The 230,686-nt window shown below is 67.8% G+C and carries 202 protein-coding genes, 3 tRNA genes, 5 pseudogenes and 1 CRISPR repeat array (2 of these 211 cut by a window edge); of the genes and pseudogenes, 113 read left to right on the top strand and 97 right to left on the bottom strand.

The annotated features are described in order from the left end of the window. The 9 genes from ABS361_12245 to ABS361_12285 form a co-directional block, all read right to left on the bottom strand. A protein-coding gene (locus tag ABS361_12245) for a head-tail connector protein (GenBank protein XBY42885.1) crosses the window boundary here: on the bottom strand, window positions 1-119 show its 5' portion. The gene continues 460 nt to the left of window position 1, outside the view; only the first 119 of its 579 coding nucleotides appear in the window; it begins with the start codon at window positions 117-119; its stop codon lies off the left edge, out of view. A 125-nt stretch (window positions 120-244) separates the two neighbouring features. Next, entirely contained in the window at window positions 245-1,507 is a 1,263-nt protein-coding gene (locus ABS361_12250) for a phage major capsid protein (GenBank protein XBY42886.1), read from the bottom strand. A gap of 127 nt (window positions 1,508-1,634) precedes the next feature. Next, on the bottom strand, window positions 1,635-2,195 hold the full coding sequence (locus tag ABS361_12255; GenBank protein XBY46887.1) for an HK97 family phage prohead protease: 561 nt from the start codon (window positions 2,193-2,195) through the stop codon (window positions 1,635-1,637). Between the two features lie 26 nt (window positions 2,196-2,221). Continuing rightward, on the bottom strand, window positions 2,222-2,407 hold the full coding sequence (locus ABS361_12260) for a hypothetical protein (GenBank protein XBY42887.1): 186 nt from the start codon (window positions 2,405-2,407) through the stop codon (window positions 2,222-2,224). Window positions 2,408-2,475: 68 nt separating this feature from the next. Beyond that, window positions 2,476-2,682 carry a hypothetical protein gene (locus tag ABS361_12265; protein ID XBY42888.1) on the bottom strand — a complete coding sequence of 69 codons (207 nt, stop codon included), beginning with the start codon at window positions 2,680-2,682 and terminating at the stop codon, window positions 2,476-2,478. An 11-nt stretch (window positions 2,683-2,693) separates the two neighbouring features. Further along, entirely contained in the window at window positions 2,694-3,923 is a 1,230-nt protein-coding gene (locus tag ABS361_12270; protein XBY42889.1) for a phage portal protein, read from the bottom strand. Between the two features lie 473 nt (window positions 3,924-4,396). Next, window positions 4,397-5,728 (bottom strand): terminase family protein, encoded by a 1,332-nt coding sequence (locus tag ABS361_12275; GenBank protein XBY42890.1) that lies wholly within the window; start codon window positions 5,726-5,728, stop codon window positions 4,397-4,399. After that, window positions 5,673-6,335 (bottom strand): hypothetical protein, encoded by a 663-nt coding sequence (locus tag ABS361_12280; GenBank protein XBY42891.1) that lies wholly within the window; start codon window positions 6,333-6,335, stop codon window positions 5,673-5,675. Before ABS361_12280 ends, ABS361_12275 begins: the two co-directional genes overlap by 56 nt. 1,022 nt (window positions 6,336-7,357) lie before the next feature. Continuing rightward, complete coding sequence (locus ABS361_12285) at window positions 7,358-7,825, bottom strand: YcgN family cysteine cluster protein (GenBank protein ID XBY42892.1); 468 nt, start codon at window positions 7,823-7,825, stop codon at window positions 7,358-7,360. Between the two features lie 350 nt (window positions 7,826-8,175). Here ABS361_12285 and ABS361_12290 point away from each other — a divergent pair, with 350 nt between their 5' ends. From ABS361_12290 to ABS361_12300, 3 genes are all read left to right on the top strand, one after another. Then, window positions 8,176-10,395, top strand: coding sequence for a penicillin-binding protein 1A (locus ABS361_12290; protein ID XBY46888.1), 2,220 nt, complete (start codon window positions 8,176-8,178; stop codon window positions 10,393-10,395). 258 nt (window positions 10,396-10,653) lie between these two features. Continuing rightward, window positions 10,654-11,232 carry a DUF1214 domain-containing protein gene (locus tag ABS361_12295; protein ID XBY42893.1) on the top strand — a complete coding sequence of 193 codons (579 nt, stop codon included), beginning with the start codon at window positions 10,654-10,656 and terminating at the stop codon, window positions 11,230-11,232. Beyond that, window positions 11,229-11,783 carry a hypothetical protein gene (locus ABS361_12300; GenBank protein XBY42894.1) on the top strand — a complete coding sequence of 185 codons (555 nt, stop codon included), beginning with the start codon at window positions 11,229-11,231 and terminating at the stop codon, window positions 11,781-11,783. The genes ABS361_12295 and ABS361_12300 overlap by 4 nt, the downstream gene beginning before the upstream one ends. A gap of 43 nt (window positions 11,784-11,826) precedes the next feature. Here ABS361_12300 and ABS361_12305 read toward each other — a convergent pair whose 3' ends face one another. Both ABS361_12305 and ABS361_12310 read right to left on the bottom strand, forming a co-directional pair. Next, the gene (locus ABS361_12305; protein ID XBY42895.1) at window positions 11,827-12,621 is read right to left on the bottom strand and encodes a hypothetical protein; all 795 of its coding nucleotides are present in this window, start codon (window positions 12,619-12,621) and stop codon (window positions 11,827-11,829) included. Between the two features lie 182 nt (window positions 12,622-12,803). Continuing rightward, window positions 12,804-12,995 carry a hypothetical protein gene (locus ABS361_12310; GenBank protein ID XBY42896.1) on the bottom strand — a complete coding sequence of 64 codons (192 nt, stop codon included), beginning with the start codon at window positions 12,993-12,995 and terminating at the stop codon, window positions 12,804-12,806. A gap of 236 nt (window positions 12,996-13,231) precedes the next feature. Here ABS361_12310 and ABS361_12315 point away from each other — a divergent pair, with 236 nt between their 5' ends. After that, the gene (locus ABS361_12315) at window positions 13,232-14,392 is read left to right on the top strand and encodes a hypothetical protein (protein XBY42897.1); all 1,161 of its coding nucleotides are present in this window, start codon (window positions 13,232-13,234) and stop codon (window positions 14,390-14,392) included. Window positions 14,393-14,436: 44 nt separating this feature from the next. Here the strand turns inward: ABS361_12315 and ABS361_12320 are convergent, their stop codons facing one another. From ABS361_12320 to ABS361_12335, 4 genes are all read right to left on the bottom strand, one after another. Then, the gene (locus ABS361_12320) at window positions 14,437-14,796 is read right to left on the bottom strand and encodes a DUF1491 family protein (GenBank protein XBY42898.1); all 360 of its coding nucleotides are present in this window, start codon (window positions 14,794-14,796) and stop codon (window positions 14,437-14,439) included. Window positions 14,797-14,873: 77 nt separating this feature from the next. Beyond that, complete coding sequence (locus ABS361_12325) at window positions 14,874-15,056, bottom strand: peptidoglycan-binding domain-containing protein (GenBank protein XBY42899.1); 183 nt, start codon at window positions 15,054-15,056, stop codon at window positions 14,874-14,876. Then, entirely contained in the window at window positions 15,032-15,946 is a 915-nt protein-coding gene (locus ABS361_12330) for a peptidoglycan-binding domain-containing protein (GenBank protein XBY42900.1), read from the bottom strand. Before ABS361_12330 ends, ABS361_12325 begins: the two co-directional genes overlap by 25 nt. Further along, on the bottom strand, window positions 15,943-17,130 hold the full coding sequence (locus ABS361_12335; GenBank protein ID XBY42901.1) for an ATP-binding protein: 1,188 nt from the start codon (window positions 17,128-17,130) through the stop codon (window positions 15,943-15,945). The genes ABS361_12330 and ABS361_12335 overlap by 4 nt, the downstream gene beginning before the upstream one ends. A 921-nt stretch (window positions 17,131-18,051) precedes the next feature. Here ABS361_12335 and ABS361_12340 point away from each other — a divergent pair. Together ABS361_12340 and ABS361_12345 are read left to right on the top strand one after the other, a co-directional pair. Further along, window positions 18,052-18,420, top strand: a complete 369-nt coding sequence (locus ABS361_12340) for a DUF5330 domain-containing protein (protein XBY42902.1) — start codon at window positions 18,052-18,054, stop codon at window positions 18,418-18,420. 99 nt (window positions 18,421-18,519) lie between these two features. After that, window positions 18,520-18,942, top strand: coding sequence for a SufE family protein (locus ABS361_12345; protein XBY42903.1), 423 nt, complete (start codon window positions 18,520-18,522; stop codon window positions 18,940-18,942). Between the two features lie 219 nt (window positions 18,943-19,161). On the opposite strand, the pseudogene ABS361_12350 reads toward ABS361_12345, so the two are convergent. From ABS361_12350 to ABS361_12360, 3 genes and pseudogenes are all read right to left on the bottom strand, one after another. After that, window positions 19,162-19,356, bottom strand: a pseudogene (locus tag ABS361_12350) (DUF6456 domain-containing protein). Continuing rightward, window positions 19,299-19,961 carry a DUF6456 domain-containing protein gene (locus tag ABS361_12355; protein ID XBY42904.1) on the bottom strand — a complete coding sequence of 221 codons (663 nt, stop codon included), beginning with the start codon at window positions 19,959-19,961 and terminating at the stop codon, window positions 19,299-19,301. The pseudogene ABS361_12350 and the gene ABS361_12355 overlap by 58 nt, the downstream one beginning before the upstream one ends. Further along, the gene (locus ABS361_12360) at window positions 19,958-20,608 is read right to left on the bottom strand and encodes a helix-turn-helix domain-containing protein (GenBank protein ID XBY42905.1); all 651 of its coding nucleotides are present in this window, start codon (window positions 20,606-20,608) and stop codon (window positions 19,958-19,960) included. Before ABS361_12360 ends, ABS361_12355 begins: the two co-directional genes overlap by 4 nt. Window positions 20,609-20,718: 110 nt before the next feature. Here ABS361_12360 and ABS361_12365 point away from each other — a divergent pair, with 110 nt between their 5' ends. Beyond that, complete coding sequence (locus tag ABS361_12365) at window positions 20,719-21,222, top strand: DUF6477 family protein (protein XBY42906.1); 504 nt, start codon at window positions 20,719-20,721, stop codon at window positions 21,220-21,222. Window positions 21,223-21,290: 68 nt separating this feature from the next. On the opposite strand, the gene ABS361_12370 is transcribed toward ABS361_12365, so the two are convergent. Then, on the bottom strand, window positions 21,291-22,229 hold the full coding sequence (locus ABS361_12370; protein XBY46889.1) for a LysR family transcriptional regulator: 939 nt from the start codon (window positions 22,227-22,229) through the stop codon (window positions 21,291-21,293). A gap of 103 nt (window positions 22,230-22,332) precedes the next feature. Between ABS361_12370 and ABS361_12375 the strand changes: the two are divergent. The 5 genes and pseudogenes from ABS361_12375 to ABS361_12395 all read left to right on the top strand — a co-directional run bounded on the left by ABS361_12375 (window position 22,333) and on the right by ABS361_12395 (window position 31,065). Beyond that, window positions 22,333-23,902, top strand: a pseudogene (locus tag ABS361_12375) (proton-conducting transporter membrane subunit). Between the two features lie 21 nt (window positions 23,903-23,923). Beyond that, window positions 23,924-26,368, top strand: coding sequence for a DUF2309 domain-containing protein (locus tag ABS361_12380; GenBank protein ID XBY42907.1), 2,445 nt, complete (start codon window positions 23,924-23,926; stop codon window positions 26,366-26,368). A gap of 121 nt (window positions 26,369-26,489) precedes the next feature. Further along, window positions 26,490-27,263 (top strand): fumarylacetoacetate hydrolase family protein, encoded by a 774-nt coding sequence (locus tag ABS361_12385; GenBank protein ID XBY42908.1) that lies wholly within the window; start codon window positions 26,490-26,492, stop codon window positions 27,261-27,263. Window positions 27,264-27,374: 111 nt separating this feature from the next. Then, window positions 27,375-28,370: a GlxA family transcriptional regulator gene (locus tag ABS361_12390; protein XBY42909.1), complete on the top strand. Its 996-nt coding sequence runs from the start codon at window positions 27,375-27,377 to the stop codon at window positions 28,368-28,370. 178 nt (window positions 28,371-28,548) lie between these two features. Continuing rightward, window positions 28,549-31,065: a cation-translocating P-type ATPase gene (locus ABS361_12395; protein XBY42910.1), complete on the top strand. Its 2,517-nt coding sequence runs from the start codon at window positions 28,549-28,551 to the stop codon at window positions 31,063-31,065. A gap of 3 nt (window positions 31,066-31,068) precedes the next feature. Here the strand turns inward: ABS361_12395 and ABS361_12400 are convergent, their stop codons facing one another. Further along, window positions 31,069-32,001 (bottom strand): LysR substrate-binding domain-containing protein, encoded by a 933-nt coding sequence (locus ABS361_12400; GenBank protein ID XBY42911.1) that lies wholly within the window; start codon window positions 31,999-32,001, stop codon window positions 31,069-31,071. 95 nt (window positions 32,002-32,096) lie between these two features. Between ABS361_12400 and ABS361_12405 the strand changes: the two genes are divergently transcribed. The 6 genes from ABS361_12405 (at window position 32,097) to ABS361_12430 (ending at window position 38,784) form a co-directional block, all read left to right on the top strand. Continuing rightward, window positions 32,097-34,535, top strand: coding sequence for an FAD-dependent oxidoreductase (locus ABS361_12405; protein ID XBY42912.1), 2,439 nt, complete (start codon window positions 32,097-32,099; stop codon window positions 34,533-34,535). 240 nt (window positions 34,536-34,775) lie between these two features. Beyond that, window positions 34,776-35,273, top strand: coding sequence for a type III secretion system chaperone (locus ABS361_12410; GenBank protein XBY42913.1), 498 nt, complete (start codon window positions 34,776-34,778; stop codon window positions 35,271-35,273). 24 nt (window positions 35,274-35,297) lie between these two features. Continuing rightward, window positions 35,298-35,735 carry a type III secretion system chaperone gene (locus ABS361_12415; protein XBY42914.1) on the top strand — a complete coding sequence of 146 codons (438 nt, stop codon included), beginning with the start codon at window positions 35,298-35,300 and terminating at the stop codon, window positions 35,733-35,735. Window positions 35,736-35,793: 58 nt separating this feature from the next. Beyond that, window positions 35,794-37,695, top strand: coding sequence for a hypothetical protein (locus ABS361_12420; GenBank protein ID XBY42915.1), 1,902 nt, complete (start codon window positions 35,794-35,796; stop codon window positions 37,693-37,695). 255 nt (window positions 37,696-37,950) lie between these two features. Beyond that, entirely contained in the window at window positions 37,951-38,424 is a 474-nt protein-coding gene (locus ABS361_12425; protein ID XBY42916.1) for a type III secretion system chaperone, read from the top strand. 42 nt (window positions 38,425-38,466) lie between these two features. Then, on the top strand, window positions 38,467-38,784 hold the full coding sequence (locus tag ABS361_12430; protein ID XBY42917.1) for a hypothetical protein: 318 nt from the start codon (window positions 38,467-38,469) through the stop codon (window positions 38,782-38,784). A 129-nt stretch (window positions 38,785-38,913) separates the two neighbouring features. Here ABS361_12430 and sctU read toward each other — a convergent pair whose 3' ends face one another. The 15 genes from sctU to ABS361_12505 form a co-directional block, all read right to left on the bottom strand. Continuing rightward, window positions 38,914-40,038 carry a type III secretion system export apparatus subunit SctU gene (gene sctU / locus ABS361_12435; protein ID XBY42918.1) on the bottom strand — a complete coding sequence of 375 codons (1,125 nt, stop codon included), beginning with the start codon at window positions 40,036-40,038 and terminating at the stop codon, window positions 38,914-38,916. Next, window positions 40,035-40,865, bottom strand: a complete 831-nt coding sequence (gene sctT / locus ABS361_12440) for a type III secretion system export apparatus subunit SctT (GenBank protein ID XBY42919.1) — start codon at window positions 40,863-40,865, stop codon at window positions 40,035-40,037. Before sctT ends, sctU begins: the two co-directional genes overlap by 4 nt. A 49-nt stretch (window positions 40,866-40,914) precedes the next feature. Then, entirely contained in the window at window positions 40,915-41,154 is a 240-nt protein-coding gene (sctS, locus tag ABS361_12445) for a type III secretion system export apparatus subunit SctS (protein ID XBY42920.1), read from the bottom strand. Window positions 41,155-41,258: 104 nt separating this feature from the next. Beyond that, a complete protein-coding gene (gene sctR / locus ABS361_12450; GenBank protein XBY42921.1) occupies window positions 41,259-41,906 on the bottom strand; it encodes a type III secretion system export apparatus subunit SctR in 648 nt (215 codons plus the stop codon). Continuing rightward, entirely contained in the window at window positions 41,903-42,955 is a 1,053-nt protein-coding gene (locus ABS361_12455) for a FliM/FliN family flagellar motor switch protein (protein XBY42922.1), read from the bottom strand. Before ABS361_12455 ends, sctR begins: the two co-directional genes overlap by 4 nt. Beyond that, window positions 42,952-43,659 (bottom strand): hypothetical protein, encoded by a 708-nt coding sequence (locus ABS361_12460; protein XBY42923.1) that lies wholly within the window; start codon window positions 43,657-43,659, stop codon window positions 42,952-42,954. Before ABS361_12460 ends, ABS361_12455 begins: the two co-directional genes overlap by 4 nt. Then, the gene (locus ABS361_12465) at window positions 43,656-44,135 is read right to left on the bottom strand and encodes a YscO family type III secretion system apparatus protein (protein ID XBY42924.1); all 480 of its coding nucleotides are present in this window, start codon (window positions 44,133-44,135) and stop codon (window positions 43,656-43,658) included. The genes ABS361_12460 and ABS361_12465 overlap by 4 nt, the downstream gene beginning before the upstream one ends. Further along, the gene (sctN, locus tag ABS361_12470; GenBank protein ID XBY42925.1) at window positions 44,132-45,277 is read right to left on the bottom strand and encodes a type III secretion system ATPase SctN; all 1,146 of its coding nucleotides are present in this window, start codon (window positions 45,275-45,277) and stop codon (window positions 44,132-44,134) included. Before sctN ends, ABS361_12465 begins: the two co-directional genes overlap by 4 nt. After that, window positions 45,277-45,510, bottom strand: coding sequence for a hypothetical protein (locus tag ABS361_12475; GenBank protein XBY42926.1), 234 nt, complete (start codon window positions 45,508-45,510; stop codon window positions 45,277-45,279). Before ABS361_12475 ends, sctN begins: the two co-directional genes overlap by 1 nt. Beyond that, window positions 45,497-46,168, bottom strand: coding sequence for a FliH/SctL family protein (locus ABS361_12480; protein ID XBY42927.1), 672 nt, complete (start codon window positions 46,166-46,168; stop codon window positions 45,497-45,499). The genes ABS361_12475 and ABS361_12480 overlap by 14 nt, the downstream gene beginning before the upstream one ends. Beyond that, a complete protein-coding gene (locus ABS361_12485) occupies window positions 46,147-46,878 on the bottom strand; it encodes a hypothetical protein (GenBank protein XBY42928.1) in 732 nt (243 codons plus the stop codon). The genes ABS361_12480 and ABS361_12485 overlap by 22 nt, the downstream gene beginning before the upstream one ends. Next, complete coding sequence (gene sctJ / locus ABS361_12490; protein XBY42929.1) at window positions 46,878-47,735, bottom strand: type III secretion system inner membrane ring lipoprotein SctJ; 858 nt, start codon at window positions 47,733-47,735, stop codon at window positions 46,878-46,880. The genes ABS361_12485 and sctJ overlap by 1 nt, the downstream gene beginning before the upstream one ends. A 5-nt stretch (window positions 47,736-47,740) precedes the next feature. Next, a complete protein-coding gene (locus tag ABS361_12495; GenBank protein ID XBY42930.1) occupies window positions 47,741-48,316 on the bottom strand; it encodes a hypothetical protein in 576 nt (191 codons plus the stop codon). Window positions 48,317-48,515: 199 nt separating this feature from the next. Then, a complete protein-coding gene (locus ABS361_12500; protein XBY42931.1) occupies window positions 48,516-48,944 on the bottom strand; it encodes a hypothetical protein in 429 nt (142 codons plus the stop codon). A 127-nt stretch (window positions 48,945-49,071) separates the two neighbouring features. After that, window positions 49,072-49,605, bottom strand: coding sequence for a hypothetical protein (locus tag ABS361_12505; protein XBY42932.1), 534 nt, complete (start codon window positions 49,603-49,605; stop codon window positions 49,072-49,074). Between the two features lie 285 nt (window positions 49,606-49,890). Between ABS361_12505 and ABS361_12510 the strand changes: the two genes are divergently transcribed. From ABS361_12510 to ABS361_12595, 18 genes are all read left to right on the top strand, one after another. Beyond that, entirely contained in the window at window positions 49,891-50,271 is a 381-nt protein-coding gene (locus tag ABS361_12510) for a hypothetical protein (protein XBY42933.1), read from the top strand. Between the two features lie 230 nt (window positions 50,272-50,501). Continuing rightward, window positions 50,502-53,123, top strand: coding sequence for a hypothetical protein (locus ABS361_12515; protein XBY42934.1), 2,622 nt, complete (start codon window positions 50,502-50,504; stop codon window positions 53,121-53,123). A gap of 73 nt (window positions 53,124-53,196) precedes the next feature. Further along, window positions 53,197-53,577, top strand: coding sequence for a hypothetical protein (locus ABS361_12520; protein ID XBY42935.1), 381 nt, complete (start codon window positions 53,197-53,199; stop codon window positions 53,575-53,577). Window positions 53,578-53,633: 56 nt separating this feature from the next. Continuing rightward, the gene (locus tag ABS361_12525; GenBank protein ID XBY42936.1) at window positions 53,634-54,071 is read left to right on the top strand and encodes a hypothetical protein; all 438 of its coding nucleotides are present in this window, start codon (window positions 53,634-53,636) and stop codon (window positions 54,069-54,071) included. Window positions 54,072-54,118: 47 nt separating this feature from the next. Then, window positions 54,119-54,679 carry a hypothetical protein gene (locus ABS361_12530; GenBank protein XBY42937.1) on the top strand — a complete coding sequence of 187 codons (561 nt, stop codon included), beginning with the start codon at window positions 54,119-54,121 and terminating at the stop codon, window positions 54,677-54,679. Window positions 54,680-54,809: 130 nt separating this feature from the next. Then, window positions 54,810-56,000, top strand: a complete 1,191-nt coding sequence (gene sctE, locus ABS361_12535) for a type III secretion system translocon subunit SctE (GenBank protein ID XBY42938.1) — start codon at window positions 54,810-54,812, stop codon at window positions 55,998-56,000. A 49-nt stretch (window positions 56,001-56,049) separates the two neighbouring features. After that, window positions 56,050-56,925 (top strand): hypothetical protein, encoded by an 876-nt coding sequence (locus tag ABS361_12540; GenBank protein XBY42939.1) that lies wholly within the window; start codon window positions 56,050-56,052, stop codon window positions 56,923-56,925. Window positions 56,926-57,025: 100 nt separating this feature from the next. After that, window positions 57,026-57,487: a type III secretion system chaperone gene (locus tag ABS361_12545; GenBank protein XBY42940.1), complete on the top strand. Its 462-nt coding sequence runs from the start codon at window positions 57,026-57,028 to the stop codon at window positions 57,485-57,487. 61 nt (window positions 57,488-57,548) lie between these two features. Continuing rightward, complete coding sequence (locus tag ABS361_12550) at window positions 57,549-58,034, top strand: hypothetical protein (GenBank protein ID XBY42941.1); 486 nt, start codon at window positions 57,549-57,551, stop codon at window positions 58,032-58,034. Between the two features lie 52 nt (window positions 58,035-58,086). Next, the gene (locus tag ABS361_12555) at window positions 58,087-58,680 is read left to right on the top strand and encodes a hypothetical protein (protein ID XBY42942.1); all 594 of its coding nucleotides are present in this window, start codon (window positions 58,087-58,089) and stop codon (window positions 58,678-58,680) included. Next, window positions 58,677-59,813, top strand: coding sequence for a hypothetical protein (locus ABS361_12560; protein XBY42943.1), 1,137 nt, complete (start codon window positions 58,677-58,679; stop codon window positions 59,811-59,813). Before ABS361_12555 ends, ABS361_12560 begins: the two co-directional genes overlap by 4 nt. Before the next feature lie 174 nt (window positions 59,814-59,987). Then, the gene (locus tag ABS361_12565) at window positions 59,988-61,667 is read left to right on the top strand and encodes a hypothetical protein (protein XBY42944.1); all 1,680 of its coding nucleotides are present in this window, start codon (window positions 59,988-59,990) and stop codon (window positions 61,665-61,667) included. A 55-nt stretch (window positions 61,668-61,722) separates the two neighbouring features. Then, complete coding sequence (gene sctV / locus ABS361_12570) at window positions 61,723-63,852, top strand: type III secretion system export apparatus subunit SctV (GenBank protein ID XBY42945.1); 2,130 nt, start codon at window positions 61,723-61,725, stop codon at window positions 63,850-63,852. Window positions 63,853-63,861: 9 nt separating this feature from the next. Next, on the top strand, window positions 63,862-64,956 hold the full coding sequence (locus tag ABS361_12575; protein ID XBY42946.1) for a hypothetical protein: 1,095 nt from the start codon (window positions 63,862-63,864) through the stop codon (window positions 64,954-64,956). Then, the gene (locus ABS361_12580; GenBank protein ID XBY42947.1) at window positions 64,953-65,432 is read left to right on the top strand and encodes a hypothetical protein; all 480 of its coding nucleotides are present in this window, start codon (window positions 64,953-64,955) and stop codon (window positions 65,430-65,432) included. Before ABS361_12575 ends, ABS361_12580 begins: the two co-directional genes overlap by 4 nt. A 118-nt stretch (window positions 65,433-65,550) precedes the next feature. Next, window positions 65,551-66,324: a hypothetical protein gene (locus tag ABS361_12585; protein ID XBY42948.1), complete on the top strand. Its 774-nt coding sequence runs from the start codon at window positions 65,551-65,553 to the stop codon at window positions 66,322-66,324. 62 nt (window positions 66,325-66,386) lie between these two features. Further along, complete coding sequence (locus ABS361_12590; GenBank protein XBY42949.1) at window positions 66,387-66,680, top strand: hypothetical protein; 294 nt, start codon at window positions 66,387-66,389, stop codon at window positions 66,678-66,680. A gap of 170 nt (window positions 66,681-66,850) precedes the next feature. Further along, window positions 66,851-67,237: a hypothetical protein gene (locus tag ABS361_12595; GenBank protein XBY42950.1), complete on the top strand. Its 387-nt coding sequence runs from the start codon at window positions 66,851-66,853 to the stop codon at window positions 67,235-67,237. A 207-nt stretch (window positions 67,238-67,444) separates the two neighbouring features. Here the strand turns inward: ABS361_12595 and ABS361_12600 are convergent, their stop codons facing one another. From ABS361_12600 to ABS361_12625, 6 genes are all read right to left on the bottom strand, one after another. Further along, a complete protein-coding gene (locus ABS361_12600; GenBank protein ID XBY42951.1) occupies window positions 67,445-69,751 on the bottom strand; it encodes a secretin N-terminal domain-containing protein in 2,307 nt (768 codons plus the stop codon). Between the two features lie 896 nt (window positions 69,752-70,647). After that, a complete protein-coding gene (locus tag ABS361_12605; protein ID XBY42952.1) occupies window positions 70,648-71,034 on the bottom strand; it encodes a hypothetical protein in 387 nt (128 codons plus the stop codon). A gap of 78 nt (window positions 71,035-71,112) precedes the next feature. Next, window positions 71,113-72,480, bottom strand: coding sequence for an HrpJ domain-containing protein (locus tag ABS361_12610; protein ID XBY42953.1), 1,368 nt, complete (start codon window positions 72,478-72,480; stop codon window positions 71,113-71,115). Between the two features lie 155 nt (window positions 72,481-72,635). Then, entirely contained in the window at window positions 72,636-72,962 is a 327-nt protein-coding gene (locus ABS361_12615) for an EscF/YscF/HrpA family type III secretion system needle major subunit (GenBank protein ID XBY42954.1), read from the bottom strand. Between the two features lie 4 nt (window positions 72,963-72,966). After that, window positions 72,967-73,224 carry a hypothetical protein gene (locus ABS361_12620; GenBank protein XBY42955.1) on the bottom strand — a complete coding sequence of 86 codons (258 nt, stop codon included), beginning with the start codon at window positions 73,222-73,224 and terminating at the stop codon, window positions 72,967-72,969. A 137-nt stretch (window positions 73,225-73,361) separates the two neighbouring features. Beyond that, complete coding sequence (locus ABS361_12625) at window positions 73,362-74,051, bottom strand: Crp/Fnr family transcriptional regulator (protein XBY42956.1); 690 nt, start codon at window positions 74,049-74,051, stop codon at window positions 73,362-73,364. A gap of 591 nt (window positions 74,052-74,642) precedes the next feature. On the opposite strand from ABS361_12625, the gene ABS361_12630 reads away from it, so the two are divergent. Continuing rightward, window positions 74,643-77,300: an FHA domain-containing protein gene (locus ABS361_12630; protein XBY42957.1), complete on the top strand. Its 2,658-nt coding sequence runs from the start codon at window positions 74,643-74,645 to the stop codon at window positions 77,298-77,300. A 131-nt stretch (window positions 77,301-77,431) separates the two neighbouring features. Here ABS361_12630 and ABS361_12635 read toward each other — a convergent pair whose 3' ends face one another. Next, a complete protein-coding gene (locus tag ABS361_12635) occupies window positions 77,432-77,695 on the bottom strand; it encodes a hypothetical protein (GenBank protein XBY42958.1) in 264 nt (87 codons plus the stop codon). Window positions 77,696-78,230: 535 nt separating this feature from the next. On the opposite strand from ABS361_12635, the gene ABS361_12640 reads away from it, so the two are divergent. Beyond that, window positions 78,231-78,620, top strand: coding sequence for an ester cyclase (locus tag ABS361_12640; protein ID XBY46890.1), 390 nt, complete (start codon window positions 78,231-78,233; stop codon window positions 78,618-78,620). Between the two features lie 2 nt (window positions 78,621-78,622). Next, window positions 78,623-78,910 carry a hypothetical protein gene (locus ABS361_12645; protein ID XBY42959.1) on the top strand — a complete coding sequence of 96 codons (288 nt, stop codon included), beginning with the start codon at window positions 78,623-78,625 and terminating at the stop codon, window positions 78,908-78,910. Between the two features lie 76 nt (window positions 78,911-78,986). Here the strand turns inward: ABS361_12645 and ABS361_12650 are convergent, their stop codons facing one another. Next, window positions 78,987-80,294 (bottom strand): FAD-binding oxidoreductase, encoded by a 1,308-nt coding sequence (locus ABS361_12650; protein XBY46891.1) that lies wholly within the window; start codon window positions 80,292-80,294, stop codon window positions 78,987-78,989. Between the two features lie 484 nt (window positions 80,295-80,778). Here ABS361_12650 and ABS361_12655 point away from each other — a divergent pair, with 484 nt between their 5' ends. The 6 genes from ABS361_12655 to ABS361_12680 all read left to right on the top strand — a co-directional run bounded on the left by ABS361_12655 (window position 80,779) and on the right by ABS361_12680 (window position 85,706). Further along, window positions 80,779-81,606 (top strand): transporter substrate-binding domain-containing protein, encoded by an 828-nt coding sequence (locus ABS361_12655; protein XBY42960.1) that lies wholly within the window; start codon window positions 80,779-80,781, stop codon window positions 81,604-81,606. A gap of 61 nt (window positions 81,607-81,667) precedes the next feature. After that, on the top strand, window positions 81,668-82,309 hold the full coding sequence (locus tag ABS361_12660; GenBank protein ID XBY42961.1) for an amino acid ABC transporter permease: 642 nt from the start codon (window positions 81,668-81,670) through the stop codon (window positions 82,307-82,309). A 10-nt stretch (window positions 82,310-82,319) separates the two neighbouring features. Then, a complete protein-coding gene (locus tag ABS361_12665) occupies window positions 82,320-82,988 on the top strand; it encodes an amino acid ABC transporter permease (GenBank protein ID XBY42962.1) in 669 nt (222 codons plus the stop codon). Next, window positions 82,985-83,776, top strand: a complete 792-nt coding sequence (locus ABS361_12670; protein XBY42963.1) for an amino acid ABC transporter ATP-binding protein — start codon at window positions 82,985-82,987, stop codon at window positions 83,774-83,776. Before ABS361_12665 ends, ABS361_12670 begins: the two co-directional genes overlap by 4 nt. Next, window positions 83,773-84,537, top strand: coding sequence for a histidine utilization repressor (gene hutC / locus ABS361_12675; protein ID XBY42964.1), 765 nt, complete (start codon window positions 83,773-83,775; stop codon window positions 84,535-84,537). Before ABS361_12670 ends, hutC begins: the two co-directional genes overlap by 4 nt. 23 nt (window positions 84,538-84,560) lie before the next feature. Next, window positions 84,561-85,706, top strand: coding sequence for an SRPBCC family protein (locus tag ABS361_12680; GenBank protein XBY42965.1), 1,146 nt, complete (start codon window positions 84,561-84,563; stop codon window positions 85,704-85,706). Between the two features lie 244 nt (window positions 85,707-85,950). On the opposite strand, the gene ABS361_12685 is transcribed toward ABS361_12680, so the two are convergent. From ABS361_12685 to ABS361_12720, 8 genes are all read right to left on the bottom strand, one after another. Continuing rightward, complete coding sequence (locus tag ABS361_12685; protein XBY42966.1) at window positions 85,951-86,415, bottom strand: GSU2403 family nucleotidyltransferase fold protein; 465 nt, start codon at window positions 86,413-86,415, stop codon at window positions 85,951-85,953. Window positions 86,416-86,490: 75 nt separating this feature from the next. Continuing rightward, on the bottom strand, window positions 86,491-91,116 hold the full coding sequence (locus tag ABS361_12690) for a hypothetical protein (GenBank protein XBY42967.1): 4,626 nt from the start codon (window positions 91,114-91,116) through the stop codon (window positions 86,491-86,493). A 59-nt stretch (window positions 91,117-91,175) separates the two neighbouring features. Further along, entirely contained in the window at window positions 91,176-91,649 is a 474-nt protein-coding gene (locus tag ABS361_12695; protein ID XBY42968.1) for a CesT family type III secretion system chaperone, read from the bottom strand. Window positions 91,650-92,714: 1,065 nt separating this feature from the next. Continuing rightward, complete coding sequence (locus tag ABS361_12700; protein XBY46892.1) at window positions 92,715-93,470, bottom strand: GSU2403 family nucleotidyltransferase fold protein; 756 nt, start codon at window positions 93,468-93,470, stop codon at window positions 92,715-92,717. A 47-nt stretch (window positions 93,471-93,517) separates the two neighbouring features. Continuing rightward, entirely contained in the window at window positions 93,518-94,633 is a 1,116-nt protein-coding gene (locus tag ABS361_12705; GenBank protein XBY42969.1) for an ABC transporter ATP-binding protein, read from the bottom strand. After that, complete coding sequence (locus tag ABS361_12710; GenBank protein ID XBY42970.1) at window positions 94,533-95,432, bottom strand: ABC transporter permease; 900 nt, start codon at window positions 95,430-95,432, stop codon at window positions 94,533-94,535. Before ABS361_12710 ends, ABS361_12705 begins: the two co-directional genes overlap by 101 nt. Next, window positions 95,429-96,298 carry an ABC transporter permease gene (locus ABS361_12715; protein ID XBY42971.1) on the bottom strand — a complete coding sequence of 290 codons (870 nt, stop codon included), beginning with the start codon at window positions 96,296-96,298 and terminating at the stop codon, window positions 95,429-95,431. Before ABS361_12715 ends, ABS361_12710 begins: the two co-directional genes overlap by 4 nt. Then, window positions 96,295-97,395: an ABC transporter substrate-binding protein gene (locus ABS361_12720; protein XBY42972.1), complete on the bottom strand. Its 1,101-nt coding sequence runs from the start codon at window positions 97,393-97,395 to the stop codon at window positions 96,295-96,297. The genes ABS361_12715 and ABS361_12720 overlap by 4 nt, the downstream gene beginning before the upstream one ends. Window positions 97,396-97,620: 225 nt before the next feature. Between ABS361_12720 and ABS361_12725 the strand changes: the two genes are divergently transcribed. Further along, on the top strand, window positions 97,621-98,520 hold the full coding sequence (locus ABS361_12725; GenBank protein XBY46893.1) for a LysR family transcriptional regulator: 900 nt from the start codon (window positions 97,621-97,623) through the stop codon (window positions 98,518-98,520). 31 nt (window positions 98,521-98,551) lie between these two features. Here ABS361_12725 and ABS361_12730 read toward each other — a convergent pair whose 3' ends face one another. Together ABS361_12730 and ABS361_12735 are read right to left on the bottom strand one after the other, a co-directional pair. Then, the gene (locus tag ABS361_12730) at window positions 98,552-99,403 is read right to left on the bottom strand and encodes a sugar phosphate isomerase/epimerase (GenBank protein XBY42973.1); all 852 of its coding nucleotides are present in this window, start codon (window positions 99,401-99,403) and stop codon (window positions 98,552-98,554) included. Further along, window positions 99,400-100,419 carry a fatty acid desaturase gene (locus tag ABS361_12735; protein ID XBY42974.1) on the bottom strand — a complete coding sequence of 340 codons (1,020 nt, stop codon included), beginning with the start codon at window positions 100,417-100,419 and terminating at the stop codon, window positions 99,400-99,402. The genes ABS361_12730 and ABS361_12735 overlap by 4 nt, the downstream gene beginning before the upstream one ends. Window positions 100,420-101,169: 750 nt before the next feature. Between ABS361_12735 and cas9 the strand changes: the two genes are divergently transcribed. The 4 genes from cas9 to ABS361_12755 all read left to right on the top strand — a co-directional run bounded on the left by cas9 (window position 101,170) and on the right by ABS361_12755 (window position 109,819). Then, complete coding sequence (gene cas9, locus ABS361_12740; GenBank protein XBY42975.1) at window positions 101,170-104,493, top strand: type II CRISPR RNA-guided endonuclease Cas9; 3,324 nt, start codon at window positions 101,170-101,172, stop codon at window positions 104,491-104,493. Window positions 104,494-104,503: 10 nt separating this feature from the next. Continuing rightward, complete coding sequence (gene cas1, locus ABS361_12745) at window positions 104,504-105,427, top strand: type II CRISPR-associated endonuclease Cas1 (GenBank protein ID XBY42976.1); 924 nt, start codon at window positions 104,504-104,506, stop codon at window positions 105,425-105,427. After that, on the top strand, window positions 105,424-105,762 hold the full coding sequence (gene cas2, locus ABS361_12750; GenBank protein XBY42977.1) for a CRISPR-associated endonuclease Cas2: 339 nt from the start codon (window positions 105,424-105,426) through the stop codon (window positions 105,760-105,762). The genes cas1 and cas2 overlap by 4 nt, the downstream gene beginning before the upstream one ends. 72 nt (window positions 105,763-105,834) lie before the next feature. Beyond that, a CRISPR array of direct repeats spans window positions 105,835-108,640; the repeat unit is 36 nt; unit sequence AGAATAGCCGTTCAGAGATCGTGGTCCAGCGGCAAC. 381 nt (window positions 108,641-109,021) lie between these two features. Beyond that, a complete protein-coding gene (locus tag ABS361_12755; GenBank protein XBY42978.1) occupies window positions 109,022-109,819 on the top strand; it encodes a hypothetical protein in 798 nt (265 codons plus the stop codon). A 322-nt stretch (window positions 109,820-110,141) separates the two neighbouring features. Here ABS361_12755 and ABS361_12760 read toward each other — a convergent pair whose 3' ends face one another. The 8 genes and pseudogenes from ABS361_12760 to ABS361_12795 form a co-directional block, all read right to left on the bottom strand. Next, window positions 110,142-111,767, bottom strand: coding sequence for an adenylate/guanylate cyclase domain-containing protein (locus ABS361_12760; protein XBY42979.1), 1,626 nt, complete (start codon window positions 111,765-111,767; stop codon window positions 110,142-110,144). A gap of 64 nt (window positions 111,768-111,831) precedes the next feature. Beyond that, window positions 111,832-112,662, bottom strand: coding sequence for a Crp/Fnr family transcriptional regulator (locus tag ABS361_12765; GenBank protein XBY42980.1), 831 nt, complete (start codon window positions 112,660-112,662; stop codon window positions 111,832-111,834). Further along, the gene (locus tag ABS361_12770) at window positions 112,610-113,125 is read right to left on the bottom strand and encodes a cyclic nucleotide-binding domain-containing protein (protein ID XBY42981.1); all 516 of its coding nucleotides are present in this window, start codon (window positions 113,123-113,125) and stop codon (window positions 112,610-112,612) included. Before ABS361_12770 ends, ABS361_12765 begins: the two co-directional genes overlap by 53 nt. An 11-nt stretch (window positions 113,126-113,136) precedes the next feature. Continuing rightward, entirely contained in the window at window positions 113,137-116,025 is a 2,889-nt protein-coding gene (locus tag ABS361_12775) for an NHLP bacteriocin export ABC transporter permease/ATPase subunit (protein ID XBY42982.1), read from the bottom strand. Beyond that, window positions 116,022-118,178, bottom strand: a complete 2,157-nt coding sequence (locus ABS361_12780) for an NHLP family bacteriocin export ABC transporter peptidase/permease/ATPase subunit (GenBank protein XBY42983.1) — start codon at window positions 118,176-118,178, stop codon at window positions 116,022-116,024. Before ABS361_12780 ends, ABS361_12775 begins: the two co-directional genes overlap by 4 nt. Then, window positions 118,175-119,536, bottom strand: coding sequence for an NHLP bacteriocin system secretion protein (locus tag ABS361_12785; protein ID XBY42984.1), 1,362 nt, complete (start codon window positions 119,534-119,536; stop codon window positions 118,175-118,177). Before ABS361_12785 ends, ABS361_12780 begins: the two co-directional genes overlap by 4 nt. A gap of 102 nt (window positions 119,537-119,638) precedes the next feature. Beyond that, complete coding sequence (locus tag ABS361_12790) at window positions 119,639-130,741, bottom strand: hypothetical protein (protein XBY42985.1); 11,103 nt, start codon at window positions 130,739-130,741, stop codon at window positions 119,639-119,641. Between the two features lie 1,179 nt (window positions 130,742-131,920). Further along, window positions 131,921-132,175, bottom strand: a pseudogene (locus ABS361_12795) (transposase). A gap of 130 nt (window positions 132,176-132,305) precedes the next feature. On the opposite strand from ABS361_12795, the gene istA reads away from it, so the two are divergent. The 3 genes from istA to ABS361_12810 all read left to right on the top strand — a co-directional run bounded on the left by istA (window position 132,306) and on the right by ABS361_12810 (window position 135,455). Beyond that, window positions 132,306-133,805 (top strand): IS21 family transposase, encoded by a 1,500-nt coding sequence (istA, locus tag ABS361_12800; GenBank protein ID XBY42986.1) that lies wholly within the window; start codon window positions 132,306-132,308, stop codon window positions 133,803-133,805. Further along, window positions 133,805-134,533, top strand: a complete 729-nt coding sequence (gene istB / locus ABS361_12805; protein XBY42987.1) for an IS21-like element helper ATPase IstB — start codon at window positions 133,805-133,807, stop codon at window positions 134,531-134,533. Before istA ends, istB begins: the two co-directional genes overlap by 1 nt. Window positions 134,534-134,831: 298 nt before the next feature. Beyond that, on the top strand, window positions 134,832-135,455 hold the full coding sequence (locus ABS361_12810; GenBank protein XBY42988.1) for a hypothetical protein: 624 nt from the start codon (window positions 134,832-134,834) through the stop codon (window positions 135,453-135,455). A gap of 139 nt (window positions 135,456-135,594) precedes the next feature. On the opposite strand, the gene ABS361_12815 is transcribed toward ABS361_12810, so the two are convergent. From ABS361_12815 to ABS361_12840, 6 genes are all read right to left on the bottom strand, one after another. Continuing rightward, on the bottom strand, window positions 135,595-137,484 hold the full coding sequence (locus ABS361_12815; protein ID XBY42989.1) for a hypothetical protein: 1,890 nt from the start codon (window positions 137,482-137,484) through the stop codon (window positions 135,595-135,597). Between the two features lie 200 nt (window positions 137,485-137,684). Continuing rightward, window positions 137,685-137,758: transfer RNA gene (locus tag ABS361_12820), tRNA-Gln, on the bottom strand. Window positions 137,759-138,186: 428 nt separating this feature from the next. Then, window positions 138,187-139,002, bottom strand: coding sequence for a phosphonoacetaldehyde hydrolase (gene phnX, locus ABS361_12825; GenBank protein ID XBY42990.1), 816 nt, complete (start codon window positions 139,000-139,002; stop codon window positions 138,187-138,189). Then, a complete protein-coding gene (locus ABS361_12830; protein XBY42991.1) occupies window positions 138,999-140,123 on the bottom strand; it encodes a TIGR03364 family FAD-dependent oxidoreductase in 1,125 nt (374 codons plus the stop codon). Before ABS361_12830 ends, phnX begins: the two co-directional genes overlap by 4 nt. Before the next feature lie 163 nt (window positions 140,124-140,286). After that, complete coding sequence (locus ABS361_12835) at window positions 140,287-141,045, bottom strand: SDR family NAD(P)-dependent oxidoreductase (protein XBY42992.1); 759 nt, start codon at window positions 141,043-141,045, stop codon at window positions 140,287-140,289. Window positions 141,046-141,684: 639 nt separating this feature from the next. Next, the gene (locus tag ABS361_12840) at window positions 141,685-142,107 is read right to left on the bottom strand and encodes a MucR family transcriptional regulator (GenBank protein ID XBY42993.1); all 423 of its coding nucleotides are present in this window, start codon (window positions 142,105-142,107) and stop codon (window positions 141,685-141,687) included. 513 nt (window positions 142,108-142,620) lie between these two features. Here ABS361_12840 and ABS361_12845 point away from each other — a divergent pair. Continuing rightward, window positions 142,621-144,723 carry a S9 family peptidase gene (locus ABS361_12845; protein XBY42994.1) on the top strand — a complete coding sequence of 701 codons (2,103 nt, stop codon included), beginning with the start codon at window positions 142,621-142,623 and terminating at the stop codon, window positions 144,721-144,723. A gap of 64 nt (window positions 144,724-144,787) precedes the next feature. On the opposite strand, the gene ABS361_12850 is transcribed toward ABS361_12845, so the two are convergent. Both ABS361_12850 and ABS361_12855 read right to left on the bottom strand, forming a co-directional pair. Continuing rightward, window positions 144,788-144,880 carry an SDR family oxidoreductase gene (locus ABS361_12850; GenBank protein XBY46894.1) on the bottom strand — a complete coding sequence of 31 codons (93 nt, stop codon included), beginning with the start codon at window positions 144,878-144,880 and terminating at the stop codon, window positions 144,788-144,790. Window positions 144,881-145,020: 140 nt separating this feature from the next. After that, a pseudogene (locus tag ABS361_12855) lies at window positions 145,021-145,545 on the bottom strand (SDR family NAD(P)-dependent oxidoreductase). Between the two features lie 86 nt (window positions 145,546-145,631). On the opposite strand from ABS361_12855, the gene ABS361_12860 reads away from it, so the two are divergent. Continuing rightward, window positions 145,632-145,985, top strand: coding sequence for a helix-turn-helix domain-containing protein (locus ABS361_12860; GenBank protein XBY42995.1), 354 nt, complete (start codon window positions 145,632-145,634; stop codon window positions 145,983-145,985). Window positions 145,986-146,033: 48 nt separating this feature from the next. On the opposite strand, the gene ABS361_12865 is transcribed toward ABS361_12860, so the two are convergent. Both ABS361_12865 and ABS361_12870 read right to left on the bottom strand, forming a co-directional pair. Then, a complete protein-coding gene (locus tag ABS361_12865) occupies window positions 146,034-146,630 on the bottom strand; it encodes a response regulator (GenBank protein XBY42996.1) in 597 nt (198 codons plus the stop codon). Between the two features lie 241 nt (window positions 146,631-146,871). Continuing rightward, window positions 146,872-147,471 (bottom strand): superoxide dismutase, encoded by a 600-nt coding sequence (locus ABS361_12870; protein XBY42997.1) that lies wholly within the window; start codon window positions 147,469-147,471, stop codon window positions 146,872-146,874. A 389-nt stretch (window positions 147,472-147,860) separates the two neighbouring features. On the opposite strand from ABS361_12870, the gene ABS361_12875 reads away from it, so the two are divergent. From ABS361_12875 to ABS361_12885, 3 genes are all read left to right on the top strand, one after another. Continuing rightward, window positions 147,861-148,664 carry a hypothetical protein gene (locus tag ABS361_12875; GenBank protein XBY42998.1) on the top strand — a complete coding sequence of 268 codons (804 nt, stop codon included), beginning with the start codon at window positions 147,861-147,863 and terminating at the stop codon, window positions 148,662-148,664. A gap of 90 nt (window positions 148,665-148,754) precedes the next feature. Next, entirely contained in the window at window positions 148,755-149,417 is a 663-nt protein-coding gene (locus tag ABS361_12880) for a haloacid dehalogenase type II (protein XBY42999.1), read from the top strand. Window positions 149,418-149,586: 169 nt separating this feature from the next. Further along, window positions 149,587-150,615 carry a CorA family divalent cation transporter gene (locus ABS361_12885; GenBank protein XBY43000.1) on the top strand — a complete coding sequence of 343 codons (1,029 nt, stop codon included), beginning with the start codon at window positions 149,587-149,589 and terminating at the stop codon, window positions 150,613-150,615. 72 nt (window positions 150,616-150,687) lie between these two features. Here ABS361_12885 and ABS361_12890 read toward each other — a convergent pair whose 3' ends face one another. Both ABS361_12890 and ABS361_12895 read right to left on the bottom strand, forming a co-directional pair. Next, the gene (locus ABS361_12890; protein XBY43001.1) at window positions 150,688-152,079 is read right to left on the bottom strand and encodes a M20/M25/M40 family metallo-hydrolase; all 1,392 of its coding nucleotides are present in this window, start codon (window positions 152,077-152,079) and stop codon (window positions 150,688-150,690) included. Window positions 152,080-152,237: 158 nt separating this feature from the next. Further along, complete coding sequence (locus tag ABS361_12895) at window positions 152,238-152,666, bottom strand: hypothetical protein (GenBank protein XBY43002.1); 429 nt, start codon at window positions 152,664-152,666, stop codon at window positions 152,238-152,240. A 139-nt stretch (window positions 152,667-152,805) separates the two neighbouring features. On the opposite strand from ABS361_12895, the gene ABS361_12900 reads away from it, so the two are divergent. Further along, entirely contained in the window at window positions 152,806-153,177 is a 372-nt protein-coding gene (locus ABS361_12900; protein ID XBY43003.1) for a (2Fe-2S) ferredoxin domain-containing protein, read from the top strand. 24 nt (window positions 153,178-153,201) lie between these two features. Here ABS361_12900 and ABS361_12905 read toward each other — a convergent pair whose 3' ends face one another. Continuing rightward, on the bottom strand, window positions 153,202-154,749 hold the full coding sequence (locus ABS361_12905; protein ID XBY43004.1) for a helicase HerA-like C-terminal domain-containing protein: 1,548 nt from the start codon (window positions 154,747-154,749) through the stop codon (window positions 153,202-153,204). Window positions 154,750-154,958: 209 nt separating this feature from the next. Between ABS361_12905 and ABS361_12910 the strand changes: the two genes are divergently transcribed. Together ABS361_12910 and ABS361_12915 are read left to right on the top strand one after the other, a co-directional pair. Continuing rightward, entirely contained in the window at window positions 154,959-155,411 is a 453-nt protein-coding gene (locus tag ABS361_12910) for a DUF2267 domain-containing protein (protein XBY43005.1), read from the top strand. Between the two features lie 137 nt (window positions 155,412-155,548). After that, window positions 155,549-155,962 (top strand): DUF4332 domain-containing protein, encoded by a 414-nt coding sequence (locus ABS361_12915; GenBank protein ID XBY43006.1) that lies wholly within the window; start codon window positions 155,549-155,551, stop codon window positions 155,960-155,962. Window positions 155,963-156,063: 101 nt separating this feature from the next. Here ABS361_12915 and ABS361_12920 read toward each other — a convergent pair whose 3' ends face one another. Continuing rightward, complete coding sequence (locus ABS361_12920) at window positions 156,064-156,807, bottom strand: LuxR C-terminal-related transcriptional regulator (GenBank protein XBY43007.1); 744 nt, start codon at window positions 156,805-156,807, stop codon at window positions 156,064-156,066. A gap of 387 nt (window positions 156,808-157,194) precedes the next feature. Between ABS361_12920 and ABS361_12925 the strand changes: the two genes are divergently transcribed. The 4 genes from ABS361_12925 to ABS361_12940 all read left to right on the top strand — a co-directional run bounded on the left by ABS361_12925 (window position 157,195) and on the right by ABS361_12940 (window position 162,129). Next, a complete protein-coding gene (locus tag ABS361_12925) occupies window positions 157,195-159,039 on the top strand; it encodes a methylmalonyl-CoA mutase subunit beta (GenBank protein ID XBY43008.1) in 1,845 nt (614 codons plus the stop codon). 164 nt (window positions 159,040-159,203) lie between these two features. Then, window positions 159,204-161,381: a methylmalonyl-CoA mutase gene (gene scpA, locus ABS361_12930; GenBank protein ID XBY43009.1), complete on the top strand. Its 2,178-nt coding sequence runs from the start codon at window positions 159,204-159,206 to the stop codon at window positions 161,379-161,381. Window positions 161,382-161,476: 95 nt separating this feature from the next. After that, window positions 161,477-161,743 (top strand): type II toxin-antitoxin system VapB family antitoxin, encoded by a 267-nt coding sequence (locus ABS361_12935; protein ID XBY43010.1) that lies wholly within the window; start codon window positions 161,477-161,479, stop codon window positions 161,741-161,743. Beyond that, a complete protein-coding gene (locus ABS361_12940) occupies window positions 161,740-162,129 on the top strand; it encodes a type II toxin-antitoxin system VapC family toxin (GenBank protein XBY43011.1) in 390 nt (129 codons plus the stop codon). Before ABS361_12935 ends, ABS361_12940 begins: the two co-directional genes overlap by 4 nt. A 75-nt stretch (window positions 162,130-162,204) precedes the next feature. On the opposite strand, the gene ABS361_12945 is transcribed toward ABS361_12940, so the two are convergent. Next, entirely contained in the window at window positions 162,205-164,136 is a 1,932-nt protein-coding gene (locus ABS361_12945) for a potassium transporter Kup (GenBank protein ID XBY43012.1), read from the bottom strand. Between the two features lie 373 nt (window positions 164,137-164,509). Here ABS361_12945 and ABS361_12950 point away from each other — a divergent pair, with 373 nt between their 5' ends. The 3 genes from ABS361_12950 (at window position 164,510) to ABS361_12960 (ending at window position 166,874) form a co-directional block, all read left to right on the top strand. After that, window positions 164,510-165,115, top strand: coding sequence for a DUF1131 family protein (locus ABS361_12950; GenBank protein ID XBY43013.1), 606 nt, complete (start codon window positions 164,510-164,512; stop codon window positions 165,113-165,115). Between the two features lie 87 nt (window positions 165,116-165,202). After that, window positions 165,203-166,216, top strand: coding sequence for a methylmalonyl Co-A mutase-associated GTPase MeaB (gene meaB / locus ABS361_12955; GenBank protein ID XBY43014.1), 1,014 nt, complete (start codon window positions 165,203-165,205; stop codon window positions 166,214-166,216). Then, window positions 166,155-166,874, top strand: coding sequence for a hypothetical protein (locus tag ABS361_12960; protein ID XBY43015.1), 720 nt, complete (start codon window positions 166,155-166,157; stop codon window positions 166,872-166,874). Before meaB ends, ABS361_12960 begins: the two co-directional genes overlap by 62 nt. A gap of 350 nt (window positions 166,875-167,224) precedes the next feature. Here ABS361_12960 and ABS361_12965 read toward each other — a convergent pair whose 3' ends face one another. Beyond that, on the bottom strand, window positions 167,225-167,785 hold the full coding sequence (locus tag ABS361_12965; protein XBY43016.1) for an ADP-ribosyltransferase domain-containing protein: 561 nt from the start codon (window positions 167,783-167,785) through the stop codon (window positions 167,225-167,227). A 140-nt stretch (window positions 167,786-167,925) separates the two neighbouring features. Here ABS361_12965 and ABS361_12970 point away from each other — a divergent pair, with 140 nt between their 5' ends. After that, window positions 167,926-169,257, top strand: coding sequence for a TIGR03808 family TAT-translocated repetitive protein (locus ABS361_12970; GenBank protein ID XBY43017.1), 1,332 nt, complete (start codon window positions 167,926-167,928; stop codon window positions 169,255-169,257). Window positions 169,258-169,296: 39 nt separating this feature from the next. On the opposite strand, the gene ABS361_12975 is transcribed toward ABS361_12970, so the two are convergent. Further along, a complete protein-coding gene (locus tag ABS361_12975; protein ID XBY43018.1) occupies window positions 169,297-170,319 on the bottom strand; it encodes an asparaginase in 1,023 nt (340 codons plus the stop codon). 147 nt (window positions 170,320-170,466) lie between these two features. Between ABS361_12975 and ABS361_12980 the strand changes: the two genes are divergently transcribed. The 6 genes from ABS361_12980 (at window position 170,467) to ABS361_13005 (ending at window position 178,489) form a co-directional block, all read left to right on the top strand. After that, the gene (locus ABS361_12980; GenBank protein ID XBY43019.1) at window positions 170,467-170,748 is read left to right on the top strand and encodes a hypothetical protein; all 282 of its coding nucleotides are present in this window, start codon (window positions 170,467-170,469) and stop codon (window positions 170,746-170,748) included. Between the two features lie 399 nt (window positions 170,749-171,147). Continuing rightward, window positions 171,148-174,597: a pyruvate carboxylase gene (pyc, locus tag ABS361_12985; protein XBY43020.1), complete on the top strand. Its 3,450-nt coding sequence runs from the start codon at window positions 171,148-171,150 to the stop codon at window positions 174,595-174,597. 120 nt (window positions 174,598-174,717) lie between these two features. Beyond that, complete coding sequence (gene ampC / locus ABS361_12990) at window positions 174,718-175,872, top strand: class C beta-lactamase (protein ID XBY43021.1); 1,155 nt, start codon at window positions 174,718-174,720, stop codon at window positions 175,870-175,872. 160 nt (window positions 175,873-176,032) lie between these two features. After that, window positions 176,033-176,941, top strand: a complete 909-nt coding sequence (locus ABS361_12995) for a lipid kinase (protein XBY43022.1) — start codon at window positions 176,033-176,035, stop codon at window positions 176,939-176,941. Window positions 176,942-177,007: 66 nt separating this feature from the next. Then, window positions 177,008-177,892 carry a helix-turn-helix transcriptional regulator gene (locus ABS361_13000; GenBank protein ID XBY43023.1) on the top strand — a complete coding sequence of 295 codons (885 nt, stop codon included), beginning with the start codon at window positions 177,008-177,010 and terminating at the stop codon, window positions 177,890-177,892. 36 nt (window positions 177,893-177,928) lie between these two features. Next, window positions 177,929-178,489: a YbhB/YbcL family Raf kinase inhibitor-like protein gene (locus ABS361_13005; protein ID XBY43024.1), complete on the top strand. Its 561-nt coding sequence runs from the start codon at window positions 177,929-177,931 to the stop codon at window positions 178,487-178,489. A 3-nt stretch (window positions 178,490-178,492) separates the two neighbouring features. On the opposite strand, the gene ABS361_13010 is transcribed toward ABS361_13005, so the two are convergent. Further along, window positions 178,493-179,038 (bottom strand): MgtC/SapB family protein, encoded by a 546-nt coding sequence (locus tag ABS361_13010; GenBank protein ID XBY43025.1) that lies wholly within the window; start codon window positions 179,036-179,038, stop codon window positions 178,493-178,495. Window positions 179,039-179,217: 179 nt separating this feature from the next. Between ABS361_13010 and ABS361_13015 the strand changes: the two genes are divergently transcribed. The 3 genes from ABS361_13015 (at window position 179,218) to ABS361_13025 (ending at window position 182,043) form a co-directional block, all read left to right on the top strand. Next, window positions 179,218-180,222, top strand: a complete 1,005-nt coding sequence (locus tag ABS361_13015) for an ABC transporter substrate-binding protein (GenBank protein XBY43026.1) — start codon at window positions 179,218-179,220, stop codon at window positions 180,220-180,222. A gap of 101 nt (window positions 180,223-180,323) precedes the next feature. Beyond that, the gene (locus ABS361_13020; GenBank protein ID XBY43027.1) at window positions 180,324-181,151 is read left to right on the top strand and encodes an ABC transporter ATP-binding protein; all 828 of its coding nucleotides are present in this window, start codon (window positions 180,324-180,326) and stop codon (window positions 181,149-181,151) included. A gap of 13 nt (window positions 181,152-181,164) precedes the next feature. Further along, window positions 181,165-182,043, top strand: a complete 879-nt coding sequence (locus ABS361_13025; GenBank protein XBY43028.1) for an ABC transporter permease — start codon at window positions 181,165-181,167, stop codon at window positions 182,041-182,043. A gap of 57 nt (window positions 182,044-182,100) precedes the next feature. On the opposite strand, the gene ABS361_13030 is transcribed toward ABS361_13025, so the two are convergent. The 3 genes from ABS361_13030 to ABS361_13040 all read right to left on the bottom strand — a co-directional run bounded on the left by ABS361_13030 (window position 182,101) and on the right by ABS361_13040 (window position 184,408). Then, window positions 182,101-183,558, bottom strand: coding sequence for a sensor histidine kinase N-terminal domain-containing protein (locus tag ABS361_13030; GenBank protein XBY43029.1), 1,458 nt, complete (start codon window positions 183,556-183,558; stop codon window positions 182,101-182,103). Then, window positions 183,551-184,222 (bottom strand): response regulator, encoded by a 672-nt coding sequence (locus ABS361_13035; protein XBY43030.1) that lies wholly within the window; start codon window positions 184,220-184,222, stop codon window positions 183,551-183,553. Before ABS361_13035 ends, ABS361_13030 begins: the two co-directional genes overlap by 8 nt. Before the next feature lie 111 nt (window positions 184,223-184,333). Continuing rightward, window positions 184,334-184,408: transfer RNA gene (locus ABS361_13040), tRNA-Gln, on the bottom strand. A gap of 355 nt (window positions 184,409-184,763) precedes the next feature. On the opposite strand from ABS361_13040, the gene ABS361_13045 reads away from it, so the two are divergent. Next, window positions 184,764-184,840 (top strand) — tRNA-Pro (locus ABS361_13045). Window positions 184,841-185,096: 256 nt separating this feature from the next. On the opposite strand, the gene ABS361_13050 is transcribed toward ABS361_13045, so the two are convergent. Continuing rightward, a complete protein-coding gene (locus ABS361_13050) occupies window positions 185,097-185,840 on the bottom strand; it encodes a glucose 1-dehydrogenase (GenBank protein ID XBY43031.1) in 744 nt (247 codons plus the stop codon). A gap of 91 nt (window positions 185,841-185,931) precedes the next feature. Between ABS361_13050 and ABS361_13055 the strand changes: the two genes are divergently transcribed. The 5 genes from ABS361_13055 (at window position 185,932) to ABS361_13075 (ending at window position 190,967) form a co-directional block, all read left to right on the top strand. Beyond that, window positions 185,932-186,498: a helix-turn-helix domain-containing protein gene (locus ABS361_13055; GenBank protein ID XBY43032.1), complete on the top strand. Its 567-nt coding sequence runs from the start codon at window positions 185,932-185,934 to the stop codon at window positions 186,496-186,498. A gap of 145 nt (window positions 186,499-186,643) precedes the next feature. Continuing rightward, the gene (locus tag ABS361_13060; GenBank protein ID XBY43033.1) at window positions 186,644-188,029 is read left to right on the top strand and encodes an aminotransferase; all 1,386 of its coding nucleotides are present in this window, start codon (window positions 186,644-186,646) and stop codon (window positions 188,027-188,029) included. Window positions 188,030-188,205: 176 nt separating this feature from the next. After that, a complete protein-coding gene (locus ABS361_13065) occupies window positions 188,206-189,096 on the top strand; it encodes a metallophosphoesterase (protein XBY43034.1) in 891 nt (296 codons plus the stop codon). A 416-nt stretch (window positions 189,097-189,512) separates the two neighbouring features. Beyond that, the gene (locus tag ABS361_13070) at window positions 189,513-189,680 is read left to right on the top strand and encodes a hypothetical protein (protein ID XBY43035.1); all 168 of its coding nucleotides are present in this window, start codon (window positions 189,513-189,515) and stop codon (window positions 189,678-189,680) included. A 321-nt stretch (window positions 189,681-190,001) separates the two neighbouring features. Then, on the top strand, window positions 190,002-190,967 hold the full coding sequence (locus ABS361_13075) for a magnesium transporter CorA family protein (protein XBY43036.1): 966 nt from the start codon (window positions 190,002-190,004) through the stop codon (window positions 190,965-190,967). A 37-nt stretch (window positions 190,968-191,004) separates the two neighbouring features. On the opposite strand, the gene pdxH is transcribed toward ABS361_13075, so the two are convergent. Next, window positions 191,005-191,646 carry a pyridoxamine 5'-phosphate oxidase gene (gene pdxH / locus ABS361_13080; protein XBY43037.1) on the bottom strand — a complete coding sequence of 214 codons (642 nt, stop codon included), beginning with the start codon at window positions 191,644-191,646 and terminating at the stop codon, window positions 191,005-191,007. A gap of 126 nt (window positions 191,647-191,772) precedes the next feature. Between pdxH and ABS361_13085 the strand changes: the two genes are divergently transcribed. The 4 genes from ABS361_13085 (at window position 191,773) to ABS361_13100 (ending at window position 194,551) form a co-directional block, all read left to right on the top strand. After that, a complete protein-coding gene (locus ABS361_13085) occupies window positions 191,773-192,216 on the top strand; it encodes an RT0821/Lpp0805 family surface protein (GenBank protein ID XBY43038.1) in 444 nt (147 codons plus the stop codon). A 283-nt stretch (window positions 192,217-192,499) separates the two neighbouring features. Beyond that, complete coding sequence (locus ABS361_13090; protein ID XBY43039.1) at window positions 192,500-193,435, top strand: DnaJ C-terminal domain-containing protein; 936 nt, start codon at window positions 192,500-192,502, stop codon at window positions 193,433-193,435. A gap of 253 nt (window positions 193,436-193,688) precedes the next feature. Continuing rightward, window positions 193,689-193,838 (top strand): hypothetical protein, encoded by a 150-nt coding sequence (locus ABS361_13095; GenBank protein ID XBY43040.1) that lies wholly within the window; start codon window positions 193,689-193,691, stop codon window positions 193,836-193,838. Window positions 193,839-193,990: 152 nt separating this feature from the next. Further along, complete coding sequence (locus ABS361_13100) at window positions 193,991-194,551, top strand: hypothetical protein (protein ID XBY43041.1); 561 nt, start codon at window positions 193,991-193,993, stop codon at window positions 194,549-194,551. Between the two features lie 46 nt (window positions 194,552-194,597). On the opposite strand, the gene ABS361_13105 is transcribed toward ABS361_13100, so the two are convergent. Together ABS361_13105 and ABS361_13110 are read right to left on the bottom strand one after the other, a co-directional pair. Then, complete coding sequence (locus ABS361_13105) at window positions 194,598-195,383, bottom strand: crotonase/enoyl-CoA hydratase family protein (protein XBY43042.1); 786 nt, start codon at window positions 195,381-195,383, stop codon at window positions 194,598-194,600. Window positions 195,384-195,410: 27 nt separating this feature from the next. Further along, window positions 195,411-197,176: pseudogene (locus tag ABS361_13110) on the bottom strand (acyl-CoA dehydrogenase). 206 nt (window positions 197,177-197,382) lie between these two features. Between ABS361_13110 and ABS361_13115 the strand changes: the two are divergent. After that, the gene (locus tag ABS361_13115; GenBank protein XBY43043.1) at window positions 197,383-198,402 is read left to right on the top strand and encodes an L-threonylcarbamoyladenylate synthase; all 1,020 of its coding nucleotides are present in this window, start codon (window positions 197,383-197,385) and stop codon (window positions 198,400-198,402) included. Between the two features lie 322 nt (window positions 198,403-198,724). Further along, window positions 198,725-199,654 carry a histone deacetylase family protein gene (locus tag ABS361_13120; GenBank protein ID XBY43044.1) on the top strand — a complete coding sequence of 310 codons (930 nt, stop codon included), beginning with the start codon at window positions 198,725-198,727 and terminating at the stop codon, window positions 199,652-199,654. Here ABS361_13120 and ABS361_13125 read toward each other — a convergent pair. Beyond that, window positions 199,632-200,603 (bottom strand): NAD-dependent epimerase/dehydratase family protein, encoded by a 972-nt coding sequence (locus ABS361_13125; GenBank protein ID XBY43045.1) that lies wholly within the window; start codon window positions 200,601-200,603, stop codon window positions 199,632-199,634. The genes ABS361_13120 and ABS361_13125 overlap by 23 nt on opposite strands. Before the next feature lie 83 nt (window positions 200,604-200,686). Here ABS361_13125 and ABS361_13130 point away from each other — a divergent pair, with 83 nt between their 5' ends. The 6 genes from ABS361_13130 (at window position 200,687) to ABS361_13155 (ending at window position 205,857) form a co-directional block, all read left to right on the top strand. Continuing rightward, window positions 200,687-201,652: a LysR family transcriptional regulator gene (locus ABS361_13130; protein XBY43046.1), complete on the top strand. Its 966-nt coding sequence runs from the start codon at window positions 200,687-200,689 to the stop codon at window positions 201,650-201,652. Window positions 201,653-201,721: 69 nt separating this feature from the next. Continuing rightward, the gene (locus ABS361_13135; protein XBY43047.1) at window positions 201,722-201,979 is read left to right on the top strand and encodes an exodeoxyribonuclease VII small subunit; all 258 of its coding nucleotides are present in this window, start codon (window positions 201,722-201,724) and stop codon (window positions 201,977-201,979) included. A gap of 173 nt (window positions 201,980-202,152) precedes the next feature. Then, complete coding sequence (dxs, locus tag ABS361_13140) at window positions 202,153-204,081, top strand: 1-deoxy-D-xylulose-5-phosphate synthase (GenBank protein XBY43048.1); 1,929 nt, start codon at window positions 202,153-202,155, stop codon at window positions 204,079-204,081. 156 nt (window positions 204,082-204,237) lie between these two features. Then, window positions 204,238-204,855, top strand: coding sequence for an SCO family protein (locus tag ABS361_13145; protein XBY43049.1), 618 nt, complete (start codon window positions 204,238-204,240; stop codon window positions 204,853-204,855). 58 nt (window positions 204,856-204,913) lie between these two features. After that, window positions 204,914-205,060, top strand: coding sequence for a hypothetical protein (locus ABS361_13150; GenBank protein XBY43050.1), 147 nt, complete (start codon window positions 204,914-204,916; stop codon window positions 205,058-205,060). Between the two features lie 53 nt (window positions 205,061-205,113). Next, window positions 205,114-205,857, top strand: a complete 744-nt coding sequence (locus ABS361_13155; GenBank protein XBY43051.1) for a TlyA family RNA methyltransferase — start codon at window positions 205,114-205,116, stop codon at window positions 205,855-205,857. A 26-nt stretch (window positions 205,858-205,883) separates the two neighbouring features. Here the strand turns inward: ABS361_13155 and ABS361_13160 are convergent, their stop codons facing one another. Continuing rightward, window positions 205,884-206,435, bottom strand: coding sequence for a superoxide dismutase family protein (locus ABS361_13160; protein XBY43052.1), 552 nt, complete (start codon window positions 206,433-206,435; stop codon window positions 205,884-205,886). Between the two features lie 179 nt (window positions 206,436-206,614). Here ABS361_13160 and ABS361_13165 point away from each other — a divergent pair, with 179 nt between their 5' ends. The 5 genes from ABS361_13165 to ABS361_13185 all read left to right on the top strand — a co-directional run bounded on the left by ABS361_13165 (window position 206,615) and on the right by ABS361_13185 (window position 209,863). Continuing rightward, entirely contained in the window at window positions 206,615-207,277 is a 663-nt protein-coding gene (locus ABS361_13165; protein ID XBY43053.1) for a TRAM domain-containing protein, read from the top strand. A 107-nt stretch (window positions 207,278-207,384) separates the two neighbouring features. Continuing rightward, window positions 207,385-207,846, top strand: a complete 462-nt coding sequence (locus tag ABS361_13170; GenBank protein XBY46895.1) for an RsmD family RNA methyltransferase — start codon at window positions 207,385-207,387, stop codon at window positions 207,844-207,846. A gap of 160 nt (window positions 207,847-208,006) precedes the next feature. Further along, window positions 208,007-208,648 carry a LysE family translocator gene (locus ABS361_13175; GenBank protein XBY43054.1) on the top strand — a complete coding sequence of 214 codons (642 nt, stop codon included), beginning with the start codon at window positions 208,007-208,009 and terminating at the stop codon, window positions 208,646-208,648. Between the two features lie 209 nt (window positions 208,649-208,857). Further along, window positions 208,858-209,325 (top strand): Lrp/AsnC family transcriptional regulator, encoded by a 468-nt coding sequence (locus tag ABS361_13180; GenBank protein XBY43055.1) that lies wholly within the window; start codon window positions 208,858-208,860, stop codon window positions 209,323-209,325. Window positions 209,326-209,440: 115 nt separating this feature from the next. Continuing rightward, a complete protein-coding gene (locus ABS361_13185) occupies window positions 209,441-209,863 on the top strand; it encodes a hypothetical protein (GenBank protein XBY43056.1) in 423 nt (140 codons plus the stop codon). Window positions 209,864-209,895: 32 nt separating this feature from the next. Here the strand turns inward: ABS361_13185 and ribB are convergent, their stop codons facing one another. From ribB to fabI, 6 genes are all read right to left on the bottom strand, one after another. Beyond that, complete coding sequence (ribB, locus tag ABS361_13190) at window positions 209,896-211,227, bottom strand: 3,4-dihydroxy-2-butanone-4-phosphate synthase (GenBank protein ID XBY43057.1); 1,332 nt, start codon at window positions 211,225-211,227, stop codon at window positions 209,896-209,898. A gap of 214 nt (window positions 211,228-211,441) precedes the next feature. Continuing rightward, entirely contained in the window at window positions 211,442-211,888 is a 447-nt protein-coding gene (locus tag ABS361_13195; GenBank protein ID XBY43058.1) for a hypothetical protein, read from the bottom strand. 112 nt (window positions 211,889-212,000) lie between these two features. Then, complete coding sequence (gene aroC, locus ABS361_13200; GenBank protein XBY43059.1) at window positions 212,001-213,092, bottom strand: chorismate synthase; 1,092 nt, start codon at window positions 213,090-213,092, stop codon at window positions 212,001-212,003. Between the two features lie 136 nt (window positions 213,093-213,228). After that, on the bottom strand, window positions 213,229-214,053 hold the full coding sequence (locus ABS361_13205) for a dienelactone hydrolase family protein (GenBank protein ID XBY43060.1): 825 nt from the start codon (window positions 214,051-214,053) through the stop codon (window positions 213,229-213,231). Window positions 214,054-214,204: 151 nt separating this feature from the next. Continuing rightward, window positions 214,205-214,801 carry a histidine phosphatase family protein gene (locus tag ABS361_13210; GenBank protein XBY43061.1) on the bottom strand — a complete coding sequence of 199 codons (597 nt, stop codon included), beginning with the start codon at window positions 214,799-214,801 and terminating at the stop codon, window positions 214,205-214,207. A 146-nt stretch (window positions 214,802-214,947) separates the two neighbouring features. After that, window positions 214,948-215,766, bottom strand: a complete 819-nt coding sequence (fabI, locus tag ABS361_13215; protein ID XBY43062.1) for an enoyl-ACP reductase FabI — start codon at window positions 215,764-215,766, stop codon at window positions 214,948-214,950. 400 nt (window positions 215,767-216,166) lie between these two features. Between fabI and ABS361_13220 the strand changes: the two genes are divergently transcribed. Further along, window positions 216,167-216,397 carry a hypothetical protein gene (locus tag ABS361_13220; GenBank protein ID XBY43063.1) on the top strand — a complete coding sequence of 77 codons (231 nt, stop codon included), beginning with the start codon at window positions 216,167-216,169 and terminating at the stop codon, window positions 216,395-216,397. Window positions 216,398-216,437: 40 nt separating this feature from the next. Here ABS361_13220 and ABS361_13225 read toward each other — a convergent pair whose 3' ends face one another. Continuing rightward, window positions 216,438-217,211 (bottom strand): SOS response-associated peptidase, encoded by a 774-nt coding sequence (locus tag ABS361_13225; GenBank protein XBY43064.1) that lies wholly within the window; start codon window positions 217,209-217,211, stop codon window positions 216,438-216,440. Between the two features lie 220 nt (window positions 217,212-217,431). Here ABS361_13225 and ABS361_13230 point away from each other — a divergent pair, with 220 nt between their 5' ends. From ABS361_13230 to ABS361_13245, 4 genes are all read left to right on the top strand, one after another. Next, window positions 217,432-217,962 carry a hypothetical protein gene (locus ABS361_13230; GenBank protein XBY43065.1) on the top strand — a complete coding sequence of 177 codons (531 nt, stop codon included), beginning with the start codon at window positions 217,432-217,434 and terminating at the stop codon, window positions 217,960-217,962. 48 nt (window positions 217,963-218,010) lie between these two features. Further along, window positions 218,011-218,415 (top strand): NUDIX hydrolase, encoded by a 405-nt coding sequence (locus tag ABS361_13235; GenBank protein XBY43066.1) that lies wholly within the window; start codon window positions 218,011-218,013, stop codon window positions 218,413-218,415. Window positions 218,416-218,580: 165 nt separating this feature from the next. After that, window positions 218,581-219,048, top strand: coding sequence for a TIGR02301 family protein (locus tag ABS361_13240; GenBank protein ID XBY43067.1), 468 nt, complete (start codon window positions 218,581-218,583; stop codon window positions 219,046-219,048). Between the two features lie 174 nt (window positions 219,049-219,222). Next, the gene (locus tag ABS361_13245) at window positions 219,223-219,483 is read left to right on the top strand and encodes a hypothetical protein (protein XBY43068.1); all 261 of its coding nucleotides are present in this window, start codon (window positions 219,223-219,225) and stop codon (window positions 219,481-219,483) included. 49 nt (window positions 219,484-219,532) lie between these two features. On the opposite strand, the gene ABS361_13250 is transcribed toward ABS361_13245, so the two are convergent. Further along, window positions 219,533-220,165 (bottom strand): LysE family transporter, encoded by a 633-nt coding sequence (locus ABS361_13250; GenBank protein XBY43069.1) that lies wholly within the window; start codon window positions 220,163-220,165, stop codon window positions 219,533-219,535. Window positions 220,166-220,406: 241 nt separating this feature from the next. Here ABS361_13250 and ABS361_13255 point away from each other — a divergent pair, with 241 nt between their 5' ends. The 7 genes from ABS361_13255 to ABS361_13285 all read left to right on the top strand — a co-directional run bounded on the left by ABS361_13255 (window position 220,407) and on the right by ABS361_13285 (window position 229,524). Continuing rightward, window positions 220,407-221,060: a hypothetical protein gene (locus ABS361_13255; GenBank protein ID XBY43070.1), complete on the top strand. Its 654-nt coding sequence runs from the start codon at window positions 220,407-220,409 to the stop codon at window positions 221,058-221,060. A gap of 142 nt (window positions 221,061-221,202) precedes the next feature. Further along, window positions 221,203-222,105 (top strand): folate-binding protein, encoded by a 903-nt coding sequence (locus ABS361_13260; protein ID XBY43071.1) that lies wholly within the window; start codon window positions 221,203-221,205, stop codon window positions 222,103-222,105. A 142-nt stretch (window positions 222,106-222,247) separates the two neighbouring features. After that, the gene (locus ABS361_13265; protein XBY43072.1) at window positions 222,248-222,868 is read left to right on the top strand and encodes an HD family hydrolase; all 621 of its coding nucleotides are present in this window, start codon (window positions 222,248-222,250) and stop codon (window positions 222,866-222,868) included. 91 nt (window positions 222,869-222,959) lie between these two features. Beyond that, a complete protein-coding gene (locus ABS361_13270; GenBank protein XBY43073.1) occupies window positions 222,960-223,493 on the top strand; it encodes a tyrosine phosphatase family protein in 534 nt (177 codons plus the stop codon). Continuing rightward, on the top strand, window positions 223,490-224,638 hold the full coding sequence (locus tag ABS361_13275; GenBank protein ID XBY43074.1) for an NAD regulator: 1,149 nt from the start codon (window positions 223,490-223,492) through the stop codon (window positions 224,636-224,638). The genes ABS361_13270 and ABS361_13275 overlap by 4 nt, the downstream gene beginning before the upstream one ends. Before the next feature lie 381 nt (window positions 224,639-225,019). Further along, on the top strand, window positions 225,020-226,381 hold the full coding sequence (locus ABS361_13280) for an Nramp family divalent metal transporter (GenBank protein XBY43075.1): 1,362 nt from the start codon (window positions 225,020-225,022) through the stop codon (window positions 226,379-226,381). A gap of 248 nt (window positions 226,382-226,629) precedes the next feature. After that, window positions 226,630-229,524, top strand: coding sequence for a DUF2339 domain-containing protein (locus tag ABS361_13285; GenBank protein ID XBY43076.1), 2,895 nt, complete (start codon window positions 226,630-226,632; stop codon window positions 229,522-229,524). Window positions 229,525-229,648: 124 nt separating this feature from the next. On the opposite strand, the gene ABS361_13290 is transcribed toward ABS361_13285, so the two are convergent. Then, window positions 229,649-230,686, bottom strand: partial view of a tetratricopeptide repeat protein gene (locus ABS361_13290; GenBank protein XBY43077.1) — the 3' portion only. The gene runs 777 nt beyond the window's last position; 1,038 of the gene's 1,815 nt are visible here — the last part of the coding sequence; the start codon falls outside the window, past its right edge; it ends in the stop codon at window positions 229,649-229,651.

Genomic DNA, 230,686 nt, shown 5'->3' on the forward strand with positions numbered 1-230,686 from the left:
GTCGTGATCAGCGCGGCGAGCAGGGTGTCGTCGTCGCTCGTGGTGAGGCGCAGATGCGCCTTCACCTCGGCGAGCGTCAGCGGCTCGATCGCCGGTGGGGTGACGAGGATCGCGGTCATGGGGTCCACCGCTCGATTGAAAGGAGGGAAAGGGCCGACCAGTGGCGGTCCGCCCCGCGCCCGTGGGGCGAGGCGGACGGGAGGCGGACCGCCGGTCGGCGGGTCCGATCGCGGGAGGGGATCGATCAGGACGTGCCGAACTTCATGAGCTTGATGGCGTCGAAGTCCTGGACGCCGCCGCCGACGCGCTTGGTCGTGTAGAACAGCGTGTAGGGCTTGGCGCTGTAGGGATCGCGCAGCATGCGCATGCCGATCCGGTCCACGACGAGATAGCCGCGCCGGAAGTCGCCGAAGGCGATCGCGTAGCTGTCGGCGGCGATCGCCGGCATGTCCTCGGCCTCGACCACGGGGAAGTTCATCAGCGTGGCCGGCGCGCCGGGGGTCGCAGGCGGCGACCAGAGATAGGCGCCGGTCGTGTCCTTGAACTTGCGGATCTCGGACTGCGTCTTGCGGCTCATGACCCAGGACGCGTTCTGCCGGTAGCCGGCCTTCAGCGTGTAGACGAAGTCGATGAGCTTGTCGGACGGGTTCGACGACGGGAAGGCGCCGGCCGCGCCGGTCGCGACATAGCCGAGGTTGCCCCAGCTCCAGGACGCGGCCGCGACCTGGTCATAGGCGAGAAAGCCCTTCGGCTTGTTGACCCCGTCGCCGGTGACGAAGGCGGCGCCTTCCTGCTCGGCGAAGGCGGTGTCGATCTCCTCGGCGAGCCAGGTGCCGATGTCGATGGCGGCATCATCGAGCAGCGCGCCGCTGGCCGACGGCATGGCGTAGAGCTCCATAGTCGGGAACGACATCAGCGACAGGGGCGGGCTCGCCGTCTCGGTACGCGCGCCGGTCTCCGCGACCCAGCCGACAGCCGGGCCGGTCGCCGAGAACGGCTTGTTGTAGGTCATGGCCGAGATCTGGCGATTGCCGGCGATGGCACGGATCGGCGAGATCTGCGTCATGCGCCGCATCACCTCGCGCTCGAGCTCCGGCGGCACCAGGTAGCCGCCGTCCGGATTGGAGCCGACCGACAGCGCCTTCTCCTCGAGCCGGCGCAGGTCCTGCTCGGCGCCGGAGCGCACATAGGCCTCAAAGGCCTGCTTGTGCTCGGCGCCGCGCGGCGACAGGTTCGGGCGCTCGACACCGAGCCCCGGCCGCGCCTCGCGCAGCGCGATGCCATCGTACTTGCGGGTCAGATCGTCGAGCACGCGGTCGATGCGGGCGAGCTTGTCGGTGGTCAGCGGATCCTCGGCGCCGCGCTTCTCGATCTCGGCGAGCCGGCGGTCGTTGGTCTCCTTGTAGGACTCGAACGCGCCCATGAACGAGCCGGTCGAAGCGGCCGCGTCGGAGACGGACTTCTGCTCCGGCGCGGGTGCCGGGACGGGAACGGATGCGATGGTCATGAGATCACCTCGGTTCGGGGTGTGGTTCGGTGTGGTCGACACGCGACCGCTCCGGCGATGGCTCGCCGGCACGGCCGGGATCGCGCGGCGATGCGAAATCGCCGGGATTGGGATCGCCGCGACGGCGTCAGAAGCTGCGCCGCCGCTCGGCCGCGGCGGCCTGTGCCAGATCCCGGGCGATGGCGCGCATGCGGGCGACATGCGCCTCGGCTTCCAGCGCGAGGGCGGAGACGCCGCGGGTTGAGAGCGGGCCGACACGCGCCTCGGGCTGCATCGGGAAGGTCACCAGCGAGATCTCCCAGAGATCGACCTCGTGCAGCCGCCGGATGCCGCTGCGCGGATCGCGGCGGCCGCGCACGGTCTTGAAGCCGATCGACAGGCCGTCGAGCACGCCGGCGTCGAGGAGCGCCAGCACCTCGCGCCCCTTCGACAAGCCGATCAGGATCTGGCCACGCACCGCCAGGCCGCGACCGTCCTCGCGGATCTCCAGCCAGCGGCCGATCGGCTCGGCCGGATCGTGCTGCCAGAGCATTTTCACGCCGCTCGCGCCGCGACGGGCGAGCGAGGCGGTGAAGGCGCCGCGCTCGACGATGTCGCGGCCGAGATCCTCGACACCGAACAGGCTGGCATAGCCTTCGAAGCGCCCCTCGGCATCGACGCGGATCGGGCCGGTCCCGGCGCGTTTCATCTCGGGCGGGCAGACGAGAAACGGCCTCATCGCGCGCCCTCCCGGCCCAGATCGTCGCGTGCCGGCTCGGGTCCGAGCACGCGCCGCGACAGGCAGGCGACGAAGCGGCGGAACACCGCGAGATGATCCGGCGCCGCGCGGCCCGCTTCGGTCCGCACACACGGGTCGACGTTCACGCCGGAGGACCGGCGCGGCAGGGATTTCGGGGTCATGGCGAAACTCCGTTCGGACCGGCGTACCCGTGATCGGGGCCGGTGTTCGGTACGGGATCGAAACGGGCTCAGGCGTCGTCGTCGAAGAGACGCGTCAGCCGCGCGACTTCCTGGACGAAGTCGTTGAACCGCTTGTTGGATGCGGCGAGTTCCTTGAGGCTCCAGACCAACAGGGCGCTGGCGCCGGAAGCCCAGAGGAACAGCGCGCGATGGGCGAGATCGCCCTTCTCGCCGAACACGCGCGCGACATCGCCGATGTGCCCGAGGTCGTTCATCGGATCGGCTCCTAAGGGACCGCGTCGGTCGGAATGCGCCCGGCCGACGCCCCGCGCGGGCTGTAGCCGACCGCGAGGCGCTTCTCGTCCTCGTCGAGGAAGGTCGCTTCGCCGAGCCGCTTCCAGAGGGCGGAGCGCTCGTCGGCGAGCGCCTCGATGGCGTCGACATCCCAGCCGAGCCGGAGCCGGGCGCCGAAGGCCGGGCCGAGCCAGCCGGTCAGCGCCTCGGTGGTGCGGGCGACCAGCGGCAGCACGGTCAGGCGCCAGAAGGCGCGGTTGGCCTCGGCATAGTTCGAGTAGGTGTTGTCGCCGGGGATGCCGAGCAGCATCGGCGGCACACCGAAGGCGAGCGCGATCTCGCGCGCCGCCTCGCGCTTGGCCTCGATGAAGTCCATGTCCTTCGGGCTGTAACCCATGGCCTTCCAGTCGAGACCGCCTTCGAGAAGCAGCGGCCGGCCGGCGTTGCTCGCGCCCTGGAAGCCGTCTTCCAGCTCCTTCTTCAGCCGCGAGAACTGCTCGTCGGAAAGATTGCCGCCGTCCTTGGCCTGGTAGACCAGCGCGCCGGAGGGCCGCGCGGAGTTGTCGAGCAGCGCCTTGGCCCAGGCCGAGGCCTGATTGTGCACATCGAGGCTCACCTGCGCGGCCTCGATCGGCGCGAAGCCATACTGGTCGTCGAGCGGATGAAACTGCTTCAGGTGCAGGATCGGCGACGGCGCCTCGCCGTCGACCGCGAAGCGCACGCTGCGGCCGTTGACCGAATACTCGTAGGCCTCGGGCCAGCCGTCCGGGCCCGGCACGAGCTTCATACGATCGGGCCGGAGGCGGTAGAGCTCGCGCGGCACCCCGTCGATGTCGACGCGCTCGACATAGGCGTTGCCGGAGACCAGGAGATGGCCGAGCACGCCCTCGATGAGATCCCGGCCGCATTCGTGCGGGTTCGGCCGGGCGATGAGATCGAGCAGCGGATGGACGGTCAGCTCGCGATCGTCCTCGTAGAGCAGCAGGGGCACCGAGGCCGCCGCCTCGCAGACCATGCGCACGGCGCGGAACACGATCGGATTGCGGGCATAGCCCTCGCGGGCGAGGCCGGCATAGTCGCGCGGGCTCCAGAGCGGCCGGCCCTGTCCCTGCAGCGCAATCAGCGGCCCGACGCGGGAGGATTTTTGCTCCGCCTGGACCGCCACGGCCGGGCGCGCCGGTCCGCCAGCGACCCGGCGCAAGGTGTCGAGGATCGATGCCATGAGAGGGCCTCGCCTGATTTGAACTTGTTTTCAGTTCATCGATGCCGGGAAGGCACTTCGATGCGTTTTGAACCGGATTCTGGTGCACTCGGCTACATTCCTCGTGCGCGCCGGTCCGTCGGTGTGCAAGCGAGGCACTGGTTCGCTGGAAGGTCCGATGCGGAGTGCGGCATACCGGTCAAAGAGGACGCCGGCGTACGGAGTCGCTTTGGCTGTGTCGCCCCAAGACGATGAATGTGCCAACCAACCGAGGCGCGCCCTGCCCCGGCGCTCGGGAACAGGATGTCAGGGGTGAACCCTACGTTCCGCTCCCCTGGCGAGAACAGCCTCGGCTCGACGCGGAGAGGACGGCCGCGGCGGAGCGAAGGTGCGATCCGACTAAATCGGAAGTGCGAAAAGGCACTCCGGCACTCCGGCACTCCGGCACTCGATGGTCGCACAGTTTGATCAGGCGATCGATCATAATGCATGCATCACACATGCCTGACCTTCGGACGACCTCTGCTCTCGAGCATCAGCACCGTCAATGCCCAGACCAGCGCGTCCAGCCGATCGGGCGACCGGCCACCGGCCAGACCCTCGGGGCCGAAGTCACAGAGTTCGTCCTCGAGCGCCGGGAACGTGCCGGCGTGACGCACCCTGCCCTGCGCATAGAGCGCGGCGACCGGCTCGGCGCGCAGCCATTTGCCGCGCGTGGCCCGAACGGGGCGCACGGGCACCGAGGCATCGACCTCACGCACCACGGCGGCGACCATGTCGCCGCCCTGATTGACCTCCGCGACCAGCGCGTCGGCCTCCAGTGCGTGATAGAGACCGATCGCGCGCGCCGCCCAGTCGGTCGGGCGGCCGGAGCGAAAGCTCTGATCGGCCAGTACATAGGCCATACCATTCTCGTCCCGACCCGCCGCGACGATGCCGCAGGCATCGGCCTTGGCACCGGAGGATGCCGGCGGGTCGACCGCGACCACGATCCGCTTCAGGACCGGCGCGCGTTCGATGCGCAGCCGTTCGATCTCCTCGCGCCGCCAGAGTGCGTCCTCGCGATCCTCGATCAGCTCGCCGTCCAGTTCCTGGCGGCCGAGCCGCGTGCCCTGATAGCGGCCGACGATCGCATCGAGAAAGCGCGGCGCCAGATTGAAGGCGTTGGCCCCGGTCGAGGCGCGCGTCACGGCGGTGCCGGGATCGGCGATCAACCGTTTCAGGAGCGGCACCGGCCGCGGCGTCGTGGTCGCGACCTGGCGCGGGCGATCGCCGAGCCGCAAGCCGAATTGCAACATGTCCCAGACCGCCTCCGCATGGCGCCACTTGGCCACTTCGTCGGCCCAGGCGGCCTCGAACTGCGGCCCGCGCAGGCTTTCCGGATCTTCCGACGAGAACACCTGCGCGACCGCGCCGTTCGGCCATTCCAGACGGCGCAGCGACGGGCGCCAGCTCGGGCGCTCCGCCTTGCGATGGATGCGCAGCAGGCCGGAGACGCCCTCGATCATGACATCACGGACATCGGCCAGCGTTTCGCCGACCAGCGCGATGCGGCCGGCGGGGGCGGCGGCGAAGGGCGGCCGGCCGAGCGCCAGACCCTTCACCCATTCCGCGCCGGCGCGCGTCTTGCCGGCGCCACGGCCGCCGAGCACGAGCCAAGTGGTCCAATCGCTCTCGGGCGGCAGCTGGTCGGCCCGCGCCCAGACCAGCCAGTCGTCACGCAGACGCGCCCAGTCGGCGTCGCTGAGCAGAGCGGTGATTTCGGCGAGCTCACTCCGTGCGTCGGAGGCCCTCAATGCGGCGCGCAAGATCGAGGCGGAACTCATCGATATCGACCTCCGGCTCGGCTGCGGCAGGTTCAACCGTCGTCTGCAGTCCGATGAGCAGTTCCAGCGTGCGCGCAAGCGCGGCGAGCGTGCGGGCGTCCTTCTCGTCGGGAATCGCGCCGCTGCCGTCGCCGAAGCGGCGCTCGATCTCGACGATCTGCTTCTCGACCGCGAGGAACAGCCGCCGCACCAGCGCGGTGCGGTCGACCGGCGGCAAATCGCCGGGACGCCGGCCGCTACCGCGCCGGCTCGACCAGCCCGCTCGGAAGGCCTTTTGGTAGACCGCCTGCGGCGTCACCCCGAACATCGCCGCGATCGCCGCGGCACTGAGGTCGGTCTCCTCATAGGCACGGCGGATCTCGCTCCAGTCCCGGAGGAGCCGCGCGTTCGGGCGACATCCGGTAGACTGCCCGGCGGGCGGGCGACGTTCGGGCGAGCGCCCTGCGGCCGCGGCGGCCGACGGATCGGACGCCGTGTCGGCCACCCCGTGGGCCATCGATGGATCAGCCGCCTCCGTCCCAGGGCCGGCCGGGATCGGCCGACCCGCCGAAAGGGCGTCGGCGGACGCCGTGGCAGACGGAACGGACTTGCCGTCGGGAGCAGCCAAGACACACCTCCTTCGAAGCACGACACTTCGATCCGACTGCAAAGCGGCAGGCGATCGGAGCGTCGGACACATGGCCATCGGTCGGCGGCGATCGCGGACGGTCGCGGTGGGTGGGGCCGTCGATAGGCCGGCTGGCGTCTTCGCGCGACACGCAAGGGGCATGTCGGCGCTGCGCATCGTCTTGAAGGACCACCATTCCAAACGTGCAGGCGAAATTACGCGCATCCGGCAATCGCCCGCGCCGTGCAGGCCATGTCGGAGCACGCCGGCCCTCGCGGGCCCCCGGGTCAGCGCGCGCGTCCGTCCGATCTCGGGGTTTTCGAAGTCCCCCGCACCGGGACAAAAGCCGGAGGCACCGAAGTGGCCCAGCCAGAGCGGAGACGCGCAGGCGCTCTCCGCGAGGCTCAAGCCACCATCAAGGGAGAAGACCTTCGCGAAGCCCGAGAGCGGCCAGCGATCGGCCCCGCAAGGCCGCCACGAACACACCCATCCGGCCACGCCATTTCGAGTGACCTTCGCAAAATGCAGAAGGCGGAAGCATCGCAGGTGCACCCAGCCGGAACGAAGGCGCGGGCTCTTCGCTCCGATCGAACGTCAAGACGTGGGAGGGCCACCTCGACGTCCCGCCAGTGACCGACGATCGATCCTGCAAGGCCGCAAGGCCGCAAGGCCGCAAGGCCGCAAGGCCGCAAGGCCGCAAGGCCGCAAGGCCGCAAGGCCGCAAGGCCGCAAGGCCGCAAGGCCGCAAGGCCGCAAGGCCGCAAGGCCGCAAGGCCGCAAGGCCGCAAGGCCGCAAGGCCGCAAGGCCGCCAATTCGGGGAGAAGCCATTAGTCCCTGACGGGGCAATCGCCTGTCGCCGCCGACACCTTCGGGATCATGACTAAAACCTAGCCGAACAGCCGGACGCTGTCAACACGTTTTACACGAAATTTCGAAAAATAAGAGTATAAAATGCAATCGACCACGTCATCATCACGATATTTCAAAGCACTATCGCCCATATGCGCAATCGACCATCCGTTCACTCGAAGGTCGGATCTTCTCCCGGCCAGTCGACGATGTGATCCTCCAGTGCGTTTTCGGGGATATCCTCCTCCGATATCACCCGTCGACGGATCGAAACTCCGGCCAGATGCACCGTATCCGGATCGCCGGAGACCAGCGGATGCCACCAGTAGAGCTCGCGCCCCTGTGCGAGCAGCCGATAGGCGCAGGTCGGCGGCAGCCACGTGTAGGTCTGGCCGACGACCTCCTCGACATCGAGCTTCACACAGTCCGGTACATAGTCGTGGCGGTCGGGATAGGACTTGCAGCGGCAGCTGACATGGTCGAGCAGCTTGCAGGCGACGTTGGTCCAGTAGATGTCGCCGGTCTCCTCCTCCTCGAGCTTGTTGAGGCAGCAGCGACCGCAGCCGTCGCAGAGCGCCTCCCACTCCGCATCGGTCATCTCGTCGAGCCGCTTCGTCTTCCAGAATGCTGCCTCGCCCAATGCCGTCTCCCGTCCCTCGCCCGATCGCGCGTCATTCATCGCCGAAAGCGCGTCTTCTCGCACCTCCGGAACCGGCGAGAAAGCCCCGGATCCGGATTTTGATCCGCATGCGTCCGATCACGATCCCGGCCGAATGGCGCGACGCTCTCGACCGAGGCGCGCGGCTTGCTTAAACTCTTCGTTAAGCGAGACAGCCGTGCCGACCCGGCACCGGGCTGTCCCAGAACGGATCGCACCGCTTGAAGAACCCGCCCGAGCCGTCCCCGAACGGCACGCCCGACGAGCCCCGGCACGATGCCGCGGGCGCCGCGCCCGATCCCGCGAAGCCGAAGAAGCTCAAGCTCTTCGGCCTGATCGAGATCGACGCCTGGATCGACAACGCGGTCTGGCGCGCCGGCACGGGCACCCTGTCGGCCTACGAGCGGCTGTCGATCTTCATGCGCCGGTTCCGCCTGTCGGGCTGGAAGAAGCTCGTCGTCGAACTCCTCGACGACGCCGCGACTTTCGGCACGCTCGGCACGATCCTGATGCTGGCGCTGGCCCTGCCGGCGTTCCAGGAGACGCGCAAGGACTGGCGCCGCGACGTCGACTATGCGGTGACCTTCCTCGACCGCAACGGCAACGAGATCGGCCGGCGCGGCATCCTGCTCAATGATTCGGTGCCGCTCGCCGAATTCCCCGATCATCTGATCAAGGCGGTGATGGCGACCGAGGATCGCCGCTTCTTCGATCATTTCGGCATCGACGTGATCGGCACGATGCGCGCCGTCGTCGCCAACATGCGGCGCAAGACGGTCGTTCAGGGCGGTTCGTCACTGACCCAGCAGCTCGCCAAGAACCTGTTCCTGACCAACGAGCGCTCGATCGAGCGCAAGATCAAGGAGGCGTTCCTGGCGCTCTGGCTCGAAGCCAATCTGTCGAAGCGCGAGATCCTGAAGCTCTATCTCGACCGCGCCTACATGGGCGGCGGCACGTTCGGCGTCGCGGCGGCGAGCGAATTCTATTTCGGCAAGTCGGTGCGCGACATCAACCTCGCCGAGGCCGCGATGCTGGCCGGCCTGTTCAAGGCGCCGACCAAATACGCCCCGCATGCCAACCTGCCGGCGGCGCGGGCGCGCGCCAACGACGTGCTGTCGAACCTGGTCGCGGCCGGGTTCATGACCGAGGGCCAGGTGCTCGGCGCGCGGCGGCATCCGGCGAAGCCCATCGACCGCAAGCGCGACTACACGCCGGACTATTATCTCGACTACGCCTTCGGCGAGATCGAGAACCTCGCGCCGAAGGATCATACGCTCGTCGTCAAGACGACGCTCGACACCGGCATCCAGAAGAAGGCCGAGGAATCGGTCGAGGCGGCGCTGCGGCAGTACGGCGAGGAATACGACATCTCGCAGGCGGCTTCGGTGATCATAGAGCCGGACGGCGCGGTGCGCGCGATGGTCGGCGGCCGCGAATATGGCGCGAGCCAGTTCAACCGCGCCACCGACGCGCTGCGCCAGCCCGGCTCGTCGTTCAAACCTTACGTCTATCTGACCGCGCTGCTCGCCGGCCGAACGCCGAACTCGCTCATCACCGACCAGCCGTTCTGCATCGGCAACTGGTGCCCGAAGAACTATGGCGGCGGCTACTACGGCCGCGTGACGCTGTCGGAGGCGATCGCACGATCGCTCAATTCCGTGCCGGTGCAGCTCGCCCAGCAGATCGGCCGCGAGAAGGTCGCGGCCCTCGCCCGTTCGTTCGGCCTGCCGATCCCGGAGAAGCCGGAATGGCCCTTCGTGATCGGCGCGACGGAAGTGCATGTGATCGATCAGGCGGCCGGCTTCGCCGTGTTCGCCAACGGCGGCTACAAGGTCGAGCCCTATGCGATCGACCAGATCACGACCACCTCGGGCAAGCTCATCTACGACCATCGCCGCGATGCGCCGGCGCCGAAGCGGATCGTGCCGGCGGAGAAGATCGCCGAGCTCAACAGCATGCTGAACCATGCCGTCGAGGCCGGCACGGGCCAGCGCGCCAAGCTCGACGGCATTCCCGCCGGCGGCAAGACCGGCACGACGCAGTCCTCGCGCGACGCCTGGTTCTGCGGCTTCACCGGCAATTATGTCGGCGTGGTATGGGTCGGCAACGACGACTATCACCCGATGAACCGCGTCACCGGCGGCATGGTGCCGGCGCCGATCTGGCACGAGGTGATGGCCTATGCCCATCAGAACGTCGACCTGAAGCAGGCGATCGGCTTCCCCGCGCCGCGCGGCAAGGACGGCGGCGCGCTCGTCGCCGCCAACACGCCGAAGGGCAAGGCCGCCGCCGAGGCCGCCAAGGCGGCGGCCGCGGCCGTCGCCCCGCCGGAGGCCGAGCGGCCGCATCAGCTGTCGTCGAAGGCGGTCGGCGTGCTCTCCGACATCGAGACGACCATGCGCAGCGCCCCGCCGCTCAAGGCCCAGCAGACCAGCGCGGTGACGCCGGCCGGAGCCACGGGCTCGATCAGGCCGGTCACTCCCGCGACCTCGGCCTTACGGGTCGTCGCGGGCGAGCGGCCGGCCGGGCGTGGGCTGGTGGAGATGCGCTGAGGTGTCGCTGGTCGGGCCCGCGGCTTCTTGCGCCGGCGCGCTCCAGAGCGACGCACCGACGAAGGCTACCGACCGCCCTGAACGACAGAACGAAATTCGATTCAATCGGAAGCCTTTTCGCTCTAAGTTCGGCGCGGCCGCCGGCCCGACCGCGAATCCGGGCGCGCGGCTACGCGCTGTCTGGTCGGGCGTCTCCAACGTCCGAGCCCGATTCCAGAGCCTTCGTTGCCGAGCCTTGCGGCGCCCGAGACCCGACCCGTGCGACTAGTTCTCTTCCTCCTCTTCGCGATTGCGGTCGCCGTCGGCACCGGCCTTGGATCGGCGTGGGTTCTCGTCGGCGAGGAGCGGCCGTTCGGGGCGGTCAAAGTGGGCGAGTGGGCGGCATGGCCGCTCGCCGGCAGCGCCGCCGACGCCGACCCCTATGCGCGCGCCTGGGCGGCGCGCACCGGCGAGATCCCGCTCGGCGCCGGCGAGGGCATGGCCTTCACGGCGACACGCGATTCGGTCGGCCGGCCACTCGTCGGCACCTGCGACTACGAGCTCTCCGGCGAGACCGCCGCCGCGCGGCTCTGGACCTTGACCGTGCTCGACAAGACCGGCGATCTCGCACCCAATCCCGCCGGCCGCACCGGCTTTCACAGCCGCGAACTGCTGCGTGCCCCCGACGGTCGCTTCGAGATCAAGCTGTCGCCCTTCGCCCGCGCCGGCAACTGGATGCCGACCCCGGCAGCCGGGCCGCTACAGGTCGTGCTCCGACTCTACGACACGCCGCTGGCGCTCTCCAGCGGCACCGGCGGGCTGGTGATGCCCCGGATCGTGCGGGGAACCTGCCGATGATCCGCTTCGTGCTCTATCTCCTCGGCGGCCTGGCGCTCGGCGGCATCATCCATGTCGTCACCGTGCTCGGCGTGCCGCATTTCGCCGAACGCGACGCCTGGGCGCGCGTCGCGGCCTTCGGACCGGACGGCCGGTTCAACGCGATCCCGCGCGTCGCGCCGGGCGTGAAGCCGCTGCCGGGCATCGATCCGGCGATGGCCCACGCGGTCTGCCGGTTCTCGCTCGCCAAGGCGCCGGTGCGCATCAAGGCCGAGCTGCCGGACAATTACTGGTCGATCGCGCTCTATGATCGCGCCGGACTAGTGGTCTACAGCCTCAACGACCGTGCAGCGGAGCAGAAGCCGATCGACGTGCTGATCGCCACCGCCGAGCAGATCGCCCAGCTGCGCGAGAACCCGCCCGAGGACTTCGAGAACATCGTCATCGTCGATTGGCCCGATCGCGACGGCTTCGCCATGCTGAAGGCCTTCGTGCCGACGCCTTCGCTGCGGCCGGAGATCGAGGCCGCGCTCGGCACGGCGAGCTGCCAGGCGGCGCCGATCGCGCCTTGATCCGCGCGTGGCTGGAAGCGGCAGGCTCGGCGATCCGGCGCCGCTACTTCTGCGGCACCTTCTCCTGGATGCCGGCGCCGGTCGAATAGCGCGAGTGCCGCTCCGGCGGTCCGCCGCGATTGGCAAAGGCGGCGCCGGAGGCGAGCTCGGCTTCGGCGATCGCGGCCTGCAGGTCGCCCCAGGCCGAATTGATCTCGTAGAGCCGCTCGGTCGGCGTCTCGATCTGCATGCGATCGATCGCGATCCGATAGGCCTTCACCCGGAAGCGCATGGCGCGCCAGACCCAGTCGACGACGCGCGCGTTCTCGTCGACGCGCGCGTAGGCGTCGTAGAGTTCGGTCGGGCTCAGGTCGCGGCGGGCGTTGAGGGCGGCGATGCGCTGGTCGTCGTCGGCCTTGACCTTGCGCACCTCGGCCCAGAACGGGCCGATCAGGCCCGTGTCGGCGCGAATGTCGGCGAGCAGCCGGTTCCAGCGCGCCTCGCTCGAGCGGAATTTGTCCTTGCGCAGGAAGTTGTAATAGCCGTTCGGATCGAAGCGCTGGTCGATCTCGGGCAGGATGCGCGTGCGCTGGCCCTCGGTCAGGCTGAGCCCGAACCAGTCGCGCGCGTGAGCGACCTGGACCAGCGCCCAGGCGCGATCGCGCAGAGTGACCTCGTTGTCGGTGCGATTGAAGCCGGAAACGAGTTCCTCGCGGCCGTTCTTGGCGACGATGTCGCCGACCGCCGGCAGCAGATTGTCGTGCAGGACCGACGGGGCCGCGCGATCGAAATCGCCGGTCGGGCGGCCGCAGGCGGTGAGCGCGAGCAGGACCAGGAGCGACGGGCCGGCGGCTTTCAACAGAGTTCTCCGATCGGGGCTCTCGAACCCCGTAATGCGGACAGGTGCGGCACGGCGCCATGGGCGCCGCCACCCCGCATGGGTAGCGGATTCGCGGTGCGCCGTCAGCCGCGGCGCACGTCGCGACGGCTCGGACCGCGGGATTGCAGTGGCACGGCGTCAGTAACGGGTCGGGTACGCACTCAGTTGCGGGTCGGGTACGCTCCCGGCCCGGCAGGCTCGAGGGCCGGTCGCCGCGCGGCGAGATCCAGCGTGTCGGGCGTGCGCTCGATGCGAACGCCATCGAAGAGGAGCACGCGACCGCATTCATCCTGGCGCGGGCGCTTGGTGCTCGGATCGCGCCTCTCGGCGCTGAAGGGGACGACGACACCCATCGGTTCACCTCGCGAACCCTCGAAGATCCGTCCGTCCGGGGCCCTCCCCTCGCCTTCTGGCGACGGGAATCGGACCCGAAAATGCGCTTCAGACCGGAGTCGTCTGACAGCATTGTCATGACGCGGCACAGGGGGTTAACGACGCGTTAAAGTTTGTCCCCGATGCTCGGTTCCGTGAGACAGCGTTGCGCCGATGCGCCATCCGGTGCGATCGCCCGCCTTTTTTGCGAGGATCCATGGCCGAGACCGCAGCAGAGCGAGCCGCCGCCCACGCGCAGACGCGCGAGGACGACGCCGCGTCGTCGCTGATGCGCTCGATCAGCGAACTGTTCGTCGCCGCGCGCGAGCATACCGCCCAGGACCTCGCCCTGTTCGAGGATCTGGCGCTCGGACTCTATGGCACCGCCCCGGCCGCCGACCGCGCCTACGCGGCGCGGCTCCTGGCCGGCTGCGCCGATCTGCCGAAGCCGATCGCGCGGCTGATCGTCAACGACGACATCCATATCGCCGGTCCTTTCGTCGCCACGTCCCAGGCGCTCGATGCCGCCGACCTGATGGCGATCCTCGGCCGGTTCGACCGCGATCTGGCGATGGCGGTCGCCGAGCGACCGTCGCTGCCGGCGACAGTCGCGCGCGCGCTCGGCGCGCTCAGCATCACGCCCGCCCCGGCGAGCGAGCCGGCAGCGCCGGAGCCCGTCACGATCGACGTCGCTCCAATGCCGACCCTGCCGGCGATCCGGGCCCGCGACGAGATCGTCGAAGAGGTCGCGCGCGAGCCGGTGGTCGCTTCCGAGGCCTCCGAGCCTGCTCCAGTTCCTGTCCAGAACACTCCGGCGGCGGAAGCCCGGCCGCGCGGGGATCTCGCCAGCTTCCTGGCCCTCGATTCCGATGCCCGCCACCGCTACATGCTCAGCGTCGAGCGTGAGGTCGCCGTCGGCGGCCGCGAGCCGCGCCGGAGCAACGACGGCGCTGCAGTCGGCGACCGGCTGTTCGCCGCGATGGCCGGCAGCGGGCGCAAGGCGCTCGCCGATGCGCTCGTGCTCGAACTGGCGCTCGACCAGCGCACCGCCACCGCCATCATCGACGACCGCGCCGGCGAGCCGCTGACGCTGGCGCTCGCCGCGCTCGAGGTGCCGGAAAAGCAGGCGACCAGCTTGTTCATCCTGGCCTTCGGCCTGTCGGCATCGCTGTGGCAGATCCGCAGCCTGATCTCGCTCCTGATCGGCGTCGACCGCCGCGCCGCCGCGCAGATCATCGCCGGCTGGCGCAACCGGCCGGCGCCCGAGCCGCGCCGCGCCGCCGATACGCCGCCGCGCGACCGGTCGCTCGACGACGCCATCGCGCGCGTATCGCTGCACATGGACGGAGCGCGGGTGTTCGGCACCAAGCGGGCCTGACACCGCCGGATCCGGCAAACCCAGCGGCCTGTTTGTCTCGCTGCCTATTTCGGCTCGAGCGGCGACGGCTCCGGATCGAGGAAATGCCGGCCGTGCCGATCCTCGATCTCGACGACCCACAGGTCCGGATCGAACCGCGCCTCGCGCCCGATCGCCTCGTCGACCTCGAATTCCGGCGCGCCGAGCATGCGCGTCTCGAAGCGCCGCTCCGCGGCCGAACCGCCTTCATCGAACAGGCTCTGCGGCGCCGGGCCGTAGAGATCGGCCGTGCGATCGAGCCGGGCGACCTTGACGAAGACCGCGCCAGCCTCCTCCGCGCCCTTGCGGGCGATCGCGGCCATGGCGCCTTGCGCGAAGGCCTGCCGGACCAGCGCCGCGGCGAAGATGGCCGACTTCAGACGCATCGCGAGGATCCCGTTCCGATTGGAGGTGGCTTGGCCGCAGCCGGCCGAGGCCGCACCGGCGCGGGCCGAGCCCTGCTCTAGCGCGTCACGGCGGTGACGAGAAGGTCGAGGATCAGCCGATCCGAGATCTGGCCGGTCGCCGGCCAGCCGTGCGCGACCTCGTAGCGGCGGATCTGTTCCTTGGTACGCGCGTCCATGCGGCCATCGGCCTTGAGCGGCCCATAGCCCGTGGCGATCAGCGCGCGCTGGATCTTCTGCACGCGATCGTCGCCGTCGGCGGCCAGCGGCTCCGACGGCGGCTTGATGCTGCCGGTGGTCGCCGGCGCAGGAGCCGGAGCCTGCGCTGCCGGCTTGGTCGCCGCCGCCTGGGAATGAGCGACGGCCGGAGGATGAGCAGCCGCTTGTCCGGGCGCGCGGGCCACCGGCTGGGCAGCCTGGGGCACGCCCCCGCGGACTGGGCCGCAATCTGCTGGACCGGCTGACCCGGCGCGCCGTCGGCCTCCGATCCGCTCGCGCCTTGCGTGCCGGGCGCGAGCGCCGATTGCCGGGTTCGTGCCGCGAGCGCCTTCAGCGCCGCGAGCAGGCGTTCGCTCGGTTCGCCGGTCGGCACCAGTCCGACCTGCTTTTCGAAGGCGCGAATCGCATCCTGGGTCGCCGGGCCGGCGATGCCGTCGACGGCGCCCTGATAGAGCCCGCTATCCTTGAGCGCCTGCTGCAGGTTCTGCACCAGCGCGATCTCGGCCGGGTTCGGCTTCGGGCGCGGCAGGGTCTGCGCCTCGCCGCTGGCCGGATCGGCGGACCGGCTGGCGGCCGAGGCGCGCGCGGCCTCGGCGACGCGATCCCGCGTGGCGAAGAACGGCGACGGATGCTTGGAGGCCTGATTGGCGAAGGCGTTGGCGACGATGATGACCAGCATCACGGTCGAGACCAGCGCCCCGCCGCTCGCCGCCGGATTGCGCAGCGCCCAATGGGCGAGCCGGAGCGGCAGGCCGCCGGCTTTCTGTGCGGATTTCGCGCGGGCCCGTTCGGCGCCGCGGTCGTTGCCCCGGTCGCGGCTGTCGTCGATGGCGGCATCGCGCGCGCGGGCGCGGGAGGCCGCCGCCGACGCGCCGCGCCTCGGCGCCTCGTCGGGATAGCGGACCCTGCTCATGCGCGCTTCTGCCGGACTTCGACGCCCTCCACCGGCGGCGTCAGACGCACGACGGTGCCGTCGGCCGCCGCCTTGGCACCGGCGATCGGCAGGCGCACGGTCACGCAGGTGCCCTCGCCGACGCGGCTCTCGATCGACATGCTCCCGCCGTGCAGGGCCGCGAGGCCCTTCACCACCGACAAGCCGAGGCCGGCGCCTTCATGGCGGCGATCGTAGCCCGAATCGGCCTGGACGAAGGGCGTGCCGAGGCGGCGGATATCAGCTTCGCGGATGCCGATCCCGGTATCGCGCACGAAAAACGCGACCATCTCGTCCTCACGACGCGCGCCGAGCATGACGCTGCCGCCGCGATCGGTGAACTTCAGCGCGTTGGACAGGAGGTTGATCAGGATCTGCTTGCAGGCACGGCGATCGGCGACGATCTCCGGCAGGCCGGCGCCGGTCTGGCTCGCAAGCTTCAGACCGCGCTCGATCGCCTGATGGCTCATCATCTGCCGGGTGCTCTCGACCAGAGCCGCCGCATCGAACGGCTCGGGCACGACGTCGAAGGCACCGGATTCGATCTTCGACATGTCGAGGATGTCGTTGACGACCTGCAGCAGATGCGTACCGGATTCGTGGATCAGCCGGACATACTCGCCCTGCCGCTCGTTGGCGAGCGGCCCGAAGGTCTCGGCCGTCAGCATCTCCGAGAACCCGATGATGGCGTTGAGCGGCGTGCGCAGTTCGTGGCTGACGCTCGCGAGGAAGCGGGTCTTGGCCCGCGACGCGAGCTCGGCCTGTTCGCGCGCCTGCAGGATCTCGGCTTCCTGCTGCTTGCGCTCGGTGACGTCGCGGGTCACGCACACGACCTTGGCGCCTTCGCAGATCGGATCGCGCTCGCCGAGCGGGCGGCAGCGCATCTCCAGCCACAGATGCCGGCCATGCGGCGAGGCGGCGCTGTCGACGCGCACGCGGAACTCGACCGCGCTCGCGACGCCGCGCACGACGGCATCGGAGATCGCGGTCAGATAGGCCGGGCGATCGGCGACATGGATGCGGTGGAACAGGCCCTCGCCGAGCGCGGCCGAGACCGGCATGCCGAGCACGCGCTCGACCGCGGCGGTCGCGAACAGTACGTCGCCGTTGGCGGCGTGGCTGGTGACAATGTCGCCGATGTTCTCGGCGACCAGCCGGAAATGCACCCGCGGCTGCGCGTCGCCGCCGTCGAGGCGCGATGGATCGCCTCGATGCGGAGCGCGAGCAGGCCGGTATAGAAGATCGCCACCACGGGGATGAAGTTCGCCAGCGCGTCGGCACGCTCGGGCGACAACTTCGAGGCCGGCATCAAGCCGGCGTGGCTCATCGCCAGCACACCGAGGGCAGCGGCGAGCGCCATGACCAGCGCCATGCCGACGAGCCGGCGCTGGCCGGAGATCGCGGCCTCGAGCGGCAACACCGCGAGGCCCATGAGCAGATAGGACGAGCGGCCGCCGGTGAAGGTCGCGAGCCAGACGATCAGCGCGCAGGTCGACAAGGCCGAAAGAACATGGCCCGTCTCCAGCCGGCCGGTGTGCGAGACATAGAGCGCGATCGGCGCGGGCGCGGCGAGCGCGATCAGCGCCACGGCCTCGACCAGGCCGGTGCCGCCGGCGACGAGCAGATAGAGCGGCATGAGACCGAGCGCGATCAGCCCGCCCGCGAGGCTCACCGCGATGAACGCGCGGTGACGCGGCGCCTCCAACGGGTCGCCGGCGACGGAGGCATGCACCAGGCCGTCGACGTATCGACGCAGGACGGCCAGGACGCCGAGGCTGGACACAACACTCAACTGACGAACTCGCGGCACGACACTCGGACGCCGGTTTCACCGGCCCGAGAACTTTTGCACGGCGGGCTTAAGGAACGGCTAAACGGCACGCGCGGCCGTCGGCGCGACGACTTCGATTCGACCGCGGCGCGCATCCGAAACTCGTAAAAAAATCATCAATCAAGACGTTCGGAATTGAAACGAATTCGCGGGAGCGCTTGAACCCGACTTTCAATCGCCTGCGCTAAGGTGCCCATGGTGTTCGAAGACCTCGGCCGGCACGAGCGATGCCGGCGCGGTCCAGATGGGGCGGACGATGTTCTTTCTCCTGCGCCTGGCCTTCTTTCTCGGGTTGGTGATCCTGCTGGTTCCGGCGGATCAGACCGAGGTCAAGACCGGCGGACGGCTGATCTCCTCGACCGACATGATCGTCGCGGCCAGTCAGGCGCTCGACGATGCCAAGGGCTTCTGCGAGCGTCAGCCGGCGGCCTGCGAGGTCGGCCATGCCTTCGGCGACACCTATTCCGCCAAGGCGCGCACCGCCGCGCGCATGATCTACGATTATCTCGACCCGACCGCCGGCCCGCGCACCACCGGCACCGTTTTCCGCGGCCGCAATGGCCTGCCGTTCCCGCCGCCGGCGAAGCCGCCGGTGCCGCGAGAGACCGACGGCCACGCCACCTGAACGGCGCTTTCCGATCTTTCGGTATCCATAGGCGCGGGTTCCCAATCCGGCCGCCCCGGCCTATATGCGGGTGACGACATCATCCGGGCGGATCCTCCCTTGAGCGCCATCGACGACATCATCGCCGACTTCGAAGTCATCGACGACTGGGAGGAGCGGTATCGCTACGTGATCGAGCTCGGCCGCACGCTCGTACCGTTGCCCGAGGCCGCCCACAACGACGACAACAAGGTGCGCGGCTGCGCCAGCCAGGTCTGGCTGGAGACGCATGTCGATGCCGGTCCGCCGCCGCGGCTGAGTTTTCGCGGCGATTCCGACGCCCATATCGTCAAGGGCCTGGTCGCGATCGTCATCGCGATCTTCTCCGGCCGGACGGCCGAGGAGATCCTCGCACTCGACCCGGAAGCGCTGTTCGCCTCGCTCGGCCTGCGCGAGCACCTGACGCCCCAACGCTCCAACGGCGTCAACTCGATGGTCGAACGCATCCGCCGCGATGCCCGCGCTGCGCTGGCCGCGGCCTGACGCGCCGTTTCCGGCGCGCCAGCCCCCTCCGCACCCGAACTCGCCCGATCCGGCCGGAGCCCGGTCACGCGCCCGGATCGCCGCCGATGCGCGGCCGGAAATCCGGCGTCCCCAGGCGCGCATGCCGGCGCGCGGCCGGCCTTGCGCCGCCTCGCCGAGCCCGTAATGCGCCGCGAGCCGGGTCAGCGCCATGCGGACGATGACCTTGGCGCAGCGCGGCGGCCAGCCGCGTTCCTTCTCGACCGTCTCGAGCCCCTTCAGGTGGCAGCAGACGTCGACCAGCGCGTCGCCGAGATCCGGGCCGACCGCCTCGATCGCACGCGCGACCCGGTCGCGGGCGGCGAGCGCGGCGTCGGTCAGATCGGCGATCCCCCCGCCCCGCCCTTGCCGCCGGCGACCCGGCCATCCGACCAGTTCGAGGTGACCGTCGGCATCATGCGGGCGCGGGTGAAATCGCCGCGCAGGCGCTCGCCGGCCTGGATCTCGGCCGCAGCGAGATGGCCGCGCCGGGCGAGCCAGCCGAGCGGGCTCTCGGCGAGATCGATATGAGCGATCGTGGCCGACATGGCGCGGGCCGGATCCTCGGCACGCCGCTGCCGGGCTGCGACGCGACTGCGCCGGCCGGCGCCGAGGCCCGACGCCCGAGCGCCGAGCGCTTCGGCGTCGCCAGGGACCCGCGACGCATCCACCTCCTCGGCGGCACGATCGACCGCGTCGGGACCGACCGCGACCACATCGCCATGCTGCGCGCGGAAGCCGAGATGCGGCCGTCGGTTGCGGGCGAGGCGCGCCCTTCCGGCGGCGGTCGGCGTCAGGCGCTCGCCGTCGAGGCGGACGAGATCCGCCCGCACCAGGGCGCCGAGCAGAGCCTCGTCGAGACCGGACCGGCGCAGGCCCGCGGCGGTGACGACGACCAGGACCGGCTTGTCGCCGCTGCGATCGATGCGGGCGTCGCCGGCGGCGATCGCGCCGAGCAGCCGATCCGCCGGATCGGCGCGCAGGGTCTTGTCGCCACTCATCGCCGCACCTCCGAATTCCGGCGCCCGGATCGCGGTTCGGGTCGCGTCCCGAACCGTGGGTCCGCGCGGGGTGACGAACGCGAACTCGAACGGGATCCGGGTCGCGCGGCCGGCGGCGCGGCGCCCCAGCCGGGCACGGCGTCCTCGACACCGATGCTGCTCCACAATGTGGTCGCCGTCTCCATCGCGGCGATGATCCGGTCGAGCCCCGGATCGTCGCGGCGATCCTCGATCACCCGGCAGGCATGGGCCACCGTGGTGCGATCGCGGCCGAAGTGACGGCCGACCGCGGTCAGCGTCAGCCCGCCCCAGACATGCGCGAGATACATGGCGATCTGCCGGGCCAGCGCGACGTTGGCGTGACCGCGACTCGAGGCGAACAATTCGCCGGGCGCGAAGCCGAAAGCGGCCGATACGACCACTTCGATGTGGATCAGATGCTCGATCGGATGCCTGCGGCGCGGCCGCCCGAGCGGGCAACGCGACCGGCGGACGCGTCGCGGCGTGGCGTCGGAAGCGACCCCATCATTGACTGCAACAAAACACATGGACATCTCCTGCGCGAATTTTAGGACCATGGTCCTATCAATTCTGAGCTGTCGCCGCGGAGCGGGGATAACTTCTGTGTTTATATAGTGAATCGACAACCCCAAATGGTGAATTCTGGCCGATCTTATCCCCGCTCCGAAAATCCGGGTGACAATGGGATCGATGCGGCGGGACGACCGCGCCCGGTGGGCCACCCCGTCGCGTCCCCATGGCCCCCCCACCCGTGCCGCAACGGAGACTTCGCCATGACTTCGACGTCCACTTCCCCCTTGATCGCAACGGCCGACAGCAGCAGTCCGCCGGGGCCGAGCGCGCCGGGCCATCCGGACTGCCGGACCTGTCGGCGGTGTTCCACGGTTTGCGGGCGCGGCGCGGCCGGGCCCGGCGCATCGTCGCGCGCGGGGTCGCCCATTACGATCGCCACCGCATCCTGCCGCGTCTGGTTCCGGCGACGCCGGACATGCTCGGCGATCGGTCGGCCGAGAACGGCGCGCGCATCGTGGCGACGCTCGAGCGGGCGCTGCGCGCCGAACGCGCCCGCGGCCGTGCGGGTCACTGGACCTACAGTCTCGATCGCCACATCGGCCTGACCCAGGCGCTCGCCGCCGAGAAGGCGGCGCTGCGGTCGCAATCGGGCAGACGGTCGCCCGGAAACAATGACGCCTCACAGCGCATCGGCGGCGCGAAGAGCCGTAAGCCCGGCGCCCGCTGACACGCTCGCCCCCGAAGTGCCAGGACCGGCCGTCATCGAATGCAGTCCGTTTTGCGTCCCGCCCGCCCTCAGCGAGCCCCCGCTCCATGGATCTTCGGGATCAGGTCGTCGAGCAGCCGGTTCGGGAAGCGGCGGTTCTGGACGATGGCGTAGAAGGTCTCCGACACCTCCGGGATGCGGCAGAATTCGACCAGGACGCCGCTTTCGAGTTCGTCGCGAACGACGATCGGCGGCACCAGGGTCGCGCCGTCGCGCTCGCGCGCGAGCAGGCGCAGCATGGCCATGTCGTCGACCTCGGCGAGGATGATCGGCCGGATGCCGTGGCGTTCGAGCACCCGGTCGAAGGCGACGCGGATGGCGCTGTCGAGGCTCGGCAGCAACAGCGGTTCGGTGGCGAGGTCATCGGGAAAGCGGAAAGCCCATCCCTTGTCGAAAGCGCCGTTCTCGGGTGCCCCGGCGCTAGGGCCTGCGGTCCGCCGCGGGCGTCCCACCAGGCTGACCGGCTGCTCGTCGAGCAGATGGTTGCGCAGCGAGGAGCGCGCGTCGCGCTCGGCGGCGCTGTTCGCCAGCACGACATCGATCGCGTGCGCCTCCAACTGTGCGATGAGGTCGCGCATGTTGCCGGAACGGACGATCAGCTCGACGTCGGAGCGGCCGATCAGCGGCCGCAGGAACTCGAGCTGGAAGTTGCGCGACAGCGTCGTCAGCGCGCCGACCCGGAGCACCTGCCGGCTCGCCACCGGCCGGCCGCGCAGGGTGCTCATCAGCTCCTCGCCGGCCTCGAACACCGTATCGGCATAGTCGAGCGCGATCTTGCCGGCCTCCGTCAGCACCAATCTCTTGCCAACCCGCTCGAACAGCGGATGGCCCATCTGGTGCTCGAGCTTCTGAATCTGAACCGAAAGCGCCGATTGCGACAGGTGCATGCGCTCGGCCGCCCGGGTCAGGCTGCCCTCGTGGGCGACGGCCCAGAAATAGCGCAGGTGGTTGTAGTTCAGATCCCGCATCGTTCTATTAAAACGAACGATAACGCGCAGACAATGAATTTTATCTGAGATCGCCGTCCCGCTACTCCTCGCCTCCGAACCGTCTTCGCCCGGAGGTGCCCCCATGACACTCGATCTCGTACGGGATTTCGCGCCGCTCGCAGCGCCCGCCCTGCTCGTCGCCGCCGGCCTCGCCGGCTTCGCGAGCCGGGGGCCGCGTCCACGCCGGATCACCCTGCTCGCGGAGGCCGCCGCGGCCCTCGCCCTGCTGGTCACCGTCGCCGCGACCGCCGAACTGATCGCACACGGCCCCCGCGAAACGCCCGTCCTTGGCCTCGTGGGCTACGGCCTCGCGTTCCGGCTCGACGTCGTCTCGGCGACGATGCTGCTGCTCGTGACCTTCATCGGCTGGGTCGTGCTGCGCTATGCGCGGACCTACCTCGACGGCGAGGCCCGGCAGGGCGCCTTTACCGGGTGGCTCTGCCTGACGCTCGCCGCCGTGCTGCTGCTCGCCGGCGCCGGTAATCTCGTCCAGCTGGTCGCGGCCTGGATCGCGACGAGCCTGTTCCTGCATCGGCTCTTGCTGTTCTACCCGGAGCGGATCGCCGCTCGGCGCTCGGCGCGCAAGAAGTTCATCACCGCACGGCTCGGCGACGGCGCTCTCATCGCGGCGGCCGGGCTCATGGTCGCCGCTTACGGCACAGCCGATGTCGGCGCGATCCTCGACGCCGCGCGCACTGGCGAGGGCGGCGCGGCAGCGGCCTGGGCGGCCGGATGTCTCGCGCTCGCGGCGATACTGAAGTCGGCGCAATTCCCGACCCATGGCTGGCTCGCCGAGGTCATGGAGACGCCGACGCCGGTCTCGGCGCTGCTGCATGCCGGCGTGATCAATGCCGGCGGCTTCCTGCTCGTGCGCTTCGCGGACGTCATGCTGCTCGCGCCCGACGTGCTGGCGGCGCTGGTGGTGATCGGCGGCTTCACGGCGCTGTTCGGCAGTCTCGTGATGCTGACGCAGCCGGCGGTGAAGACCTCGCTCGCCTGGTCGACGGTCGCGCAGATGGGCTTCATGATCCTCGAATGCGGGCTGGCGCTGTTCCCGCTCGCTCTGCTGCACATCGTGGCGCACTCGCTCTACAAGGCGCATTCCTTCCTCGCCTCGGGCGGCGCCGTCGAACGGGTCGCGGCGATCCGGCGGCCCGGACCGGTCGCGATCCCGCGCGCCGCGGCGGTCGGGCGCGCCTTCCTCGCCGCGCTCGTCATCTACGGGCTCGCCGGTCTCGCCTTCGGGATCGGGCACAAGTCGCCGCAGGCGATCGCGCTCGGCGCGATCCTGATCTTCGGCGTCGCCTACATGCTGGCGCAGGGCTTCGCCGATGCCGCGCCGCGCGCTGACGCGGCAGACCGCCCTCTACGCGGTCGCGACCTCGCTCGGCTACTTCGCACTTCAGACCGCCGCAACATGGGCGACGGCCGGGATCCTGCCCGCGCCGCCGGCGCCGAGCGCGCTCGAATGGTGGCTGATCGGGCTGACGGTGACGAGCTTCGGCGCCGTGGCGATCGTGCAGGCCATGTTCCCACTCTGGGCCTATCACCCGGCCGCCGCGGGCCTGCGGGTCCACCTGTCGAACGGCCTCTACATCAACGCGATCGCCGACCGTTGGCTCGGCGGTTGGACCATCCGGCATTCGTCCTGATCGGCTAAGGAGGGCTCCGCCATGTTCATCGATCATCCGTCGTCCCCGCCCGATCGGCCTTCCGCGCCTTTCAGCACCGACTGGCACGCCGCGATCGATCGCGCCGTCCGGGCGATCCCGCCGGCCTGGCCGCTCGCGGCGACCGTCGCGGTCAATCCCTATCTCGGCCAGATCGGCGAGCCCCTGGGGATGGCCGGCGCCCGACTGGCGCGCGTCGCCGGCGCGGCCGTCACCATGCCGCGCGCCTGGTATCAGGCGAAGATCGCCGCCGGCGAAATCACGGACGCAGACCTGATCGCCGCCTGGGCGGCCGCGCCGGCGGCGCTGCGGCCGGCGGACCTCGCGAGCCTGAAGCAGGCGGCGGCGAGCCCCGCGCCGGCGCCGACCCCGTTGCCGACGGTCGCCGATCTCGCGGCCGATGTGTCCGGGCTCGACTGGCCGGGCATCGTCGCCGAGCGGTTCGGCGCCTGGGCGGCCGGGCATTTCGACGAGGGGCAGGCGCTGTGGGCCGCGCCGCGCGGGCGCGGCGCCTATGCGGCTTGGCGGGCGGTCGCGACCCATGACCTGACGCCCGAGATCGCCGGCCTCTCCGGCTTCGCCCGGCACGTGTGGGAAGCGCCCGACACGGCCGCGGCCGCGATCGCGCGCGCCGCGGCGACGCTCGGGCTCGCGGAGCCGGAGGCCGAGACCTCATTCCACCGCCTGCTGATGTCGCTCGGCGGCTGGGCCCAATGCGCGCGCTACCAGCTCTGGCAGGCCGAGCTCGCCGGCGGCACGGACGACACCGTCGTCGACGTGCTGGCGATCCGGCTGATCTGGGAGGAGGCGCTGTTCCTGCGCTATCGCGACCGGATCGCGGCCGCCTGGGCGGACGTTCGGGCCGCACATGCCACGCCGATCGTGCCGACGCCGGATCTCGTCGTCGACACGATCCTGCAGGAAGCGGCGGAACGGGCGGCGCAGCGGGCGCTCGCCCGGGTTCTCGGCGCGGACCTCCGGTCGATCCCGGCCGCGAGACCGGTCGACCGGCCGACGCTGCAGGCCGCCTTCTGCATCGACGTGCGCTCGGAGGTATTCCGGCGCGCGCTCGAAAGCTGCGACCCCGGCATCCGGACCCTCGGCTTCGCCGGCTTCTTCGGCCTCGGCGCCGCGCATCGGCGCTTCGCCTCGGATGTCGAGGAGCGGCGGCTGCCGGTCCTGCTCAATCCGGGCGTCTTCACCTGTTCCGGCGGGCCGGAGACCGTGGCCGCGGACAAGGCCGCGCGGTTCAAGGCGCGGGCGAAGCGGGCCTGGGGGCGGTTCAAGCTCGCTGCCGTGTCGTCCTTCGCCTTCGTCGAGGCGACCGGGCCGATCTATGCCGGCAAGCTCGTCAAGGACGCGCTCGGCCTCGCGGGTACGGCCACGGCGGCCGAGCCGGCGCCGCGGCTCGATCCCGCGCTCGATCTCGCCACCAGGACCCGGATCGCCTCGACCGTGCTCAGGGCCATGTCGCTGACCGGCGGCTTCGCCCGCGTGGTGCTGCTCGCCGGCCATGGCGCGCATGTGACCAACAATCCGCATGCCAGCGCGCTGCATTGCGGCGCGTGCGGCGGCTATTCGGGCGAGGTCAATGCGCGGCTGCTGGCGGGCCTGCTCAACGACACCCAGGTCCGGCACGGCCTCGCCGATGCCGGTATCGTGATCCCGGCCGACACGCTGTTCGTGGCGGCGCTGCACGACACCACGACGGACGCCGTGACGCTCTTTGCCGAGGATCATCCGAGCGCCGCGCATGCGGCCGATCTCGCGCGCGTTCGGCGCTGGCTGGCAGCGGCGGGCGCGCTGGCGCGGACCGAACGCGCGTTGCGGCTGCCGCGCGCGGGCGGTCCGGGCGATATCGCGGTCCGCAGCCGCGACTGGGCCGAGACACGGCCGGAATGGGGGCTGGCGGGTTGCAAGGCCTTCATCGCCGCGCCGCGCTCGCGCACCGCGGGCAAGAGCCTGGAAGGCCGCGCCTTCCTGTACGATTACGACTGGCGGCAGGACAAGGACTTCGGCGTGCTGGAGCTGATCCTGACCGCGCCGGTCGTGGTCGCGAGCTGGATCAGCCTGCAATACTACGGCTCGACCGTGTCGCCGGAGGTGTTCGGCGGCGGCAACAAGCTCCTGCACAACGTGGTTGGCGGCATCGGCGTGGTCGAGGGTAACGGCGGACCGCTGCGCGTCGGCCTGCCCTGGCAGTCGGTGCATGACGGCGAGCGCTATATGCACGAACCGCTGCGGCTGTCGGTGCTGATCGAGGCGCCGCGCGAGGCCATGACCGAGATCCTCGCCCGGCATCCGCAGGTCCGGGCGCTGTTCGACAACCGCTGGCTCCACCTTTTCGCGCTCGACGACGCGGGCCGGATGGCGTGGCGCTATGCCGGCGACCTGCGCTGGGCATCCGAAGGCGAAGCGACGACCGAGCCGTTGCGGCGGGCTGGCTAAGAGACAGCGCCGCGAGAACGGGTGCAGAGGCCCGGTTGCCCGGCAGGGCGATCGAGCCTCTGGCCTTTGCCGGCAACGGGGCCTTACTCTGGCGCGCCCCTGCCGAGAGAAGGAAAGCCCCTTGCCCGATCACTCGTCCGACGCCACCAGAGCCGACCGCCTGGCCAGTCTCCTGCGTGACGCCCGCGCCTCCGGCGAGGCGCTGGCGTCCGTGCCGGACGACCTCATGCCCCGCGATGCGGCCGAGGCGGACGCCTGCCAGTTCGCGGTCGTCGACAGTCTCGGTGCGATCGGCGCCTTCAAGGTGATGCAGGTCGGCGATGCCGCCGGCAGTCTCGGGCCGATCCCCGCGCGCCACGTGCTGACCGCGCCCTGCTCGCTGGCGCTGCCGTCGTCGCGGATCCGGATCGAGCTCGAGCTGGCGTTCCGGATCGGGCGCGATCTCCCCGGCCGTGCCGACGGCCACCCTTACGGCCGCAACGAGGTCGCCGAGGCGATCGCGAGCGCGCTCCCGGTGTTCGAGATCGTCGAGTCGCGCCTGCCCGCCGGTCTGTCGGGACTGATCGGCCGCGCCGATTCGATGAGCAATTGGGGCCTGGCGCTCGGCACCGAGATCTCCGACTGGCGGACGCAGGTCCGTTCCGATCTCACCGTGCGGCTGACCATCGCCGGCCGCACCGTGGTCGACAGCGTCGGCGGGCACCCGTCTGGCGATCCCGCCCATGCGCTGCCCTGGCTCGCCAACGCGCTGGTCGCCGCCGGCCGGCCGCTCGCGGCCGGCCAGATCGTGACCACCGGCGCCTTTGGCGGCGCCCATCCGGTCGAGGCGGGCGACACGGTCGAAGGCGCGATCGGCGATTTCGACCCGATCGCCATGCGCTTCACCGCGGCATGACCGTCGTCGCCGGTCCGGTCCGTCGGCGTCCCCCTCACGGGCTCCGGCTTGACTTGTCCGTGCACCGACGAGATCTCAGAGAAAGGCATCAACGCTGATCGGCTCGCGCTCATGACGTCCGCCCGCCAAGCACCGCAGCGGCTGACCATCGGTTTCGTCCTCGCCAAGGACTTCACCATGTCGGCCTTCGCGCTGTTCATCGACACGATCCGCCTCGCCGCCGACGAAGGCGACCGCAGCGGCAAGGTTCGCTGCGACTGGAACGTGCTGAGCAGCGGCGGCCACCTGATCCGGTCGAGCACCGGCGTGCAGGTGGCGCCGACCGCCCGGCTCGGCGATCCGACCCGCTATTGCTACATCGTGGTGGTCGGCGGCCTGCTGCGCGATCCCGAGCCGCTCGACGCCGAATGCGTCGCCTTCCTGAAGCGGGCCGATGTCGCCAGGGTTCCGATCGTCGGGATCTGCACCGGCGCCTTCATCCTGGCGCGGCACGGCCTGATGGACCGCAGGCAGGCCTGCGTGAGCTGGCTCCACTATCAGCAGTTCAAGGACGAATTCCCGAACATCGACGTGCGCGCCGACCGGATGTTCGTTGTCGACCGCGACCGCATCACCTGCTGCGGCGGATCCGGCGCGGCGGACGTCGCGGCCTATATCGTCGAAGAGCGGCTCGGGCCGAAGATTAAGCAGAAGGCGCTGCAGGTGCTGCAGATCGAGAAGGCGCGGCCGGCCTCCGATCCCCAGCCGCGCACGCCGGTCGAGATCAATGTGCAGAATGCGCGGCTCAAGCGGGCACTGCTCCTCATGGAGCAGAACATCTCCGAGCCCCTGCGGATCGAGGAACTGGCCCGGACCTGCAACGTCTCGGTCCGCAATCTCGAACGGATCTTCACCGCCGAACTGGGCGCGACGCCGGCCGACGCCTACAAGCGCATCCGCCTCGACATGGCGCGCAAGCTGGTTGTCGACACCGATCGCCCGCTGACCGACATCGCGCTCTCGACCGGCTTCTGTCATCCCTCGTCGTTCTCGCACGGCTTCAAGAAGCTCTTCGGCATCTCGCCGAGCCGCGCCCGGGCCGAGGCGCGACCCGCGGCAGCGGAATAGCGCAAAAGCCGGAGGCGGTCCGCCCGACGGAGCGGCCGATGGCGTTCATTCCTGGAATTGCAATCCAGAGAGGCCCGGACTCGCGGTCGGCAGCGAAAACCGGGAAGCTCGCCCCCAGAAGAGCGATCGTCAGGGCGAGGGGCCACGGCGTCTTGCGTCTCGGTCTGGAGCACCGACCATGGATGGGCAGAACGCCGAGACGCCGGGACTGAGCGAGGCTGAAGCCCGGCGGCGCCTCGCCGCCGAGGGGCCGAACGAGCTCGGCGATCCCGAGCGCCACGCGCTCTACCAGATCGCCCTGAGCGCGCTCACCGAGCCGATGTCGGCGCTGCTCGTCGCCGGCAGCATCCTCTACTTCCTGCTCGGCGACACGACCGAGGCGATCGTCCTGTTCCTGTTCACGACGTTCTCGATCGTCATCACCGTCGTGCAGGAGGCGCGGACCGAGCACATCCTCGATCGCCTGCGCGATCTGACGGCGCCGACCGCTCTCGCGTTGCGCGACGGCCAGCGACGCCGCCTGCCGGCGCGGGAGCTGGTGCGCGGCGACGTCGTGTTCCTCGGCGAGGGCGACCGCGTGCCGGCCGATTTGCGGCTCGTCGGCGCGCGTGATCTCGCGATCGACGAGTCGCTGCTGACCGGCGAGTCGGTGCCCGTGGCCAAGACGCTGACCACCGCGGCCGCGGCCACCGACGGCGACCCGACCAGCGCGCGCGCCGGCACGCTGGTGGTGCGCGGCTCCGGCCAAGGCGTCGTCACGGCGACCGGAGCACGCAGCGAAGTCGGGCAGATCGGCCGGAGCCTCGCCCTGCTCGAACCGGAGGCGCCGCGGTTGCGCGCCGAGACCCGGCAGGTCGTGCTGCTGTTCGCGCTTGGCGGCGGGGCGGTGTCCGTGGCCGCGGTGCTGCTGTTCGGGCTCCTGCGCGGCGGCTGGCTCGAAGCGCTGCTCTCGGGCATCGCGCTCGGCATGGCGATGCTGCCGGAGGAATTCCCGCTGGTGCTGACCGTGTTCGTCGCGATGGGGGCGTGGCGGATCTCGCGCGTGCGCGTGCTCGCCCGCCGCGGCGACGCGGTCGAAGCGCTCGGCGCGACCACCGTGCTGTGCACCGACAAGACCGGCACCCTGACCGAGAACCGCATGTCGATCGCGGCGCTGCACCTGCCGGACGGTCGGGCGTTCGGGGTGACGGTGCCGGCTGGTCCGGCCACAGCCGAGCTTCGCAGCGTTCTCGCCGCGGGCGTGCTCGCCTCGGCGCGTCATCCGCACGATCCGATGGAACTCGCCTTCCACGATCTCGCCGATGCCTGGGGGCTCGAACCGGCTTCCGCCTTGGCGCTGGAACACGAATGGGGCCTCGATGCCGGGCTCCTGGCGGTCACGCGCGTCTGGCGGCGGCCGGACGGCAGCCGTCTCGTCGCCGCCAAGGGTGCCCCCGAGGCGATCGCCATGCTCTGCCGCGCCGACGACGCCGCGCGCGCGGCCCTCGGCGACGCGGTCGCGGCGATGGCCGAGGCCGGACTGCGCGTGCTGGCCATCGCGGAGGCCGAGGCGGCGCCGGGCGCCCTGCCCGCGCGGCCGACCGATCTCGCTTTCCGCCTGCTCGGCCTCGTCGGCCTCGCCGATCCGCTCCGGGCGAGCGTGCCCGCCGCCGTCGCCGCCTGCCGCAAGGCCGGGGTCGAGGTGGTCATGATCACCGGCGACCATCCGGCGACCGCGCGCGCGATCGCGACCGGCGCCGGTCTCGGCGACGGCGAGGTCGTGACCGGCGCCGCACTCGAGCAGATGAGCGACGAGGCGCTCGGCGCCCGCCTCGCGGGCATCCGGGTGTTCGCGCGCGTGCGGCCCGAGCAGAAGCTGCGGATCGTCCGCGCCTATGCCGCGCGCGGCGAGGTCGTCGCGATGACCGGCGACGGCGTCAACGACGCACCGTCGCTGAAGGCGGCGCATATCGGCATCGCCATGGGCAAGCGCGGCACCGATGTCGCGCGCGAGGCGGCGGCGCTGGTGCTGCTCGACGACGACTTCGGCGCCATCGTCGCCGCGATCCGGCTCGGCCGCCGGATCTGGGACAATCTCAAGAAGGCGATGGCCTTCGTGGTCGCCGTCCATATCCCGATCGCCGGTCTGGCCCTGCTGCCCTTCCTGTTCGACCTGCCGATCCTGTTCGGACCGATTCACATCGCGCTCCTGGAAATGGTCATCGATCCGGTCTGCTCGATCGTGTTCGAGGCCGAACCGGAAGAGGAGGACGTGATGGCGCGGCCGCCGCGGGATCCGCAGACGCCGCTTCTGTCGACCCGGCTCATCGCCTGGGGCGCGGTGCAGGGCGTGATCGGCCTCGTGCTGGTCGCGGCGGTCGAGTTTTGGGCGATCTGGCGCGGCATGCCGATCGACGAGGTCCGCGCGCTCAGCTTCTTCTCGCTGGTCTGCGTGGTGATCAGCTTCGTCTTCGTCGGTCGCACCTTCGGCACCCACGGCTTCGGCCTGATCCGCCGGCCCAATCCGGCGCTCGCCATCGTCATGCTGGCGATGACGCTGGTGCTCGGACTGTCGCTCGTCTGGCCGGACGCGCGGGCGCTGTTCCGGTTCGGGCCGCTGCATGCCGACGATCTCGCCGTCACGGTCGCCAGCGGCGTCGGCGCGGTGGTCCTGCTGGAAGCGATCAAGGGCATCGCCCGGCGGTGGCTGGCCTGAGGCTCAACCGACAGTGAGAGCGACCGGCGCATCCGCGCCCTGCGCCAGCATCCAGTCCCGAAACAGCACCGCGCCCGGCTTCGGCGGCCGCCCCGCCGCCATGACCAGATGGATCGCCTCGCCGCTGCGATGGATCGTCGGCAGCGGATAGACGAGCTTGCCGGCGCGCACATGGTCGTGGACGAGGTGTTTCCAGCCGAGCGCGACGCCCTGGCCGAGAGCGGCGGCCTCGATCGAGCCGAGCGCGTCGGTGAAGACGAGATCGTGCCGGGCTCGCGGCAGCGACACGCCATGGCTCGTCAGCCAGCCGCGCCAGCTCAGACGATCGCGATGCCGCTCCTCGAAATGCAGGAGCGGGTGACCGAGCAGATCGGCGGGCGCGGCGATCGGCCCGTGTGCCTTCAGGTACGCCGGGCTGCAGACCGGGATGATCTCCTCGGTCACCAAGTGCCATGTCTCGACGCCCGGCCATCGGCCGCGTCCGAGCCGGGCGGAAATGTCGATATCCTCCTCGTTCAGGTCGAGATCGTCGCGACTGCTCTCCGCGATGCGCAGCGAGACGTCGGGGTGGCTGGCCTTGAAATCGCCGAGCCGCGGCAGCAGCCAGAGCTGCACGAAGGAGGCCGAGAACGACACCCGCACCGTATCGTGCGAGTGCTTCGTCCGGAGCGAGGTCATGACCTGGTGTAGATGGTCGAAGGCCTGCTGCACCTCCTTGTAGAGCCGAGCCCCCTCCGCGGTCAGTTCCAGCCGCGTGTGCTCGCGGCGGAACAGCTTCAGCTCGGAGGCTTCCTCGAGCCGCTTGATCGTCTTGCTGACGGCCGGTTGGCTGATGTTCAGCTCCTCGGCCGCTGCCGTGAAGCTGCGCCGCCGCGCGGCGGCTTCGAAGACGAAGAGCGAGTTGGCCGAGGAAACCAGCGAGCGCAGACGGTGCATAACTTCAGGTTATGCAGGCTCGACTTCTTTTGCAAGATCACAGCCCGGATCCCCGCGACTAGACTTCGCCGACGTGACCTGAGGGGGGATCCAGGATGCAAAGTCATGCGCGAGCCGTGGTCATCGGCGGCGGCTGCGTCGGGGCGGCCATTCTCTATGGCCTCGCCAAGCGCGGCTGGAGCGACGTGGTGCTCCTCGAACGCACGCAACTGACGGCCGGGTCGACCTGGCATGCGGCCGGACTGATCCCGTCCTATGCGCGCAGCCGCAACATCGCCCGCATGATCGCCAAGACGATCGAGATCTACGAGGGCCTCGAGGCCGAAACCGGCCAGCCCGTCGGCTGGCACAAGTGCGGCCAGCTGCGCATCGCCAATTCGCGCGACCGGCTCGATGAATACAAGAGCTACATGAGCGTCGCGGAGGCGCAGGGCACGCGCGCGCATCTGCTGACGCCCGCGGAGGCCCGCCAGCTCTGGCCGCTGCTCGACAACCGCGACATGCTCGCCGCCCTCCACCATTCCGACGACGGCCATATCGCGCCCGCCGACGTCACGCAGGCGATGGCCAAGGGCGCGCGCGACCGCGGCGCGAAGGTCGAGCTCAACACCGAGGTCAAGGGCTTCGAGCGGCTGGCGTCGGGCGAATGGAAAGTCATCACCAGCAAGGGCGACATCGTCTGCGAGCACGTCATCTCGGCGACCGGCAACTATGCCCGTCAGACCGGCGCCATGCTCGGCCTCGACATTCCCGCGATCCCGATCGTGCATCAGTACTGGATCACCGATGCGGTGCCGGAGGTGATCGAGCGCAAGCGCCAGGGCCTGCCGGAGATGCCGATCCTGCGCGACGAAGGCTTCGAGGGCTATCTGCGCGAGGAAGGCGACGGCCTGATGTTCGGCCCCTACGAGAAGACCGCCGAACTGAAGCTCTTCGCCGAGAACGGCGTGCCCGCCTGGTTCGGCGCCGACCTGCTGCCCGAGGACTTCGACGCGGTATCGTGGAACTGGGAGCGCGCGCTCGATCTCGTGCCGGCGCTCAGCCGTGTCGGGATCAAGGCCAATGTGCGCGGGCCGTTCCAGATGACCGCCGACGAGCTGCCGCTGGTCGGCGCGGCCTGGGGGCTCGACAATGTCTGGCTCGCCGAAGGCGTTCCGGGCGGCATCCTGTGGGGCGGAGCGATCGGCTACTACCTCTCGGAGCGGATCGTCGAGGGCGCCAACAGCCTCGACATGTCCGAGCTCGATCCACGCCGCTTCGGCGACTACGCCAACAAGGAATGGACCCGCGCCACCGTGCGCGAGGCCTGGGGCACCCATGCCGAGCAGCACTATCCCGGCGAGAGCCTCGAGGCGGCGCGCGGCCAGAAGACCGCGCCCTGCTACGACATCCTGAACCGCAAGGGCGCGGTCTGGGGCGTGCTGAACGGCTGGGAAGTGCCGAACTGGTACGCCCCCGAAGGGATCGAGGCGAAGGACCAGCTGAGCTGGCGCTGGACGGCAAAGGGCCGCTACGTCGGCGAGGAGGTCCATGCGGTGCGCAACGCCGTCGGCCTCGTCGAGATGACCTGCATGACCAAGTTCGAGGTCTCGGGTCCGGGCGCGGCCGACTGGCTGGACGGCATTCTCGCCAACCGCCTGCCGAAGACCGGCCGCGTCGCGCTCGGCCATCACCTGACCCGGACCGGCGGCGTCCAGGCGGAGTATGTCGTCGCCCGGCTCGCGGACGACGCCTTCTACCTGATCTCGACGCCGCGCGCCGAGCGTTGGAACTTCGACGATCTCTCGAAGCTCCTGCCCAAGGACGGCAGCGTCCAGCTGCGCAATGCCACCAACGAACGCGGCTGCTTCACGATCGTCGGCCCAAGGGCGCGCGATCTGCTGCAGGGGCTGACCGAGATCGACCTCTCCAACGCGGCGTTTCCCTGGTTCGGCGTGCGCTCGGGCACGGTCGGGCTTGCGAGCGACGTGCGGCTGCTGCGCGTCAACTACGAGGGCGAGCTCGGCTGGGAGCTCTATCATCCGATCGCCTATCAGCGGCACCTGTTGGAGGCCCTGCTGACGGCGGGCGAGGCGCATGGCTTGCGCCTGATCGGCATGCAGGCGCTCGAATCGTTGCGGCTCGAAAAGTCCTACCGCGCGATGTACCGCGACATGAACCCGGAACTGACCGCCTGGGAGAGCGGCCTCGATCGCTTCATCGCGCTCGACAAGGGCGACTTCATCGGCCGGGACGCGCTCGTGCGGCAGCAGCAGGCGGGCGTCCGCCAGCGTCTCGTCCCGATCGCCATCGAGACGGATGACGCGAGCGTAATCGCGCATGAGGGCGTCTATCGCGAGGGAGCGCTCGTCGGCCGCGTCACGTCCGGCAGCTACTGCTACACGCTCGGCCACGACGTCGCCTTCGCGCTGCTGCTGTCCGCACTCGGTGTGCCGGGGACCGAGCTCGCGGTGCCCATTCTCGGCGAGATGCGCAAGGCGCAGGTCATCGCCGAGGTGCCCTACGATCCGGACTCGGCACGCTGCCGGCTCTGAGGCGCCGACGGCCGAGCGAGAGCCGGCGTCTCGCGCACCCTCCCCGACGCCATCCACTCTGGAGCGGGCGCCCGTTGCCCGCTGCCGCCCCCGCCTTGCATGCCCGGCGGGACGCGCGGGGATTCAAGGCGGATTCTTGTCACTTAAAGCACAAACACAGGCTGCGGCTTCCCATATCGTACTCACGTTAGATCGCCGAGCAATCGGCCCGAAGATTTGGCGGAGTTTTCGATGCACGATGTGGAGGATGCGGTCGCTCGACTTGGCGATGCCATCGGTCTTGGCAAGTTGTCGCTCGATTCGAACGGCAATACCGCGTTTCGTGTCAACGATCATCTTCCTGTCTACCTGATAAAGGTCGGCGATCACGAGATCGAGGCGGTCACGCCTCTGGTCCGGTTCGGGACGGAGGCGTCGGCCTCGCTGCTCTACACGCTGCTGCAGACCAACGTCCCGGGGACCGACGTCGGCAGCGGGCGTCTGGCTATGGATCCGACCAGCGGCGGCATTTTCTACGAGGAGCGGTTCGACGTGCGCGACGTCGAACTCGCCGGTCTGCTCGATCGCCTGACGCGCTACCTGCGCCGTGCGACCGCGTGGGATGCGCCGGAGACGGTCGCCAAGGTGATCGCAGCGGCCGAGGCGATCGACGCCCCGCCGGTCGTCTCGGAAGCCGACGACGACGATTTCGACGCCACCGTGGACGCCGAGCCGGCGCCGACGCTCATCCGAATTTGACCGCACGCGATGCGGGAGGGGACCATGAAGAACTTCACCGAAGTCGTCGCGACCTTGTCGGCGCTGACCGGGATCGCGGACCTGCACCGCACGGACGGCGGGGCGGTCGAAATCCCGATCGACGGGATCGGCCTGCTCGAGATCCGGCCGGTGCCGGACGACGCCATCGATCTGGTCTGCGCGCTGCCGCTGAGCATCGACGTTCGCGAGCGCCATTCCCTGCGGGTCCTGCTGATCGCGAACCATCTCGGCGACGGAACGGGCGCCGCGCGCGTCGGCATCGAGAACCACGAGATCATCCTGAGCCAGCGCCTTGCGATCGGGCAGCTCGACGAAGCCGGCCTGCAACAGGCGATCGACGCCTTTCTGGCGCATGCGACGTTCTGGGCGAGCGGCGAGGTCGACCAGTATCTCGTGACGCCCCCGAAGATCAATTTCGACGAAGGCATCCTGCGCGCCTGAGGCGCCGGGCTTTCAACGACACCATTTGCGACGGAGATCGACCATGGGCAGCATCGGAGTGAACCGCGACAGCATTCGGCTCAGCTTCCTCGACACGACCGAGAACGTGGGCCAGACGAACAACGCGGACAAGACCGGCCATTACGACGACTTCCGCTTCTCGTCCATGGACAGTTCGACGGCGCCCACCAAGTCGAGCTCGATCGGCGAGAAGTTCAAGGCCGGCATCAAGACCATCCACCACGCGATCGCCGACAGCTTCATCGGCAAGGCGCTCGGAAAGGTCGAGTCGAAGATCCTGTCCTTCGTCGCCGACGTGAAGGAGCGCCGGCTGGAGAACAAGACCGAGCTCCTGAAGACGTCGCCCGAAGGCGCGAAGATCGTCAAGTCGGCCGAGTCCAGCACTTTTGATTCGGTCCTGGACGCGGTGAAGCCCCATGGGTCGGCGGGTGTCCGCGTCTTGGCCGAAGGCCTCTTGACCGCGGCCTGCAAGGACCGGGTCGGCGATGGTCCGCTCGACCCGGACAACGAGCAAGACAAGCAGATCATCGACAAGCTGACGGCCAACGTGCTGGCCCCGGCGTTGTCGCAAAATCCGGGTGGCGGCCAGACGATCGATGCCGCGCGGAAGCAGATCTCCGAATTCACCTCGATGATCGTCGGCGCCCACACAAAATCGACGCCGGACTCGCTCAAGTCGTTGCTGACCGTTTTCAACAAGGTTTCGAGCTTGCTCGCGGATGGACCGTCGCTCAAGGAGTTTCTCGCCGAACGTCTCGAGACCGATTTCGTGCGCATGGCCGGAAACGGCGCGGCCGCGGATGAAAGCGCCTTCGAGAAGACCTTCATGCGGGCGAACGCCACAATATCGGTGCTGACCGCACGTGTCGGTGGTGAAGGCCTCTACGCCGGACTGGATGACGTCAAAAAGGACGTGCATGCGGTGTTGGACATGACGAAGAACCTTCAGAAGGCGCATCGGTCCATCGGCGACAATACCGACGCCACGACGCCGCTGACCAAGGAGCAGCAAGCGGAGGCGCGCGTCGACCTCGACATCCAGATTCTGGATGCGGCTATCGGCAAGAACGGCGAGAAGGTCATCGAGCGGCTCGGCGAGGACGGCAAAGCTCAATTGCAGGAGACCGGCAGACAGATCATGCGTCTGGCCAAGGAGCAGGGCTTCTCGAACGAATTCGCCGACATCGTCGTTCGCAAATACTATCAGAACGTCATCTTCCTGAGGGGCATCTCCCCCCAGGTCACTGCGGCGTATGGCAACAATCCGGAATCGTCCGACTTCGACCCGGTCGGGAGCAAGGTCGTTACCAACGCGATCAAGGATCTGACGATCCTGTTCAACGAACTGGACCCGATGACGTCCAACTCGTTGAGCCAGTTTCCGGAGCTCCAGACGGCGCTGACGACGACGGATATTCCCGGGCGGCTGCTCAAGCTCTACGACGATCTCGGCATTCCCAAGACCGAACAATTCGAGCAGGCCGATGCGATCGAAACGGCCGAAAAGCTCGGCGCGATCCTGAGGCAGGGCGGCGACCAGCCGAACAACGTCGGCGACGTCAACCTGCACACCGACGAACTGGACGCCCTCCTGAGGTCGATCGACAATCCCGAGGTCCATCCCGAGGGCGACTATGAGGTCGAGGGGCAGATCGACAACAACGAGCAAGGCGGCAACGCCAATCCCCAGGTCTCGTCGAACGTCCCTGTCGAGCAGAGGGACGTCGGGGATGTCCGGCGCAAGACGGTCGTGGAGCCCACCGTCGAGGGCGACGACATCGAAGAAGACCTGGAACACGAGGAGACCACGGCCAGCGAGAACAACGCCCTGCTCGTCGAGCTGCGCCAGAGGGTCTTGAATGGCGAAAAGCTCGAGCCCACCGAACAGCGACTGCTGCAACAGCTCGAGCGACTGGATATCGGCAACCGGGCGAACTGACACGTCGGGTCGCAGGATGAGACGAGATCCGGCGCGCCGGCATCTCGTCTCGTCGACCGCAGCGTCATTGCAGCCAAGACTTGAAGGTCAAACAAAGAGATCACCATGCCGTGTGATCCGAAATTTCAGAATCACGCACTCGACACGACATGGAGCCTGTCTTTACGTTAACTTGCGACGATTCGGCCGCTCTATTGCGTTAACAAATCATCAAACATAATCTGGTCGCGGCTGACGTAAGGGCGGGCGGCACGTATGAAATTCGATGAACGCTTCAACGAGTTGCTCGACGAAGCCGGGCGTATCGTCGACATACTCGTCATGGACGAGTATCCGGACGAGCACTTCTGGCATCTCGCACTCGATCGAGACACGCTCGTGTTCGCGGAAATCGACGAGAAGCGCGGCGTGCTCATGCTGTCGTGCGATGTCGGGACCGTGAGCCAGCCCGAGCAGGGCCGGATCTACGAGTTGTTCCTGCGTTACAATCACGGCCCGGCCGCGCAATATGGCACGTACCTTTCGCTCGCCTCGGCGGCGGGGCCGGTCTGGCTGTGGTGCGAGTCGTCGGTCGCGACCCTCGACCGGACCTCGCTGGCCGACCTGCTTGCGACGTTTCGTCGGAAGGCCGGAGGCTGGAAGAAGATCGTGGATGGAAGCTGGAGTCCCGACGTGTTGCGGCGACCCGATTTCATGGAATTGGCGAGTGGCTCGGTAATCCGGGCCTGACCGAGAACAACAACAGCGCTCAAGGTCACCGAGACCCATTCCATGAAGATCACAAGCTCTCCCGATCAGCCGCGCCTGCCCTCGTCCGACGCTGTCGGCACCGGCGGCGGTCCGAAGATGTCGGCGCTGATGGTATCGAACTCCGCGGACGTCTCGCCATCGTTCCTGCGCGCCTTCCGTAGCGATCCCTCGATCGGCCGGTTCATGAACGACCGCGCCGGCGGTCGCGATCTCGTGCAAACCTTCGAGATGGACTTCGGCAAGGAGATCGCCGATCTGCTGTTCGGCAAAGCGACGGCGAAGGGACCGGCCGGAGTGGCGCAGGCCCCGCTCGACGGGGATCGTTTCGCCGGAGAGTGAGCCACCCCAGTCGGGCGGCCGGGTGTGCCACGATCGGTGGGGTTTCCGCGCGCAGCGTCTCGTTGGCAGGCGCCCGCCGCTGCTGAGACCGGCGCGGGCCGCTGCCGTGAAGCTGAGGCGCCGCGGTGATCAGTCGTTCGCCGCGCCCTTCATATGGTCGCCCTCGTCCATGTCGATCAGGCCGTGACCGAGCGGCCCCTTGTAGAGCAGGTCCCGGTTCCGGTTGACCCAGGTCAGGATCTCGGCCACCGCCTCGAACAGATCCTGCGGCACGAACTGATCGACCTCGGTGGTGGCGTAGAGTGCACGCGCGAGCGTCACGTTGCGGAACACCGGCACGCCGGCGCGCTCGGCCGAGGTGCGCAGCAGATGCGCATGATTGTTGCGCCCCTTCGCCGTCACCATCGGCAGCGGCGTGGTCTCGGGGTCGTAGCGGATGACCACGGCGAAATGGGTCGGGTTGACCACCACGGCCGACCCCTTGCTCGCCTGATGCGCGCCGTCGCTCATCAGCAGTTCGTGGGCGAGCTGCTTGCGGTGGCCCTTGATGTGGGGGTCGCCTTCGCTCTCCTTGAATTCCCGTTTGACCTCCTCCTTGGTCATCATCAGGCTCTTGGTGTAGCTGTGGCGCTGGTACATGAAGTCCGCGCCGGCGACGACGATGAACACCAGCGCCGTGTAGGACAGGATCTGCCGCAGCACGCCGACCATCACGCCGCCCTGGCAGCTCATGCCGCACTCGAGCGAGCCGACGAAGGCGCCGATCGAATCCCGCACGACGAAGTAGAGCAGGATCGACAGCACGACGATCTTCAGCACCGATTTCAGCGTCTCGATGAGCTGCTTCATCGAGAAGATCTTCTTCATGCCGGACGCCGGACTGATCTTGTCGAGCGACGGCATGATGCCTTCGAGCGCAAAGATGGTGCCGACCTGGAAGTAGTTGGCGGCGATCGCGGTGACGACGGTCACGCCGAGGACCGGCAGCAGCGTCTTGGCGATCTCGATCGAGACCAGGATCACCGCCTTGATGGCGTTCTCGCGGAAGTCGCCGCCGGAAAGCATCGTCACGATGTCGATCATGCGCAGGAACGCCGCCACGATCTCGGGAAACCGGACCCAGACGACGATGATGACCGCGAGCAGCGTCACCGCCGTCACGACCTCCTGGCTCTTGGCCACCTGCCCCTTGGCGCGCGCGTCGCGGATCTTCTTTGGGGACGGCGGTTCGGTCTTCTCGCCCGACTCGCTCACTGCGGCCTCCCCTGTTCGGGTGCCGGCGCCTGCTGCTGTTGCGGCGGCGGGTTGCGGGCCGCGGCCGTCCGCAGGGCCTCGTAGAACCAGTCGACCTTCGGGAAAGCGCCGAACAGCTGCTTCTGGGCGAAGGGGATCGCGGTCTGGAAGTAGAAGACCATCACGAAGATCGCGAGCGCGCTCTTGATCGGCATGGCGATCACGAACACCTGGATCTGCGGCGCGAAGCGACTGACCATGGCGAGCGCGAATTCGGCGACGAACATGATTGCGATGATCGGCGCCGCGAGCAGGATCGCGGTCATCATCGCATAGTCGAACATGCGCAGGATGATCTCGCCGAACTTCTCGTCGAGCACCGGCAGACCACGGGTCGCCGGCCAGAGCACATAGGAATTGTAGATCAGGCCGACGACCTGCAGGAACGCGCCGGTCGCGAAAATGTAGGTCAGATAGACCTGACTGAACATCTGGCCGAGCGGCGAGGCCTCCTCGCCCTGCAGCGGATCGATCGACGACGCGATGGCGGCGCCACGCTGGTTGTCGATCAGGCCGCCGGCGGCCTGCACGGCCCATTGCACCCAGCCGATCAGGTAGCCGATGGCGAAGCCGATCGCGACTTCCTTGACGACGTGGGCAAGGAAGCTCGCCGCCGAGCGATCGAAGGTGCGCGCGAGTTCGATGTTGACCGGAACCACGATGATCGCGAGCGACAGCACCGAGGCGGTGCGCGCCATCTGCGGCACGGCGTTGGTGTTCAGCATCTGCGAGGCGACCAGGCAGGCGTAGATGCGCGGCAGCGTCAGCAGAAATCCAATGATTTCCACATCGTAACTGCGCGATATCTCGACAAGGCTCTCCATCGCCCGGTCCGGCTCAGGTCATGTTGGGGAAGTCGTTGAAGAGCTTCAGCGTGAAGTAGAGGATCTGCGACCCGAGCAGGCCGGCCATGGCCGCGATGGTGATCGCGACCGCGACGAGCTTGATCGCGAACGACAGCGTCTGCTCCTGGATCTGGGTCAGCGCCTGCAACAGGCTGATCACGATGCCGACCACCGAGGCGACCACGATCGGCGGCATCGACAGGAACATGACGAGCATCATCGCTTCGCTCATCTGATGCAGGGCCTCGTTCGGCGACATCGTCGGTTCCCCCAGGGGCGTTGTGCGCGGTCTCGTCGCGATCCGCCCGCCCGCGCCCCTCGGCGCGGGCGGCGATCTCAGTGCGGAATGAAGGTCTTGACCAGACCCAGGATCAGGCGCGACCAGCCGTCGACCATCACGAACAGGAACAGCTTGAACGGCAGCGAGATGGTCAGCGGACTGACCATCATCATGCCCATGGCGAGCAGGATGTTCGAGACGATCAGATCGATGGCGATGAACGGCAGATAGAGCAGAAAGCCGATCTCGAAGGCTTCGCGCAGCTGGCTGACCGTGAAGGCCGGCAGCACGATCACGAGATTGTCGATCGTGACGTCGCGCGACAGGTTCTCCGGCCAGAGCTGGCGCGTCGCCTCGAGAAAGAACATGCGCTCGCGCTCGGCGGCATGCGCCTTCAGAAACTTCACGAGCGGCTCGCTGCCGAGCGTGTAGGCCTGTTTCAGGCCCTCCTTGGTGGCGAAGTCGACCGTGATGCCGCTCATGGCATTGTAGATGTCGACGATCACCGGCGCCATGATGTAGGCGGACAGGATGATCGCGAGCGAATTCAATGCCATGTTCGGCGGCACCTGCTGCACGCCGAGCGCGTTGCGGACGAGCTGGAACACGACCGCGAGCTTGATGTAGCTGGTCGCGACCACGGCCAGGAACGGCATCAGCGCCGCCACCGCGACGATCAGGATCAGATTGAGCGGATCGGTCACGGCGTCTGTCCCGTCGCCCGGTCGAACAGATGGGTCAGCCGCACGGCGAGGCGCTGGTCGATCTCGACGAGATCGCCATAGCCGATCTCGCGACCGCCGACACTCAAGGCCACGCGCACGCCGGCCGCCGCCTGCGGCGGCTCGAGCGGCACGATCGTCCCCGGCGCCCAGCCGGCCAGCGTGCCGAGCGGCACTGTCATCTGTCCGATGGCGAAGTCGACCTCGACCGCGAGGTCTTCCGGTCCGGTCGCCGGGCGTTCCGACATGGCCGTGTCCTTGTGCTGGGGAATGAATGAGCGCCGTGGCTCGATCGAGACGAGGCGATGGCCGCCGTCCGCCGGGACGAAGTGCCAGAGCGACGACGCGCCGGCGAGAACGACACGGCGCGCCTCGTCGTCCGCGAGCACGACGACGTCGCCCGCGCCGAGCCCGGCCAATCCCGGCGCGGCGATGCGGAGCGATCCGATCCGGCGGGTCAGCCGGGTTCCGATCCGATCGGCGATGCCGTTCGCCGCCGGCCGGGCGAGCACGGAACCCCCGATCAGCCGCGGCACGACCTCGCCGATCGCACCGCCGACGATCATGGTGGCCCGGCCGCCGTTCGCGAGGCCGATGAAGCTGAGCTCCAGCCAGCGTCGTTGGCGCTCCGCCGCTTCGCCGCCGCCGATATCGGACAGCGACCCGCTCGCCTCCATCTTCGGTCCGCCGGCGGCGCGATGCCCGATCGCGCCGAGCAGCGAGGCGAACATCGCCCGCTCGATGCGCGCGCGCAGCGGCTCGGGCAGAAGGCCGATGTCATCGACATCGACCGCCGTGCCGAACATGGCCTCGAAGGGGAAGGAAATCGGCACCACGACGACAGAGGCCCCGCCGGCAAGCCCCAGCCGATGGGCGCGCAAGGTCGGCTCAGGCGCCGGGGTCGGCCGGATGACCAGCGATGTCTCGCCGGCGAGCGGCAACGGCTGCCCTGCCCAGGAGACGATCGCGTTCCAGAGTTCGATGTCGCCGATGCCGGACAGGATGGTCCGGGGTCGCCAGAGTTCGGTCATCGCCGCGGCCCTCCGGACGCCCCGTCGGCCTCGGTCGCGGCGGTGACGGCGCCGGCCGTGGCCGTTTCCGCGGTCCGCTCGTAGACCCGGACCACCTTCTTGCCGAACCGGTTGCGCAGGCGATCGGCGAGATCGCCGGCCGCGGTGTCGAGCGCCGCCGCGGCGGTCGCCGGGCGCACCAGCACGAGGTCGATCTCGGCCGCGGTCATCGACAGCACGATGCCGCTCAGCCCGGGCACATCCTCGACCGCGAGGTTGATGCGGACCGGCGCGTTGGCATGCGGGCGCAGCTCGGCCTTGATCGCCATGTCGACATGACGGGCGATCCGCTCGGCGCGTCCGGTCTCGCGCGGGCCGATCACGGCATCGACGGGAACCGGCCGGTTGGGAGCGAGCGGCCAGGGCGTCGTGCCGCCTTCCACGGTGGCGAGCAGCCGGTCGCCGGGCTCGAGCGGGCCGGCGCGGCGGTCGGACCGCTCGTCGTCGGAGCCGCCGCGGCCGCCATGATCGCCGGGGCGGTCGTGCATCAGCGCGGCGAAGCGATCGACCAGTTCCGGCGACGCGAAGGCCCGCTCGCGATCGGTCGGCTGGTCGCCGCGATCACCGACCGACGCCCCTTCGCTCGCATCGCGGCCGAACCGCCCGGACAGCGTGTCGGATCGGTCGCCGTTCCGGCCGGGGCCGTAGCCGCCGATATCCCTCATCCGACCTTCCTCCGTCTCGTCGCGAACAGGTCCTCGACCTCGTTCTCTTCCTTGGCGTCGACCTCGGCCTGCCACTCCGCCACCATCTCGTCGCGAAGCACGACGTACTTGTCCTTGTTGCGCGTCGCCTGACGGTGCGCCTCGACGCAGGCCGCGAGCTCGGTCTTGAGCCGCGCCAGGATGTGGGCGGCGCGTTCGCCGGCGTCGACCAGCCGCCCGTGGGCGTCCTCGAGGGCCTTGACCTCGGCCTTGACCTCGTCGACGTCGCCGAGTTCGACGACCTTGCCGATCACGCGCGTCCAGATCGCCGCCTCGCGCGCCGGCAGCGACGCCTTGCTCTCGGCGATGGCGCGCTGGGCTGCGGCGAGGTCCTCCTCGGCCTGCCGCACCTGCGCCTGCTTGGCGGTCAGGGCGCGGTAGGCCTGATCCTCCTTGAGCTGCTTGACGCGCAGCAGCGTCTTGACCTTGCCGATCATCGGGTCAGCTCCGTCAGCTTGTTCAGCATCGTGTCGAAGCTGTCGAACTCGTTGGTGCGCTGCTGCAGGAAGGCGTTGATCTTCTTGTATTTCTCGATCGCGACGTCGGCGTCGGCATCCGCGCCCTTCTTGTATTCGCCGACCTTGATCAGCAGTTCGACGTCGGCATAGGTCGCGAGCCAGAAGTTGACCTTGCGCGCCATGCCCAAGTGGTCGCGGGCCGCAACGTTGGACATGACGCGGCTCTTCGACGTCAGCACGTCGATGGCCGGGTAATGGCCCTGCGCCGCCAGCTTGCGCGACAGGATGATGTGGCCGTCGAGGATCGAGCGCGTCTCGTCGGCGACCGGTTCATTCATGTCGTCGCCTTCGACGAGCACGGTGTAGAAGGCGGTGATCGAGCCGCGGTCGTTCATGCCGACGCGCTCCATCAGCTTCGGCAGCGTCGCGAACACCGAAGGCGGGAAGCCGCGGCGGGTCGGCGGCTCGCCGGCGGCGAGGCCGATCTCGCGCTGGGCGCGGGCGAAGCGGGTGACCGAGTCCATCAGGAACAGGACGCGCTTGCCCTGGTCGCGGAAATATTCCGCGATCGCCGTCGCCATGTAGGCCGCCTTGGCGCGTTCCATCGAACTGCGGTCGGAGGTCGCCACCACGATGACCGACTTCGCCATGCCCTCGGGCCCGAGGTCGTGCTCGATGAACTCGCGCACCTCGCGGCCGCGTTCGCCGATCAGCGCCATCACGGTGATGTCGACCGCGGCACCTTTGACCAGCATGGACAGAAGCGTCGACTTGCCGCCGCCGGCGGCCGCGAAGATGCCGAGGCGCTGGCCCTCGCCGACTGTCAGCATGCCGTCGAGCGCGCGCACGCCCATCGGCAGCGGCCGGTCGATGACGCGGCGCTTCATCGGATCGGGCGGATCCTTGTAGACCGGGTACCAGGTCTCCGGCTCGAAACTGTCGGTTTTGCCATCGATGAAATTGCCGAGGCCGTCGAGCACGCGGCCGCACAGGCCTGATCCGACCGGCACGGCCTGGACGCGGCCGGTGCGGCGGACCTCGGTCTGCGGCGACACGCCCTGCGTCTCGCCGATCGGCGACAGCAGCGCCTCCTGATCGAGGAAGCCGACGCACTCGCCCATCAGGCGCGTGCCGTTGAGCGCGTCACCAGTTCGACCAGTTCGCCGACCTGGATGTCCGGTACCGCGGCATGGATGATCGTGCCGACGACCTTGCGGACGCGGCCGGTGCGCGACAGCGCCTCGAAACCGCGCAGCTGACGGCCGATCTCGGCGACGTGCTCGGGGAGCTGGCGCCGGATACGTTCGCGACGCGCCTCGGCCAGGGCGGCCAGCGCCGGTTCAATCCCCGCCATGGCCGCGCCCCGCCGTGATTGTGTCCAGCCGGTCGGCGGTGGCGCGCGCATGGGCGCCGCGGATCACCGCCTCGAGTTCGGCGAGCCGGTCGCCCAGATGCGCGTCGACACGACCGACGCTGGTCTCGAGCACGACGTGATCGCCGACGAGGCTCTGATCCTCGACCACCTCGACCAGTTCGACGTCGGGAAATTCGGCCGTGATCGCCGCGATCCGGCCGCCGACATGCGCGAGCCAGGCCGATGGCACGCGCAGTTCGGCACGGCGCTCGCGCCGCATCTGGTGCAGCGCACCGCGCACCAGCGCCTCGATGCGCTCCTCGGCCGCGAGACCGGCGATCAGCTTGCGCACGGCGTCGGCGGCGACCTTCGACAGGTCCGAGGTCACCGCGTCGAGACCGCGGTCGAGCTCGGCGACCTCCTGGAGCAGGAGCCCCATGACCTGGGTGCGCGCCTCGGCGCTACCCTCGGCGAAACCGCGCTCGCGCTCGGATTTATGGACCGCTTCGGCATCGGCCAGGATCTTCGCGGCTCGCGCTTCGGCCGCGCGCACGATCGCATCGGCCTCTTCGACCGCCGCAAACCGGCTCGCCGGCACGACATGCGTGCCGGAGGCGACCGTGAAGCCGAGCCCGTCTAGGCGATAGATCCCGACCATCGGGGCTCCTTGCGGTTGATCAGTCGCAGTGCCTGCGGAAAGGTCGTGGCGTCGAACGAGATCGCGGCCGTCGGCTGAGGCGGCAGGCGCAGCATCAGGAGCGGCGCCGCGGCGGGCGCCGTATGGGCGACGAAACCGGCGAGCACCGACACGCAGAACGCCCGGATCTCCGCACGATCGGTAATCGTCGCGACGAGATCGCGGCCGGTGGCGGCATCGGTCGCGAGCCGCGTCAGGCCGTTGAACATCAGCGGCGCCTCTTCGGTCGCGAAGCGGAAGGCCTCGTCCTCGAGCGCGGCGCGCACGGCCCGCCGGTCGGTGAGCAGCAGGAGCGCGGTGATCCGCCGGGACAGCGCCGCCGCACCGAGCAACCGCGCAACGCGGACCAGCCGATCGATCGGGGTCACCAGCATGGCGGCGACGACGCGGTGTGCCGGTTCGGCGCCGAAGCCGTCCCAGCTCGCGGCACCGGATGCCGGCGCGAACAAGGTTTCGGCGAGCGTCCGGTCGACCGCGACCCGGAACGCCGGGTCGGCGCGCATCGCCGCGACTGCCGTGGCGCCGAATGGGCCGACCGCCAGCCGGCTCGGATCGACGAAGACGGACGGACGGGACAGGAATTGGGCGACATCGAGCAGCGCACGCAGATCCTCGGCGGCACGACCGTCAGCGGCCGGTTGGTCCCGAAGAAGATCCGAGGGCGCCGCCATCATGCCGGCTCAACGGTGGTGACCGCTGCCCCCGACTTGGTCTTGCGGCTCCGCCACAGCAGAACCCCGAGCGCGATCACACCGATGAGCAACAGGCCGACGATCCCCGCGGCGGCATAGATGAGCCGCCACACGGTGCCCTGTTCGCCCTGCTTGACCGAGAGCCCCGGCAGAACCTCGACGGTGGCGTCGGCGGCCGGGCCGGTCTTGCCCGACGTCGGCGCGGCCTTGGCCGGCATCGCCTCGCTCAGCACGACGGTGACCGCGGCATAGTCGAGCCCCTCGATCGAGCTCGAGACCAGACGCCGGATCTGCGGCACGAAGTACTCGATGTCGACCCCGGGCTGGTACTTGATGAAGACGGCCGCCGAGGACGGCTTGACCGGCTGGCCGAGCTGCGGCGCCTCCGGCAACACGATGTGCACGCGGGCGGCAATGACGCCGTCGATGTTGGCGATCGTGTTGGAGAGGTCCTCGCCGAGCGCGTAGATGTAGCGCACGCGCTCCTCGAACGGCGACGACATGATGCCGGACTTCTGGAACACCTTGCCGATCGACTCGCGACTGGCGCGCGGCAGGCCGGCGTCCTTCAGGATCGCCAGCGCCTTCAGCATCTCCGAGGAATCGACCGAGATCGAGAAGCCATCCTTGCCCTTGGCGGTCTTGGTCGCCTGGACGCCGTGGCTGATCAGCTCGGCCAACATCTGGTTGGCCTCGCTCTCGGACAGGTTGGTATGCAACTCGCTGTCGCAGCCCGCCAGGGCGAGAGCACCGAGCAGCACGAAGACGCTCAGGCGATTGCGGCGCGACAGGAGGGCACCGGCGGCACGAACGATCTGACGCAATGCCGTGAACACGCGGCTCAGCCCTTCATCAGCGTTTCGAGGGCGGCCGTCGACTTGCCCGTCAGCTTCGACGCGACTTCGACCAGAAGCGAGAAATTGATCACCTCGACCTGCAGCCCGATCATCCGGTCGGCGTCGGACATCGGCTGGCTGACCAGGGCGCCGAGCCGGGCGTTCTGATTGTCGAACACGCCGCGGACCCGGTTCAGGCCGTCGAGGATACGATCGCCGGGTTCGGACGCGGTCTGCGCCTTCTCGACCGGCGCGAGATCGAGGGCGCGGCGGGCGCGATCGGCTGCGTCGGTCGTCGATGCCGGCGCGGCGGCAGCCGGGTCGCGGCGGCCGGCGGTACCGACTTCGGCATTGGGCTTGGCCGGGTCCGAGACGGTCTTGGCGTCGGTGGCCGGCCGCACGTCGGCGATCCGCTGGACCTGCGGCATGGCCGCATTGGGCATGGCGGCGTTGGACCGCGCCATCGCCGCATCGAACAGGGCGGTCTGCGAAAGCCCCGCCCCGCCCCGCTGCATCGGGCCGGCCTCGGACAGCGCCTGCTTCGCGAGAACGTCGAGACCGGTTCCGCCGATGGCCGCCATGGTCAACCCCCTGATGTTCAAACAACGGTCCGACCGCGCGCGTCGAACGCCGTCGCGCTGACGGATCCCACGGAGCGGATCGCTCCGGTTTGATTACAATTGTTCGGAAGTCATTAGCGGCAGGGGCCCGCGGGCAATGTCACGAAAGTGACTGAGCCGGCGCGGATCCCGCACCGGCAGCCTCGATCGAAAGGTAACGTTAAGCGGCGCGCCGCCGATGGGCTCCCCCCGGGAGCCGCGGGCCGGGGCGGATGGCGGCCTCAGAGCGGGGCGTCGAGCGCCTCGAGCAGCGAACGGGCGAGCGGCTGGTGGTCGGAGGGGCGACCGAATTGGCCACGGAGGCCAGGCACGCGCGCGCCTCGTCCTTGGCACCCCAGCGCGCATAGGCCATGCCGAGATAGGTCGTGACCGCGTCCGACGGCGGCGCCTTGCGCAGGATCTCGACGGCGCCCGCGGCGTCCCCGAGGGCAAGGCGGACCAGCGCGCGACCGATGAACCCGGCCTCGGCCTCGGGCCGCACCGCGGCGACGCCCTCGAACACGAGCCCGGCCTGCCCGTTCAGGCCGGCACCGAGCGCGATGAAGCCGATCTCGGTCAACAGGCGCAGGTCTTCGGCCTCGACGTCCATGCAATGCTCCGTGGGTGGCGGCGTTTCGGGTGGCGGCGGCATCCAAACGGCGCCCAATCAAGGCAATCGCCGAGGTTCCGTCAAGCCCGCGACCGCGGGTTGCTCGGGGGGGGGGGTCGAGCTGCGCTCAGCCGAAGTGGATCTGCAAGAGCAGGCGCTGCGCGGCGCGCAGGCTCTCGGCATATTCGGGGAACTTGCGCGCGATCCGCGCCGACTTCGCCAGCAGAACCTGCGCGCCGTCGTTGTCGCCGAGCTTGTACCGGCACAGCCCGGCGAGACACAGCATCTGCGGATCGTTGGGATCGTCCTCGAGGCAGCGCCGGACGATGATCAGGGCTTCCTCATAGCGCGCCATCTCGGCGGAAGTCTGCGCCAGGCGCCGCAACGCCGCACCGCGCGTCGTCTCGTCCGCCACGAAGGGCACGAGCAGCGAGATCGCCCGATCTGCGTGCCCTACCGCCATTTCGCTGCGGGCCGTCTGCTCGACCGAATTCCAAACCGTATCGGCGAGGCCGGGCAGCCAGTCCTGCGCATGGTCGTAGATCGCCCAATCCGGATCCAGACGAAGGATCGCGCCGGCGACGTCGTCGCCGTGCTTCGCGGAGCTCTCCAGAGCTTCGCGAGCCGCGATGGCAGTCTGCGCAAGCGCGCGAACGTTCATGAGGTCAGCCTCGCAAACCAGATCGATCTCGCCCGGGCGTCGAGGGAACGGCGACATGTTGACTTCATACCCTTGGATTCGTTCCCTCGCTATATTTAGGTTAGCGACTGGACGCCCCTCAATATGTCATGTTCATCACAGAGCGTCGATCGGCACGGAACTAGACAGGGCATGGTCAAACCGTGATTTGGCCGCGTTGTATACACGTCCAAAATATGCGTTTCCCGATCGGTATTTAACATTACGGCGAGTTCTTCCCTCGACGGTCGCGGATGGAGTGTCGGCATGGCGGAGCAACACGGGATCGACCTCGCGCGGTCTATCGCGCGCGAGGTTGCCGCGCGGACGGGACGCGACTGGCTCGACGTCCTCGGCAAGCTTTACGAGCGGCTGTCGGCACTCACGGCCCATCCGCTCATCGCCGGCGACGCCGAGTGCGCGACCATCCTCGCGACGATGGCGACCGCGCGCGACATGCCCGAATTCACCGCCCTGGTCGACACGCTCGGCGCCCGCGTCGCGGTGCTGCTGGTCGAGCGCGGCGTCGATGCGGGCGAAGCCGAGAAGCTGATGTCGGGGTTCGGCACACGCCGGGCGGCCGCGTCCCGCTTCGTGACCGGCTCCGAACCGATCCCGGGCGGTGGTCGCAGCCGTCTGCGGCTCTGACGGACCAGAGCGGGCCTCATCCCCGACCGGCGACGCCGGCGGCGGATTCACCCGCACCCGACGCGCCTGGGGGATCACTACCCTGCGCGGACCACGCATCAGCGTCACATTTGGCACGCCGGACGCGGTTTCTTCCGTGCAGAGTGGCCCGAGATTGTGGACCGCCGGACGGGGTCGGATGCTTTCGCACTCCGGTCCCGAACCGGCTCGGCGCCCGGAGGGACGTGTCGATGTCGTCGGTTTCGTTTCAGAACCTGTTCAGGAACCTGGGCCAGGGCTATACCTCGCTCGATCCGAGCCAGATCGACGCCAACGGCAATCCGGTCAACAACAACCTGACCGGTCTCGGCCTGACCGCCGCAGACCTGACCAAGCTCGGAAAGTCGCCGACCAGCTACCTCGCCGGCGTGAACGGACCCGACCCGACCAATTCGGCCGCCGCCGCGAACGCGATCTACCAGCCGCTCGACGGCCTGTCTGTGGGCGGCACCTACCAGGGCGACGGCCGCGCCTCCGTCATGGCGCAGAAGCTCGCGGGCGCGTCGGCGCCGGTCTACCCGGACGGGTTCATCGACCCGAACACCGGCGCACCCTATCGCGCGGCGCAAGTCGACCCGGCGAAGTTCCAGTCGTGGACGACCGGCTACCAGAAGGAATTTATTTACGACGAGCTTTTCGCGGCCGGCCTGCTGTCGCCCGGTTTCAAGGCGACGGGAATCCCGACAGCAGCCGATCTGGCGCGACTGAAGAGCGGCATCGCGCTGCCCGTTCCGATCGGCGGCAACAGCAGCAACGCCGTCCATGTCGTGATCAGCCCCTCGCTCGACGCGAACGGCAAGCAGATCCCCGAAAACCAGGTCAAGGTCATCGTCGTCGAGAACCTGACGAAGACCAAGTTCGCGACGATGACGCTCGCCGAACAGACGCTCGTCGCCGGTACCGACTATTTCCAGAATGTCCTGTCGACGCAGTTGGCGATGAAGGTCAACGGCGCGATCCTGACCACCGCGGCCACGGCGGTGAAATCAGCGATCCTCGACCCCGCGAACAAGCGCAGCATCACAGCGGTCACACAGGCGATCATCGGCGACGCGGCGGCCCTCGGAGTCTACATCGACTCGGATCCGAACAGCGCCAACTTCGGCAAGTTCAACGGCGTCTCCGGTCAAGAGACCGAAAACAAGAACATGGACGGCCGCCTGCTCAACTATAACGACGTCAAGATCTTTCTCGACGAGATCAATGCGCTGAAGGCTCAGGTCGCCAACATGGCGATCCTGTCCGACGACTCGATCGAGACCAAAGTCGCCGACATCTTCAACCGCTACAAGCAGGTGTCGGCGTTCGGATCGATTCCGAACCAGGTTTCGGCCGCCGACGTCAGCTTCGGATACAAAGAGCCGAACGGCAACATCAACAACACGTCGAAGATCACCAAGAATGTCGTGTCGATGGACGTCGGAACCGCGACCACACCCGTCAACGTGACGCAGACGACCACCACCGTTTATTACCACACCCTGCAGGCGCATGACGCCAAGGACAAGAACCGCATTCCCGCTGACTCGTTCATTACACCGGATGACTGGGACAATTACTGGAAGGGCAACGCCTCGTGGTTCACCACGACCGACGACGGCAAGCGGTTCTACGTCAAGGACGGGAACGGCCAGCAGGTCTGGTTGAAGGCAGGCGTCGTCGTGCAAACCGACGGTGAAGGTCGCATCATCGGCCCGGTCTATACCAGCGGCGGGGTCGCCATCGACGGCAACTACCCCGGCTACCACTACGCCGGTGGTCCGGGCTCCGACGGACAGACCGTCCTGGACGGCAACAACGACCAGCCGCCGGTCTCCAAGACCACCGTGACCAAGGTCCCGCTCGTCGGCCTGCAGACCGGCCGCTATCCTATGGACAACGCGAACTACATCCCGAGCTGGGGCGAGCCCGCCAACAACAACCTCGGCTACGTCTGGGCAGGCGATCCCAGCCATCCGCCGATCATGAAGGTCGACCTGCCGACCATCAAGACCAACAAGACCGGCCTCGACGGCACCAACCAGTCGAGCATCGCCAGCGGCTACAACAAGCTGATCTCGGCCGAACGCACGTCGCTTTCGTTGCAGAACCAGATGGACCAGGTCGCCAAGTCGCAGTCGATCTCGACCGGTACAGCCGGCGTCGACAAGTCGCTCGACCTGCCGTCCCTGATCTTCTTCATGCAGTTCTACACGAACCTGATCAAGGAACAGCAGGTCAACGCCGCGACCGAAATGGTCAACCAGCAGAACCAGTTGCTGAACGCCTATTCGCAGATGCAGAACCTGGTCAACGCGGCCCAGTCGAATTTCGACGCCAAGGAACAGACGGAAGAGCGCGATCTGTTCGGCAACAAGGTCACGGGAAACGACAATACGACGGACACGTATATCGGCGACGTGGTCGACAAGACCACCCAAGCACCGCTCTCACAAGCAACGCTGAATATCCTCAGCATGTTCGACAGCGTCGGGGCGCTCGCCAAGACGGCCGACCCGACGGACGGGAACAAGACGATGCGCAACCCGATCGAGAAGCTGTTCAACATCACGAGACCGGTGAAGCAGCTCATCGATCTCGGAACGAACGGCACGGGCGGAACGACCCACACCTGCGGCTACACCTCGACGGCCTGGAACTCCTTCGGCACCGAGCTGTCGAGCGCGGTGACGCAGATCAACCAGCAGACCCAGATCATGATGAACAACATCAACACGCTGGACAAAGAAAAGAACCAGCACTTCGATCTGGCCAACAATTGTCTGACCAAGTTGAACGAGCTGATGGCTTCGATCGGCCGCAACGTCGCCTGACGAGGGCGGCGATCGGATCGGACGGGGATCATGCCGGCCGGCGATCGGGCGGCGACTGCTGGGGGAACGTCACGTGCGGGTTCGCAATCTCAACGTCGGCCTCGAGGCGATCACGTTGTGGCGCCGGGCCGACGAGACGCATCTTCCCGACGACGGTGCGCTGAAGCCGCAGTTCCTGCCGCTGCAGCAGCACCTCGACGCGATCCTGCACCGGCCCTCGCTCGACGAGCGGCTGCCGGGTCTGCTGCAGCCGGATTTTCTCGATCCGGATCTGCTCGAGCCGCGCGTCCTCACCGACACGCGCGACGCCATGCGCGACCTGTTCGTCGTCGCCGCGCGCCGGCGCTCGGGCCGTCTGCGCCGCATCTTCGAACTGGCGGCCGAACACCTCGACGAGAGCCGGGAACTGGACGACGAGATCCGCCGCTCCCTGTCGGTGCTCCTGCGCGGGTGAACGGCACGTTCGACGGTGATGGGCGCACGGAACGCGAGGCGAGGCAGCGAGGACAGATGGAAACCAGCGATCTCGGCAATCGAAGCCCGATGCGTCCCGCGGGATCGGACGATGGCGGTGAGCGTCTGAGCGACCGGCAGCGCGACTTCCTGCTCCTCAACATCTTCGTGCTGGCGCAGCACGGCTATATCGAAAAGGCTGGCATTCTGGCCGAGGCGCTGCACGCGCTCGGCGACGGCTCGGTGCATGTCCAGGTCGCGCGTGCCGTGCTGCGCTTCCTGGCCGGCGACTGGGCCTCGGCGCTCGCGGTGCTCGAGGAGATCGACCGGATCGCGCCGATCGAGCGTTTCGGCGACTACCAGATGACCGATGCGCAGCGCATGCGCCGCTATCTGAAAGCGCGCTGCCTGAAGGAACTCGGCGACGATGCCGGCGCCAAAGAGGTCGTCGACAGCTATCTGCGCCACGGCGAGGCCGGCGCGGAGACCGATTGAGCGGCCGCGCCCCATGTCGGCGCGACGAGAGACTGAAGGGAGACAGTATGGGACTGCTCGATGGAATGCCGACGTCGCTCGCGGACGTCCAGCGCAGCAGCATGGCGACCGCCGGGCTGCTGGCGCGCCTGTTCGAGCGCCACCCGGATCTGCCGCCGCGGTTCGAGGCCGCCTGCAAGGCGATGGTCGAGGGCCAGACGCCGGCGATGGTGATCGGGCTCGATCGAAAGGAAATCGATGCCCTGCTGGCGCTCGGCGGCAAGTATCTGCAGGTCGGCCAGATCGAGCAGGCCAAGGAGTGGCTGAGCCTGGTCTGCACCCTCGACCCGCTCGAGCAGCGCGCACTCTATCTGCTCGGCGTCGCCTGCCAGACGAGCGGCGAGTACGGACTTGCCGCACAGATGTACATCCGCTTCCTCGCGCTCGACGCGACCAATCCGGAGGGCTATCTGCGGCTCGGCGAGTGTTTCCTCGCCAATGCCGAGCCCGATCAGGCGCGCGGCTGTTTCGAAATGGCCGGCCATCTCTGCGGCAAGGGTCACGGCACCGACAAGGCGCGCGAGCACGCCGAGCGCATGCTCGCCGCCCTCCCTGCACAGTCGAAATGACCTCCGGCTTCCGAAGCGGCGAGTATCGTAAATGACAAGTCGGTTTCGCCGCACCCGTTAAGACTGTTTCTCGAAGGACGAAGTCGCCGGACCGCCGAGAGCGATCCGGCGAAGGTTTGGGGGGCGAGCCGTGTCGTCAGTGCAGAACGTTGCGAACAGGTCCGGGTTCGGACCGGGGACGATCGAGCAGACCCAGGTCAACGATACCGATCCGTCCAAGGGGTCGGTCGGCACGGGCTCCACGGCTTCGGTCGGCGTGGCCGGTCAGGTCGGCCAGATCCCGAACACGACGCTCGCCGCGATCGTCGGCGTCACGCTCATCACCGTCGCCATCGCCGAGAGCCTGCACGAGTTCATCCCCAAGATGAGCGACGAGGACGCGGAGGTCTTCCTTGCGGAGGTCCAGAGCAAGCTCCGCGAGCTCGTCAACAAGACCGACAACAACGAGGTCGAAAACAAGTCCGAGGCTCGGCAACGGCAGGCCGAAGAGCAGAAGAAGAAGCTCGACGACGCCCAGAAGAAGCTGCAGGAGATCATCGACGCGCGCAAGTCGGGCGACATCGGCGCGCTGATCAAGCTCGCCTTCGAAATGATCCTGCTGGCCTTCCAGGTTCTGGCGGTGGTCATGACGGGGGGGGCGCTCGCCCCGGCGTTCTTCGCCAACCCGATGAACCTGCAGGCGATCAACGACGCGACCAAGCAGTTCACCGGCCTCGGCATCGCGGGCAACATCGACAAGCTGATCAACCCCAACGACAAGGCGTCCTGGGCCAAGGCCGACATGGGCTTCGGCATGGCGCTGATGGGCGCCATGGTGATCGCCACCATCGCGATGATGGCGATCGGTGTCGGCGAGGCGGAAATGCCCGCGCTCGCCGGCCAGCTGGCCGAAGCCGGAACGACACTGAGCGAATCGACGGTGGCGGTGTCCGAAGGCGTCACCACGGCGGTTACGGAAGGCGCCGAGATCGCCAAGGCCACGGAGACGCTGAGCCAGTTGGAGAAGCTGATGAACCTGCTCACCGACCCCCAGAAAATCATGAGCTGGGCGCGCGACATTCCGACCGTCATGGACGCCGTCGGAAACCTCGCCGCCGCCCCCGGCCAGTTCATCGCGAGCGAAACCCAGGCGGAAGCCAAGAAAGACCAGGCGCGCGCCAAGGAGATGGCCGCGCTTCTCAAGCGGATCGACGAAATGCTCGACCTCGCCATCAAGCGGCTGGCGAACAACGGCGACCGCTGGGCCAAGATGTTGCAGGGCACCATGGACGCGATGCGGGACCGCGGCGACCACCTGTCGCGCGCGTCTCTGACCGCCTGACCCGCCTCGCACTCTTCATTCACGCTTTTCAGATCGAACGGAGCAGACCATGTCCGGGATCCAGATTCCTCAGCCCTACAACTACAATCCGCTCAACAACTATGGCGCGGCGTCGGGCCCGGGGCAGACCACGGGCACGCCCGACCCGGTCGTCGGCGGCGGCGTCACGAACAACACCCCGAAGCTGGTCGGCACGCCGGAGAGCGGCACGCCGAAGTCCGATCTCTATACGATGCCGAGCGGGCGCAGCTTCTCCGAAAACTTCATCCAGGACGTCAAGAACATTCTCGATAACGTGTTCGGCAAGGACACGGCCGCGACCGAGAAGCAGAAGATCGTCGATCTGATCAAGGAACTGTGGGCGAAGCCGCTCGAGGTCGGCGACAAGCTCGCGGCGCTGATCGTCGAGACGGCCGGCAACAAGAGCCGGCAGCAGTTGCAGGACGCGGTCTCCGAGTCCGATCTCGCAGCGGCGCAGCTCATGCAGCAGGCCGCGACCATGCGCGAAGCGGCGACGATGATGATCATCGGCGCTGCCGTGCAGCTCGGCATGACGGTCGCGTCGTCGGTGATCTCGATCGCTGGGGCGACCACGAAGATCGGCCAGCTCAACGACGCCCCGACGGGCGCCGGCGAGATGAAGGCGATCAATCTGGCTCAGGCCGCCGGCGATAGGACGCAGGCCATCGCCCAGCTCGTCGGCGCGATCGGTACGTTTGTCAACCAGGTCATGCAGGCCCAGGTCAAGAACATCGAGGCCGACGGCGCGCAGTGGGCGGCCGAGGCGCAGCGCACCAACGCGCGCCACGACATCTCGCAGAAACTCGCCGACGACCTGCAGAAGCTCGCGGACCAGATCGCGCAGCTCCTGGCTGAGATCCAGCAGACCACGGTCGCGATGATGCAGACCATGACGCGGGTCTGATCGGGGCGGATCGGACATCCGGACGACGGCGGGGGCTGCCGTCGTCCGCGCGAAGACGGGCGTCCAGTGGGGGCCCGGGCGGGGCCAAGGGTGGGGCGGAATGGCGAACGACTATCGATCGATGGTCACGGCGATGCTGCAGCGGCTGGGCTTGCCGGCGACGACGCTCGACGCCGAGGACGGCCTCGTGCTCGGCTGGGATGATCTCGACATCCGCGTGACGGACGACCCGCTCGGGCGTCATGTCGTGGTCGCCGCGCTCGCAGGCTCGCTCGCCGCGACGCCGGAGCGCCGCCGCGAGCTCCTGCGCGCGGTGCTCGACCTCAACCTCGGCTGCATCATGCGCTACGGCCTCGGCGCCGCGCTCGATCGCGGCAACGGCAGCGATGTCGTCGTCACCGCGACCATCGAATACCACCGGCCGGTCGATCAGCTGATCCGGCTGGTCGAGGATGTCGGCACGGTCGCCCGGCTGCACAAGGACCTCTTCGACGTCCCGAAGCCATCCGCGTCCGCCTATGAGGCCGCGCTGTTCGAAAACGCATTGATCTTCCAGCCCTGAGCGGCCGGCCGCATGGTCACGGCCCCCGCTCCCTCCACGCGTTCATTGGAGACTGACCGGCATGACGACCGGACTCGAAACCGACGACAAGGCGTTCACCTCCACGGTGGAACTGTTCAACGGCGCGCTGATGAAGCATCTCGGCCTGCAGCCGGAGATGCTCAAGGTCGGGCTGCTGGTCGGACGCAATCACATGCAGCGCGGCGACTATGCGGAGGCGTTCTCGACCTACCGGACGCTGGTGCTGTGCAATCCGAGCGACGTCGACCTGCAGGTCGCCTTCGCCAATTGCTGCCTGGTCGTCGGTCATCCCGAACTGGCACTGCAGAGCGCGGCGATCTCGATCGGCGTCGCGCCGGAGGATCCACGCGGCTACCTGCTGTCGGCCCGCGCCAGCGCGGCGCTGAAGGCCATGCCCGAGGCAGTCTCGGAAGCGAAACTCGCGCTCGACTGCGCCGAACGCGTGGGCCACGACGAGGCCGCGGCCGAAGCGCGCCGCCTCATCGCCGCGTTTTCGCAGGTCGGCAATGACGCCATCGACGCCTGACCGGCCCGCGTTCGGGTGAGCGGTGCGTCGCACCGGATCAGGGAGCCGATCCATGGAAGCAGCGCGAGCGACCGACCTGCCCGAGACCTTCGCGGACCTGTTCGCCGGGATCGATCCCGGCGATCGCGCCGAGGTGGAGCAGATCTTCGTCAAACTGACGGACCATCTCGGGATCAATGCCGGGCGGACTTTTGGGCGGCTGGCCGCCGGGCAGCCGCTCTACGAAGCGCTCGGACTGCCACGCGCGGCGCTCGATCTCCTCTATCAGCGCGGCTTCGGCTGGCTGGCGCTCGAGCGGTTCGATCGCGCCGAGCCGCTGTTTCGCGCCCTGTGCCTGCTCTGCCCGGGCAAGTCGGAATACTGGCTCGGCCTAGGCATCGCGGCCGGTGCGAGCGGCAAGGCCGAGGTCGCGCGCGCCACCTTCGATCAGCTCAGGGCCAGCCGGCCGGACTGGGGCGCCCTCGCCTTTCACGAGTTGGCCTTCCATCAGCGCGCCGGTCGGTGGGACGAAGCGGCGGAGGCTTTGCGGCGCTTCGACAAGTCCGACCGGTCGGACCTCGCGCCGGCAGCGCTACGGGAGGTCGAGCGGCTGCGCGCGCTGCTGACGGCACGGCCGTCGAACGGCGAGGCAAAGGAGCGGACGTGATCATCGAGCGTCTCCTGTCGCGCCTCGCAACGCTGCCGGCGGCGGATCTGCTGGCGGCCTCGGAGGCTGCGCCGGTCGCGGACGCGCATGAGCACGATGACGCCGGCGAGACATCGTTCCACGGGCCGTCGCCCGAGCGGAGCGCGACGGCGCTGACCGTCGCGGGGCTGCCGCCACCGCGCGGGGCGATCGACCGTCCGGATCTGCCGCGCCTCGACTGGCGCCCGACACGTACTGTCGATCCGGGCAGCGATCCGGCGTCGCCCGCGCCGCGCACGCGCGATAAGGGGCCGGAGGCGGCCCCGCGCCGGGATGCGGTCGTGACCACGGAAATGCGTCCGGGTGTCGGCCTCGTTCAGACGACGATGGTCGACGGCACCCTCAAGAGCTCCGAAGTCGTGGCCTCGGATCCCGCATCCGACGCCACGAGCAAGGCACGGCCGGCCGAAGCGATCAGGGAGCCGATCCGGCCGAACGATCCGGTCGGTCGGACCGAGGGGACGGCCCCCACACAGGACCGGCCTGCGCTCGATCGACCGGCGGCCAGACCGGCGCCGATCGAGGCGCCGCGCAGCACGACCGAGACCGGGAGCGCCGACCGTGGCGCGGCCGATCCGAATGCGCCAAGGGCGGAGGCCGAGGCGCGGATGGTTCGCGGCGCGTCGACCGTGGCCGACCGTCCCGAGCCGTCCGTGGCGCTGGCGGATCTGGTCGTCCGCCCGGACGCCGACAATGCCACGGGCGGAGCCAAGGGACCGCACTCCGGCATCCTGAACGCCGCCATGATCCCCGGCTGGCCGCCGCCGCGGGCGCCCGGTCCGGCGCCGCTCGCCAACGGCACAGCCCCGCCCCGCCCGTCGAGCGCAGTGGACGATCCGTTGCTCGAGCAGCTCGCGGCCTTGGGCATCGATGCGGACGAAGTCGCGCGCCACCGCGCCCGCGCCGATCGCAAGACCTCGCGGCTGAGAAAGGCGCTCGCCCGCATCGGGCTCGCCGCCGCGCTGCTGGCGGCGATCGTCGAAGCGATCGCCGATGAGCTCGGCGACCTCGCCGAGGATCGGGCCCGGCGCGCCGACGACACGATCCCGCCGCACGGCGGCAGCCCGTCGGCCGGGCGGGTCTACGTCAAATAGCGGCGCAGGCCACGCGTTCCGGGGCCTTGCACCGGGGTCGTGCGCAGCCGCTGCGCCCGTAAAGTATCTTTCGGCACAAGGCGGAGTGCCGATCCCGCCTAGAGTTGCGGCCGCATGCTCGATCTACGCCCCCGCGGCCGGGATCCAGGATCAGTGCGGAAGGAGCCGAGGTCCATGTCCTCCATCACCGGCGTCTCGTCACCGAACACGCTGACCCAGATCGTGACGGTCGGCGGGGTCACGACGACGACCACGCAGACGACGACGGTAGCGCCGACGATCACCGATCTCGGCGTACCCTACGCGCAGTCGACCGCCGGCCTGCCCTCGCCGAGCGCGCCGGGGGACTCCGAGGCCCTGATCGCGCTGATCCTGAGCAAGATCCAGGAAGCCGTCGGACAGTCGCGCAACAATCAGACCCTGACCGAGGCGCAGCGCACTCTCGGATTGCTGAGCAACATCCAGGCGGGCATCGCCAAATACGTGATCGCGTCGCAGCTGATGGACAATGCCAAGCTCGCGATCAAGGATCTGACGGCCGAGAAGCAGACCAACGCAGGCCAGATCACCTCGCTCTATCAGCAGCTCACCGGCGACCCGAACGCCACGAGCGTCAGCAACGTCCCGCCCGATGCGAGCGGATCGCACGGCGTTTACGGCACCTATCTCGCCAAGCTCTCGAACTACAACAGTGCCTCGCAGAGCCTCGCCGACGCCCAGACGGCGCTGGGCACGGCGCAGAACCAGCAGGCCGCGGACCAGAAGGACGCGTCCGACTACAAGACGAACACGCTGAACCCGACCCTGTCGGGCCTCTACAATGCGCTCGTGAAGATCGGCAACGGCACAGCGACGGCAACCGACCAGCAGACCGTCACCAATGCGCTCGGCACCGGCAACACCGGCCAGATCGCGACGACGCTGGCCGCCTACCAGAGCACAGCGACGGCCGGAAAGGCGGCCTACTGGACCACGAACATGGTCCCGCTGCTCAACAGCCTGCAGAACAACGTGATCAACGCGAACCCGATCGGCAACATGTCGACTGCGGTCAATTTGCTGTCGACGTCGGGTAGCGGATCCGCCTCGCAGCAATTGAGCACGTACAAGGGCAAGATCGACACGATCAATTCCAAGACTTCCGACCCGAACAACGGCTATCAGGCCACGATCAACGCGAAGCAGTCGGACGTGAACAGCAAGACGTCGAGCATGCTCGCCACCGCGCGCGATCTCGCACCTTATCTCGACTACAAATCCTCGAACGGATCGATTCTGACTTTCACCGATCCGTCATCGACGAACAAGACCTACACGTTCGACTTCACCGGCCTGCCTCTGCCAACGATGAATTCGACCGGCCAGGTGACGGCGCTGCTCAATCCGCTCAATACGCTGACCGCGCGCAACATCGCCATCGGAGACGTCAGCTCTCCGCGTTCCCTGCTCGGCATGGCCGCCGCCGCGCAGAAGGACAATGCCGCGGTCCTTGCCGATGCGCTCACGGCACTCTCCGCAGCGCTCGGCATCGCCCCCAGGATCGACACCGGCGACGACAAGGATACACGGCTGGAGAACCAGTCCCAGGACAACCGCGACCGCGAGGAACGCGACCGGCTCGCGTCCAATCAGCGGGACGTGCAGAATTCGATTGTCGAGACCAACAGCGGGGCGGCTCTCGCGCAGCGCATTCAGGAGATGCTGGAGAACGCGACTGTCAACACGGCGGCGAGCGTCGCAAAGGGTATCGTCGACGTCCTGTTCACGCTGCAGCAGTTCAGCGCCGAGAGCGGCCGGCCCGATACGACCGAGACGCTCGGCGGCCGCGGCTCGCGGGTGAGGGTCCCGGCATGATCGCCCAAGTCGCCGGCCCGTCCATCGCTCTCGTCCGCCGGAGGTTCGCCGCGGCATGCTGACACGCTTCCTGCAAGTCGTCTCCAAGCGGAACGATCTCCTGCTCGCCTGCCTGCTGGTCTGCATCGTCTTCATGATGATCCTGCCGCTGCCGACGCAGGCGATCGATGCGCTGATCGGCGTCAATCTGGCGCTGGCGGCGCTCTTGCTGATGGCGTCCGTCTATCTGCAGAGCGTGGTCGAGCTGTCGTCGTTCCCGTCGATCCTGCTCCTGACCACGCTGTTCCGGCTCGCGCTGGCGATCTCGACCACACGCCTGATCCTGATCCAGGCGGATGCCGGCCATATCGTCGAAACGTTCGGCCAATTCGTCGTCGCGGGCAATCTCGTCGTCGGTCTCGTGGTGTTCCTGATCCTGACCGTGGTCAACTTCATGGTGATCACCAAGGGCTCGGAACGCGTCGCCGAGGTGTCGGCGCGCTTCTCGCTCGATTCCATGCCCGGCAAGCAGATGTCGATCGACAGCGACATGCGCGCCGGCCAGATCGAGCTCGACGAGGCCAAGCGCCGCCGCAACCTGCTCGAGAAGGAGAGCCAGCTCTACGGCGCCATGGACGGCGCGATGAAGTTCGTGAAGGGCGACGCGATCGCGGGCCTGATCATCATCGCCATCAACATGGTCGGCGGCATCGCGATCGGCACCCTGCAGCGCGGCATGCCGGTCGGCGAGGCGCTGGAGCGCTATTCGCTGCTGACGATCGGCGACGGCCTCGTGTCGCAGATCCCGGCGCTGTTCATCTCGATCACCGCCGGCTTCATCGTCACCCGCGTCTCCTCGGAAGAGAACAAGGATCTCGGCTCCGACATCGTCGGCCAGATCATGAACGAGCCGAAGGCGCTGATGATCACGGCCGTGATCCTCGGCATTTTCGCCGTCGTGCCCGGTTTTCCGACGCTGGTGTTCGTGACGCTCGCCGCGGGCTGCGGCTTCGCCAGCTACCACATGACCAAGGTCCGAGCGCGGTCGAAGCAGACCTCGCGCGCCGGAGAGATGCCCTCCCTCGCTCCGGCGCTCGCCTCGCGCGGACCGGCCCCGTCGCTGCCGAAGGGCGACATCGAGGACAACGAGCCGATCGAGGCCGTCACCTTCGCGCTGACCGTGCCGCTGATCGTCGACATCGCCTCGAGCGTCCGCGACAGCATCCGGCCGGAGCGGCTCGATCGCGAGGTCGCGAAGGTCCGCCGCGCCCTTTATTTCGACCTCGGCGTGCCCTTCCCCGGCATCCACCTCAGGCTCAACGACAATCTGCGCGACGGCGAATACCGGATCCTGGTCAACGAGATCCCGGTCGCGTCGGGTGCCGCCCGTCCGGGCTATTTCATCGTTCGCGAGACCGAAGCCAACCTGAAGATGTTCGAGATCCCGTTCGAGCGGGGCGACGACTTCCTGCCGAACACGCCGAGCCTGTGGGTCCAGACCAAGCATCTGCCGCTCGTCGAGCGCGCCGGGCTGCAGGTGATGACGCTATCGAGCATGCTGACCTACCATCTGGCGCATGTGATGAAGCGGCACGCTTCGGAGTTCATCGGCATCCAGGAAACGATGTATCTGATGAACCAGATGCAGAAGAACTTCGGGGAGCTGGTGCGCGAGGCGACGCGCGCGCTGCCGATCATCACCATCACCGACGTGCTGCAGCGTCTGGTCGGCGAGGAGATCTCGATCCGCGACATGCGCACCGTGCTCGAGGCGCTCGTCGAATGGGGCCAGCGCGAGAAGGACCCGATCGTGCTGGTCGAGCATGTACGCAGCGCGCTCGCCCGCTACATCACGCACCGCTTCTCGGGCGGGCAGAACATCATCCCGGCCTATCTGATCGCCAAGGAGATCGAGGACGCCGTGCGCGGCGCGGTGCGCCAGACCAGCGGCGCGTCCTATCTCGCCCTGTCGCCCGACGTGCATCGCCAGATCGTCGATGCCATGAAGGCCGCGATCGGCCGGGAGATCACCAGCGCGCCCGCCCCCGTCCTGCTCGCGCCGATGGATATTCGCCGGTTCATGCGCAAGATCTGCGAGCGCGACTTCCCCAATCTCGCCGTCCTCTCCTATCAGGAGCTCACCGCGACCGCGAACGTGCAGCCGCTGGAACGCATCCGGCTCAACGCCCAGCTCGCCCGGGCCTGAGGGAGCGCCATGCCGAACCGGCCGTCGTGGCGCCTGACCGCTTACGGCATCGCCTTTGCCGGCGCGCTGTTCTGCGACCTGCTGCTGCATCCGGTGCAGGGGATCTCGATCGTCGCCCTGCTCGGCGCGATCGGCGTCGCGGCGACGCTGATCCGCGTGACGACGGCGCTGCGGCTTCCGACCGGTCTCGCGGTCTGGACCGCCCTGCTGCCGCTCGGCCTCGATCGCGCCATCCTTCCGATCGCGACATCGGTGCGCCCGGCGGCGGAGGTCGTCCACGGCCTGACGCTGTGGCCGATCTGCCTGATGGCGGTGTTCGGCAGCCGCGTGCTGGCGCTGTCGACACGGTCGAACTACCTCGCGCGCTGGGACGATCCGGTCCGCGCGCCGGTCGCCGTCGCCGAACAGTCGCTCGGTGCGGCGCTGGCGTTCGGCTTCGCCCTCACCATCGCGCTCCTGGCGCTGGTCCCGATCGACGGCGCCGGATCCGACCGTCCGCAAGGGATCCTGGTCGCCGCCTTGCGTGGTACGACCGTGATCCATGTGCTGATCGTCTATGCGGCCTGCGTGGTCGCGACGCTCGTCGCCGACGGCTTCGCGCTGCTCGCGGCCGACTGGCGCACACTCGTGCTGGCGCGCCGCGGCATCCGCATGGCGCAGGGCGACCGCGCGCGGATCGACGCGGCCGTCGACCGGTTGCCGAACACCCGGATCGGTCTCCTGTTCAAGACCGAACTCGGCCGCGACGGCGCCGACGACTGGGCCGCGCACCAGCAGTTTCGCGAAGCGTCTCGGCTGTTCATCCGGCGCAGCCTGACGCTGCTGCCGCTGCTCGGCTTTCTCGGTACGGTCGTCGGCCTGTCGGCGGCGGTCGCCGATCTGCCGTTCGGCACCGGCGGCGTCCAGAGCGGCGACCTCGGCGCCAGTCTGCGAGGCCTCGCGGTGAAGTTCGAGACGACCTTCCTCGGGCTGGTCGGCAGCGCGGTGCTCGGCGCCGTGCTGAGCCTGCTCGAGCGGCTCGAGGCCGAGACCGCAGCGGGCGTGCTCCAGATCGTCGGGCGCGTGACCGCCGCGCCGACAGCGCGCGGTCGGGCCGGGCCATGACCGGCAGCGAGGACGACGAGGCGCCGCTGTTCGATCCGATGGCCGACGTGCTGTTCGGCGCCGCGAGCTTGCTCATTCTCGCGCTGATCCTGATCATGCCCGCGGTCGGCCGCCCCGCCGAACCGGCGAGCACCGCACGCCGGTCGGCGGACGCCGCGGCCTTCGACAACCGCATCTATGCCGACGCCGGCGGCGTGACCTATGGCGCGGCGCTGATCCGCGCGCCGCTCGACGGCATCCTCGACGATCCGGGTTTCGCCGCCTGGCTGGCGGAGCACCGCGCCGCCGGCGCGTCGGTCGAGCTGATCGTCGGCGCCGACGGCGGCGAGGCGGCTTTCGTGGCCGAGCCGGTGATCGCGCGCGCGGGGATCACCGAGTTGGCGGTCGCGCGGCTCGACCGGAGCTGCAGCGCCTCGACCCCGGCGCAGGCGCTGACGCGTTGCTTCGGGGCTCGCCTGTCGGGGGCCCGGCGATGAGCGGCCCCGGAGCCTGAGGTGGTCCGCGGCCGCGCGGGTCTCGAACGCCCGTCGATCGCCCGGCCAGAGCCGATCCCGGCCCGCATTCGCCGACGCCGGCGGCCCGCCGCTCGTGCCGATGACCGACTTCGCCGCGAACGTCTTCACGGTGTTCTTCCTGCTGCTGATCGCGGTGCTCGCCGCCGTGGCCGCATCCGGCCAGTCCGGTACCGAAACCTCCGCAACGCTCATGCACCGGCGCCCGCCGGCGTCGTCCGAACGGATCGTCGAAGCCCTGCACAGCCGGCAGCGCCGCGGGCCCGGCGTCGTGATCGAGGTGCGCAGTGCCGGTATCCGGCTGATCCACCCGAGCGGTTCGACCGACGTCGCGAGCGGACCGGCGCCCTACGCCGAGATCCGCACCGCGGTCGCCGGCCTTGGGGCGGCGATTAGACGCGAGAGCACCCCGGAGCCGACGATCGTGCTCGTCTTCGCGCCCGGCCCGATTGCCGCGGTCGAGGCGGGGCTCTCCGGCCACGCCTACCTCGACCTCTCCGTACCGGCCGCGCTCCGCGGCTGCGCGGCGACCGCGCCCCGACACGCCGGAGGCGCGGCCGATTGCGTCGTCAACGAGGACTGGACACCGGGCTTCCTGGCGCTCGAAGGACGCGATCTCGATCGTGCCGCCTTCCGCGCCGAGCTCGCGGCGCTGCTGGCGGCCGGTGCCACCCGGTCCGTCGCGGCGCCCCGGCCCAGCGATCTCGTGGTGCCCGCCGCGTCCGAGACGACGTGGCGCGCGCCGATCCTGACGCTGATCGTGTTGCCGCTCTGCATCGTCGCCGCGATCGAGACCGGCGCGGCATGGCGCGGCCGACGTCGTCGATCTGTGCAAAACGTGACAGGCTCGTCCTGAACAATCGGTGACGATCGCGAAAGTGATTCGCGCTGTTTTCACGCCGAGCCGACGAGGCCGACATGCCCGATCCGATCCAGTCGAGCAGTTCCATACCGCTGCCGCCCTATCAGACCAACGCCAGCACGCGTGATCCCCTGCCCTACGGCAGCACCCAGGACACCGCCGTGCAGAACGCTCGGACCGCCGAGGCCAACTCGAACACGAGCGACGACCAGTTCCAGGACTACCTCAACCAGTCGGCCATCCTGGCCGTGCAGACGCAGCAGCAGAACCGGTCGACGGAGTTCGACCCCGCGCAGGACATCGAGAACTCCAGCGTCTACAAGCAGACAAGGACGTCATCGACCATCTGAGCGCATCACGCGGCCCTGCGCGGGACGGTTAAGAAAAGATCAATGTCTTCGCTCGTTCAATGGTTGGACGCGAGACAGAATGGAGCGACGCCGATTCGGCCGCGCTCCATAGCCGAAAGGACGACGCGGCTTTCATGCCGGCGGCGTCCAGCAAACGAAGAGGCCGAAGCGTGTACAAGAACCACGGCGCCGGAGCGCTCCGGATCCTCCTGGCGGGCCTCTGCCTCGCCGCTTCGACCACGACCGGCTTCGCTGAGCCCGGTGAACGTCGCATCCTGGTCTGCAAGACGCTCTACAACGACCTGACCGCCTTCGACCGCCGGGCCTGGCGCGCGACGCTCAACGCCGACGGCCGCCCCTACCCGACCGCGGCGACGGGTTTTCCGGGGCCGATGCCGGCGATGGTCCGCAACGATCCGATCCGACTCCGTCTCGTCGCCCTGCTGCAGGCGAACCGTTGCGAAGGGCTCGACCACTACGAGTTCTTCCAGGACGAACAGGCGGCCGCGGTGATCCCGCCCTACGAGATCGGTGGCGTGGTCCGCGCCAAGAACTGAGCGCGCACAAGCCGTTCCCCAGCGCCGTTCCTCTGGCACACAAACGAAAGCGCCCCGTCCGGCACGACGGGGCGCTTTCGTTTTACGCGTTCGCTGTTGGGGCGATGGAATGGAGCGACTGCCGGCCGAGGCCGATCGAGCCGCAGCGGTCTTGTGCGCCGCCACAGTCGATCGGTGAGACAGGGCCGGGACCAATAGACCCCGGTGTCAGCGAATCCGCGATTGGCTCCGGATCACGCGAGTGACCGTGTCGATCTCCGTATTGGAGCGCACGACCCGCGGCGTGATCATGATCACGAGTTCGACGCGGGTCGTCTTGTCGGTGCGCTGGCTGAACAGGTCGCCGACGACGGGCAGCTTGCTGAGGCCCGGCACACCATTGTCCGTCTTGTCTATGCGGTCCTGCAGCAGGCCGCCGAGCAGCACCGTGTTGCCGGACATCACCGTGATCTCCGACTTGACCTGCCGGTTCGAGATGACCGGCGTCAGGTTGCCGCTGAGCACGTTGTCCTGCGCCTTGGAGACCTGCTGGTCGACGTTGAGCGACACGACGTTGTTGGCCTGGATCCGCGGCGTCACCTCGAGGACGATACCGGTATCCTTGGTCTCGACTTCCTGCGTGACCGTGGTCTGGCCGCTGGAATTGGAATTGACGGTTCGATTGGCGAAGGGGATCTGGTCGCCAACCACCAGACGCGCGGTCTTGCCATTGACCACGGTCAGATAGGGCGATGAGATCACCTTCACGGTCGTCACACCCTGAAGGGCGTTGAGCACCGCGCCCCAGGTGAGCTGGCCCGTCGTGCCGGAGCCGGCGAGGAAACCGCCGGACGGGGGCGTCGCGATGTTCGGCGTGCTGGTGCCGCTGCCGACGGCGATGCCGTGGGCGCGCAGGTAGGCCTGCACGCCGTATTGCAGATCATCGGTGATGCTGACCTCGGCGATCGTCGCCTCGATCACGACCTGGGCATCGGCGACGTCGATCGTCTTCAGGAAGTCGCGGATCTTCAGGAACGACGAATAGTCCGAATAGATCAGCACCGCGTTGTTGCGCGGATCGGAGGAAAACCGCAGACCGCTCGGGATCGAGCCGGTATTCACGGAGTCCATGCCCTTTGCGGCCAGTCGCGCGGCGGCGGCGAACCGCTCCTTCGCTGTCGCGGCGCTGGTATCACCCTGCCCGCCGTTGTTCTGCCCGCTATTGTTCTGTGAATTGTTGTTGCGATTGCGCGAGGTATTGCGATTGCCGTCCGCGGGCGCGGTCTCGGCGTCGCCCTCGTCCTTGCCGCCTGTCTGATCACGGCGCGGCGTGTCGGCCGGTCCCTGCGCCGCCTCGCCGCCGAACACGACCTTCAGCCGATCGACCGCGTCCTCGGCCTTGGCATTGACGAGCTGGACGACGCGGAGGCTCGATTCCTCGCCCGCGGCCCGATCGAGTTCGTCGATCATGCGCCGCGCGCCCGCCATCAGGCGCGGATCGCGCGTCGCGACCAGGATCGCCTTCTGGCTGGTGAGCGCGGTCAGGCTGATGCCGTCCTGCTTGCTCGGCGAGCCGGAGAACCGTTCACGGTAGAACTGCGACAATTCCTCGGCGATGCGGCCCGGCGACGAGCGCTGGATCGGCACGATCGCGATGCGATCCTCGCCGATCCCGCCATCGGCCAGCGACTGGACGAGCGATGCGACCTGATCCATCTGGGCGGTCGGGGCACTGACCACGACGGAATCACCACCGTTCGCCGGTCCGATCGAGACATCCGGTCCGACGATCTGGCGAACGAAGGCGGCGATCTCCGTCGAATTGCCCTTGGAGATCTTGACCAGGCGGGTCGACTGCTCACCCGAGCGTCCCGCGGTCCGCATCTGCACCATCGACGTGATCGTGTCGGGTTTGCCGATGTGATAGACGCCGTCGAGCAGCACCATCTGGTAGCCGTTGCGCGCCAGGATATCGCGCACGAGATGCAGGACATCGGCCTTCGGGATCGGCTGCTCGGTGTAGAAGCTGACCTTGCCGGCGAGATCTTCGGGCACGGTATAGTTCACGCTCAGGATGCCGCCGAGCGTCTGCTTCAGAAAGACGGCGAGGTCGACCTTGTCGAACTTGAGGCTGGTCGTCTCGTTGGGGTCGAAACGTTCGCCACGCAGGACCCTGAGATCCTTGACGTCGTCGGCGGTCTTCTTCGGGTCGGGCGCGTAATCGACGCGCAGCGTTCCGACATAGCCGACGAAGGGACGCCCCCCCGGCGTCGGGACCGGCTGGTTGATCGAGCCCGTCTGCAGAAAACCATTCTCCGCGGGCCCCTTGCCGCTCCACAGCAGCGGCGAATCCGTGCCTTCGTAGGTGGCGTTGCGCAGGCCGCTCTGGCTGGTCGGACCAGTGCCGCAATTCCGCTGGCTGCGCATTTCCGGCGACATGTTGCCGATGTCGGAGCAGGCGTCGCCCTGCATCGTCGAGCTGCAGGCACCCAGCGCGAGCGCCCCCGCGAGGGCCGTGGCGGCAACCAGCGACATCCGGGCGCTCGACCGCGCCGCCGGACCTCCGCTCGACCGGGCGACTGCCGAGACCGGCAAGGTCGGGCCAACGGCAGGCATTGCATACAAGGCCGAAGGGCCAAGCTCTGCCGAATGTCCGAACGACGAAGTCTTCATACCGATCACCAGATCAAGGCGAGCCCGAAAGCCTCACTTCGGCGGGCACGGCCAACGCCGTTTCACCCCGACCGGCAGCCAGACCAACGCTCCGGTCGAGATGCGAAGCCGCGAATCAGCCGGCACCACCGAATCGCCAACTGAACTGAGTGATAGCAAAAAACCCAGTCATCGAGAACTATTTAACGCGTAGATGCGTGGTCCCTAGCGTATTGAAATCGTAAACAAAAGGTTAACAGCAATTTCCATGTTAAAGATCAACGACAGACGACATCGAGCTGACATACTACGGACTTCGAATATACGATTCTCCATACAAGAATAACCACGGATCGAAATTCGACCCATGGCAAACGCGTCCGATACTCGACACTTACTCACATCACCCGCAACTGGACACAAATCCAGCGGCGGCGCACGGCAGCCGGCCGGCCCCACAACAGAACCCGACGCGGAACAGGAAACCCCGTGAGATCGGCCGTTCCGCAGGACGGCCTGCAACGGGCATAGCGACCCGCCATCTTACGTCGATGACTCTGACAGTCATTGCCAGACAGGTCGCGAATCACCGCTTAGTTATGTTTACCAGCTTTTAACCCGTACAAGAACGGCACGTTTCGATCAGGTCAGTCGGCGCGAGCAGCCTGATTGCAAATGCGCAACAGTCGTGAGCATGCGATGACAGCCTCGTCATAGGGAATCGAGATCTTCGACTCCACATGTGTCTCGCGTCGCTCGTCGCTCGGTGTTCTGCGCTGCTACCGAGAAATCACCCGATCGAAGTGCTCGGTCAACCGCGACAGCGCCCCGTCGAGCGCCGTCGCGGACAGCAACGATGCGGGTATTTCCAGCGCCAACAGCAGCGCGCCATCCTCGCACCGGGCCGCGTGGATGAGACGCCCGTCCGCCGGATCGAGCCCGGCCTCCCCGAGCAGCCGCGCCTCGACATCGGGCGGCGGCGCCTCGGGCATGCGCGACAGGCCGATCACCACGCGGTCCTCGCGCTCGAGGCCGACAACCGAGAGAGTCCCGAGCCGGTCGAACACGAAGTTGACGCTGCCGTCGGGTGCCTCCTGCACGTTCGTGCCGAGCGTTTCCGCGAAACGCTCGATCTCGCTCAACTGCGCCGCCGTCAGCATCCCCATCCGTCCCTCGCCTCGATCATCGGCCCAGGACCGACAGCGACCACCGATATTGCGATCTTCGGCCTGCCTGCCGTCCGACTAGCCCGATCGCGCGGCATGGGCGGCCTCCTCCAGTTCGACGAGCTGCCCGAGCAATCCCATGATCGCAGCCGCCTGGAGGATGCGGGCCTGCGATCCGGGGATGATCATGTCCGGCAGCTGCCCGTGCAGCGCGCGGAGCCCGTTGCCGACCAGAACCTGCACCTCCGGATCGAGGTCGCAGGGGCCGAGCAATTGCCGCACATCCTTCGGGGTCGGCGTCGTCTTGGCGGCGAAATGCAGCATGTCGCCGGTGAGGCGAACCGCATCGAGGCAATGGTGCTCCCGGCGCTCGAGGTAGCGCAGCGCGGTGCCGACCAGCGACTTGCTCTGCTCGAGCACGGTCTGCATCGTCTTGAGCTTGGACAGTTCCTGCAGCAATCCGTTCAGCAGGATCTTGTCGGTCTGGCCGTCGGTGGTCGCGAGGTCGCGACCGGCCGCGGTCAGGAAGGTCTCGATGACCGTCTCGTACTTGTTGGCCAGATCGAAGGTGGCGAGCTTCTCGAACAGGCCGCCGAGGTTGGTCTGTTCCCGCAGAAGGGCGCGGTAGCCGTTGCGCACCGTGGCCGGATCGGTCTCAAGCGTCGCGGCTGCCTCGTGCGCGACTTTGGCTGCGGCGAAGCCGGCCCGGACGTCGCGGGCGACGTCACCCTGCTCGAACTGCTGACGCGCCTCGCCGAGGGCCTGGAGAAAATCCTCGCCCGCACCGATCTGCTCGAAATGGTCGGTCAGCAGTTCAAGCGCCGCGAACTGATGGGTGACATCGCCGTCGAACCGCTGCAGCTGCTGCAGGAAGCGGCCGCTCATCTCGCGCATCCACTCGGGACGCGACAAGGCGTTGCCCGATCCGCCGCGCCCCTCCTGGCCCGGCTTGTCGCCGCCGGCCGGGTCGCCGCCCAGCGCGTCTTCCCGCCCGGTTCGCTCTTCGGCGCCCGTGTCCCGCGTGGCGACTTCTCGTTCGACGATCCGTTCCGCAACGTGCTTGCCGACATGCTCGGTCAGATGCAGCGGCGGACCGTCGATCATCTCGCGCTCGAACTCCTGCGCGAGCGATTGCAGGCGTTCGGCCGACGGCATGTCGGGCAACTTGTCGAGATATTCGGCGATGCGCGACAGTCCGCTCGAATGCGCCGCCTGTCCCTGACGCGCCTGCCTGATCTGAAGCGACCGGGCGTCCAGACGATTGGCGTTGGTGACACGCGATTCTGTCGCGGGCGACGGAGCGTTGAGCTTCGAGTTTTCGTTGGATCCGCGCACACCTTCGCCCCGATAGGTTCCGCGCCGGTTGGCCATGACCTCCGCGCCGACGGGCGAGGTCACGGTCTGCGCAGTCACGGTCGATCGGATCGACTCCAGCGAGGCCGCCATCTTCCGGTTTCCGCTCAAAGATCCATCGAACCCGGCGTCGCTCGGGCCGGGTCACGCGCGGGGCGGACAAGGCCGCCCCGCCGCTCGTCGCTCGGGCCGAGAACTCCGGCACACCGACCACCGCGGGCCGGCAGCGGAGACCTCGGCCGCGCCGATCAGCTCACGTTACGAGCGACCGACTTCAGCGAGTCGGACACGGTCTTGAGCATGTTGGTGCGCAGGTTGGCGATCGCCGACCAGGTGTTCATGGCCATCTGCATCGAGAACATCTTCTCGGTGTCCGAGAGGTTCGCGTTCTGCTCGATCGCCTGGATGTTGCCCTGCACCGACAGCATCTGCTGCTGGAGCAGCGACTGCATGTAGATGAGGTCGAAGCCGGCCGCGGTCGTGTCGTAGTTCGCGCCGGTCGGGTTGGTCGGCGTGCCGTTCGGATTGGTGCCGATGATGCTGCCGGTGCCGGTGCCGACTGTCGGTAATGCCATGGGACTAACTCCTGTCTCGATTGACCTTGGTCCGCGTCGCGAGCGGTGATTTCGATGTCATGGACGTCACGACCGACATCGCCGCATCGACGCCGGCCTCGAACGCCCGGAGGCGGTCGAACTCGTCGAGCGAGCGACCGCCGCGCAATTCACTGGCAACGGACCGCTTGAGCGCCGCCAAGCGACGTTCGACTTCGGCCCGGACCTCCGCCCCGTCCTGGGACTGCAACCGATCAGCGAGATCGGACATCGAAATATCCAAGGTCACCTCCCGGATGCGCTAGTGGTCAAAATCCGACGCTTGCATCCTGCAAGCATCAGATTGATTTGACCACAACGTCAATAAGTTAGTGGTTCGGATTCACGAGACGGATGGGATCATCCGCCTCGATCGAACCACTAGGGCTCGTCGTTGAACGAAACCGCATTCAGCTTCTCGCGGTCGAGGATCAGAATTTCGCGATCCCGGACCGCGACCCATCCCCGCTGCTCCCATTCCTTGAGCGTCCGGTTCACATTGCCCCGTGCCCCTCGCGCCATCAGTCCGAGGTCGGACTGCGTCACGATCGAGCCGATCGCCGGAACCTTTCGCCCCTTCACGACCGCGGTTGTACCGAGCTTGTCGACGAGCCGGAGTATCGATTGTGACAGGCGCGCCGAGAGCGACGACAAACTCAGAATCCGGGTCAGCTCGACGTAGTCGCGGTAGCGATCTGCGACGAGATGCCCCAGCGCCGCCTCGATCTCGGGATAGCGTTTGGCGAGATCGCGAAATGTGCGGATGGGAACGGTCAGCACCACGCTCTCGCCGAGCGACGTCGCCATGTCGCACTGGTTGCCGCGGTCGAAGACCGCCAGTTCGCCGAAACATTCCCCCTTCGGCAATATCCGATAGATGACTGCCGTACCATCTTCCATCAAATACGAAAGACGGATGTGGCCGGACGCGACCACATGGAGACCAATGACCTCGTCATCCTGAAGATAGACATATTCATTATGAGAGTATGTTTTTCGAAATGAATTCTCCATCAGCGCAGTGTGCGCCGCTGGCGTCAAATTTTTGATGTTGAGCGTTAAATTCGTCATTCTCGATTGGCGCTGGACTTGAGGCCGCCCGCTCGGCCCAGTCCGGTGACACGTCGTTGAAAATCTCGGCGCGGCTGGTATCGCAGCTTATGTCTATTTGACTCGGCGCATTTCCCGGTGCCAAACGTGACAGAGGTCGGCTTTCGTAATCGCGAGGTCCTCTCGCAACGTCCTCATGTTGTCGGGCAACGGCCGATACTTTCAATCACTTCGCGCGAGCGCGGAACCCTTCACGACGTGGTGATCGACCTCCGCGCATCGGCGGACCACCACCGCGATCTCTGCGGGATCGTTCGACTTCGTCTCGCGCCGAGGGTGCCTGCGCCCCTGCGCCTTGCCCCCGCGCGCCCGTCGCGCACGTCCATGGCTACAATTTCAGATTATCCCCCAAGGCGAATGCCCGTCTTAGCCATATGGCTGTATCGATCATGACTGCGTGATTTTGCGGGGGCGGGTAGAACCGACGCGGATTTGACGATCGGCAAGCGTTGGCCCCTCGGGGGCTTGGGGCCGCCCGCGCGGATCCCGATCGGTGCGCGGGCCGCGAATTGCCGGACTTGAGGACGTCGGAGACGACGAGCGTTTCGAACCATGGTCACGAGTACATCTTCGGAACGGATCGTCCTGAAGCTTCTCAGCGGGATTCAAACCGGCGCGGAAGTGTTCCTGGACCCCGGCGAGTACACCATCGGGTCGGGCGCCGACGACGATATCCAGATCACCGATGTCAGTCTCAGCGCCGGCCACGGCCGCCTGCGCCTCGGCCCGACCAAGGTCGAGATCCAGGGCCGCGCCGGTCGGTTCGTGACCACCAACGGGCGCGTGATCGAGGCGGATGCCGACAGCTGGACCGAACTCGAGCCGCTCGAAGTCGTCGTCGCCGGCACGACGCAGTTCGCGATCGGCCCGCGATCGGCCAACTGGACCTCGCTCGCCGAAGTGCCCCAGGGCATCCGGTTCCAGCCGCCCAAGGAGCCGGTCGAGACGCCGGCGCCCCGCATGGCCCTGCCTGCCCGCATTCCGCATCTCGGCGCGATCGCGGCCTCGATCGTGGCGCTCATCGTCGCGGGCGGCGTCACCTTCCTTGCACTCGGCAGCCAGCCGATCGCCGCACTGCGGGCGCAGCCGGCGACGGTCGACCAGTTGCGCGCGGCGCTTGCCGCCTTCCCGTTCGGTCCTGCCATCACCCTGCGCGAGGAGCCCGACGGCGGCATCTACGCCAGCGGATATGTGGAGACACCGGTCGAGCGGCGGGCGATCACGGTCGCGGCCGAGAAGCTCGGCCTGCCGGTCAAGCTCAGGGTCTATACGTTGCAGTCGATGCGCTCGGAGATCGCGACGCTGATCCAGTCGTCGCGCCTGCCGATCGACTTCAGCCTCGCGCCGACCGGCACGGTGACGCTGACCGGCCGCGTGCTCGACGACAAGCTGGTCGCCCAGCTGGCGGAGCGGATCGGCGGCGACGTGGCCGGCGTGACGGCGGTCGAGAGCGGCGTCCGCACGGCGAAGACCCTGCTGACCGAGATCGAGAAGCTGGCGAAGAAGGCCTTGATCGGCCCCTATGTGGTGCTCCGCCTCGAGGGCAACCACGTCGAGATCACCGGCCTGCTGCCCGCCGACAAGGTCGATACCTGGGTCGGCTTCCTGCAGGCCTATTCGAAGCAGTTCGCGAGCGAGATCGGGCTTCGTTCCTTCGTCCAGCTGCAGCCGGCCTCCGGCGCGGCGCCGGCGCCCGCGCCGACGCTCGACACGCCGGCGATCTCGCTCGGGCCAACGGCCGGCACTCAGACCGGCGACGTGACGCTCGACATCGATCGGCTCAAGCGCGGGCTCTACGAGGTCTCCGACCTGTTCGTCGGGTCGAGGAAGAAGGCGCAGGGGCCCGGACCGGTCGCCGCAGCCGAGGCGGCCGCGACGCCCCAATCCGCTTCGCCCTCCCAGCCGGCGGCCGGACCGGTATCGCCTCCGACCGTCACGGCGCCCGCTGCCGCAGGAGCGATCCTGCGCGAGATCGAAGCGATCGCCGCCCCCACGCAGGGCGCGGCTTCCTCGGATCGTCTCCCGACGTTCCCGGCACCCGCGGCCGCTTCCTCCTCGTCGGCGACACCGTCGGCGTGGGCGGACGCGCTGCGCCCGGCGGCGCCCGCCGTCAGCGCTCCTGCCGCTCCCCGGGGCGCAGCCGGCGGCTGCCTCCATCGCCGACGCCAATCCCGCAGCCGCGGGCGTCACCCCGACGCCGTCGGCCGGCGCTGCGGGCATGGCCGGTTCCGGCGTGATCGAGCCGACGACGCAGCCAGGACCAGCCGCTGTCGCAGCTGTCGGCACCGAAGCCGCGTCGGATGCGACACCCCCGACGCCGGCAACGACATCGGCCTCGGCCTCGGCAGGATCGAGCCCGGCAACGACGTCCGGCGCCGAGGCCTCGGGGTCGGCGACCTCGGGCTCGGCGGCAGCGGGCGCGACCACGTCCGAGTCAAGAACGACGGTCGCCCCCAGACTGCGACACGGGCCGCGGCTTCGACCGGGGTCTCCGACATTGTCGGCGCGCTCGGCGGCGCGGCCGATCGCCTGATCGCGCGCTGGATGCAGAGCCAGGATCCGAAGGCCGGCAAGGACGACGTGGTCGCCAAGACGCTCGACGCCGTCGCGGTCGCCCGCGCGGGTCTCGACCGCTCGGGCAATGCCCCTGTCGAGGAACAGGAGAGCCGACTGGCCTACCTGCCGCTGCTCGGCAGCGAGATCCGCGCCGACGCGGGGCCGGAGCGCATGTGCTGGCCGGGGTCGCGGTTGTCGGTGAAATCCGTGCCCGTGGCGGCGTTCTGGCTCGACATGCTGAGCCTCAGCGACTCCCTGTCGCTGAAGCAGTTCTCGCTCGAGCAGCAGCGCTTCCTGCTCGAAGCCGCAACCAACCCCCGCCGGACCGCCGCCTGCCTGGAGCAACAGGCCGAAGGCGCCCGAACGCGCCAGGCCGGTTCGTTCTACTTCGCGGAAGCCGCCCGCAATCCGGAGATCATCCGGTTCCTCGTGCGCGACCTGCCGGTCGCGGATCTCGAGATCGTCGGGGTCAATCTGGTCGGCGACCGCTACGTCCAGCTCAAGGACGGGTTCAAGCGTCGCGAAGGCATGCTGACCACGCCGCGGGCGCGGATCGCCATGATCGGCGAACTCGGCATCGTGTTGCGCGAGCAGAACGGCTACTCGGTCGAAGTGTTCGGCTCGAGCGTCAACTGGACGCTGAGCCAGAACTGACGCCACATCGCGCCGAGCGACCGGCAGCAAACCGCAAACAAAAACGTCGCCGACATCAAGGTCGGCGACGTCATCATGTTCGACCGGCAGGTCTGCCGACCGTCACGCGGCTGCACGGACGATCAGCGCTCTCAATCGTCGTCTTCGGTGTAGAGATCGAGCTGGGTCGTCGGCACCTGCAGACTGCCGAGATACTGGTTGCGCACCTCGCCGGACTTGGCGGCGGGCAGGGATCCGAACACGTCGACCCAATCCTTGACCGAACTGCCCGGCGCGGCCGGCGTGTCGGTATTGGTCGAGGCGCTGGTCGCGCTCGCATCGGTCTTGGTCGCACCGGTCGATGTCCGACCGACCGCAGTGGTGAAGGCTGAAAAGATCGAGCCGACGTTCGTCACTGCCCTGGCTCCCGTTCTCCGACCGGAACGCGCACCCCGAGGCTCGCGAGCGGCGCTTCGTCGTCGGTCCTGACTATCACTTCGGTCCGGCGGCGCTGTCTCGAACGAGACAACACCCGGCGAGGCTCTCATCTCGACGCGATGGCTGGGCGGGGGGCCAAGAACCGAGGGGAATCCCCAGGCATAGCTCCGCCCAATCCGGCGACGACGCACCCCCATGGATCGGCCGAGCCCGGCAAAGCGTCTTGCAGCGCCTTGGTCTCGCGCAGGCGGCCCAAGCGATGCGCGACGGCGGCGCGCCGGGACGGCCTTTGCCGAGCGCGGTCTCGTCGGCTTCGGCGAGCAAGTCCGTCGGTTCCTCGGCGAGCACACGGATCAGGGGGCGGCAAAGTCGTTCGGTGCGCGCCGCGAAGGCGACTTTTTTGGTGGCGATCGATCTTCCATGGTGGACTTCGGTCTTGAAAGTCGGCCGCATCGAGCGACTTGCGGCGTCGTGCAACCGGAACCTCCAGCCTCGTCGCGCGTTTCGTCCGCCATGGCGAACCATGCAATCATCTTCTACGACCGTTACATCGCTTGCCTGAATGCCCGAGACTGGAAAAGGCTGGGCGAATTCGTCGCGGCCGGCGCAATTCATAACGGGCGGCCTCTCGGAGTGGATGGCTATCGGGCAATGCTCGAAGAGAACTGCCGCGATATTCCCGATCTGCAATTCAAGCTCGATCTTGTTATGGCTGATGAGGCTCATATCGCATCCAGGATACGCTTCGATTGCACACCCAGGGGCGAATTTCTTGGTCTGCCGGTCAATGGAAGGCGCGTCGTCTTCCATGAGCACGCCTTCTATACGCTGGCCGCCGGCAAGATCGCCGAGGTGTTTTCCGTGATCGATAAGGCGGGAATAGAAGCTCAGATCAGCCTCTAGAGATGGCGGCTCCCTTCACGCCGAGCAGCAGGCGTTCGGCGGAGCTGCACGAGATCGTCTTTTTCCAACGCCCGCTGAAGGAACCCGAGATCGGCAAATGCACGCTGATCCCGACCGAGGAGCGGCTGCCCAAGGCGCATCCGCTGTTGCAGCGCCGCCGCCTGCTCGAGGAGGTCAACGCGCTCGAGATCGTCGTGCCGGGCGCCGCGGCACGCAAGCTCCAGAAGGCGGAGCGCGATCTGCTGGTCGCGCGCGCTTCAACAAGGAGAGCACCAACCGCAAGGACCTGATCGGCGACGAGGAACGGAGAATAGCCGTTCAGAGATCGTGGTCCAGCGGCAACGAGCCGTCACCTTGGCCGGGTTGTCAGCTGAACAGTTTGCCGGGATTGAAGAGATTCGCCGGGTCGAGAAGCTCTTTGATCGCGCGCATGCTCGCGAGTTTCACCGGATCGGCGGTCTGAACGAGCGAATGGATGCGCTTCGAGCCGACACCGTGTTCGGCCGAGAACGATCCGCCACATTGACCGAGCCCGTGATAGAGGGCCGCCTCGACCTTCGCCGCGATCCCTTCGGCGAATGGCCCGGCATGATTGAAGACCAGATGCAGATTGCCATCGGCGAGATGGCCGAAGACGAAGGGTTTCAGCCCAGGATCGATGGCCGCGAGCTCGCGCGTGACGCGATCGACATAGGCTTCGATCTCCGAGAGCGGCACCGAGACGTCGTAGGAGGGCGCAGCCGGATAGGCGCGATAGATGATGTCGGTATCTTCGCGCAGCCGCCACAACATGCGCTCTTGCGCCACGCTGGTCGCGATGATCCCGGTGATGTCGGGAAACGCCTCGGCCAGCTCTTCGAAAATCCGCTCGAGCGCCGCCTGCAACGCCGAGGTGTCGCTGCCGGAGAGGCCGAGCAGGAGGAACACCGGCTGCGCGAGATCGACACCCGCCTCCGACCAGCCGAGCGCCTTCGATGTCAGATGCAGATAGCCCTGCCAGAGCGCCTCGGCGGCGCGCAACTGGCCGACATCGGACCTCAGCGCCAGATCGATCGCGGCCTGCAAGGCGGCGATCGAGGGCAGGCCCAGAAGCGCCGTCGCGGTCGCCTTCGGCAGAGGATCGAGCTTGATCGCGACGCGCGTCACAATGCCGAGCGTGCCCTCCGCCCCGATGAAGAGATGCTTCAGATCATAGCCGGCGGCGTTCTTCACGACGCGCGTGAGATCGCTGTAGATCGAACCGTCGGCCATCACGGCTTCCAGGCCGAGAATGCGATGCCGCATCACGCCATTGCGGAAGGCCATGATGCCGCCGGCGTTGGTCGAGGTCATGCCGCCGATCGTGGCGGTGCCGCGCGCCGCGAGATCGATGCCGGGTTCGAGCCCGCGTTCGGCCGCCGCCACCTGCAATGCCTCCAGGGTCACACCGGCTTCGACGACGGCGACGCGCTCGACGGCGTCGAGCCGTTCGACGCGATTGAGCCGCGCGCTCGAGAGAATGATCTCGCCGGGGCGCGAAATGCCGCCGCCGACGAGGCCCGTGCGGCCGCCATGCGGAACGATCGGAACGCCATGCCGCGCGGCGACGCGGACGACATCGGCGACCTCGGCGGTGGACCGAGGGCTGACGATCACGCCGGCGCCGAGATTTGCAGGGTGCCAGCCCGGATCCATGCCCAAGAATGCATCACCCGACCGGATCACCGCGTCGCCAAGGCCCGCGCGGATCTCGGCGATCGCCGCTTCGACGGCTCCTCCATCGGCGACGGGCGCGCTATGTGTCTCTGATTGCTTGATGATCGTCATATCGGATTTCCGCTGCTGTCCGCGCTTGCGGCCCCTGACTGAAAGCTGTTCCGGCTCGGTGCCCCGCTAAACGGTGTCGCCGACACCGGTCGATCGAGGTTCGGCGAGGCCCGGAGAAGCCGAAATTCTCGGCAGACACCGCGTCGTCTGCTCGGCAATTCCCCTTGACAGTGCGTGGGAGGGGTTTTGTATATGTATAGACAATAGCAAGGGACTAGAGCAATCTAATCTTTGCACGACCTTGCCGTCGTTGGCACGATGCCATCACGCGCAACGGGCCGGTATGAGCACCGGATCATCCGGAACCACAATCGCCGACGTCGAACGCGCGGGGATCGAGATGGAGTTGAGCATGAAGAAGCGTGACATTTGCAAGTTCATCGCCGCAGGGCTGCTCACCGCGTTCCTGGGCGGTGCCGCTCATGCCGAGGATGCTCTGGCGCGCGTGAAGGCCGCCGGCGTGCTCAAAGTCGGCACGGAGACCGAATTCGCGCCCTTCGACTTCATCGACGCCGGCGAGCATGTCGGACTGAACGTCGATCTCTTCGCCGAAATCGGCAAGGAGATGGGCGTCAAGATCGAGTGGGTCGCGCTGCCGTGGGATGGCGTGCTGCCCGGTCTCGAAGCCGGCAAGTTCGACGTGGTCGCCGGACCGGCGACGATCACCAAGGCCCGCATGGAGCGCTATCGCTTCCTGCCGCCGATCGCCGAAGCCTCGGTCGCGCTGCTGAAGCGCAAGGGCGACACGTCGATCAACAAGCCGGAAGACATCGCCGGCAAGGCCGTCGGCGGCGGCAAGGCGACCGCGCAGCTCGCCCAGCTCGAGGCCTACAGCGCAACGCTGCCGACCAAGGTCACCACCAAGGAATACGTCGGCTACAACTCGGCCTATGCCGATCTGGCGGCCGGCCGCATCGTCGCGGTCGCCAATTCGCTGCCGAACATCGCCTTCGTGGCCAAGCAGCGCCCCGACACCTTCGCGCTGGTCCTGCCGCCCTTCGGCGCCAAGAGCTACTTCGGCTTCATCGGCCGCAAGGATGCCGACTATGCCGCGCTCGATGACGCGATCGGCGCGGCCATCCTGAAGATCAAGAAGGATGGCCGGATGGCGAAGATCCAGGAAAAGTGGTTCGCCACGACGTTCGACACGCCGGACGTCGTGCCGACGCCGAACTTCTGATCGTCGACAGCCAGGAACGGGCGATATTCGCCCGTTCCCACCCTCGAGTCGAGACCTGCGCATGTCCCTGAAAATCTGGATGCTGCTCGTCCAGGCGGCCGGCTATACCGTTGCGATCAGCGCGGTCTCGATCGTCATCGGCTTCTTCATCGGCATCTGCGTATCCGCCGCTCTTCTGTCGCCGCGCCGTTGGCTCGCGATCCTCGGGCGCGCCTATGTCAGTTTTTTCCGTGGCGTGCCGCTGATCGTGCAATTGCTGCTGATCTACAATCTCCTGCCCGCCGTCGGCATCAATGTGCCGAGCATCGTCGCCGCGATCGTCGGCATGTCGCTCTGCACCGCCGCCTATCAGGCCGAAAACCTGCGCGGCGGCTTCATGAGCGTGCCGCGCGGCCTGATCGAGGCCGCCGACATGACCGGCATGACGCCGTTTCAGCAGCTCGTCCGCATCCGTGCCCCGATCGCCTTCCGGCTGACGCTGCCGGCCATCGTCAACGAGGCGATCCTGATCCTGAAGGCGTCGTCGCTGATCTCCGTCGTCGGGGTGGTCGAGCTGACGCGCATGGCGCAGGATCTCGACTCGAGCCTCTACCGACCCATCCCGCTCTATGCGGCCGCCGGACTGCTCTATTTCATCATCAACAGGCTGGTGGCTCTCCTCGGCACCTATGCCGAGCGGCGGCTCGCATGGGGGCGCACATGAGGACTGAGGCATGAAGCTCGATTTCGCGCTCATCGCGTCTCAACTGCCCGCCATTTTCGGCGCGCTCGGCGTGACGCTGTCGGTCTGGGCGGTGTCGCTGGTCATCGGCGTCATCCTCGGACTTCTGGTTGCCGTCGCGCGGCGCTATGGTCCTCGTTGGCTGAATTGGCTGCTCGTCGGCTATGTCGAGCTCTTCCGCGGCACGCCCTTCCTCGTGCAGCTGTTCCTGCTCTACTACGGCGGCCCCTATGCGGGCCTGTCGCTCGATGCGGTACCGGCAGGCGTTCTCGCCCTGTCGGTCTATGCGGCCGCCTACTTCAGCGAGGTGTTCCGCACCGGCTTCGAGGCCGTACCGCCTGGACATGTCGAGGCCGGCGAATGCCTCGGCCTGACGCGCCTGCAGATCATCCGCCGGATCCTGCTGCCCGAGATGACGCTTCTCGTCCTTCCGGCCTCGATCAACACCGCGATCGTCATGCTGAAGGAAACGGCCGTGATGTCGATCATCACGGTGCCCGAACTCACCATGACGATCAGCGCGATCGGATCGCAGCTCTACGCCTTCGTCGAATCCCTGTTCCTTTTGGCGCTGTTCTACTGGGCGCTGGTCGAGCTCTGCGGCTGGATCGGCCAATGGTGCGAGCGTCGTTTGTCCCGCTTCAGGTTCTCCAGCCAATGATCAATCCCGCGATCGCCGTCCGCCGTCTCAGCAAGAGCTTCGGCCCGGTCGAAGTGCTGCACGACATCGACCTCGAGATCGCAGCCGGGGCGGCTACCTGCATCATCGGTCCGTCCGGATCGGGCAAGTCGACGCTGCTGCGTTGCATGGCGTTCCTGGACGAGCCGACCCACGGCACGATCGACGTCTTCGGCGAGCCGCTCGGCTTCACCGAAGACGGCGCCGGCAAGCGCACCCGCCTCCCCGCCCAGCGCATCCGCGCGGTCCGGGCCGGCATCGGCATGGTGTTCCAGCAGTTCAATCTCTGGCCGCACATGACCGCGCTCGGCAATGTCAGCGAGGCGCTGAAGACGGTGCGCGGCCTCACGAAGCGCGAGGCCGAGGACCGCGGGATGGCGCAATTGTCGCGCATCGGACTGGCCAACCGTGCCGATCACTATCCCTCGCAGCTGTCCGGCGGCCAGCAACAGCGCGTGGCCATCGCCCGGGCGCTCGCGCTCGAGCCGAAGATCATGCTGTTCGACGAGGCCACCGCCTCGCTCGATCCGGAACTGACCGGCGAAGTGCTGAACGTCATGCGTCAGCTCGCGAGCGACGGCATGACGATGGTCATCGTCACGCATGAGATCGGCTTCGCCGCCTCCATCGGCAAGAAGGTCGTATTCCTCGACAAGGGTCGCGTGCTGATCGACGGTTCGCCGCAGACCGTGTTCGGCAAGCCGCGTCACGCGCGCATGGACCAGTTCCTCGATACCTATCTCGATCGCGGAGCGGCGATGCTGATATGATCACCGGCGAGCCCAACGAGAGCGACGTCCTGGAGCCGGTGTCGAAGACAGCGGTCCTGTCGCTGCATGACCGCATCATCGGTGATATCGAGCGCAATATCCTGTCGGGCAAATGGCCACCCGGAACGCGGATCCCATCCGAGCACGACCTCTGCGGCGACTACGACTGTTCGCGCATGACGGTCAACAAGGCGCTCTCGGAACTTGCTCGTTCCGGCCTGATCGAGCGGCGGCGCAAGGCCGGCAGTTTTGTGATGCGTGCGCCCTCGCGCACCGCGGCGCTCGAGATCTCCGACGTGCGGGCCGAGGTGGAGGAGCTCGGTGCCGCCTACCGGTTCGAGATCCTGACGCGGCGGCGGCGGCGCGCTGGGCGCATGGATGCCGGCCGGCTCGAGGGGATCGGCGACGGACCTCTTCTCGATCTGACCTGCCGCCATTGGGCCGGCGACAGGCCGTTCTGCATCGAGGAGCGGCTGATCAATCTGACGGCAACGCCCGAAGCGGTCGACGAGCCCTTCGCTGACACACCGCCGGGATCCTGGCTTCTGGCGCGCGCGCCGTGGACGAGCGCCGAGCACCGGATCGCGGCGCGACCGGCAGGCGTTCGACCGGCGGCGCTGCTCGACATCGCGCTCGGCGCCTGCTGCCTGACCATCCAACGGCGCACCTGGAGCGGCGAGGCGCCGATCACCTATGTCCAGCTGACCTATCCGGGCGAACTGCACGAACTTGTCGCGCGGTTCTCGCCCTCACACCGATGATGTCGAACCGACCGGAGGCCGAAATGACGATCAATCCATCCGTACGGGAGCTTCTCGCCAACGTCAGCGTCCCCTTCGAGGCGGCGCGGGCCATGCCTCCACGCGTCTACACGAGCGAGGAGTTCCTGAAGAGCGAGCTCGAGACCGTTTTCTCGCGCGACTGGGTCTGCGTCGGCCGCGCGAGCGCGCTCGGCAAGCCGGGCGATTACCTGACCTATGAACTCGCGGGCGAGCCGATCATCGTCCTGCGCGACACGTCCGGCCAGTTGCGGGCGATGTCGAATGTCTGTCGCCATCGCATGTCGACGATGCTCGAAGGCTGCGGGAACAAGCGCTCCATCGTCTGCCCGTATCACGGCTGGACCTACAATCTCGACGGATCCTTGCGCGGTGCTCCGGCGATGGATCGCAACACGGATTTCTGCGCCGCCGACTACAAGCTGCCGCAGATCCGCTGCGTCGAGTGGCTCGGCTGGATCATGGTGACGCTCAACCCGGACGCGCCCGACATCAAGGATGAACTCGCCGAGGTCGAAAGTCTGATCGACGACTTCCAGATGCAGGACTACGTCGAGCTGTTCCGGGAAACCCACGTCTGGGACACCAACTGGAAGATCCTCGCCGAGAATTTCATGGAGAGCTATCACCTGCCGGTCTGCCATTCCGGGACCATCGGCGGGCTGTCGAAGCTCAATGAGATGATCTGCCCGCCGGGACGCAAGGCTTTCAACTATCATACGATTCTGAAGGACGACACGCTCAAGATCGCCATCGCCCACCCCGACAACACGCGGCTCCAGGGCGATCGCCGCCGCACGACCTTCCTGCTCGCGGTCTACCCGAGCCTTCTGATCACGCTGACGCCCGGCTACTTCTGGTACCTGTCGCTTCACCCGCATGGTCCGGGCCAGGTGAACATCCTGTTCGGCGGTGGTCTGTCGCCCGATTTCGCCAACTCTCCGGACGCGCAGGCGCACTTCATGCAGACCAAGACGTTGCTCGACAAGGTGAACGTCGAGGATCGCGGCTGCACGGAGAAGGTTTTCCGGGGCCTGTCATCCCAAGCGGCCGCGCCCGGCCACCTCAGCCATCTCGAACGGCCGAATTTCGATTTCGCACAGTATCTGGCCGACCGGACCGGTGGCTTCGAGCGCCATTTCGAGAGCTAGGTCTCGTTTGTCGGCGCTTCCGCCAGAGCGGCGAACCATCGCCGCGGCAGCCGCCGCCACTGCGGGACTCGCTCCCCGACGCCAATTGGCACGACCGGTGATCGCCGCCTCCACTTGCGGCGGACGTGTCGCCGGACGTTGCTCGAGTGTTTATGGACTTTAAACGCCGAAGCCCGCCAGGTCGTTGACCTGGCGGGCTTTTGGCTTGGTTGCGGGGGCTAGATTTGAGCTGACGACCTTCAGGTTAAGGGCCCGACAGCTCAAACCCCTGCCCGTTAGACGAGACTGGGGACAGATCGGAACCGGTCGGGCTCATGTCACGCATCGCGCGCGAGAAGAACGCATCGACAGCGACGGCGACCTGACGTGCTCCACGCTCCGCCGACTCCGTGCCGAGTGCGGGCAAGTCCTTGAGGCCCTCGCTCTCGTCGAAGGACGGGGTCAGGAATTCGACGAGCGTCTCCTGCTCGGTCTGGAGCCAGACGCGGCCGGGGTCGACCGAAGGGACGGGTTCGAACTTCGGGGCGCCGAATACACCGGCGAGGCGTTCCTCGACCTGATCCTGCAGCACGACGGAGAGGCGTTCGAAGCTCGCGCCATCGACATCCTGCATCTGCGTCGCCTGGTCGGCGGAGAAGCGGATGCCGAGCACGCCGTCGCAATGGCGGAACACCTGCGTGCCGACCACCGTGCCGCCGAGCCTGAACACGCCGACCGACGGATTTGTCGAAGGAGCCGGCTCGGCGGCGAAGCTCGAAGTTGACGTGCACCCCCGACGCCGCGGTCACTTCTTGCGCGGCGGCACCTTCCAGACGACCTGCGATTCCTCGTGGCCGACCTCGGCGATGAAGTCGAGCTTCATGAGCATCGCATTGCCGCGGTTCACCGAGTCCTTCTGGACGTCCTTGCTCCAGACCGTGACCTTCGAAACCTCGTAATTGTCCATGTCGTCGAGGAGCTTGGCTGCTGCACGCCGGATCATGATCGATGCGAGCGGGGCGGCCTCCTCGTGGGCGACCTGCATCATGTCGTTGAACCGCTCCATGATCTCCGGCTTGACCGAATAGGTGAGCTGGAGCGAGTCGTTCACGCCCATGAACTTCTTCAGCGCCTCGTAGTCGCGGCGGAAGTCCGTGTCGGTGGCCAGTCGATCAGCGAGGTCCTTGCTGCCGACGCCGATGGTGGCGATGTCGGCGCCGAGCGTCAGGCTGGTGCGCTGCACGATCTCGGACTTGGTCAGACGCTCCTCGCCGCCCTCGCTGTTGGCGCGGGAGAACTCCTGCTTGGTCTTCTTGGTGCGCACGAGCGAGGTGCTCAATTCCCAGTTCAGCAGGTTTTCGTTGGCCGTGCCCGAGCCGACGTCGTAGAGGCCCTTCTGGTTGCCCTTCGCGTCCGTCTCGTTGAAGGACTGGTCGACTTCCTTCTGGAGGCCGGTGCTGGTCGCGATCGCGTTGCTGAGCGCGCCGAGACCGGTCGGGACCTTGGCGTAGAATTGGGCGCTGGCGCCGAGCGATCCGGACAGTTCGGTTTCGGTCTCGCGGGTGATCTTGTTGAAGCTCTTGGTCGTCTTACCCTTGCCCGAGAGGAAGGCGGTGGCGTCGAGGCCGGCGGTGAAACCGATACCGACCTTGTTCGAGGCGCCCGACTTCTTCCCCTTGACGTCGTTGTCGTGGAACATGTCGCCGTCGGTTCCGAACGGGCTCGTCGTCAACTCGGCCTTGAAATAGCCCTTGCCGACCACACCACCCTTGCGGGCGTGTTCCTTCTGACGTGCGGCGTCGTTCGTGTGCTCGAAGATCTCCGGGCTCGGGCGTTCGCCGTTGACGAGAGCGGTCAGGAGCCTGGCGAAGGCGTCGCGGCCTGCCACCGTATCGGGGAAGGTGAAGGCGCTGCCGCCGAGATAGCCGTAGGTGCCCTCGACGCCGAGGCTGCCGCCGAGCGCGAGATTGTCGGTGAGCTTGTGGTCGGCGACCACATCGACACCGCCCTGGACCTGGAATCCCGAGCGGCCCGTGATCTTCCAGCCGTCACCACCGCGTTCGATTACAAGGTTGGAGATCTTGGACCCGGCGAGCTTGCCGCGGATTCCGAGTGTCGCCGAGGGTTCGACAGGGATCTTGCCCGTGGTTCCCGACACTTTGAAGCCGGCCTTGAGGTCGTACTTGTCGCCGTCCTTCAGCGTCGTCATCTGCGCGAGGATGTCGCGCTGGAAGTCGGCGTCCATCTCCTTCTTGTTGACGAGCCAGCCGACGGCATCCTTCACGCCCTGCTTGGAGAAGGTCTCGCGCAGGAAGGACACGAAGGATTCCGCGAGCTTCTTCGGAATGCTGCGCGTGTCGGGGCCGGAGATCAGCAGGGTGTTCGGGTCGATCGGGCGGCGCTCCTCCGCCCAAGCCTTGAGGTCGTGCCGGGTCAGGGTGCCGCCCAGCGCCATGCTGATCTCGGGGCCGAAGACCTCGGTGTCGAGGCCCCAGCTCTTCAGGGTCTTCTCGATGGCGTCGCGGTGGAGCATCGGCTCGTAGCCGTCGACGATACGGCCGGAGCCGACCGATTCCGTGACGTTGCTGCCCGGCCAATGGGCGAGGATCGCCGAGCGGATCATCTGCTCGGCGGTGCCGAAGGCGGTCGGGTCGGTCGTGCGCCGCTGGGCGGCGAGTTCGCCACGCAGCTCGGTCAGCGCCGGCAGACGTTCGTCGATCTTCTTGCGCTCGGCGTCGGCGCCTTCGCGCACGAAGACGATCTTGTCGGCCACGCCGGAGAGTCCGCGCAGCTTATCGATGTCCGGTTTGTCCTTGAGCAGCGGGAAGAGCTTCGCGTGCCACGGCCGTCGCATGGTCGTGGTGTCGTAGCCGCGCAACTTCTCGAGGAGAGTGTCGATGGCCTTGTCGAGCTTGTCGACCGTGGAGCCCTTGGTGACGCCGATGCGCTCCAGTGCCTTGCGTTCGCCGTCGAGCCTCAGCACCTCCTGGACCACCTTGGCGCTGCGCAGGCCGGCCGGGCGGTCCGGATTGACGTCGATGCCGAGCGTCGAACCCTCCTTGGACGCCTCAGCGAGGTCCTTGCGGGCCTGGGTCTCGCGGTTGTCGATCTTGTCGCGCTCGAGCAGCGTGTCCTCAAGCTGACGGTCGACCTCCCGGAAGACCTGCCCGGCCGTGGTCGTCTCGATCGGAATGTCGCCGCCCGTGCGCAGGCTGTTGTTTATGCTCTTGGCGATCCTGTTGTAGCCCTCGACGACGGCGAGGCTCTCGTGGGTCAGGGACGCATCGACGCGGCCGCCGTTTTGAACGACACCACCGCCGATGCCGTGCACCTCGGTGAAGGTCTCCAGTCGGATTTCGCGGCCGATCGCGGCGGCGGAATCCTCTTTGAACGACGACATGATCGACTGCACCGAGCGATCGGTGAAAATCTTCGAGGCGTCGTCCATCAGCTCTTGGATGCTCTTGTCGAGTTCCTCGGCGGTGCGGCAGCCGGCCTTGCTCAGCTTGTACATGCGCTCCGGCAGCGAGGCGGCGACGTCGGGGGCGTAGCCGAGTTTCTCCATGCGTTCGGGCGTCACACCGGCGAAGGCCATGACCCGCGCGTGATCGTAGGTCTCGATCTGGATGTTGTCATATTCCTTGCGACCGATGACGTTCTTCTCGACCGTCGCGAGCTGATGTTCGAGGAATGCGAGGCCCGCGACCATGAAGGCCGCTTCCGGGTTCTCCTCACCGAGCTTCTTCAGATCCTTGATCGCACGCGATTCGAAAACGACGCTGTCGACCGGCCTCCGGTTGCTCGGAACAGGGTTGGACGGCCCGTTCCGATCGGTTTGCACATGGCCGCCCGTCGGCTGACCCATTTGCAGGAAGACGGCGCCGCGATAGAGGCCGGCCTTGTCGTGACCGAGGATGCGTTCGACGCGCCGGAACTGGTCGTCGTAGCTCTCGTGGAGTTGGACCGCCTTGGCGACGTCCGCCTTGAGGTTGGTCAGCATGTCGTCGATCGACTTCGGCGCGATCTTCTGGAGCTCCGCGATCGTGAGCGGCTTGCCGCTGTTCACGTGCTTGTCGACGTCGCTCAGGAAAACACGAACGGGGTCCTGGCCCTTCGGCAGCTTGTCGAGGAAGGTTCGGACCGCCTGCTCCTCCAGATGCGCCGTCCTCAGCGAGGTCATCAGCGACTTGACGCCCGGATGTTCGGTGCGGAACAGCGCAGGCACGTTCTTGTCGGCGAAGAGCTCGATCAAGCTTCCGACCGTCTGCAGCGCGTTGAGCCGGTCGGACGGCTTCGACGACGAGGCGTCGTGGAACACGGAACCATACTGGGTGAATTCGCGGAACAGGCGCGACAGGCCCGGGTTGGGACGCGTCTTGTCCGCCTCGATCCAGCTCTGGAGCTTGTCCGCCGACCCGACGATCGCGTGCATCTCGGCGCGGAAGTCGAGCGCCGTTTTCAGATCCTTCAGATGGCCGAGGACCTGCTGCTGCTCCGGGGTCAGGTCGCGGCGGTTCGAGGTCTCTCCTTCGAATTCCAGCGACTTGATCGCCTGGTCGAGATCCGCACTCGTCCGGCCGGCGAGGCTCTCGCCCGGACGCAGACAGCCGAAGTCGTCGAACTTCGCCATCATCTCCTTGGCGTCCTTGTCGAGACGCCTGACCTGGTCCTGGGTCGGGATATCGCTCGGCACCCGGCTCGGCAGATGCTCGACACCCTTGGGCACCGGCGCGTCGAAGGGCTTCGCCACATGTTCGAGCACCTGGGGAAACTCAACCGAGACCATGGCCGAGAGCAGCTGTGAACGCAGCGTCATCAGGCCCTTCTTCGTCTCGCCGTCGGTAGCGGGGTCCTTGATCTGGGCCGAGACCTGGTCGAGCAGGGTCTTGACCTCCTTGGCGACCTCGTCGCGCTTGCCTATGAGGTCGCCCTCCCGGCCGCCCGATGTCAGGCCGAGGCCGACGTCGGAGCGGGCCTTCTCCTGGGCGCGGCCGAGTTCGGCGAGGTGCCCGCGCAGCGTCGCGACGTGGGTCTGAGCCTTGTCGAACTTCTGCTTGGGGTTCAGCGGCACGTCCTTCTTCGGCGGGCCGGACGGCTTCTGCCGGGTCGGCGCCAGCACCTGGGCCTTGCGCTTCGGCGTCGGATGCACACGGGCCGTGTCGCCCGTGTTGGTGCCCGCCTTCTTCTCTGCCTCCTTCTTCTTCGCGAGCTTCTGCGCGGCCGCGCGCTGCATGCCGCCGAGATTGGTCCGGCCCGCCGTCTTGCTCTTGGCGATCAGCTTGCCGCGATCGCGGTTCTCGGAGATTTTCGGCCGGTCGGGCCGGGACCGCCCGGCAATCGCGTCGGCGATCTTGTTCTTGAGCCGACCGAAGTCGATGCTCTTCTGGAAGAACGGTGTGGTGAGGCCGGCCTTCGATGAAATAGACGACATGACACAGCCCCGCCTTCCCGACGAACCGATGGTCCGCCCTCTCCGTCCCGATTACGGCGTCAGCCGCGGATGATGAACATGTCGTCGGCGAAGGCCGGCTCGGCCGCTTCGGCGTCATTGGCCGCCGCGGGCTCCCACCCCCCGACGACGGCGGCGACGGTCGCCACGTCGTCGAGCAGGGCGGCGATCCAGTCGCCGAGTGCTTCGCCGTCGAGCCCCGTGGTCTCTCGGACCGCGCAGAGCGTCACCAGCGTCGTCTCCGGATCGACCGCGACCCAGGCGGCCGGCGTAGCCAGCCCGAACAGATTGAGCTCGAGCGCACGGCGCATCTCGATGGCTCCGTCGTGGAGGTCGAGGTGCTTGACCCCGATATGACCGAACAAGCGATCGCCGGTCTCCGGCACTTCGAGGGTCAGCCGGTGGCCGGACTCGAACGACATCGCCACGAGACCGTCGGCGTCGAGCGACAGGTCGATCCCGCGCACTCCACCGAGCTCTCTGAGGCAGGCCTCAACCGTCTCACGGTTCGACATAACGATGTCCCACTCCGTCCGCCGCCGGGTATCTCGGCCGCGATCGCGATGCCGCCGCGGCAACTCTGTTCGAGTCCACGTCCCCTCGGGTGAGCTTCTATGGGGGCTCTATCACCTGTGTGACAGTCGCCCGCAGATCCCATGTCCGACCGCTTCCGCTTCGGCAGACCAGGATTTACGAGGGATCGCCGGGCCGGACCGGATGTTCGGAGCTCAATCGATCAAATTCGCGTCCGGGCGACCGCGCGCGTCGGAAGAGCCGCCGCAGAGCGCCCCCTGGGAGGCCGCACATGGTCGACGCCAAGTGACCTTGCCCCCGGATTACCCCGTTCATAAACAGAATCTGTTCGGGTTTTGGTCCTCTCGGAACCGTGCTGCAAACTCGTTCGGGGTGAGCCCGTCCGGGTTCGTGTGGGGTCGTTCGGTGTGGCTCACGACGACGCCCTCCCGCTTCAGCAGGATGTGCAGCCTTCGCCTCACGGCAATTGCGAGCAATTGCCTGCCGGCCAAGGGATAGCCGAAGCGACGACGGATCGCCGCCAGTTCCCGCAGACGGACCCGAACGCCATCATCGTCGCCGCGCCGCGAGGGCCGGCCAGGTCACCGAGGGGGGCGCAGCGCGCCATCCTCGTTCACGGCCCATTTTCGATGTGCGCTCGGCCACACGTGTGGACCACGTGTGGACCCAATCCCTCAACCCGATCCCGACGCGCATGGACGCGCTCGGAATATCTAAGCATTTCAGAGACTTGGGCGAAGATTGGCTGGGGGACCTGGATTCTGAGCAACACGGACAATGTCCAGCAAGCCATTGACATGAATGATTTTATCAAGTGGCCAGCAGCTTTAGTGGACCCTTTCGGTGGCCAAAGTCAAGGAGCGAGGGCCGGCGGACGTTCAACCGATTTCATCGGCACCGCGGCCCGATCAGACTAGCCGCGTAGCCCGGCCTCGGAACGCCCGTTTCCGTGGCTCCGATCTCATCGAGGCCGAGAACATCGATCGCCCCGGAGGTGCACGCCAAGGAACGGAAACGCTCGACGGGACTGACGCGATCCGATCGCCCTAGGCGGGTAGCGCGTCGAGCGGCATTTTGGTCTCGGGCATGCGGGCGAGGCTGCGCGCGATGGCGGCGCGCCACGAAGGACCGTTGCCGAGCGCCGTCGCATAAGCATCGGCGATCAAATCGGGCTGCTCTTCGGCGAGGAAGCGGATCAGGAAGGCGGATTGTGCCCGATCCTTGCGCGCCTTGGCCGCTTCGGGCCCATGGAGGCGCCGGTCTGCGACGATGAGCTTGTGGATCGCATAGCGCTCCGCCCGCGGAACCTGGATCAGCACGCCGGAGCGGTAGAGCAGCGGGACCTTGATCGGCCGCGCGATCAGATAGTTCAGGAAATGCAGCGACTGCGCGGCGACACCGAGTGCTGGCAACTCCTTGAGCCCCTCGCTCTCGTCGAAGGACGGCGTCAGGAATTCGACGAGTGTCTCCTGCTCGGTCTGACGCCACCGCCAGGCGCGGCCGGGGTCGGCCGAAGGAACGGGTTCGAACTTCAGGGCGCCGAATACATCTGCGAGGCGCTCCTCGACCCGATCCTGCAGGGCGACGGAGAGGCGTTCGAAGCTTGCGACATCGACATCTTGCGTCTGCGCCGCTTGGTCGGCGGAGAAGCAGATGCCGAGCACGCCGTCGTAGTGCCGGAACGCCTGCGTACCGACCACCGTGCCGCCGAGCCGGAACACCCCGACCCGCGCCATGGCCGCCAGGATCTGGCCGTTGGCGAGGTCCGGCGTGAGGCATCCTTCGGCGCGAAGCAGACGCACCAAGCGGGCGTGGTCGGCTCCTCGAGCCGGCTGCGGCTCGGCTTTGTTCAGGTCCTCGGGGCTAGCCTCTGCCGCCCTCGGTGACCGCGACGGTCGCGCCGGCGGCCCAGCCGAGCGCGATCTCCGCCCCTCGGGCGGCACGGCGACGCCGTGGGCGGGATCCGGACCTCAAGCGGCTCGGGCAGGCCGACTTCGACGGCGAGATCGAGGCCGGGGCCGGTCTGGACCGCGTCGAGGAGACGGCCGGTCAGGACGTTGTCGAGGCCGTCGCGGGGGCCGAGTTCGATCCGCTCTGGTCTGAGCGCCAGCGTCACGCACGCCCCCGGCGCGACCGGCTCGGGCGTCGCGTGGCGGATCGTCCGCCCGCCGACCTCGACATTCGCGACGCCGCCCCGGACGGCGCCGACGACGCCCTCAAGAAAGTTGCTGCGGCCGAGGAAGCTCGCGACGAACCGCGTCCGCGGCCGGGCATAGAGTTCGGCCGGCGTGCCGACCTCGACGATCTCGCCGCCGCGCATCACCGCGATCCGGTCGGACAGCGCCATCGCCTCCTCTTGGTCGTGCGTGACGTTGACGAAGGTCGTGCCGAGCCGGCGGTGCAGCCGGCGCAATTCGCCTTGCAACTCGCTCTTGAGCTGCCGGTCGAGCGCGCCCATCGGCTCGTCGAGCAGCAGCAATTTCGGTTCGAACACCAGTGCCCGGGCGAGCGCCACGCGCTGTTGCTGGCCGCCGGAGAGCGCGCGCGGCTTGCGGTCGGCGAAGGCGCCGAGCCGGACGAGATCGAGTGCGGCGGCGACCTTGGCGCGGATGTCGGCGCGTCCGAGACCGCGGACCTCGAGCGGGAACGCGACGTTGGCGGCGACGCTCAGATGCGGAAACAGCGCGTAGCCCTGGAACACGACGCCGAAGTCGCGCCTGTCGGGCGGCAACGCCGAGATCGGCCGGCCGTCGAGATAGATCTCGCCGTCGCTCGGCTCGACGAAGCCGGCGAGCGCCATCAAAACCGTCGTCTTGCCCGAGCCGGACGGCCCGAGCAGCGTCAGGAACTCGCCCGGCGCGACCTCAAGCGTCACGTCGTGCAGCGCACGGTGCGGGCCGTATCGTTTGCTGAGGCCGTAGAGCTTCAGCCGATGGCCCGGAAGGGCCGGAGCCGCCTCGGTCACGACGCCCCCCGGCCCGGGAGGGGCGCGCGACGACGGCGAGGCCGATCGCCAGGGCGACCGCGACCGTGAACACCGAGACGACGGCGACCGCCGGGTCGATGTTGTCGCGGATCTCCGACCAGATCTTGCGCGGCAGCGTGAAGACCGCACGCGAGGATACGAACAACGTCACGGTGACCTCGTCCCAGGAGATGACGAACGCGAACAGGGCCCCTGCCCCGAGCCCGGGCAGCACGTTGGGCAGGAGGATGCGGCGCACCGTCGTGAACGGGCCGGCTCCGAGGCTGCGCGCGGCCGGCTCGATGCGCGGATCGAGCCCCTCGAGCGCGGCCGAGACGGTCAGGAACACGAAGGGCATCGCGACGATGGCGTGCGCGAGGATCACGCCGGCGAGCGTGTCGAACAGGCCGAGCTTCACCCAGGCGCGCGACAGCGCCAGCGCGGTCACGACCGGCGGCACGATCAGCGGCATCAGCACGACCGCCCGGAGCGCGCCGGCGATCGGCCCCGACCGGCGCCAGACGCCGATCGCGCCGCCGGCGCCGAGCGCGGTCGCGAGCGCCGTCGCGCCGAGGGCGACGACGAGGCTGTCGCGCAGCGCGGCGAGCCAGGCCGGATCGGTGAACACGCGCACGTAATGGCCGAACGAGACGCCGGCGGTCGGCATCGAGACGTAGCGGGTCGTCGTCACCGACACCGGCGCGGTGACCACGAGCGGCGCGACGAGGAACAGCGCCAGGACCGCCGCGAGGACCGCGAACGGTCGGCGGAACGGATGGACGACGCCGTCGGCCCTCATCCGAGCGCCCTCCGGAAGCCGACCGTCCGCGCGAGCACGCCCACCGCGATCAGCGTCACGACGAGCAGCACCGTCGCCTGCGCGGCGGCGAAACCCCATCGGAGCGTCTGGAGCACGTTCACGCTGACGTATTCGGACACCATGATGACCCGCCCGCCGCCGAGGATCGCCGGCGTCACGAAGAAGCCGAGCGAGAAGACGAACACGATGATCGTCGCCGCGAAGACGCCGGGCATGGTCATCGGCAGCAGGATGCGCCAGAACGTCCGCGCGTCCGAGGCGCCGAGGCTCTTGGCGGCCGCGATCACCCGCATGTCGATCTGCCGGATCGTCGCGATCAGCGGCAGCGCCGCGTAGGGCACGAGATAATGGACCATGCCGATCAGCACGCCCGCCTCGTTGCGCGCGAGCCTGACCGGCGCGTCCACGAGGCCGGTGCCCATCAGCGCCTGATTGACGAGGCCGTTGTCGCGCAACAGCACCAGCCACGAGAAGGCGCGGATCAGCACCGACACCCAGAACGGCACCAGGATCGCGACGAGCAGCACCGTGCGCCAACCGGTCGAGGACGAGACGGTCGCGTAGGCGACGACGTAGCCGAGGACGACCGACAGCACCGTCGAGATCACGCAGATGCGCGCCGTCGTCGCCAGCACGCGCAGCGGACCTTCGGCCGTGAACAAGCGCTCGTAGTTGCCGAACCCCGGCTGCGGATCGGTGAAGCCGAGCGCCAGCACCGAGGCGAGCGGCAGGACGTAGAGCCCGACGATCACGCAAGCCGCGGGCACGGCGAAGCCGCCGTAGCCCGCGTTCGGATCGGCGGCGAACCATCGCCACCGACCGGACGCCGCCGCGGGAGCGGTCATTTCGCGATGGCGTCGAGCCAGACGCCGACGGCGTCGTCGTACTTCTCGGCGTACCACTTCTCGTCGCGGATCACCGCGGTGTCGAGATGCGAGGTCGGGTTCTTGCGCTTCTGCTCGTCGGTGAGCAGCGCGACCGTCTTCGGGTTGGCCGGGCCGTTGCCGAGCATGTCGAGCAGCTTGACCTGCTTGGCCGGGTCCTGCGTCGAGGCGATGAACTCCATGGCGAGTTTGGTGTCCTTGCCGCCCTTCGGCACCACCCAGGCGCCCGGCGTCAGGATATGGTCGGCCCAGGTCCAGGTCACGTCGCCGCCGGTGTCCTTCTCGAGCACGGTGGCGCGGGTGTGCCAGATCACGCCCATGTCGACCTCCTTGTCGAGGAAGACCTGCTGGCTCGACCCGCCGGAATCCCAGAGCACGAGGTTGTCGCCGAGCGACTTCACGGCCTTGACGACCTTGTCCATATCGATCGGATAGAGCTTGTCCTTCGGCACGCCGCTACCGAGCAGCAGGGGCTCGGGCATGCCCATGAACCACTTCCAGAGCGTGCGCTTGCCGGGGAACTTCTTCACGTCGAGGAAGTCGGCCCAGCTCTTCGGCGGCGTCGGATACTTGCTCTTGCGGTAGGCGAGCACGTAGGAATAGACGTAGTTGCCGACGCCGTGCTCGTAGGCGTTCCAGTCGTAGAGCTGGTCCTTCTTGACGACCGAATAGTCGATCTTCTCGACTAGGTTCTGCGCGCCGAGCTGCAGCGCGTAGAAGCCGTCGCCGTCGGAGACGTCCCAGACGACGTTCTTCTCGTCGACCATCTTCTTGATGTTGCCCGGCAGCGGCCCCGCGCCGTCGATCGTGACGGTCGCGCCGGAGGTCGCGGCGAAGGGGCCCGTCCACGCCGCCTCGAACGCCTTGACCGCGTCGCCGCCGAAGTTGGCGACGGTCAGCGCCTTCGAGGCCGCCTCGGCCGCGCGGCCCGAGCCGACCAGCGCCCCGGCGGCGACGGTCGCGAGCAGGCCGAGGAAGTCGCGACGGTCCATCGCGCCCCGCTTGGTCGCGTCGAGCGCCCGGTCGAGATTGTCGTTCAGAAACGCGTCGGTCGGCATGCTCGTCACCCCCCGCTTCGATGAGCTCCGGGTTCCGCCCCTCCGCCCTCGCCACCCGAGTTGCGCCATCCGTGGAACCCCTGATATGGAGGCTATGCCTCGATCGGGCCTCGCGGAGATCGCGGATTTCCAATGTTCACTTGAGCGGAGACTGAACTGAGCGTCGATCTGCCCTTCGCGCGACGACCGTTCCGCGGCAGCCTCTCGGACTCCGATCTGAGGCTCCTGCGCGTGTTCCGGACCGTGGTCGACCACGGTGGCTTCTCCGCGGCCGAGGTCACGCTCAACAAGTCGAAGTCGGCGATCAGCCTGGACATCTCGAACCTCGAACAGCGGCTCGGCGCCAAGCTCTGCCAGCGTGGCCGCTCCGGCTTCGCCCTGACCGACGAGGGCCAGATCGTCTATCTGGCCGCGCTGCAGCTCTTCAACGACCTCGACAAGTTCAAGGACCGCGTCAGCACCGGCATGCGCCGTCTGACCGGCAAGGTCACGCTGCTCTTGCTCGACAACATCGTCTCGGTCGCCGAGAAGCCGCTCGCCGAGGCCTTCGCCGCCTTCGGGCGGGCGCATCCGCGCGTCGAGATCCGGGTCGAGTCGATCTCGGCCTCCGGGCTCGAACGCGGCATCCTCGAAGGCGACGCCGAGATCGGCATCTCCGTCGTGCCGCGTCCGGTCGCGACGCTCGAGATGATCCCGCTGTTCCGCGAGGAGGTCCGCCTCTATTGCGGCGACCGCCACCCGCTTTTCGGCGTCGCCGATCCGGCCGAGGAGGACGTCGTCCGCCACGCCCTGATCGAGCCGAGCACGACCGACGACCCGGCCTTCGCGGCGCTGCTCGGCCAGTTCCCGATCTCGGCGCAGGCGGGCAGCCTCGATACGCGCATCCTCCTGATCCTGAGCGGCCTGCACCTCGGCTTCCTGCCGCCGCACTACGCGCAGACCTGGGTCGACCGCGGTCAGTTGCGCGAGATCAGGCCCGACGCGTTCTCGAGCGTGAACACGTTCCATCTGCTGATGAAGAAGTCGGCGCGGCCGACCGCCGCGGCCCAGCAGATGACCAAGAGCATCCTGCAGGCGTTCAGATCCTCGCGCGTCAGCGGCATCCCGGGCGACCGCGGCGCCTGACGCCAGCCGGTCGATGCCGCATCGCCGCGCGTCAGTCGACCATCGCGTCCCAGCGCTCGCGCACCATGGCGCGGATCGCCAGCGCCTCAGCGCGGCGATCGGAGAGTTCCGCGCCGTTCGCGTCGGTGATCGCGTATTCCGGCGGCCCGAGCTCGCACAGGAACACCGCCGGCTCATCGGCCGGCGTCCGGCGCCGGAAGCCGCCCAAACCCTCGGTCCACCAGTCGAGGAAGGTCGCGACCCACTTCGCATGCTGCGGGAAGCCGATCGGGATCTGGATCTGGCTGCGCGAGGCGACCCGGCCCTGAAAACTGTCGGAGCGGGCGAGCACGCGCGCCACCAGCGCCTGATACTCGGGCCTGATCGGATGCAGCATCTCGCGGTCGACGACGTAGTGCGACAGGTCGGCCGCCATCCGCATCTCCGGGATGGCGTCGAGAAGCTGCACGGTCGAAAAGAGGTCGTTGGTGATGCAGTCGCGGTGGGTCTCGAACTGGATCGGCACGCCCTCGCGGCGTGAGACCGCGAGCCACTCGCGCACGACCGGTATCATGCCCTCGACCGTCAGCGGCATCACCTGCCCGACCACGACCACGAACGGCGCGCCGATGTCCTTGGCGAGGTGCAGCGCCGGGGTCAGATCCTCGATCGACTTCGGAAAGGCGGTCAGGAGCCCGCGCAGGCCGGTGCGCGCGAACTCCGGCACCGTGGCGCGCGCCTGCTCCAGGCTCAGCGCGCCGAGGTCGATCGCCATGCCGTCGTAGCCGTCGGCTGCGACCTCGTCGAAGCGCTCCGCGACGGGCCGCTCGGGAACCCCGGGGCGACGGAGCTCCGTCGCCCAGAGGCTCTGATAGAACCGGATCTCCCGCATCGTGCCGCTCACGCCTCCATCTTGAGGCCGGTCGGATCGTCAGGCGCGGCCGGCGCCGAGGGCGACAGGTCGGTTTCGTCGGAGATCCAGATCCTGTCGTTCGGATAATCGGCCTCGGTGCGCCCGCCCCAGAATGCCCGGATCAGCGCCGCCTGGAAGCCGAGATAGCTCATCTCCTGTGGCTTGCGGTTCTTCGCGACGAAGATGGTCCGGTGCAGGTCGGGAAGCTTGTGGAACGGCACGCCCGGGAAGGCGTGGTGGGCGGTGTGGTACTGCATGTTCCAGCACATCCAGCGCATGAAGGCGTTGGTGCGGGTCGAGCGCGTGTTGAGCGCGATGTCGTCGACGTGCGGCAGGCCGAGGTGCTCGATCGTGTTTTGAAGCTGGTGCACGACCTTGGTCACCATCATCGGGGCGAGCCAATGCGTGACCGCGAGCCAGCTGCCGGTCGCGACCGAGGCGACGGCGATCAGGGCATAGCCGGCGAGATGGAACCGCGCCTCGCGGATCACGTCCGGCTTGCGCGCGTCAGGGATGTAGCGTTCGGTGACGACGCCGAACGAAAACCGCACGACGCGGCGGATGCGCGAATACCAGTAGGTCGGCCCGAACACCCACAGGAGATATGACGCGAGCGAATACGGCGGACGTTCGAGCTCGCCGTCCTTCTCCCAGAGATTGGTATAGCGATGGTGGGCGAAGTGCTGGATCTGGTCGAAGTCGCGCGGATAGATCAGCACGAAGCCGAACAGCCGGCCGAAGATCTCGTTGAGCTTGCGCGTCTTGAAGACGGTCCAGTGGCTCATCTCGTGCTGGCCGGCGTAGAGGAAGTTGATCAGCACGCCGTGGATCAGGAACACCGGCGCGGCGAGCCAGCTACCCCAGGTCAGGCTCAGCAATATGCCCGTGGCGGCGATCGCGCCGAAATGGCTGGCGAGCTGCGCGAACCCGCGCAGGTCGGACTTCGCCGAGAGATCGCGCAACTCCGTCGGCGTGATCATGTCCTTGCGGCCGAAAACCTCGTCCATCGCTCCCTCCTCGATTGCGAGTGACCGCGATCATGCCCGCGAACCGGCACAGGCGGGTTCCGCGAAATGGAAAGCATGGTTGAGCCGGTTCGAAACCAAGGCGCGGTTTCAGGCCCCGCGCGGCCGGACAGATGAGCCCGAGCGATCGCGATGATCGGGGCGCAGCGGAACGCGGTGTCGTGCCGGCCCAACGGAAGACGTGATCGTACTCGTGCTCGAACGCCATCCGGACCGCGCGGCTACGCACTTCGGCGGCAAACTTGTTCGCCGTCTTGCTCGTCACGGCTCCATCCCTCTCAAGAGTGGGAGCCTCCGACGAACCCGGCGCGGTTCAGTCGTGCCTGGCGGCGGCGCGCCACATGAACGTCGGTCCGACCTCTATGGCGCCAGGCCGGGCCCCCGCGCTGCGTGTCGCGCTCCGGGTGAGGGCGGCCGAGGCCTCAACAGGAAGCCTTGCCGTGGCACGAGCCGCCAGATACCGGCCCTGTCTCGGTCGGGACGTCGTCAGTCGCGGCATCACCGGATCCAACAAAAAAGGCGACGCCGGAGCGTCGCCCTTATCTGGTGCGATCGAGCGCTTGTTAACCGCAAGACCACGATCTCTGATGGTAAGATCATACCCCACGCCCGGATCAGGTCAAGCATTCGCAGCAGCAGACCACACCAAAAGGCTGTCCTCAGGCGCGAAGCACGCAGATATTGCCGCCAAGCCACCAAGCGGATAGCATCCTCTGATCGAGAGGATGCACCATGCTACCAAACGGCCTCGACGTCCGCTTCGCCATCGACCTCGGCTCGACCTCGCTCGGCTGGTGCGTCCTGCACCTCGACGACCATGGCGCGCCCCGCGGCATCGTCGCGATGGGATCGCGGATCTTCTCGGACGGCCGCGAGCCGAAATCGAAGGCCTCGCTCGCCATCGCCCGCCGTGCCGCCCGCGCCATGCGTCGACGTCGGGACCGCTTCCTGCGCCGCCGGGACGCCCTGCTGCGATCCTTGACCGAAGCCGGCCTCTTCCCGGCCGATCCTGTGGCGCGCAAGGCGCTCGAAAGGCTCGATCCCTATGAGCTCCGCGCCAAAGCGCTCGACGAGCCGCTCGCCCCTCACCACCTCGGCCGACTGTTCTTTCATCTGAACCAGCGGCGCGGCTTCAAGTCGAACCGCAAGACCGACCGCAGCGACGACGACGAGAGCGGCAAGATCGCCGTCGGTGTCGATCGGCTGGTCGAAGCCATGCGCGACAGCGGCGCGCGCACGCTGGGCGAATTCCTCCATCGACGTCGTCAGACGCCGCCCGATCCGGGCCGGATCGAGAAACACGTCGCCATCCCGAGCATTCGCATCCGCCAGCGCCCCGCCACCGGCGAAGGCGCGCGCGGGATCGAATACGAGTTCTATCCGAGCCGCGCCCTGATCGAGGACGAGTTCGAACAGGTGTTCGAACGGCAGGCCGGATTCCATCCGACGCTGCTGACGCCCGAGGTGCACGCCAAGCTGCACGAGATCGTCTTCTTCCAGCGTCCGCTGAAGGAACCCAAGATCGGCAAATGCACGCTGATCCCGACCGAGGAGCGGCTGCCCAAGGCGCATCCTCTGTTCCAGCGCCGCCGCCTGCTCGAGGAGGTCAACGCACTCGAAATCGTCGTGCCGGGCGCCCCCGCACGGAAGCTCCAGAAGGCCGAGCGCGATCTGCTGGTCGCAAAGCTGCAGGACAAGCAGAAGGTCTCGTTCGAGACCTTGCGCAAGCTGCTGCGGCTCGATCCGGCCGCGCGCTTCAACAAGGAGAGCACCAACCGCAAGGACCTGATCGGCGACGAGATCCGCGCGCAGTTCAGCGACAAGAAGCGGTTCGGCAACCGCTGGGTCCATCTCACGCCCACCGCGCAGTGGCGGATCATCGAGCAGCTGCGCGATGAAGAGGACATCGGCAAGCTGCTCGGCTGGCTCGAAGCCGAATGCGGCCTGACCTCCGACCAAGCCAAGGCCGTCGCCTCGGCGCGCCTGCCGGAAGGCTATGGCCGCTTCGGGCCGACCGCGACCGAGATGCTGATCGAACAACTCGCCGCCGACGTGATCGTCTACAGCGAGGCTGTCGCGCGCGCCGGCCTCGGCCACCACAGCGACTATCGCACCGGCGAGATCTTCACCGATCCGAAGGGGCGCCCGGCCCTGCCCTATTATGGCGTGGCGCTCGAACGCCACATCATGCCGGGCACCGCCGAGCCGACCGATCCGGAAGAACTTCGGGTCGGCCGCATCACCAATCCGACGGTTCACATCGGATTGAACCAGTTGCGCCGGGTCGTGAACGCGCTGATCCGCCGCTTCGGCGTGCCCAAGGAGATCGTCGTCGAGCTCGCCCGCGAACTGAAGCTCAGCGAGGATCGCAAGAGCGAGATCGCGGCCGAGAACGCGCGCAACCGGCGCGCGGCCGAGCAGCGTTCCCAGAAACTGCGCGACGAACTCCGCCAGCCGGACACCGGCGCCAATCGCGCACTCCTGAAGCTCTGGGAGGAGCTAGGCCCCGACAATGTCCTCGATCGGCGCTGCGTCTACTCGGGACGCCAGATCTCGGCGACAATGCTGTTCGACGGTTCGGTCGAGGTCGACCACATCCTGCCCTTCGCGCTCACCCTCGACGACGGCAACGACAACCGCATCCTCGCGCTGCGCGAGGCGAACCGGCTCAAGCGCCGGCGCACGCCGCACGAAGCCCGGCTCGATTTCGAGGCCACCTTCGGCCCCGACGCCTCCTGGGATCAGATCGCCGCCCGCGCGGCAAAGCTGCCGCGCGGCAAGCGTTGGCGTTTCGAGCCGGATGCGCTGGCGCATTTCGACGCCCAGGGCGGCTTCGAGGCCCGGCAACTCATCGACACGCAATATCTCGCCCGGCTCGCCGCCGAATACCTGCGCACACTCTATCCCGACAAGGGCGAAGGGTCGGGCCATGTCTGGGTCTCGCCGGGGCGGCTGACCGAGCTCATCCGTCGCAAGCTCGGCCTCAACGAATTGTTGCCGGACCACAATTTCGGCGCCGGCGCCGATCAGCCCAAGAACCGGCTCGATCACCGCCATCACGCGCTCGATGCCTTCGTCATCGGCATCACCGACCGAGGGCTCCTGAACCGGATCGCGCGCGACAGTGCCCGCGACGGCTACGAAGGGCGCGAGCGCGTCATCGTCCCCGACCCGTGGCCGGGTTTCCGCGACGAACTGAGGAAGGCGGTGAACGCGATCGTCGTCAGCCATCGGCCCGATCACGGCACGGCCGCGAAAGCCGGTTTGAAGAAAGGCCGCGACCAGACCGCCGGCCGTCTGCACAACGACACGGCTTACGGTCTAACCGGCGAGATCGACGCCCGCGGCAACACGATCGTCGTGCACCGGATCCCGCTGACCGGACTCGATCCGAGCCACCTCGGCGACAGCCCGGCCCGGGGCGTGCGCGATCCCGTGCTCAGGGCCGCGCTGCGCCGTTTCACGCAAAATGCCGGCCCGAAGGACTTCGAAGCCGCGTTACGCCGCTTCTCGGAACTCGGGCCGCTCGACTATCGCGGCATCCGCCGGGTCCGCGTCGTCGAGCCCCTCAGCGTCATTCCGGTCAAGGATGACGCTGGCCGCGCCTACAAGGGCTACAAGGGCGACAGCAACTATCGCTACGACGTCTGGGAGCTGCCGAACGGCGATTGGCGCGCCGACGTGGTCTCGATGTTCGACGCCCATCAGCAGGACCGAGTCTCACCCATCCGTGCCGGCTGCCCGACCGCCCGCAAAGTTCTGAGCCTGCGCCAGAACGACGTCATCGCCGTCGAGCAGGACGGCAACCGCCGCCTGATGCGGGTCGTAAAATTCCGCCAGAACGGCCAGATCACGCTCGCCGACCCTCAAGAGGCCGGCGATCTCAAGCGGCGCGACGAGACCCCCAACGAACAGGACCCATTCAAGTACACCGCCAGAGCCGCCAGTGCCCTGAAGCAGATGAAGGCTCGTCAGGTCCGGATCGACGAACTCGGCCGGGTGTTCGATCCGGGCTTCCCGGCGCGCAAGACGCGTCGGCGGACCAAGGCGAAATGAGGTCGCGGCGATGGAGCGGATCGTCGACATCGCAACCGATGGCCGGCACCTCTCCGCCCATCGCGGCTTCATGATCGTCTCGGCCGAGCGGCAGGAGATCGGCCGCATCCCGCTCGACGATGTCGCCGCCGTCGTGGTGCACGCCCATGGCGTGACCTGGACCACGAACCTCGCCGTCGCGCTCGCCGAGCGCGGCGCGCTGATGGTGCTCTGCGCGGCGAACCACGCCCCGGTCGCCGTCTGCCTGCCGCTCGAGGGCCATCATGCCCAGAACGCCCACTATCGCGCGCAATGGCAGGCCGGTCGGCCGCTCGTCAAGCAGCTCTGGCGCCGGATCGTGGTTAGCAAGATCACTTGGCAGGCCGCGGTCCTGACCGCCCACGGCCGCGACGCCTCCGCCTTCGATCTGATCGCGCGGCGGGTCGGATCGGGCGATCCGGAGAACGTCGAGGCGCAGGCGGCGCGACGTTACTGGCCGCTGCTGATGGGCGAGGATTTCCGGCGCGATCGCGACGCCGGCGGCGTCAACGGACTGCTCAACTACGGCTATACCGTGCTCCGGTCGCTTACCGCGCGCGCGGCGGTGGCGGCCGGCCTGCATCCCTCCATAGGGGTGCATCACGCCAACCGCGGTAATGCTTTTGCGCTGGCCGACGATCTGGTCGAGCCTTTCCGCCCGCTGGTCGATTCACTCACGCTACGCCTGATCGACAAGGGTCACGACACGGTGGGCCCGGACGCCAAGCGCGCTTTCGCCGGACTTATCTCGCTCGACCTTCCGGCCGACACCGGGACGACCACCGTCACCGTCGCTGCCGGACGCATGGCGCAGACACTCGCCGATGCATTCGAAAGCGGACGCGCGGCAGACCTCTTCCTGCCGCGACCACCTTCTCCTCTCGAACTCGCGGGTCTGGATGCCCTGATCCCATGACGGCGACCCAACTCAGCGGATATCGGCTCATGTGGATCTTCGTCATGTTCGACCTTCCGGTCGATACCAAGGCCCATCAAAAACAAGCCACGAAATTTCGCGAGTTTCTGCTCGATCAGGGCTTCGAGAAGAGTCAGTTCTCGGTCTATGCTCGTTTCTGCAACGGCAAAGAACAATTCGAAACCTACATTCGCCGTGTCGAGGCGAACCTTCCCGAGAAGGGCGAGGTCCATATCCTGAGCTTCACGGATCGCCAATATGAAAACATCATCCGCTTCTCGGGCCAACGAAAACGTCGCCCGAAGAAAAACCCGGACCAACTGGCACTTTTCTGACCGAACCGGGCGTTTCGGTCTATCCCGGATGGTGCGAAATCGCTGCATTCACAGCGGTTTACGCCACCATCCAGAATAGCCGTTCAGAGATCGTGGTCCAGCGGCAACAAACGCAAGGCGATATACTGTAGCCGTAGGAGAATAGCCGTTCAGAGATCGTGGTCCAGCGGCAACAAAGACACGCGCGTCGAGTTCAAGGGGCCGAGAATAGCCGTTCAGAGATCGTGGTCCAGCGGCAACGTCGCCGCCGGCGAAGCGATCGTCTCGCAAAGAATAGCCGTTCAGAGATCGTGGTCCAGCGGCAACCAGGTGCGCGGCAGATGCTCGACGTCCGCCAGAATAGCCGTTCAGAGATCGTGGTCCAGCGGCAACTGGTGCATCCACGTCCATGATCTTTTGAACAGAATAGCCGTTCAGAGATCGTGGTCCAGCGGCAACCGACGCGTCCGCGTTGGCAAGTTACGCCGCAGAATAGCCGTTCAGAGATCGTGGTCCAGCGGCAACTCCGCTGATCGATGGAAGATACGGTCTCGGAGAATAGCCGTTCAGAGATCGTGGTCCAGCGGCAACTCGTCCGGCGGCGGACCGTTGTCCGCCAACAGAATAGCCGTTCAGAGATCGTGGTCCAGCGGCAACACGGAGCCGGTCGAGAGGTCCCAGACCACGAGAATAGCCGTTCAGAGATCGTGGTCCAGCGGCAACTTGCCCGCCATCTGGGAGATCGCGAGCGTGAGAATAGCCGTTCAGAGATCGTGGTCCAGCGGCAACGCACCTCTACACGACCGGTGACGCCGGCGTAGAATAGCCGTTCAGAGATCGTGGTCCAGCGGCAACTGGGCTTGCCCTTGGCGTCCATCCCGTGGGAGAATAGCCGTTCAGAGATCGTGGTCCAGCGGCAACGATTGAATGTCAGCGATGTTGCCCAGCGCTAGAATAGCCGTTCAGAGATCGTGGTCCAGCGGCAACCGCGGGCTCTCGCGCGAGGAGGCGGCGGCAAGAATAGCCGTTCAGAGATCGTGGTCCAGCGGCAACTGCGTCGCGGTTTATCCGATCGCGTGTTTTAGAATAGCCGTTCAGAGATCGTGGTCCAGCGGCAACCTGCTCGTTCACCCACGCATAGCCGTCGCTAGAATAGCCGTTCAGAGATCGTGGTCCAGCGGCAACGAGAAGCAAGCGGAGCTTTGGCATCCAGCGAGAATAGCCGTTCAGAGATCGTGGTCCAGCGGCAACTTCTCGACGCGGTCGCCGGGTGCCGACCAGAGAATAGCCGTTCAGAGATCGTGGTCCAGCGGCAACGTGATGCGGCTATCGTCGCCAGCGGCCACGAGAATAGCCGTTCAGAGATCGTGGTCCAGCGGCAACGGCATCAGCCCGCCGCCCTTGGAGACCGCGAGAATAGCCGTTCAGAGATCGTGGTCCAGCGGCAACAGAACCGAACGCGGTCGAGATCGGACAGCGAGAATAGCCGTTCAGAGATCGTGGTCCAGCGGCAACGGCGAAGTGATCCACCCGCGGTCGCGGGGGAGAATAGCCGTTCAGAGATCGTGGTCCAGCGGCAACCGCGCGCGTGCGGAACCCTGACCGCGCGCAAGAATAGCCGTTCAGAGATCGTGGTCCAGCGGCAACTTGACGACATAGGTGCCGTGCGGACCGACGAGAATAGCCGTTCAGAGATCGTGGTCCAGCGGCAACCGTCAGGAGCGCCATGCCGACACCGATAGCAGAATAGCCGTTCAGAGATCGTGGTCCAGCGGCAACTAGCGTCGGAAGATCGACGCGATGATCGGCAGAATAGCCGTTCAGAGATCGTGGTCCAGCGGCAACCTTCCCACCCTTTCCGCCGCCAACGGCGGAAGAATAGCCGTTCAGAGATCGTGGTCCAGCGGCAACTCAGGCCAAAGCCGCTGGAAACCGCCTCCAGAATAGCCGTTCAGAGATCGTGGTCCAGCGGCAACGTAACCGCAGAGGACACCATGAGCGACGAAAGAATAGCCGTTCAGAGATCGTGGTCCAGCGGCAACTTGCAGGCGATTGAGGAGATGGCGTCTTCGAGAATAGCCGTTCAGAGATCGTGGTCCAGCGGCAACGGCCGGCAAGTCGCTCCACTCCCATTTGCAGAATAGCCGTTCAGAGATCGTGGTCCAGCGGCAACGCATCCGGCTCGGGTGCGTCGACGGGCGGTAGAATAGCCGTTCAGAGATCGTGGTCCAGCGGCAACGACGACCACGTCGAACCCAACATTACCGATAGAATAGCCGTTCAGAGATCGTGGTCCAGCGGCAACGGTGCAGGCGTCGATGGACCGCCGCGGCCGAGAATAGCCGTTCAGAGATCGTGGTCCAGCGGCAACGGACGAGCCCTCCGCCCGACGCACCCGCTTAGAATAGCCGTTCAGAGATCGTGGTCCAGCGGCAACACAGGCCTTTGACGTAGACGCTGTTTCCGCAGAATAGCCGTTCAGAGATCGTGGTCCAGCGGCAACGAGAGCGGTTCGAACCCGAGTTCAAGGTCGAGAATAGCCGTTCAGAGATCGTGGTCCAGCGGCAACGTTGGGAAGGACGATCCGTTCAATCAATACAGAATAGCCGTTCAGAGATCGTGGTCCAGCGGCAACTGGCCCGATGGTGATGTCTTCGGGGCGCAAAGAATAGCCGTTCAGAGATCGTGGTCCAGCGGCAACCGTCGTGTCCTGGCGCTGCGGTCGGCCGGAAGAATAGCCGTTCAGAGATCGTGGTCCAGCGGCAACGCTTAACGCGCCTCACGTCGAGTCACCTTCAGAATAGCCGTTCAGAGATCGTGGTCCAGCGGCAACCGTTAGTCGGCGGTATCCGATCGACGGTCCAGAATAGCCGTTCAGAGATCGTGGTCCAGCGGCAACGGAAAGCGCCACGGTTTCTAGGCCGCGAGGTCCGACGCGAAACATGGTCCATCCGGAACCAGAGCCTTCAAGTTCTCGGCAGTCCGAAAAACGGTCATAGGGTCAGCCCCACCCTGATATTCCTGCTAGTGTTCAATGAACATCTGTTCACATTTCGGTGATCAGAAAGCGATTTCGAACAGCCTTGTGATGCTGCGATAATTTCGCGCCCCAGAGGGGCGTAGATGGGCTCCTGGGGCCCGACTCTCTTTTGGAGAAGATTTCTTGCCTCCTCCCAGCATCAACACCCAGCATCGATTTTAAAGCATCGCGATACAGCAGTGTGATCTTGCCATAACGAGCTTTGCGATCATCCTACGCACATCGCATAGGAGGCCAACAATGCCGGACACGATAGAACATGCACAGGATCTGTCGAATAGCCGTCCAAACAACGTAAATCGGATGGTCAAAGCGGCACGCGAACAACGTGAAACCAGGAAGCGGATAGGGCGCGCCAATCTGAAGCTGGCATTCGAAGTCGTCCACAACCAAATATGCTTGGCAGAGCTGGAGCTGGTCGTCGGAGCCCTGTCCCTCGCAGGCGACAAACGATACGTCGATGAACTCAGGCAACGGGGAGCGACGCTACTGAAGGAATACGCATTTGAACGGCAAGATGATTCCGAGAATACGAAAGATCTGATCGTCAAGTTTCCCCGCACGGCGACAGAGGAGCAGCGGATGGCGCTCGCGCGCCTCGGCCTCGGCAAGGGACGGGTTACTCAGCAACACATCGAGTTCAGGGGGCGCGGCGACCCTGACGAGGTCGGTGCGGTGGCTATGGAAGCGCGCGGTTCGTGTGTGGTCGTTCCCGAGCTCCCTCCGGTTCTCCCCGCTGACCGCACCGAGGCCGTCACAGACATGGGCGAGGAAAGCAGTTCGTCATCGCCCGTTTCAACCGTGAGCGCTACCGTTTCCCATGTCGATGCGGTCGAACTCGACAATACCGAGGTTATCGGAGAGAAACCACTCCGGCAGCTGGCGAGCCCTACAGACTTTCGTCCCCCAAATCGCGACAGTTCGGCAGTCGTGGCAGAGCGCCTGTCGGCGCCGAACGCTGCGCATCGGCTCAGAAGCGCATCGTCGTTGACCCCGCTCCCTCGTCCGTTGCCTCCACCGCCCGTCCGCCGGAGCTGATCCGGTCAGAGTTCGATGGTCCAGGGAAGACCGCTGAGTTGACGCGAACGCGCGTTCGAGGTGTCCGCATCCCGATCTTGCAGCATCGCAAGTCGTCTCCGCCGGCTAACAGCGAAGCTCGGCTTCGTCCGAGCTGTCGCGTGGGGCTGAAGGCGACGAGCCCTCCGATGCGGTCCCCGTGGCCCTCGCCCGTGTGCGTAGCGCTTGCGACCTGAATTGACCGGTTTGCGCCGAAACCAAACGTCGGCTGCCAATCAAGGGAAGGGGACAGGCAAGATTGCACTCTCGAGCGTCAATCGTAGGTCTGGTCAACGCGGTGCCTCTAGGTCGCGATCGAACGGTCCGTTCGCGCCTTCCGGAGTCGTGCCAGCGCAGCCTCCAAGGAATCGATGGCTTGAGCAGCGTTCATAGCGTCGACGGCGCCGGTATCGAGGAACAGATCGACACCGGGAACGTGGAGCGACACGACTGATGTTTCATTCGGCGAATGGGCCTCGTTCGGTCCGTCGATTTCGTAGGGGACTACGGGTCTCGGGATGCCTTTGAGGGTCATCGGCTCGAGCGCACGTGCATGCACGAGATCGCTGACGTGGGCGAAGGTCTCGTAGCTCATGACGATACCGCCCGGCTTCGCAATTGATTGTAGCCGAGCGGCCAAATTGGCCTCTGCGCCGATAATTGTATAGTCCATGCGTTCGTCACTGCCGAAGTTACCGACGTTGCAATACCCTGTATTTATGCCGATCCGGCAACGGAATGGCTCCTCGATACCGCGTCCACGCCAAGACACGTTGAGCGTAGACAGCCGGTTTTGCATGGCGAAGGCCATCCGAACGCAGGCCCGCGCGTCTTCCACCGTGCCTTTGGAGTGTGGATCTCCGAAGAATACGAGCATGGCGTCGCCGATGAACTTATTGACCGTGCCACCATATTCGGCCGCGACCTGCGCCATTTCGGTCAGATATTCGTTGAGCAGCGCCGTAAGCTCTTCCGGTTGCATGCGCTCTGTCGCCGCGGTGAAGTTGACCACGTCGGAGAAGAAGATCGTGAGCTTCTTGCGCTCGGTCGAGACCACCGCGTCCTTTTCGCCGCTGAAGATCGAACGGAAGTGCTGCGGAGACAGGTATTTCGACAGCTTGCCAGCAACTCCGGCCAGAAATGCGTTCGTACGCGAGATGATCGTTGCCTGATGCCGTAGAAACCCGACAAACGAGACGCCGACGATCGTCGCAAATACGAAATATAACATCAGGTATTTGAAGGCAAAGATGTTCGCACCGAGGTGCTGACCAACCGTGAATTCCTCGATTCCTCTGACATCGCCGATCTTCCAGTCGCGCTTCGGGCTCGCGGGATCGCTGTTGTGACACTCCACACATCCGGCGCTCATGATGACGGGCGTGATCAATCGCATGCGTCGGTCCAATATCGACCCGGAGATGTCGTAAACGGTGCCCTCCCGTTTGGCCCGCAAGGTTTCAAGTGCCGCACGCTCGAAATCGTCGAAGACATGCGGCGCGCGATTGGCGAAGGGCAGATCGGAGAAGAACCGGTAGCCCATGTTGCGCGTCGCGCCGAGCCCATGCAGAGCCGACCCGAGTTCGAGCGAAAGCGTTGCCGGCAGAGGGATCGCGCCCGGGGTCTGCTGATAATTCGCCGAAACCGTGACCTGCCCGTGGTGCGCGGACACCCGGGCCACGACGTTCTGCGCGTAGTAGCCGCGAACGTCGTCGATGACGGCCGAGAGCGCATCGACCTGACTGCGCAGCGTCGTCTCCGAAATGTCGCGGAGATCCAACCAGACCGCGACCGGCAGTCCAGCGAGGACGAGCACCAGGAGGATGAGGCTGACCGCCAGGCTGGAGCGTGGTCTCGTCGCCGTACCGCCCGTCCCCTGCGCACCGGTTTCCAGTCCCGGCACGGACGCAAGCCGGTAAGAGTCGAACATGTCTGCCCCCGTCAAGTCGGCTTCTAAACGAGGCTCGAAAGCCCCGGCCGACACCATCGCGCTGCTATTTCCCGTCGTCGATCGTACCACCCGGGCTCGGCTCGTCGGCCGTCGTCGTCAGTCGGATCAGCGCCTCTACGTCGGGAAGTACGAAACGGTCGGTGTCGCGTCGCAAAAGGCCGCGCTGCACGAGGTCGCTCAACGTTCGCACCACCGTCTCGCGCGTTGTCGCTGCCCGCATTGCGATATCCGCGTGCTTCGGCAGAGGCGAGATCTGTGCAGCATTCGGCGGCAATCCACCGCCGACCCGCGCACGGCGCATCAGCTCGACGCAAATTCGCGCCGGAGCGTTGAGACCGCTCAGTTCGAGGATCGCCGCATCTGCCTGTCGGATCACTTGGGCAAGCCGACGCATCACGATCAGCGCGGCCGGCGGATGTCTGAGCAGAAACGCCATGAAGCGATCAGCGCCGACTTCCGCAGTCCGGGTCGCCGTGCTCGCCGTCACCGCAGCCGAGCGGCGCTCGCCATCGATCGCGGAAATCTCACCCACCATCTCACCCGGGCCGATCTCGTCGAGAACAACGTCACGTCGGCCGGCGCGCAACGTGACGCGGCATCGGCCGGCGACGACGAAATAGACCAGACCGCCGAGCGAATCCCGGCCGATGATCGTGCTTCCCTTCTTCCAATCGCGCCAAACGCAATCGCGCTCGAAGGCGAGACGGTCAGCTTCCTCGATCCCCTCGAACAGTTCGAATGCCTCGAGCGACGAGATCGGCCGATTGGCTCGGCGCGCCGGCATCCGCAGCGGTCGGTTCATCCAGCCTCCCCCGCCCGGTTCAAACGCCGAGTAGCCGCTTGATGAGCCGATCGAAATGCGCGCCTGCGACATGTACCGTGTCGAGCATCTCGAGATTGAGATCGTCGTAGGGCTCCGGTGCCGCGCCGCCCAGTCTTCGGGTCGTCGCGCGGAGACGTACGGCCAGGAACATCGCGACCGCTTGATAGAACCGCGCCGCGAACCCGGGATCCTCGGCGAGACGGGCCATCATGAGGGCTCGGTCCACGGCCAGGATCTGGCTCGTCACGGTCGCCGTCACGGTCGCGGAGGTCGGGCTCTTGTCGACGAAGGAGATCTCTCCGAGGATCTCGCCGACGCCGAGTTGCGTGACGTGGCCGACGGCCGCGGTGCTGACAGAGACTTCGCCGTCGAGCACGAAGATCAGGGCGGTCGACTCGGCGCCCTCCTCGATCAGCACGGTACCGGCAGACACCTGACGGCGCTGTCCGACCGCCGCGAGCCATTCGACGTCCGTGTCGGTCAACCGGCTCAAAATATAGAGAACCTTGCGCATCTCGTCGTCTCTCAGGTCAATTGTCGGCCGGCGAGTTCCGCGAACACGCCCTTGGCCTTGATCAGTTCGTCATAGGTGCCGGTCTGCACGATCCGGCCGCCGTCGATCACGCAGATCCGATCGGCGTTGCGCACCGTGGTCAGTCGATGGGCGATGACAATGCGCGTCACCGACAGGCGCGACAGCGCCTCGGTGACGGCTGCCTGCGTCACGTTGTCGAGCGCGCTCGTTGCCTCGTCCAGGATCAGCAGTCTCGGCCGACCGACGAGCGCGCGAGCGAGCAGCATGCGTTGTAGCTGTCCACCGGAGAAGGCCGCCGCGGCGTCGGTCAGGATAGTGTGCATGGTCATGGGCAGGGCCCGGATCTCGGCCTCGATCCCCGCCGCCCGCGCCGCCTCCCAGGCATCGTCGAGCGTTCCGACATGGGAGCCCATGATGTTTTCGTAGATCGAGCCCGGCATCAGCTTGCCGTTCTGCAGCACCACCCCGATCTGTCGACGGACGAGCTGCACGTCGAGATGCTGCAGATCCATACTGTCGTATTGGATCGTGCCGGCGAGCGGCGCGAGATTGCCGAGCATCAGGCGCACGAAGGTGGACTTGCCGGCGCCCGATGCGCCGACCACGGCGACGAACTCGCCGGCATTCGCCTTGAAAGAGAGGCCCGAGAAGACCATCGGAGTCTCGGACGAGTAGCGGAAGGCGACGTTCGTCAGTTCGACCGCGCCCGACAGCACGCCAGGATCGCGCTTGGTTGCGCCGCCCTCGGGGACGTTCTTGAGCAGCGGCGCGGCTCGATCCCACGCCGGCTTTGCACCGACGAGCGCCGCGACCCCGCGCGCGAGCTGGATCGACGAGCCGACGAAGATCCCGTAGGCGGTGATGAAGGACATGAACGAGCCGGTCGAGAACTCGCGGACCGGGAGCGTTCCGAGCACGACGAAGACTGCCGCCATCGTGAGCACGTCGAAGCCCGAGAAGAATGTCTCGAGGAGCGAGGACACGCGCTGCGATCGATAGGATCGGGCGCGCATTTCGGCGAAATCATGCCCCCATCGGGTGAAGGCGCGCGCTTCCGCTCCCGAAGTGCGCAGCACGCCGATACCGCGGATCAGATGGAAGACGAGCGAGCCAATGTCGGAGAGGATCTCCTCTCCGCGCTTGGTCGCATCGAGCTGTCTCACCGCGGCAGCATAGGCCGCGGCGAGCAGCACGAGGAAGGCCAAGACGGCGACGATGGTCGCGATCGGCGCGTACCAGGCCATCAGTGCGACGTTGCAGACCCAGGAGAACAACGCCGGCAGCGAGCCCAGCGCGAAGCCGACGACAGTCCTGCGGACGCTGTCCACCGCCATGGCGCGCTGGGCGAGATCCGTCGAGGAGAAGCGCAGCACGGCCGCAGGCAGGCGCAGCACGCGATCCACCATCGCGGCCTGGGTCTGAGCCGCCATTCGGCCGTCGACCCTCAGAAACGCCATGTCGTAGGCGAGGCGGAAGGCCGCGGACACGACGGCGGCCAGCACGAGGCCGATCGCGAGCTCGCCCAATTGCAGCTTCTGATGTGCGGGAATGAAGCGGTCGAAGGCGAGCTGCATTGCCATCGGCGTCGCGAGACCCAGCGTACCGATGGCGATCGACGCGATGACGGCGGTCTGGAGATCACTGCGGTTCGCCTTCCAGCCGAGGGCGATCACATCGCCGAAGCCGACCGGTTTGGCGGGGAGCGCCCGATAGAGCATATAGCCCATGGGCTGCAGGCGATCGGCGAGCGCGCGCGTGACCGGAACTTCCTTGCCGTGATCGGGATCGACCATACGCCACCGGCCGGGACCGGCCGGGCGGATCGCCACCGGCCGACGGTCGTCGTCGAGAAAGCCGATGAAGGGGCCGAAATCCTCGCGGAACCAGTCGCCGCGCAGAGCGATCTGGCGTGTGCGGACGCGCGCGATGCGGGCCGCCTCCTCGACCGTCGTCGCCCGGCGGATCTTCTCCCGTGATCGCTGATTGAGATCGATGCCGATCGTGTCGCAGACCATCACGAACGGCGCCAGGAGGCGTTCATCCTGTCCGGCCGCTCCGGTCCAGGCCGGGGCCTGATCGAGAACGCCCTCGAACCGGCCGAGCGTCCGGCCGAGGTTTCTCTCCGTGCGTTCGTCGCGTGTCTGGGCGCGCTCGCGCTGGCCCGCGTCGCGGCCGCCGATCGCTTCGATGATCCAGTCGATCGCCCGTTCATGGAAGGCGGCTAGTGCGGCCGACCAGTCCGGTTTCGCCAGAGCATCCCGCGTGGCGAGCGTCGCCACGGTGCCGGCGCGACCTGCCGTGAGCCAGAGACCCGGACCGAGCGGCATGACTTGGCGCCCGGCATGAGACGGGACAGGCCGGCCGCCGGCGTCGCGCAGATCGGCGTCGGTGCTCTGAAACCAACAGGCTCCGCCGCGGGCCGTGATCGCGCGCCCCTCGCCAAGTGCCATGACCGCGCCGGGCATTTCCGCGCGGGGATCGACAGTTCCGGCGTCCAGCGTTTCGGCGAGCTTCGCCGAAAGCGCCTGGATCCAGCGATCGAACTGGGTCGCGACGGTCTGACCTCCCTCGGGCGCAGCCGCCATCGAGCGCAGTTCGTCGAGACGAACCTCTGCGAGCGCGGTCGGTTCCGTGGCCGCGGCGATCAGCGCGAGGTTCGACCTCGAGACCATGATCGGCGGAACGAGATCGCCCTCCGCGGCCTCGAACAGGAAGTGTCGTCCGGATGCCGGTTCGCCGCGTTCCATCGCCACGGCGTAGATTTCAACGACGCCCGACCGGACGACGTAGCCGACCTCGCTGTCGTCGAATGTCTTGACGTCGCCGATATCCAGGGCCAGGCCCGGCTCGGACGTCGTGATCGCTTGGGTCACGTTCATGCTTTCACCAACCGAGCATAGTGGCCGCCGCGAGCGATGAGGTCGGCATGCCGACCGCGCTCGACGATCCCGCCATTGTCGAGCACGACGATCTCGTCACAGTCGCGGATCGCGCTCAGGCGATGGGATATGATGATGCAGGTGCAACCGCGTCGGCGGATATTGTCGACGATGTCGCGCTCGACCAGGGCGTCGAGCGCGCTCGTGGCCTCGTCGAGCACCACGACCGCGGGGTCCGTCGCCAAGGCGCGTGCGATTGCCATGCGTTGGCACTCGCCGCCGCTGAAATTGCGCCCATCCTCCTCGACGACCGAGTCATAGGCATTCGGTCGCGCGGCGATCACGGAATGGATCATCGCGTCCTTGGCCGCGCGCACGACCATCTCGTCGGTGCTGACCGGGTCCCAGACTGTGATGTTGTCCCGGACCGTACCCGGGAACAGCACCACTTGCTGTTCGACATAGGCGACCATGGAACGCAGCAGTCCGGGGTCGAGAACGCGCGTCGAGACCCCGTCGATGCGGACGTCGCCCTGCCGGGCCTTCGCCAATCCGACGACGAGCCGGCCGAACGTCGACTTGCCGCTGCCCGACGAACCGACGATCCCGATGCGATGACCGGGCTTCACGCTGAGCGAGAGGTCGCGGAACAGCGGCGCGATGATTTCGGCATGGCTGAAGGTGAGTGCCTCGACCTCGACGGCGCCGCGAATGCTCTCCGGCGTTTGCGAGCCTCGCTCGGCGTCGAACATCGGATCAACCGGCTGCAATAGGACGTCGTCGAGCCGCTCGACATAGCCGTGGCTGTCCTGGAGCTGAGCAGACAGGCCCACGAAGCTGGCGACCGGTCCGTTGAAATTGGCGGCGAGCGTCTGGAACGCTGCGAGCACGCCCACGGTGACGAGACCGTCCATGACCCGGATGCCTCCGATCAGGACGATGGCGATCCCGGTGATCGACGTCAGCATCGCAGCCAGCCCGGTGAGCAGGCGGCGGGAACGGGTCATGCGCTGCTCGGCCGTGAGCACCTTGGCATGGGCGCCGGCCCAGCGCCGGAAGAACAGGTCTTCCGTCCCGCTCGCTCGAAAGCTCTCGAGACTCGAGAAGCCCTGGAACAGCAGTGCCTGCAGCTGCCCCTCCTCCTGCAGCATGCGCCGGTGGGCATCCGACATCCGCTTGGTCATGACCGCCAGGAGCCAGAGATTGAGGACCGCGAAGGCCACTGCAACACCGGTCAGCGCGTAGTCGTAGCCGGCCATGACCAGGCCGTAGATCGAAATGGCCAGCAGATTGACAACGGCCATGATCAGCGCATTCGCCATCAGCGAATTGAGACGATCACCGAGACCCGAGCGATTGGCGAGTTCCGCTACGCTGCGCTGAGAGAAGAAGCCGATCGGCAGATGCAGCAAGTGCCAGAGCAGCCGGCCGTTCGATTGCAGGCCCATCCGCACGTTGAGGCGGGAAAGGATGGACCGTTGCAGCCATGTGAGCAGCATACGGAGCGCCGCCGCACCAACGAGCCCGGCGATGAGCCACCAGAGCCAGTCGTGGAGACCCGCGATCAGATAGTAATCCGTGAAGGCGCGCTGGAGCCCCGGTATCGCGAGGCCCGGCACGAGCAGCAGGAACCCGACGATCAATGTCGCGAACAGGGCGGCACGGAACGAGCGAAGCCGATCGGCGAGACCCGTGAAGAAGCCGGGCCGCTTACCACCCGCCTTGAAGTCGGCGCCGGGAACGAAGGTCAGCACGACGCCCGTGAAGGCCTGCTCGAATTCGTTCACCGTGACGACACGCGGGCCGGTGGCTGGATCGTTGATCCAGACCCGATCGCCGCGCCGCCCCTCCAGCACGACATAGTGGTTGAAGTTCCAGAACACGATCGCCGGCATCGGGAGCGTCGACAGCGCGTCGGGCTCGCAGCTGAGGCCCTTGCTCTCGAGCCCGAAATGGCGGGCCGCTTTCACGATGCTACTGGCCTTCGCACCGTCGCGGCTGACGCCCGCGACCGCGCGGATGTGTTCGAGCGAGATCCAGCGGCGATGATAGCCGAGGATCATCGCGAGGCAGGCCGCCCCGCACTCGCTCACCTCGTGCTGGAGTACCGTGGGCGTCGCCCGACGCCGAATCGAAGCGAGGCGGCCGCTCATAGCCACCTCGCGACAGCCGACTGCGCCCACGCCGGCAGCACGAAGCGATCGAGCAACTGACGCACTTGCGGCACTGCGAGCGCGAGAAGTCGGACGGATCGCACTTCGACATCGGCACTGACCAGCGTACCGCCGTTCAGAGTGATGTCCGGACCGCGCGACGACGACCAGCGATAGCCCGACGGCGTCGCCGGATCGGCATAGAGGTCGACCACGACCTGGAACGGTGCCGCGTTGTTGGACAGCGACTGGACGAGCTGCCGGTTCTTGAGAACCCGCTGCATGCCTTCGGCCGTCGACGGAATGCCGGCCACGCGGCGGACGCGGCCCATGACGAAGCCGAACTCCTCGCGACGCGCCGTCGAAACCGCGACCTCGACGGCATCGCCGGGCTTGACCTGCTTGCCGAAGGACGGCGGCACGTAGACGACGGCGACGAGTGCGCCGAACTCCGCGCCGTCCGAACGCGCCGGCACCGCGCCGGCACCCTCCGCCGCCGGGTCGTCCGGCTTGCCGGACAGCACGGTGAACAGCGCCATGCCGCGTTCGACCACCTCGCCCGCATTGACCTTGATCTCGGCGACGCGCCCGTCGTACGGGCTCTTCACTTGCGTCTCGCCCTCGAGCCGCGCCTCCAGCTCCGCGACCTTGCGCTTCACCGCCGCGACGCGTTGGTCGACCTGCAACAGCTCGCGCTCGTCTTCCGTCCGCATCTTGACGTCTTCGTCGTCGAGCTGGGTCAGGCTCACCTGATTGCGCGACAGCTCCTCTTGTTGGCGACCGGATTCGAGGCGTGATTCCAGATACTTGTCGCGGGGTGTGATGCCCTTGGCCATCAGCGCGTTGAGCGCTTCCACCCGCTCGGCGACCAGTGCGTTGTTCGCCGTCAGGAGCGCGATGCTCTGGACCAGCGCCTTGCGCCGCTCGCGTGTGGTGACATCGCGGGCCTCGATGCGCCTGCGCTGGAAGTCGACGGTGCGGGTCTTCAGGTCGAGCGCGTCGGCGAGTTCGCCGCGCACGCCTTCGAGCTCGTGGCGCAGCATCGGCTGATCGATCTCCGCGACGACATCGCCGGCGCGGACTTGATCACCGATCTCGACGTGGAACTTGTGCACCCGCCCCTGGCTGCCGCTCGTCACCTCGAGCACGCCGCCCGGATTGAGCAGAATGCCCTCGCCGCGCACCGTGACCGGCACGACGAGCAGCGCCGACCAGATCAGCCCGCCACCGATCAGGATCACGAAGCCCCAGATCAGGGCCCAGCCCGCGGAGCCTACGACCGTCAGGCCGGCATCGAGCCGCTCCGGCGTCGACAGCCGTTCGAGCGCCGCTTCTCGGAAAATACTCGGATTGCTCATCGCCCCCGTCCGTCCTGCAATGGTCGCCGCGCATCTCGAGCGGCCCCGACCCCACCGCACGGGTCGCCCCGATCCGTGCGGTGGATCGAATTTCCGTTTCCGTCAGGTCCGCGCTCCTCGACGGTCGTCGAGTTCCGTACCGCGCCACAGGCTCCGCCAATCCTGCTCGCCGACGAACAGACCGATCATCCAGCAGACCGGCTCGAGCGTCGTGCGCACGATCTTGCCCGCCAGCGAGCCTTTCGGGCGCCGGCCCATCTGGTAGGCGAGTTCCTCGGCCCGCCACCGCATGAGCGGATACATGAGCCGTTCCGCAAGCGGCGATCGACGCATCAGGCGGACATAGGGAATGGCCCAGGCCTGGTAGCCCCTGACCGTGATCGGCGAGAGCCGGGCATAGGTGAACTCGAGGTCGGCGCGCCAGGTGTCGCGATCGAGCATGCCCTTCCGATAGAAGTGCGTGCAGATGACGCGTCCGGGGTTGAAGAACCATTTGGCCCCGTCGGCGGCTTGGTTGAGCCCGTTGTTCAGGGCGTCCTGGACGGTGGAGAAGCCGCGGCTGAACGCATCGTCCACGGCGTGGAGCGCCGCCGAGGCGCCGCTCTCGAAGGCCGAGCCCGCGCCGACGATCGACGACCCGGCCGCATTGACGATGCTCTCCCCCTTGTCCTTGTAAGTGGCGATGCTCAACTCGACGGCGCGACTGATGTCGTCCTTGACGAAGTCGACCGCCTGGCTCGTGTCGACCGAGCCCTTGAACCCGAGCCCGACACCGGCCAGTTCGAAGCCGAGCGCCGCGCTCAGATCGAAGGTGATCTTCGAGCCTTCCAGGCCGACCTTGATATTTGCCGATGCGCCCGCGTTGCCCGGCGACATCAAAGTCGCGCTCGACGTCGCCTCGAGCGGACCCGCTCCGAAGGTCAGATCCTCGGTGACGGAGACATAGGCGCCGGCGAAGGCGCCGAACTTGGCCTGGTTCATCAGACCAACGGAAGCGGTGGCCTTGGCCGTGGCGCCGGCGACGGCCGCGAGCTTCGTTGAACGCGTGGCCTCGATCCCGTTCATGTCCAGGGTCTGATGCTCGGCGATTTCGACACCGGCGACGGCGCCGACACTCGCCTTGATCGAGATGCCCTTCAGTCCGACCGACACACGCGACTCCGCCGAGGCCTCGACGAAGGCCGTGAGATCGACCGGTCCGACATGCATGTTCAGCGAGGCGAAGGCGCCGGCCTGTGCATAGGCCGCAGCGCCGAGCTTCGACACGCCGGCCCCGGTCTCGGCGGATGCGCCGGCCGCGGCCGTGAAGGTGACGCCCCCGAGCGACGCCTGCACCAGAGCCGTCGCCCCGACTCCGGTCTTGGTGCCTTTGAGGAAGTCGTTGCTGTCGATCATCGAGACGTCGATGCGATCCTTGAAGGATTTCTGCATGTCCGTCGTATTGGTCCACAGCGATCCCAGATCGCCCTTCTGCCCTTCGGGCATGGGTCCCTGGACCTTCACCATCGCGTAGGTCTGCACCAGCGCGCCCATCATCGCGCCGGCCTGATAGGCGTCCTGGAAGTCCTGGGTGTGGTCCTTGGTGAACTTCAGCGTCTTCGCGGAGTCGCTGAGCTTGCCTGTCGTCAGCGTGTCGACCTTCACGTCCTGCTGAGTCTGCGCCTCCATCGTGCTGGCGAGCACCTTGCTGAGGCTCGCCTGCATCGCGGTCGCCGTGGCGGCATCGGCCGGTGCGACGCTCGGCTGGCCGGCCATGAGACCCGTCATGACACCGAGACCCCGGATGAGGTCGGAGCCGTGGGTCGTCTGGATCTCCGCCAGCGCGTTTTTGAGGATGTTCGCTTCGGCCGAGTGCGCCGTGGCGGCGACGGCCGCAGCGGCCGCGCTGCCGACGTCCGTGGACGACGACGGAGCCGAGGCCAGTTTCGTCTCGGCGTCCACGGCGCTCGAGAGCGCGCAGCTCAACTGCGCCAGCACCAGACCGCGCGCCGTTGCCTCTTCGAACCCGAGAGCGGTGCCGGAGTGGTTGGCGTCCGGCGCATTCGAGGCGGCGAGCGCCTGTACCGCTGTCGACAGGATCGCCGCGGCCTGTGTACCGGTCAACGAACCGCTGTAGACGAGGTCCATCACGTCCTGCTGCGCGGCGCCGCCCATCAGCCGAGCCGTCATGGTCATGTTCAGGACCGTGCTGTGACCGGCCGCCCCGAAGGCGGCGAGCGCCAGCGCAGCGTCGACGGGGACATGGGCGGCCTTGGCCGACGCCATGAGATCGGTGATCAAGGCCGCCTGCGCGTCGGGGTCCTGCGCATTGGCAGTCGATGCGGCGAGTTGGCCGACATCGAAGGCCTTCGACGCCACCATGGCGCCCGCCGCATCGACCAACGGCAGCATCGATCGTCCGGCGCTGACCGCGATGCCGAAATCGTCGAGCAGCTTCTGGTCCAGGGCAGCTAGGACGTCGAGCTTCGCCTGGGTCGCCGGATCGCCGTGGCCCTGGATCTGCAGGACCGTGTTGTCGACGATCAGGTCCGAGATCGTCTTGTCGAGATGACCCAAGGTGACTTCGGCTTGGAAAATCCCCGGAAGCAGCGGCGTCGCGAGCGAACCGCGGTTGCCCTGCAGGCGCATGACGGCATCATTGATCTCCGAGAGGAGACCATCGGCGCCGGCGGCTGCACCGATGAGACTGGGTTGCTTCGGATTCGACGCCCAGTTCATCAGAACGTCACCGATGCCGATCGTTCCGGCCTTGTCGGCTGTCTTGCCGGTCTGATCGTGCACGGTGCAAGCGAGCTTCTTGCCGTCGATCAGATCGTGCACCAGATCGAGCACGCCGTGATCGTTGCCCGTCTTGTCGGCGACGGTCAGGAGCACTTCGAGCGTCGACACCTTCGGGAATGAGAACTGCGCCATGTCGATGGCGGCATGCGCGACATCCGCGGCGCTGTGGCCCGTGATCGCACCCGTCACCGAGAGCAGCGAGAGCGCAGCGGCGCAGCCCGCGTTCGTCGCGGCGGGGTCCGAACCGAACACCCAGCGCTCCGCGGCGAGATCGATCGGGACCGCCGACGAGGTCAGCGGCGCGTGGCCCGGGAAGGCCGCCTGCTCCGCCTGGAAATGGCTGATCACGGCCTGCGCAATGTTTGCGGCAGACGAAGGCGCGCCGTTTGCCCCGGTCGACAAGCCAACGAGCGCGCCGATGTCGTTCAGGCGGGCCGTCGCAGCAGTGAGACCCTGGACAGTCGAAAACTGCGCTTCGGTAGCGAGGATCGCCGCCGCATCGGCCGCCGCGAGCCGTCCCGCACGCACCTGGTTGAAAAGCTCGAACGGAGCTTGATAGGTCGCGACGCGTGCGGTCTGCAGGTCCTGGATCGCCTTGTTGTCGGAGGCGAGCGACGAGAGGCGGGTGAGCGCGCAATCGAACGGGACGTTGTTCTGTGTCGCGGCCTTTTGCAGATCGAGCGCCGCCGCATCTCCCGTCATCGCGCCGAAGGAGACCTTCACCACATCGGCGGCGACGAGCCGATTGAGCGGCCCCATCAGATGATCGACCGCGCCCGTGCCGTCCGAACCGGCCGCGAGCGCACCGTCGACGACCGAAAGCGCCCGATCGAGCCCGAACTGCTTCAGGGCATTGAGCATGGTCGCGCCGGCTGCGCCGAAGAACAGGCTGTTGCCATGCGTCGGGTCCGCCGCCGCGATGGCCTGCGCGATCTGGGCGACGGCGGCCTGACCAACCGTGCCCGAGGGAGTCGTCGCGGCGAGACCGCTCAGCACGGCGATCTCGTCCGAGGCGCCGAGTTCACGTGCGATCTGGGCGACGCCCGACGCGTCCTTGACCAAGGTCGACAGCGCGGCGCCGATCGTGGCCTGCAGAGCCGGCGTCGCACCGCCCGCGCCGGCGGCGTCCGCCATCAGCACGACCGCGTCCGAAACAGACAGGACAGAGGCCACATCGTTGGCGACGGTATTGGGCGAAACGCCACCCTTCATGAGCGACAGCAGCTCTTGCGTGCCGGCATTGCGCATGTCGGCATCACCACTGGTCGAGAGCACGGCGACCACGCTCACGGCCTGATCGATCGTGATCAGTTTCGAGGCGGCGAGCGCCTGCACGTCCGCCATGACCTGCGCATCGGTCACCGAGCCGTTCGTGACCAGCGTGGTCATCGCGCGAGCCAGAAACGGCCGCGCCGACGGATCGCCGGCCGCCATGGCAGTCGCGATCAAGCCGACCGCCTGATCGCCCGGGACCGCATGGTTCGCCACAGCGTCCATGTGGCTGAGGAGGTACACGGCATTGCCGGACCCGGCCGCGTAGACGACCTGAGCGGCGAGTTCCTTGGCGGCCGCGAGTTGCACGTCCGCCGGGGCCACCACCCAGATCCGCGCCAACAGGTTCGATGCGTCCTGCGTCCAGACGGCACCGTTCTGAACGGCTGCATGGATATCGGTCATCGCCTGCGTTGCGCCGATGGCCCCGGCGCCGATCAGGTCGACGATCCGGCCCGCTGCGGCCACTTGGATCGTCGGATCCGGACTTGCGCCCAAAACCGCCAAAACCTGGACGGCCTGATCGGCGGTCAAACCCGTCGCCGAAGACACCGGCACAATGTCCCCTGCGGCCTGCGCCGCGGTGATCTGGCCCGCTCCGATGATCGCCAGCACTTCGTTGGCAGCGGCGACCTGGAACCAGGCCGTCCCCGTCGCGGCGATCTGCGCGAGCAGGGTCACGGCCTGATCGGCACTGACGAGTTCCGTGCTGATGGCCGCGCCGATGTCGGTCATGGCGGTGCCGGTCGCGATCGCGCCGGAATTGACGAGCGCGACGACCTCGGTGGCGGCAGCTGTCTGGATCGCCGGCGAGCCGACGCCGGAGATCCTGGCCAGAAGGGCGATGGCCTGATCGAGCGAAATTGCCTTTGCCCCCGCTGCGGCACCGATGTCCGTCATCGCCTGAGCCGGCGTGGCGAGGCCGGCGTTGACGAGCGCGACGATCTGCGCCGCAGCGGCCGTTTGCGCCGGAACCGTGCCCGCACTGCTCAAGGTGGTCAGCGCCGCGACCGCCTGGTCGGCGGTCATGCCGCCCGATGCGACCAGGGCTGCCAACTGGCCCGACGCCTCCGCGGCCTGTAAGGCGACGTTGCCGCTGGCGCTCAGGGCCTTCAGTATCGAACCGACCTGATTGCCGGCGATCGCCGAGGTCAGAACGACGGAGCAGACGTCCTTGATCGCCTGGTCGGCCGTGACGGCACCGGCATCGACGAGCGCGCCGATCGTCGCGACGGCAGCGGTCTGGACCGCAGCGTTGCCCCCGGCCAGCAGGCAGACGAGCAAGCCGACAGCCTGATCGGCCGAGACCGCCTTGGTTGACACGGCGGCCTGGATGTCGGCAGACGCCTGCGCTGCGGAAATCGCGCCGGACGTGACCAGCGCGACGATCTCTCGGCCGACGGCCGCCTCGATCGCACCTGTCGCTGCTGCCGATACTCCGGCGAGGAAGGTGATCGCCTGATCTGCGGAGAGAGAGTACCCGGAGACGGCCGCGCCGATGTCGGTCATGGCTTTCGCTGCGGTGACGGTACCGGCCGAGACCAGCGTCACGAGTTGGGTCGCGACCGCAGCCTGCAAGCCCGGACTGGCAACCGTGCTCATCACCGCCAAGGCAGTGACCGCCTGATCGCCGGTGATCACCTTGTTGGTCACGGCCGTCCCTATGTCGGCCGCCGCTTGGGCGGCCGTGACTGCGCCGGCGGAGATCAAGGCCCCGATCTCGCCAGCCGCCGCCGAACCCACCCAAGGCTGTCCGGCCGCAATCATCTTGGCGAGCACCGTCACGGCCTGATCGCCGGTCAACGCGTTCGCCGCGACGGCGGCGCCGATGTCGGCCATGGCCCGGCCGGCGTCGATCACGTTGGAGCCGACGAAGCTCGCGATCTGGCCGCCGACAGCGGCCTGGACCGCCGCGGTACCGGCGGCTGCGATGCTCGTGAGGACACCAATTGCCTGGTCGGCACTGATGATCCGGTTGGACACCGTCCGGGCGACGTCGATTATCGCCTGCGCGGCAGTGATGCCACCGCCCGTGATCAGCCCTGCGATCGCACCGCCTGCAGCCGCCTGCACCGCGGGCGAGCTCGTCGCGCCGAGGAGCGTGAACAGGGTCGTCGCCTGATCGACCGTACAATTGCCGGCGGAGATCGCGGCCCGGACGTCCGTCACCACCTGTGCCGACGTGATCGTGCCCGAAGAGATCAAGGTCGCGATCTCTCCGACGGCGGCCGTCTGCGTCGCGACCGCGCTCGTCGCCGCGAGGCGGGTCAACAAGTTGACGGCCTGATCCGCGCCACTCAGATTGATGGCGACGGCGGCGCCGATGTCGACCATCGCCTGGGCCGGGGCAATGGTACCGGTGTTGATCATCGAATTGATCTGAGAGACGACCTCGCTCTGCATCACCGGATTGCCCGCGGATGCGAGCCCTGCGAGCATCGTAATGGCCTGGTCTCCGGTGATCGCGCCCGATTTGGCTGCGGGACCGAAGGCAGAAGCCGCCAGACTTGCCGATCCGATCGTTCCGGATGCGACGAGCGCGAGAATCTGGTTGACCCCGGCCGCCTGGGTCGTCGGGGATCCCGATGTGCCGACGGCCGCGATGAGTGTGACGGTTGCTGCCGCCGAGCGGCCGGCCGCGCCGATATCGCTCATCGCCTGTGTGGCGGTCAGTGCGCCCGTGACGATCAGCGCGTTGACCTGTGCGCCCGCCGCAGCAGTGATCGCGCCCGTTCCGACACTCGAAACGAGCGCCAACATCTTCACCGCCTGGTCGGCCGTGCAGACCTTGGTCGCCACTGCGGCACCGATATCGGCCATCGCCTGCGACGCCGAGACGGCGCCGGAGGATATCAGCGTGTTCACCTCGGTGCCGACTGCAGCCTGGATCGACGCATTGCCAGCGGAGCAGACGCGAACAAGGATGCCCATTGCCTGATCGGCCGTGCAGGTGCCGCTCGATACCGCCGCGCCGATATCTGCCATGGCAAGTGCCGGCGTGATCGCCGTACCGGTCATCATCGTCACGAGCTGGCTGGAAACCGCAGCCTGCCATGCGACATTGCCGGTGCCGGCGAGCGTGAGCAGCGTGAGCACCGCCTGATCGGCGGTGAGCGCCTTCGAGGACACCGTCGCCGCGACATCGGCCGCCGCTTGCGCCGCCGTGACCTGTCCGCTCGACACCATCGCCGTGATCTGGCCGAGCGCGGCGGTCGCCACGTCGGACGACCCGCCGCTTGCCGCCAAGGCGAGCAGCGTCACAGCCTGATCGGCGGTGACGGCCTTACCGGCGACTGCCGCGCCGATGTCGGTCATGACCTGGGACGTCGTGACCGTACCGATGCCGATCAGCGAGCGGATCTCGGATGCAACCGCGCTCTGGAGCACGCCCGGGCCCACGGCCGCGATCTGGGCGAGCAAGGCGATCGCCTGATTGCCCGTCTGGCCGTTGGTGCCGACCGCGCCCTGGAAGTCGGCCATCGCCTGCGTTGCGGTGACGGCGCCCGTGCTCACCAGGGCCGCCACCTGAGTGGCGGCGGCCTTCTGGATCGAGGCGTCGCCGGCGACCCCGACCAGGGCGTAGGTGGTGACGGCCTGATCGGCGGTGATCGTCTTGTTGGTGACGACCGCTGCAACGTCGGCCATCGCCTGCGTCGCTGTGACCAGTCCCGACGAAACCAGAGCCGCGATTTCGCCACAGGCCGCAATCCGCGTCGCCGATGCGCTGGAAGGCGCAGTGCACGCCAGGATCATGACGGCCTGGTCGGCGCTGACGGCCTTGGCGGCGACCGCCGCGCCCACGTCGGCCATGGCCTGGGTCGCGCTGATCGAGCCCGACGCGATCAGGGTCGCGATCTCCCCGGCGACAGCGGTCTGGATCGCCGTCGAGGCGCTCGTGCCGATCCTCATCAGGAGGTTCATCGCCTGGTCGGCGGTACAGGCGCCCTTGTTGATGGCCGAACCGATGTCGGCCATCGCCAGCGTGGGGCTGATCGCTCCTGACGTGATCAGGGTCGCGATCTCGGTTCCGATCGCCGCCTGTGTCGCGGCCGAGCCGCCGACCGCGACGCGGACGATCAGATTCACCACCGGCTCGGCGACGCTGTAGCCGATGGCAGCGACGACGGAGCCAACGTCAGCCATCGCTTGAGCGGCCGTGATAGTTCCGCCCTCGATCAGGGCGGTCATCTGCTGGGCAGCGGCTGCCGTCAGGCCGGGGACGCTCGACGCGCCGAGAACCGTCAGCGCCTTGACGATCTGATCGGGCGCGGCGGCCGATGCGGTCGCCATGGAGGCGACGTCGGCGGCCGCCTGGGTCGCCGAGACGGCGCCACCCTGGACCATCGACCCAATCTCGCCGACCGCCGTGGTCAGCACGCCCAGACTGCCGGCGCCGGCGATGGACCCGAGGACAGCGACGGTCTGATCGGTAGTGATGATACCGTTCGCCCGAGCCGAGCGGACGTCGGCGATCACTTGCGAGGTGGCGATCGATAAGTCGCAGAGCTTCGAGATCTGCGCTCCCACGGCGCCCAGTGTGGAAGCCGGCCCCGCTCCCCCGACCATGAGCATGAGATTGACGGCTGTGTCGGCCGTGCAGGTCTTGCCGACGCAAGCGCCGATATCGGCCAAAGCCTTTGCAGGTGTGATGGCGCCCGAAGCGATCAACGCGCCGATTTCTTTACTCGCGGCGAGTTGCACCGCGGGCGTTCCGGTCGCATTGACGATGCCGGCCACCAAGGTGACGGCCTGGTCGGCGGAGCAGACCTTCGCGGCCACGGCGACATCCAGATCTGTCATTGCCTGGGACGCGCTGATCGTGGCGCCGTTGATCATGGACACGAGCTTGGCGGTGGCATCGCGCTGAACGTTCGCGTCTGCGGCCACGGAGAGCCCGATCAGCGTCCCGGCCATCTGGTCGACCGTGATGACCTTCGCGGTCAGAGCCGTCCCGAGATCGGTGACGATTTGACTGGACGTCAGTGCGCCCGACGACGCCAATGCCGCGAGCTGTCCGGCCGCGGCGGACTGGATCGCGGCGCTGCCGGCGCCGATCGCCGCGGCGATCATCGCAACCGCCTGATCGCCGGAGATCGTCCTCGCCGTTGTCGCCTGACCGACGTCGGCCATCGCCTGGGACGCGCCGATCGCACCCGCCGCGATCAAGGTCGCGATCTCGGCGCCGGCAGCATTCATCGCGGCGTTGCTGCTCACGCCGAGGCGGACCAGAAGGTTGATCGCCTGGTCGGCGGTGCAGCCTTTCGACAGGGCCGTCGCGCCGACGTCGGTCATCAGCTGGGTCGTCGAAATGGTCCTGTTGAACACCATCGACTGGAGCTGCTGGCACACGGTCGTCTGCAGCGCCGGAGTGCCGGCGCCCGCGACCGCGGTCAGCACGGACACAGTCTGATCGGCCGTGATCGTCTTGGCGGTCAGCGCAGCGGAAATATCGGTCAGCGCCTTGGTTGCGGTAACGGTACCGGCCGTGATCATCCCCGCGATCTGGCCAGCCGCCGCCGTCTGGGCGGCTCCTGTGCCGACGGCGATCGTCGATGCGAGCAGCGTGACGGCCTGATCCCCGGTCAAGGTCTTGGCCGTGACGGCCGACGCCACGTCGGTCATCGCCTGGCTGGCACCGAGCACGCCCGACGCGATCAACGTGGCGATTTCGCTTCCCGCCGCAGCCAAGGCCGCCGGCGTCCCGCCGAGTTTCGAGGTCGTTGCGGTCGAGGTGCCGGACGATGCCGTCGCGACGCCGAGCATGAGGCTCACCGCCTGATCGCCGGTGCATTTCGACGCGATTGCGGCAGAGCCGATGTCGATCATCGCCTGGGTGTTCGAAACGGCGCCGGAGGTCACGAGAGCGGCGATCTTGGCAATGGCGGCGCTCTGAAGGGACGCATTGCCGGATCCGCCGAGCACGGCGAGGGTCGTCACCTCCCGGTCGGCCGACGATGCCCCCTGATGGACGCTGTTGACCACGTCCGCCGCCGCGAAGGTTCCGGCGGCGATCTGGGCGGCGATCATCTGGCCGGCTGCGGCTGCCACGCCCGCATCGTCCAACGCGCTCGCGGACGCCAGAGCCCCGGCGGCCTGAACCCCGGTCAGGTAACCGGAACGGATGATGGTGCCGATCTCGGCGCTTGCCGCCGCGACGGCGCTCGGATTGGCTGCCGCAATCCCGGCGAGGACACCGACAGCCGCGGATGGACTGAGCGTATGAGAGGAATTGGCGACTGCGTGATCGACATCGACGATCGCCTGGCTGGCCGTCACCTTGTTGGCGGTGACGAGGGCTCCGATTTCGCGGCCCGCTGCGGTCTGGAGATCGAGTCCGCCGGCGGTGGCGACAGACGCCAGGAGCGCGACTGCCTGGTCGCCGCCGAGCTTGTTGATCGAAACGGCCGTGTGAATATCGGCCATGGCGTGATCGGCAGTGACGTAGTTATGGCCGATCAGAGACGCGATCTCCGAGCCGACGGCCTTCAGCAGCGTGACCGTGGCACCGGATGCCACGCCGGACAGCACGGAGACGGCGTGATCTCCGGTCATGAGGCCCTGTGCCACGGCGCTGTCGATATCGGTCATGGCCTGACCAGCCGTGATCTGCCCGCGCGCCACGAGCGTCGTCAGTTCACCGCCGACCGCGGCCTGTAGCGAGGCGTCACCGGCGGCGGCGAGGCCCGACAACAGCGACACCGCGTGGTCGGCTGTGATCGTCTTGCCGGTGAGCGCGGCCTCGATGCCCTGAAATGCGTTCGCGGCGGTGATCTGCCCGCCCGCAATCTGCGTCGCGACCTCCTGACCGACGATGCTCCAATCAGAGGTGTGCCCGGCGACTTGAGTAATCTGCTCCGCGAAACCGGCAAGCGCCTGGCCGACATTGAGGTGGTTCTGCGTGGCGACCGCCTCGAGCAGATGCATCGCACCGGCATCGGTGCCCTGCCCGGCCGCCACCACATGGGCGACTGCAGCCTCGGCAGCACCGCTTTGAACCGCTTGCGCACTCAAATCCAGTTGCGACGTGTCGAAGCCGGCGATTTGGTTCAGTTGGGTCTTGGTGAGCGCCGTCGCGCCGCCGACCACGCCGTCGAGATCGTCGAGCGATATTTCAATGGGATCATTTTTGCCGGAAGAAGGAGTGTTCGACATCGGTGCCCCCAAGACAATGACGGTATTTCATCTCCGGTCGACGGTATCTCGACTTACGTGCTCTGTCGCGACACTGCACCTCGATCTGTGACGGGCGTCACACAGCGAGGCGAATGAAAGCTGCGGAAGGTCGAGCGATCATCTACAGCGGCCCTTCGTTTTGTTGCGCATCCATCTACGGCGCCAAAGGGCATGCCCTCCGCGCAATCAGCAAACAGAAAGAGATCGACTTCCATCGATTTATTGTTCGTATCGCCTGAAATAATTTCCAAAAAGAGAAATTTATTATTTCTCTTTCTTGCGATTTTTGATTATTGTACATGTATTCAATAAAAAATCTTGGACACATGCGCCACTAATTCCCATTTATACTCGGATTTAACTTATTGTAAGGTTATTGTTACTATTATCTCACTCTTTTATATAGAGGACAGAGTAGGTTATTAGCAATGAAAAAGATTGCTGGTATTTATATACAACGCCATATTTTCGCGCGCCACAGATAACTCAGCGTATTTCGATATTATTTTTGCAATCTTACTTCAGATTTTAATCTATCATCGCGTTTTTAACTCGTATTTCTCCGCGATAAAGGTTTTTACACGGAACCAATACATAGTTTTCATAAACACTTTCCTTCTGGAATCGGTCTCATGCACAATGTGATATATGTTTTTATCGATTATATACTTGTGATTTTTTGGATTTTATTCAAAGATTCCGGAAACAAATTGACATAGCGATTCATACCTCAAAAAGACGCTTATATCCTTCAACGCGGCAATTGATCGGTAATTCGGCCACGTCATCACAAGGCTAATCGGAGTCGGAATTATCGACGTTAGCCAAACCTCGATAGATTTTCTGGCTCGGACCATTCTACCAATGAAACCGATGATCGATCATAAGCTCGACTGGACGCGAGTTCAGCATGTGCCGCTGGGTCACCTATACGTTCATCTGGCTTACGCGTTACCGCTCGCGCGCTGCGCGACGTTGCGTTGAGGTGGTCCCCATTCGGCGGACAGATCGGCGGCTTTGCTAAGCTTGGTTCTTGTCTCCGTCACGCCGCCAGTTCGATGTCGACAGGGGTCGTATTGGCCTCCTGCCGGTTTCACGGACACCGAGTTTAGGTGTCATGTTGGAACTGGAGTGACCTTGCCCCCGGATAGTCCCCATTCATAACCAGAATCCGTTCTGGTTATGGTCCACTCGGGACCGTGCTGCAAACTCGTTCGGGGTGAGCCCGTCCAGGCTCGTGTGGGGTCGTTCGGTGTTGTAGTCGGTTCTCCAATCCTCGATGACCTGGCGGGCCTGTGCCAGCCCGCGGAACAACGTCTCGTTCAGGCACTCGTCTCGGAAGCGCCCATTCAGGCTCTCGACGAAGCCGTTCTGCATCGGCTTGCCGGGAGCGATGTAGTGCCACTCGACGCGGTTCGTCTCCGACTGTGTTTCGGCGTGGAACTTTGACCCCCTACGAGGGGTGATCGGCGTCCAATTTTGACCCCCTTACCGCCACCGCGAGCAGACTGCCGTTCCTTTCGTGGAGGGCGGCGGTCGGGGGATGAAGTCAGTGGATACGATTGCGCGGATACGCCGCGAGTTCTTCGTTCGAGGTCGTTCGATCAAGGAGATCGCCCGCGAACTGCATGTTGCCCGGAACACGGTCCGGAAGGTGCTGCGTTCCGGTGAAACGATCTTCTCCTACAGTCGCGGGAACCAGCCGCTACCGAAGCTCGGACCGTGGAAGACCGAGTTGGACGGGCTGCTCGCGGCGAACGCGGCAGCATCTGCGCGTGAGCGGCTGACGCTGGTTCGACTGTTCGAGGAGTTGCGCGGCCGGGGTTACGAAGGCGGCTACGACGCCGTTCGTCGCTACGCGCGGGCCTGGGCGTTGGAGACGTCGGCGGCGAAGGTCGACGCCTACGTGCCGCTCTCCTTCGCGCCGGGCGAGGCGTACCAGTTCGACTGGAGCCACGAGGTCGTCCTGATGAACGGCCTGCCGATGACGGTGAAGGTGGCGCACGTCCGGCTCTGCCACAGCCGAATGATGTTCGTCCGTGCCTATCCGCGCGAGAGCCAGGAGATGGTGTTCGATGCCCACGACCGGGCCTTCGCCTTCTTCCGGGGCACCTGCACGCGCGGCATCTACGACAACATGAAGACCGCGGTGGAGACGATCTTCGTCGGCAAGGAGCGGGCCTACAATCGGCGCTTCCTGCAGATGGCGGGGCATTACCTCGTCGAGCCGGTCGCCTGCACGCCGGCTTCGGGCTGGGAGAAGGGGCAGGTCGAGAACCAGGTCGGGCTGGTCCGCGAGCGGTTCTTCACCCCGCGCCTGCGGGTTCGGTCCTTCGACGAGTTGAACACCCTGCTGCTCGACCGGTGCATCGCCTACGCCAAGGCGCATCGGAACCCGGAGTTCCCCGACCGGACGATATGGGAAGCGTTCGAAGCCGAGCGGGCGTCGCTGGTGCCGTATCGCGGCCCCTTCGACGGGTTCCACGCGGTGACGGCGTCGGTATCGAAGACCTGCCTCGTGCGGTTCGACAACAACAAATACTCCGTATCGGCGAGCGCGGTCGGCCGGCCGGTGGAGATCCGGGCCTATGCCGATCGGATCGTCGTTCGTCAGGACGGCCGAGTGGTCGCCGAGCATCCTCGCTCCTTCGGTCGCGGCGAGACGATCTACGATCCCTGGCACTACGTGCCGGTGCTCGCCCGCAAGCCGGGAGCCCTGCGCAACGGCGCCCCGTTCAAGGACTGGGTTCTGCCGGGCGCGATGGATCGGGTGCGCCGCAAGCTCGCCGGCTCCAACGACGGCGACCGGCAGATGGTGGAGATCCTCGCCGCGGTGCTCGACGACGGACTGGGTGCGGTCGAGGCGGCCTGCGCCGAGGCGCTCGGCGAAGGCGTGCACTCCGCCGACGTGGTGCTGAACATCCTGGCGCGACGGCGGCCCGCGCCGATCCCGGTCGGCATCCTGACCCCGGATGCGTTGAAGCTGCGGTTCGAGCCGATTGCCGACTGCGCGCGGTACGACGACCTGCGGAGGGCCGGCTGATGGACCGCACCAAGATCCTGAGCACGATGACCGAGCTGAAGCTGTTCGGCATGAAGGCGGCCTACGACGAGATCGTAGCGGCGGCCCTGAAGCGCAACCACGACCCACAGCGCATCGTCGCGGCGATGCTCACCGCCGAGATCGCCGAGAAGCAGGCCCGCTCCATCCGTTACCAGATGGGCGTGGCCAAGCTGCCGCTCGCCAAGGACATCGACGAGTTCGCCTTCGACGGCACGCCGATCAACGAGAACCTGGTCAGAGACCTCGCCGCCGGCGGCTTCATCGGCCAGCAGCGCAACGTCGTGCTGATCGGCGGTACCGGCACGGGCAAGACCCACCTGGCCATCGCCATCGCACGGGCCTGCATCCGAGCCGGCATGCGGGGGCGGTACTTCAACGTCGTCGACCTCGTGAACAAGCTCGAGGCCGAGACCCGTGCCGGCCGACAGGGGCGAATGGCCGACTGGCTCTGCCGCCTCGGCTTCGTCGTCCTCGACGAGTTGGGCTACCTGCCCTTCGCCCAATCCGGCGGTCAGTTGCTGTTCCACCTGATCAGCCGGCTCTACGAGCGCACCTCGATCGTGGTCACGACCAACCTCGCCTTCGGCGAATGGCCGTCGGTGTTCGGCGACGCCAAGATGACTACGGCGCTGCTCGACCGCCTCACCCATCACTGCGACATCGTCGAGACCGGCAACGACAGCTGGCGCTTCAAACACCGGGCCTGAGATCGGCGCCGTCGTCGGTATAGTGCCTCCGGTCGGGCTACGCCCTCCCTCCGTCACGACACCGACGACATGCTCACACCGAAGCTTCGACATTCGATCGGAAGCGCCCAACTGCGCGAAACCAGGGGGTCAAAGTTCGACGCCGATCCGGGGTCAAGATTGCTCGCCGATTGACATCGGCCCCCCCGATGCAGACGGTTTGGAGGACGTTCTACGTCATCACCTCCGCTCAGACTTGCAGAGTGTCGACCTGACACCACTCGCCATTCAGTGCGCCGGAGTGACGCCAGCGGCGGCAATGGACTGGGTCCGTCAGGCTCGACGGACCGCGCGCGCAGCCGGCCGCCCGATGATATTGGAGGATCTCGAAAGCGCGGCAATCCCGAACTTCTTTCGGGATACGGCGAGTGCTCGCAGAGCTGCGATCCACGAAGCAGGTCACGCGGTGGCCGGGATCGTGACCGGCGCGCGTGTCGAGAGCGTCAGTCTCGGAAGCGCGGGAACGGCCGGCGGCCGAACGAGGCTCCGTTACGACGACGTTCACTTCCAACTTCGGGACGACCTCGTCGGCAGGATTCTCACGCTACTCGCCGGCCGGGCCGCCGAGCAGGTCGTCATCGGCAGTGTCAGCACTGGCGCCGGCGGATCGGACGAGTCGGATTTGGCTCACGCGACGCGTGAAATGGAGAGCATGTGGGCGCGTTTTGGCTTCGGTGCCGACCTTCTCTACCAGCCCGCAGTGCGCGCGACGGGTCTACTCGAAGACCCGGTCGTTCGCCGAGAGATCGCCGACGAGCTCAGCGCTCATTATCGACGCGCGCTCGAACTCGTGGCGGAGCATCGCGACGCGATCGAGCGTATCGCCGATGCACTCATCGCGCGACGTTTTCTGACCGGCGACGAGGTTTCGCGCCTGATGTAATCGTCAAAGACCAACAAGCGCGGCGATCCACACCACATCAATCTACTTCAGGCGCAACCGATCAAACAAAACGACTGCAGGCTGCTGTAATAGGCTATTTCGTTGCGGTCAGCTCGGAGCGAGAGATGTGCGACGGGCTCTACCGACAACAATCCAACCACTTCTTATTGAGCTTCTGGATATCGTACGGCAGGTACACCAAGTCTATGCTCTGCTTCAAAACTGGAACATGAACCGTATCCGTATATCTCGCCTGCTGCCCGCCTCGCCGCTTCGGACTATGGCCCGTTATCGAGTCGATAACAGCCTCGTTGACGTTTTTGTTGACCAACAGCGTACGCAGTCTGTGGCGAAAAGGATGATAAACACCATCGCTTTCTGTGCCGTCTTTCCGAATGACTTGCATTCCCGCGCGCTCCATCATCCGGGCGACGCGTTTTCCGATACCATCTCCATAGACAGCATTGGCCGCGCTGCGCTTGAACTCGGTGAACAGCATTTCGTCCGGCTGTCGTCCGACAACTTTGTCTTCCACAAAGCCCAGCTCGAACAGATCGCGATGGAGCGGCACATACCGCCTTGACCATGATGTCTTTAGATTTATATCGGAACCATGCAGATCGAAGACCCAGATTCCCTCGATCTGTTTGACGTGACGGACCCTCAACTGGCTGAACTCTTCGCGTCGCATACCGTGCAGACCCGCGACAACGGGCGTCCAGTATAGACCGTCCCGAATGATCACGGAGCCGGGCTCGTTGTAAAAATATTCGGACCTCCGACCCGTATAGACGGGATGCTCGAACAGCTTCGCGATTTGATCATCGGGCCAGCCGGGGCGCTCTTCGTTTATTTCGAGGCCGGTTACCTTCGATCCGGTCGGAAGAAGGAAGCCGGTCCAAAAATTTTGGGCAGACTCGAGCATTTTGCCATGCTTTACGGCCCAATCAAAAAACGGCGCAATAATGCATAGGTGCTTGTTCACGGTCGTATTCTGAACCCGAACATAGTTCGCATCGACCGACGCAGCCTCAGCAATTACGTCGAGAATTGGCTTCTTGCGTGCCGCCTCCGATCGCCAATAGTGCTTCGGGAGCTGAACCAGGATCTCCTGAAACCGGCTCATGTCCTCGCGCCGATATGTTTTCAGCGGACGGTCTCCGACGACCTCGATCCAGATGCGGATGGTCGCCTGCGCGTCCTGAAGAGCGCCCTTCGCGAGTTCACCCGTCTTGATTCGGCGCTCGAGAGATTCCGCGATCACCGTGGAGAAGACAGGCTCGTCGGGCGCCACAGTCGGTAGCTGCCGATTCGGTTCTGCGGTAGCAAGCGCCGGCTCGGGGCGGCCGGGACCGCCGCTGGCGTCCCGAGCGACCGGCTGCCTAACTCGAGCCGGTGTCTCATCGAGGCCGAGCTGCCGAACCAGCTTCTGATGACGCGCGCGCCAACGCTCTACCGGCAAGCCCAAGATGCCTCGACCGAGATCGTGACGATCAGCCAATTCGACGGCGGCGCCGAGATAGAATGTCGACAGCCCGAGGGTCAGGCCGCGCCCAACTCTGTGTAGGTCGACAGGATCCACGGGCGGTTCGAGTTCCGCCGCGGCGAAGCTGTCTGCGACATAATCGTTCCCATGCAGACTTACCCCATGGGCATGGGCCCTGAAGACCATCTCCGCCGTTTCGGCCAAGATCTTGGCGGTGTCGCGCGGAGTAGCCGGCATCCGGCCGCGCGCGAGAACGGTTTCGGATTCGTCGCGTTCGTGGTCCTCGCGCCAGGTTTCGATCGCCTTGGCAACCACGAGGGACAGATCGGAAGCGGTCAGACTCATGTCACGCACTGCACGCAGGAAGAAATTGTCGACAGCGACGGCGACCTGACGTGCTCCACGTTCGGCCGACTCCTTGCCGACGACTCCAAGGGTCGCACAGATTTCGGTGCGCGCAAGTCGAGCCCTCAGGCACTGCGGCACCTTGCGCCTGAAGACGGAGCTGCGCCCCTTCAGACGCAGATAAGATCCGACGCCCATCTTTGGGGACGCTCCAGCATGTCCGGCGAGCCGGGGCCGCGAGCTGGTTACGCCCGCGCCCCACGGGTTTCGAACCACTCCGAACCAACAGGCTCAAACGCCGGTGGCCACTGCGGTGGCCAAATCGGTGGGAAAGCCCACGATCCGGCCCGTTAGGCTGGCCCTAACTCGCTGAACGCGCTCATGTTTTGCTGAGAGTCTGGCTGGGGGACCTGGATTCGAACCAAGACTAACGGAGTCAGAGTCCGCTGTTCTACCGTTAAACTATCCCCCAGCGGGATGCCCGTCGGTTCGGGCGTTCGGGGCGATCCGGGCGGATCGTCGCCACGCTCGCGGGTCCATGGTCGAAGACGGATCCGGAGGCCGGCCGAGGCCGGATTGGCCGGGAAGTCGGCGGCGGCCCGTCATCGAACCGTCGTGTCTTCCGCGAACGCTGTCCATCTAGCCGATCGAGTCCGGGGATTCAAGGCCGCGGCGCGCGAAATCCGCATCTGGGGAAAAGTCTTCGCCGATCCGGCATTTCGCGGCGAGGCAACTCGGGACGCCGCTGCCCGCCGAGACCTGTCGCCCCGGCGCGACGGGATCGCGCGCAAGGCCGTCGCACAGGGGATCGCCGCGCCGCTGCGCGTGGCCCGCACGGCGGCGCGCCGCGGTCCGGGCGCTCCATTCCCTTCGAGATGGCGCTTCGGCGCTCTGGCTCCGTCAGGGCCTTTCGCCGCGCAGCAGGCGGCCTTCGATGTCGTCGAGGACCGGCAGCAGGTCAGCGACACTGTCGATCACGACGTGCGCACCGGCGCGCCTCAGCGTCGCGTAGGCTGCGGCTCGGCGGGCGGCGAAGTCCTGCGGCGACAAGGCGGCGACCTCGTCGCGCGACAGGCCCATGGCGTTGCCGGAGACCGCGACGCCGACCGTCCAGGTGCCGGCGGCGAGACCTTCGGCGATGCCGGGCTCGGTGTCGTCGACCTTGACCACCCCATGCGCCGGGAACACGCCGAGATCGAGGAAGGTGCGGTACATCATCAAGGGCGTCGGCCGCCCGGCCGCGAGGTCGCCGGCGCAGACGAGATTGTCCGGCGCGTAGCCGGCCGCGGCCGCGATCGGCAGCAGCGGCGCCATGATCTCGCGCGTATAGCCGGTGGTCGAGCCGATCTTCAGGCCGCGGGCGCGGATCGCCGCGACCGTCTCGACGGCGCCGGGGATCATGTCGGCATAATCGGTGACGACGCGGGCATTGAGCGGCACGAACACCGCATAGATCGCATCGACGTCGGCCCTGGTCGGCGCGGTGCCGCGGGCGGCGGTCCAGCGCGCGGCGATCGCGGGAGCGTTGAGGAGCGCGTGGATATGGTCCCACTTCGGCAGGCCCATCGGCCCGCGCGCCTCGTCGATCGTGATCGCGACGCCGAATTCGGCGAACACCTTCACGAAGGCGCCCATCGGCGCGCGCGAGCCGTGGTCGACGATCGTGCCGGCCCAGTCGAACACGACGGCCTTCAACGCGCTGGGGCTCTCGGTCATGGGAACAGGTCTCCGATGGTTTCCTCGCCGATGGCGAAGGCGGTCGAGGCGCCGGTGCCGCTGGTCACCATGGCGATGCGGACCTTGGCCGAGGGGGTGTCGACGAACATCAGCCGGTCGGCGGCGGAGGCATAGATGCCGGTCCAGCGCTCGGACACCGCCGCCTGGGGCAGATCGAGTACCGCACGGAACTCGTCGAGGATCAGGTCGTCGACCGCCTCGGGGGCGAACGGGTCCGGCGTCGTGCCGTAGTGGTGGCTGTCGCCGACGACCAGCGAGCCGTCGGCCGACTGCACGACGATCAGGTGCACGCCGTTGTCGAGATGCGGGCCCTGCTCGGCGACGAGCCGCGTCTTCAGCGCCGCCGCCTCGGGCAGCGCGGCGTAGCCGAGATAGCGCACGAGGCCGAGATCGGACATGACGGCCGCGCCGAGTTGAAGGTCGCGACCCGGCTTCAGGCGCATCATGTGCAGCTTGCACTTCGTCACGCCATAGGCGGCAATGCGCTCCGGGAACAGGGTCAGGAAATCGTCGCCTGGACACACCACCGCGGCCTCGGCGCGGATCGTGCCCGACGAGGTCTCGATCGCCGGCGGCTCGACCGCGCGCACCACGGTGTCGCGCAGGAAGGTCACGCCATGCGCCTCGGCGAGATGGCGCGCGAGCTTCGGGATCGCATCGCGGCTCTCGACCCGGATCTCGTGGCTCGAATGGAGCGCGCCGACCAGGCCGTCGGCCTTCAACGCCGGCACGATGCCGAGCGCCTCGGCCGGGGTCGCGAGCCGGCAGCCCTCGCCCATCTCGGTCGCGATGAAGGCCTCGAGCACGGTCATGGCCTCGGGGCGCCGGGCGGCGACCACCAGGCCGCGATGTTCGACGCGGATACCGGCCTTGGGGGCGATCTCGGCCCAGACGTCGCGCGAGCGCATGGCGCGGCGCCAGCAGTCGCCGCGCTCCTGACCGGTCACGGTGACGAAGCCGAAGTTGCGGATCGAGGCCCCGTTGGCCTGGGCGTCGCGGTCGATCACGATCACCTTCAGGCCCTTGCGTGCCGCGGCGAGCGCGTGGGCGAGGCCGACGATGCCGGCGCCGACCACGGCGAGATCATAGGAGGTCGTCACGGATTACATCCCCTTGCGGCCGGCGCGCCCTCCCCGGCCCATCCACGCTGGTCCATCCCTGATGGCGCAACCCCGTCCGGGCCGCGCGCGGTCCCCGGCGTCCGCTTAACCTGCCGGCCGACGTCGCGACAGCCCAATGAAAAGGCGATCGCCCGTTCGGCGGTCAGACGCCTTCGCGGTGCACCGCGAAGGGCTGCCAGGACTGGCTGACCGGCATCATCTCGACCGCGTTGACGTTCATGTGCGGCGGCAAGTTGGCGATCCACCACAGCGTCTCGGCGATGTCCTCCGGCTGCAGCGGATTGGCGCCCTTGTAGAGCCGGTCGTAGGCGGCCTGATCGCCGCCGGTGCGCACGAGCGTGAACTCGCTCTCGCACATGCCCGGCTCGACCGAGGTCACGCGCACGCCGGTGCCGGCGAGGTCGGAGCGCAGGCCGAGGCTGAATTGGCGGACGAAGGCCTTGGTGCCGCCGTAGACGTTGCCGCCCGGATAAGGGTAGGTCGCGGCGACCGAGGCGAGATTGATGATCGCACCACGGCTCGCGATCAGCGTCTTCAGGAGCTTGTGGGTGATCGTCGCAAGGCCGGTGACGTTGGTGTCGATCATCTGGCGCCACTGGGCGAGGTCGCAGTTCTGCGCCGGCGCGGTGCCGAGCGCCAGGCCGGCGTTGTTGATCAGGCAGTCGACACCGGCGAAAGCCGGCGGCAGCGCGGCGATGGCCGCATCCATGCCGGCCTCGTCGCGCATGTCGAAGGCGGCGACGTGCACCTTGTCCGGACCGCCGAGTTCGGCCTGAAGATCGGCGAGGCGTTCGGCACGACGCGCGGTCACGATCGCGCGCCAGCCGCCTTGGACGAAGCGGCGCGCGGTGGCGGCGCCGAAACCGGCCGAGGCGCCGGTGATCAGGACGGTCTTCGACATCGGGAACTCCAGGGGTTTTCGACGAGCTTTGCCGGATGTGGCGGAACGGAGGGGCGGCGCGGGCGGAGCCGGGCACGTCTTCCTGATTAGGCCGAAACGCCGCCGCGAGCCAGTCCCGACATGGGGAGAAGACCTTACGAAATGCAGCCCCAGGCAACCCGCCCCGCTGCGGCTGGCGGCGGGAAGTGACGAGCGGTCATCATCCCACCGAACCGGCGCGGGATCGGCGATCCCGCGCGTCCGGAGCAGTCGCGAAGACGGGCCGGCACCCGAAGCGAGGTCGTGCCGTCAACGAGATCCTGCGTGATCCGACCCACCGTCGCCCCGCGCATCCACCATCCGCCCGATGGTCCGGGCAGCGACAGGGGGGACGGGCTCCCTTCCGCACTCCGAGCTTCTCACACTTCCAACAGACAGGGGGGGCGAGACGACTCCGCATGGGCACTCGCACTTCCGTTTGGGAATGCAAGCCGTGACGGCCATCTAGACGCGCAGTGGCGCTCCAATGCGGTCGGCTGCTGGCGCAGGCCGATCTTTCGACTTGGCGGGCTGTCCCGCGTGGGGACCTCCAGACATGCGAAGGCCGCGGATCGGGATCCGATCCGCGGCCGAAATCAAAATGCCTCTCGTCAGACGAGATCAGCGGCCGCCGCGACGACGCTGCTGGCCGAGGCCCATCTTCTTGGCGAGATCCGAGCGCGCCTGAGCATAGTTCGGGGCGACCATCGGATAGTCCGCCGGCAGACCCCACTTCTCGCGGTACTCTTCCGGGGTCATGTTGTACTGGGTGCGCAGGTGGCGCTTCAGCGACTTGAACTTCTTGCCGTCCTCGAGGCAGACGATGTAGTCCGGCGTCACCGACTTCTTGACCGGCACGGCAGGCTTCAGCGGCTCCGGCTGCGGCTCCGGCGTCACGCCCGAGGAGGTCCGCTGCAGCGCCGCATAGACGTCCGCGATCAGGCTCGGCAGATCACCAGACGAAACCGTGTTGTTGGCGACATAGGCGGACACGATGTCGGCAGCAAGGTCGATGAGATTGGAGCTGACGGAAGAGTCGGTCATTTTTCACCTGTTTTGCGCGGGGATCACGGCCGCGCTGTCCTTATGTGGCTGAACGATTGTAGCCGAGACCGGCCCGCACGCGTCCTCGCATAACTCGATCAACCGCCGAGCCGGCAATTGAATCGCTCGCCCTCACGGTCTCGACTTCGTATAAGCACATGCGCCGAGAAAAACAAGATATCCATCGCGACGCATCGACGAATTATGATGAAATCCGTATGGATCAACCACAGTCGCGTAAGATTGCGCCAACCGCATGGCTGGATCACAAAGCATTCGAGGTTTCCACCGCTAGGGCGTGTCGCACGAAACTCCAGCGCCCGCGCGTGGTTTCAGGGCGCTCCGCCTGCCTGTCCGAGGGCGGATTTCCGCGGTTCCAGCAACACTGAGACACGCGGTCGCGGCGCCTGCCCGCGCAAGGCCGGGCTGGACCCGCGGCAGCGGCGTGTTACATGACCCGGATGGCCGGTGTGTTTCGCCGCCGACCGATATCTTTCCTCAGAGGACTACGCGATGCCCTTCGACATTCCGGCCGGGATCGAGCCGCCGGTCGCCGCCCGCCGCCCGGTCGAGACCACCGTTCACGGCACGACGGTCGTCGACGACTATGGCTGGCTGCGCGCGGACAACTGGCAGGTGGTGATGCGCGATCCCGCCGTGCTGCCGGCGGAGATCCGCACCCATCTCGAGGCCGAGAACGCCTATACGGCCACGCTCCTGGTATCGACCGAGGCGCTGCAGGCGAAGCTGTTCGACGAAATGAAGGGGCGCATCAAGCAGGACGACAGTTCGGTGCCCACGCCCGACGGGCCGTTCGCCTATGCCAGCCGCTACGTCGAGGGCGGCCAGCATCCGCTGATCGTGCGCACGCCGCGCGAGGGCGGCGCCGAAGAGATCCTGCTCGACGGCAACGCGCTCGCGAGCGGCAAGGCCTATTTCCGGCTCGCCGGCTCGGCGCATGCGACCGACCACCGCCATCTCGCCTGGACCGCGGACGAGAAGGGCTCGGAATATTTCACGCTGCGCATTCGCGACCTGTCGACCGGCACCGACCTCGCCGAGGAGATTCCCGAGACCAGCGGCGGCGCGGTCTGGGCCAACGACGGCAAGACGCTGTTCTATGTCTGGGTCGACGACAACCACCGGCCCCGGCGCGTCTACCGGCACGTGATCGGCACGGCGCCGGCCGACGACGCGGTCGTCTACGAGGAGCAGGATCCGGGCTTCTTCGTGAACCTGTCGAAGACGCAGTCCGGCCGCTTCATCGTGATCGGCCTCGGCGATCACGAGACCTCCGAGAGTTGGATCATCGACGCGGACCGGCCGGACAGCGCGCCGCGCCTGATCGCGCCGCGGATCGAGGCGGAGAAGTACGACGTCGACCATGCCGAGGGCGTCTTCTACATCGAGACCAACCAGGGCGGCGCCGAGGACTTCAAGATCGTCACGGCGCCCGAGGATGCGCCCGGCCGCGAGAACTGGCGCGACCTCGTGCCGCATGTCGAGGGTCGGCTGCTGCTCGGCCTGACCGCCTACAAGCACCACCTCGTGCGGCTGGAACGCGTCGACGGCCTGCCGCGGATCGTGATCCGCCGGCTCGACACCGGAGCCGAGCACGCGATCGCCTTTGCCGAAGAGGCCTATTCGCTCGGCCTCTCGGGCGTCTACGAGTACGACACGACGACGATCCGGTTCAGCTACTCGTCGATGACGACGCCGTCGCGGGTGTTCGACTACGACATGGAGAGCCGCGAGCGCACGCTGCGCAAGGAGCAGGAGGTGCCGAGCGGCCACGATCCGGCGGCCTACGTCACCCGCCGCATCCAGGCGCCGGCCGCCGACGGCGAGACGGTGCCGGTCACCCTGCTCTATCGCAAGGACCTGGCGCTCGACGGCAGCGCGCCGACGCTGCTCTACGGCTACGGCTCCTACGGCATCACGATCCCGGCGAGCTTCTCGATCTCGGCGCTGTCGCTGGTCGACCGCGGCTTCGTCTATGCGATCGCGCATATCCGCGGCGGCAAGGACAAGGGTTTTCGCTGGTACAAGCTCGGCCGTCGCGAGCACAAGGAGAACACGTTCGACGATTTCGTCGCCGCCGCCGATGCACTGATCGCGGAGGGCTATACCGCCAAGGGCCGGATCGTCGCGCAGGGTGGCTCGGCCGGCGGCATGCTGATGGGCGCGATCGCCAATCGCGCGCCGGACCGCTTCGCCGGCATCATCGCCGAGGTGCCGTTCGTCGACGTGCTCAACACGATGCTCGATGCGACGCTGCCGCTGACGCCGCCGGAATGGCCCGAATGGGGCAACCCGATCGAGGACGAGGCGGCGTTCCGCACCATCCTCGGCTATTCGCCCTACGAGAACGTCGCCGCGCAGGACTATCCGCCGATCCTCGCGGTCGCGGGCCTGACCGATCCGCGCGTCACCTACTGGGAGCCGGCGAAGTGGGTCGCGCGGCTCAGGGCGACCAAGACCGGCACCGCGCCGGTCCTGCTCAAGACCAACATGGAAGCCGGCCACGGCGGCGCGTCGGGCCGGTTCGACCGGTTGAAGGAGGTCGCGACCTCCTATGCCTTCGCGCTGCTCACGACCGGCAAGGCCGAAGGCTGACGAGCACAACGTCCGGGACAAGGCCCGGAGGCGTCAGGGGGGCGCCTCCGGGCTCCGCTCGGGCTCAGACCTGCGTGAGGCCGCCGTCCACCGAGAGTTCGACGCCGTTGATGTAGCCGGCCGCGCTCGATGCCAGGAACAGGGCGGCTTCGGCGATCTCGCTCGGCTCGGCGACACGACCGGCCGGCGCATCGACCGCGACTTTCGCCTCGAAGCCGGCGACGGCGGTAGCGTCGAGTTCAGGCCTTTGGCCATGATCGGCGTACGCGTGACGCCGGGGCTCAGCGTGTTGACGCGGATCTTACGCGCCTTGAGGTCGTTGGCGAGGCTGCGCGCGAAAGAGCGGACCGCAGCCTTCGAGGCGTTGTAGACGCTGAGGTCGGCCATGCCCTTGTTGCTGACGACCGAGCCGGTGAGCACCACGGCACCGCCGTCCTTCAGCACCGGCAGCAGCGACTGAACCGTGAAGTAGACGCCCTTCACGTTGATATCGAAGGTGCGGTCGAAGAACGCCTCGTCGGTCTCCTCGAACTTGTTGAATTCCGCGATGCCGGCATTGGCGAACAGCACGTCGAGCCGATCGCCGTTCGCCTCGATCGCCGCCTTGAGCGACTGGCGGCCCGCGGCTGTACCGACGTCCGCGATGACCGGAACCGCCCGGTTGCCGAGCTTGTTGGCAGCCTCGTTCAACGTCCCCGCCGTACGTCCGGTGACGTACACCCGGCTCGCCCCCTCGGCGATGAAGGCCTCGGCGGCCGAATAGCCGATGCCGGTCGAACCGCCGGTCACGGCCACGATCTGATCCTGGAAGCGCATGAGCATGATCCTTTGCTCGGTAATTCCATATTACCGTATTTCGAAAATACCGAACTATTGGAGCATGTCAACGACCGTGCTAGGGTTTCGCCATGTCCGGCTACCTGCACCCCTCCAGAGACGACATCACCCTGACCGCCGTGCTCGCCGCCTTCGGCGACCCGGTGCGGATGGAGATCGTCCGCACCCTCGCCGCCGCGGAGGCGGGCCTGAACTGCTCGGCGACCGTGCCGCTCACGGCCGTGCCGCGTTCGACGCTGTCGCACCATTTCCGCGTACTGCGCGAGGCGGGCGTGATCCTAATGGTCAAGAAGGGCGTGGAGAACATCAACACGCTGCGGCGCGCCGATCTCGAGGCGCGGTTTCCCGGCCTGCTCGATCAGGTGCTGCGCAATGCCTGCGCCGAGGCGGCGCGCGCATGCGCCGCCGATGCGATCGCGTCCTGAACGCCCCTGAGAACACCAACGGACTTGCGATCACGAGATTGCGCCGGCTCAATCCAGAAAGGTCATGTCGGCTTCCGGCGTCTTCAGCGGCACGTTGAAGCCCGGCAGCGCCGGCCGCGCCGTGTCCGCCCGGCGACCGCCGCCATTGTCGCCGCGTGCCCCGCGGCCGACCCGTTCCAGCCGGCGCGGCCCGAGCACGAGGTCCGGACCGACATAACCGTTCGCACGCTCCACATAGCGCGACGGCCGGTCGAGCAGGCGCAGCGCCCGATCGTGCAGCGTGCGCGGGCTGATCGGCTTGCTCAGTACGTCGTCAGCGCCGGCATTGACGGCGGCCTGAACGACGGCCCGGCTGGTATGCCCCGAGACCACCACGATCGGCATCATGCGATTGCGCACGGTCGGGTCGACGCGCACCGCGCCGATCCAGCGCACGCCGTCGAAGGCGGGCATCGAGATGTCGATGAAGACGAGATCGATGTGGTTCTGCGCGACATAGGCCTTGGCCGCGACGGGATCGCCGAACACCTCGACGGAGCGAAAGCCCAGATGGCGCAGGATCGTGCGCATCAGGTTCTGGAAATTGCGGTTGTCGTCGATGACGATCAACCGGCGCTCGGCATGGTGCGCGACGCTGTCGACCATGGTCCCCGCAGCCGTCCTTTGCCCGCGGCGTTGCGGACCGGACCGGCTTGCCCCTCTCGTTATCCTTGAACGCCCGTTCAGCGGCGTCAGAGGCAAGCTGCGACGACAACCACTAATATTTCATTTCGCTGCGACACGTAACCCTCACACGAGTCCCACCGCTGTCAGGGACGCCAAACGGAAACGGCCGGGCGCAGGGCCCGGCCGTCAAAACTGCAAAGCTCACCGCAGACGCGATCGATCAGACCGCCGCCTCGTAGAGCTCCAGGACGTAGTCCCAGTTCACCAGGCTGTCGACGAAGGCCTCGAGGTACTTCGGGCGCAGGTTACGGTAGTCGATGTAGTAGGAGTGCTCCCACACGTCGACGCCGAGCAGCGGCGTGGCCCCGTGCACCAGCGGGTTCTCGCCATTCGGGGTCTTGGTGATGACGAGCTTGCCGTCCTTGAGCGCGAGCCACGCCCAGCCCGAGCCGAACTGGGTGACGCCGGCCTGGATGAAGTCGGCGCGGAACTTGTCGTAGCCGCCGAGATCGCTGTCGATCGCCGCCTGCAGCTTGCCCGGCAGGTTCTTGCCGCCGCCGTCCTTCTTCATCCACTTCCAGAAGTGGATGTGGTTGTAGTGCTGGCCGGCATTGTTGAAGAGGCCGGCATTCTTGCCGTAGCTCTCCTTGACGATCTCTTCGAGCGACTTGCCCTCGAGGCCGCTGTCCTTCAGCAGGTTGTTGCCGTTGTTGACATAGGCCAGGTGATGCTTGTCGTGATGATACTCGAGCGTCTCCGCGGACATGTACGGGCCAAGAGCGTCATAGGCGTAGGGGAGCGGGGGAAGTTCGAAAGCCATGACAAATTCTCCATCGTTGCCCACGGACGCGAACGCCCGCGCCGACCCCGGGCGGCTCCGGTCGGCCAAACTGGCAGGTGGAACATAAGCAACAGTCCGGAGATCGGCAACGCCGGGTCGCGGCAATTTCCGCGGTGACGAAAGGGGATGGCCGCATGGCTCGGATGCGCGGACCGACCGGTGCCGCCCGAGGCCGCGCGGATCGCCAAGGCCTCGAGGTCGGCGGCGCGCACTGGACATCCGTTCATCGGCGTGATCTTGAAGTCTCAGGTTTTTCCGACAGATCGCCCCTTTGACGGAGGGTTCGCGCCCACCGATCCGGACGGCGGCCCGGCGGCGGACGAGGCATGGTCGACGAAGACAGTTCAAACGGGTCGCGCGACGCACGGATGCCGCCTGAACGGACGCCGCCCGAGGGGACGCCGCCTGAAGGGGTGGTCGCCGGCCGCGCCCGTCTCGCCCGTCTGGCGGCGACGGCCGCCATCGCGGCCGTGGTGGCGCTCGGCGCACTCGCCGCCGTGATGGTCGCCAAGCGCGCGCCGGCACCGGCACCGGCCACCCCGACCGCCAACCGGCCGCCGGAACGGCTGCTCAGCGTCGCCCAGCAGACGGCGCGCAACCGGCTCAGTCAGTTCAAGGATCCCCGTCTCGACATTCTGGAGCCACCCGAGACCGCGGTCGGCGGCTTCGCGGCGCCGTTTCCGATCGCTCCGCCCTACGAGGCCCAGGAGTCGACCGTCCTCGATGCGATGAACCGGCGCATCCGGCTCACCTGGGTCGGGGGCGTGCGACGCAGCGCGATCTGCCTCAGCGCCGAAGGGCTGCGCTTCGCCTGCGGCCTGCAATCGCGCGCGTCTCTGCAGAATATGGTGCGCGGCAGGCGCGGGGTGTGCTGGCCGGTGTTCTGGCCGACGGCCTCCGAAGACGAGATCTACGCCGACTGTTTCGTCGAGGGCCGAAACCTCGCGCTGGAGCAGGTGCGTGCGGGCTTCGCCTTCCCGATCGCGACCGTCGACGACAAGGACCTCACCGCCGCCTTCGCGGCCGCGCAGGCGGCCGGCGCCGGGGTCTGGAATGGCGGCTACAAGGTCGTCGGCGGCTCGCCGGACAGCGATGTCCTGCCGCCGATCGATCTGAAGGGGCCGAGCGGCCCGCCGGCGGACCCGCGGCCGCGCCCGCCGCCGGACGAATAGCCGCTGGCCGCGTGATCGCGCGTGCGCGCTTTCCCCCTTTCCACCCGCCGCGCGGTCCCCCATTCTCCCGGCACTTCGAGGAGCCCTCCGATGTCCCACGCGATCTATGTCTTCGACGCCTATGGCACTCTCTTCGACGTCCATGCGGCCGTGCGCCGGCATGCCGCGTCGATCGGACCGGACGCCCAGCTCCTCTCCGAGCTCTGGCGCGCCAAGCAGCTCGAATATTCCTGGATGCTGACGCTGATGGGCCGCTACCGCGACTTCTGGGCGCTGACCGAGGACGCGCTCGACTTCGCGATGGCCCGCGTGCCGGCGGCCGACCGTGCATTGCGGCCGGCGCTGCTCGATGCCTATTGGAGCTGCGACGCCTATCCGGAGGTGCCCGAACTGCTGAAGCAGCTCAAGATGCGCGGCGCCAAGCTCGCGATTCTCTCGAACGGCAGCCCGAAGATGCTGGCCGCCGCCTGCGCCTCCGGCGGCATCGCCGACATGTTCGAGGCGGTCATCTCGGTCGACCGGGTCAAGGCCTACAAGCCGGACCCGCGCGTCTACGACCTCGTGACCACCGAGTTCCGCGTGTTCCCCGAGGCGGTGTCGTTCCAGTCCTCCAACCGCTGGGACGCGGCCGGCGCCACGGCCTTCGGTTTCCGCACCGTCTGGATCAACCGCAACCGCCTGCCGGAGGAATACAACGACATTCGCCCGGCCGCCGTGCTGCCGAGCCTCGACGGATTACTGACGCTCGCCTGACCAATTGCTGACCGACGGCCTCGGCCATCCGCGGTCATCTCGACGGAGCACCCCCGACGACTGGCGCCGCGCCTTGGAAAACGGCCAGATGACGGGACCATGTCTTCCAACCGGCACAAATCTCCGGCATGGTCCGCGCCAAACACCGCAATGCGAGAAGTGAAGGTCCATGGCCGACTTGCGCAGTCCTGCCGAAGCTCCCGTCACGGTGCGTCCGGGCGACGCCGTCCCCGGCCTCGTCTGGGCTTATGCCTTCGACGATGAGGGCCACGGCCGTGCCGTCTCGGGCGCCGACGCGCTGAAGGCGATCGAGGCGCGCGAGGGCTGGGTCTGGCTGCATCTCGACCTCGCCAACCAGCGCGGCAAGGAGTGGGTCGAGGATCGCGCGCCGATCCCGGAATCGGCGCGCACCATGATGGTCGACCAGGACCAGCACCTGATGCTGGTCGCCGACGACGCGGCGCTGATGGGTGTGTTCGCCGACTTCCGCCGCGACTTCGACCAGGGCACCAAAGAGATCTCGCGCATGCGCTTCGTGCTCTATCGGCGCGTGCTGCTGACCGGGCGCCGGCAGGCGCTGACCTCGGTCGACGAGGTCCGGCGCACGATCCTGCAGGGCCACGCTTTTGAGACCGGCGAGGCGCTGCTCGAGCGCATCTTCGACAATTTCGCCGACGCGGTCGGCGCGATGACGCGCGAACTCGCCGACACGCTGGAAGTCATCGAGGATCGCGTCGTCGAGGATCGCGTCGACCCCGACAGCGTCAAGCTCGGACCGATCCGGCGCACCGCGCTCCGGCTCAACCGGCAGGTCGGCGCGCTGCGCATCCACTTCCACGCTTTCGTGGAAAACCAGGAACGCGATCTGCCCGACGACGTCTTCGCCATGGCCGAGCGCGTGTCGCTGCGCCTGACCAGCCTCGGCCGCGACGTCGAGGCGATCCAGGAGCGTGCGCGCATCCTGCAGGAGGAGTTCGCGGTCAAGGTGGCGACCGACGCCAACCAGCAGCTCTATACGCTGTCGATCCTGACCGCGCTGTTCCTGCCCGCGACGCTGGTCACGGGTCTTTTCGGCATGAACACCAAGGGCCTGCCGTTCGACGCCCACGAGGACGGCTTCTGGTATGCCGTCATGGTGTGCGCCTTCGGCAGCATGCTCGTCTACCTGATCCTGAAGCGGCTCGGCGTGACCAAGTAGGCCCGAGGCGTCGGACGAGCCATGTAGGGGAAGGGACACGGGCTTGCCGTGCCCTCCCCCTGAGGCTTCCGCTCAGCCCTGCGCCAGCGCATCGAGGATGCGCGCCCACGAGCGGATGCCGCCGTGGAAGCTCGTGAGGTCGTATTTCTCGTTCGGCGAATGGATGCGGTCGTCGTCGAGGCCGAAGCCGACCAGCGCGGTGTCCATGCCGAGCATGGTCTTGAACCGGCCGACCACCGGGATCGAGCCGCCGCCGCCGATCAGCACCGCCGGCACGCCCCATTCCGCCGTCAGCGCCGCCTTGGCGGTCGCGAGCCACGGGCTGTCGAAGGGCAGCGCCAGACCCGGGCTGCCGCCGTGCGGATGAAACGAGGCCTTGGCGTCCTTCGGCAGCCGCGCCTCGACGAAGGCGCGGAAGCTCGCGCGGATCTTGGCCGGATCCTGATCGCCGACGAGCCGGAACGACACTTTCACGGTCGCCTTGGCGGGCAGCACGGTCTTGAAGCCCTCGCCGGTGTAGCCGCCGGTGATGCCGTTGAATTCGCAGGTCGGCCGCGCCCAGAGCTGTTCCAGCACCGAGCGCCCCTGCTCGCCCGCGGGCGTCGACAGGCCGTAGGGCTTGAGGAACGCATCGGCGGTCAGGCCGAGGCCGTCCCAGCTCGCCTTGACCTCGGCCGGCAGTTCGGAAACGCCGTCATAGAAGCCCGGCAGCGTGACGCGGCCGGTCTCGTCGTGGAGCTCGGCCAGGATCTTCGCCAGCACCCGGATCGGGTTCAGCGCCGGACCGCCGAACAGGCCGGAGTGCAGGTCGCGGTCGGCGGCGGTGATCGTCACCTCCTCGCCGACCAGACCGCGCAGCGTCGCGGTGATCGCCGGGGTCTTCGCGTCCCACATGTTGGTGTCGCAGACGAGCGCGACGTCGTGCGACAGCTCGGCCTTGTTCTCCAGGAGGAAGGCATCGAGCGACGGCGAGCCGGATTCCTCCTCGCCCTCGAGCAGGACCGTCACCCGGCACGGCAGGCCGCCGGTCTCGGCGACGAAGGCGCGCGCCGCCTCGACGAAGGTCAAGAGCTGACCCTTGTCGTCGGCCGTGCCGCGGCCGACGATCTGCTTCGCCCCATCGGCGCGGGTCTCGATGCGCGGCTCGAAGGGGTCGGTCGCCCAGAGTTCGATCGGGTCGACCGGCTGGACGTCGTAGTGGCCGTAGAACAGCACGTGCGGCGCCTCGCGCGCCACTTTCCCGCGCCAATGCGCAACCACCATCGGGTGGCCGGCGGTCTGCCGGACGCTCGCCTCGAAGCCGATGCCGGCCAGTTCCGCCGCACACCACTCCGCGCCGCGCCGGACCTCCTCGGCGAAGGCCGGATCGGTCGAGATCGACTTGATCCGGACCAGATCGAACAGACGGCCGAGGCTCGCGTCGAGCCCGGCGTCGATGCGGGAGAGAACGGCTTCGATGGACATCGGGATCTCCGAGACGGGGAGCGGGGGCAGAGGACAAGGGGACGCGGGCGCTGCCGGCGTCGAATGGGAGGCTGTTATAGGTCAGGTGTCGCGCGCCTCGCAAACCCGGCGCGTGGCGGGGCAGGGATCGCAGCGGTGCAGCGCACGGCTTCGCCCTGTCACGCCGCCCCCGCCGCCAATTCGGCGATCACGCCGCCGCCGACGGTATCGAGGCGCCCCAGGTCGCGAAGCTTGTCCAGCAACGCGCACGCCGAGGCCGGCTCGCCGCGTTTCAGATGGATGAAGGCGAGCGCCTTCATCGTGTAGAGGGCGAAACGGACCGGACCGCCGAACACGTCCGGCAAGTCTTCCGCACGCCAGAGCCGCCAGTCGGCAGCGAGGCCCGCCTGCCCCGCGGCGAGCGCGAGAGCGGCATTCGCGGCGGCAAGGGCCTCGTCGAGGCGGCCTTGGTAGGCGAGGATCTTGTACAGACAATAATGCGGCGCGAGCGCCTGTGGATCGGCCGCCGCAGCGCTCCGGAACGCCGCTTCGCCTCCGACACGGTCGTGTCGGTAGAGCGACACGGCGGTTTGTAGGAGGTCGTTCACCGAGCCCGCGACGTCGCCGAAGTCGATATCGGCAACGCCGCCGGGAACGGATTGTATGTCAGTCATCTAGCGGCTCTCCGGCAGCTCCGGCACATCCCTTGCTCACCGGCGCTGTGGCCCATGATGCGAGGACGATGCCATGAATGCCGGAAGCCCCTCACCGACCGCCGGACAGCCGGACGCGATCGAACCGCCGCAGGTGTTCTCGATCCACGCCTTCGCCTGTCACCAGAGCCGGCCGGTTGGCCACCCGCGCGGTTCCTGCGGCACGGCTGGAGCGGGGCCGCTGTGGGAGCGGCTCGGGGCGAAGCTCGAAAGTGCGCGCCTGCCGGGCGTTGCCATGACGGCGACCGGCTGTCTCGGCTTTTGCCCGGCCGGCCCGCTGATGGTGGTCTATCCGCAGGGTGTCTGGTACACCCCACGCACCACCGAGGATATCGACGCGATCGTCGACGAACACTTCGTCGGAGGCCGGATCGTCGAACGCCTCGCGATCGTTCCGCGGCTCTGATCCGCCGATCGGACGCCCCGCCCCTCACCGCTTCGAAAAGCCCCCCAGAACCCCGCGCAGGATCGCGTTGGTGATCTGACGGCCGGCTTGCGAGGCGACGGCGCGGGCGGCGGATTTCATGACGGCCTGGCCGAGCGTGTCGGAGCGGCGCGGGCCGGCCGGGCCGTTAAAAATGTCGCCGATGCCGCCCAGGACGCCGCCGAGCATGCCGCCGATGCCGCCCGAGGCCGGCTCGGCTCCAGCGCCGTCGCCCTGCCCGTTTGCACCCTGCCCGGCCGGTGCGCCCGACGCGGCCGCCTTGCCCTTCAGCCGCTCGTAGGCGCTCTCGCGGTCGACGGCCTCGTCATAGACACCGGCCACCGGGCTCGTGTTGATCAGCGTCGCGCGCTCGGCCGGCGAGATCGGGCCGACCTTGCCCGAGGGCGGGCGGATGAAGGTGCGCTCGACCATCGAGGGCACACCCTTGCCCTCCAGCGTCGAGACCAGCGCCTCGCCGACCGCCAGTTCGGTGATCGCGGTCGCGGTGTCGAAGGTCGGGTTCTGCCGGAACGTCTCGGCGGCGGCACGCACCGCCTTCTGCTCGCGCGGCGTGAAGGCGCGCAGCGCATGCTGCAGCCGGTTGCCGAGCTGGGCGGAGACCCGATCCGGCACGTCGAGCGGGTTCTGGGTCACGAAATAGACGCCGACGCCCTTCGACCGGATCAGGCGCACGACCTGCTGCACCTTGTCGACCAGCGCGTCCGGCGCCTCGTCGAACAGGAGATGCGCCTCGTCGAAGAAGAACACGAGCTTCGGCTTGTCGAGGTCGCCGACCTCGGGGAGTTCCTCGAACAGTTCGGACAGCAGCCAGAGCAGGAAGGTCGCGTAGAGCCGCGGGTTGGCCATCAGCTTGTCGGCGGCGAGGATGTTCACATAGCCGCGGCCCTTGGCATCCGTGCGCATCAGGTCGGCGATCTTCAGCGCCGGCTCGCCGAAGAAGGCCTCCGCGCCCTGTTGTTCGAGCACCAGGAGCTGACGCTGGATCGTGCCGATCGTCGCCTTCGAAACGTTGCCGTATTCGACCGTCAGCTCGTCGGCGCGCTCGGCCACATGGGCGAGCAGCGCGCGCAGATCCTTGAGATCGAGGATCAGCAGACCCTCCTCGTCGGCGAGCTTGAAGGCGATGTTGAGCACGCCCTCCTGCGTCTCGTTGAGGCTCATCAGCCGGGCGAGCAGCAGCGGGCCCATCTCGGAGACGGTCGCGCGGATCGGGTGGCCTGCCTCACCGAACAGATCCCAGAAGACGGTCGGGAAACGCGTGGCCTCCCATTCGGAGAAGCCGATATCCTGACAGCGCTTGACGACCCAGTCCTTCTCCTCGCCGGGCGCGGCGATACCGGAGAGGTCGCCCTTGATGTCGGCGGCGAAGACCGGCACGCCGGCGGCCGAAAAGCCCTCGGCCATGACCTGCAGCGACACGGTCTTGCCGGTGCCGGTCGCGCCGGTCACCAAGCCGTGGCGGTTGGCGAGCTTCAGGGTCAGGTATTCGGGCTTCTCGGACAGTCCGAGGAAGATCTTGTCGTCGACCAGCATCGTGCGCCTCCGTTGCCGCTCTTCCTTACAGCAAGCCGTCGGCGGCTGAAAACCGTCATCGAGGTCGGGCACTGTGGGCGAAGCGCGAATCGCCGAAAAGCTGCGGGCATCCCGAATGCCCTTCTTTCGCGCGCCGCCTTGTCTTGGCCTTCGCACTGGTGTCACATGCCGCGAACGCCGGGGCGCAAACGCTGGAGAGGATCGCCGGAATGGAAGAACTGATCGCACGCCTCAGCGAAAAGACCGGTCTCGACCCGGCGCAGGCGACCCAAGCGGCGACGACGATCTTCGACTTCCTGATGAAGGCGACGCCGCCCGAGATCGCCGAACAGCTCAAGCAATATGTGCCCGGCGCCGAGGCGCTGGCGAGCGAAGGTGCCGCCGCGGCGGCCGTTCCCGAGCCCGAACCGGCCGGCGGACTGTTCGGCGGCTTCGGCGGCGGCCTGATGGGCGGCATCGGCAATCTCGTCGGCGGACTGGTCGGCGGCGGTCTCGGCGATGCCATGGCGACGCTCGGCAAGCTGACCGAGCAGGGCCTCGACATGGAGCAGATCAAGACCATCACGACCGAGATCATCGCCCATGCCCGGGCGACGGCCGGCGACGAGCTCGTCGACAAGGTGCTCGGGTCGATCCCGGCACTCGGCCAGTTCGTGAAGTGAGTGCGACGCCCGGGCGCGGCGCGTCCGGGCGATGCAGGCAGGCACGGCGGAGACCGCAACCCGTGCCGGGCAGTCGGAGGACTGGAGCGGGTCCCCGGCCGCGTCCGATCCCGCTCCGCAGAGGGAGGATCAAGACGATGTCCACCAGCTATCCGATCGAGACGATCGAAGGCGTCGGCCCGGCCTATGCCGCCAAGCTCTCCGCCGCCGGGCTCACCACCACGGCCGCGCTGCTCGAGGCCGCCAAGGATCCGAAGGGCCGCAAGGCCGTGGCCGAGAAGACCGGCATCGACGAGAGCCGGATCCTCAAATGGGCCAACATGTGCGACCTGATGCGCATCAAGGGCGTCGGCGAGGAATATTCCGAGTTGCTCGAGGCCGCCGGGGTCGACACGGTCAAGGAGCTGAAGCACCGCAAGCCCGAGAACCTGCACGCCAAGATGGTCGAGGTGAACGAGGCGAAGAAGCTCGTGCGCCAGACGCCGAGCCTGAAGGCGGTCACGGACTGGATCGAGCAGGCCAAGGAACTGCCGCCGACCATGACCTATTGATCGACGGTGCCGGGCCCGCCTGCCGCGCGCAGCGATCGGGCCCGGCCGTCCGCCGCGCTCGCCGCGTCGAGTTGAGTTGGGTCGAGTCGAGCCTGATCGTTTCAGAGATTGATCTGACCGTAGCGGATCGCCTCGACCACGGTATGGGTCTTGTTGGAGGCGTTGAGCTTCTCGCTGGCGTTCTGGAGATGCGCATGCACGGTGCGCTGCGAGATCTTCAGGAGGTCGGCGATCTCGCCGGCGGTCTTGCCGATCGCGGTCAGTTCCAGCACGCGGCGTTCGCGCTCAGACAGATCGCCCGGCCGGCTCGACGAGATACGACCCAGTTCGATCAGCCGCCGAAACGCGCAAGTGGCGAGCGCCGAGAGGGCCGCGAGCGCCGGCACCGCGACCGGCGCCTTGGTCGTCCCGATGATGACGCAGCCCTGGAACGGGTGCACCAGATGCACGGGGAAGACCACGAGCTCCGTCGACGGTCCCGCCGCCTCGACCAGATCCGAGCGCCCGGCGAGCGGCTCGGGCGCGGCACCCGGGGTTTCGGGCGAGTGGATCGCCCGGCCCTTGACAGTGAGGGGCGCCCGGGCCCTGATCGCTCGCAGCAGCAGCGGATCGGCGGGATCGACATCGATCACATAGCCGTCGGAACGCCGATCCGGCCAGGACATCCGCACGATCAGCTTCGCCATGGTGCGGCCGGGCAGCGGCAGACCGGTGACGAGCAGATGGGTCGCCCCGAGCTGACGCAGGCGGCGTTCGAGGCGATCCAATACCTGATCCGCGTCTGCGACGGACGCGATGGCGCGCGCCTCGTCGAAATCGACCTGCCAATCCGTCGTGCCGTCCATCCGCTCGGTCTCTTGTGAAACGCGACGATCACCTGACGGTACCTCGGGCGAATATTCAATTGTCGAAACTGACGGGGGCTGTCGCGTCGGGCAATAAATCTGACGTGTCTTCAACAATCATCGGCGAGCGCTCGATCCGGAGCCGCCGGGGAAGGAGGATCGAAATTCTCATACTGACGCGCAGACGCCGCAACTCTACATGCGTTTTTCTCGGCCCGGCCGCCAGTCCGCGGCAGGAGTGTGCTACCGGGCGGGATGGGGTTTTTATTCCAGCCCGTGGCGCCCCCGGCGGCGAGTGACGATGTCGCACATCCTTTCGGCTTATTCGGCTCGGCGCGCCAGTTTGCTATTGGGATCTGAACACGATCGGTATCGATGGAGGCTCGCGTGAGCGCGTCCGGAACCACCTTCCTGCGGAATTTCACCTCGCCATCGGCCGAGGACTGGTCCGCCGCGGCGGTCAAGGCCTTGAAGGGACAGCCGTTCGAGCGACTGCGTTCCAAGACCTGGGACAAGCTCGACGTCGAGCCGATCTACGAGCGCGCCACCGAGGCCCGGCCGATCGCGGCCCGGCCGGCGGGAACGCCCTGGATCATCAGCCAGCGCATCGACCATCCGGATGCCGGCGCCGCCAACGCGCTGGCGCTGACGGATCTCGAAGGTGGCGCTTCCGGTCTCGATCTCGTCTTCGCCGGCTCCGCGCAGGCCCGCGGGGCCGGGCTCGGGGCGACCACGCCGGTGGCGATCGACGCGCTGACCGCCGGCGTCTTCCTCGACCTCGTGGCGCTCCGGATCGATGCCGGCGCCGACACCGCGCAGGTGGCCGGGCACCTCGCCGATGTGGCGGCGGCCCGCGGTATCGCGACCCCGCTCGCTCTCGCCCTCGTGCAGGACCCGATCGGCACGCTCGCCGCGACCGGGCGGCTCGCGGTCCCGGCGGAACAGGTGATCGCCGCCACTGTGGCGACCGACATGAGCCGCTTCGCTCCGACCGCGACGGCGGTCGAGGCGGACGGCCGGGTGTGGCATGCGGCGGGCGCCTCGGAAGCGCAGGAACTCGCCGCCGTGCTCGCGACCGCGCTCGCCTATTGGCGCGCCTTCGAGGCCGCCGGCGTCAATCTCACGACCGCAGCCGCGCGAATCGGCGTGACGCTGGTCGCCGACCAGAACCAGTTCCTGACCATCGCGAAGTTCCGCGCCTTCCGGCTGCTCTGGGCCCGCGTCCTCGGCGCGGCCGGCGTTGCGCCGGTGCCGGCGCGGCTCCATGCCGAGACCGCCTGGCGCATGATGGCGGCACGCGATCCGCAGACCAACATGCTGCGCACCACCGTCGCCGCCTTCGCGGCCGGCATCGGCGGCGCGGATTCGGTGACCGTGCTGCCTTTCACCGCCGCAAACGGTCTGCCGGACGCCTTCGCGCGCCGGGTCGCGCGCAACACGCAGTCGATCCTGATCGAGGAATCGAACCTCGCCCGGGTCGCCGATCCGGCCGCGGGCTCGGGCCTGGTCGAGACGCAGACGTCGCAGCTCGCCGAGGCCGCCTGGGCGCTGTTCCAGGCGATCGAGGCGGAAGGCGGCATTGTCGCCGCGCTGCGCTCCGGGAGCCTCGCCGCGCGCGTTTCCGCCACGGCCGACGAACGCGAGGCCGCGATCGCGCGGCGCAAGGAACCCGTGACCGGCGTCTCGGAATTCCCGAACATTCTCGAGACCCCGGTCGCCACGCTCGACGCCGCGCCTGCCCCCGCTCCGGCGCAGCCCGCGGCCGAGACGGTCTCCCGCCTCGTTCCGCGCCGCGTGGCCGAGCCGTTCGAGAGCTTGCGCGACCGCGCCGAGGTGGCCGGCGGCCCGACCGTGTTCCTGGCCAACCTCGGCCGGATCCCGGACTTCAACGCCCGCGCCACCTGGGTGAAGAACTTCTACGAGGCCGGCGGCATCCGCACGCTCGGCAACGACGGTTTTGGCTCGCTCGCCGAACTGGTGGAGGCATTCAAGGCCTCGGGAGCCGGTTTCGCCTGCATCGCCTCGTCGGATGCGATCTACGAGACCGAGGCGGTCGAGGCGGCGCAGGCGCTGAAGGCCGCGGGTGCGCGCCTCGTCGCCATCGCCGGCAAGCCCAAGGATGCCGAGCGTCAGGCGGCGTTGCATGAGGCCGGGGTCGACGAATTCGTCTTCGCCGGCCAGGACGCGGTTGCGACCCTCAGCGCCACGCTGGCGAAGCTCGGCGTCGCCTGAGCCGCGGACCATCCCATCGCGCCGATCCGGCCGCCGTCGCGGCCCGGATCGGCAGCTCCGGTCGCCCGCACCACGCGCGACCTATGATATTATGTCCAATGGATCGGCGGTTGCAGGCGGGCTAGACCGGCCGCAAGAACCGCCGACGAGGTGAGGATCGCGCCATGACCAGCCGCATCCCGGATTATTCGCGTATCGCCTTCTCCGAGGGGGCCTCGCCGGCTCCGGCCGCCGAGGCCGGCGCCGCTGAGACCTGGCTCACGCCCGAGGGCATCGCGGTCAAGCCGGTCTATGGCCAGGACGACCTCGCCGGCCTCGACTTCCTGACCACATGGCCCGGCCTGCCGCCGTTCCTGCGCGGGCCCTACCCGACCATGTACGTCAATCAGCCCTGGACGATCCGGCAATATGCCGGCTTCTCCACGGCAGAGGACTCCAACGCCTTCTACCGGCGCAACCTCGCGGCCGGCCAGAAGGGCCTGTCGGTCGCCTTCGACCTCGCCACCCACCGCGGCTACGACTCGGATCATCCGCGCGTGCCCGGCGACGTCGGCATGGCGGGCGTCGCGATCGACAGCATCTACGACATGCGCACGTTGTTCTCGGGCATCCCGCTCGACCAGATGAGCGTGTCGATGACGATGAACGGCGCGGTTCTGCCGGTCCTCGCGCTCTATATCGTGGCGGCGGAAGAACAGGGCGTCGAGCAGGCCAAGCTGTCCGGGACCATCCAGAACGACATCCTCAAGGAGTTCATGGTCCGGAACACCTACATCTACCCGCCCGCACCCTCGATGCGGATCATTTCGGACATCTTCGCCTATACGTCGAAGAACATGCCGAAGTTCAACTCGATCTCGATCTCCGGCTATCACATGCAGGAGGCCGGGGCGACGGCGGATCTCGAGCTCGCCTATACGATCGCCGACGGCATCGAATATGTCCGCGCCGGCATTGCCGCCGGCATGCCGGTCGACAGTTTCGCGCCGCGTCTGTCGTTCTTCTGGGCGATCGGCATGAACTTCTTCATGGAAGTGGCCAAGCTGCGCGCCGCGCGGCTGCTCTGGGCCAAGCTCATGAAGGAGAACTTCGATCCGAAGGACGAGCGCTCGCTGTCGCTGCGGACCCATTCGCAGACGTCCGGCTGGTCGCTGACCGCGCAGGACGTCTACAACAACGTCGTGCGCACCTGCGTCGAGGCCATGGCGGCGACGCAGGGCCACACCCAGTCGCTGCACACCAACGCGCTCGACGAGGCGCTGGCGCTGCCGACCGACTTCTCGGCGCGCATCGCCCGCAACACGCAGATCCTGCTGCAGCAGGAGAGCGGCACCACGAAGACGATCGACCCGTGGGGCGGCTCGCTCTACGTCGAGCGGCTGACCGCCGAGTTGGCCGAGAAGGCAATGGAGCACATCCGCGAGGTCGAGGCGCTCGGCGGCATGGCCAAGGCGATCGAGGCCGGCATCCCGAAGCTCCGCATCGAGGAAGCCGCCGCCAAGACCCAGGCGCGCATCGACAGCGGTACGCAGACCGTCGTTGGCGTCAACAAGTACAAGCCGGAGACCGAGCAGGCGATCGACGTGCTCAAGGTCGACAATTCGGCCGTCCGCGCGGCCCAGATCGACAAGCTCCAGCGCCTGCGCGGCGAGCGCGACGAGGCGGCGACGACGGCGGCGCTCGACGCGCTGACCGAGGCGGCGCGCGCCGGCACCGGCAACCTGCTCGACCTCTCGATCAAGGCGGCCCGTGCCAAAGCGACCGTCGGCGAGATCAGCCTCGCGATGGAAAAGGTGTTCGGTCGCCACAAGGCGGAGATCCGCTCGATCCAGGGTGTCTACAAGCGGGAGGTCGGCCACATGTCCGATGCGGTCACGCGCGTGCAGCGTCTCGTCGAGGCGTTCGAGGCCAACGACGGTCGCCGGCCGCGCATCCTGGTCGCCAAGATGGGCCAGGACGGTCACGATCGCGGCCAGAAGGTCATCGCCTCGGCCTTCGCCGACCTCGGCTTCGACGTCGACATCGGACCGCTGTTCGCGACGCCGGACGAGGCGGCGCGACAGGCGGTCGAGAACGACGTCCACATCGTCGGTGTGTCGTCGCTCGCCGCCGGCCACCTGACACTGGTGCCGGCACTCAAGAAGGCGCTCGAGGACCAGGGCCGCGGCGACATCATGATCGTTGTTGGCGGCGTGATCCCGCCGCAGGACTTCGACGCGCTGCTCGCAGCAGGCGCCAGCGCGATCTTCCCGCCCGGCACGGTGATCGCCGAAGCAGCCGTGAAGCTGATCGCGGAGCTGAACCGGCGGCTGGGTTACGAGGAGCGCGCGGCGGCTGAGTGACGCCGCAAGGTGGTCGGGCGAGCGCGACGGAGGCGAGATCTCGACAGGGCCGCAATTCGCGCGCAGCATGGTAGACGTTCGAGAGGGCGTCTACCATGCTGAACATCAAGCGCGCCGAGACCTATGAGCTGGCGAAGCAGGTTGCCGAGCGGACGGGCCAATCGCTGACGGACGCGGTGACCGAGGCGCTGCGGGACAAGCTCGAAAAGCTGCCAGATGCCGGCGAAGAGGCGGCAGCACGGGCCGACGTCGAAGAGATACTCGACCTCGCACGTCGTTGGCGGGAGGCCATGGGCCCCGACTTGAAAACGCGCGAGGAGTACGACGCGCTGCTCTATGACGAGAACGGTCTGCCGAAATGATCGTCGATACGTCGGCGATCATGGCCATCCTTCTCGCCGAGCCCGAGAGCGTCGCCATTTCGGCAGCTCTCAGAGACGCTGCGCGCGCTCGGATGTCGGCCGGCACCTTCGTTGAACTCGGCGTGACCGCGAGCCGCCGGGACAGCCCTATCCCAACCGCTATGCTGGACCTAATACTGGCCAAGGGGCGTGTGGTGATCGAACCGGTAACCCACGAGCAGGCCCTCGTCGCCCGCAACGCCTATCTCAGATTCGGGAAGGGCTTCCACCCCGCGCGCCTCAACTTCGGCGACTGTTTCGCCTATGCGCTGGCCAAGACGACCGGTGAGCCGCTGCTGTTCAAGGGTGACGACTTCGCGCAGACAGACGTCGTTCGCGCGCTCTGATCGCAGACCCGCGTCGTCGCCGCCACGCGGACCACGGGCGAGACCGAGCCCGGTCCCGCGCCGTGGCCTACCTCCTCACACCGTGATCTGCTGCCCCAGTTCCACCACTCGGCCCGAGGGGATGTGGTAGAAGTCGGTCGCGTTGGCGGCGTCCTTCGCCAGCGCGATGAACAGCTTGTCCTGCCAGAGCGGCATGTCGGAATTGGCCGAGGGCTTGAACGAGCGGCGGCCGACGAAGAACGACGTCGTCATGATGTCGAACTTCACACCCATCTTGCGGCAATTGGCGAGCGTGCGCGGCACGTTCGGGGTTTCCATGTAGCCGAAGTTCAACACGATCCGGGTGAAGTCGTCCGACAGGTGCTCGATGAAGACGCGGTTCTCCTGCACGGTCGGCGTGCGCAACGTCTTGACCGTCAGGATGATGTTTTTCTTGTGCAGCACGTTGTTGTGCTTGAGGTTGTGCATCAGCGCGGCCGGCGCGGTCTCCGGGTCCGAGGTCAGGAACACCGCGGTGCCCGGCGCGCGGAACGGCGCGGAGCGGCCGAGCATGCGCACGAGATCGGCGAGCGGCACGCTCTCGCGCCGCGACTTGTCGAACACGATCTGCGTGCCGCGCACCCAGGTCCACATGGCGACCACCATGCCGACCGCGAGCAGGAGCGGCACATAGCCGCCGTCGACCAGCTTCAGCGCATTGGCGACCAGGAATACGCCCTCGACCGCGAGGAACGGCGCGATGGTCAGCGCGGCGAGCGGCCACGGCCACTTCCACGACTTCCAAAGCACGACGAAGGCGAGCGCCGAGGTCACGATCATCGTGCCGGTGACGGCGATGCCGTAGGCCGAGGCGAGGTTCGACGAGGTCTTGAACAGCACGACCAGGAACAGCACGCCGGCGAGCAGCAGCCAGTTCACGCGCGGCATGTAGATCTGGCCGGCGGTGGTCTCGGAGGTATGGCGGATCTCGAAGCGCGGCAGCAGGCCGAGCTGGATCGCCTGCTGGGTCAGCGAGAAGGCGCCGGTGATCACCGCCTGGCTGGCGATGACCGTCGCCATGGTGGCGAGCAGCACCATCGGGATCAGCGCCCAGGACGGGAACATCAGGTAGAACGGGTTTTCGATCGCCTCCGGATGGGTCAGCACGAAGGCGCCCTGGCCGAGATAATTCAGCGCCAGCGCCGGGAACACGACGCAGAGCCAGGCGACCTGGATCGGCCGGCGGCCGAAATGGCCCATGTCGGCATAGAGCGCTTCCGCGCCGGTGACGGCCAGGAACACCGAGCCGAGCACGACGAAGCCGACGATCTTGTGATGGATCAGGAAGGCGATCGCCTGTCGCGGGTCGAAGGCGGCGAGGATTCCGGGATCATCGGCGACGTGCCAGACGCCGACGGCGCCGATCGCGATGAACCAGACCAGCGTGATCGGGCCGAACCAGGCCGCCACCGCGCCGGTGCCGCCGGACTGCACGGCGAACAGGACCACCAGCACGATGATGGTCAGCGGCAGGATGTAGCCGTCGAACACCGGCGTGACGACCTTGAGGCCCTCGAGCGCGGAGAGAACCGACACGGCGGGCGTGATGATCGCGTCGCCATAGAACAGCGCCGCGCCGGCCGCGCCGAGCATGAACACGATCGGCGTGCGCCGGCCGAGCGCGCCTTCGGCGAGCGCCAGCAGCGACAGCGTGCCGCCTTCGCCGTTGTTGTCGGCCCGCATCAGGAACAGGACGTATTTCACCGTGACGATGAAGATCAGCGCCCAGAGCAGCAGCGACACGACGCCGAGCACTTCCGAGCGCTCGAGGCCGTCATGCGCCACATGGGCGAGCGACTCGCGCAACGCGTAGAGCGTGCTCGTGCCGATGTCGCCATAGACGACGCCGATCGAGCCGAGCGCCATCGACCAGAACCCGGCCTGGGGATGGAGCTGTTGGCCTTCGGTATCGTCTTGCGGGGTTTGCGTGCCGTTGCCGCCGGCCGCCTGCGTCGATTGATCGCTCATTGCTGACCATCTGCCGGCCGGGCGTCGAGGGACGTCGTCTCTGTCGGCGGCGCGTGTATCTAATCGTTCCGTAGCCGGAGGACAAGAAGCGACCGGTGAATCTTTCGGCGCTGCAACATTTCTCGATATCCTCTCCATTTTCCGATGCCACGGTCGCGGACCGGCGGCGCGCGATTTGCCGCCCGATACGACCGCGCCACAGATGCTACCCGTCAGCCCCCGGTCAATGCTATTCCGGAGACGGGCTGATTCACCGCCGGTTCGCACAGCATCGCTGTCGCGCCAGCCGGCCGCGCCCGTATCCCACTGCCGGCCGCAAACCTGCGGGCCTGCGGCGGACCGGCGCGGCGACTTCGACGGAGACTGACAGACGATGTTCTCGATCAAGTGCGGCCCGGGTTCGATCGCCCTTTCCAGCCTTGTCGCCCTGTCCGCCTGCTCGAGCGCGGGCGTCGACACGTTCGCGACCCGCGCCGTGCCCCAGGACAGCGGCACCTTCCTGCAGATCACCGCGGCCGGCGCCGGCCCGCTCAACGGGTCGACCGCCTACAGTTCCAAGGCGATCCTCGCCCAGCTGCCGGACTACACGACCGGCAGCGTGATCATCGGGCTGGAGAACTCCACGCCGGATGCCATGGTCCTGTTCCGCAAGGCCTATGGCGGCCAGGTGCAGGCCCTGCAGATCCTGCCCGGCCCCGGCGGCAAGATCGGCCAGATCCACGGCGTCACCCATCACGTCGTCGGCCCGGCCGGCGAGCGGCCCGGCATGACCTTCCGCGAGGCCGGCACCGACCCTGCGACCTGCCGGATCGGCACCAATCTCTGGCTCGGCATGGCGATCTGCAAGTCGCGCGGCGCGCCGAACGTGACGCTCACCTACTCGTTCAAGGGCGAAGCGGCGATGTCGAGCACGCTGCCGCCGCGCCAGGTGCTCGACACCGGCGAACTGCAGCGCATCATCTGGACCCCGCCGACCTGATCGGCGGGCGCGGGCCCATCCCTCCCCGACCGCCTGCGCCATCCGTCGCACTTGATCGGGTGCGGGATTTCGGCGACCAGTGATCGCATGTCGATCCAAACCGCCCCTTCCGCGCCTCTCGCCCGTGATCTCTCCATCGACGACCTCGCCCAGCGCATTCGCACCGGCGACCGCGCGACACTCGCCCGCGCGATCACGCTGGTCGAATCGCGCAAGGCCGAACATCAGGAGAAGGCGCACCAGCTCGTGCAGGCGCTGCTGCCGGCGACCGGACGGGCGCTGCGCGTCGGCATCACCGGCGTGCCGGGCGTCGGCAAGTCGACCACCATCGACCAGCTCGGCGCCAATCTGACCGCATCGGGCAAACGCGTCGCGGTGCTGGCGGTCGATCCGTCGTCGACGCGCACCGGTGGCTCGATCCTCGGCGACAAGACGCGCATGCAGCGGCTTGCGGTCGATCCGAACGCCTTCATCCGGCCCTCGCCCTCGTCCGGCACGCTCGGCGGCGTCGCCGCCAAGACGCGCGAGACCATGCTGCTCTGCGAGGCCGCCGGCTTCGACGTGATTCTGGTCGAGACGGTCGGCGTCGGCCAGTCGGAGACGACGGTCGCCGATATGGTCGACTTCTTTCTCGTCCTGATGCTGCCGGGCGCCGGCGACGAGCTGCAGGGCATCAAGAAGGGCGTGCTCGAGATCGCCGACATGATCGCGGTCAACAAGTCCGATGGCGACAACAATGTCCGCGCCCGTTCGGCCGCCTCGGAATATCGCGCCGCGCTGCACATCATGGCGCCGAAGAGCCCGAGTTGGACGCCGCCGGTGGTGCTGATTTCGGGCCTCGCCAATCTCGGCCTCGACGAGATGTGGGCTCAGGTCGAGACCCACCGCGCCAAGCTCGAGGCGACCGGCGAGTTCGGCCGGCGCCGGCAGGACCAGCAGGTCAAGTGGATGTGGTCGATGCTGGAGGACCGCCTGATGCAGGCGCTCCGGACGCGCCCCGCGATCAGGGACCGGCTCGAGGTGCTCGAGAGCGGCGTCCGTGACGGCTCGGTCGCGGCATCGGTCGCGGTCGACGAGATCGCCAGGGCCTTCGGGGTCTGATGGCCATGGCCGCGCCGGACCGCCGCCCCAGGCTGCTCCTGACCGGCTACGGCCCTTCCCCGGCGCGCCGGTCAACCCGACCGGGCGGATCGTGCGGGCGATCGTCTCGTTACGCTCCGGAGACCGGCTCGGCCTCGACGTCGTGCCGCATGTGTTCGCGACCACCTGGGCCGCGCTCAACGGGATCGAGGCACTGATCGACCAAGTGGCGCCGGACGTCTGCCTGCATCTCGGGCTCGCCGGCCGGGCGCGCGAGATCCGGGTCGAGACAAGCGCCAAAAACTTCGCCGCGCCGTATTTCGCCGATGCCGAGGGGCGATCACCGGCCGTTGGCGCCATCGATGGCGAGGGCCCGCCGCGCCGGCCGGCGACGCTGCCGATCGATACCATCCGCGACCGGATCGCAGCGCTCGGCTTGCCCACGCGGCTGTCGACCGACGCCGGGCGCTATCTCTGCAACGCCACGCTCTATCGTTCGGCGGCGCATTGCGCCAAGCGCGGCATCCCGGCCGGCTTCCTGCACCTGCCGAACACGCGCGACGGCCGCGCACCGCGCCCGCTCCGACCGGACCGCGCGCCACAGCCGGTCTTCACCCACGCCGATCTGACGCGCGCGGTCGAGGCGACGCTCGGCGTGATCGCGGCGCGGCTCGGCTGACAGAAGGGGCGATCGCGCTACCAGCCACTCGCGGTCATCTTGGCAACGAAGCGTTTTGCCTGCCGATCGGACACCGGCTTCGGCGCTTCTTCCTGACTCGGACCAGTCTTACGTTTGGAAATGGGCTTCGGCTTGCCGTGCTGTTCGGCCGCCGAGGAAGCCTCAGCTTGCTTGTCCTTGTGAGAAGATCGAACGCGCGACACGGATGCCTCCTCGACAGGGACCGTGGACCTGACGTACCGCCGCCCCACTGCCTCCTCCATCGACATTAGACCATCCCCACCCTGCGAGCGAATCATTAACGTTGCCCTAAGTTCCACATGCTTCAGTTGTATTCATGGCGACCCACATCACATTTCTGCGATTTCAACCTCCAGCCTTCCCTGCTCCGGCACTACGAGGCTCTCCACACGGAAGCTACGGCCCGGCGGCAGGAGCACTTCGTTCTCCCCCGGATGCCAACTGTAGTTTCCGATCGTGCGACCCGTCTTGTGCTGGATGGCAAACAGCACGTTGCCATTGAAGCGTGTTCGATCCGACATCGAACAACTGCTGAACGTCGGCCATTGGACCACCTCCCCGGCCCGGTATTTGGCCACGAACGGCGCAAACTCGTGCTCGGCCAGCTTGATCACGCGGTAGACGATAGCACCTTCGAATGGCGGGAGCTTTGCGCAGGCGCTCGACAGAACCAGTGAGAAGGCCTGATCATCACGACGTGAAGCGCCGCTTCGCATTCGTTTCAGGAACAGCGCACTCTTTTTGGACGTGTACCAGATCAGGGCAACGGCTTCGGCGTCAGACAACTCCTGGACGTGGTCCATGAGCCCGGTCTTCTTCGCGCGCGCTAGGTGCATGGCGTAGGATCGGCGTCCAACGTAGGCGCGAACCGTCTGCTCGTCCTGCTGCAAGTTTCCGCCCCGCCAGAGAGTATCACCGATACAGATCAATCAATGATTGATTCCCTGTCTCAGCGTCAACGAGCGACTTGCTATAAGCGGTTGTTCAGGGGTGTGCGATAAACTCCGCATATCACCTTGGAGCCATCCGCTTGCTCTCCCGTCGTGCCCTTCTCGTTGCCTCGGCCGCCGCGCTCGTGGGTCTCCGCACGCGACCGCTCTGGGCGGCAGCCGCGCCCGAACCGTCGCTGAAGCCGAATGTGCCGGAGGACCAGTCGCGGGCCTTTCAGGCGGCGCTCGACCGGGCGACCGCGGCCGGGCGGCCGCTCGTGCTCGCACCGGGGCGCTACGAGATCGGCGGCATCCGCCTGCCCGACGGCGCGCGCATCGCCGGCGAACCACGCTTCACCCGCCTGCGCTCGAGCGCCGACCGGCCGGTGTTCACGGCCGAGCGGCTCCGGCGCGCGGCGCTGGTCGGGCTCGACATCGACGGCGCCGATCGGCTGATGGGCAACGAGCCCGGCGTGGTCGTCGCCCGCGCGGTCGAGGACCTCGTCATCGAGGACTGCGCGATCGGCAAGAGCACGCGCAGCGCGCTGGCGCTGGAGGCCTGCGGCGGGCGGATCGAGAACAATCGGCTCGCGACCAACTTCGAGTTCGGCATCATCTCGCGCGAGGCCAAGGGTCTCGCGATCCGCGCCAATACCGTCGCCGACTGCGCCGATGGCGGCATCCTGGTGCATCGGTCGGCCCCCGGCGACGACGGTACGATCGTCGCCGGCAACCGGATCGAGCGGATCCGGGCCCGCTCCGGCGGCACGGGCCAGGTCGGCAACGGCATCAACATCTTCAAGGCCGGCAACGTCCAGATCACCGGCAACAAAATCACCGACTGCGCGCTGTCGGCGATCCGCTCCAACACCGGTTCGGACGTGCAGATCGTCGGCAACCACTGCCGGAACTCCGGCGAGGTGGCGATCTATTCGGAGTACGAGTTCCAGGGCGCGTTGATCGCCGACAATCTCGTCGACGGCGCGACCTGCGGCATCTCGGTCGCGAATTTTCTGCAGGGCGGCCGGCTCGCCGTCGTGCAGGGCAACCTGATCCGGAACCTGACCACCGTGCCGCCCTACGAGGTCAAGCAGCCGATGTTCGGCATCGGCATCGTCGTGGAGGCCGACACGACCGTGACCGGCAACACGATCGAGGGCGCGCCGCTGTTCGGCATGCTGCTCGGCTGGGGCCCCTATCTGCGCGACGTGACCGTGACCGGCAACCTGATCCGCGACGCCGGGGTGGGCATCGCCGTGAGCGTGGTCGAGGGGGCGCGCGACACGCTGATCGCGCAGAACATCATCCACGGCACCAAGCGCGGCGGCATCGTCGGCTTCCGCTGGCACGACATGGCGACCGGCGAACTCGGCTCGCCCGGCGCGGACGTGCCGAAGCACCTGACGATCAGCGGCAACCGGATCGCGAAATAACCGGCAAGCTCATCCGGCGATCCGCGGCTGGCCGTCATCTCAGGCGGCGAGCGACCGCACCGCTGCCTCGAATTCAGCGGTCGGGCGCAGGCCGCCGACCAGCGTGCCGTTCCAGTTCTTCAATTCCGGGGTCAGGAACCGCGCGAGCGCCGGATCGTCGCGGCGGCCGAGCAGGTGTGCCGCGACGGTGGCCATCGCCACTTCCGCCGCGCGCGGATGGCCATCGGCGCATTTCAGCGCCACGCCGAGGCCGAGCTTCGGGAAGGCCGCGCAATAGACGCCCTCCGCGCCGACCTTCACATAGGCCGCGCCGTCGATGGCGCGGATGAAGTCGGTGTCGAAGCGGTCTGTGCCGGCGATCATCTGCGGCTCGGCGATGCAGGCCTCGAGAATGCGGGCCGCCGCCCGGCCGCGTTCGGGCGCGAGGCCGATGCCGGTCGCGAGCCGCGCGAAGCCGGTGGCGAGCGCCGCGAGCGGGATCGCATAGGTCGGGATCGCGCAGCCGTCGGTGCCGACCGGCACCTTGGCAAGATCCGTCCGCGTGACGTCGGCGAGCGCGGCCTCGATCATGCGCTGGACCGGATGGTCGCGCCCGACATAGCCGCGCGGATCGAGGCCGGTGTGGCAGGCGAAGCAGACGAAACCGGCGTGCTTGCCCGAACAGTTGTTGTGCAACTGCGTCGGCTTGCCGGTCGTGCGATGGATCAGGCCGTGGTCGTCCTCGCGGTTCGGCCAATGGGCGCCGCATTCGAGATCAGGCTCGGCCTTGCCGGCGCGGGCGAGCATGGCGGCCGCGGTCTCGACATGGAACACCTCGCCATTGTGCGAGGCGGTCGACAGCGCGATCTCGCGCGCGCCGAAGCCATAGGCATCGGCCGCCCCGGATTCGACCACCGGCAGCGCCTGGATCACCTTGACGGCCGAACGCGGGAACACCGGCCGCGCGACATCGCCGAGCGCGACCAGCGGCCGGCCTTCTGCGTCGGAGACGACCAGCGCGATCCGGTGGCGGCTCTCGACCGCGCCGCCGCGCATGACTTCCACCAACACCGGATCGTCCATCGCCCGTCCCTCGCAGCCTCGGCCGGCCCCTCGCCGGCCCGTGGTCATCCGGCTCGCCGAATACGCGCGCCTTTGCGCGGCATCAAGGCGGCGTCGCCTCGATCGGCGGATATTTCGCGTCGGAATGGTCCGCGGGAGGGTGAGGCCATGATCTCCAGGGAAGACATCATCGGGCTCTGCGACCTGACCGAAGACGAGGTCGCAGCCATCGCCGAACACGAGCATATCCCCGATGTCGCCGCCGCCGCGCTCGGCAACTACCTGGTCCACATGGACAAGGGCGCCGCGCGCATCCGCGACATGATCATCGAGGACATCCGTGCCGCACTCGACGACGGCGACGTCGAGCATGCCGGCCGGCTGCTGATGGCGCTGCGCCATCTGCTCTCCGAACACCCTGAGGCCGCGAGCGAGCGACCGAGGCACTAAGCCCGAGCAAAGCCGCGGCGCGGAGCGGCGTGCCCCTCCGGCCCATGCCGACGGGAACGGCGGCGTGCACTGAAATGCCTATGAAAAATGCAGCATGGCGCTTGCAATTCGCCGCGCCATCCCGTTCCTTGCCGGCCCGGGAGAGAATGCTGCGGCGCGGTGCAGCGGGCTGTCCCGTCCCCCGGGCCGCGTTTCGCGCGCCGACCTCCGGTTCGGCACCGATTCGAGGGCCCCATGCGCATTCCACCCGTCAGCGTTGCCGGGTGCCCGGCCCCGCGGACACGAATCTTGCATCGTCGACGTGGGTATGCCGGCCGGCCGTCGGGCGACCGCGGCCGGAGACCGTGCGTCCCCGGACTCCTGCCTACCCGTTCAATCGATTAGTAGACGGATCAGCCAGTGCCGAAGATCAAGAAGCTCCTCGTCGCCAACCGCTCCGAGATCGCAATCCGCGTGTTCCGCGCGGCCAACGAACTCGGCCTCGAGACCGTGGCCATCTTCGCTGAGGAAGACAAACTCGCGCTGCACCGGTTCAAGGCCGACGAGGCCTATCAGGTCGGCAAAGGCATGGGCCCGATCGAGGCCTATCTGTCGATACCGGAGGTCATCCGCGTCGCCAAGCTCTCCGGCGCCGACGCGATCCATCCGGGCTACGGCCTCCTGTCCGAGAGCCCGGAATTCGCCGAGGCCTGCGCGGCCGCCGGCATCACCTTCGTCGGCCCCTCGGCCGACACCATGCGCATGCTCGGCAACAAGGTTGCGGCGCGCAATCTGGCGATCTCGGTCGGTGTGCCGGTCATGCCGGCGACCGAGCCGCTGCCGGACGACCTCGATGCCGTGAAGGCCGAGGCCGCGCGCATCGGCTATCCGGTGATGCTGAAGGCGTCGTGGGGCGGCGGTGGCCGCGGCATGCGCGTGATCCGCGACGAGGCGCAGCTGCTGAAGGACGTGACCGCGGCCAAGCGCGAGGCGAAGGCCGCCTTCGGCAAGGACGAGATCTATCTTGAGAAGCTGGTCGAGCGCGCCCGCCACGTCGAGGTCCAGATCCTCGGCGACCGGCACGGTAACATCGTGCATCTGTTCGAGCGCGACTGCTCGGTGCAGCGGCGCCACCAGAAGGTCGTCGAGCGCGCGCCGGCGCCGTATCTCTCGGACGCGCAGCGCGCCGAACTCTGCGACTACGCAATCAAGATCGCCAAGGCGACCAATTATGTCTGCGCCGGCACCGTCGAATTCCTGATGGATGCCGACACCGGGCAGTTCTACTTCATCGAGGTCAATCCGCGCATCCAGGTCGAGCACACGGTGACCGAGGTCGTCACCGGCATCGACATCGTCAAGGCGCAGATCCACGTCATCGAGGGCGAGGCGATCGGCACGGCGAGCTCCGGCGTGCCGGCACAGGCGGACATCCGCCTCAACGGCCACGCCCTGCAATGCCGCATCACCACCGAGGATCCGGAGAACAACTTCGTCCCCGACTACGGCCGCATCACCGCCTATCGCGGCGCGCTCGGCTTCGGCATCCGGCTCGACGGCGGCACCGCCTATTCCGGCGCGGTGATTACCCGCTTCTACGACCCGATGCTCGAGAAGGTCACGGCCTGGGCGCCGACGCCGATCGAGGCGATCGCGCGCATGGATCGTGCGCTGCGCGAGTTCCGCATCCGCGGCGTCGCGACCAACCTGACCTTCCTCGAGAACGTTATCGGCCACGAGAAATTCAAGACGAACCAGTACACGACCCGCTTCATCGACGAGACGCCGGAGCTATTCCAGGGCGCCAAGCGGCGCGACCGGGCGACCAAGCTCCTGACCTTCGTCGCCGATGTCACCGTCAACGGCCATCCGGAGGTGCGCGGCCGTGCGCTGCCCAATCCGGAGGCTGCCGAGCCGGTGCCGCCGCGCTTCGAGGCGCCGATCGAGGCCGGCACGCGCCAGAAGCTCGAACAGCTCGGTCCGGCCGGCTTCGCGCAGTGGATGCTCGGCGAAAAGCGCGTGCTGGTCACCGACACGACCATGCGCGACGCGCACCAGTCGCTGCTCGCCACCCGCATGCGCTCGTTCGACATCGTCGCGGCGGCCGACGCCTATGCGCGCGGCATGCCTGAGCTCCTGTCGCTCGAATGCTGGGGCGGCGCGACCTTCGACGTCGCGATGCGCTTCCTGACCGAGGATCCCTGGGAGCGGCTGCACGAGATCCGCGAGAAGGCGCCGAACATCCTCTTGCAGATGCTGCTGCGCGGGGCGAACGGCGTCGGCTATGCCAACTACCCCGACAATGTCGTGAAGTTCTTCGTCCGGCGCGCGGCGGCGGGCGGCATCGACCTGTTCCGCGTGTTCGACGCACTGAACTGGATCGAGAACATCAAGCCGGGCATCGACGCGGTCGCTTCAGAGGGCAAGCTCGCCGAGGCCGCGGTCTGCTACACCGGCGACATCCTCGACGCGCAGCGGGCCAAGTACTCGCTCAAGTACTATGTCGACCTCGCCAAGGAGCTGGAGCGCTCCGGCGCCCATATCATCGGCATCAAGGACATGGCGGGCTTGCTCAAGCCGGCCGCTGCCCGCGTGCTGTTCAAGGCGCTGAAGAACGAGATCCAGATCCCGATCCACTTCCACACCCACGACACGTCCGGCATCGCGGCGGCTTCGGTTCTGGCGGCGGTCGATGCCGGTGTCGACGCGGTCGATGCGGCGATCGACTCGCTCTCCGGCCTCACCTCGCAGCCCTGCCTCGGCTCGATCGTCGAGGCGCTGAAGGGCTCCGAGCGCGACACCGGCATCGATCCGGGCGTGGTCCGGAAGCTGTCGTTCTACTGGGAGGCGGTGCGCAACCAGTACCGCGCCTTCGAGAGCGAACTGCGCGCCGGCGCTTCGGAGGTCTACCTGCACGAAATGCCGGGCGGGCAGTTCACCAACCTCAAGGAACAGGCCCGTTCGCTCGGCCTGGAGAGCCGCTGGCACGAGGTGGCGCAGACCTATGCCGACGTGAACCGGCTGTTCGGCGACATCGTCAAGGTGACGCCGACCTCGAAGGTGGTCGGCGACATGGCACTCGCGATGGTCGCCTCGGGCGTCACGGCCGAGGACGTCGAGAATCCGGACAAGGACGTCGCCTTCCCGGATTCGGTCGTGCAGCTGTTCCGCGGCGACCTCGGTCAGCCGCCGGGTGGCTGGCCGAAGGCGCTGCAGGCCAAGATCCTCAAGGGCCAGACGCCCTACACCGAGCGGCCCGGCGCGCTGATGAAGCCGGCGGATCTCGAGGCCATCAGGGCCGAGGCCGCGCAGAAGATCGGCAAGACGCCGGCCGACATCTCCGACGACGATCTCGCCTCCTACATCATGTTCCCGAAGGTCTACACCGACTTCCAGCGCATGCAGGACCTCTACGGTCCGACCTCCGCGCTGCCGACGCCGGTCTATTTCTACGGGCTGAAGGCGGGCGACGAGGTGATGGTCGACCTGGAGAAGGGCAAGACGCTGGTCGTGCTCTGTCAGGCGATCGGCGACGTCGACGAGGAGGGTCAGGTCAAGGTCTTCTTCGAGCTGAACGGCCAGCCGCGCATCATCAAGGTGCCGAACCGCTCGGTGGCGGCGAAGGTCGTGGCGCGGCGCAAGGCCGACGAGGGCAACGCCAACCACGTCGCCGCGCCGATGCCGGGCGTGATCTCGACGGTCGCGGTCAAGGTCGGCCAGACGGTCAAGACCGGCGACGTGCTCCTGTCGATCGAGGCGATGAAGATGGAGACCGCCATCCACGCCGAGCGCGACGGCACCATCGCCGAGGTGCTGGTCAACGCCGGCTCTGCCATCGATGCGAAGGATCTGCTGGTCGTCTACAGCTGAGTTCGACGTCGGCCCGCGCCCGTCGCGCGATCGTCTCAATGCCGATCCACCGTCGTCCGCGAGGCCGGGCGACGGTGGGTCGACACCCGAGGCGGCGACGATGGACGAGGGCTTCATCCAATGAAAATCGCAACATGGGCAACCGGCGCTTCGGTCGCCTGCACGCTGTTTGCCTGTGCCTTGACAGTGCCTGCGGCTGCGGCTGAAGACGACTTCGATGCGAAGGCCCGCGCCGCCTTGGCCGGGCCGATCGCAGAGTACAAGATCCCCGGCCTGGTGATCGGCGTGACCCATCACGGCCAGCATCGCTTCTTCGCGACCGGTCTCGCATCGCGGGCCGACAACCGGCCGGCGACGCCCGACACCCTGTTCGAGCTCGGATCGGTCAGCAAGATCTTCAACGTCACGCTTGCCGCGCTCGCCGAGCGGCGCGGCAAGCTGTCGCTCGGCGACACGGTCGCCCATCACGTCTGCGCCGACGCCTGCACGATCGGCGACGCCATGACGCTCATGGACCTCGCCACCCATCATTCGGGCGGGCTGCCGCTGCAGGTGCCGAACGAGGCTCGCAACACCGATCAGCTCGTGGACTGGCTGAAGATCTGGCGGCCGCCGGTGCCGGGCGCCCGCAGCTACTCGAACATCAGCATCGGCCTGCTCGGCCACATCACCGCCAAGGCGATGGGCACGAGCTATCGCCGGGCGTTCCAGGACGTGCTGCTGCCCGAGCTCGGGCTGACCGACACCTGGATCGACGTACCGGCCAAGGCCATGGATCGCTACGCCTTCGGCTACGACCGCAAGACCGACAAGCCGATCCGGGCCGGCGCAGGCGTGCTCGACGCCGAGGCCTACGGCGTCCGGTCGAGCGCGCGCGACATGCTGAAGCTGCTCGACGTCGAACTCGGCCACGGCACGCCGTCGCCGAACCTGAAGTCGGCGATTGCGCGCACGCGGCAAGGTCAATTCCAGACGTCGAGGTTCACCCAGGACATGGTCTGGGAACAGTACCCCTGGCCCGTCGATGTCGAGACCATGGCGGCCGGCAACAGCTACGATTTCATCCTGAAGCCGCTGCCGGTGACACGGATCGAGCCGCCGCTGCCGCCGGCCAAGGACGTGATCCTCAACAAGACCGGCTCGACCAACGGCTTCGGAGCCTATGTCGTTCTGGTCCCGTCGGAAGATCTCGGCATCGTGGTCCTGGCGAACCGGAGCTATCCGAACGAGGCGCGGGTGCGGGCGACCTACGCCTTGATCCGGTCGCTGCTCTGAGCTTTCGGGACGGGGCGCAGCATTCGGACCGCCGCCCCTCCCCTGCGCACCGCGCCTCGGGTCGTCGCCGGCGGCGGCGACATGACGGCCCGCGGGTTGAAACCTTCGGCTCGATACCGATATCGGAGACATCGAGGACGACGGAGGAGAGCCGCAGCTCATGCATGCGACCCGGATCGAACGCCCGAGCCGCCTGCTCGTCGTCGCCAATGCCAAGAGCCGCAATGGCGGCGGCCCGCTCGATGCCGCGCTGGAGCGCTTCGATGCCGCCGGTATCGGCCATGAACTGGTCCGCCCGGACGGGCCTTCCGACATGGCCGAGGCGATCCGAGACGCGCGCGACCGGGTCGATGCGGTCGTGGTCGCCGGCGGCGACGGCACGATGAACGCCGCCGCCCCCGCCATCATCGAGACGCACCTGCCGCTCGGCGTGCTGCCGGCCGGTACCGCCAACGATCTCGCCCGCACGCTCGGCCTGCCGGTCGATCTCGCCGCCGCCGCGGACGTGATCGCGGCCGGCGGTGTGACGCCGATCGATCTCGGCGAGGTCAACGGCCACCCGTTCTTCAACGTCGCGAGCCTAGGGCTCTCGGCCGAACTGGCGCGGCGGCTCTCGGGCGAGGACAAGCGCCGCTTCGGCCGCCTCTCCTACGCCCTCGCCGCGCTGCGCACGCTGGTCGCCGCGCGGCCGTTCCATGCCGAGATCACCGAAGAGGGCGGCGCGCATGTGCGCGTGAAGACGCTGCAGATCGCAGTCGGCAACGGCCGCTACTACGGCGGCGGCATGGCCGTGACCGACGATGCCATGATCGACGACGGTCATCTCGATCTCTACAGCCTCGAGATGAAGGCGGTCTGGAAGCTGGCCCTGATGCTGCCGTCGTTCCGGGCGGGCCGGCACGGTCTGTGGCGCGAGGTGCGCACCGCGCGGGGCACACGGTTTCGCGTCCGCACGCGCAAGCACCGGCCGGTCAACACCGACGGCGAGCTCGTGACCTTCACCCCGGCCGAATTCCGTATCCTGCCGCGCGCGGTTCGCGTGTTCGTGCCGACGACGGCGCCGGCCTGAACGAACGTGCAAACGCCGCGGCGCCGAGGCATTGTCCCGTGGTCCCTCTCGAAGGCCTTCTCGCCCGTGTCCGACCACCATCTGCTTCCCGCCCCGCTCGCCACCGAACCCGCGCTGCCCATTCTGCACGGCCAGGTCCGGCAGGCCTCGGCGGGATCGTTCCGGCGCCTGTTCATCGCGCATCCCGCGCTGATCGTGGTGCGCAGCGGGGTGAAACAGATCGCGGTGGAGGGCGCCGAGCCGATCCGCGCCGGCGTCGGCGAAGCGGTCGCGCTCAGCGGCGGGACGGCCGTCGACGTGACCAACCTGACGCCGCCCGACGATATCTATCGCGCCGAAGTCTTCACCTTCACCGAACATGCCGGGATCGATCCTGTCGTGCCGAACGCCCGGAGCTTCGGCCGGATCACGACGGCGGCCGGCGTCGGCGATTGCCTGGAGCGCTGCCGGGCCGCCGCGGATCCGACGACCGACCTGCCAGCCGCGCTCAGAGGCCATTGGGCCCGGGAGCTGCTGCTCTGGATCGCAGCGGCCGGCGTCGCGCTCGGCGATCTCGGCCGGACCTCGGTCGCGGTGGCGATCCGCCGGGCCCTGATCGCCGATCCCGCGCGCGACTGGCACACCGAGGCGGTGCTCGATCATCTCGCCCGCCGCGGTCTGGCGATGAGCGCGGCGACCTTGCGGCGCCGTCTCGCCGACGAGGGGACGTCGCTGACCGATCTCGTCACCGATACGCGCATGAGCGTCGCGCTCGACCGGCTGCAGACGACAGCCGCGCCGATCACCGCGATCGCGCTCGACGTCGGCTACGATTCGCCCTCGCGCTTCGCGGCCCGTTTCAAAGCCCGGTTCGACCTGCCGCCCTCAGCGATCCGGCAGCGCAGCGACGCGCGTGAGCGGATCGGCACAACGATTGAGCGCGACGGAGCGGCAGCGGCGATGGTCGAGTGACAGGATCGGCCCCGTTCCAACCACGGGGATCGAACCATGAAACTCAATGCCTTAGCTGCAGCCGTCGCGTTCTTCGCCGCCGTGCCGCTGTCGACCGCAGGCACGGCCCGCGCCGACGGCTTCCGGCTGACCAGCCCCGACATCGCCGAAGGCAAGCCGCTTGCCGAGGCGCAGGTGTTCTCCGGCTTCGGCTGCACCGGCGGCAACACCTCGCCGGCGCTGAGCTGGAGCGGCGCGCCGGCCGGGACCAAGAGCTTCGTCGTGACCGCCTATGATCCGGATGCGCCGACCGGTTCGGGCTGGTGGCATTGGGTCGCGTTCGACTTGCCGGCGTCGACGTCCGGGCTCGCACGCGGCGCAGGCACCGCCGGCGGCATGCCGGCCGGGACAGTCCAGGCGCGCAACGACTACGGCAAGGCCGGCTTCGGCGGCGCCTGCCCGCCACCCGGCGCGCCGCATCGCTACATCTTCAAGGTCACGGCGCTCAAGGTCGAGAAGCTCGGCGTCGACGCCGACGCCAGCGCCGCGCTGATCGGCTTCATGACCAACGCCAATGCGCTCGGCTCGGCCACCATCACGGCGACCTACGGCCGCTGAGGCTCAGTCGGTCGGATTGCGCCGGATCGCATCATACCGCTCCGGCGTCTCCGACAAGGGAGGGGCGGGCGTCTCCTCGGGCAACGGCTTCTCGTCGAGGCCGTGGCGGGCGAGGAAGCGGCGGAGCGCCCGTTCGGTCTTGCCGCCGAGCAGCACGACGGTGAGCATCGTCGCGGTGGCGAGCGCGGTCGCGCCGATCTGGCCGACCGCGCAGCCGACACCGACCGCCGCCGTCGCCCAGATCGAGGCGGCCGTGGTCAGCCCATGCACCTTGCCGCCGTCGGTATTGCGCAGGATCACGCCCGCGCCGAGGAAGCCGATGCCGGCCAGAATGCCTTGCGCGATGCGCGCGACCGAATCCTGATCGATCGCGCCATCGACGCTCGCCCCGATCACCACCACGAAGGCCGAGCCGACCGCAACGAGGCCGTGGGTCCGGATGCCGGTCGACTTGGCGTGCAGGTTGCGATCGAGCCCGATGATGCCGCCGAGCACGGCAGCGGCGACGAGGCGGATGGCGATGTCGATCAAGGTCAGGGTCTGGTCCATGGATCCCTTTTGGCGGCGCGAACTTCCCCGTCAAGCTTTCACGGATGAAAGCCTAATGAAAGCTGAAGGCGCTATCTAATCGATCAGATGCCTTTCGACCGGCGCTGCCGGGGAAAAACGACGGATGCCGTGGTGGCGCCGAGCGTGGGAAGGTTCGGGAACGATCGAGGAGAGATTTCATGCGCCTGCGCGCCACGCCTTTCGCCGTCCTCGCCCTCGCGGGCACCCTCGCCGGCTTCGCCACGCCCGCCGCGGCGCTCGACAAGATCACCATCATGGTCGGCGGCGTCGAGAAGCAGATCTACCTGCCGGCCAAGCTCGCCGAGCGCCTCGGCTACTTCAAGGATGAGGGGCTGGAGGTCGAGGTTCTGAGCGAGCCGTCGGGCGTCGATGCCGAGAACGAGCTGCTCGCCGGCAACGTCCAGGCCGTCGTCGGCTTCTACGATCACTGCATCGACCTGCAGGCCAAGGGCAAGTTCGTCCAGTCGGTCGTCCAGTTCAGCCAGGCGCCGGGCGAGGTCGAGCTCGTCTCGACCAAGCATCCCGAGATCAAGTCGGCCGCCGACTTCAAGGGCAAGAGCCTCGGCGTCACCGGGCTCGGCTCCTCGACCAACTTCCTGACCCAGTATCTGGCCATGAAGCACGGCATCAAGCCGGGCGAGTTCACCACGCTGCCGGTCGGCGCGGGCGCGACCTTCATCGCCGCCATGCAGCAGGACAAGATCCAGGCCGGCATGACCACCGAGCCGACCATCTCGCGCATGCTCAAGACCGGCGAGGCCGCGATCCTGATCGACATGCGCACCGTCGAGAAGACCAAGGAAGCGCTCGGCGGCACCTATCCGGCCGCGTCGCTCTACATGTCGACGGCCTATGTCGAGACGCACAAGGAAGAAGTCCAGAAGCTCGCCAACGCGATGGTCAAGACGTTGAAGTTCATCGCGACCCATTCCGGCGCCGAAATCGCCGAGAAGATGCCGAAGGACTACTACGCCGGCGACAAGGACATGTACATCAAGGCGCTCGACGACGGTAAGGCGATGTTCACCGCCGACGGCGTGATGCCGGCGGGCGGCCCGGAGACCGTGCTCGCGGTGCTGTCGTCGTTCTCCAAGAACGTCCAGGGCAAGCGCATCGACCTCGAGAAGACCTACACGACGCAGTTCGTGAAGGCCGCCAAGTAAGGCGACCGGCCGGTCCCGCCGCCCGCGCGACCGGCCGCGTCCTCCCCCTCCCCATTTCCCGATCCGTGACACGGCCCGTCGATCCGGGCCCCGGAGGAGCCATGTCCGCACGAGACGCCCAGACCCCGGCAGTTCAGACCCCGGCGATCGAGCTGATCAACGTCAGCCGCCGCTTCCTGACCCCCGAAGGCAAGTCGCTGACCGCGATCCGCGACTTCACCATGACCGTCGCGCGCGGCGAGTTCGTCGCCGTCGTCGGCCCGACCGGCTGCGGCAAGTCGACGACGCTGAACCTGATCACCGGCCTCGCCAAGCCGTCGTCGGGCGAGGTCCGCCTCTACGGCCAGCCGGTCGACGGCATCGACCGGCGCATCGGCTTCGCGTTCCAGACCGACGCGCTGTTCCCGTGGCGCTCGGTGATCGACAATGTCATGGCCGGCCCGCGCTTCCGTGGGGTGCCGAAGGACAAGGCCGAGGCCGATGCGCGCGCCTGGCTCGCCAAGGTCGGGCTCACCGGCTTCGAGAAGCACTATCCGCATCAGCTCTCGGGCGGCATGAGGAAGCGCGTCTCGCTGGCGCAGACCTTCATCAACGGCCCGGAGATCCTGCTCATGGACGAGCCGTTCTCGGCGCTCGACGTGCAGACCCGCGTGGTCATGCACGAGGAGCTCCTGAAGCTCTGGTCGTCGTCGGGCGCCTCGGTGGTGTTCGTCACCCATGACCTCGAAGAGGCGATCGCGCTCGCCGACAAGGTCTATGTGCTGACCTCGGGACCTGCGACCGTGAAGTCGATCTACCCGATCGACATCCCGCGGCCGCGCGTCGTCAGCGAGATCCGCTACGAAAAGCACTTCATCGAACTCAGCCACACGATCTGGGCCGACCTCCGCGACGAGGTCACGCGCGCCTACCAGCGCAACGCCGCCTGAGGAGAGAGCCCCCATGTCCGACGCAGCCATCCTCTCCGAAGCCGCGGTCGCCCGCCCCGGCACCTCCGACGCCGAAATCGAAGCGGCCGCGCGCGCCGCGCGCCGCCACCGCGACAACATGGTGATCTTCTGGCGCTTCGCGATCCTCGCCGCGCTGCTCGGCGGCTGGGAACTCGGCGCGCAGACCGGCAAGATCGACGCCTTCTTCTATTCCTCGCCGTCCGCGATCGTGATGCGGCTCTACGACTGGATCACCGAGGGCACGTCAGAAGGCTCGCTCTGGTATCACCTCTACATCACCATGCTGGAGAGCCTGATCGGCTTCGTGACCGGCTCGGTCGGCGGCGTGGTGGTCGGCATCGCGCTCGGCCGCAACCGGATGCTGGCCGACATCTTCTCGGTCTACATCAAGGTGATCAACTCGATCCCGCGCGTGGTGCTGGCACCGATCTTCATCATGCTGTTCGGCCTCGGACTCGGCTCGAAGGTGGCGCTCTCCTTCGTCATGGTGTTCTTCGTCGTGTTCTCGAACGCCTTCCAGGGCGTCCGCGAGGCCGACCGCAACATGATCGCCAATGCGCAGATCCTCGGCGCCTCGCCCTGGCAGCTCACCTGGTCGGTGATCGTGCCCTCGGCGATGAGCTGGATCTTCGCCTCGCTGCACGTGTCGTTCGGCTTCGCCATCGTCGGCGCCATCGTCGGCGAGTTCGTCGGCTCGCGCTACGGCATTGGCCTCTTGATCTCGGTGGCCAAGGGCTCGTTCGACGCGGCCGGCATGTATGCGGCGATCGTCATCATCATGATCGTGGCGCTGACGGCCGAATACGTGATGACCTTCATCGAGCACCGCCTCGCCAAGTGGCGTCCGCAGCCGCTGCACGACACGCATTGATGCATCACGCATTCCGAAGAACGCGAAGGGCGGCCTGCGGGCCGCCTTTTTTGTTCGTCACGCCGCGCCCGCCGGCAGCCGCACCTCGACCTGGAGCCCGCGCCCCTCGGGCCCATCGGCCAGCGTCACCGTGCCCCGATGTGCCTCCACCGCCTCGCGGACGATGGCGAGCCCCAGACCAGTGCCGTCGGGGAGAACGCCGCGGCCGCGATGGAAGCGTTCGAACACGCGCTCGCGCTCGACCTCCGGGATACCAGGACCGGTGTCGATCACGGTGATCCGCCAGCCGGGCGCGCCATCCTCGAAGGTGGTCACACCGAGCCGGACCGCGACCTCGCCGCCCTCGGGTGTGTAGGTCAGCGCATTCTCGACCAGCGCGGCGATCAACTCGCCGATCAGCGTCGGATGACCGGCGAGCGGCATTTCGCCCTCGGGCGCCTCGAAACCGAGATCGATGCGGCGATCGAGCGCAAAGCCGATCAGGCGATCGAGCACGTCGACGGTCACGGCACGCAGGTCGAGCCGCGTCTTCATCACCGCATCCGGCCCCTGCTCGGCGCGGGCGAGCATGAGCAGCTGCCGCACGAGCCGGGTCAGGCCATCGACCGCGCGATCGAGCCCGACGAGCGCTCGACGGCTGCCTTCCGGCGTCGTCTCATCGAGGCCGACGGCGGCTTGCGTCTTCATCACGGCGAGCGGCGTGCGCAGCTGATGCGCGGCATCGGCAATGAACCGGCGTTGCAGATCGACATAGGTGCCGACCCGCCGGAACGCGGCATCGAGCGCATCGACGAGCGGCAGAAGCTCGCTCGGAATGTCGTCGCGGGCGATGGCCGAGCGGTCGTTCGGATCGCGCGCCGCGACCGCGCGGCCGAGCCGGCCGACCGGCGCAAGCCCGCGCGACAGCACATAGACCGCGATCAGGCCGGCAGCGGCGAGCACGACGAGTTGCGAGCCGAGCGCCGTGGTCCAGAGTTCCGTCACGATGCGCGTGCGGCCTTTCAGGGTCTGGCCGACGATCACGGTCGCATGGCCGAGGCCCTGCCGGCCGACCACGGGCTGGGATAGTGCCACAACGCGGATCGGCTCGGCGCGAAACAGCGTGTCGTAGCTGACCGGCCGCGCCTCGGTCGGCGGGCGCGGCGGCAGCGTCAGATCCGGATAGCCGGCGATCAGCGCGCCATCGGGCGCGAGCACCCGATAGACCACCCGGTCGCGATCCTGCGACTGGAACATCTCCAGCGCCGAGGGCGGGATCAGCGCCTCCCAGACGCCGTCCTGATCCTTGACCTGCTCGGCGATCACGCGCGCCGAGGCCGTCAACATGCGGTCGACGACGAGACCGGCGCTGACGTCGGCGGTGCGCCAGGTGGTCACGACATTGACGACCGCCAGCGCCGCGAGCGGCACCAGGAGCCAGGCGAGCAGGCGCGAGCGCAGCGATCGCAACGCGCGGCGCCGCCGGGTCGGCGCGGAAGGCTCGGCGGCCGCTCCGGCGGCGGGCGCGTCAGGCATTCTCGGCCCTCAGCACATAGCCGAGGCCGCGCACGGTCACGATGGCAATGCCGGAGCCCTCGAGCTTCTTGCGCAGGCGGTGCGCGTGCACCTCGATCGCGTTCGGACCGGCGTCGTCGTCGAGGCCGAACACGGCCGAGACCAGCGCCTCCTTGCGGACCGGCCGGCCGGCGCGCAGGATCAGCGCCTCCAGCAAGGCATGTTCACGCGGGGTCAGCGCCAGCGGCTGGTCGTCGACCAGAAAGCTGCGCGAACCGGTATCGAGCGTCAGCCGGCCGACCGTCACCGCGGTCTGCCGGCCCGCGCCGGTGCGCCGAAGCTGGGCGCGGACCCGCGCGGCCAGTTCGCTCGCGTCGAACGGCTTGACGACGTAATCATCCGCGCCGGCATCGAGCCCGCCGATGCGGCTGGTCAGCGCGTCGTTGGCGGTCAGCACGATCACCGGCACGCTCGATTTGCGCGCGCGGAGCCGCTTCAAAACCTCGATGCCGCCGATGCCGGGCAAGGCGAGATCGAGCAGCACCAGCGCGTAATCCTCGGTCTTCAGCACGTCGTCGGCCGTCTCGCCGTCACCGACATGGTCGACGACGTAATTGTCCTTGCGCAAGAGCCGGCCGAGCCAATCGGCAAGGTCTTGATTGTCTTCGACGAGCAGGATGCGCATGGGTCGAGGCGTCCGTGAGGGGAACGGAAAGCCTAGCGAATTTGCCGGCCGGGGGGAACGCGCGACGCGAGCGTTATGCCAGCGCGCCAAAGCGATCCGTGATCGGAAGCCTGGATGGGGCGGCAGGATTCGAACCTGCGAATGGCGGAATCAAAATCCGCTGCCTTACCACTTGGCGACGCCCCAATGCGCGACGCTCCCATGAGGGTGCGGCGGCGACGCATCCGTATAGCCAAGTCGACACGGCCGGGCAACACGGGCGCGGCGCGGTTTCCCCGGCCGCATATGAGACCCTGGCTGGTACCGAGCCACTGCCGGCGGCGGGCAGGCCTCCTGGCAAAGCGTGCGCCGGCCGCGTTGCCGGCCGGCGGGACCGCCTCCCGGCGAGCGCCCGTCCGTCGCCTCGCCGGAGCCGAGCCGCCGCGTCGGCGGCGCCGTCGAGGCACGGCGGTTTCCACAGGCCGGAAACCGCATTCATCCACAGGCGAAATTCGCGCTTGCGGGCCGGGGGGGCGGTCGCTATAAGCACGCCCACGGCAGACGGAGTGTAGCGCAGTCTGGTAGCGCACCTCGTTCGGGACGAGGGGGTCGCAGGTTCAAATCCTGCCACTCCGACCAGCCGTTAGACCCGATCCCGACGGGCGCGCGTACCACCTTGCCAAAATTCGATCTGACTTGTGGTCGCTTCGAGAGCGAAAGCCGACGACTGGCTGCGACAAGGCCGGGCAAATTCTTGCACGTTGCACCCATGGTCTCGACGCACGCGGCGGCCGGCGGGCGCTCCGGCCACGCCGCGGACCGGACCGGAGCCTCGGCTCGGTCCGACCCGCGACGCCGCCTGCCGCCGGCTCGTCCGATCGTCGCAACAACCGAATTAGACGGCCATCACACCGCCGTCGACGAACAATTCGTGCCCCGCGACGAAGCTCGCCGCATCGGAGGCGAGGAACAGTACGGCCGCGGCGATCTCGTCCGAACTCCCGAGGCGGCCGAACGGGATCATTTGCTTGAAGGCATCCTCGGCACCGGCATTGTTCTCCAAGTAGGCCTGCATCGCCGGCGTCTGGACCATGCCGGGCGATACCACGTTCACGCGGATGCCGCGGCTCTTCAGATCGGTCGTCCATGTGCGCGCGAACGACCGGATGGCCGCCTTCGTCGCGCTGTAGATCGAGAGCGCTCCGATCCCCGTGCTGCCGGCCACGGAACCGGCGAGCACCACCGCACCGCCGGCCGTCATCAGCGGCAGCGCCTTCTGCACCGTGTGGATCGTGCCCTTGAGGTTGGTCGCGAACAGGCGATCGACATGCGCCTCGTCGATTGCGCCGAGCGCGGCGGATTCCGAAATGCCGGCGTTGGCGAAGACGACGTCCAGCCGGCCGTGATCCTGTCGGAGGCGCGCGTAGAGCCGGTCGAGATCCTCCGGCACACCGACGTCGCCCTGCACGCCGACCGCGCCGTGGCCGATCTCGGCGACGGCCTGATCCAGCTTCTCCGGTCGCCGCCCCGTCACATAGACCTGCGCGCCTTCCGCGGCGAAGGATCGTGCCGTCACCAACCCGATGCCGTCGGTACCGCCCGTGATCGCCACGACCTTGCCTTCGAATCGCCTTGTCATTCCATGTCCCTCCGATTAAGTGGAGCCTTGCTCCGCTTGTTTTATGTGGAGGATTCCTCCGTTTTCGCAAGTGCCGTCGAAAGGGATTCCCGTGACCGCCGCCCCATCCTTGCGTGCCGACGCCCAGCGAAACCGCGAGCGCATCCTCTCTGCGGCCGAGGCGGTGTTTCTGGAGCGTGGCGCCGATGCGACCATGGAAGACGTCGCCAGGCGCGCCGGCGTCGGGATCGGAACGCTCTATCGGCGTTTCCCGACCCGCGAGTCACTTCTCGCCGAGGCCTATAGCGCGCGATTTCTGGCGGTCGCGGCCGAGAGCCGCGCGCGCGCCAACGCGCTCGAACCGCTGGCGGCGCTGCGCGCCTACCTCGAGGAGCTGGTGGTCTATACGAGCGTCTATCGCGGGTTCGCGGCCTCGCTCGGCGCCATCCTGCAGAGCGGGACGGCGGGTTGCGAGGCGATGGGCACGGAGGGCCGCCGCCTGCTGGACCGCGCGCAACAGTCCGGCGCGGTCCGCGCCGACGTTTCGTTCGACGACCTCGTCGTCGTCGCAGTGGCGACCTCGCTGGCCACCGAACAACTCGGTTCGCCGAGGACGCGGATCGCCCATCTGATCGGACTGTTCCTCGACGGCATCGGCGCACGCCCGGCGCGGAACTAGGCCGCCCCGCGCCCATCGCACCCCGGATCCCCGAAATCCTCGACTGACCCGGCGTCCCCGCTTCGCTATGGTGTCGCGTCGCCGCATCGGTGCGGGACCCCAGTTTCCCGCGCCGACGTACCGCAGCCTCGCGCGAGAGATCCCGATGACCACCCAGCTCACCAACGTCCAGGTCCGCGATATCGAAGCCCTGGTCCATCCCTATACGCCGCTGCATCGCGTCCGCGAGATCGGACCGCTGGTGCTCGATCGCGGCAAGGGCGTCTACGTCTACGACACCCAGGGCAAGGAATATATCGAGGGCATGTCGGGCCTGTGGTGCGCGGGTCTCGGCTTCTCCGACGAGGAGATGGTCGAGGCGGGCACCGAGCAGCTGAAGCGGCTCCCCTACTATCACCTGTTCGGCGCCAAGGGCTACGAAGTGGCGATCGAGCTCGCCGAGAAGCTCAAGGAGATCGCGCCGGTGCCGATCTCCAAGGTGCTCTATTCGTCGTCGGGCTCGGAGGCCAACGACACCCAGATCAAGCTCGCCTGGTACTACAACAACGCGCTCGGCCGGCCGGACAAGAAGAAGATCATCAGCCGCGTCAAGGGCTACCACGGCGTCACCGTGATGAGCGCCTCGCTGACCGGCCTGCCGAACAACCACATCGACTTCGACCTGCCGGTGCCGCGCGTCCTGCACGCCGACTGCCCGCATCACTATCGTTTCGGTCTCGAGGGCGAGACCGAAGAGGCCTTCGTCGCCCGTCTCGCGGCGAACCTGCGCGCCCTGATCGAGAAGGAAGGCCCGGAGACGATCGCGGCCTTCATCGCCGAGCCGATCATGGGCGCCGGCGGCGTCATCGTGCCGCCAGAGGGCTACTTCGCCGCGATCCAGCCGATCTTCGAGGAACACGACATCCTGATGATCGGCGACGAGGTGATCACCGGCTTCGGCCGCACCGGCGAGTGGTTCGGCTCGACCGCGGTCGGCTACAAGCCGCACACGATCTCGGTCGCCAAGCAGCTCACCGCGTCCTATGCGCCGCTGTCGGCGGTCATGCTGCCGCAGTTCATGGTCGATGCACTCGAAAGCGAGTCGGCCAAGATCGGCGTGTTCGGCCACGGCTACACCTACGGCGGCCACCCGCTCGGCTGCGCGCTCGGCGTCAAGGCGATCGAGATCTACCAGAAGCGCGACATCCTCGGCCGCGTGCGCGGGCTCGCGCCGCTGTTCGCCGCGCGCATCGCCAAGCTCGCCGAGCATCCGCTGATCGGCGACGTGCGGGTCAAGGGCCTCGTCGGTGGCGTCGAGCTGGTCGCCGACAAGAAGACCAAGCGGCCGTTCGACCCCAAGCAGGGCGTCGGCGCCAAGATCGTCGGCTTCCTGCAGGCTCGCGGCGCGATCCTGCGCGCGATCGGCGACACGATCGCGCTCTGCCCGCCGATGGTCATCTCCGAGGCCGAGCTCAACGAGCTGTTCGACCGGCTGGAGAAGGCGCTCGACGACGGCGAGGCGATGGTGACCAAGGACGGCCTGCGCGGCTGATCTTCACCATATCCGCAACAATTCGTGCTGCCATGCGGCCGCGCCCTCCCCCGGGGGCGCGGCCGTCACCATTTCGCCGTGCCGGGGTGGTTCCACGCCGGCTGTCCGCCCGCCCCGACCGGCGCGGCCAGCGGGCGCCCCAACGCCGCACACCCTCCGCCCCAGCAGGACGAAGAATGATCTCGAGACGGCACTTCCTCGGCACCGTGTTGACGTCCGGCGCGGCGTTCCTCGGCCTCTGCGGCTATGCGGTCGGCTACGAACCGCGCTACCGGCTGAACGTCACACGCTACGATCTCGCGCTGCCGCGCTGGCCGGCCGATGCGAAGCCGCTGACGATGGCGCTGGTCGCCGACATCCATGCCTGCGATCCGTGGATGCCGCTGTGGCGGATCGAGGAGATCGTCGCGGCCACCAATGCGCTCAATGCCGACATCGTGCTTCTGCTCGGCGACTATGTCTCGTCGATGCGGCGGGTGCCGACACGGATCCTGCCGCCGGAGGAGTGGTCGCCGCCGCTCGGCAAGCTCCGGGCGCCGCTCGGCGTGCATGCGATCCTCGGCAATCACGATTATTGGCGCGAGGAGGGGCCGCAAGGGGTCCGCGACGCGTTGATCCGCCAGGGCATCACCTTCTACGAGAACACGGCGCGCCGGATCGACGCGCTCGGACATCGGTTCTGGTTGTCGGGGACCGGCAGCATGGTCGCGCTCAAGGACCGGCACGGCGGCGTCGACGATCTGCCGGGCACGCTCGCCCAGATCACCGACGACCTGCCGGTCATCCACATGGCGCACGAGCCGGATCTGTTCCCCGACATTCCCGATCGCGTCGCGCTGACACTGTCCGGGCACACCCACGGCGGCCAGATCGTGCTGCCGTTCATCGGGGCGATCGAGACCGGTTCGGATTACGGCAATCGCTTCCGCTACGGCCATATCGTCGAGGACGGCCGGCACCTGATCGTCTCCGGCGGGCTCGGCTGTTCGCATCTGCCGATCCGCTTCGGTTCCCCGCCGGAAATCGTCCATGTGACGGTGCGCCCCGCCGGCCCGGTCACGGCGTGACCGACACGGTCCGGGACAGCGCGGATCGGTGGGCGCCGATTTATCAGCCAGCCAATCAAACAGGCAAATGCGCCGGATGCGGCAGTAGCGCCACCGAGTGCATGATGCATACGTGATCGAACCATCCGGTCGAAACCGGGGTGCGGCGGTTTATCCGCCATTCCCTTGCGTTTTCACGCTTGCACGTGGTCAAGAAAGTCTGAAATATTCGAATCGTACCTTGTGACATCACGATGAAGCCGCAATCGGTACCCATATGCCAAAGAGCTCCGTCCGGGCATGTGGATGGCGCCGATACCGGCTTCCCTCTCGGGATTCGGGATCGTCGTGTCTCCGACGGAATCGACTGTCATGAGGATCGGACGCGCCCGCAGATGCGCGCCGAACACCCCGGGAAGGAATGAGGATCGTTGGAAATGTCCGAGACCAAGGTGCAAGAGCAGCAATTCGAGCAATCGACCCCGAAGCGCAAGGACAAGGTCGATCTCGGTCAGCAGTACAAGTCGGTCGGCATCTCGGCCGTCGCGGCGGCGGCGTCGTTTCGCACGCCGAAGCCGAAGAAGCCGAACAACCAGATGTCGTGACGCTCGCGCGCGGCGCTGTGTTGCCGCGCCCGGCGGGGTTGCGATTTCGGGATGAGAGCAAATGGCGCGGCCGGACCGGTTCGCGCCATTGCTGTTTATGAAGCGCAGCGCTTTCGGGGCGCAGCGCCGAGGCCGGCGGCGCGCCCGCTGCCGTAGCGCGGCGATCGCGCGGTTTCCCCTTCCCCTCGTACTCGTGCCGCTCCTATGTGCTCGCCATGCATCTCGGGGCGCGCGACCTCGGCGTCTCGGCTTGACGTGGCCGCCGCGAGACGCGATCTCTCGGGTCTCGCCCGATCGCCGGGCCGCCTGCCCGGATCGACGATGCTGAAATCCTACGCCTGTGAAGCCGATGCCCTGCGCGAGGCCGCCATCTCGCCCGAGGCGGTCTGGTTCGATCTGATCGAGCCGACGCCCGAGGAGGACCGGGCCGTCGAGGCGATCCTCGGCGTCTCGGTGCCGACGCGCGAGGAGCAGCAGGAGATCGAGGCATCGAGCCGGCTCTACGACGAGAACGGCGCGGTCTACATGACCGTGCTGCTGCCGATCCGCACCGACAAGGCGCTGCCGCACACGACGCCCGTCACCTTCATCCTGGCGCAGAGCCGGCTCTGTACGGTGCGCTACGACGAGCCGCGCTCGATCGAGATCTTCGCCGGCCGCGCGACCAAGCCGGGCTCCGGCATCGACGGCGGCCGGGCGGTGCTGCTCGGCCTGCTCGACGTGATCATCGACCGTATCGCCGACGTGCTGGAGCGGATCGGCGGCGAGATCGACGAGGTCTCGGCCGCCGTGTTCGCGGCGGAGATCAACGGCGGCGCGCGCGGCCGCGATCTCGGGCCGAACATCAAGGCGATCGGCCGCCAGGGCGCGGCGATCGGCCGGATCCAGGAAAGCCTCGTCTCGCTGTCGCGCGCGCTCCTGTTCCTGGTCGAGGACCGTCCGGACCGCGACTGCGGCCTGACCGATCACGACCGCACCCATCTCGCGACCCTCGGTCAGGACGTGCGCTCGCTCACCGAGCATGCCGCCTCGATGGACGCCAAGGTGAACTTCCTGCTCAACGCGACGCTCGGCCTCGTCAGCCTGCAGCAGAACCAGATCGTCAAGATCTTCTCGGTGCTCGCGGTCGTGTTCATGCCGCCGACGCTGATCGCCTCGATCTACGGCATGAACTTCCACGCCATGCCCGAGCTCGACCTCGCCTGGGGCTATCCGATGGCGCTCATGCTGATGGTCGCCTCGGTCGCCGGCACCTACGGCGTGTTCAAGTATCGCGGCTGGCTGTGAGCGGGCGGCCGGGGTCGGGCCCAGGCCGCCGCGGTCATCAGGGATAAAGCCGGCTCTTGCCCCAGGCGGCGCCCGGCGCTTCGCGGGTGAACTCGATGCGATCGTGCAGTCGGAACGGCCGGTCGTGCCAGAACTCGATCACCTGCGGCACGATGCGGAAGCCCGACCAGTGCGCCGGGCGCGGGATCTCGCCGATGCCGAACTTCAGGCCGTATTCGGCGACCGCCTTCTCGAGCGCGAAGCGGCTCTCGAGCGGACGGGACTGTTTCGAGGCCCAGGCGCCGATGCGGCTGCCGCGTGCTCGCGAGGCGTAATAGGCATCGGCCTCGGCGTCGGTGACGACCTCGACCGGCCCGCGCACACGGACCTGCCGACGCAGGCTCTTCCAGTGGAACAGCAGCGCGGCCTTGCCGGCGCTGAGGATCTCGCGGCCCTTGCGGCTCTCGAAATTCGTGTAGAAGACGAAGCCCTGTTCGTCGAAGCCCTTGAGCAGCACCATCCGGACGTTCGGCAGCCCGGTCTCGTCGACGGTGGCGACGGCCATGGCGTTCGGATCGTTCGGCTCGCTCGCCTCCGCCTCCTTCAGCCAGGCCGCAAACAGGCGAAACGGCTCCTCCGCGGCGCTGAAGTCACCGGCCGTTAACGCTTCCGGGGGATTCTCGGTGAACTGATCGGTCATGTCGCGCGTGGGGTGTTTGAGTTGGCGGCTCGGTCTCTTGCGAGGTATATCGCGCCCGACGCCCTGCGTCAGGGTCGTATCGTCGCGGTTCTCGCAATGCTCCTCGGCGTTTCCGGCTGCAGTTCGATGCTGCCGTTCGGGGACGGGCCGGGACAGGGCGATGTCACGGGCTCGATCCCGCAGCCGGCCACGGCCGGCCGCGACGCGCCGAGCGGCGACTGGGACGTCGTCGCCGCGCGCATCGCCAAGATCGAGGCGGCGGAGATCCTCTCCATCGCCTGGAGCAATGCCGCGACCGGCCATTCCGGCACGATCACGCGGACCGCCGAGAGCCGCAGCCCGACGGGTGCGGCCTGCCGGGACTTCCGGACCACACTCGCCAAGATCGATGGCGTCGAGCTCTATGAGGGCCGGATCTGCAAGGGTGCGACCGGCGGCTGGGAGCTGATCGCGATCGGACCGGCCGTGCCGAGCCCGGCGACGCCTCCGCCGGACGCGAAGCCGTCGCCGGCGAAGCCCGCTGCCACGAAGCCGGCCGCCAAGGCGCGGCCGAAGGAGCGCGCGGCCTGAGCCCGGCGCGTCGGAGGATCCGTTCGGCAAATCCCTCGCCCGACGCGTCAAATGCGCGATTCTTGGCTTGATAAGACGCGAACGCTCTGGCGTTTCGCGGTACGAACGCCCACATTGTGGCCCGAGTTATGCTTCGTCGCGGGGCCCCGGCACGCGGCGCCAAGCGACCGGCGGGCCTGCACGGACGTCGGAGGGACAGGACTGCGGGCTGTGCGGCGATGCGCCGGCCTGCCCGATGGAAGGGTTCGGCCGCAGATCGGCGAACCCGAGGGGTGAAAGACGCATGCGCGATCCTTATGACGTGCTCGGGGTGAGCCGCTCGGCCAGCGAGGACGAGATCAAGAAGGCCTTCCGCAAGCTCGCCAAGCAGCATCACCCGGATCAGAACAAGGACAACCCGAAGGCCAAGGACGCCTTCGCGGAGGTCAATTCCGCCTACGAGATTCTCGGCGACAAGGCGCAGCGCGCCAAGTTCGACCGCGGCGAGATCGGCGCCGACGGCAAGCCGCGCTTCACCGGCTTCGGCGGCGGCGGCTTCGAGGGTTTCGGCGGCGATCCGTTCGGCGGCGGCCGTGGCGGTGCCGGCAAGGCACGCGGCGCGCCGGAGTTCGACGACTTCCTGACCGACATCCTCGGCCAGGCGTTCGGGCGCGAGAAACGCGGCGCGCGCGGCGGCTTCGGCGGCTTCGAGGGCGGTCGCGGCGCCGGCTCGGGGCCGGCGGAGAAGGGGCAGGACGTGGCCTCCTCGGTCGATGTCACGCTGGAGGAGGTCGCGACCCGCGCCAAGGTTCGCGTGAACCTGCCGAGTGGCAAGACGCTCGACGTCGCGCTGCCCGAGGGGGTCGTCGACGGCCAGCAGATCCGGCTCAAGGGCCAGGGCCATGCCGGCCCGGGCGGCGCCGGCGATGCGATCGTGACGGTCCATATCCTGCCGCACGCGCAGTTCCGCGTCGAAGGCCGCGATCTGCGGCTCGACCTGCCGGTCGCGCTCGACGAGGCGGTGCTCGGGGCCAAGGTGCGGGTGCCGACGCTCGAGAGCACGGTCGAGATCACGCTGCCGGCGGGCACGACCGGCGCGAAGTCGCTGCGCCTGCGCGGCAAGGGCCTGCCGGACAAGACCGGCACCCGCGGCGATCTCTATGTCCATCCGCGGATCACCCTGCCTGACGAGGGCGACGCCGAGCTGGAGGCCTTCCTCAGGGCGCGCAAGCGGCGATGATTTCGGCGCGAGCACGGCCGGCTGAAGGCTCCGTTCGGCCTGCGTTCAGGTGGCCCGTGTCATGGTGACGATCGAGAGCGCGGGCCGTGTCGCCCGCGCGGTCGAGACCCGAGGAGAGGCGATGCACGTGTCGCGCCTCGATCGGGGATCGATGATGTTGGTCTGTCCGCGTTGTCAGCCCGCGCGGGTTTCACGAAACGGCCGCATCCGTGCGTTTCGATCGAGCCCGCGAGGACCGATGGGATCCCGTTCCATGATGAAGACGTTCCTGATCCTGTTCGCGACCCTGGTGATCGGCGGCGTGTCGCTCGCCGAGGCCCAGAACCGGCCGCAGCGTCCGCCGTGGCAGGATGTCTGCTGCGGCGGTCCGTGCTGCGCCAAGCCGCAGCGACCCGGCCGCTGAGGCTCGGTCGCAAAACCCTGGCCGCCGAGGAGCCCCCGGTCCCTGAGGAGCCGATGACCCGACCGACGGAAGCCCGGTCGCCTGCCGACCTTGCCCCTATCGCCTCCTCCCCGCGGGCGCCTCCGGTCTGGCGACTGGCGGGATGCTCGCACGTGCGACCGCGAACCCGCGGGCGCAGCGCGGCGGCATTCGGCTGCGTGGCGCTGGTCGCGACAGGCGGCTGGGGCTGGGGCTCGTTCGAGCATTTCGTGCGCGTGCCTGCAGCGCAGGAGACGCAGCGGATCGCCTATACGCTCGATCTGGTCGACCGCTTCTACGAGATGCCGGCGCACGATGCCTACATGCGGCTCAGCGACGACCTCAAGCCCTGGTGGTCGACGATCGAACCGATCCAGCGCGAAATCGCGGCCGCCAAGGACGACGAGACCCGCAACGTGCTGATCGCCAAGCGCGATGCGTCGCTCGATGCCTTCATCCGCGAGAAGGGCCTGGCACCGCGCATCGACCTGCTGGTGCAATCCTTCGATCAGTTCACGCGCTGCCTCGGCCTGAAGATCTGCGACGAGAACATCCTGCGCGGCGCGATCTCGATCGACGTCAAGCGCATCTACCGCACGTTCCGGCCCTATATCCTCAAGCGGCGTGAGGGGACGCTGGTCGAGGACAAGGAATTCGGCCGCGACCTGGAAGACCTGTTCTTCCGCTTCGGCTGAAAACGGGCGGCGCGACGTGGCGCCGCCTTCTGCCTTTTGTCGTGCCTCAGCTCTTCTTCTTGGTCAGGAAGGCCCGGAACGCGGCCTGCGCCTCGGCCGAGGTCAGCCGCTCCTTGAACTTCTCGCCCTCGAGCGCAATGCGCGCCTGCACCTCGGCGCGGCCGAAGGGCTGCGACTGGCGCAGGAGCGCACGTCCGATCGCGACCGCCTCGCGCGGCTTGGCGGCGAGCGCGCGGGCGAGATCCAGCGTCGCCGGCTCCAGCGCATCCGCCGCCACGACCTTGTTGACGAGCCCGACCTTCTCGGCGGCTCCCGCGTCGAAGGGTGCGCCGAGCACGAGCAGTTCGAACGCCTTCACATGACCCATCAGCCGTGGGCCGAGCAGGCTCGACGCCGCCTCCGGGACGAGGCCGAGGTCGGTGAAGGGGGTGCGGAACAGCGAGCGATCCGAGGCGAGCGCCAGATCGGCATGCAGCAGCAGCGTCGTGCCGATGCCGATCGCCAGCCCGTCGACGCCGATCACGAGCGGCTTGTCCAGCGTCGCGGCGCGGTTCAGGAAATCGAGCACTTCCGTCCCGAGCTTGCCCTGCGCACTGAAAGCCAGAAAGTCCTCGAGGTCGTTACCGGCCGAGAAAGCCCCGGGCACGCCGAGCAGACAATGCACCGCAACCGCCGGATCCGCCTCGGCCCGCGTCAACTCCAATGTGAGTGCCGCATACATGGCGGTTGTCAGCGCATTCTTCTTGTCGGGGCGAGTGATCCGGAGCACCGCGACGGCGCCGTCGCGGCTCGCCTGGATGAATTCGCTCGATGCGGCTGTCGCTTCCGTCATGGTGTCCCCCCCTCGATTGGCTTTTGTTCAGAGCGCGATGCGCGCGTCGGCGACGACGGCGGCGCCGTGCAGCACGCGATCGGCGAGCGACGCGACCTCGCCGAGCAGGTGCTCGGCGAAGAAGCGCACCAGCGCCACGCGGGCCGGCGCATCGTTGACGCCTTCCGCCTCGGCCGCGAGCGCGCCCTTGGCCATCAGCGCGCCGCCGTAGGTCAGGCTCATCAGCCGCAGATAGGGGTGGCGACCGCCAGGGCCTCAGCCGGGTCGCGCGCCTGTGCGGCGGCGATCCAGTCCGTGGCGCGATCGAGCGCCTCGAAGGCGGCCTCGAGCGCACGGCCGGTCCGGCCCCAGGTGGCGCCGGAGATCTCGGCCGCCCGCGCATAGGCGACCAGTTCCTCGGTCATCGATCGCACCGCGCCGCCGGCGGAAAGCGGCAGCTTGCGCGTGACCAGATCGATCGCCTGGATGCCGTTGGTGCCCTCGTAGATCGGCGCGATGCGGGCGTCGCGGTAGAACTGCGCGGCGCCGGTCTCCTCGATGAAGCCCATGCCGCCGTGGATCTGCACGCCGAGCGAGGCGACCTCGCAGCCGACGTCGGTCGAGAAGGCCTTGGCGAGCGGGGTCAGCAGGCCGGCGCGCTCCGACCAGCGGCGCGCGTCGTCGCCCGCCGTCGTGTGGCTCATGTCGATCGCATGGGCGCAGGCGTAGCAGATGGCCCGGGCTGCGGCGGTATAGGCCTTCTGGGTCAAGAGCATGCGCGCGACATCGGGGTGCTCGGCGATCGGGCTCATGCCCTCGGCCTTCGCGCCCGGCGCCTTGCCCTGCCGGCGGTCGTTGGCGTAGGCGAGCGCCTTCTGGAACGCCGCCTCGGCGATCGCCACGCCCTGGATGCCGACGGCGAGGCGGGCATTGTTCATCATCGTGAACATGCAGGCGACGCCGCGGTTCTCCTCGCCGATCAGCCAGCCGACCGCTCCGCCCTCGTCGCCATAGACCATGGTGCAGGTCGGCGAGCCGTGGATGCCGAGCTTGTGCTCGACGCCGACGCATTTGACGTCGTTGCGCTCCCCGAGCGAGCCGTCGTCGTTGACCATGAATTTCGGCACCAGGAACAGCGAGATGCCGCGCGTGCCTGCCGGCGCGTCGGGCAGGCGCGCGAGCACGAGGTGGACGATGTTGTCCGCCATGTCGTGCTCGCCATAGGTGATGAAGATCTTCGTGCCGAAGATCCGGTAGCTGCCGTCTCCGACCGGTTCGGCGCGGGTGCGCAGCGCCCCGAGATCGGAGCCGGCCTGCGGCTCGGTCAGATTCATCGTGCCGGTCCATTCGCCGGACACGAGCTTTTCGAGATAGCGCGCGCGCAGGGCCTCCGAGCCGTGCGCGACCAGCGCCTCGATCGCGCCGACCGTCAGCGTCGGGCAGAGCGAGAAGGCCATCGAGCCGGCCGCCCACATCTCCTGCGTCGCCATGTTGAGCATCAGCGGCAGCGCCTGACCGCCCCAGGCTTCGGGCGCGGAGAGGCCGTTCCAGCCGGCTTCGGTCCAGGCGCGGTAGGTCGCCGCCCAGCCGGGCGGCGTCGTCACCGCGCCGTCCTTCAGCGGCGTGCCGTGCTTGTCGCCGACCTTGAGCAGCGGCGCGATCCGGTCGTTGGCGAAACGCGCGGCCTCATCGAGGATCGCATCGACCAGATCGATCGAGAGATCGCCGAGAAGCCCCTGCCCGATCGCCTCCGAAAGGCCGGCCGTGTGCTTCAGCGCGAAGGCGATATCGGCGACGGGGGCGCGGTAGGTCATGGCTGTCTCTCCCGGAATTCGGCCCTTCAGGGCTCTCGTGCGCGGCCGGAGCCTTGGCGACGGGCTCGACGCTCGCTCGCGCGGCTGCTACTCGAAGCCTCTCGCATGCTCGGCGGCACGCACAGTATGCACCCTCTCGTATACGTCAACCCTGTCCGGCCCCTTTCTTTCGGATGAGCCGCCGGCGGGCGCAGAGTTCACGCACCATGTCCGCCTTCGCCTCTTCCGCCCCACGCCTGATCTCGACCGACGACGGCTCCCGCGCGGCCGCGATCGCCGCGGCGGTCGAGGCCCTGGGCGCCGGCCGGCTGGTGGCGTTGCCGACCGAAACCGTCTACGGGCTCGGCGCGGACGCGACCGACGGCACGGCGGTCGCCGGGATCTACGCCGCCAAGGGCCGGCCGAGCATCAATCCGCTGATCAGTCACGTCCCGGATCTCGCGGCGGCCGAGACGCACGGGCGCTTCGACGCCGACGCGCGGCGGCTCGCCCAGGCGTTCTGGCCGGGGCCGCTGACGCTGGTGGTGCCGAAGCAGCCCGGCTCGCCGATCTCGGATCTCGCCACCGCCGGGCTCGACTCGGTCGGGTTGCGCGTGCCGGCGAACGCGGTCACGCGCGCGGTCCTCGCCGGGCTCGGCCGGCCGGTCGCGGCGCCGAGCGCCAACCGCTCGGGCCGCATCTCGCCGACCACCGCGGCCGATGTGGTCGCCGAGCTCGGGGCCAAGGTCGCGGTGGTGGTCGACGATGGCCCCTGCCCGGTCGGTGTGGAATCGACCATCGTCGCCTGTCTCGGTGACGATGTGCGCCTGCTCCGGCCCGGCGGCGTCTCGCGCGCGGAGATCGAGGCCGTGCTGGGGCGGCCGCTCGATGCATCTCCATCGGGACACGATGCCGATGCGTCGGACGAGGTCCTGCTCGCGCCGGGCATGATGACCTCGCACTACGCGCCCGAAGCGGCGGTCCGGCTCGACGCCCGCGAGGTCCGTGCCGGCGAGGCGCTGCTCGCATTCGGGCCTGAGCCGATCGCGGGGCAGGATCAGGCGGTCGCGGTCGAGACGCTGAGCGCGACCGGCGATCTCACCGAGGCGGCAGCCAACCTGTTCGGCGCGCTACGCCGGCTGGACAGCAGCGGCGCGGCCGCCATCGCGGTAATGCCGATCCCGGCCGAGGGTCTCGGCGAGGCGATCCGCGATCGGCTGGCGCGGGCGGCCGCGCCGCGCGGCTGACACACCGCTCCTGCACCATCGAGGCCTTCGCCCTCACCCGCGCCCCGCCGAAAGTCGCCCCGACGAAAGATCGAGGCCGGATTTGATCGATGTCAGGGGCGCATTACCGCCATCGCGAGACAATCGCCTTTCAGACGAGACGTCCGTCGCGGTTGACGGCGACCGTGGCACGGCGTCTCATCGACCAGAAGAACCTCGGCGGCTGAAGGGTTTATGCTCCCCGGCCGAACGCGGGTCAGGGTTCGGCCGCCCCTGGGACGCCCGGGGCCGGACCGCACGCCAGGGAGACAGGGTCGAACCGACCCATGGAGACGGAACGCCCATGTCGACGCTGCTCGTCCATCACCCGAAGTTCCTCGAGCACCTGACGCCGCTCGGCCATCCGGAGCGCCCCGACCGCATCCGCGCGGTCGATCGCATCCTGGAGCATGAGCGCTTCCAGGCGCTCGAACGCGAGCTCGCGCCGCTCGGCACGATCCTGCAGGCCGAGCTCGCGCATCCGGCCGACTATGTCGAGAACATCCGCGTTGCCATGCCCGAGGACGGGCTCATCCGCATCGACGAGGACACGACCGTGTCGCCGGGTTCGTGGGAAGCCGCGCTGCGCGGGGTCGGCGGCGTGTGCATGGCGGTCGACGAGGTGTTCTCGCGCCGGGTCTCGAACGCCTTTTGCGCGATCCGACCGCCGGGCCACCATGCCGAGCGGAGCCGCGCAATGGGCTTCTGCCTGTTCAACAACGCCGCCGCGGCGGCGCGCTGGGCGCAGCGCACCCACGGCGCCGAGCGCGTCGCGATCATGGATTTCGACGTCCACCACGGCAACGGCACCCAGGACATCTTCTGGAACGACGGCTCGGTGCTCTATGCCTCGACGCACCAGATGCCGCTCTATCCGGGCACCGGCGCGCTGAACGAGACCGGCGAGAAGAACACGATCGTCAACGCGCCGCTCCGCTCCGGCGACGGCGGTGCGGAGTTCCGCGAGGCGTTCGAGATCGCGATCCTGCCGCGCATCGCCGACTTCCGGCCGGACCTGATCGTGATCTCCGCCGGCTTCGACGGCCACCACCGCGATCCGCTCGGCGGGCTCAATCTGGTCGAAGCCGATTTCGCCTGGGCAACCGCCAAGCTCATGGACCTCGCCGATGCCCACGCGGGCGGGCGGCTCGTCTCCGTGCTCGAAGGCGGCTACGACCTCGAAGGGCTGGCGAAGTCGGTCGCCGCCCACGTCATGACGCTGATGACGGCGTGAGCACACGACCCGCGCCGGCGGCGAAGGCACGCGCGGTCGCGGCCGCACCGACTTCAAACGGCGTGACGTCGCCCCAGAACCGGCGCGCGAACTTCGAGCCGTCGACCCGGTAGGGCCGGTCCCAGGTGAAGCGCAGTTCGGCGAGCTCGCCGAACATCGGCTGGATGATCCCCAACGCCGGCAACAGGCCGAGCGGGATCGCCAGCACGCGCGGCTTCACGCCGATCGCGGCGGCGCCGAGCGCCAGGATCTCGCGCAGGGTCCGGGTCGGCGCCGAGGGCATGTGCCAGGCCTGCCCATAGGCGTCGTCGGGCGCATCGAGCAGCGTCTCGAGCGCCCTCCCGATATCCGGCACATAGGCGACATCGTGCGGCCGGTCGGCCGGCGCGACAAGCACGGCGGTGCGGCCGCGGGCGAGCGCGCCGAAGGCCATGTCGCCGAGGTGGGAATTGGTCACGCCGGGCCCGTAGAAGTCAGGCGCCCTGAGCGCCGCGAAGCGCACGCGACCGGCGCGGGCGGCCTCCTGCCATTGCGCTGTCACCCCGACGCGCACTGCCGGCTTGCCCTTCGCCGGCGCGAAGGGCGTCTCTTCGGCAATCGGTCCGTCCTGCGGGCCGAACATGTAGAGATTGTCCAGAAACACGGTCTTCGCGCCGGTCGCCTCAGCGGCGGCCAGCAGATTGGCCATCGCGATCGGCCAATCCCGCGCCCAGATGCGCCGGTCGTAGACGAAGCCGGCGGTCATCGCGATGTGGCTGGCACTGCGCGTGACGGCCAACACGGCGTCTCGGTCGAGCAGGTCGGCACGCAGGAAGTCCGCGCCGGCCGCGAGATCGGCCGGCCGGGACCGCTGCACGACCGTGACCGCGCGCCCCTTGGCGTGGAGGCGCTCGACGAGCGCGCGCCCGGTCGGGCCATATCCGAAAACGACGATCTTTTCCGCTGTCATGTCCGCTCTCCTGCTCCGGTCGTCCCGGCGACTGTCCGGGACCGGGTTTAGGCCTTCGATCGACATGATGGAAATGCATTGATATGATCCTGTTCATGCGTGAAGTGAATTTGGCCGGACTCGACCTCGATCTGCTGCCGGCGCTGGACGCGCTGCTCCGGCGGCGCAATGTCACGCGTGCGGCCAACGACGTCGGCCTCAGCCAGCCGGCAATGAGCCGAGCGCTGGCCCGGCTAAGAGCATTGTTCGGCGATCCGCTGCTGGTGCGCTCGGGCGGCGGGCTCGTGCCGACGCCGATGGCGGAGCGTCTGGCGCCGCGCGTAGTGGCCGCGCTGGAAGGCGTGCGGGCGGTGTTCCGCGAGCCGAGTTTCGACCCGTCCGCCGTGACGCGCACGATCCGGCTCGCCGCGACCGATGCGCAAGGCATCCTGATCCTGCCGGGCCTCGTCGCGCGCCTCGGCCGCGAGGCGCCCGGCATCGATCTCCAGATCGAGGCCTACGGGCCCGACCTGCACGATCGCCTGTCGAAAGGCACGCTCGACGCCGTGTTCGGGCTCGCGAACCAGCCGCTGCCGGCGGGCACGATCAGCGAGCCGATCGTGCGCGACCGGCTCGCGCTCGTCATGCGGCGCGGACACCCGAGAGCCGATACAAGCTGGACGCTCGCCGACTATGCTAGCGTCGACCATGTCGCGGTCTCGATCTTCGGCGACGGTCGGACCGAGATCGACGCGGCGCTGGCCGCAATCGGGCTCACGCGCCGGATCGCGCTCGTCACGCCCTCCTTCGCCACGGCGCTCGCGACCGTCGCCGCCGGCGACATGGTCGCGACGCTCGCCGGCACGCTGGCGCGCCGGTTCGTCGACGCCTTCGATCTAAAGGTCGTGGAGGCGCCGGTGCCGAACCCGATCCTCGACCTGACGCTCGTCTCGCATGCGGTCCGGGCCTCCGATCCGGTGCTGGTCTGGTTCCGGGCGCTGGTCCGCGCTGTGGCGGAAGAGGTCCATGCGACCTGGGGTGATGCGGGCCCTCGCGCGGTCGATGGTTGACGGTCGACGGTTGACTCCCGCCGCCGGGCGGCGTTTCCCTCTCATGCCGAGCGGAGACGACCGAATCCGATGACCGACACTGCCCAGCCGAACGCCGATGTCGCCGCCCTCTCGTTCGAGAAGGCGCTCGCGGAACTGGAAACGATCGTCGCCAAGCTCGAGCGCGGCGACGTGCCGCTCGAGGAGTCGATCACGGCCTATGAACGCGGCGAGGCGCTGAAGGCGCATTGCAGCCGGCTGCTGACCGCGGCCGAGGCGCGCGTCGACAAGATCCGGCTCTCGGCCGACGGCGCCCCGGTCGGCGCCGAGCCTCTCGACGTGGACTGAGAGAGCGGCAAGCCGTTCAACGCCGTCGAGCGCGCCCCTCCTCCCGCGACACCATCCCGATTTGCGCCGGTTTTGCCGGTGAAGTATGCGTGGGCGTGCCGCCCGTGCGTTCCCGCGGGCCGTTTGCGGCGATCCGTTCCGGCTCGCCCGTGCCCCGGAGGCTCGTGTCGCCCGTGTCGAAACCGCCCCTCACGCCGCTGCTCGATACCGTGCCGACGCCCGACAAGCTCCGGGCGCTGCCCGCCGCCGCGCTGCGCCAGGTCGCCGACGAGCTGCGCGCCGAGACGATCGACGCGGTCTCGGTCACCGGCGGCCATCTCGGTGCCGGGCTCGGGGTGGTCGAGTTGACGGTGGCGCTGCACTACGTGTTCGATACGCCGCGCGACCGGCTGATCTGGGACGTCGGCCATCAGGCCTATCCGCACAAGATTCTGACCGGCCGGCGCGACCGGATCCGCACGCTGCGCCAGCCGGGCGGGCTTTCGGGCTTCACCAAGCGCGACGAAAGCGATTACGATCCTTTCGGCACCGCGCATTCCTCGACGTCGATCTCGGCGGGACTCGGCATGGCGGTCGCGAGCGATCTCTCCAGCGACGACAACCGCGTCGTGGCGGTGATCGGCGACGGCTCGATGTCGGCCGGCATGGCCTACGAGGCGATGAACAATGCCGGCGCGCTCGGCGCCCGGCTGATCGTCATCCTCAACGACAACGACATGGCGATCGCGCCCCCGACCGGCGCGATGAGCGCCTATCTGGCGCGGCTGGTCTCCTCGCGGACGTTCCTGAGCCTGCGCGATTTCGGCAAGCAGCTCGCCAGGCGGCTGCCGAAGTTCATGGAGATCGGCGCCAAGCGAGCGGAGGAATTCGCCCGCGGCCTCGCCATGGGCGGCACGCTGTTCGAGGAACTCGGCTTCTACTATGTCGGCCCGATCGACGGGCACAATCTCGATCACCTGCTCCCCGTTCTGAAGAACGTCCGCGATGCCGGGCACGGCCCGATCCTGGTCCATGTCGTGACGCAGAAGGGCAAGGGCTACGCGCCGGCGGAGGCCGCTGCCGACAAGTATCACGGCGTCGCCAAGTTCGACGTGATCACCGGCAAGCAGGCAAAACCGAAAGCCAACGCGCCGGCCTATACGCGCGTCTTCGCCGATAGCCTGATCCAGCACGCCGCCGCCGACGACAAGGTCGTCGCGATCACCGCCGCGATGCCGTCCGGCACCGGGCTCGACCAGTTCGGCGCGCTGTTCCCGGATCGCACCTTCGACGTCGGCATCGCCGAGCAGCACGCCGTGACCTTCGCGGCCGGCATGGCGACCGAGGGCTACAAGCCGTTCTGCGCGATCTACTCGACCTTCCTGCAGCGCGGCTACGATCAGGTCGTCCACGACGTGGCGCTGCAGAAGCTGCCGGTCAGGTTCCCGATCGACCGCGCCGGGCTGGTCGGCGCCGACGGCGCGACCCATGCGGGATCGTTCGACCTCGCCTTCCTCGGCTGCCTGCCGCATTTCGTCATCATGGCACCGGCCGACGAGGCCGAACTCATGCACATGGTCGCGACCTCGATCGCGATCGACGATCGTCCGAGCGCGTTCCGCTTCCCGCGCGGCGAGGGCGTCGGCGTCGACCTGCCGCTCGAAGGCCGGCCGCTCGAGATCGGCCGCGGCCGGATCGTGCGCGAGGGCTCCAAGATCGCGATCCTGTCGCTCGGCACCCGGCTCAAGGCGGCTATCGAGGCGGCCGAGACGCTCGACGGCTATGGCCTGTCGACCACGGTCGCCGACGCGCGCTTCATGAAGCCGCTCGACCATGATCTGATCGCCCGGCTCGCCCGCGAGCACGAAGTTCTGATCACGATCGAGGAAGGCTCGGTCGGCGGCTTCGGCAGCCATGTCCTGCAGTATCTCGCCGAGATCGGCGCGCTCGACCGTGGGCTCAAGATCCGGCCGATGGTGTTGCCCGACGTGTTCATCGATCACGGCGCGCCGGAGGCGATGTACAAGGCGGCGGGGCTGGACGCGGCCGGTATCGTACGGACCGCCTTCGCCGCGCTCGGCCGGGCCGAGGCGCTGGCCGACGCCTCGGGCCTCCGTGCCTGATCGACGCCCGACCTGTGGCATGAGCGCCGCGCAGGCCGGATCGGGCACGAACCGGACTGGCAAATTTGCACAAACGGCTTACATCGGCGGCAACCATACCGGCGCCGGCTCGGCTCGACGTCGTGACCGGGCTTTGGCCGCGAGAGGACACGCGCAATGAACCTGAAGGCGATCCGGCTGTTTCTGTGGGTGATGGTCGCGGTCGCCGCGGTCGTCGCGGGGGGCTTCGCGGTCTACACCAAGTTCGGCAAGAGCGCCGCGACCGAGGCCGGGCTCTCGAAGCCGATGACCGGGATCGGCGGGCCGTTCGAACTGATCGACCAGACCGGCAAGCCGTTCACCGACAAGTCGCTGCCCGGCCAGCCGACCGCGATGTTCTTCGGCTACACGCACTGCCCGGACGTCTGTCCGACCACGCTCGGCGAGGCGCAGGTCTGGTTCAAGGATCTCGGACCCGCCGCCGACAAGTTGCGCTTCGTGTTCGTGACCGTCGATCCCGAGCGCGACACGCCGGAAGTGATGAAGGGTTATCTCGGCGCCTTCGGCGACCGGTTCATGGGTCTGACCGGCGCGGCCGACAAGGTCGCCGCCATGCTCAAGTCCTATCACGTGTTCTCGCGCAAGGTGCCGGACCCGAACGGCAAGGATTATACGCTGGACCACACGGCGGCGATCTACCTGCTCGACGCGCAGGGCCGCTTCGTCGGCATCATCAACTACCAGGAAGAGACCGCGAAGGCCGAGGCCAAGCTGAAGGCGCTGATCGGGAGCTGACGCCGATCCCGACGCGGAAGCCCTTCCGCGTCGCCACGACCGGGCCTATGATCGCACCATGACCACCGCCGAACGCCGAACCGCGCTCTTCGTCGGCGTGCCGACCGCCGTCGTCGCGTTCGGCACGGCCGGCTGGCTCTGGCTGCGCTATGGGCACGGGGTCTATCTCGACATGCTGCTCGGCGCCGTCGCGGCCTGCCTCTGAGCAGACCCGCCCGCCCTCCTCTCGAAGTCTCCCCTCAAAGTCTTCCCTCACCCATGTCCCGCCGCCGCCTCGACCAGATCCTCGCCGAGCGCGGGCTCGCGCCGAGCCGGGCGCGCGCCCGCGACGCGATCCTGCGCGGCGAAGTCCGCGTCGAAGGCAAGGTCGAGACCAAGCCGGGCGCCATGGTCGCCGAGACCGCGACGATCGCGATCGACGATCCGGCCGGCGCCTATGTGTCGCGGTCGGCCTTGAAGCTCAAATCGGCGCTGGCGCATTTCGGCCTCTCGGTCGCGGGCGCCCGCGCGCTCGACGTCGGCGCCTCGACCGGCGGCTTCACGCAGGTGCTGCTGGAGGCCGGCGCCGCGTCGGTGGTCGCGATCGATGTCGGGCACGGCCAGTTGCACGCCACGATCGCTGGCGATCCACGCGTCCGCTCGATCGAGGGGCTGAATGCCCGCGATCTCGACGACGCCCATCTCGGCTTCGCGCCGGATGTCGTGGTCGCCGACGTCAGTTTCATCTCGCTGAAGCTCGCGCTGCCACCGGCGCTGCGGCTCGCGCGGCCCGGCGCGCTCGGCGTCTTCCTGGTGAAGCCGCAGTTCGAGGTCGGCCGCGAGGCGATCGGCAAGGGCGGGCTGGTCAAGGACGAAGCGGCGGCGCAGGCCGCGGTCGAGGGCATCGCCGCGTTCCTGGAGGCCGGCGGCTGGCGCGTGCGCGGCCGCATGGCCTCGCCGATCGCGGGCGGCGACGGCAACCAGGAATTCCTGATAGCCGCCGAGAAGTCGCCTTCAGCCTGAGTTCGCGTTGGCCGCCGACGCGCCCGTCACTTCACCACGGCGCAGGCAACGCGGCCGCCGGCGCCGCCGATCGGCTGCGACATGTGATCGTCCGGCCCGGCATGGATGATGATCGAGCCGCCGGTCTCGCCGATCAGGCCGTGAGCGCCGCGCAGCGCGATCAGCGATGTCAGGAATTCGGCGCCGGCCGAGCCGTCGGCGGCGACGACCAGATTGGGCAGATCGCCCATATGCGGGCCCTTCGGATTGGCAAGGCCGTGTTCGCGGCCGGAATGGTCGGCATGGCCGCCGGCCTTCTTGAACGCGTCAGCGGCGTCCGAGCAGTCGCCGACCGCGTGCAGATGCAGGCCGTGCTTGCCCGGCGTGAGCGACCCCGGCGCGATCGCGATATCGATCAGGAGCCCGGTCGGCAGCTGCTTCAACGTGGCCTTGCCGATCGTCTTGCCGGCGGTCGACTGGAACTCGGTGGTGACGGCGTCATCGGCCGCTCGTGCCGGGGCGACGGTGCCCGAGCCCGCGAGCATCGTGACCAGAAGCGCCGCCCCGAGGGCGGTCCGGGTGAAGGCAACAGACGTCATTGGCGATCCTCCTCGTTGTCGACGGGGCTGTTCGAGCGCCTCGAATGCACCCCGTCCGGCCTCTTGTGCAGGCCGAATCCGGCCGGAGTATTTCACATGAGGCGGTCGTTGCTCTAAACCAGTCGCCACGTTCGGCCACGCGGCCGCAAGTGAACCCCGGACCGGATCGAATTCCCCTCATGCAGACCACAGAGACAGTGACCGTCGCGGCGATCGGCCACAAGGGCGACGGCGTCGCCGAGACGCCGACCGGTCGGGTGTTCGTCCCCGGCAGCCTGCCCGGCGAGACGGTCACGATCGCGCGCGACGGCGAGCGCGGGCGGATCATATCGATCGAGGCGCCGAGCGCCGACCGGATCGCGGCGGCCTGCCGGCACGTCGGCACTTGCGGCGGCTGCAGCCTGCAGCACATGGCGCCGGCGGCCTATCTCGCCTTCAAGCGCCAGTCGGTGATCGACGCTTTTGCCGACCGCGGCATCGAGGTTTCCGTTGCCGAGACCGTGCCGGTCGAGGCGCATTCGCGCCGGCGCGCGGTCATCGCCGTCCAGCGCCAGGAGGGCCGGCTGGTGGTCGGCTTCCGCGAGCGGCTGAGCCACACGGTCGCGCCGGCCGAGGGCTGCCTCGTGGTGACGCCGGCGATCGCGGCGGCGATGCCGAAGCTGGCGGAGCTGTGCGATCTCCTGACCTTCGGCAAAAGGGCGCGATCTGCACCGTGCTCGACACCGAGACCGGACTCGATCTGGCCATTGCCGAAGCCGAACTGCCCGACAAGCGCCGGGCGCAGGCGATCGAGCGGGCGATGCGGCTCGGCTTCGCCCGGCTGGCGATCGGCGGCGAGCTGATCGTCGAGGCGCGGGCGCCGCAGTTGACGTTCGGCGGCGTCGCGGTGCACCCGGCGCCGGGTGCGTTCATCCAGGCGGTCGCCAGCGCCGAAGCGACCATCGCCGACATGGTCGCGGCAGCAACGGAAGGATCGAAGCGGATCCTCGACCTCTTCGCGGGCTCCGGCACCTTCACCCTGCGGCTCGCCCGCCACGCGCCGGTGCATGCGGTCGAGGCCGAGAAGACCGCGCTCGCCGCGCTCGACAAGGCCTGGCGTTTTGCGCGCGGCCTGAAGCTCGTTTCGACCGAGGCGCGCGATCTCTATCGCCGGCCGTTCCTGCCGAAGGAACTGGAGAAGTTCGACGCCGTGGTGTTCGATCCGCCGCGCGACGGCGCCGCGCCGGTCGCCAAGGAGATCGCGCGATCGAAGGTGCCGCTGGTCGTCGCCGTCTCCTGCAATCCCGCGACGCTCGCCCGCGATGCGCGCTATCTGGTCGACGGCGGCTACCGGATCGACACGGTCGTACCGGTCGACCAGTTCCTATGGTCGCACCATGTGGAAGCCGTGGCGGTGTTCCGGCGGGGGTGAGCGGTCGTTCCCGCGTTATCCGCAGCTTCCCGTTTCGCGGATATGTGATCTTCTCGCCGTAAGCTGGTGAGCGGTTCGAGGTCGTGACTATTCTCGAAGGTGATCGCGACCTGGATGCCTTCTTCCAGGTTGCGGATGATCCTGACCCGCCGGAGCCCCCATGACCGCCTCGCCGCTCGTCGCCTCCTATTTCGCCGCCATGCTCTACATCCTGTCGCCCGGCCCCGCCGTGCTCGCGCTCGTCGGCATCGGCGCTTCCAAGGGACGCGCGCCGGCGGCCTACTTCGTGACCGGGCATCTCGCCGGCGACACGCTCTGGTGCGGGCTGGCAATCTTCGCGCTGGTCGGCGCCAAGGTGGTCGATCCGGTGCTGTTCGAGGTGCTCGCGCTCGCCTGCGGCGGCTATCTCGCCTATCTCGGCTGGCGCGGCGTGACCGCGCGGTCGGCGCGCGCCGCCGAGGACGTCATCGGCACGCGGCCGTTCCGGCGCGGCATCCTGTTCGGCCTCACCAATCCGAAGAGCTATCCGGTCGCGCTGGCGATGTTCACCGCGCTCTTCGCCGGCACCTCGCAGACGCTCGGCTTCGCCGACCTGCCGGGCCTGGTCGCGGTCGCCTTCGCGGGCTTTCTGACCGCCAATGTGATCCTGGTCTGGATCGTCGGGACCGCGCCGCTCCGGCGGCTCTATCTCACCCATGCGGTCTGGATCATCCGCGTCACTGGCGGGCTGTTCCTCGTCTTCGCGGCGACGACGATCACCGACGCGCTGCCGAAGCTCGTGCACCGGATCACCAACCGGTAAGGCGTCGGCCCGACCGGGATCGGACAAAAAAGAAGAGACCCCGCGTCGAAAACGCGGGGTCTCTTCTACAGCGGCCGGGAGTAGGGGATGGCCAGCCGCCGATGATGACAATATAGAGTACTTTTTACGCAATTTCTTGCGAAAGTGGGCAGTCTGTCACCGCTCGCATTCGTTGAATCTTTCAAGAAAGCCGCATAGCCTCGCAGTTCATGCGAGAGCTGCAGCTGGACGATCGCGATCGTCAGATCCTCAACGAGCTTCAGAACGACGGCCGGCTGTCGAATGCCGATCTGGCCGAACGCGTCAACCTGTCGCCCTCCGCCTGCCTTCGACGCGTCAACCTGCTTCTGGAGAGCGGCATCGTCGCCGGAACCCATCTCGTGCTCGACGAGAAGGTCGCGGGCTTCGCCGGTACGGCCTACGTGTTCCTGACCCTCGCGGAACAGGGTGCGGAGATCTTTCAGGCTTTCGAAACGCGGGTCAGGGCCGTGCCGCAGATCCAGGAGTGCTACCTCGTCGCCGGGCAGACCGACTACATGATCCGGGTGGTGTTCGCCGACATGGCCGACCTCGAGCGGCTGCACGCCGAGGTGATCTCCCGCCTCCCGGGCGTCGTCCAGATCCGTTCGGCGCTCGCCCTCAGAACGGTCAAGCGCACGACCAAGCTGCCGATCTGAGCCAGGCACATGCTCTAAGTCATTATTAATAAACGTATTTCTTAGCACATTTCGATTGCGGCACCCGCTCGCCCGGCTCTAGGCTCCGGCGAGATCGTTCATTGGAGGCCGTCGCATGGACCGGGTTCGGCCGCTTGTCGCTGCCGTCATCGCCGCCGTTTCGGCCGGCCTCGCCGCCGCGCCGCAGCCCGCGGCGGCCTACTCGATGCGGCCCGCGGATGCGATCGCCTATCTCAATCGCGACGGCGACGAGCGGCTCGACTGGTCGGAGATCGACTACGCCGCCCGGCGCGCCTTCGCGCGGCTCGACCGCAAGGGCGACGGCCGGATCCCGTTTGCCGATCTCGCCGACCGGCTCAACCGGCGCAGCTTCGACGCGGTCAATCCGGACAAGGACGGCACGCTGGAGATCGACGAGTGGATGGCGCTGGTCCGCCGCCGCTTCGATGCCGCCGACCAGAGCCATGACGGCAGGCTCACCCGCAAGGAGCTGGCGACGCCGGCCGGCAAGGCCCTGCTCGACCTGCTGCTGGAGTGAAGACCCCGGGGATATACCCCGGGGTTCCGACATCAGCCGGAAAGCGCTTCGTTGCCCTCGATGTCGATGCCGAAGCCCTCGATACCGATGTAGCGGCGCGGCTTCGAGGAGATCAGCCGGATCGACGAGACGCCGAGATCCTTGAGGATCTGCGCGCCGAGGCCGATCTCGCGCCACTGCTCCTGCCGCGAGGAGGCCGAGATGTGGCTCTCGGTCTCGGCTGCCGCCAGACCGTCGCGCGGCCGCTCGGCCGCACGGGCGACGCCGACCGACCCCTCGCGCAGATAGACGAACACGCCGCGCCCGCCCTTGGCGACCTGGGCGGCGACCTTGTCGATGGTGCGATTGAGCCCGAACACGTCGTCGACGACGTTTTCCAGATGCAGCCGGACCGGGACGGCGCGGCCGTCGCGGATGTCGCCCCAGACCACCGCGAGGTGGTGCATCGGGTCATAAGGCGTCTGGTAGGCGATCGCGCGCGCCTTGCCGAACGGCGTATCGATCTCCTGCTCCTCGACGCGCGCGACGAGCTTCTCGTTGCGCTGGCGATAGGCGATCAGATCGGCGACCGATACGATCTTGAGGCCATGGGCACGGGCGAACTCGGCCACCTGCGGGCCGCGCTTGACCGAACCGTCGTCGTTGACCAGTTCGCAGATCACGCCGACCGGCGGCAGGCCGGCGAGCCGGCAGAGATCGACCGCCGCTTCCGTATGGCCCGAGCGGGTCAGCACGCCGCCGTCCTTGGCGATCAGCGGGAAGATGTGGCCGGGGCGGACGAAGTCCGCCGGACCGACGTTCGAATTGGCGAGCGCGCGCACGGTGTTGCAGCGCTCCTCGGCCGAGATGCCGGTGGTCAGCCCGTGGCGGTAGTCGATCGTGACCGTGAAGGCCGTGCCGAGCGGCGCATCGTTGGCGGCGACCATCGGCTCCAGGTGGAGCCGGCGCGCCAGATCGCGCGGGATCGGCGCGCAGACGATGCCGGAGGTGTGGCGCACGATGAAGGCGAGCTTCTCGGGCGTCGCATGAACCGCCGCGACGATCAGATCGCCCTCGTTCTCGCGATCGTCGTCGTCGGTGACGACCACGATCTCGCCGGCTTCGAAGGCACGGATCGCCTCGGCCACGGACTGCTGGGACATCATGAGCTCCTTGAGGGCAAAGTCGCGGCCGGAGAGGCCGATCAGGTCGTTGGGCGTGACCTCGCCGCCGGTGGCGCGCGCGATCTTCTCCGCCGTCTCGCGCCCGACCCAGGCGCGATCATCGTTGCAGAGCGCCGTCACCGCCGCCGGCGACAGGCCGACACGGCGCGCAAAGGCGCTGCGGGTTTCATTGTGCTGAGAGAGCCATTGGTCGAGACGCATGAGGGCATGCTAGAGCCGAACCGCATTCGGCGCCAGCGAATTCATCCTGCGTTTTCAGCATTACTGAAAGTCAGTGAACGCCAGTGTCGGGGAGACTCTATCAGAGGCCCATGAGGCGGGCGCCAAATCAGCCTCTGAGTTGTCCACCGAGCCAAATCCGACCGTTGCAGTATTCAGATTGGTTGATCCTAGGGAAGATGTTTTCGCTGATACGTCAATTTGGCTCTCGATGCTTCTCCAGGAACTGAAAGCTTTCATATCTGAGCTTTTCCTCTGATTTTGTAAGGGCTATTTCTTCAAGATCAGGCATCCGCCCAGTCAAACCACGAGCGGCGAGTTCAACAACCCGCGCCAACGACCTTGTACACCGAAGCGGCTGCCCTTTTACACATCTAAAATCAACATTAATTTTCAACATATATTCTACTACTTCGTCATCCGTCATCTCGTAATCAGTTTCCAATTCGCCATCAGAAAAATACGCGCTAGCTTCATCCAAACTTATTCCAAAATTCCGAAACGCAAACTGGTCGATACAAGATTCTGATCGAGGGCTAATCTCGCCGGCCCTTCCGCTATAGAGAATGAGACTGCTCTCAACATCCAAGCATCCCGGAAGATCTCGGATGGCAAGAAGCTTGGCCTTAACTTTCACATTCATCATGAACCTCCCCCGCTCCACACGCAGGCGTATCCATGTAGACCCGCCAAGGAATACACGAACTAAAGAGGAACATAAAGGGTTCATAAAGCGTATTCGCGGAATTTTTGTCTCAGCGGCCCGTCTGCCCCCGGTGGCGCAGGAAATGGTCCGCCAGGACGATCGCGAGCATCGCCTCACCGACCGGCACCGCGCGGATGCCGACGCAGGGGTCGTGGCGGCCCTTGGTCAGGATCTCGGTCTCGGCGCCCGACTTGTCGATGGTGTGGCGCGGGGTCAGGATCGACGAGGTCGGCTTGACCGCGAAACGCGCGACGACCGGCTGGCCGGACGAGATGCCGCCCAGAATGCCGCCGGCGTGGTTGGAGCGGAATTCCGGCTCGTGATTGCCGCCGGCATAGATCTCGTCGGCGTTTTCCTCGCCGGTCAGTTCGGCGCTCGCGAAGCCGGCGCCGATCTCGACGCCCTTGACCGCGTTGATCGCCATCAGCGCGGCGGCGATATCCTGATCGAGCTTACCATAGAGCGGCGCGCCCCAGCCGGCCGGCACGCCCTCGGCGACCACCTCGATGACGGCACCGATCGACGAACCCGCCTTGCGGATGCCGTCGAGATAGTCCTCCCACAGCGCGGCGGCCTTGGCATCCGGGCAGAAGAACGGGTTCTCGTTCACCTGCTCCCAATCCCAGTTGGCACGATCGATCTTGTGCGGGCCCATCTGCACCATGGCGCCGCGGATCGTCACGCCGGGGATCACCTTGCGCGCCACCGCGCCGGCCGCGACGCGGGCGGCCGTCTCGCGCGCCGAGGAGCGGCCACCGCCGCGATAGTCGCGGACGCCGTATTTGGCGTCGTAGGTGAAATCCGCGTGGCCGGGGCGGAACTTGTCGCGGATGTCGGAATAGTCCTTCGAGCGCTGGTCGACGTTGCGGATCATCAGCGAGATCGGCGTGCCGGTTGTGACCGGGCCGCCGGTGCGCTCGTCCTCGAACACGCCCGACAGGATCTCGACCTCGTCCGGCTCGCGGCGCTGCGTCACGAAGCGCGACTGGCCGGGCTTGCGCTTGTCGAGGAAGCTCTGGATCTCGGCCGCGGTCAGGGCAATGCCGGGCGGGCAGCCGTCGACGACGGCGCCGAGCGCGGGTCCGTGGCTCTCGCCCCAGGTCGTGACACGGAAGAGATGACCGAAAGTGTTGTGCGACATGGGATCGGGCGCCGGCTCCGGAAGGACGAGCCCGCGCGTTGTGTGTTGGTCGCGCAAGCCTTTTCCGACCGGATCATTGTGTTCCGGCCGGGCCTTGCTCTAGGCCAAACGGGGCCGGGCGTCAAAGCCGATCGGCTCAGCCGAGGTTCTTCTTGAAGAAGTAGAGCGTCCGCTCCCACGCGGTCGCGGCATCCTCGGCGTCGTAGCGGGCGCCGGTCGGGTTGGCGAAGGCGTGGTCGGCCTCATACCAGTAGACCGTCAGCCGCTCGGCCTGCCCGGCCTCGCGCATCGCCTTCTCGAAGCCCGCGACCATCTCCTGATTGATCGACTTGTCCTGCGTGCCGAAATGGCCGAGCACGGGGCCGGCGAGCGTCTTCAGCTCCTGCGCGGAGCGGCGGACGTTGCCGTAATAGATCACGGTCGCGTCGACCGGCGTCGCGATCGAGGTCTGCAGCGACCAGCCACCGCCGAAGCACCAGCCGACGGTGCCGACCTTGCCGGTCGAGCGCGGATGGCCGCGCAGCCACTGCACGGCGGAGACGGCGAGATCGGCCGCGGCGGCCTGGTCGATCCCGCCGACGAGCTGCTGGGCCTGCTGGGCGTCCTGGGCGACGCGGCCGCCGAACAGGTCGATCGCGAGCGCGACATAGCCCTGGGCGGCGAACTCGGCCGCGACGGCCTTGATCTGGTCGTTGAGGCCCCACCATTCGTGGAACAGCAGCACCACCGGCGCCTTCTCGGCCGCCGGCAGCGCCAGCGCGCCGGTCACCGTTCGGCCACCGGCGGAGGGGAAGGACACGGTCTCGACGCGATCGGCGGCCGCTTGGGCGAGGGCGCGATCGGCAAGCACGGCGGCGAGCGGCAGGCTGGCGATGCCGGCCAGGAAGCGCCGGCGCAACGCGTCGGGGACGATGATCGGCGGCAGATCCGCGTGATGACCGCAGCCGTCCAGCGAACACATGACTTGATCTCCTCCCGCGCGGCCGGGTCAATCGCCCGGCATCTGTGCACGGGGCGCACTCTTAGAACATTTCAGGGGGCGGCGAAAAGGCCGAAAGCTCTAGGACTTTGACTTTCCGCGCGTTCCGGAGCCTCGACAGGGGCGCCTTGCCTCAGCGCCAGACGCCGTCGGTGCCGGTCCAGACGTAGAAGCGATCCTGCGGCACGAACAGTTCGGCGAGCGCCGGATCCCGTTCCGTCTCGATCACGCCCTTCAGCGCCCGGAACACGCCGCCGTGCGAGACGATCACGAGGTCGCCGCGGCTTGCTGCGAGCCAGCCGCCGACCCGCTCGGTCAGCATCACGTAGCTCTCGCCGTTCGGCGGCAGGAAGTGCCACTTGTCGGCCAGGATCGCCGCGTGCGACGCGGGATCGGACACGGCGATGTCCTCGTAGGTCAGCCCCTCGAAGTCGCCGTAGGAGACCTCGCTCAGCGCGGGCGTCGTGGCATAGCCGGAGACATCGAGCCCGAGCTGCCGGCGAACGATCTCCATCGTCTCGCGAGCGCGGGCGAGCGGGCTGGCGACGAAGGTGAACTCGGCGGCCGTGCGACCGCGCGCCTCCAGTTCCTCGGCGAGCGCCCGGCCGTTGCGGGCCGCCTGCTCGCGGCCGGTGGCGTTGAGCGGAATGTCCTTGGAACCCTGGAGCCGGCGAGCGGCGTTCCAGTCGGTCTGGCCATGGCGAATGTGGATGATGGTGCGCGGCGACATCGGAAATCCGGCTCGACGATCAACCAGCCAATAGCCCGGCGTGACGCCGGCGGCAACCGGACGAACCGCCGCGACCCCGGGCGTCTCGCATCGGCACCGGCCGGCGACGGAACGCCTGTCGCGCCGTAGGCGCCGACCGGGTCCGATCAGTCCTTGACGACGCTGATGTCCGGCGCGTCGACGGCCTTCATGCCGACGACATGATAGCCGGCGTCGACATGCAGGACCTCGCCGGTCACGCCGCGGCCGAGGTCCGAGAGCAGGAACAGCGCGCTGTCGCCGACCTCCTCGATCGAGACGGTCCGCTTCAGCGGCGCGTTGTACTCGTTCCACTTCAGAATGTAGCGGAAGTCGCCGATGCCCGAGGCGGCGAGCGTCTTGATCGGGCCGGCCGAGATCGCGTTGACGCGGATCTGGTTGTTGCCGAGGTCGACGGCGAGGTAGCGCACCGAGGCTTCCAGCGCGGCCTTGGCGACGCCCATCACGTTGTAGTGGGGCATCACCTTCTCGGCGCCGTAATAGGTCAGCGTCAGGATCGAACCGCCGGCGGTCATGAGCTTTTCGGCGCGCTGGGCGACCGCCGTCAGGCTGTAGACCGAGATCAGCATCGTCTTGTTGAAGTTGTCCTCGGTCGTCTCGACATAGCGACCGGTGAGCTGGTCCTTGTCGGAGAAGGCGATCGCGTGGACGACGAAATCGAGCTTGCCCCAGGCCTTCTCGATTTCGGCGAAGACGGCGTCGATCGAGGCGGCGTCAGTGACGTCGCAGTGGCCGGCGACCAGCGCGCCGATCTCGGCGGCGAGCGGCTCGACACGCTTCTTCAGCGCGTCGCCCTGGTAGGTCAGCGCGATCTCGGCGCCGGCATCGGCCGCGGCCTTGGCGATGCCCCAGGCGATGGACCGGTTGTTGGCAACACCCATGACAAGCCCGCGCTTGCCGGCCATCAACCCTTTCGCCTCGACCATCGCCTCAGTTCCCTCGCTCGGACAATCCTGCGCCGGGGGCGTCCCGCCGGCCGGGACCGTATGACACAGGGGCTGCCGGCTCCGCAAGCACGGCAAGCCGAAGCCGCCACCGGTGTCTGGCTCGTATGCTCATGCTGCAGCGGAGGATCCGGGGGTTACCACCCCACGCGACCGAGCTGCCACGCCCTTCCGAAGGGTCGGACGAGCGACTTGAAGTGACTTCCCGATCAACGGCTTGACTACGTCCGCACAGGCTTGCGTCGCGCGCCGATCGCGCCGTGGGCTCGGAACGCGCCGCGGCCGTGGGGGAACCACAGCCCCGTTCCGGCATTCTTCGACGTGGCGACGGCAGCAGGGCCGCCGTTCCCAGACTACGCCCCGATCAAAAGGAAAACGATCAATGATCAGGACCTTCATTCTCGCCGCGGCAACCGCCGCCTCGACGCTCGCCGGTGTCGCCGTCTCGATCGAACCGGCTTCGGCCCAGGTCCGGGTCTATGTCGATCGCCCGCACGAGCGCCGCTGCGAGACGCGCATGGTGCCGGGCCGACGGATCCAGACCTGCGGGCGCCACGGCTGCCGCACCAAGTGGATCCCGCCGCATCGCGAGCGCGTCTGCTTCCGCCGCTGACCGGGGATCCTGCTCGAAAAACCCGCGCAGCGGGGCTCGACTAGAACAGGCTCTGCTGCCCGTCATCCCCGCCCTCGCGTTTCCGGGTTTTCGCTGCCGGGCGCGAGGGCGGTTTCGTATCGGCGTCGGTTGCCATAGCCAGCGGTTCGGAAAGCGGAGCCTGGAGACCTTCGTCATCGTTGCGAACGGCATTGACCCGGGTCGAGACCGGCACCGCCTCGAAGAAGTCCTCCGCGGCCGGCCGCAGCATCGCGGTCGCGGCGCGCGCGTCGGTCGCGACCGTGTCGAGCCAGCGCTCGAACTCTGAAGAGTGCACCACGGCCGGCATGCGATCGTGGATCGGCGACAGGGTGCGATTGGCAGGGACGGTCAGGATCGCGCCGGTGTCGATCTCCGAGCCGTCGGCCGAGGCCCAGGTTTCCCACAAGCCCGCGAAGGCGACCGGTGCGCCGTCGCGCGGCCGGATCCAGTAGGGCTGCTTGCCGCCGTCCGGGGTCTTGCGCCATTCGTAGAAGCCGGAGGCCGGCACCAGTGCGCGCCGATGGCGCATCGCGGCGCGGAAGGCCGGTTTCTCGGCCGCGGTCTCGGCGCGGGCGTTGATCAACAAGGAGAAGTCGCGCGGGTCCTTCGCCCAGCCCGGAATAAAACCCCAGCGGACGAGCAGAAACCGCCGCTGACCTTCGGCGCGGATGACGAGGCCGATCGGCTGGGTCGGCGCGATGTTGTAGCGGGCCGGGAAGTTCGGATGATCGACATAGCCGAAGGTCCGGCGGATCGCTTCCGGCTCGGCGGTCAGGGCGTAGCGTCCGCACATGGTTCCAGTCCTCGCCGAATCACCGCAGCTGCAAACGTTGCAGACGACCATGGACGAAGCGCGGTCGTCGCGGCCGGATCGATGACCGCCACGGACGCAGCTGCGCATTCGCCGCCGCGCCCCGACGGAAAGCCGGCGAAATGACACTCACGCATCGTAAGCAATTGGCAACCGTCCACCCTCTAATTTCGGTACAGATAACATTGGGCGGGACAACGCGATGCAAGGCACGGGCACGCTGCTCGACGCACCGGAGAAGGACCGTTTCGGTCCCGAGGTGCTCGCGGCCGCCAATATCAACCCGGTCACGCGTCTCGCCACGGACTACCTGAACCACTTCAACAACGTCGTGATGTTGCTCGAGCTGGTGCCGAGCATGCCCGACTTTGCCGACGAAGTGCTGGCCTGGAAGCCGGCGAGCTATGTCGAGTATTTTGCCACTTCGCACTTCCGCGAGCGCGAGCTTGCCATCGCCGCCTATGGCGCGGCCGATCGCGACGTGCGCGCCACGTTCGAGGCGATCATCGACGAGCTCGACCAGACCATGGCCGAGGCCAAGGATCTGCTGCGCAAGGGCGATCCGTCCGAGCCGGTGAACGCCTTCCACATCGGAGAGTTGGTCACGCATCGGCTGAAGCCGCTGATCACCGAGGCTGGCGGCGTCATCAACGGCATGCCGGCCACGCCGGCGGCCGAGATCGATCTCGCGGGCATCAATGCCCAGGAGACGATCGACGAACTGTTCCCCTGACCGGTTGCAGCCCGCATGACAATGCCGTCGCGTTCGCCCCCGACGCCGATGCTCGCGGTTTCCATCTGCGTATTTCGGCGTGACGAGGTGCTGCTCGTCGAGCGCGGCAAACCGCCGGGCGTCGGGCTGTGGAGCCCGGTCGGCGGCCGGGTCGAATGGGGCGAGACGCTCGAGGCGGCCGCTTTGCGCGAAGTCGCCGAGGAGACGGGCGTGAATTGCCGGATCGTCGGCCTCAGCCATATCCGCGAGATCATCCACACGGAGAGCACGCCGGGCTTCCACGCGGTACTGGCGGTGCATGCCGCCGAATGGACGTCGGGCGAGCCGGTCGCCGGCGACGACGCGCGCGACGCCCGCTTCGTCGCGCTGACCGACCTCGAGACGCTGCCGCTCGTCGAAGGCGTGGTGCCGCACATTCTGCGGGCGCACGCGCTGCTCGAGCGGCACGCCTGAAGCGCCGATCCTCGACAGCCGCGATCGTGTCGGCGCTTTTGAGGATTTCGCCGGCGCGCGACCTGCTCTAAGAAGCGACTGCGGCGACATGCCGGCGCGGGTCCCGACCGGCTTGGATCGGATCCCCGACCCGGCGCTGCTCCAACGGTTCCGCGCGAGGCGTGCATGGCGGTGACGACGAGCGACAGGCCCGGGATCGAGCGACGGCACGGCAGCGGCGCCGGTCCGCACCTGCGGGCAGCGGTCCTCGCCTTTGCCTGCGCGGCAAGCCTCGCCTTCGGCATGGCGGTCTCGGGCCCCGCCCACGCGGCGGCGGCGCCGGCCGACGGTCCGCCCTACGACGAACAGATCCTCAGGCTCGCCGAGATCATGGGCGCGCTGCACCATCTGCGCCCGCTCTGCGGTGCCGACGAAGGCCAGATGTGGCGCGACAAGATGAATGCGCTGATCCAGGCCGAGGAGCCGGCGCCGGACCGCCGCAAGCGCATCATCGAGCGCTTCAACCGCAGCTACCGGGCGCTCGCCGAGGTCTACCGGACCTGCACGCCGGCGGCGCGCGAGATCGTCGACCAATATCTGCGCGAAGGCGCGAAACTTTCGCGCGATGTCGTAAGCCGCTACGGCCGGCAGTAGCAGCCCATTAACCACCCGCACATCTTTGTTACTACGATTTAACGATAATTGTGGGCATTCGCTTCGCCTGCCCCCTCGGCGTGCTATGACCATCCCTGTGGGACGCACCCGGCACGGGGCCGGGCGCCGTGCGTGCAGTGACCCGGACCGCGCCGGGTTGAGGGGACATTTTCGATGCTCGATGAAGCTCTGGACGACGACGTCGATCTGACGATCGCCGACAAGAAGCGCGCAGCGTTCGAGATGCTCGCGGACGCCATGGCCGATGCCGAGGCGGAAGGGATCGAGCGGGACATCGTTACCCAGGCGGCGCTGTTCGCGGCGCTGATCGACCTCGTCTCGACCTTCGGCGAGGAGGCCGTCGCCGAGTTCGCGACCCGTTTGCCCGACCGTGTCCGCAACGGCGAATTCTCGGTCGACCGCATCCTGCAGTGAGACCGGGGGCCGCGCCCGGTCATGCCCGACGACGGCCGGCCGCGCTCGGTCAGAGGACCGTCGCGAGGCCGAGCCGGCCGAGAATGACGACCCCGAAGATCATCAGGAGCCCGCCGGCGACCTGATTGATGCGCTGGAGCGACCGGTCGGTCATTCGATCGCGCAGCAGCGACACCAGCCCCGAGACGAACAACCACCATCCGGTGCCGCCGGCGAGCACGCCCGCGACCAGGAGCGAGGCGCCGACATAGTCGCCGGGCTCCGGCGCCAGATCGCCGAGCGATCCGAACACGGCGAGAAAGCCGAGGATCGTCGCCGGATTGGTGATGGTCATGCCGAAGGAGGCGAGCGCGGTCGCGAGCACCGAGGCGCCGCCGACATCCGGATCGAGATGCGGATGTTCGCGGGCGATCCTGATGCCGAAGATCACCAGCGCGATGCCGCCCACGAGCTGGAACCAGACCGACCAGCCCTCGATGAAGGCCGAGACAGCGGTGATGCCGTAGGCCGCGACCGCGGCGAAGAAGCCGTCGGCGAAGACCGCGCCGATGCCGGCCGCGAGGCCCGGAAAGAAGCCGCGCTTGAACGCCTGCTGGATGCACATGATGTTGACCGGGCCGATCGGCGCGGAAAACAGGATGCCGATACCGATACCTTTGATGATCAGCGAGATATCGAACACCCATCACGCTCCGCCGTCGAACCCGCCTTCCGCATCGCCCATCGCGCGGTCGAGCGCAAGTCTCGACGCGGTCCGCAGTCTGCCCAAGTTATGAGCGAGGATCAGGACCGTCCTCTGCCGCGCTGCGGCGCGCAGGGCACAGCGCCGGGCGCCGTGCTCGGCTACACTCGCCATGCTCCGGCGCCAGATGCCGCCTGATCACGCTGCCTGATCCCTGCCCGACACACCGGACCCTTTCGCCATGCTGCGCCGTTCCGTCCTCCGCCTCCTCGCCTTCGCCGCCGCCGCGCTGGCCTCGGGCGCCCTCGCCGCCAAGAAGGTCGAGACCGAGCGCGTCGTGGTCGACCCGCCGAAGGACGCCGCGCCGCCGGCCGCCAACACCGCGCCGCTGGTCAACCAGCAGCGGCCGCCGGCCGCCGTCGCCGCCAACGCCCCCGAGCTCGGCAAGGGCGTCGAGGGCCTGCCGCCGCTGGTCGCCAAGATGCGCCAGCGCATCCTCGACGCGGCGTATTCCGGCGACATGGGCCAGCTCAAGCTCGCGATGCAGACCAACGAGACGCCGCCGATCTTCTCGGTCAACGAGGTGCGCGACCCGATCGACTACCTCAAGACCCAGTCCGGCGACGGCGAGGGACGCGAGATCCTCGCGATCATGACCGACGTTCTGGAAGCGGGCTGGGCGCGGGTCGATATCGGCAAGCCGCAGGAAATGTATGTCTGGCCCTATTTCGCGGCGATCCCGATCGACCATCTGGAGCCGAACCAGCTCGTCGAGGTCTACAAGATCCTGACCTCCTCCGACTTCGAGGAGATGAAGTCGGGCGGCAAGTACACGTTCTACACGCTCGGCATCGGGCCGGACGGCACCTGGCACTATTTCAAGCTCAACGACTGAGGACGGTCCGAGCGGCGAAGCCGGCCGGGCCGCGCGTCGTTGCCCCGTTGACGTCTTGGAGGGCGCGGCGTTCACGCCTATCTTCGTTCGCACGTGCAACAACAGGGTTCCGCGCCGGGCGCGCGGGGCCGACGGAGGCGTCATGGCGGCCGGGTTTGTCGCAGTCCTCGAAGACCGCGGTGTGGTGGCGGTCGAAGGTCCCGAGGCGGTTTCGTTCCTGGACGGCCTCGTGACCTCCGACGTGGAGAAGCTGGCGCCCGGCGAAGCCGCCTTCGCGGCGCTGCTGACGCCGCAGGGCAAAATCCTGTTCGACTTCCTCCCGGTCAGGACTGCCGAAGGCTATCTCATCGATACGCCCCGAGCGCTTGCGGCCGACCTCGCCAAGCGGCTCGGCTTCTACAAGCTGCGCGCCAAGGTTACGGTTGCGGACCGCTCCGAGATCTTCGGCGTCATCGCGGGCTGGGCGACCGGCGGCGCGGCGCCCGCTCTCGACGCGGATGGCGTGATCGCCTATGCCGACCCGCGCCATGCCGATCTCGGCCGGCGCGCGATCGTGCCGCGCGAGACGATGGCCGCGGTGCTCGCCGGGCTCGCCGCCGAACTCCGGCCGGAGGCGGATTACGAGACCCACCGCATCGGGCTCGGCGTGCCGAAGGGCGGGCTCGACTTCGCCTATGGCGATGCCTTCCCGCACGATGCCGACATGGACGACCTCGCCGGCGTCGACTTCACCAAGGGCTGCTACGTCGGCCAGGAGGTTGTCAGCCGCATGAAGCATCGCGGCACGGCGCGGCGGCGCGTGATCCAGGTCGCCGGTGTCGACGGCGCGGCGCTGCCGGCTGCGGGCACGGAGATCGTCGCGCAGGGCAAGCCGGTCGGCACGGTCGGATCGGCTGTCGGCGCCGACGGGCTGGCGCTGGTGCGGCTCGACCGCGTGAAGGAGGCGATCGACGCCGGCGCGGCGCTCGCGGCCGGCGACGTGGCGCTCGAGCCGCGCCTGCCGGCCTTCGCCCGCTTCGGCTGGCCGGCGCCGGCGGCCGACTGAGCATCCGACGACCGCCAAGGGGCCACTTGCCCCGCTCCGCCGATCGGCTAGGAAGAACGCGGCCCGGCGAATCCGCGCCGCGCCGTGTCGGGCTTTGCCCGGCGCCGCTGCCGCCCATCCGTCCGCTCGCGAGATCCGTCCGATGGCCGATCGTCCCGGCTCCTCGCCGCGTGCCTGGCAGCGCATGCTGTCCGGCCGCCGGCTCGACCTGCTCGATCCCTCGCCGCTCGACGTCGAGATCGAGGACATCGCCCATGGGCTCGCGCGCGTCGCGCGCTGGAACGGTCAGACGCGCGGCCCCTATCCCTTCTCGGTCGCGCAGCACAGCCTCGTCGTCGAGGAGATTGCGCTGCGCTGGGAGCCGACGCTGTCGCCGGCCGACCGGCTCGCGGTGCTGCTGCACGACGCGGCCGAGTATGTGATCGGCGACATGATCTCGCCGTTCAAGGCGGTGATCGGCCCGACCTACAAGGACGTCGAGAAGCGCCTCGCCGCCGCCGTGCACCTGCGCTTCGGCCTGCCCCCGGCGATGCGGGACGATCTCGCCCGTCTCGCCAAGCGCGCCGACCTCGTCTCGGCCTATTTCGAGGCGATCGAGCTCGCCGGCTTCACCGTCGCGGAGGCGACCAAGATCTTCGGCCGGCCCAAGGGCTTCGGCCCGGCCTACGGGCTCGATCCCTGGCCGACCGAGCTGGTGCAGGAGCGCTTCATCGAGCGGTTCCGCACGTTGGACGCCGCCGCCACCGCGGCGCGGGGCGGCTGAAATCGCGCCGAGGGCGGCGCTGGACCGCTTCGATCCCGGCTCGCCTTGCGGTATGATGCCGGTCGGTCTGGGGGGAGGAGCAGGAGAAGACATGCCGGCCATTCACGTCTGCCCGCTGTCGCGGCTCGCCGATACCGTCGACCGGGTCGGCGCGAGCCATCTCGCGACCCTGATCAACGCCGGCACGCCGGTGCCGCGGCCGGCGGCGATCTCGCCGGAGAATCATCTGTTCCTCGGCTTCAACGACATCACGGAGCCGGTCGAGGGGCTGGTGCCGCCGAGCGCGGCGCATGTGGCGGCATTCATCGACTTCGTGCAGGCCTGGGACCGGTCGCGGCCGATGGTGATCCATTGCTGGGCCGGCATCTCGCGCTCGACCGCCGGCGCCTTCATCGCGGCTTGCGTGATGGATCCCGACCGCCCCGAGCACGACATCGCCGACGAGATCCGCCGGCGCTCGCCCTCGGCGACGCCGAACCTGCGTCTCGTCCGCTTCGCCGACGACCATCTCGGCCGCGGCGGCCGCATGGTCGCGGCCATCGAAGCGATCGGCCGCGGCTGCGACGCCTTCGAAGGCGTGCCGTTCACGATCGCGGCGCCGGTGCGCGCAGCCGTGGGACGATGAGCGACGAGCGGACCGGATCGGCGTCAGTCGGGGCGGCGACGGTCGGCGCGGCCCGCGCCACGAGGATCTCGACCGATAGCGCCCCCGAATCGGAGATCGCGGCGGGTGCTGCCCGGCCGGGCGTCGAGATCGGCCTCAGCGCGGCGGTGGTCGCGGTTGCCGACGACACGCCGCTGATCCTGACCATGGCGGCGACACAGGCCGGGGGCGGCGAACCGGCGGGCGTGGCTCGCCCGGATCCGGCCGAGGACGGACGCGTCGATGCGCTGCCGTTCGGGCCGTTCGACCCGGTCCAGCACCGCACCTTCGAAATCGGCCTGCGCGCCTGGGTCGAGGCACAGACGGCGCTCCGGCTCGGCTATGCCGAGCAGCTCTACACGTTCGGCGACCGCGGCCGGCATGCCCGGCTCGGCGATACCGGGCCGCACGTCGTCTCGGTCGGCTATCTGGCCCTGACCCGCAAGCGGCCGGAGTCCGACGCCGCGCTGGCGCGCGAAGGCGCGGCGTTCCGGCCCTGGTACGACTATTTTCCCTGGGAGGACTGGCGCGGCGGCCGGCCGGCGCTGATCGACGAGGCGATCCTGCCCGCGCTGGCCGACTGGGCCGCGCGACCGAGCTCGCCGACCGAGACCGCGCGCGGCCTCGGCCGGCCGGAGCGCGTGCGGATGTGCTTCGGCGGCGAGGGCGCGGACGGCGGCGACTTCGACGAGGAGAAGGCGCTCGAGCGCTACGAACTGCTCTACGAGGCCGGCCTCGTGCGCGAGGCGCTACGCGACGGCCGCCCGGCCGCGCTCGCGCGGCCGGACCGGCCGTTCCTCGGCCGCTCGATGCGCTTCGACCACCGCCGCATCCTGGCGACCGCAATCTCGCGGCTCCGCTCGAAACTCAAGTACCGGCCGGTGGTGTTCGAGCTGATGGGCGACAGTTTCACGCTGACCGAGTTGCAGCGCAGCGTCGAGGCGATCGGCGGCCGGCACCTGCACAAGCAGAATTTCCGCCGGCTGGTCGATCAGTCCGATCTGGTGGAGGCGACCGGCGAGACCTCGCTCGTCACCGGCGGCCGCCCGGCGCAGCTCTATCGCTTCCGCCGCGACGTGCTGAGCGAGCGCCCGGCACCGGGCCTGCGCTATGGCGCCCGCGTCTGAGGTCGGCCCGTTCAAGGGACCGCGCGACGCCTGATCTTGCCGCGCCCCGGAGGCCGTTGGCCAGCCGCGTTACGAAAGCGGCGCGGACCGCGTCTCATCCCCGACAGCAGAGCATCCCCGTATGCCCTCCCGGCCTGAGGCCGGTCGCTTGGGCCAACGCTCATTGATGCGGCGCAGCAGACTTTTTGGAATTGTTCCAGTATAGCTGGACCCGCATGCAACAAGGCCGACATGCAACCGGGTAGGCGGCCGACAGACCGGCCGCTTCCCCGGCGCGGATCACCCCGCGCACGGCATCGGATCGATCCTGTTGCAAATGACTTGCAACTGCAAAAACTCTGCGCGAAAGTAGGCCCCGTGGAAACCGTGGAGAAACCGGGCATGGCCGACGGCGGCACCATCGCGACGGGCGCAGGCAAGACCGAGGGTTGGCGGCGCGAACGCGCCGAGCCTGCGTTGGCCGAGGTCTTCGCGACCGTCGGCGTGCGCCGCGGCGGCTCGCGCTGGCGGCGGTTCCTGTCGTTTCTCGGCCCCGGCTATCTGGTCGCGGTCGGCTATATGGATCCCGGCAACTGGGCGACCTCGCTCGCCGGCGGCTCGAAGTTCGGCTACGCGCTGCTGACGGTCGCGCTGTTGTCGAACCTGATGGCGATCCTGTTGCAGGCGCTGTGCATCCGGCTCGGCATCGCCTCGGGTCGCGACCTCGCGCAGGCCTGTCGCGACGGCCTGCCGGGCTGGACGGCGATCCCGCTCTGGCTCATTGCCGAGGTCGCCATCGCGGCGACCGACCTCGCGGAGGTGATCGGCACGGCGATCGGCCTGAAGCTGCTGTTCGGCCTGCCGCTCGAGATCGGCGTGGTGGTCACCGCGCTCGACGTCTTCCTGGTACTCGCGCTGCAGAAGCTCGGCTTCCGTTGGATCGAGGCCTTCATCGTCGCGCTGCTCGGCGTGATCGCGGCGTCGTTCACGATCCAGATCGTGCTCGCCGATCCGGACTGGGGCGCGGTGCTGGCGGGCTTCCTGCCGACGACCCGGATCGTGACCGACGGCGACATGCTCTATCTGGCGCTCGGCATCCTCGGCGCGACCGTCATGCCGCACAATCTCTATCTCCACTCGGCGATCGTGCAGACCCGCAAGATCGGCGCGAGCCTGGAGGAGAAGCGCGACGCGATTCGGCTTGCGACGATCGACTCGACCGTCGCGCTCTGCTTCGCGCTGACCATCAACGCCTCGATCCTGATCCTCGCCGCCGCGACCTTCTACAAGACCGGCCGCCACGACGTCAGCGACCTCGGCGAGGCGCACGGGCTGCTCATGCCGCTGCTCGGCGCCAGCATCGCGCCGTCGCTGTTCGCGATCGCGCTCGTCGCCTGCGGCCTCAATTCGACCGTGACGGCCACGCTCGCGGGTCAGGCGGTCATGGAGGGCTTTGTCCATCTGAAGGTCGAGCCCTGGGTGCGCCGGCTGGTGACGCGACTGGTCGCGATCGTGCCGGCGGCGGCGGTCACGATCTGGTACGGCGAAAGCGGCGCCGCCGGGCTCCTGATCTTCTCGCAGGTCGTGCTCAGCCTGCAGCTCCCCTTCGCCATCGTGCCGCTGGTCGCCTTCACCGCCGACCGACGCAAGCTCGGCGCCCTCGCCGCGCCGCTCTGGATGACGCTCCTGTCGGCGCTGGTCGCGGCCGTGATCATCGTGCTCAACGCCAAGCTCATCGTCGACTTCATCAACGGTACGCCCTGAGCAAACCGCGCGGCCGCGCCACCTGCGACGATTTCCTGAAACATCAGGCCTCGATCATCGGCGGTCGATCCCGGCACCCGGGATCGACCGTTTCTCGTCTCGACGGGAGATCGGGACCGCGCAGTCGACCCGCGACGCCGCCGCCGGCCCCACGGACCGGCCTGCGGAGCGGCTCGGAGCGGGCGTTGCGCGGCGCCGCAGATGCTGTACATTGAACGTCGTTCATAACCTCGGACGGGCTTTGCTTCATGGATGAAGGCTTGCTGATCCTGCTCGGTCTCCTGCTCGTGGTCGGCGTTCCCGCGCTGGCGATCTCGGCCTTCGTCATGGTGCTGGGCGCCCGCGGCCGGATCGCCGCGTTGAGCCGCAGCAGCGGCGCGACTCCCGGCGAGGTTGCCGCGCTGGCCGCGCGGCTCGATGCGATCGGAGAACGGCTCGCGGCCGTCGAAGCCCGGCTCGGGATCGAAGCGCCGTCCGAGACCGTGGCGACACCGTCCTCGGAGACGGCCGAGCAGCGCCGCCGTCGCGCCGCGGCCGAGCTCGATGCACTGGCGCGCGCGAAGTCGGCGACGCCGCTTCCCGGTATCGAGACGACGCGGCCGGCACCCGAAGCGGCGCGATCCGGCCAGGGGCCGGCCGAGATGCAGGCCGAGACGCAGCCGGGGGCCGATGCCGCATCTGGTGCCGACGAGATCGTGGTCGACGGTACGACGGCGACCGAAAGCGCGCCGGCACCGCGCCCGGCCACGCCACCGCGCGGGCTCGAGGAGACGCTCGGCACGCGTTGGGCGGTGTGGGTCGGCGGCGTGGCACTGGCGCTCGGCGCGATCTTCCTGGTCAAGTTCACGATCGAACAGGGCTATTTCGGCCCGGCCGCGCGGCTGACCCTCGCGGGCCTGTTCTCGGCGGCGCTGGTCGGCGCCGGGGAATGGCTGCGGCGGCGCGAGATCCGGTTCGATCTCGCGGGGGTGCCGAGCGCCCATATTCCGGGCGTGCTCACCGCCGCCGGCACGGTGGGCGCCTTCGCGACCGTCTACGGCGCGCACGCGCTCTATGGCTTCATCGGCCCGGCGACCGCGTTCCTGGCGCTCGGCGCGATCGGCGTCGCGGCGATGGTCGCCGCCATTCTGCACGGCCCCTGGCTCGCCGTCCTCGGCGCGCTCGGCGCCTATGCGACGCCGGTGCTGGTCGCCTCGACGACGCCCAACACGCCGGCGCTCGTCACCTATCTGCTGGTCGTCACCGCGACCAGCTTCGCCATCGCTCGCGTGCGGCTCTGGCTGTGGGTCGCGCTCTCGGCCCTTGCCCTGTCGCTGTTCTGGGGTTTTGTCATCGGCGCCATGGCGCTGGCCGATCACGTCCACGCCCTGCCCTTCTGCATGTATGTCGGCGGCCTCGGCGTGCTCGTCGCCGTGTTCCTGGTCATCGGCATCGACGACATCGTCTTCGAGCCGGCGGATCGGCCCATTGACTGGCCCGGCGTCGGCGCCTTCGCGATCGTATCGGTGCTGACGCTGATGGCCCTCGATGCCGACGGCCACGGGGTCGCGAGCCGTCTGCTGCTGGCGCTGGTCGTGCTCGGACCGATGCTGATCGGCCTGCGCATTCCGGCGGTCGCGCCGGCGGCGGTCGTCGCCGCGACCACGGCGGCGCTCGCCGTGCTCGGCTGGTCGGTCGACGTCGCGGGCAGCCTCGTCAACGACACGTTCGCGATCGGCGCGGACGGCCTGGTCGCCGTCCGGCCGCGCGTGATCGCCGATTTCCTGACCGTCGCGCTCGTCTCGGGCGTGGCGATCGGCGCGATCGGCTTCGCCGGCGCCCGCCGCGCGACGCCGCAGGCCGATCGGAGCGCCGGCTGGTTCGCCGCCGCCGGCGTCGTCGGACCGACGCTGATCCTGGTCGCCGCCTGGCTGCGGGCGAGCGGGTTCGAGCGCGACATCGCCTTCGCCGGCCTCGCCCTCGCGCTCGCCGCCCTGTCGGCCTATGCCACCGCGACACTGGTTCGCCGGGAGAGCCCGGACGCGCCGTCGCGTGCGGTCGCGGCCTATGCGGTCGGCACGCTCGCCGCCCTCGGCGCGGCGCTGGCGATCGGGCTCGATCGCGGCGTCCTGACCGTCGCGCTGGCGCTCGTGGTGCCGGCGATCGCGCGGGTCTGGCTGCTCCGGCCGATCCCGGTGCTGAGGCCGCTCGCGGCGCTGATGGCGCTGATCGTGCTCGCCCGCGTGCTGTGGGATCCGCGCATCGTCGGCGACACGCTCGGCACCACGCCGATCTTCAACTGGATCCTCTACGGCTACGGCATCCCGGTGATCGGCTTCGGCTATGCGGCCTGGACATTCCGCTCGACCCGCGCGGATCTCTGGCGCGGCATCATCGAGGCGGTGACGCTGGTCTTCGCCGGACTGCTGGCGCTGTTCGAAATTCGCCATCTCGTCCATGGCGGTCTCGACAGCGCCTATGTGGTGTTCTCGCCCAAGGGCGGCCTCGACGAGGCCGGCCTCGTAGCGACGATGGGCTTCCTGCTCTCCGCCGGCGCGCAGATCGCCGGGCGGCGGCTCGACAGCGCGGTCTATACGGCCGGCGCCTCGGTGTTCACCGTGATCGGCGCCTTCTCGGCGCTGATCGATGCCTGTCTGATCGAGAACCCGATGCTGACCGGACGCTCGATCGGCGACGGCACGATCTTCAACATGCTGCTCGCGGGCTATGCGTTGCCGGCGCTCGCGGCTGCGCTCGCCGCCCATCTGGCGCGGCCGGTCCGATCGCCGCTGTTCGTCGGCTTCCTCGGCGTGACGAGCCTGGTGCTCGCCTTCGCCTATGTGACGCTGACGGTCCGGCGCGCGTTTCACGGGCCGGTTCTCTCCGCCGGCGGCTTCGACGACCAGGAGCTCTGGGCCTATTCGGCCGCCTGGCTCGCCTTCGGCGTCGCCCTGCTGATGGCGGGCCTGCGCGCGGATGCCAAATGGCTGCGCGTCGCCTCGGCGGCGATCGTGGCGCTGACGGTCGTCAAGGTGTTCTGGATCGATCTCGGCAGCCTGACCGGGATCTGGCGCGCGCTGTCCTTCATCGGCCTCGGCGCGGTGCTGGTCGGCATCGGGCTTCTCTACCAGAAGCTGCTCACGCGAAAGGCGCCGACGGGGTGAGGAGCACCACCGCTCCGCCCCACCGGCGCCTTCGCAATCCCTCGTCTCGCGAGACCGCTGGTCTCGATATCGCTCGCGCGTCGATGCGCCGTCCGGCGGCGCATCGATCGGGCGGTGCCGCGTATCACTCCGACTTGGTCTTCGGTGTCTGATCGATCTGGGCGGCGGCCGGGGCCGGCTCGTCCTTCAGCCCCTCGCGGAGCTTCTTCTCGATCTTCACGAGTTCCTCGGGTTCCGGCTTGTTGTCGCGGGCGTGGTTCCACTGGAACGTTGCCTCGAGCTTGCGGTCGACCCGCCAATAGGCGTCGCCGAGGTGGTCGTTGATGACCGCGTCCATCGGCTTCAGGTTCACCGCCTTCTCGAGCTCCTTCACCGCCTCGTCCCAGCGGCCGAGGCGATAATAGGCCCAACCGAGACTGTCTACGATGTAGCCGTCGTCGGGGTTCTGCTCGACCGCCTTCTTGATCAGGTCGAGGCCCTGATCGAGATTGATGCCCATGTCGATCCAGGAATAGCCGAGGTAGTTCAGCACCGAGGCCTCGTTCGGGCTGAGCTCCAGCGCCTTCTTGAAGTCGGCTTCCGCCTTCGGCCACTGCTTGGTCCGCTCGAAGCAGATGCCGCGGTTGTAGAAGAGCCACCAGTGGGTCTTCTCCGGGTTCGGGATCTGCGAGATGGCGCGCGTGTAGACCTCGGCGGCCTCGCCGAACTTCTTGGAGGCGCGCAGCACGTCGCCGAGCGCCATCACCGCGTCGATGTCCTTCGGATCGCGATCGAGCACGGCCTGCAGCGCCTTGGCGGCCTGATCGAACTTCTGCAAGACGCTGTAATAGCGGCCGACCTGGATATCGGCGAGCGGCCGCATCAGGCTGTCGGCCGGGATGCGGCCGAGGATCTCGATCGCCTTGTTGTAGTGGATCTCCTGCGTCCGGGCATCGTGCTTCATCCGGCCCTGGATCGTGGCGAGCGAGATGAGCGGCAGCTCGGCCTTCGGATCGAGCCAAAGCGCCAGCTGCAGATAGATCGACGCCAGATCCTCGCCGCCGTCGCGGCCGAGCGCGGCACCGAGGCCATAGAGGAATTCCGCGGCGCCGGCCTGCGGCGTGGCGAGCAGGTAGCTCGGCTGCTTGCCGGCCTTGATGTCGGCCTTCAGCGCCTCGATCAC

Source organism: Ancalomicrobiaceae bacterium S20 (genome assembly GCA_040269895.1).
In the GTDB taxonomy this organism is placed as follows: Bacteria; Pseudomonadota; Alphaproteobacteria; order Rhizobiales; family Ancalomicrobiaceae; genus Methyloraptor; species Methyloraptor flagellatus.

What these genes read in the sequence shown, in the direction of transcription:
- ABS361_12250 (XBY42886.1), bottom strand. Translation starts at nt 1,507, where the DNA reads ATGACCATCGCATCCGTTCCCGTCCCGGCACCCGCGCCGGAGCAGAAG.
- ABS361_12255 (XBY46887.1), bottom strand. Translation starts at nt 2,195, where the DNA reads ATGAAACGCGCCGGGACCGGCCCGATCCGCGTCGATGCCGAGGGGCGC.
- ABS361_12260 (XBY42887.1), bottom strand. Translation starts at nt 2,407, where the DNA reads ATGACCCCGAAATCCCTGCCGCGCCGGTCCTCCGGCGTGAACGTCGAC.
- ABS361_12265 (XBY42888.1), bottom strand. Translation starts at nt 2,682, where the DNA reads ATGAACGACCTCGGGCACATCGGCGATGTCGCGCGCGTGTTCGGCGAG.
- ABS361_12270 (XBY42889.1), bottom strand. Translation starts at nt 3,923, where the DNA reads ATGGCATCGATCCTCGACACCTTGCGCCGGGTCGCTGGCGGACCGGCG.
- ABS361_12275 (XBY42890.1), bottom strand. Translation starts at nt 5,728, where the DNA reads ATGAGTTCCGCCTCGATCTTGCGCGCCGCATTGAGGGCCTCCGACGCA.
- ABS361_12300 (XBY42894.1), top strand. Translation starts at nt 11,229, where the DNA reads ATGATCCGCTTCGTGCTCTATCTCCTCGGCGGCCTGGCGCTCGGCGGC.
- ABS361_12310 (XBY42896.1), bottom strand. Translation starts at nt 12,995, where the DNA reads ATGGGTGTCGTCGTCCCCTTCAGCGCCGAGAGGCGCGATCCGAGCACC.
- ABS361_12315 (XBY42897.1), top strand. Translation starts at nt 13,232, where the DNA reads ATGGCCGAGACCGCAGCAGAGCGAGCCGCCGCCCACGCGCAGACGCGC.
- ABS361_12320 (XBY42898.1), bottom strand. Translation starts at nt 14,796, where the DNA reads ATGCGTCTGAAGTCGGCCATCTTCGCCGCGGCGCTGGTCCGGCAGGCC.
- ABS361_12330 (XBY42900.1), bottom strand. Translation starts at nt 15,946, where the DNA reads ATGAGCAGGGTCCGCTATCCCGACGAGGCGCCGAGGCGCGGCGCGTCG.
- ABS361_12340 (XBY42902.1), top strand. Translation starts at nt 18,052, where the DNA reads ATGTTCTTTCTCCTGCGCCTGGCCTTCTTTCTCGGGTTGGTGATCCTG.
- ABS361_12355 (XBY42904.1), bottom strand. Translation starts at nt 19,961, where the DNA reads ATGAGTGGCGACAAGACCCTGCGCGCCGATCCGGCGGATCGGCTGCTC.
- ABS361_12365 (XBY42906.1), top strand. Translation starts at nt 20,719, where the DNA reads ATGGCCCCCCCACCCGTGCCGCAACGGAGACTTCGCCATGACTTCGAC.
- ABS361_12370 (XBY46889.1), bottom strand. Translation starts at nt 22,229, where the DNA reads ATGCGGGATCTGAACTACAACCACCTGCGCTATTTCTGGGCCGTCGCC.
- ABS361_12380 (XBY42907.1), top strand. Translation starts at nt 23,924, where the DNA reads ATGTTCATCGATCATCCGTCGTCCCCGCCCGATCGGCCTTCCGCGCCT.
- ABS361_12390 (XBY42909.1), top strand. Translation starts at nt 27,375, where the DNA reads ATGACGTCCGCCCGCCAAGCACCGCAGCGGCTGACCATCGGTTTCGTC.
- ABS361_12395 (XBY42910.1), top strand. Translation starts at nt 28,549, where the DNA reads ATGGATGGGCAGAACGCCGAGACGCCGGGACTGAGCGAGGCTGAAGCC.
- ABS361_12400 (XBY42911.1), bottom strand. Translation starts at nt 32,001, where the DNA reads ATGCACCGTCTGCGCTCGCTGGTTTCCTCGGCCAACTCGCTCTTCGTC.
- ABS361_12405 (XBY42912.1), top strand. Translation starts at nt 32,097, where the DNA reads ATGCAAAGTCATGCGCGAGCCGTGGTCATCGGCGGCGGCTGCGTCGGG.
- ABS361_12415 (XBY42914.1), top strand. Translation starts at nt 35,298, where the DNA reads ATGAAGAACTTCACCGAAGTCGTCGCGACCTTGTCGGCGCTGACCGGG.
- ABS361_12425 (XBY42916.1), top strand. Translation starts at nt 37,951, where the DNA reads ATGAAATTCGATGAACGCTTCAACGAGTTGCTCGACGAAGCCGGGCGT.
- ABS361_12430 (XBY42917.1), top strand. Translation starts at nt 38,467, where the DNA reads ATGAAGATCACAAGCTCTCCCGATCAGCCGCGCCTGCCCTCGTCCGAC.
- sctS (XBY42920.1), bottom strand. Translation starts at nt 41,154, where the DNA reads ATGAGCGAAGCGATGATGCTCGTCATGTTCCTGTCGATGCCGCCGATC.
- ABS361_12455 (XBY42922.1), bottom strand. Translation starts at nt 42,955, where the DNA reads ATGACCGAACTCTGGCGACCCCGGACCATCCTGTCCGGCATCGGCGAC.
- ABS361_12460 (XBY42923.1), bottom strand. Translation starts at nt 43,659, where the DNA reads ATGAGGGATATCGGCGGCTACGGCCCCGGCCGGAACGGCGACCGATCC.
- ABS361_12465 (XBY42924.1), bottom strand. Translation starts at nt 44,135, where the DNA reads ATGATCGGCAAGGTCAAGACGCTGCTGCGCGTCAAGCAGCTCAAGGAG.
- sctN (XBY42925.1), bottom strand. Translation starts at nt 45,277, where the DNA reads ATGGGCGAGTGCGTCGGCTTCCTCGATCAGGAGGCGCTGCTGTCGCCG.
- ABS361_12475 (XBY42926.1), bottom strand. Translation starts at nt 45,510, where the DNA reads ATGGCGGGGATTGAACCGGCGCTGGCCGCCCTGGCCGAGGCGCGTCGC.
- ABS361_12480 (XBY42927.1), bottom strand. Translation starts at nt 46,168, where the DNA reads ATGGTCGGGATCTATCGCCTAGACGGGCTCGGCTTCACGGTCGCCTCC.
- ABS361_12485 (XBY42928.1), bottom strand. Translation starts at nt 46,878, where the DNA reads ATGGCGGCGCCCTCGGATCTTCTTCGGGACCAACCGGCCGCTGACGGT.
- ABS361_12495 (XBY42930.1), bottom strand. Translation starts at nt 48,316, where the DNA reads ATGGCGGCCATCGGCGGAACCGGTCTCGACGTTCTCGCGAAGCAGGCG.
- ABS361_12500 (XBY42931.1), bottom strand. Translation starts at nt 48,944, where the DNA reads ATGGACGTCGAGGCCGAAGACCTGCGCCTGTTGACCGAGATCGGCTTC.
- ABS361_12505 (XBY42932.1), bottom strand. Translation starts at nt 49,605, where the DNA reads ATGAACGTTCGCGCGCTTGCGCAGACTGCCATCGCGGCTCGCGAAGCT.
- ABS361_12510 (XBY42933.1), top strand. Translation starts at nt 49,891, where the DNA reads ATGGCGGAGCAACACGGGATCGACCTCGCGCGGTCTATCGCGCGCGAG.
- ABS361_12515 (XBY42934.1), top strand. Translation starts at nt 50,502, where the DNA reads ATGTCGTCGGTTTCGTTTCAGAACCTGTTCAGGAACCTGGGCCAGGGC.
- ABS361_12525 (XBY42936.1), top strand. Translation starts at nt 53,634, where the DNA reads ATGGAAACCAGCGATCTCGGCAATCGAAGCCCGATGCGTCCCGCGGGA.
- ABS361_12530 (XBY42937.1), top strand. Translation starts at nt 54,119, where the DNA reads ATGGGACTGCTCGATGGAATGCCGACGTCGCTCGCGGACGTCCAGCGC.
- ABS361_12540 (XBY42939.1), top strand. Translation starts at nt 56,050, where the DNA reads ATGTCCGGGATCCAGATTCCTCAGCCCTACAACTACAATCCGCTCAAC.
- ABS361_12545 (XBY42940.1), top strand. Translation starts at nt 57,026, where the DNA reads ATGGCGAACGACTATCGATCGATGGTCACGGCGATGCTGCAGCGGCTG.
- ABS361_12550 (XBY42941.1), top strand. Translation starts at nt 57,549, where the DNA reads ATGACGACCGGACTCGAAACCGACGACAAGGCGTTCACCTCCACGGTG.
- ABS361_12555 (XBY42942.1), top strand. Translation starts at nt 58,087, where the DNA reads ATGGAAGCAGCGCGAGCGACCGACCTGCCCGAGACCTTCGCGGACCTG.
- ABS361_12565 (XBY42944.1), top strand. Translation starts at nt 59,988, where the DNA reads ATGTCCTCCATCACCGGCGTCTCGTCACCGAACACGCTGACCCAGATC.
- sctV (XBY42945.1), top strand. Translation starts at nt 61,723, where the DNA reads ATGCTGACACGCTTCCTGCAAGTCGTCTCCAAGCGGAACGATCTCCTG.
- ABS361_12575 (XBY42946.1), top strand. Translation starts at nt 63,862, where the DNA reads ATGCCGAACCGGCCGTCGTGGCGCCTGACCGCTTACGGCATCGCCTTT.
- ABS361_12580 (XBY42947.1), top strand. Translation starts at nt 64,953, where the DNA reads ATGACCGGCAGCGAGGACGACGAGGCGCCGCTGTTCGATCCGATGGCC.
- ABS361_12585 (XBY42948.1), top strand. Translation starts at nt 65,551, where the DNA reads ATGACCGACTTCGCCGCGAACGTCTTCACGGTGTTCTTCCTGCTGCTG.
- ABS361_12590 (XBY42949.1), top strand. Translation starts at nt 66,387, where the DNA reads ATGCCCGATCCGATCCAGTCGAGCAGTTCCATACCGCTGCCGCCCTAT.
- ABS361_12600 (XBY42951.1), bottom strand. Translation starts at nt 69,751, where the DNA reads ATGTCGCTGGTTGCCGCCACGGCCCTCGCGGGGGCGCTCGCGCTGGGT.
- ABS361_12605 (XBY42952.1), bottom strand. Translation starts at nt 71,034, where the DNA reads ATGGGGATGCTGACGGCGGCGCAGTTGAGCGAGATCGAGCGTTTCGCG.
- ABS361_12610 (XBY42953.1), bottom strand. Translation starts at nt 72,480, where the DNA reads ATGGCGGCCTCGCTGGAGTCGATCCGATCGACCGTGACTGCGCAGACC.
- ABS361_12615 (XBY42954.1), bottom strand. Translation starts at nt 72,962, where the DNA reads ATGGCATTACCGACAGTCGGCACCGGCACCGGCAGCATCATCGGCACC.
- ABS361_12625 (XBY42956.1), bottom strand. Translation starts at nt 74,051, where the DNA reads ATGACGAATTTAACGCTCAACATCAAAAATTTGACGCCAGCGGCGCAC.
- ABS361_12630 (XBY42957.1), top strand. Translation starts at nt 74,643, where the DNA reads ATGGTCACGAGTACATCTTCGGAACGGATCGTCCTGAAGCTTCTCAGC.
- ABS361_12640 (XBY46890.1), top strand. Translation starts at nt 78,231, where the DNA reads ATGGCGAACCATGCAATCATCTTCTACGACCGTTACATCGCTTGCCTG.
- ABS361_12645 (XBY42959.1), top strand. Translation starts at nt 78,623, where the DNA reads ATGGCGGCTCCCTTCACGCCGAGCAGCAGGCGTTCGGCGGAGCTGCAC.
- ABS361_12650 (XBY46891.1), bottom strand. Translation starts at nt 80,294, where the DNA reads ATGGATCCGGGCTGGCACCCTGCAAATCTCGGCGCCGGCGTGATCGTC.
- ABS361_12655 (XBY42960.1), top strand. Translation starts at nt 80,779, where the DNA reads ATGAAGAAGCGTGACATTTGCAAGTTCATCGCCGCAGGGCTGCTCACC.
- ABS361_12660 (XBY42961.1), top strand. Translation starts at nt 81,668, where the DNA reads ATGTCCCTGAAAATCTGGATGCTGCTCGTCCAGGCGGCCGGCTATACC.
- ABS361_12665 (XBY42962.1), top strand. Translation starts at nt 82,320, where the DNA reads ATGAAGCTCGATTTCGCGCTCATCGCGTCTCAACTGCCCGCCATTTTC.
- ABS361_12670 (XBY42963.1), top strand. Translation starts at nt 82,985, where the DNA reads ATGATCAATCCCGCGATCGCCGTCCGCCGTCTCAGCAAGAGCTTCGGC.
- hutC (XBY42964.1), top strand. Translation starts at nt 83,773, where the DNA reads ATGATCACCGGCGAGCCCAACGAGAGCGACGTCCTGGAGCCGGTGTCG.
- ABS361_12680 (XBY42965.1), top strand. Translation starts at nt 84,561, where the DNA reads ATGACGATCAATCCATCCGTACGGGAGCTTCTCGCCAACGTCAGCGTC.
- ABS361_12690 (XBY42967.1), bottom strand. Translation starts at nt 91,116, where the DNA reads ATGTCGTCTATTTCATCGAAGGCCGGCCTCACCACACCGTTCTTCCAG.
- ABS361_12695 (XBY42968.1), bottom strand. Translation starts at nt 91,649, where the DNA reads ATGTCGAACCGTGAGACGGTTGAGGCCTGCCTCAGAGAGCTCGGTGGA.
- ABS361_12710 (XBY42970.1), bottom strand. Translation starts at nt 95,432, where the DNA reads ATGAGGGCCGACGGCGTCGTCCATCCGTTCCGCCGACCGTTCGCGGTC.
- ABS361_12715 (XBY42971.1), bottom strand. Translation starts at nt 96,298, where the DNA reads ATGACCGCTCCCGCGGCGGCGTCCGGTCGGTGGCGATGGTTCGCCGCC.
- ABS361_12720 (XBY42972.1), bottom strand. Translation starts at nt 97,395, where the DNA reads ATGCCGACCGACGCGTTTCTGAACGACAATCTCGACCGGGCGCTCGAC.
- ABS361_12735 (XBY42974.1), bottom strand. Translation starts at nt 100,419, where the DNA reads ATGGACGAGGTTTTCGGCCGCAAGGACATGATCACGCCGACGGAGTTG.
- cas9 (XBY42975.1), top strand. Translation starts at nt 101,170, where the DNA reads ATGCTACCAAACGGCCTCGACGTCCGCTTCGCCATCGACCTCGGCTCG.
- cas1 (XBY42976.1), top strand. Translation starts at nt 104,504, where the DNA reads ATGGAGCGGATCGTCGACATCGCAACCGATGGCCGGCACCTCTCCGCC.
- cas2 (XBY42977.1), top strand. Translation starts at nt 105,424, where the DNA reads ATGACGGCGACCCAACTCAGCGGATATCGGCTCATGTGGATCTTCGTC.
- ABS361_12755 (XBY42978.1), top strand. Translation starts at nt 109,022, where the DNA reads ATGCCGGACACGATAGAACATGCACAGGATCTGTCGAATAGCCGTCCA.
- ABS361_12760 (XBY42979.1), bottom strand. Translation starts at nt 111,767, where the DNA reads ATGTTCGACTCTTACCGGCTTGCGTCCGTGCCGGGACTGGAAACCGGT.
- ABS361_12765 (XBY42980.1), bottom strand. Translation starts at nt 112,662, where the DNA reads ATGTCGCAGGCGCGCATTTCGATCGGCTCATCAAGCGGCTACTCGGCG.
- ABS361_12770 (XBY42981.1), bottom strand. Translation starts at nt 113,125, where the DNA reads ATGCGCAAGGTTCTCTATATTTTGAGCCGGTTGACCGACACGGACGTC.
- ABS361_12775 (XBY42982.1), bottom strand. Translation starts at nt 116,025, where the DNA reads ATGAACGTGACCCAAGCGATCACGACGTCCGAGCCGGGCCTGGCCCTG.
- ABS361_12780 (XBY42983.1), bottom strand. Translation starts at nt 118,178, where the DNA reads ATGAGCGGCCGCCTCGCTTCGATTCGGCGTCGGGCGACGCCCACGGTA.
- ABS361_12785 (XBY42984.1), bottom strand. Translation starts at nt 119,536, where the DNA reads ATGAGCAATCCGAGTATTTTCCGAGAAGCGGCGCTCGAACGGCTGTCG.
- ABS361_12790 (XBY42985.1), bottom strand. Translation starts at nt 130,741, where the DNA reads ATGTCGAACACTCCTTCTTCCGGCAAAAATGATCCCATTGAAATATCG.
- istA (XBY42986.1), top strand. Translation starts at nt 132,306, where the DNA reads ATGAAGTCAGTGGATACGATTGCGCGGATACGCCGCGAGTTCTTCGTT.
- istB (XBY42987.1), top strand. Translation starts at nt 133,805, where the DNA reads ATGGACCGCACCAAGATCCTGAGCACGATGACCGAGCTGAAGCTGTTC.
- ABS361_12810 (XBY42988.1), top strand. Translation starts at nt 134,832, where the DNA reads ATGGACTGGGTCCGTCAGGCTCGACGGACCGCGCGCGCAGCCGGCCGC.
- ABS361_12815 (XBY42989.1), bottom strand. Translation starts at nt 137,484, where the DNA reads ATGGGCGTCGGATCTTATCTGCGTCTGAAGGGGCGCAGCTCCGTCTTC.
- phnX (XBY42990.1), bottom strand. Translation starts at nt 139,002, where the DNA reads ATGACCGAGAGCCCCAGCGCGTTGAAGGCCGTCGTGTTCGACTGGGCC.
- ABS361_12835 (XBY42992.1), bottom strand. Translation starts at nt 141,045, where the DNA reads ATGTCGAAGACCGTCCTGATCACCGGCGCCTCGGCCGGTTTCGGCGCC.
- ABS361_12840 (XBY42993.1), bottom strand. Translation starts at nt 142,107, where the DNA reads ATGACCGACTCTTCCGTCAGCTCCAATCTCATCGACCTTGCTGCCGAC.
- ABS361_12845 (XBY42994.1), top strand. Translation starts at nt 142,621, where the DNA reads ATGCCCTTCGACATTCCGGCCGGGATCGAGCCGCCGGTCGCCGCCCGC.
- ABS361_12860 (XBY42995.1), top strand. Translation starts at nt 145,632, where the DNA reads ATGTCCGGCTACCTGCACCCCTCCAGAGACGACATCACCCTGACCGCC.
- ABS361_12865 (XBY42996.1), bottom strand. Translation starts at nt 146,630, where the DNA reads ATGGTCGACAGCGTCGCGCACCATGCCGAGCGCCGGTTGATCGTCATC.
- ABS361_12870 (XBY42997.1), bottom strand. Translation starts at nt 147,471, where the DNA reads ATGGCTTTCGAACTTCCCCCGCTCCCCTACGCCTATGACGCTCTTGGC.
- ABS361_12875 (XBY42998.1), top strand. Translation starts at nt 147,861, where the DNA reads ATGCCGCCTGAACGGACGCCGCCCGAGGGGACGCCGCCTGAAGGGGTG.
- ABS361_12880 (XBY42999.1), top strand. Translation starts at nt 148,755, where the DNA reads ATGTCCCACGCGATCTATGTCTTCGACGCCTATGGCACTCTCTTCGAC.
- ABS361_12885 (XBY43000.1), top strand. Translation starts at nt 149,587, where the DNA reads ATGGCCGACTTGCGCAGTCCTGCCGAAGCTCCCGTCACGGTGCGTCCG.
- ABS361_12890 (XBY43001.1), bottom strand. Translation starts at nt 152,079, where the DNA reads ATGTCCATCGAAGCCGTTCTCTCCCGCATCGACGCCGGGCTCGACGCG.
- ABS361_12900 (XBY43003.1), top strand. Translation starts at nt 152,806, where the DNA reads ATGAATGCCGGAAGCCCCTCACCGACCGCCGGACAGCCGGACGCGATC.
- ABS361_12905 (XBY43004.1), bottom strand. Translation starts at nt 154,749, where the DNA reads ATGCTGGTCGACGACAAGATCTTCCTCGGACTGTCCGAGAAGCCCGAA.
- ABS361_12910 (XBY43005.1), top strand. Translation starts at nt 154,959, where the DNA reads ATGGAAGAACTGATCGCACGCCTCAGCGAAAAGACCGGTCTCGACCCG.
- ABS361_12915 (XBY43006.1), top strand. Translation starts at nt 155,549, where the DNA reads ATGTCCACCAGCTATCCGATCGAGACGATCGAAGGCGTCGGCCCGGCC.
- ABS361_12920 (XBY43007.1), bottom strand. Translation starts at nt 156,807, where the DNA reads ATGGACGGCACGACGGATTGGCAGGTCGATTTCGACGAGGCGCGCGCC.
- scpA (XBY43009.1), top strand. Translation starts at nt 159,204, where the DNA reads ATGACCAGCCGCATCCCGGATTATTCGCGTATCGCCTTCTCCGAGGGG.
- ABS361_12935 (XBY43010.1), top strand. Translation starts at nt 161,477, where the DNA reads ATGCTGAACATCAAGCGCGCCGAGACCTATGAGCTGGCGAAGCAGGTT.
- ABS361_12940 (XBY43011.1), top strand. Translation starts at nt 161,740, where the DNA reads ATGATCGTCGATACGTCGGCGATCATGGCCATCCTTCTCGCCGAGCCC.
- ABS361_12945 (XBY43012.1), bottom strand. Translation starts at nt 164,136, where the DNA reads ATGAGCGATCAATCGACGCAGGCGGCCGGCGGCAACGGCACGCAAACC.
- ABS361_12950 (XBY43013.1), top strand. Translation starts at nt 164,510, where the DNA reads ATGTTCTCGATCAAGTGCGGCCCGGGTTCGATCGCCCTTTCCAGCCTT.
- meaB (XBY43014.1), top strand. Translation starts at nt 165,203, where the DNA reads ATGTCGATCCAAACCGCCCCTTCCGCGCCTCTCGCCCGTGATCTCTCC.
- ABS361_12975 (XBY43018.1), bottom strand. Translation starts at nt 170,319, where the DNA reads ATGGACGATCCGGTGTTGGTGGAAGTCATGCGCGGCGGCGCGGTCGAG.
- ABS361_12980 (XBY43019.1), top strand. Translation starts at nt 170,467, where the DNA reads ATGATCTCCAGGGAAGACATCATCGGGCTCTGCGACCTGACCGAAGAC.
- ampC (XBY43021.1), top strand. Translation starts at nt 174,718, where the DNA reads ATGAAAATCGCAACATGGGCAACCGGCGCTTCGGTCGCCTGCACGCTG.
- ABS361_12995 (XBY43022.1), top strand. Translation starts at nt 176,033, where the DNA reads ATGCATGCGACCCGGATCGAACGCCCGAGCCGCCTGCTCGTCGTCGCC.
- ABS361_13005 (XBY43024.1), top strand. Translation starts at nt 177,929, where the DNA reads ATGAAACTCAATGCCTTAGCTGCAGCCGTCGCGTTCTTCGCCGCCGTG.
- ABS361_13010 (XBY43025.1), bottom strand. Translation starts at nt 179,038, where the DNA reads ATGGACCAGACCCTGACCTTGATCGACATCGCCATCCGCCTCGTCGCC.
- ABS361_13015 (XBY43026.1), top strand. Translation starts at nt 179,218, where the DNA reads ATGCGCCTGCGCGCCACGCCTTTCGCCGTCCTCGCCCTCGCGGGCACC.
- ABS361_13020 (XBY43027.1), top strand. Translation starts at nt 180,324, where the DNA reads ATGTCCGCACGAGACGCCCAGACCCCGGCAGTTCAGACCCCGGCGATC.
- ABS361_13025 (XBY43028.1), top strand. Translation starts at nt 181,165, where the DNA reads ATGTCCGACGCAGCCATCCTCTCCGAAGCCGCGGTCGCCCGCCCCGGC.
- ABS361_13030 (XBY43029.1), bottom strand. Translation starts at nt 183,558, where the DNA reads ATGCCTGACGCGCCCGCCGCCGGAGCGGCCGCCGAGCCTTCCGCGCCG.
- ABS361_13035 (XBY43030.1), bottom strand. Translation starts at nt 184,222, where the DNA reads ATGCGCATCCTGCTCGTCGAAGACAATCAAGACCTTGCCGATTGGCTC.
- ABS361_13050 (XBY43031.1), bottom strand. Translation starts at nt 185,840, where the DNA reads ATGACAAGGCGATTCGAAGGCAAGGTCGTGGCGATCACGGGCGGTACC.
- ABS361_13060 (XBY43033.1), top strand. Translation starts at nt 186,644, where the DNA reads ATGACCACCCAGCTCACCAACGTCCAGGTCCGCGATATCGAAGCCCTG.
- ABS361_13065 (XBY43034.1), top strand. Translation starts at nt 188,206, where the DNA reads ATGATCTCGAGACGGCACTTCCTCGGCACCGTGTTGACGTCCGGCGCG.
- ABS361_13070 (XBY43035.1), top strand. Translation starts at nt 189,513, where the DNA reads ATGTCCGAGACCAAGGTGCAAGAGCAGCAATTCGAGCAATCGACCCCG.
- ABS361_13075 (XBY43036.1), top strand. Translation starts at nt 190,002, where the DNA reads ATGCTGAAATCCTACGCCTGTGAAGCCGATGCCCTGCGCGAGGCCGCC.
- pdxH (XBY43037.1), bottom strand. Translation starts at nt 191,646, where the DNA reads ATGACCGATCAGTTCACCGAGAATCCCCCGGAAGCGTTAACGGCCGGT.
- ABS361_13085 (XBY43038.1), top strand. Translation starts at nt 191,773, where the DNA reads ATGCTGCCGTTCGGGGACGGGCCGGGACAGGGCGATGTCACGGGCTCG.
- ABS361_13090 (XBY43039.1), top strand. Translation starts at nt 192,500, where the DNA reads ATGCGCGATCCTTATGACGTGCTCGGGGTGAGCCGCTCGGCCAGCGAG.
- ABS361_13095 (XBY43040.1), top strand. Translation starts at nt 193,689, where the DNA reads ATGATGAAGACGTTCCTGATCCTGTTCGCGACCCTGGTGATCGGCGGC.
- ABS361_13105 (XBY43042.1), bottom strand. Translation starts at nt 195,383, where the DNA reads ATGACGGAAGCGACAGCCGCATCGAGCGAATTCATCCAGGCGAGCCGC.
- ABS361_13115 (XBY43043.1), top strand. Translation starts at nt 197,383, where the DNA reads ATGTCCGCCTTCGCCTCTTCCGCCCCACGCCTGATCTCGACCGACGAC.
- ABS361_13120 (XBY43044.1), top strand. Translation starts at nt 198,725, where the DNA reads ATGTCGACGCTGCTCGTCCATCACCCGAAGTTCCTCGAGCACCTGACG.
- ABS361_13125 (XBY43045.1), bottom strand. Translation starts at nt 200,603, where the DNA reads ATGACAGCGGAAAAGATCGTCGTTTTCGGATATGGCCCGACCGGGCGC.
- ABS361_13130 (XBY43046.1), top strand. Translation starts at nt 200,687, where the DNA reads ATGATCCTGTTCATGCGTGAAGTGAATTTGGCCGGACTCGACCTCGAT.
- ABS361_13135 (XBY43047.1), top strand. Translation starts at nt 201,722, where the DNA reads ATGACCGACACTGCCCAGCCGAACGCCGATGTCGCCGCCCTCTCGTTC.
- ABS361_13145 (XBY43049.1), top strand. Translation starts at nt 204,238, where the DNA reads ATGAACCTGAAGGCGATCCGGCTGTTTCTGTGGGTGATGGTCGCGGTC.
- ABS361_13150 (XBY43050.1), top strand. Translation starts at nt 204,914, where the DNA reads ATGACCACCGCCGAACGCCGAACCGCGCTCTTCGTCGGCGTGCCGACC.
- ABS361_13155 (XBY43051.1), top strand. Translation starts at nt 205,114, where the DNA reads ATGTCCCGCCGCCGCCTCGACCAGATCCTCGCCGAGCGCGGGCTCGCG.
- ABS361_13160 (XBY43052.1), bottom strand. Translation starts at nt 206,435, where the DNA reads ATGACGTCTGTTGCCTTCACCCGGACCGCCCTCGGGGCGGCGCTTCTG.
- ABS361_13165 (XBY43053.1), top strand. Translation starts at nt 206,615, where the DNA reads ATGCAGACCACAGAGACAGTGACCGTCGCGGCGATCGGCCACAAGGGC.
- ABS361_13170 (XBY46895.1), top strand. Translation starts at nt 207,385, where the DNA reads ATGGTCGCGGCAGCAACGGAAGGATCGAAGCGGATCCTCGACCTCTTC.
- ABS361_13175 (XBY43054.1), top strand. Translation starts at nt 208,007, where the DNA reads ATGACCGCCTCGCCGCTCGTCGCCTCCTATTTCGCCGCCATGCTCTAC.
- ABS361_13180 (XBY43055.1), top strand. Translation starts at nt 208,858, where the DNA reads ATGCGAGAGCTGCAGCTGGACGATCGCGATCGTCAGATCCTCAACGAG.
- ABS361_13185 (XBY43056.1), top strand. Translation starts at nt 209,441, where the DNA reads ATGGACCGGGTTCGGCCGCTTGTCGCTGCCGTCATCGCCGCCGTTTCG.
- ribB (XBY43057.1), bottom strand. Translation starts at nt 211,227, where the DNA reads ATGCGTCTCGACCAATGGCTCTCTCAGCACAATGAAACCCGCAGCGCC.
- ABS361_13195 (XBY43058.1), bottom strand. Translation starts at nt 211,888, where the DNA reads ATGAATGTGAAAGTTAAGGCCAAGCTTCTTGCCATCCGAGATCTTCCG.
- aroC (XBY43059.1), bottom strand. Translation starts at nt 213,092, where the DNA reads ATGTCGCACAACACTTTCGGTCATCTCTTCCGTGTCACGACCTGGGGC.
- ABS361_13205 (XBY43060.1), bottom strand. Translation starts at nt 214,053, where the DNA reads ATGTGTTCGCTGGACGGCTGCGGTCATCACGCGGATCTGCCGCCGATC.
- ABS361_13210 (XBY43061.1), bottom strand. Translation starts at nt 214,801, where the DNA reads ATGTCGCCGCGCACCATCATCCACATTCGCCATGGCCAGACCGACTGG.
- fabI (XBY43062.1), bottom strand. Translation starts at nt 215,766, where the DNA reads ATGGTCGAGGCGAAAGGGTTGATGGCCGGCAAGCGCGGGCTTGTCATG.
- ABS361_13220 (XBY43063.1), top strand. Translation starts at nt 216,167, where the DNA reads ATGATCAGGACCTTCATTCTCGCCGCGGCAACCGCCGCCTCGACGCTC.
- ABS361_13225 (XBY43064.1), bottom strand. Translation starts at nt 217,211, where the DNA reads ATGTGCGGACGCTACGCCCTGACCGCCGAGCCGGAAGCGATCCGCCGG.
- ABS361_13230 (XBY43065.1), top strand. Translation starts at nt 217,432, where the DNA reads ATGCAAGGCACGGGCACGCTGCTCGACGCACCGGAGAAGGACCGTTTC.
- ABS361_13235 (XBY43066.1), top strand. Translation starts at nt 218,011, where the DNA reads ATGCTCGCGGTTTCCATCTGCGTATTTCGGCGTGACGAGGTGCTGCTC.
- ABS361_13240 (XBY43067.1), top strand. Translation starts at nt 218,581, where the DNA reads ATGGCGGTGACGACGAGCGACAGGCCCGGGATCGAGCGACGGCACGGC.
- ABS361_13245 (XBY43068.1), top strand. Translation starts at nt 219,223, where the DNA reads ATGCTCGATGAAGCTCTGGACGACGACGTCGATCTGACGATCGCCGAC.
- ABS361_13255 (XBY43070.1), top strand. Translation starts at nt 220,407, where the DNA reads ATGCTGCGCCGTTCCGTCCTCCGCCTCCTCGCCTTCGCCGCCGCCGCG.
- ABS361_13260 (XBY43071.1), top strand. Translation starts at nt 221,203, where the DNA reads ATGGCGGCCGGGTTTGTCGCAGTCCTCGAAGACCGCGGTGTGGTGGCG.
- ABS361_13265 (XBY43072.1), top strand. Translation starts at nt 222,248, where the DNA reads ATGGCCGATCGTCCCGGCTCCTCGCCGCGTGCCTGGCAGCGCATGCTG.
- ABS361_13270 (XBY43073.1), top strand. Translation starts at nt 222,960, where the DNA reads ATGCCGGCCATTCACGTCTGCCCGCTGTCGCGGCTCGCCGATACCGTC.
- ABS361_13275 (XBY43074.1), top strand. Translation starts at nt 223,490, where the DNA reads ATGAGCGACGAGCGGACCGGATCGGCGTCAGTCGGGGCGGCGACGGTC.
- ABS361_13280 (XBY43075.1), top strand. Translation starts at nt 225,020, where the DNA reads ATGGCCGACGGCGGCACCATCGCGACGGGCGCAGGCAAGACCGAGGGT.
- ABS361_13285 (XBY43076.1), top strand. Translation starts at nt 226,630, where the DNA reads ATGGATGAAGGCTTGCTGATCCTGCTCGGTCTCCTGCTCGTGGTCGGC.